The 227,592-nt window shown below is 70.6% G+C and carries 215 protein-coding genes, 5 tRNA genes and 1 pseudogene (1 of these 221 cut by a window edge); 132 read left to right on the top strand and 89 right to left on the bottom strand.

The window, feature by feature from the left end; translation table 11 throughout:
* The 15 genes from P8R59_RS18765 to P8R59_RS18695 all read left to right on the top strand — a co-directional run.
* Positions 1-527 carry the 3' portion of a bifunctional DNA primase/polymerase gene (locus P8R59_RS18765; RefSeq protein ID WP_100345602.1) on the top strand. It extends 370 nt beyond the left edge of the window, so the window shows 527 of its 897 coding nt (coding positions 371-897); its start codon lies beyond the left edge, outside the window; the stop codon is at positions 525-527.
* 53 nt (positions 528-580) lie between these two features.
* The gene (locus P8R59_RS18760; RefSeq protein ID WP_278102267.1) at positions 581-1,171 is read left to right on the top strand and encodes a DUF2637 domain-containing protein; all 591 of its coding nucleotides are present in this window, start codon (positions 581-583) and stop codon (positions 1,169-1,171) included.
* A complete protein-coding gene (locus P8R59_RS18755; protein ID WP_100345601.1) occupies positions 1,168-1,581 on the top strand; it encodes a hypothetical protein in 414 nt (137 codons plus the stop codon). The genes P8R59_RS18760 and P8R59_RS18755 overlap by 4 nt, the downstream gene beginning before the upstream one ends.
* Before the next feature lie 92 nt (positions 1,582-1,673).
* Positions 1,674-2,507, top strand: coding sequence for a hypothetical protein (locus tag P8R59_RS18750; protein WP_100345600.1), 834 nt, complete (start codon positions 1,674-1,676; stop codon positions 2,505-2,507).
* Positions 2,507-3,580 (top strand): ParB N-terminal domain-containing protein, encoded by a 1,074-nt coding sequence (locus P8R59_RS18745; RefSeq protein WP_100345599.1) that lies wholly within the window; start codon positions 2,507-2,509, stop codon positions 3,578-3,580. Before P8R59_RS18750 ends, P8R59_RS18745 begins: the two co-directional genes overlap by 1 nt.
* Positions 3,581-3,614: 34 nt before the next feature.
* Complete coding sequence (locus P8R59_RS18740) at positions 3,615-4,307, top strand: hypothetical protein (protein ID WP_211294560.1); 693 nt, start codon at positions 3,615-3,617, stop codon at positions 4,305-4,307.
* 5 nt (positions 4,308-4,312) lie between these two features.
* Positions 4,313-5,485, top strand: coding sequence for a M23 family metallopeptidase (locus P8R59_RS18735; protein ID WP_245861741.1), 1,173 nt, complete (start codon positions 4,313-4,315; stop codon positions 5,483-5,485).
* Entirely contained in the window at positions 5,485-5,751 is a 267-nt protein-coding gene (locus P8R59_RS18730; RefSeq protein WP_100345897.1) for a DUF6112 family protein, read from the top strand. Before P8R59_RS18735 ends, P8R59_RS18730 begins: the two co-directional genes overlap by 1 nt.
* A 70-nt stretch (positions 5,752-5,821) precedes the next feature.
* A complete protein-coding gene (locus P8R59_RS18725; RefSeq protein WP_045249057.1) occupies positions 5,822-6,091 on the top strand; it encodes a DUF6112 family protein in 270 nt (89 codons plus the stop codon).
* Between the two features lie 34 nt (positions 6,092-6,125).
* Positions 6,126-7,568, top strand: a complete 1,443-nt coding sequence (locus tag P8R59_RS18720; protein ID WP_150447140.1) for a conjugal transfer protein TrbL — start codon at positions 6,126-6,128, stop codon at positions 7,566-7,568.
* 3 nt (positions 7,569-7,571) lie between these two features.
* Positions 7,572-9,044: an SCO6880 family protein gene (locus P8R59_RS18715; RefSeq protein WP_100345595.1), complete on the top strand. Its 1,473-nt coding sequence runs from the start codon at positions 7,572-7,574 to the stop codon at positions 9,042-9,044.
* 51 nt (positions 9,045-9,095) lie between these two features.
* Entirely contained in the window at positions 9,096-9,890 is a 795-nt protein-coding gene (locus P8R59_RS18710) for a hypothetical protein (protein WP_100345594.1), read from the top strand.
* 32 nt (positions 9,891-9,922) lie between these two features.
* Positions 9,923-11,404, top strand: a complete 1,482-nt coding sequence (locus P8R59_RS18705; protein WP_431606869.1) for an ATP-binding protein — start codon at positions 9,923-9,925, stop codon at positions 11,402-11,404.
* A 170-nt stretch (positions 11,405-11,574) separates the two neighbouring features.
* Entirely contained in the window at positions 11,575-11,934 is a 360-nt protein-coding gene (gene cmtR, locus P8R59_RS18700; protein ID WP_100345896.1) for a Cd(II)/Pb(II)-sensing metalloregulatory transcriptional regulator CmtR, read from the top strand.
* Positions 11,935-11,939: 5 nt separating this feature from the next.
* Positions 11,940-13,826 (top strand): heavy metal translocating P-type ATPase, encoded by a 1,887-nt coding sequence (locus P8R59_RS18695; protein WP_100345895.1) that lies wholly within the window; start codon positions 11,940-11,942, stop codon positions 13,824-13,826.
* A 350-nt stretch (positions 13,827-14,176) separates the two neighbouring features.
* Here P8R59_RS18695 and P8R59_RS18690 read toward each other — a convergent pair whose 3' ends face one another.
* Both P8R59_RS18690 and P8R59_RS18685 read right to left on the bottom strand, forming a co-directional pair.
* The gene (locus tag P8R59_RS18690) at positions 14,177-15,559 is read right to left on the bottom strand and encodes an FAD-dependent oxidoreductase (RefSeq protein WP_100345592.1); all 1,383 of its coding nucleotides are present in this window, start codon (positions 15,557-15,559) and stop codon (positions 14,177-14,179) included.
* The gene (locus P8R59_RS18685) at positions 15,556-16,260 is read right to left on the bottom strand and encodes an aquaporin (RefSeq protein WP_245861740.1); all 705 of its coding nucleotides are present in this window, start codon (positions 16,258-16,260) and stop codon (positions 15,556-15,558) included. The genes P8R59_RS18690 and P8R59_RS18685 overlap by 4 nt, the downstream gene beginning before the upstream one ends.
* 37 nt (positions 16,261-16,297) lie before the next feature.
* Between P8R59_RS18685 and P8R59_RS18680 the strand changes: the two genes are divergently transcribed.
* Both P8R59_RS18680 and P8R59_RS18675 read left to right on the top strand, forming a co-directional pair.
* Positions 16,298-16,975, top strand: coding sequence for an ArsR family transcriptional regulator (locus P8R59_RS18680; protein WP_100345591.1), 678 nt, complete (start codon positions 16,298-16,300; stop codon positions 16,973-16,975).
* 5 nt (positions 16,976-16,980) lie between these two features.
* Positions 16,981-17,640: an arsenate reductase ArsC gene (locus P8R59_RS18675; protein ID WP_205547920.1), complete on the top strand. Its 660-nt coding sequence runs from the start codon at positions 16,981-16,983 to the stop codon at positions 17,638-17,640.
* Here P8R59_RS18675 and P8R59_RS18670 read toward each other — a convergent pair.
* Complete coding sequence (locus tag P8R59_RS18670; RefSeq protein WP_431606868.1) at positions 17,637-18,965, bottom strand: NAD(P)-binding domain-containing protein; 1,329 nt, start codon at positions 18,963-18,965, stop codon at positions 17,637-17,639. The two genes, P8R59_RS18675 and P8R59_RS18670, sit on opposite strands and share 4 nt — an antisense overlap.
* Positions 18,966-19,040: 75 nt before the next feature.
* On the opposite strand from P8R59_RS18670, the gene P8R59_RS18665 reads away from it, so the two are divergent.
* Together P8R59_RS18665 and P8R59_RS18660 are read left to right on the top strand one after the other, a co-directional pair.
* Positions 19,041-19,400, top strand: coding sequence for an ArsR/SmtB family transcription factor (locus P8R59_RS18665; RefSeq protein ID WP_278102266.1), 360 nt, complete (start codon positions 19,041-19,043; stop codon positions 19,398-19,400).
* Complete coding sequence (locus tag P8R59_RS18660) at positions 19,397-19,906, top strand: GNAT family N-acetyltransferase (protein ID WP_100345587.1); 510 nt, start codon at positions 19,397-19,399, stop codon at positions 19,904-19,906. Before P8R59_RS18665 ends, P8R59_RS18660 begins: the two co-directional genes overlap by 4 nt.
* Positions 19,907-19,908: 2 nt before the next feature.
* Here the strand turns inward: P8R59_RS18660 and P8R59_RS18655 are convergent, their stop codons facing one another.
* From P8R59_RS18655 to P8R59_RS18635, 5 genes are all read right to left on the bottom strand, one after another.
* A complete protein-coding gene (locus P8R59_RS18655; RefSeq protein WP_278102265.1) occupies positions 19,909-21,048 on the bottom strand; it encodes a hypothetical protein in 1,140 nt (379 codons plus the stop codon).
* A gap of 114 nt (positions 21,049-21,162) precedes the next feature.
* Positions 21,163-22,398 carry an IS256 family transposase gene (locus P8R59_RS18650; protein WP_046746337.1) on the bottom strand — a complete coding sequence of 412 codons (1,236 nt, stop codon included), beginning with the start codon at positions 22,396-22,398 and terminating at the stop codon, positions 21,163-21,165.
* Between the two features lie 61 nt (positions 22,399-22,459).
* The gene (locus P8R59_RS18645) at positions 22,460-23,065 is read right to left on the bottom strand and encodes a hypothetical protein (protein WP_278102264.1); all 606 of its coding nucleotides are present in this window, start codon (positions 23,063-23,065) and stop codon (positions 22,460-22,462) included.
* Positions 23,062-23,388: a helix-turn-helix domain-containing protein gene (locus P8R59_RS18640; protein ID WP_119076375.1), complete on the bottom strand. Its 327-nt coding sequence runs from the start codon at positions 23,386-23,388 to the stop codon at positions 23,062-23,064. The genes P8R59_RS18645 and P8R59_RS18640 overlap by 4 nt, the downstream gene beginning before the upstream one ends.
* 4 nt (positions 23,389-23,392) lie before the next feature.
* A complete protein-coding gene (locus P8R59_RS18635; RefSeq protein WP_119076373.1) occupies positions 23,393-24,472 on the bottom strand; it encodes a tyrosine-type recombinase/integrase in 1,080 nt (359 codons plus the stop codon).
* Positions 24,473-24,647: 175 nt separating this feature from the next.
* Between P8R59_RS18635 and P8R59_RS18630 the strand changes: the two genes are divergently transcribed.
* The 6 genes from P8R59_RS18630 (at position 24,648) to P8R59_RS18605 (ending at position 33,869) form a co-directional block, all read left to right on the top strand.
* Complete coding sequence (locus P8R59_RS18630) at positions 24,648-25,229, top strand: hypothetical protein (protein ID WP_246159740.1); 582 nt, start codon at positions 24,648-24,650, stop codon at positions 25,227-25,229.
* Positions 25,226-26,995: a type IV secretory system conjugative DNA transfer family protein gene (locus tag P8R59_RS18625; protein WP_100345583.1), complete on the top strand. Its 1,770-nt coding sequence runs from the start codon at positions 25,226-25,228 to the stop codon at positions 26,993-26,995. The genes P8R59_RS18630 and P8R59_RS18625 overlap by 4 nt, the downstream gene beginning before the upstream one ends.
* 74 nt (positions 26,996-27,069) lie before the next feature.
* Entirely contained in the window at positions 27,070-27,552 is a 483-nt protein-coding gene (locus tag P8R59_RS18620) for a single-stranded DNA-binding protein (RefSeq protein ID WP_100345582.1), read from the top strand.
* A gap of 14 nt (positions 27,553-27,566) precedes the next feature.
* Positions 27,567-28,121, top strand: a complete 555-nt coding sequence (locus tag P8R59_RS18615; protein ID WP_100345581.1) for a hypothetical protein — start codon at positions 27,567-27,569, stop codon at positions 28,119-28,121.
* Between the two features lie 214 nt (positions 28,122-28,335).
* Positions 28,336-28,860, top strand: coding sequence for a hypothetical protein (locus tag P8R59_RS18610; protein WP_100345580.1), 525 nt, complete (start codon positions 28,336-28,338; stop codon positions 28,858-28,860).
* Positions 28,861-29,006: 146 nt separating this feature from the next.
* Complete coding sequence (locus P8R59_RS18605; protein ID WP_211294559.1) at positions 29,007-33,869, top strand: helicase-related protein; 4,863 nt, start codon at positions 29,007-29,009, stop codon at positions 33,867-33,869.
* Positions 33,870-33,878: 9 nt separating this feature from the next.
* Here P8R59_RS18605 and P8R59_RS18600 read toward each other — a convergent pair whose 3' ends face one another.
* A complete protein-coding gene (locus P8R59_RS18600; protein WP_100345579.1) occupies positions 33,879-34,322 on the bottom strand; it encodes a hypothetical protein in 444 nt (147 codons plus the stop codon).
* Positions 34,323-34,412: 90 nt separating this feature from the next.
* On the opposite strand from P8R59_RS18600, the gene P8R59_RS18595 reads away from it, so the two are divergent.
* Positions 34,413-34,592: a hypothetical protein gene (locus P8R59_RS18595; protein WP_100345578.1), complete on the top strand. Its 180-nt coding sequence runs from the start codon at positions 34,413-34,415 to the stop codon at positions 34,590-34,592.
* A 15-nt stretch (positions 34,593-34,607) separates the two neighbouring features.
* Here the strand turns inward: P8R59_RS18595 and P8R59_RS18590 are convergent, their stop codons facing one another.
* On the bottom strand, positions 34,608-36,098 hold the full coding sequence (locus P8R59_RS18590; protein WP_100345892.1) for a recombinase family protein: 1,491 nt from the start codon (positions 36,096-36,098) through the stop codon (positions 34,608-34,610).
* 296 nt (positions 36,099-36,394) lie between these two features.
* Between P8R59_RS18590 and P8R59_RS18585 the strand changes: the two are divergent.
* From P8R59_RS18585 to P8R59_RS18535, 11 genes and pseudogenes are all read left to right on the top strand, one after another.
* Positions 36,395-36,892 (top strand): annotated as a pseudogene (locus P8R59_RS18585) (ATPase, T2SS/T4P/T4SS family); the annotation flags it as partial.
* Positions 36,889-37,779, top strand: a complete 891-nt coding sequence (locus P8R59_RS18580) for a type II secretion system F family protein (RefSeq protein WP_278102263.1) — start codon at positions 36,889-36,891, stop codon at positions 37,777-37,779. The pseudogene P8R59_RS18585 and the gene P8R59_RS18580, both read left to right, overlap by 4 nt.
* A 27-nt stretch (positions 37,780-37,806) precedes the next feature.
* The gene (locus tag P8R59_RS18575) at positions 37,807-38,037 is read left to right on the top strand and encodes a DUF4244 domain-containing protein (protein WP_278102262.1); all 231 of its coding nucleotides are present in this window, start codon (positions 37,807-37,809) and stop codon (positions 38,035-38,037) included.
* Positions 38,034-38,366, top strand: coding sequence for a TadE family type IV pilus minor pilin (locus tag P8R59_RS18570; RefSeq protein ID WP_278102261.1), 333 nt, complete (start codon positions 38,034-38,036; stop codon positions 38,364-38,366). Before P8R59_RS18575 ends, P8R59_RS18570 begins: the two co-directional genes overlap by 4 nt.
* Before the next feature lie 389 nt (positions 38,367-38,755).
* Positions 38,756-41,464, top strand: a complete 2,709-nt coding sequence (topA, locus tag P8R59_RS18565) for a type I DNA topoisomerase (protein WP_077052695.1) — start codon at positions 38,756-38,758, stop codon at positions 41,462-41,464.
* A complete protein-coding gene (tmk, locus tag P8R59_RS18560) occupies positions 41,461-42,135 on the top strand; it encodes a dTMP kinase (protein WP_077052133.1) in 675 nt (224 codons plus the stop codon). The genes topA and tmk overlap by 4 nt, the downstream gene beginning before the upstream one ends.
* 166 nt (positions 42,136-42,301) lie before the next feature.
* Positions 42,302-43,477, top strand: coding sequence for a DNA polymerase III subunit delta' (locus P8R59_RS18555; RefSeq protein ID WP_278102260.1), 1,176 nt, complete (start codon positions 42,302-42,304; stop codon positions 43,475-43,477).
* The gene (locus tag P8R59_RS18550; RefSeq protein WP_278102259.1) at positions 43,474-45,021 is read left to right on the top strand and encodes an alpha/beta hydrolase; all 1,548 of its coding nucleotides are present in this window, start codon (positions 43,474-43,476) and stop codon (positions 45,019-45,021) included. Before P8R59_RS18555 ends, P8R59_RS18550 begins: the two co-directional genes overlap by 4 nt.
* Positions 45,022-45,081: 60 nt before the next feature.
* Positions 45,082-45,747 carry a deoxyribose-phosphate aldolase gene (gene deoC, locus P8R59_RS18545; protein ID WP_278102258.1) on the top strand — a complete coding sequence of 222 codons (666 nt, stop codon included), beginning with the start codon at positions 45,082-45,084 and terminating at the stop codon, positions 45,745-45,747.
* A 71-nt stretch (positions 45,748-45,818) separates the two neighbouring features.
* Positions 45,819-45,891: transfer RNA gene (locus P8R59_RS18540), tRNA-Thr, on the top strand.
* A 512-nt stretch (positions 45,892-46,403) separates the two neighbouring features.
* On the top strand, positions 46,404-47,087 hold the full coding sequence (locus P8R59_RS18535; RefSeq protein ID WP_278102257.1) for a hypothetical protein: 684 nt from the start codon (positions 46,404-46,406) through the stop codon (positions 47,085-47,087).
* A gap of 676 nt (positions 47,088-47,763) precedes the next feature.
* Here the strand turns inward: P8R59_RS18535 and P8R59_RS18530 are convergent.
* Entirely contained in the window at positions 47,764-48,009 is a 246-nt protein-coding gene (locus P8R59_RS18530) for a hypothetical protein (RefSeq protein WP_278102256.1), read from the bottom strand.
* Positions 48,010-48,345: 336 nt separating this feature from the next.
* Here P8R59_RS18530 and P8R59_RS18525 point away from each other — a divergent pair, with 336 nt between their 5' ends.
* The 3 genes from P8R59_RS18525 (at position 48,346) to P8R59_RS18515 (ending at position 50,705) form a co-directional block, all read left to right on the top strand.
* On the top strand, positions 48,346-49,368 hold the full coding sequence (locus tag P8R59_RS18525) for a DUF4917 family protein (RefSeq protein WP_278102255.1): 1,023 nt from the start codon (positions 48,346-48,348) through the stop codon (positions 49,366-49,368).
* Positions 49,369-49,696: 328 nt separating this feature from the next.
* On the top strand, positions 49,697-50,092 hold the full coding sequence (locus P8R59_RS18520) for a hypothetical protein (RefSeq protein WP_278102254.1): 396 nt from the start codon (positions 49,697-49,699) through the stop codon (positions 50,090-50,092).
* Between the two features lie 37 nt (positions 50,093-50,129).
* A complete protein-coding gene (locus P8R59_RS18515; protein WP_077052128.1) occupies positions 50,130-50,705 on the top strand; it encodes an isochorismatase family protein in 576 nt (191 codons plus the stop codon).
* Here the strand turns inward: P8R59_RS18515 and P8R59_RS18510 are convergent.
* From P8R59_RS18510 to P8R59_RS18495, 4 genes are all read right to left on the bottom strand, one after another.
* The gene (locus P8R59_RS18510; protein ID WP_278102253.1) at positions 50,689-51,804 is read right to left on the bottom strand and encodes a sensor histidine kinase; all 1,116 of its coding nucleotides are present in this window, start codon (positions 51,802-51,804) and stop codon (positions 50,689-50,691) included. The two genes, P8R59_RS18515 and P8R59_RS18510, sit on opposite strands and share 17 nt — an antisense overlap.
* A gap of 116 nt (positions 51,805-51,920) precedes the next feature.
* A complete protein-coding gene (locus P8R59_RS18505; RefSeq protein WP_077052127.1) occupies positions 51,921-53,507 on the bottom strand; it encodes a molybdopterin-dependent oxidoreductase in 1,587 nt (528 codons plus the stop codon).
* Between the two features lie 83 nt (positions 53,508-53,590).
* Entirely contained in the window at positions 53,591-54,451 is an 861-nt protein-coding gene (locus tag P8R59_RS18500; protein WP_278102252.1) for an AraC family transcriptional regulator, read from the bottom strand.
* A gap of 23 nt (positions 54,452-54,474) precedes the next feature.
* A complete protein-coding gene (locus tag P8R59_RS18495) occupies positions 54,475-55,065 on the bottom strand; it encodes a helix-turn-helix transcriptional regulator (protein ID WP_278102251.1) in 591 nt (196 codons plus the stop codon).
* Positions 55,066-55,141: 76 nt separating this feature from the next.
* Here P8R59_RS18495 and P8R59_RS18490 point away from each other — a divergent pair, with 76 nt between their 5' ends.
* The gene (locus P8R59_RS18490) at positions 55,142-55,771 is read left to right on the top strand and encodes a helix-turn-helix transcriptional regulator (protein WP_278102250.1); all 630 of its coding nucleotides are present in this window, start codon (positions 55,142-55,144) and stop codon (positions 55,769-55,771) included.
* A 16-nt stretch (positions 55,772-55,787) separates the two neighbouring features.
* Here P8R59_RS18490 and P8R59_RS18485 read toward each other — a convergent pair whose 3' ends face one another.
* From P8R59_RS18485 to P8R59_RS18465, 5 genes are all read right to left on the bottom strand, one after another.
* Positions 55,788-55,961 (bottom strand): hypothetical protein, encoded by a 174-nt coding sequence (locus P8R59_RS18485; RefSeq protein WP_278102249.1) that lies wholly within the window; start codon positions 55,959-55,961, stop codon positions 55,788-55,790.
* A 234-nt stretch (positions 55,962-56,195) separates the two neighbouring features.
* On the bottom strand, positions 56,196-56,816 hold the full coding sequence (locus P8R59_RS18480; RefSeq protein ID WP_278102248.1) for a hypothetical protein: 621 nt from the start codon (positions 56,814-56,816) through the stop codon (positions 56,196-56,198).
* A 104-nt stretch (positions 56,817-56,920) separates the two neighbouring features.
* Entirely contained in the window at positions 56,921-57,898 is a 978-nt protein-coding gene (locus tag P8R59_RS18475) for a MauE/DoxX family redox-associated membrane protein (RefSeq protein WP_278102247.1), read from the bottom strand.
* Between the two features lie 56 nt (positions 57,899-57,954).
* Entirely contained in the window at positions 57,955-58,683 is a 729-nt protein-coding gene (locus P8R59_RS18470) for an ABC transporter ATP-binding protein (RefSeq protein WP_278102246.1), read from the bottom strand.
* Between the two features lie 37 nt (positions 58,684-58,720).
* On the bottom strand, positions 58,721-60,205 hold the full coding sequence (locus P8R59_RS18465; protein WP_278102245.1) for an ABC transporter permease: 1,485 nt from the start codon (positions 60,203-60,205) through the stop codon (positions 58,721-58,723).
* 229 nt (positions 60,206-60,434) lie between these two features.
* Here P8R59_RS18465 and P8R59_RS18460 point away from each other — a divergent pair, with 229 nt between their 5' ends.
* The 13 genes from P8R59_RS18460 (at position 60,435) to P8R59_RS18400 (ending at position 72,936) form a co-directional block, all read left to right on the top strand.
* Complete coding sequence (locus P8R59_RS18460) at positions 60,435-60,848, top strand: hypothetical protein (RefSeq protein WP_278102244.1); 414 nt, start codon at positions 60,435-60,437, stop codon at positions 60,846-60,848.
* A complete protein-coding gene (locus tag P8R59_RS18455; RefSeq protein ID WP_278102243.1) occupies positions 60,848-61,819 on the top strand; it encodes an FAD:protein FMN transferase in 972 nt (323 codons plus the stop codon). Before P8R59_RS18460 ends, P8R59_RS18455 begins: the two co-directional genes overlap by 1 nt.
* Positions 61,812-62,402, top strand: coding sequence for a ferric reductase-like transmembrane domain-containing protein (locus tag P8R59_RS18450; protein ID WP_278102242.1), 591 nt, complete (start codon positions 61,812-61,814; stop codon positions 62,400-62,402). Before P8R59_RS18455 ends, P8R59_RS18450 begins: the two co-directional genes overlap by 8 nt.
* A complete protein-coding gene (locus tag P8R59_RS18445) occupies positions 62,399-63,583 on the top strand; it encodes an NADH-ubiquinone oxidoreductase-F iron-sulfur binding region domain-containing protein (RefSeq protein ID WP_278102241.1) in 1,185 nt (394 codons plus the stop codon). Before P8R59_RS18450 ends, P8R59_RS18445 begins: the two co-directional genes overlap by 4 nt.
* Complete coding sequence (locus tag P8R59_RS18440; RefSeq protein ID WP_278102240.1) at positions 63,580-63,786, top strand: ferredoxin; 207 nt, start codon at positions 63,580-63,582, stop codon at positions 63,784-63,786. The genes P8R59_RS18445 and P8R59_RS18440 overlap by 4 nt, the downstream gene beginning before the upstream one ends.
* 40 nt (positions 63,787-63,826) lie before the next feature.
* A complete protein-coding gene (locus P8R59_RS18435) occupies positions 63,827-64,561 on the top strand; it encodes a response regulator transcription factor (protein WP_283284377.1) in 735 nt (244 codons plus the stop codon).
* Positions 64,558-66,075 (top strand): sensor histidine kinase, encoded by a 1,518-nt coding sequence (locus P8R59_RS18430; protein ID WP_278102239.1) that lies wholly within the window; start codon positions 64,558-64,560, stop codon positions 66,073-66,075. Before P8R59_RS18435 ends, P8R59_RS18430 begins: the two co-directional genes overlap by 4 nt.
* Positions 66,076-66,140: 65 nt before the next feature.
* On the top strand, positions 66,141-67,214 hold the full coding sequence (locus P8R59_RS18425) for a phosphodiester glycosidase family protein (RefSeq protein WP_278102238.1): 1,074 nt from the start codon (positions 66,141-66,143) through the stop codon (positions 67,212-67,214).
* 3 nt (positions 67,215-67,217) lie between these two features.
* On the top strand, positions 67,218-68,348 hold the full coding sequence (locus tag P8R59_RS18420; protein ID WP_278102237.1) for a GtrA family protein: 1,131 nt from the start codon (positions 67,218-67,220) through the stop codon (positions 68,346-68,348).
* Complete coding sequence (locus tag P8R59_RS18415) at positions 68,345-68,998, top strand: DUF4956 domain-containing protein (protein WP_278102236.1); 654 nt, start codon at positions 68,345-68,347, stop codon at positions 68,996-68,998. The genes P8R59_RS18420 and P8R59_RS18415 overlap by 4 nt, the downstream gene beginning before the upstream one ends.
* The gene (locus P8R59_RS18410) at positions 68,995-69,840 is read left to right on the top strand and encodes a polyphosphate polymerase domain-containing protein (protein WP_278102235.1); all 846 of its coding nucleotides are present in this window, start codon (positions 68,995-68,997) and stop codon (positions 69,838-69,840) included. Before P8R59_RS18415 ends, P8R59_RS18410 begins: the two co-directional genes overlap by 4 nt.
* A complete protein-coding gene (locus tag P8R59_RS18405) occupies positions 69,825-71,399 on the top strand; it encodes a carbohydrate-binding domain-containing protein (protein WP_278102234.1) in 1,575 nt (524 codons plus the stop codon). The genes P8R59_RS18410 and P8R59_RS18405 overlap by 16 nt, the downstream gene beginning before the upstream one ends.
* A gap of 148 nt (positions 71,400-71,547) precedes the next feature.
* Positions 71,548-72,936 (top strand): glycosyltransferase, encoded by a 1,389-nt coding sequence (locus P8R59_RS18400; RefSeq protein WP_278102233.1) that lies wholly within the window; start codon positions 71,548-71,550, stop codon positions 72,934-72,936.
* Between the two features lie 173 nt (positions 72,937-73,109).
* Here P8R59_RS18400 and P8R59_RS18395 read toward each other — a convergent pair whose 3' ends face one another.
* The 5 genes from P8R59_RS18395 to P8R59_RS18375 form a co-directional block, all read right to left on the bottom strand.
* Positions 73,110-73,712, bottom strand: coding sequence for a hypothetical protein (locus P8R59_RS18395; protein WP_278102232.1), 603 nt, complete (start codon positions 73,710-73,712; stop codon positions 73,110-73,112).
* 4 nt (positions 73,713-73,716) lie between these two features.
* Entirely contained in the window at positions 73,717-74,484 is a 768-nt protein-coding gene (gene tatC, locus P8R59_RS18390; RefSeq protein WP_278102231.1) for a twin-arginine translocase subunit TatC, read from the bottom strand.
* Complete coding sequence (locus P8R59_RS18385; protein ID WP_278102230.1) at positions 74,481-74,720, bottom strand: twin-arginine translocase TatA/TatE family subunit; 240 nt, start codon at positions 74,718-74,720, stop codon at positions 74,481-74,483. Before P8R59_RS18385 ends, tatC begins: the two co-directional genes overlap by 4 nt.
* A 28-nt stretch (positions 74,721-74,748) precedes the next feature.
* The gene (locus P8R59_RS18380) at positions 74,749-75,732 is read right to left on the bottom strand and encodes a 3,4-dioxygenase subunit beta (protein WP_278102229.1); all 984 of its coding nucleotides are present in this window, start codon (positions 75,730-75,732) and stop codon (positions 74,749-74,751) included.
* An 86-nt stretch (positions 75,733-75,818) separates the two neighbouring features.
* A complete protein-coding gene (locus P8R59_RS18375) occupies positions 75,819-76,391 on the bottom strand; it encodes a TetR/AcrR family transcriptional regulator (RefSeq protein ID WP_278102228.1) in 573 nt (190 codons plus the stop codon).
* A 59-nt stretch (positions 76,392-76,450) separates the two neighbouring features.
* On the opposite strand from P8R59_RS18375, the gene P8R59_RS18370 reads away from it, so the two are divergent.
* Positions 76,451-77,551, top strand: coding sequence for an MFS transporter (locus P8R59_RS18370; protein ID WP_278102227.1), 1,101 nt, complete (start codon positions 76,451-76,453; stop codon positions 77,549-77,551).
* 77 nt (positions 77,552-77,628) lie between these two features.
* Positions 77,629-78,060 carry a VOC family protein gene (locus tag P8R59_RS18365; RefSeq protein ID WP_278102226.1) on the top strand — a complete coding sequence of 144 codons (432 nt, stop codon included), beginning with the start codon at positions 77,629-77,631 and terminating at the stop codon, positions 78,058-78,060.
* On the opposite strand, the gene panB is transcribed toward P8R59_RS18365, so the two are convergent.
* From panB to P8R59_RS18350, 3 genes are read right to left on the bottom strand one after another with little or no spacing between them, the layout of a single operon-like run.
* On the bottom strand, positions 78,057-78,920 hold the full coding sequence (panB, locus tag P8R59_RS18360; RefSeq protein WP_278102225.1) for a 3-methyl-2-oxobutanoate hydroxymethyltransferase: 864 nt from the start codon (positions 78,918-78,920) through the stop codon (positions 78,057-78,059). The genes P8R59_RS18365 and panB overlap by 4 nt on opposite strands.
* The gene (gene panC / locus P8R59_RS18355) at positions 78,917-79,807 is read right to left on the bottom strand and encodes a pantoate--beta-alanine ligase (protein ID WP_278102224.1); all 891 of its coding nucleotides are present in this window, start codon (positions 79,805-79,807) and stop codon (positions 78,917-78,919) included. The genes panB and panC overlap by 4 nt, the downstream gene beginning before the upstream one ends.
* Positions 79,804-80,565 carry a Rossmann-like and DUF2520 domain-containing protein gene (locus P8R59_RS18350; protein WP_278102223.1) on the bottom strand — a complete coding sequence of 254 codons (762 nt, stop codon included), beginning with the start codon at positions 80,563-80,565 and terminating at the stop codon, positions 79,804-79,806. The genes panC and P8R59_RS18350 overlap by 4 nt, the downstream gene beginning before the upstream one ends.
* Positions 80,566-81,195: 630 nt before the next feature.
* Here P8R59_RS18350 and P8R59_RS18345 point away from each other — a divergent pair.
* A complete protein-coding gene (locus P8R59_RS18345; protein WP_278102222.1) occupies positions 81,196-85,308 on the top strand; it encodes a hypothetical protein in 4,113 nt (1,370 codons plus the stop codon).
* Between the two features lie 236 nt (positions 85,309-85,544).
* On the opposite strand, the gene P8R59_RS18340 is transcribed toward P8R59_RS18345, so the two are convergent.
* The 4 genes from P8R59_RS18340 to P8R59_RS18325 form a co-directional block, all read right to left on the bottom strand.
* Positions 85,545-86,618, bottom strand: coding sequence for a DUF4062 domain-containing protein (locus P8R59_RS18340; RefSeq protein ID WP_278102221.1), 1,074 nt, complete (start codon positions 86,616-86,618; stop codon positions 85,545-85,547).
* Between the two features lie 110 nt (positions 86,619-86,728).
* Positions 86,729-86,804, bottom strand: a tRNA-Lys gene (locus tag P8R59_RS18335).
* 196 nt (positions 86,805-87,000) lie between these two features.
* A complete protein-coding gene (locus tag P8R59_RS18330; RefSeq protein ID WP_278102220.1) occupies positions 87,001-88,008 on the bottom strand; it encodes a FecCD family ABC transporter permease in 1,008 nt (335 codons plus the stop codon).
* A complete protein-coding gene (locus tag P8R59_RS18325) occupies positions 88,005-89,054 on the bottom strand; it encodes a FecCD family ABC transporter permease (protein WP_278102219.1) in 1,050 nt (349 codons plus the stop codon). Before P8R59_RS18325 ends, P8R59_RS18330 begins: the two co-directional genes overlap by 4 nt.
* Positions 89,055-89,077: 23 nt before the next feature.
* Here P8R59_RS18325 and P8R59_RS18320 point away from each other — a divergent pair, with 23 nt between their 5' ends.
* A complete protein-coding gene (locus P8R59_RS18320; protein WP_278102218.1) occupies positions 89,078-90,127 on the top strand; it encodes an ABC transporter substrate-binding protein in 1,050 nt (349 codons plus the stop codon).
* Between the two features lie 92 nt (positions 90,128-90,219).
* On the opposite strand, the gene P8R59_RS18315 is transcribed toward P8R59_RS18320, so the two are convergent.
* Complete coding sequence (locus tag P8R59_RS18315; protein ID WP_278102217.1) at positions 90,220-90,888, bottom strand: fasciclin domain-containing protein; 669 nt, start codon at positions 90,886-90,888, stop codon at positions 90,220-90,222.
* 323 nt (positions 90,889-91,211) lie between these two features.
* Here P8R59_RS18315 and sigK point away from each other — a divergent pair, with 323 nt between their 5' ends.
* The 4 genes from sigK to P8R59_RS18295 all read left to right on the top strand — a co-directional run bounded on the left by sigK (position 91,212) and on the right by P8R59_RS18295 (position 94,470).
* Positions 91,212-91,814, top strand: coding sequence for an ECF RNA polymerase sigma factor SigK (gene sigK, locus P8R59_RS18310; RefSeq protein ID WP_175627645.1), 603 nt, complete (start codon positions 91,212-91,214; stop codon positions 91,812-91,814).
* The gene (locus P8R59_RS18305) at positions 91,811-92,623 is read left to right on the top strand and encodes an anti-sigma factor (RefSeq protein WP_278102216.1); all 813 of its coding nucleotides are present in this window, start codon (positions 91,811-91,813) and stop codon (positions 92,621-92,623) included. The genes sigK and P8R59_RS18305 overlap by 4 nt, the downstream gene beginning before the upstream one ends.
* Positions 92,624-92,675: 52 nt before the next feature.
* On the top strand, positions 92,676-93,314 hold the full coding sequence (locus P8R59_RS18300) for a DNA-directed RNA polymerase subunit beta (protein ID WP_278102215.1): 639 nt from the start codon (positions 92,676-92,678) through the stop codon (positions 93,312-93,314).
* 271 nt (positions 93,315-93,585) lie between these two features.
* The gene (locus P8R59_RS18295; protein WP_278102214.1) at positions 93,586-94,470 is read left to right on the top strand and encodes an aminodeoxychorismate lyase; all 885 of its coding nucleotides are present in this window, start codon (positions 93,586-93,588) and stop codon (positions 94,468-94,470) included.
* A gap of 57 nt (positions 94,471-94,527) precedes the next feature.
* On the opposite strand, the gene pstB is transcribed toward P8R59_RS18295, so the two are convergent.
* The 4 genes from pstB to P8R59_RS18275 all read right to left on the bottom strand — a co-directional run bounded on the left by pstB (position 94,528) and on the right by P8R59_RS18275 (position 98,709).
* Positions 94,528-95,307 carry a phosphate ABC transporter ATP-binding protein PstB gene (gene pstB / locus P8R59_RS18290; protein ID WP_077052096.1) on the bottom strand — a complete coding sequence of 260 codons (780 nt, stop codon included), beginning with the start codon at positions 95,305-95,307 and terminating at the stop codon, positions 94,528-94,530.
* A gap of 16 nt (positions 95,308-95,323) precedes the next feature.
* The gene (gene pstA / locus P8R59_RS18285; RefSeq protein ID WP_278102213.1) at positions 95,324-96,427 is read right to left on the bottom strand and encodes a phosphate ABC transporter permease PstA; all 1,104 of its coding nucleotides are present in this window, start codon (positions 96,425-96,427) and stop codon (positions 95,324-95,326) included.
* Positions 96,424-97,425: a phosphate ABC transporter permease subunit PstC gene (gene pstC / locus P8R59_RS18280; RefSeq protein ID WP_077052094.1), complete on the bottom strand. Its 1,002-nt coding sequence runs from the start codon at positions 97,423-97,425 to the stop codon at positions 96,424-96,426. Before pstC ends, pstA begins: the two co-directional genes overlap by 4 nt.
* Positions 97,426-97,587: 162 nt before the next feature.
* Entirely contained in the window at positions 97,588-98,709 is a 1,122-nt protein-coding gene (locus P8R59_RS18275; protein ID WP_077052093.1) for a phosphate ABC transporter substrate-binding protein PstS, read from the bottom strand.
* A gap of 158 nt (positions 98,710-98,867) precedes the next feature.
* Between P8R59_RS18275 and P8R59_RS18270 the strand changes: the two genes are divergently transcribed.
* Positions 98,868-102,806, top strand: a complete 3,939-nt coding sequence (locus P8R59_RS18270; RefSeq protein WP_431606867.1) for a Pls/PosA family non-ribosomal peptide synthetase — start codon at positions 98,868-98,870, stop codon at positions 102,804-102,806.
* Complete coding sequence (locus tag P8R59_RS18265) at positions 102,803-104,101, top strand: M1 family metallopeptidase (protein WP_278102212.1); 1,299 nt, start codon at positions 102,803-102,805, stop codon at positions 104,099-104,101. Before P8R59_RS18270 ends, P8R59_RS18265 begins: the two co-directional genes overlap by 4 nt.
* Positions 104,102-104,173: 72 nt before the next feature.
* Here the strand turns inward: P8R59_RS18265 and P8R59_RS18260 are convergent, their stop codons facing one another.
* Genes P8R59_RS18260 through P8R59_RS18245 form a run of 4 tightly spaced genes read right to left on the bottom strand, consistent with a single transcriptional unit; the run spans position 104,174 to position 108,539 of the window.
* Entirely contained in the window at positions 104,174-104,692 is a 519-nt protein-coding gene (locus P8R59_RS18260; RefSeq protein WP_278102211.1) for a 4-phosphopantetheinyl transferase, read from the bottom strand.
* The gene (locus P8R59_RS18255) at positions 104,689-105,627 is read right to left on the bottom strand and encodes an NUDIX hydrolase (RefSeq protein ID WP_278102210.1); all 939 of its coding nucleotides are present in this window, start codon (positions 105,625-105,627) and stop codon (positions 104,689-104,691) included. Before P8R59_RS18255 ends, P8R59_RS18260 begins: the two co-directional genes overlap by 4 nt.
* Complete coding sequence (locus P8R59_RS18250) at positions 105,624-107,792, bottom strand: RNA degradosome polyphosphate kinase (protein WP_278102209.1); 2,169 nt, start codon at positions 107,790-107,792, stop codon at positions 105,624-105,626. Before P8R59_RS18250 ends, P8R59_RS18255 begins: the two co-directional genes overlap by 4 nt.
* A 54-nt stretch (positions 107,793-107,846) precedes the next feature.
* Positions 107,847-108,539, bottom strand: a complete 693-nt coding sequence (locus P8R59_RS18245; RefSeq protein WP_076494173.1) for a response regulator transcription factor — start codon at positions 108,537-108,539, stop codon at positions 107,847-107,849.
* 145 nt (positions 108,540-108,684) lie between these two features.
* On the opposite strand from P8R59_RS18245, the gene P8R59_RS18240 reads away from it, so the two are divergent.
* The 4 genes from P8R59_RS18240 to P8R59_RS18225 all read left to right on the top strand — a co-directional run bounded on the left by P8R59_RS18240 (position 108,685) and on the right by P8R59_RS18225 (position 111,918).
* The gene (locus P8R59_RS18240; RefSeq protein WP_278102208.1) at positions 108,685-108,975 is read left to right on the top strand and encodes a hypothetical protein; all 291 of its coding nucleotides are present in this window, start codon (positions 108,685-108,687) and stop codon (positions 108,973-108,975) included.
* 134 nt (positions 108,976-109,109) lie between these two features.
* The gene (locus tag P8R59_RS18235) at positions 109,110-109,709 is read left to right on the top strand and encodes an FABP family protein (RefSeq protein WP_278102207.1); all 600 of its coding nucleotides are present in this window, start codon (positions 109,110-109,112) and stop codon (positions 109,707-109,709) included.
* Entirely contained in the window at positions 109,709-110,812 is a 1,104-nt protein-coding gene (locus tag P8R59_RS18230; protein WP_278102206.1) for a YgfZ/GcvT domain-containing protein, read from the top strand. The genes P8R59_RS18235 and P8R59_RS18230 overlap by 1 nt, the downstream gene beginning before the upstream one ends.
* Positions 110,809-111,918, top strand: a complete 1,110-nt coding sequence (locus tag P8R59_RS18225) for an FUSC family protein (protein WP_278102205.1) — start codon at positions 110,809-110,811, stop codon at positions 111,916-111,918. The genes P8R59_RS18230 and P8R59_RS18225 overlap by 4 nt, the downstream gene beginning before the upstream one ends.
* Before the next feature lies 1 nt (position 111,919).
* On the opposite strand, the gene P8R59_RS18220 is transcribed toward P8R59_RS18225, so the two are convergent.
* Positions 111,920-112,708: a class I SAM-dependent methyltransferase gene (locus P8R59_RS18220; RefSeq protein WP_278102204.1), complete on the bottom strand. Its 789-nt coding sequence runs from the start codon at positions 112,706-112,708 to the stop codon at positions 111,920-111,922.
* A gap of 59 nt (positions 112,709-112,767) precedes the next feature.
* Here P8R59_RS18220 and P8R59_RS18215 point away from each other — a divergent pair, with 59 nt between their 5' ends.
* On the top strand, positions 112,768-113,514 hold the full coding sequence (locus P8R59_RS18215) for a phosphoglyceromutase (RefSeq protein ID WP_077052084.1): 747 nt from the start codon (positions 112,768-112,770) through the stop codon (positions 113,512-113,514).
* Positions 113,515-113,577: 63 nt separating this feature from the next.
* Here P8R59_RS18215 and phoU read toward each other — a convergent pair whose 3' ends face one another.
* Complete coding sequence (gene phoU, locus P8R59_RS18210) at positions 113,578-114,252, bottom strand: phosphate signaling complex protein PhoU (RefSeq protein WP_278102203.1); 675 nt, start codon at positions 114,250-114,252, stop codon at positions 113,578-113,580.
* 171 nt (positions 114,253-114,423) lie between these two features.
* Here phoU and P8R59_RS18205 point away from each other — a divergent pair, with 171 nt between their 5' ends.
* Positions 114,424-115,641 (top strand): sensor histidine kinase, encoded by a 1,218-nt coding sequence (locus P8R59_RS18205; protein ID WP_077052082.1) that lies wholly within the window; start codon positions 114,424-114,426, stop codon positions 115,639-115,641.
* A complete protein-coding gene (locus P8R59_RS18200; RefSeq protein ID WP_077052081.1) occupies positions 115,638-116,321 on the top strand; it encodes a response regulator transcription factor in 684 nt (227 codons plus the stop codon). Before P8R59_RS18205 ends, P8R59_RS18200 begins: the two co-directional genes overlap by 4 nt.
* 58 nt (positions 116,322-116,379) lie before the next feature.
* Here P8R59_RS18200 and P8R59_RS18195 read toward each other — a convergent pair whose 3' ends face one another.
* Positions 116,380-116,931 carry a DNA modification methylase gene (locus tag P8R59_RS18195; protein WP_077052080.1) on the bottom strand — a complete coding sequence of 184 codons (552 nt, stop codon included), beginning with the start codon at positions 116,929-116,931 and terminating at the stop codon, positions 116,380-116,382.
* Positions 116,932-117,114: 183 nt separating this feature from the next.
* Here P8R59_RS18195 and P8R59_RS18190 point away from each other — a divergent pair, with 183 nt between their 5' ends.
* Positions 117,115-117,597 (top strand): CarD family transcriptional regulator, encoded by a 483-nt coding sequence (locus P8R59_RS18190; protein ID WP_056229249.1) that lies wholly within the window; start codon positions 117,115-117,117, stop codon positions 117,595-117,597.
* A 41-nt stretch (positions 117,598-117,638) separates the two neighbouring features.
* A complete protein-coding gene (ispD, locus tag P8R59_RS18185) occupies positions 117,639-118,856 on the top strand; it encodes a 2-C-methyl-D-erythritol 4-phosphate cytidylyltransferase (RefSeq protein ID WP_278102202.1) in 1,218 nt (405 codons plus the stop codon).
* Here ispD and P8R59_RS18180 read toward each other — a convergent pair.
* Positions 118,853-119,314: a GNAT family N-acetyltransferase gene (locus tag P8R59_RS18180; protein ID WP_077052078.1), complete on the bottom strand. Its 462-nt coding sequence runs from the start codon at positions 119,312-119,314 to the stop codon at positions 118,853-118,855. The two genes, ispD and P8R59_RS18180, sit on opposite strands and share 4 nt — an antisense overlap.
* Positions 119,315-119,382: 68 nt before the next feature.
* Between P8R59_RS18180 and cysS the strand changes: the two genes are divergently transcribed.
* Complete coding sequence (gene cysS, locus P8R59_RS18175; protein ID WP_278102201.1) at positions 119,383-120,774, top strand: cysteine--tRNA ligase; 1,392 nt, start codon at positions 119,383-119,385, stop codon at positions 120,772-120,774.
* On the top strand, positions 120,767-121,765 hold the full coding sequence (gene rlmB / locus P8R59_RS18170) for a 23S rRNA (guanosine(2251)-2'-O)-methyltransferase RlmB (RefSeq protein WP_278102200.1): 999 nt from the start codon (positions 120,767-120,769) through the stop codon (positions 121,763-121,765). Before cysS ends, rlmB begins: the two co-directional genes overlap by 8 nt.
* A gap of 4 nt (positions 121,766-121,769) precedes the next feature.
* Here the strand turns inward: rlmB and P8R59_RS18165 are convergent, their stop codons facing one another.
* On the bottom strand, positions 121,770-122,774 hold the full coding sequence (locus P8R59_RS18165) for a ketopantoate reductase family protein (protein ID WP_278102199.1): 1,005 nt from the start codon (positions 122,772-122,774) through the stop codon (positions 121,770-121,772).
* A gap of 144 nt (positions 122,775-122,918) precedes the next feature.
* Between P8R59_RS18165 and P8R59_RS18160 the strand changes: the two genes are divergently transcribed.
* From P8R59_RS18160 to P8R59_RS18150, 3 genes are read left to right on the top strand one after another with little or no spacing between them, the layout of a single operon-like run.
* The gene (locus P8R59_RS18160) at positions 122,919-124,385 is read left to right on the top strand and encodes an amidohydrolase family protein (RefSeq protein ID WP_278102198.1); all 1,467 of its coding nucleotides are present in this window, start codon (positions 122,919-122,921) and stop codon (positions 124,383-124,385) included.
* Between the two features lie 9 nt (positions 124,386-124,394).
* Positions 124,395-124,706, top strand: a complete 312-nt coding sequence (locus P8R59_RS18155; RefSeq protein ID WP_278102197.1) for a Dabb family protein — start codon at positions 124,395-124,397, stop codon at positions 124,704-124,706.
* A gap of 5 nt (positions 124,707-124,711) precedes the next feature.
* Positions 124,712-125,776: a zinc-dependent alcohol dehydrogenase gene (locus tag P8R59_RS18150; RefSeq protein ID WP_278103859.1), complete on the top strand. Its 1,065-nt coding sequence runs from the start codon at positions 124,712-124,714 to the stop codon at positions 125,774-125,776.
* Between the two features lie 22 nt (positions 125,777-125,798).
* Here P8R59_RS18150 and P8R59_RS18145 read toward each other — a convergent pair whose 3' ends face one another.
* Together P8R59_RS18145 and P8R59_RS18140 are read right to left on the bottom strand one after the other, a co-directional pair.
* Positions 125,799-126,491, bottom strand: coding sequence for a helix-turn-helix domain-containing protein (locus tag P8R59_RS18145; protein WP_278102196.1), 693 nt, complete (start codon positions 126,489-126,491; stop codon positions 125,799-125,801).
* A 119-nt stretch (positions 126,492-126,610) separates the two neighbouring features.
* The gene (locus P8R59_RS18140; protein ID WP_077052071.1) at positions 126,611-127,651 is read right to left on the bottom strand and encodes a ketopantoate reductase family protein; all 1,041 of its coding nucleotides are present in this window, start codon (positions 127,649-127,651) and stop codon (positions 126,611-126,613) included.
* Between the two features lie 127 nt (positions 127,652-127,778).
* On the opposite strand from P8R59_RS18140, the gene P8R59_RS18135 reads away from it, so the two are divergent.
* From P8R59_RS18135 to P8R59_RS18100, 8 genes are all read left to right on the top strand, one after another.
* Positions 127,779-129,224: an amidohydrolase family protein gene (locus P8R59_RS18135; protein ID WP_278102195.1), complete on the top strand. Its 1,446-nt coding sequence runs from the start codon at positions 127,779-127,781 to the stop codon at positions 129,222-129,224.
* A 134-nt stretch (positions 129,225-129,358) separates the two neighbouring features.
* On the top strand, positions 129,359-130,738 hold the full coding sequence (locus tag P8R59_RS18130; RefSeq protein ID WP_278102194.1) for an amidohydrolase family protein: 1,380 nt from the start codon (positions 129,359-129,361) through the stop codon (positions 130,736-130,738).
* Positions 130,735-131,760 carry an ABC transporter permease gene (locus P8R59_RS18125; RefSeq protein ID WP_278102193.1) on the top strand — a complete coding sequence of 342 codons (1,026 nt, stop codon included), beginning with the start codon at positions 130,735-130,737 and terminating at the stop codon, positions 131,758-131,760. The genes P8R59_RS18130 and P8R59_RS18125 overlap by 4 nt, the downstream gene beginning before the upstream one ends.
* 105 nt (positions 131,761-131,865) lie before the next feature.
* On the top strand, positions 131,866-133,047 hold the full coding sequence (locus tag P8R59_RS18120; RefSeq protein ID WP_278102192.1) for a substrate-binding domain-containing protein: 1,182 nt from the start codon (positions 131,866-131,868) through the stop codon (positions 133,045-133,047).
* Positions 133,047-135,557: an ATP-binding cassette domain-containing protein gene (locus P8R59_RS18115; RefSeq protein WP_278102191.1), complete on the top strand. Its 2,511-nt coding sequence runs from the start codon at positions 133,047-133,049 to the stop codon at positions 135,555-135,557. The genes P8R59_RS18120 and P8R59_RS18115 overlap by 1 nt, the downstream gene beginning before the upstream one ends.
* A 54-nt stretch (positions 135,558-135,611) precedes the next feature.
* On the top strand, positions 135,612-136,994 hold the full coding sequence (locus P8R59_RS18110; protein ID WP_278102190.1) for a M24 family metallopeptidase: 1,383 nt from the start codon (positions 135,612-135,614) through the stop codon (positions 136,992-136,994).
* Positions 136,994-137,899 carry an NAD(P)-dependent oxidoreductase gene (locus P8R59_RS18105; protein ID WP_278102189.1) on the top strand — a complete coding sequence of 302 codons (906 nt, stop codon included), beginning with the start codon at positions 136,994-136,996 and terminating at the stop codon, positions 137,897-137,899. The genes P8R59_RS18110 and P8R59_RS18105 overlap by 1 nt, the downstream gene beginning before the upstream one ends.
* On the top strand, positions 137,896-138,600 hold the full coding sequence (locus P8R59_RS18100) for an SDR family NAD(P)-dependent oxidoreductase (RefSeq protein ID WP_278102188.1): 705 nt from the start codon (positions 137,896-137,898) through the stop codon (positions 138,598-138,600). Before P8R59_RS18105 ends, P8R59_RS18100 begins: the two co-directional genes overlap by 4 nt.
* On the opposite strand, the gene P8R59_RS18095 is transcribed toward P8R59_RS18100, so the two are convergent.
* Together P8R59_RS18095 and P8R59_RS18090 are read right to left on the bottom strand one after the other, a co-directional pair.
* On the bottom strand, positions 138,593-139,276 hold the full coding sequence (locus tag P8R59_RS18095; RefSeq protein WP_278102187.1) for a GntR family transcriptional regulator: 684 nt from the start codon (positions 139,274-139,276) through the stop codon (positions 138,593-138,595). The genes P8R59_RS18100 and P8R59_RS18095 overlap by 8 nt on opposite strands.
* The gene (locus P8R59_RS18090) at positions 139,273-139,797 is read right to left on the bottom strand and encodes a VOC family protein (protein WP_278102186.1); all 525 of its coding nucleotides are present in this window, start codon (positions 139,795-139,797) and stop codon (positions 139,273-139,275) included. Before P8R59_RS18090 ends, P8R59_RS18095 begins: the two co-directional genes overlap by 4 nt.
* A gap of 149 nt (positions 139,798-139,946) precedes the next feature.
* Here P8R59_RS18090 and P8R59_RS18085 point away from each other — a divergent pair, with 149 nt between their 5' ends.
* From P8R59_RS18085 to P8R59_RS18075, 3 genes are all read left to right on the top strand, one after another.
* The gene (locus P8R59_RS18085) at positions 139,947-142,136 is read left to right on the top strand and encodes an alpha-ketoacid dehydrogenase subunit alpha/beta (protein ID WP_278102185.1); all 2,190 of its coding nucleotides are present in this window, start codon (positions 139,947-139,949) and stop codon (positions 142,134-142,136) included.
* Positions 142,136-143,458, top strand: a complete 1,323-nt coding sequence (locus tag P8R59_RS18080; protein ID WP_278102184.1) for a 2-oxo acid dehydrogenase subunit E2 — start codon at positions 142,136-142,138, stop codon at positions 143,456-143,458. The genes P8R59_RS18085 and P8R59_RS18080 overlap by 1 nt, the downstream gene beginning before the upstream one ends.
* A 103-nt stretch (positions 143,459-143,561) precedes the next feature.
* Positions 143,562-144,203, top strand: a complete 642-nt coding sequence (locus tag P8R59_RS18075; protein WP_278102183.1) for an NAD(P)-dependent oxidoreductase — start codon at positions 143,562-143,564, stop codon at positions 144,201-144,203.
* A 54-nt stretch (positions 144,204-144,257) separates the two neighbouring features.
* On the opposite strand, the gene P8R59_RS18070 is transcribed toward P8R59_RS18075, so the two are convergent.
* Positions 144,258-145,580, bottom strand: coding sequence for a DUF4032 domain-containing protein (locus P8R59_RS18070; protein ID WP_077052059.1), 1,323 nt, complete (start codon positions 145,578-145,580; stop codon positions 144,258-144,260).
* A 71-nt stretch (positions 145,581-145,651) separates the two neighbouring features.
* Entirely contained in the window at positions 145,652-146,755 is a 1,104-nt protein-coding gene (locus P8R59_RS18065; RefSeq protein WP_077052058.1) for an ABC transporter ATP-binding protein, read from the bottom strand.
* Positions 146,756-146,968: 213 nt separating this feature from the next.
* Between P8R59_RS18065 and P8R59_RS18060 the strand changes: the two genes are divergently transcribed.
* Complete coding sequence (locus P8R59_RS18060; protein ID WP_077052057.1) at positions 146,969-147,928, top strand: DsbA family protein; 960 nt, start codon at positions 146,969-146,971, stop codon at positions 147,926-147,928.
* Between the two features lie 45 nt (positions 147,929-147,973).
* Here the strand turns inward: P8R59_RS18060 and P8R59_RS18055 are convergent, their stop codons facing one another.
* Positions 147,974-150,121 carry a hypothetical protein gene (locus P8R59_RS18055; RefSeq protein ID WP_278102182.1) on the bottom strand — a complete coding sequence of 716 codons (2,148 nt, stop codon included), beginning with the start codon at positions 150,119-150,121 and terminating at the stop codon, positions 147,974-147,976.
* Between the two features lie 273 nt (positions 150,122-150,394).
* Between P8R59_RS18055 and P8R59_RS18050 the strand changes: the two genes are divergently transcribed.
* Both P8R59_RS18050 and P8R59_RS18045 read left to right on the top strand, forming a co-directional pair.
* Positions 150,395-150,470, top strand: a tRNA-Thr gene (locus P8R59_RS18050).
* Between the two features lie 177 nt (positions 150,471-150,647).
* Positions 150,648-152,735 carry an acyltransferase family protein gene (locus tag P8R59_RS18045; RefSeq protein WP_278102181.1) on the top strand — a complete coding sequence of 696 codons (2,088 nt, stop codon included), beginning with the start codon at positions 150,648-150,650 and terminating at the stop codon, positions 152,733-152,735.
* A gap of 389 nt (positions 152,736-153,124) precedes the next feature.
* Here P8R59_RS18045 and P8R59_RS18040 read toward each other — a convergent pair whose 3' ends face one another.
* Positions 153,125-155,032: an amylosucrase gene (locus P8R59_RS18040; protein ID WP_431606866.1), complete on the bottom strand. Its 1,908-nt coding sequence runs from the start codon at positions 155,030-155,032 to the stop codon at positions 153,125-153,127.
* 85 nt (positions 155,033-155,117) lie between these two features.
* Between P8R59_RS18040 and P8R59_RS18035 the strand changes: the two genes are divergently transcribed.
* Positions 155,118-156,062: a DMT family transporter gene (locus tag P8R59_RS18035; protein WP_278102180.1), complete on the top strand. Its 945-nt coding sequence runs from the start codon at positions 155,118-155,120 to the stop codon at positions 156,060-156,062.
* A gap of 21 nt (positions 156,063-156,083) precedes the next feature.
* On the opposite strand, the gene P8R59_RS18030 is transcribed toward P8R59_RS18035, so the two are convergent.
* A complete protein-coding gene (locus tag P8R59_RS18030; protein ID WP_278102179.1) occupies positions 156,084-156,653 on the bottom strand; it encodes a nitroreductase family protein in 570 nt (189 codons plus the stop codon).
* On the bottom strand, positions 156,650-157,057 hold the full coding sequence (gene msrB, locus P8R59_RS18025; RefSeq protein ID WP_278102178.1) for a peptide-methionine (R)-S-oxide reductase MsrB: 408 nt from the start codon (positions 157,055-157,057) through the stop codon (positions 156,650-156,652). The genes P8R59_RS18030 and msrB overlap by 4 nt, the downstream gene beginning before the upstream one ends.
* A gap of 72 nt (positions 157,058-157,129) precedes the next feature.
* On the opposite strand from msrB, the gene P8R59_RS18020 reads away from it, so the two are divergent.
* The 5 genes from P8R59_RS18020 (at position 157,130) to groL (ending at position 161,137) form a co-directional block, all read left to right on the top strand.
* Entirely contained in the window at positions 157,130-158,122 is a 993-nt protein-coding gene (locus P8R59_RS18020) for a DUF2332 domain-containing protein (protein ID WP_278102177.1), read from the top strand.
* Between the two features lie 9 nt (positions 158,123-158,131).
* Entirely contained in the window at positions 158,132-158,386 is a 255-nt protein-coding gene (locus tag P8R59_RS18015; protein ID WP_077051998.1) for a DUF3263 domain-containing protein, read from the top strand.
* A gap of 35 nt (positions 158,387-158,421) precedes the next feature.
* Positions 158,422-159,003 carry a LytR C-terminal domain-containing protein gene (locus P8R59_RS18010; protein WP_278102176.1) on the top strand — a complete coding sequence of 194 codons (582 nt, stop codon included), beginning with the start codon at positions 158,422-158,424 and terminating at the stop codon, positions 159,001-159,003.
* 134 nt (positions 159,004-159,137) lie between these two features.
* Positions 159,138-159,341: a cold-shock protein gene (locus P8R59_RS18005; RefSeq protein ID WP_022877418.1), complete on the top strand. Its 204-nt coding sequence runs from the start codon at positions 159,138-159,140 to the stop codon at positions 159,339-159,341.
* A 176-nt stretch (positions 159,342-159,517) separates the two neighbouring features.
* Positions 159,518-161,137 (top strand): chaperonin GroEL, encoded by a 1,620-nt coding sequence (groL, locus tag P8R59_RS18000; protein WP_077051996.1) that lies wholly within the window; start codon positions 159,518-159,520, stop codon positions 161,135-161,137.
* Between the two features lie 184 nt (positions 161,138-161,321).
* On the opposite strand, the gene P8R59_RS17995 is transcribed toward groL, so the two are convergent.
* From P8R59_RS17995 to P8R59_RS17975, 5 genes are all read right to left on the bottom strand, one after another.
* Positions 161,322-163,034: a sensor histidine kinase gene (locus tag P8R59_RS17995; RefSeq protein ID WP_278102175.1), complete on the bottom strand. Its 1,713-nt coding sequence runs from the start codon at positions 163,032-163,034 to the stop codon at positions 161,322-161,324.
* Positions 163,035-163,122: 88 nt separating this feature from the next.
* Positions 163,123-163,815, bottom strand: coding sequence for a response regulator transcription factor (locus tag P8R59_RS17990; RefSeq protein ID WP_077051994.1), 693 nt, complete (start codon positions 163,813-163,815; stop codon positions 163,123-163,125).
* Between the two features lie 69 nt (positions 163,816-163,884).
* A complete protein-coding gene (locus P8R59_RS17985; protein WP_278102174.1) occupies positions 163,885-165,534 on the bottom strand; it encodes a DNA repair helicase XPB in 1,650 nt (549 codons plus the stop codon).
* A gap of 47 nt (positions 165,535-165,581) precedes the next feature.
* On the bottom strand, positions 165,582-167,303 hold the full coding sequence (locus tag P8R59_RS17980) for a helicase-associated domain-containing protein (protein ID WP_278102173.1): 1,722 nt from the start codon (positions 167,301-167,303) through the stop codon (positions 165,582-165,584).
* A 1-nt stretch (position 167,304) separates the two neighbouring features.
* Complete coding sequence (locus tag P8R59_RS17975) at positions 167,305-167,574, bottom strand: multidrug ABC transporter ATPase (RefSeq protein ID WP_278102172.1); 270 nt, start codon at positions 167,572-167,574, stop codon at positions 167,305-167,307.
* 107 nt (positions 167,575-167,681) lie between these two features.
* Here P8R59_RS17975 and P8R59_RS17970 point away from each other — a divergent pair, with 107 nt between their 5' ends.
* Both P8R59_RS17970 and P8R59_RS17965 read left to right on the top strand, forming a co-directional pair.
* Positions 167,682-168,065, top strand: coding sequence for a cold-shock protein (locus tag P8R59_RS17970; RefSeq protein ID WP_077051990.1), 384 nt, complete (start codon positions 167,682-167,684; stop codon positions 168,063-168,065).
* Positions 168,049-168,717: a DUF3027 domain-containing protein gene (locus tag P8R59_RS17965; protein ID WP_278102171.1), complete on the top strand. Its 669-nt coding sequence runs from the start codon at positions 168,049-168,051 to the stop codon at positions 168,715-168,717. Before P8R59_RS17970 ends, P8R59_RS17965 begins: the two co-directional genes overlap by 17 nt.
* Before the next feature lie 173 nt (positions 168,718-168,890).
* Here the strand turns inward: P8R59_RS17965 and serC are convergent, their stop codons facing one another.
* Positions 168,891-170,012: a phosphoserine transaminase gene (serC, locus tag P8R59_RS17960; RefSeq protein ID WP_077051988.1), complete on the bottom strand. Its 1,122-nt coding sequence runs from the start codon at positions 170,010-170,012 to the stop codon at positions 168,891-168,893.
* A 96-nt stretch (positions 170,013-170,108) separates the two neighbouring features.
* On the opposite strand from serC, the gene P8R59_RS17955 reads away from it, so the two are divergent.
* The 9 genes from P8R59_RS17955 to P8R59_RS17915 all read left to right on the top strand — a co-directional run bounded on the left by P8R59_RS17955 (position 170,109) and on the right by P8R59_RS17915 (position 181,140).
* Positions 170,109-170,807, top strand: coding sequence for a metal-dependent transcriptional regulator (locus tag P8R59_RS17955; RefSeq protein WP_278102170.1), 699 nt, complete (start codon positions 170,109-170,111; stop codon positions 170,805-170,807).
* A gap of 359 nt (positions 170,808-171,166) precedes the next feature.
* Positions 171,167-171,958: a M23 family metallopeptidase gene (locus P8R59_RS17950; RefSeq protein ID WP_278102169.1), complete on the top strand. Its 792-nt coding sequence runs from the start codon at positions 171,167-171,169 to the stop codon at positions 171,956-171,958.
* Positions 171,959-172,299: 341 nt separating this feature from the next.
* Entirely contained in the window at positions 172,300-172,797 is a 498-nt protein-coding gene (locus P8R59_RS17945) for an HNH endonuclease (RefSeq protein ID WP_077051985.1), read from the top strand.
* Positions 172,798-172,854: 57 nt separating this feature from the next.
* Positions 172,855-173,412, top strand: a complete 558-nt coding sequence (locus P8R59_RS17940; protein WP_278102168.1) for a cysteine hydrolase family protein — start codon at positions 172,855-172,857, stop codon at positions 173,410-173,412.
* Between the two features lie 84 nt (positions 173,413-173,496).
* A complete protein-coding gene (locus P8R59_RS17935; protein WP_278102167.1) occupies positions 173,497-174,225 on the top strand; it encodes a hypothetical protein in 729 nt (242 codons plus the stop codon).
* Positions 174,225-175,769, top strand: coding sequence for a DNA polymerase Y family protein (locus P8R59_RS17930; protein WP_278103857.1), 1,545 nt, complete (start codon positions 174,225-174,227; stop codon positions 175,767-175,769). The genes P8R59_RS17935 and P8R59_RS17930 overlap by 1 nt, the downstream gene beginning before the upstream one ends.
* Before the next feature lie 42 nt (positions 175,770-175,811).
* Complete coding sequence (locus tag P8R59_RS17925; protein WP_278102166.1) at positions 175,812-179,246, top strand: error-prone DNA polymerase; 3,435 nt, start codon at positions 175,812-175,814, stop codon at positions 179,244-179,246.
* Positions 179,247-179,310: 64 nt separating this feature from the next.
* Complete coding sequence (locus tag P8R59_RS17920) at positions 179,311-180,294, top strand: DUF2510 domain-containing protein (protein ID WP_278102165.1); 984 nt, start codon at positions 179,311-179,313, stop codon at positions 180,292-180,294.
* Between the two features lie 180 nt (positions 180,295-180,474).
* Positions 180,475-181,140, top strand: a complete 666-nt coding sequence (locus P8R59_RS17915; RefSeq protein WP_278102164.1) for a peroxiredoxin-like family protein — start codon at positions 180,475-180,477, stop codon at positions 181,138-181,140.
* Between the two features lie 121 nt (positions 181,141-181,261).
* Here P8R59_RS17915 and coaBC read toward each other — a convergent pair whose 3' ends face one another.
* Positions 181,262-182,464 (bottom strand): bifunctional phosphopantothenoylcysteine decarboxylase/phosphopantothenate--cysteine ligase CoaBC, encoded by a 1,203-nt coding sequence (gene coaBC / locus P8R59_RS17910; protein WP_278102163.1) that lies wholly within the window; start codon positions 182,462-182,464, stop codon positions 181,262-181,264.
* On the opposite strand from coaBC, the gene P8R59_RS17905 reads away from it, so the two are divergent.
* Together P8R59_RS17905 and P8R59_RS17900 are read left to right on the top strand one after the other, a co-directional pair.
* Positions 182,463-183,293: an NRDE family protein gene (locus P8R59_RS17905; RefSeq protein ID WP_347404931.1), complete on the top strand. Its 831-nt coding sequence runs from the start codon at positions 182,463-182,465 to the stop codon at positions 183,291-183,293. The two genes, coaBC and P8R59_RS17905, sit on opposite strands and share 2 nt — an antisense overlap.
* Before the next feature lie 16 nt (positions 183,294-183,309).
* Positions 183,310-183,385: transfer RNA gene (locus P8R59_RS17900), tRNA-Arg, on the top strand.
* Positions 183,386-183,488: 103 nt separating this feature from the next.
* Here the strand turns inward: P8R59_RS17900 and P8R59_RS17895 are convergent.
* Together P8R59_RS17895 and P8R59_RS17890 are read right to left on the bottom strand one after the other, a co-directional pair.
* The gene (locus P8R59_RS17895) at positions 183,489-183,773 is read right to left on the bottom strand and encodes a Fe-S cluster assembly protein HesB (protein ID WP_278102162.1); all 285 of its coding nucleotides are present in this window, start codon (positions 183,771-183,773) and stop codon (positions 183,489-183,491) included.
* A gap of 123 nt (positions 183,774-183,896) precedes the next feature.
* Positions 183,897-184,748, bottom strand: a complete 852-nt coding sequence (locus P8R59_RS17890; protein ID WP_278102161.1) for a helix-turn-helix transcriptional regulator — start codon at positions 184,746-184,748, stop codon at positions 183,897-183,899.
* A gap of 139 nt (positions 184,749-184,887) precedes the next feature.
* Here P8R59_RS17890 and P8R59_RS17885 point away from each other — a divergent pair, with 139 nt between their 5' ends.
* Both P8R59_RS17885 and P8R59_RS17880 read left to right on the top strand, forming a co-directional pair.
* On the top strand, positions 184,888-185,238 hold the full coding sequence (locus P8R59_RS17885) for a DUF485 domain-containing protein (protein ID WP_175627620.1): 351 nt from the start codon (positions 184,888-184,890) through the stop codon (positions 185,236-185,238).
* Positions 185,235-186,851 (top strand): solute symporter family protein, encoded by a 1,617-nt coding sequence (locus P8R59_RS17880; protein ID WP_278102160.1) that lies wholly within the window; start codon positions 185,235-185,237, stop codon positions 186,849-186,851. Before P8R59_RS17885 ends, P8R59_RS17880 begins: the two co-directional genes overlap by 4 nt.
* 181 nt (positions 186,852-187,032) lie before the next feature.
* On the opposite strand, the gene P8R59_RS17875 is transcribed toward P8R59_RS17880, so the two are convergent.
* Positions 187,033-187,560: a methylated-DNA--[protein]-cysteine S-methyltransferase gene (locus tag P8R59_RS17875; RefSeq protein ID WP_278102159.1), complete on the bottom strand. Its 528-nt coding sequence runs from the start codon at positions 187,558-187,560 to the stop codon at positions 187,033-187,035.
* Positions 187,561-187,760: 200 nt separating this feature from the next.
* On the opposite strand from P8R59_RS17875, the gene P8R59_RS17870 reads away from it, so the two are divergent.
* Positions 187,761-191,468, top strand: coding sequence for an AAA family ATPase (locus tag P8R59_RS17870; protein ID WP_278102158.1), 3,708 nt, complete (start codon positions 187,761-187,763; stop codon positions 191,466-191,468).
* Complete coding sequence (locus P8R59_RS17865; protein WP_278102157.1) at positions 191,465-191,716, top strand: hypothetical protein; 252 nt, start codon at positions 191,465-191,467, stop codon at positions 191,714-191,716. Before P8R59_RS17870 ends, P8R59_RS17865 begins: the two co-directional genes overlap by 4 nt.
* Positions 191,717-191,891: 175 nt before the next feature.
* Here the strand turns inward: P8R59_RS17865 and mscL are convergent, their stop codons facing one another.
* Genes mscL through P8R59_RS17850 form a run of 3 tightly spaced genes read right to left on the bottom strand, consistent with a single transcriptional unit; the run spans position 191,892 to position 193,243 of the window.
* Positions 191,892-192,308: a large conductance mechanosensitive channel protein MscL gene (gene mscL, locus P8R59_RS17860; RefSeq protein WP_278102156.1), complete on the bottom strand. Its 417-nt coding sequence runs from the start codon at positions 192,306-192,308 to the stop codon at positions 191,892-191,894.
* Positions 192,309-192,349: 41 nt separating this feature from the next.
* Positions 192,350-192,628: an FmdB family zinc ribbon protein gene (locus tag P8R59_RS17855; RefSeq protein WP_077051973.1), complete on the bottom strand. Its 279-nt coding sequence runs from the start codon at positions 192,626-192,628 to the stop codon at positions 192,350-192,352.
* 18 nt (positions 192,629-192,646) lie between these two features.
* On the bottom strand, positions 192,647-193,243 hold the full coding sequence (locus tag P8R59_RS17850; protein ID WP_077051972.1) for a 5-formyltetrahydrofolate cyclo-ligase: 597 nt from the start codon (positions 193,241-193,243) through the stop codon (positions 192,647-192,649).
* Between the two features lie 66 nt (positions 193,244-193,309).
* On the opposite strand from P8R59_RS17850, the gene galU reads away from it, so the two are divergent.
* The 4 genes from galU to P8R59_RS17830 all read left to right on the top strand — a co-directional run bounded on the left by galU (position 193,310) and on the right by P8R59_RS17830 (position 196,207).
* Entirely contained in the window at positions 193,310-194,200 is an 891-nt protein-coding gene (gene galU / locus P8R59_RS17845; protein WP_077051971.1) for a UTP--glucose-1-phosphate uridylyltransferase GalU, read from the top strand.
* 14 nt (positions 194,201-194,214) lie between these two features.
* On the top strand, positions 194,215-194,838 hold the full coding sequence (locus tag P8R59_RS17840) for a GNAT family N-acetyltransferase (RefSeq protein ID WP_077051970.1): 624 nt from the start codon (positions 194,215-194,217) through the stop codon (positions 194,836-194,838).
* 171 nt (positions 194,839-195,009) lie between these two features.
* Complete coding sequence (locus P8R59_RS17835) at positions 195,010-196,056, top strand: large exoprotein (RefSeq protein WP_278102155.1); 1,047 nt, start codon at positions 195,010-195,012, stop codon at positions 196,054-196,056.
* Positions 196,057-196,134: 78 nt separating this feature from the next.
* Positions 196,135-196,207, top strand: a tRNA-Ala gene (locus tag P8R59_RS17830).
* A gap of 59 nt (positions 196,208-196,266) precedes the next feature.
* On the opposite strand, the gene P8R59_RS17825 is transcribed toward P8R59_RS17830, so the two are convergent.
* The gene (locus tag P8R59_RS17825; RefSeq protein ID WP_278102154.1) at positions 196,267-196,608 is read right to left on the bottom strand and encodes a winged helix-turn-helix transcriptional regulator; all 342 of its coding nucleotides are present in this window, start codon (positions 196,606-196,608) and stop codon (positions 196,267-196,269) included.
* Between the two features lie 78 nt (positions 196,609-196,686).
* On the opposite strand from P8R59_RS17825, the gene P8R59_RS17820 reads away from it, so the two are divergent.
* Entirely contained in the window at positions 196,687-197,343 is a 657-nt protein-coding gene (locus P8R59_RS17820) for an FMN-dependent NADH-azoreductase (protein ID WP_278102153.1), read from the top strand.
* 72 nt (positions 197,344-197,415) lie between these two features.
* Here the strand turns inward: P8R59_RS17820 and P8R59_RS17815 are convergent, their stop codons facing one another.
* The 6 genes from P8R59_RS17815 to P8R59_RS17790 all read right to left on the bottom strand — a co-directional run bounded on the left by P8R59_RS17815 (position 197,416) and on the right by P8R59_RS17790 (position 203,405).
* Complete coding sequence (locus P8R59_RS17815; protein WP_278102152.1) at positions 197,416-198,345, bottom strand: CPBP family intramembrane glutamic endopeptidase; 930 nt, start codon at positions 198,343-198,345, stop codon at positions 197,416-197,418.
* Between the two features lie 152 nt (positions 198,346-198,497).
* A complete protein-coding gene (locus P8R59_RS17810; RefSeq protein WP_278102151.1) occupies positions 198,498-199,280 on the bottom strand; it encodes a TetR/AcrR family transcriptional regulator in 783 nt (260 codons plus the stop codon).
* 161 nt (positions 199,281-199,441) lie between these two features.
* On the bottom strand, positions 199,442-200,728 hold the full coding sequence (locus tag P8R59_RS17805; RefSeq protein ID WP_083735143.1) for an ABC transporter permease: 1,287 nt from the start codon (positions 200,726-200,728) through the stop codon (positions 199,442-199,444).
* The gene (locus P8R59_RS17800; RefSeq protein WP_278102150.1) at positions 200,728-201,516 is read right to left on the bottom strand and encodes an ABC transporter ATP-binding protein; all 789 of its coding nucleotides are present in this window, start codon (positions 201,514-201,516) and stop codon (positions 200,728-200,730) included. The genes P8R59_RS17805 and P8R59_RS17800 overlap by 1 nt, the downstream gene beginning before the upstream one ends.
* Positions 201,513-202,562, bottom strand: coding sequence for an efflux RND transporter periplasmic adaptor subunit (locus P8R59_RS17795; protein ID WP_278102149.1), 1,050 nt, complete (start codon positions 202,560-202,562; stop codon positions 201,513-201,515). Before P8R59_RS17795 ends, P8R59_RS17800 begins: the two co-directional genes overlap by 4 nt.
* Positions 202,563-202,646: 84 nt before the next feature.
* Complete coding sequence (locus P8R59_RS17790) at positions 202,647-203,405, bottom strand: SDR family oxidoreductase (protein ID WP_278102148.1); 759 nt, start codon at positions 203,403-203,405, stop codon at positions 202,647-202,649.
* A gap of 101 nt (positions 203,406-203,506) precedes the next feature.
* Here P8R59_RS17790 and P8R59_RS17785 point away from each other — a divergent pair, with 101 nt between their 5' ends.
* A complete protein-coding gene (locus tag P8R59_RS17785) occupies positions 203,507-204,352 on the top strand; it encodes a helix-turn-helix domain-containing protein (RefSeq protein ID WP_278102147.1) in 846 nt (281 codons plus the stop codon).
* Positions 204,353-204,403: 51 nt separating this feature from the next.
* Here P8R59_RS17785 and P8R59_RS17780 read toward each other — a convergent pair whose 3' ends face one another.
* Positions 204,404-205,903, bottom strand: coding sequence for an amino acid permease (locus tag P8R59_RS17780; protein ID WP_278102146.1), 1,500 nt, complete (start codon positions 205,901-205,903; stop codon positions 204,404-204,406).
* Between the two features lie 160 nt (positions 205,904-206,063).
* Here P8R59_RS17780 and P8R59_RS17775 point away from each other — a divergent pair, with 160 nt between their 5' ends.
* The 3 genes from P8R59_RS17775 to P8R59_RS17765 all read left to right on the top strand — a co-directional run bounded on the left by P8R59_RS17775 (position 206,064) and on the right by P8R59_RS17765 (position 207,601).
* Entirely contained in the window at positions 206,064-206,411 is a 348-nt protein-coding gene (locus tag P8R59_RS17775; RefSeq protein WP_077051960.1) for a histone-like nucleoid-structuring protein Lsr2, read from the top strand.
* Between the two features lie 52 nt (positions 206,412-206,463).
* Positions 206,464-207,180, top strand: coding sequence for an acetolactate decarboxylase (locus P8R59_RS17770; RefSeq protein ID WP_278102145.1), 717 nt, complete (start codon positions 206,464-206,466; stop codon positions 207,178-207,180).
* An 82-nt stretch (positions 207,181-207,262) separates the two neighbouring features.
* Complete coding sequence (locus tag P8R59_RS17765) at positions 207,263-207,601, top strand: histone-like nucleoid-structuring protein Lsr2 (RefSeq protein WP_278102144.1); 339 nt, start codon at positions 207,263-207,265, stop codon at positions 207,599-207,601.
* A gap of 60 nt (positions 207,602-207,661) precedes the next feature.
* Here the strand turns inward: P8R59_RS17765 and P8R59_RS17760 are convergent, their stop codons facing one another.
* Entirely contained in the window at positions 207,662-208,735 is a 1,074-nt protein-coding gene (locus tag P8R59_RS17760) for a Glu/Leu/Phe/Val dehydrogenase family protein (protein WP_278102143.1), read from the bottom strand.
* 118 nt (positions 208,736-208,853) lie between these two features.
* Between P8R59_RS17760 and P8R59_RS17755 the strand changes: the two genes are divergently transcribed.
* Positions 208,854-209,330, top strand: a complete 477-nt coding sequence (locus P8R59_RS17755) for a YbaK/EbsC family protein (RefSeq protein WP_278102142.1) — start codon at positions 208,854-208,856, stop codon at positions 209,328-209,330.
* Positions 209,331-209,448: 118 nt separating this feature from the next.
* On the opposite strand, the gene P8R59_RS17750 is transcribed toward P8R59_RS17755, so the two are convergent.
* Genes P8R59_RS17750 through P8R59_RS17735 form a run of 4 tightly spaced genes read right to left on the bottom strand, consistent with a single transcriptional unit; the run spans position 209,449 to position 214,675 of the window.
* On the bottom strand, positions 209,449-211,407 hold the full coding sequence (locus tag P8R59_RS17750) for a glycogen debranching N-terminal domain-containing protein (protein ID WP_278102141.1): 1,959 nt from the start codon (positions 211,405-211,407) through the stop codon (positions 209,449-209,451).
* Positions 211,404-212,321, bottom strand: coding sequence for a carbohydrate ABC transporter permease (locus P8R59_RS17745; RefSeq protein WP_278102140.1), 918 nt, complete (start codon positions 212,319-212,321; stop codon positions 211,404-211,406). The genes P8R59_RS17750 and P8R59_RS17745 overlap by 4 nt, the downstream gene beginning before the upstream one ends.
* Entirely contained in the window at positions 212,318-213,427 is a 1,110-nt protein-coding gene (locus P8R59_RS17740) for a carbohydrate ABC transporter permease (protein ID WP_278102139.1), read from the bottom strand. The genes P8R59_RS17745 and P8R59_RS17740 overlap by 4 nt, the downstream gene beginning before the upstream one ends.
* Positions 213,428-213,439: 12 nt before the next feature.
* A complete protein-coding gene (locus P8R59_RS17735) occupies positions 213,440-214,675 on the bottom strand; it encodes a sugar ABC transporter substrate-binding protein (RefSeq protein ID WP_278102138.1) in 1,236 nt (411 codons plus the stop codon).
* Positions 214,676-214,839: 164 nt separating this feature from the next.
* Between P8R59_RS17735 and P8R59_RS17730 the strand changes: the two genes are divergently transcribed.
* Positions 214,840-215,844: a LacI family DNA-binding transcriptional regulator gene (locus tag P8R59_RS17730; protein WP_278102137.1), complete on the top strand. Its 1,005-nt coding sequence runs from the start codon at positions 214,840-214,842 to the stop codon at positions 215,842-215,844.
* A 116-nt stretch (positions 215,845-215,960) separates the two neighbouring features.
* Here the strand turns inward: P8R59_RS17730 and P8R59_RS17725 are convergent, their stop codons facing one another.
* Complete coding sequence (locus tag P8R59_RS17725; protein ID WP_278102136.1) at positions 215,961-216,719, bottom strand: SDR family NAD(P)-dependent oxidoreductase; 759 nt, start codon at positions 216,717-216,719, stop codon at positions 215,961-215,963.
* Positions 216,720-216,793: 74 nt separating this feature from the next.
* On the opposite strand from P8R59_RS17725, the gene P8R59_RS17720 reads away from it, so the two are divergent.
* On the top strand, positions 216,794-217,360 hold the full coding sequence (locus tag P8R59_RS17720; protein ID WP_278102135.1) for a TetR family transcriptional regulator: 567 nt from the start codon (positions 216,794-216,796) through the stop codon (positions 217,358-217,360).
* A 15-nt stretch (positions 217,361-217,375) separates the two neighbouring features.
* On the opposite strand, the gene P8R59_RS17715 is transcribed toward P8R59_RS17720, so the two are convergent.
* The 5 genes from P8R59_RS17715 to P8R59_RS17695 all read right to left on the bottom strand — a co-directional run bounded on the left by P8R59_RS17715 (position 217,376) and on the right by P8R59_RS17695 (position 221,632).
* Complete coding sequence (locus P8R59_RS17715) at positions 217,376-217,840, bottom strand: SixA phosphatase family protein (RefSeq protein ID WP_278102134.1); 465 nt, start codon at positions 217,838-217,840, stop codon at positions 217,376-217,378.
* A gap of 145 nt (positions 217,841-217,985) precedes the next feature.
* Entirely contained in the window at positions 217,986-218,336 is a 351-nt protein-coding gene (locus P8R59_RS17710) for a gamma-glutamylcyclotransferase family protein (protein ID WP_278102133.1), read from the bottom strand.
* Between the two features lie 60 nt (positions 218,337-218,396).
* Complete coding sequence (locus P8R59_RS17705; protein WP_278102132.1) at positions 218,397-219,671, bottom strand: DUF445 domain-containing protein; 1,275 nt, start codon at positions 219,669-219,671, stop codon at positions 218,397-218,399.
* A complete protein-coding gene (locus tag P8R59_RS17700; RefSeq protein ID WP_278102131.1) occupies positions 219,671-220,834 on the bottom strand; it encodes an acyl-CoA dehydrogenase family protein in 1,164 nt (387 codons plus the stop codon). The genes P8R59_RS17705 and P8R59_RS17700 overlap by 1 nt, the downstream gene beginning before the upstream one ends.
* Before the next feature lie 45 nt (positions 220,835-220,879).
* The gene (locus P8R59_RS17695) at positions 220,880-221,632 is read right to left on the bottom strand and encodes an alpha/beta fold hydrolase (RefSeq protein WP_278102130.1); all 753 of its coding nucleotides are present in this window, start codon (positions 221,630-221,632) and stop codon (positions 220,880-220,882) included.
* Positions 221,633-221,698: 66 nt separating this feature from the next.
* On the opposite strand from P8R59_RS17695, the gene P8R59_RS17690 reads away from it, so the two are divergent.
* Positions 221,699-222,103, top strand: a complete 405-nt coding sequence (locus P8R59_RS17690; RefSeq protein ID WP_278102129.1) for a pilus assembly protein CpaE — start codon at positions 221,699-221,701, stop codon at positions 222,101-222,103.
* 35 nt (positions 222,104-222,138) lie between these two features.
* Here P8R59_RS17690 and P8R59_RS17685 read toward each other — a convergent pair whose 3' ends face one another.
* Positions 222,139-223,344: an MFS transporter gene (locus tag P8R59_RS17685; RefSeq protein ID WP_278102128.1), complete on the bottom strand. Its 1,206-nt coding sequence runs from the start codon at positions 223,342-223,344 to the stop codon at positions 222,139-222,141.
* 385 nt (positions 223,345-223,729) lie between these two features.
* Here P8R59_RS17685 and nrdH point away from each other — a divergent pair, with 385 nt between their 5' ends.
* Genes nrdH through nrdF form a run of 4 tightly spaced genes read left to right on the top strand, consistent with a single transcriptional unit; the run spans position 223,730 to position 227,574 of the window.
* Complete coding sequence (gene nrdH / locus P8R59_RS17680) at positions 223,730-223,963, top strand: glutaredoxin-like protein NrdH (protein ID WP_022878810.1); 234 nt, start codon at positions 223,730-223,732, stop codon at positions 223,961-223,963.
* A gap of 25 nt (positions 223,964-223,988) precedes the next feature.
* The gene (gene nrdI, locus P8R59_RS17675; RefSeq protein ID WP_077051941.1) at positions 223,989-224,423 is read left to right on the top strand and encodes a class Ib ribonucleoside-diphosphate reductase assembly flavoprotein NrdI; all 435 of its coding nucleotides are present in this window, start codon (positions 223,989-223,991) and stop codon (positions 224,421-224,423) included.
* Between the two features lie 11 nt (positions 224,424-224,434).
* Complete coding sequence (nrdE, locus tag P8R59_RS17670) at positions 224,435-226,567, top strand: class 1b ribonucleoside-diphosphate reductase subunit alpha (protein WP_367147093.1); 2,133 nt, start codon at positions 224,435-224,437, stop codon at positions 226,565-226,567.
* A gap of 32 nt (positions 226,568-226,599) precedes the next feature.
* Positions 226,600-227,574 (top strand): class 1b ribonucleoside-diphosphate reductase subunit beta, encoded by a 975-nt coding sequence (nrdF, locus tag P8R59_RS17665; protein ID WP_278102126.1) that lies wholly within the window; start codon positions 226,600-226,602, stop codon positions 227,572-227,574.
* The last annotated feature ends 18 nt before the right edge of the window (positions 227,575-227,592 follow it).

The raw sequence follows: 227,592 nt of genomic DNA, 5'->3' as shown, positions 1-227,592 counted from the left end.
CCCCCGGCGTCCCGCACCGTTCCTGGCAGGCGCCGGCCGCGCACGTCGACTTCCGCGGCGATGGCGGCTACATCGTCGTGCCGCCTTCGACGGTGGTTGGCCACAACGGGGAGCGCTCCTACGCCGTGATCGCCACCGCGAGCTCCGACGCGCTCCCGGTCGACGCGCCCGCCTTGCGTGAGCTGCTGGACCCGCGTCCGGCGCCCGCTCCGTGGGCGGGGCCGAGGGATCGTGTCGGAGACCTGGACCCTGAGCGGCTGGCTCGGTGGGTCGCCGCGCGCGGGGAGGGCGAACGTAACCGTGCCCTGTTCTGGGCGGCGTGCCGCGCCGCCGAGGCGGGCGTCTCGTCCGCGGACGCGCACGCCGTCCTCGGGCCGGCGGCCGAACGGGCTGGCCTGCCGGTGCCGGAGATCACCACGACGATCCGATCCGCATACCGGACCGTACTGCCGCACGCGCCGGCCCGGCCCGCGCTCGCGGGCGGGTCGGCGGCAGCGGCGCAGCCCCCGATCCGGGCGGCCTTGTGAACGGTCAGCCCCAGGTGCGGCGATTCGTCGTCGGCACCGCGATTGCGGGAACGGTGTTCATCGCGATCGGTGCGTTCTGGCTGTCCTTCACCGCACTGGCGGATCTCGCGCGTCGCTCCGGGATCGACGATGCGCAGGCATGGGCCTGGCCCCTCATCGTGGACGGCATCATCGTCGTCGCCACGGTCGCGGTCGTCGCCCTCGCCGGGCAGCGCACGGCCTGGTATCCGTGGCTGCTGCTGATGGCCGGCGCCCTCGTGTCGGTCACCGCGAACGCGATCCACGCGATTGTCGCCGCCGACGCGGATGTGCCGGCAGTACTCGCCGCCTCGGTCGCCGCCGTGCCGCCGCTCGTGCTGCTCGCGATCACCCATCTCACCGTCGCCCTTACCCGGGCCCGCCCGTCCGTTTCCGAGCCGGCCCCGGAACCCATGCCGCACTTTAGTGCGGAGCCGGCCGAACCGGCGGAGCCGCCGGCGTCCGGGCGGGAGCTCGCCGTAGTGCTGCGCGACGAGGGCTGGTCGAACAAGCGGATCGCTCGGCACGTCGGCGTGCATCCCTCGACCGTGGGCCGGTGGCTGGGAGCGCGCACCTCTCCGATAGCGATCACCGCGACCGCCGACACGGAAGGAACGCCCTCATGAGCGACGCGATCCACGACGGGCAGCCGTCTCACGACCACCTGCGCGCGGCCGGCCCGCAGCTGGTTCGCCCGGCCGCCGAGCGGTCAGAGCCGGACGTGTCCGAGCTCGCGGTGCATGGCGACCCGTCCCGTCAGGCTGCGGGCACGTCGCCGGCCGCGACGTCGGCCCGCAGCACGGTGGCGTGGGTGCGTCCGACCGACCTGTTCGTCAGCCTGAGCGGGCGCGCATCGAGCCGGGGCATCGACTTCCAGGCGGAGCTGGCCCGCCGGACCCGGCGGCTGCCGTCCAACGCGGTCGCGGTCTCCCGTCGCGGGATCGCGCGCCGCTCGCACCGGCTCGCCCCGGTGACCGCGTTCGGTGTGAACACCCCGGCCGCGCAGACCTCGCTCGAACCCCTCGGGCTGAAGTAGGCCGGAGCCCCAGTATGCGCACCTTCCTCAGCGTCCGGCCGGCCGCTGGGGAGTGCCCGCGCACCTACCTGTCACACAGGAGGTGCCCGATCATGCTGCACACCACTCAGCCCGCGTTCGCCACGAGCGAGGGACTTCGCGTTCTGCTCGTCCGCCTGCACGACGCCGGCCCTGGCGCATGGCGCTCCGACCCGGAGGCGGCGGCGCTGATGCAGTACACGATCCGCAAGTACGCGGGCCTGGCCCGCAAGCACCGGCAGGAGCCCGAGGACGCCGCCCCGGCCGCGTTCGACGCGATGCGCTCGTCCTCGGTGCGCCGTGCCGACGACCCGTGGGCGGTCGTCACCCGCGCGGTGGACATCACCCTGAAGGCCGACGAGCAGGCCGCCGGGATGCTGTGCTCCACCCATCAGGCCCGCCGCGCCGAATACTCCGGCTTCCACGAGGCCGAGCGGTTCTCCGACCGGGAGACCTCGATCACCGAGTACCACCCGGCGTTCCGCGTCGATGCACCCGAGGACACAGACGACGAGAGCGACGACCGCTCCGAGCAGGCACGCCGCGCCCTCGAGGAGACCATCGCCCTGTTCGTCGCGCTGGACTGGCCCGAGGACCTCACCCGCGCCGCGATCGAGTACATCAGCGGACGGCTCATCGAGACCGGATCGCGGCGAGCCGCCTACGAGTCGCTGCGCCGCGACAAGCACGCCCGCGCGCTGCTGGATATGCCGCGGGTGTCGTGGACGACACTGCTGCGGGTCGTGCTCGGCAGCCCGGACCCGACGCTCGCGGCGACCAACACCGGCCGCGGAGTGCTGCTGCGCCTGACCCGCGGGTATCCGGTCGCCGAGATCGCCGCCGACGACGACCTGGCCCTGACGATCATCCTCGCCAACCCGATCACCGTCCGCGGGGGCGAGGTGTGATGAGCGAGAGCGACCCGACTGCCGGGCACATCGAACTGGAGTGGTCTCTCGACGCGATCCGCATGGGCTATCGGCACCGGCGCGAGCAGGGCAACATCCCGGAGCTGGCGGAGTCGATCCGTCGTCAGGGGTTCCTGCACCCGCTGACGATCGCCCCTGACGGGCTGCTCATCTGTGGCGGACGGCGCTACTTGGCGGCGCAGTACCTCGGGCTGAAGACCGTGAACGTGTGGGTGCGCACCGGGATCTCCGACAAGCTCTCCCTGCTGCTGGCGGAGCAGGACGAGAACCAGCTCCGCCTGGACTACACCGACCTGGAAAAGGCATCTCTGTACCGGGAGCTGCGCGCCGAGCTCGCCGCGGACGCCGCCCGCCGCCAGGAGGCCAGCAGGTTCACCGCGGAAGGAAGAAACCCCAGGTCAGACGGTGCCGCCGAATCGACGGCACCGCAGACTGAAGCCGGTGACACCCGCGAGCAGGCGGCGCTGATCGTCACCGGCAAGAAGGGATACACGAAGCTGGAGCAGATCGGCCGGCTGGAGGAACTCGCCGCCGATGCGGCGCAGCCGGCGTCCGTGCGCGAATCCGCCCAGGCCGGGCTGGACGCGATCGGCCAGGGCGGACCCGTCAGCCCCGCCTACCGGCGGGCGCAGGCCGAGCAGTCCCTCGCCGAACTGGAGCGTCTGGCCGAGGACGACACCGAGCCCGGCGGGGTCCGCGACGCCGCGGCCCGCGCGCTCGCCCGCTTGCGCAGCCAGCAGGCCACCACCCGCGCGGCCGGACTGGAGCGCGTCGCCGCCGAGACGCTCGCCCGCGTCCGCGGGGCGACCAAGCGTCGCCCCGCCCAGACACTGACAGCCGCAGGGCCGGATGAGGCAGCCCGCTACCCGGTGCGGGTGTTCGTCGCCACCGTGGACGACTTGCAGGGCTTCACCTCGCACTTCGATCCCGTCGAGCTCGCCGCCGCGCTCGACGAGGAGCAGTGGGCCGGGTTCGAGGCCGTGCTCGACGCGCTGAACGAGATGGCCGAGCAGATGCGCTCGGCACGCGCCCACCGTCTGATCGCCCTCTGAGCGAGCGCGGGGACGCCCCGCGCACCTGGACAGCATGGAGCTGACCACCCGACCCGGACGCCGCACCCGCCTGATCCTCGCGCTGATCGCCGCCGGCCTGCTGCTGATCCTGGCGGGTGTCGGCGTGTACGGGCTGCTGGCCGGCCCCCGCCGCGACGCCCCGCCCGCCCCGGCCCCGAGCACCTCTTCCACACCGAACCCGTCCGAGACATTCCCGACGGCGGACGAGCCCGCCGCCGTGCGGCTCACCCATAACCCAGAGCAGTTCGCTCGGTCGGTCGCGGCCACCCTGTTCACCTGGGACGCCGGAGCCGGCTACGGGCCGCTGGACATCGCCGACGTCCTGCTCGAGGTCGTCGAGACCAGCACCGGGGAGCAGAACGGCCTCGCCTCGGACATCACCGGCTACCTGCCGACGAGTTCCGCCTGGGCGCAACTGCGCGGCTACGCCACCCGGCAGAGCCTGACTATCGACAGCATCGGCGTGCCGGATGGGTGGGCGGACGCACTCGCGCAGGCCCGGCCCGGCCAACTGCTACCGGGCACCACCGCGTTCACGATCGACGCGACCCGGCACCGCACCGGCATCTGGAACGGGCAGCAGATCACCTCCGAACATCCGGTGTCGTTCACCGTGTTCATCGTCTGCTCCCCACCGGCGCCGGAGTTCTCCACCGGGCCGTGCCGGCTGCTGCGGCTCTCGCAGCTCGACAACCCGCTGCGGTGATCGGCGTGAAGAAGCTCGCCCTCGCCCTCGCGCTGCTGATCTTCCTCGGCCCGTCGCCGGCGCTGCTGGCCGTCGGGCTACTGGTCAACCCGGCCATGCAGGCCGCGGCATGCCTGCCCGGCTCCCTGACGGTCGGTGCCATCCCGGAGGAGCTGACCGCGACCGCGGCGGACGGCACCTCGATCACGCTGACCCGAACGCAGCTGACCCATGCGGCCACGATCATCACGGTCGGCGGGCGCACCAGTGGCGTTGGCGCGCCGGGCGTCGTCATCGCGTTGATGGCTGCCCTGACCGAATCGCGGCTGCGGATGCTCGCCAACACCGGCACCTATCCCGAGTCCGGCGACTACCCGAACGACGGGAACGGCGCCGACCACGACAGCCTCGGGCTGTTCCAGATGCGACCCGCCTCCGGCTGGGGAACCGTCGCGGAACTGATGGACCCCGACTACCAGGCGCGCGCGTTCTACGGCGGACCTGACGGCCCCAACTACCCGAGCCCGCGCGGGCTGCTCGACATCCCCGGCTGGCAGCAGATGGACCCCGGCGAGGCTGCGCAAGCGGTCGAGGTTAGCGCCTACCCCGACCGCTATCAGAACTACCGGCCGGTGGCCGAGACGATCCTGCGCGTCCTGACCACCCCGCCACGCGGAGGAGGCGGAGGCTCGGCCACCCCGATCGTGCCGGAGACCACCAGGATTGTGTTTCCGCTGCCGACCGGAACCTGGGTGAGATCCGACCCGTTCGGGATGCGCATCCACCCCATCACCGGTGAGCGGTCGATGCACACGGGGACCGACCTCGCCGCCGCGGACGGCACCCCGATCTTCGCGATCGCCGACGGCGTGGTCACCCACGCCGGACCATCCGGCGGCTACGGCAACCTCATCGTCATCGAGCACACGGTCGGAGGGCAACGGGTGGCGTCCGCCTACGCGCACATGTGGGCCAACGCCATCTACGTCACCGATGGGCAGACCGTGACGGCCGGACAGCACATCGGCGACGTCGGCTCCTCCGGGCAGTCCACCGGAGCCCACCTGCACTTCGAGATCCGCGAAGGCGGGTCGAACGCCGCTGCCGTTGATTCCGAGCCGTGGCTGGCCGAACATGGCGCGCTCGACCTGGACGCCGCCAGCACCTCTGCATGTCGCCCTGGCGCGGGGGTGGCCTGATGGACGTGTTCCCCGACTTCGGCGCCACCGGGGGCGCGACGGAACTGCGTCAGGTCATCGGAGCCCTGCTGATGTTCGTGCTCATCATCGCCGTGCTGATGCTCATCGTCTGCGCGATCACCTGGGCGCTGGCGTCCTCACACGGCAACTATCAGACAGCCACCCGCGCACGGACGGGACTGCTCGTCGCGCTCGGCACCGCCGTGCTCGCCGGCGCCGGCGTCGCGTGGCTGAACTGGCTGATCACCCTCGGCTCCGGTCTCTGACGCCCCCGCGGGACGGCCCGCGCACCTGACTCGCGAGAACCCATCCCTCGCGAACGTCAAGGAGCCCACCGTGATCGACATCGACCCCAACGGCACCGGCCTGCCCGGTATCGAGCAGCTGCGCACCATCGTCGGCGCGATCATGACCGTGGGCCTGATCCTCAGCGTCCTGGCCCTGATCGTCTCGGCGATCATCTGGGGCTTCGGCGCGAACAGCAGCAACCCCCACCTCGCCAGCCGCGGCAAGGTCGGCGTCCTGGTCAGCTGCGGCGCGGCGATCATCTGCGGCGCGAGCGTCACCCTCATCAACTTCTTCTGGAACGTGGGCCAGAGCGTATGACGGGCCGCCCGAGCGCGCACCGGGAGCGCCGCCCATGAGCGTGTGCGACATCCCCGTGATCTCCGGCGTCTGCGACGCCGTCGGCGAAGGCGTCGCCTCCCTGGTCGCCGCGCCGTTCGACTGGCTCGCGCAGGCAATGGGCGCCGCCGCGGGATGGCTGTTCGAGGCCGTGTGGTCCGTGTTCGACACCACGACCCTCGTCGACGTCACCGGCGCCGAGTACGTCGGCGTCTACAACCTGCTGTTCGGCGTCGCCATCTTCGTGATGCTCATCTTCTTCTGCCTCCAGCTCATCACCGGCCTGATCCGCCGCGACCCCGGCGCGTTGCCCCGTGCCGCGCTGGGGCTGGCGAAATCCGTGCTCGGCTCCTTCGTCGTCCTCACCCTGACCGGGACGCTGCTGGAAATCACCGACCAGTTGTGCATCGGCATCGTCCAAGCCACCGGCAACTCGATGGAAGACATGGGCGACAAGATCGCCCTCCTCGGCGGGGCGCTGGCCGGCATCAACATCGCCGCCCCCGGCGTCGGCGCGATCATCACGATCTTCTTGGCAGGGCTTGCGATCTCCGCCGCCGCGATCGTGTGGTTCTCCCTGCTCGTGCGCAAAGCGCTGCTGCTGGTCGCGATCGTATTCGCCCCGGTCGCCCTGGCCGGCGCGTCATGGGATGCGACCCGCGGCTGGTTCGGCAAGTGGGCGACGTTCGTGATCGCCCTGATCCTGTCCAAACTCGTCCTCGTCGTCGTCTTCCTCGTCGCCGTCGCCCAGGTCTCCCAACCAATCGACCTCGACCTCGCCTCCATCAGCGACCCGATCGCCGGCGTCGTCCTCATGCTCGTCGCCGCGTTCGCGCCGTACATGACCTACAAGTTCATCTCCTTCGTCGGGTTCGACATGTACCACGCGATGTCGGCCGAACAGGAGGCCAAGTCCGCCATGAACCGGCCCGTGCCGGTCCCGAGCGGGGGCGGTAACGGCGCGTCCCCGAAGAAGATCCTCGACGGCGGCGACGCCCCCTCTGGTGGCGGCCGGCCTGCGGCCCCCACCGGGGCACCCCCGAGCGGGACCGGGGGTGGCAGCGCATCAGCGGGTGGAGCGGGCGCCGGCGCACAGGCTGGAGCCGCCGCTCCCGCTGGTGGCGCCGCCGCCTCGGGCGGAGGCGCCGGCGCGGGTGCTGCGGGCGGTGGTGCGGCCGCGGCGGGTGGCGGCGCGGCCGCTGCAGGTCCGATCGGCGCGGCCGTCGTTGTCGGCGCGAAGGTCGCAGGAGCCGCCGCGACTGCCGGACCCAAGGCCGGCAACGCCGTCGCCGCCGCAGTCGGTGGGCACGCAGACGCCGCCGAGCCGACCGCGCCCACCCCGGCCGCACCGCCGAGCAGCCCGCCGTCCGCTCCGGCGCGGCCGGCCGCGCCGGCATCGCCGCCGCCACGGCAGCCCGACCCGCCGGCCCGTCCGCAGCCCCCGGCGAAGAAGGAGTAGGTCATGGCATCTCGCACCCGAGGCGGCCATCGAGACGAACCCGAGCTGCACCCCGTGAAGTTCAGCCGGCTCACCCGCCGCGGCGTGCTGCTGGGCCTGTCGCTGTCGCAACTGCTCGTCCTCGCCGTCGCGGCGCTGTCGATCGTCGTCGCCCTCTACATGGGCGGCGGCATCCTGCTGGCCTACGCCGCCCCGATCTGCCTGCTCTGCGCCGTGCTGGCCTGGGTGCCTGCCGGCGGCCGGAAGCTCATCGAGTGGGTGCCGATCGCGTTGCGCTGGGTCTGGCGGACCACGGGCGGGCAACTGCTGTTCCGCGCCCGGATCGTCAAGCCTCGCCCGGCCGGCACGCTCGCTCTGCCCGGCGACGCCGCGGCGCTGCGAGAGTACCTCGACCCGGCGACTGACGCCGCGATGATCCACGACCCGCACGCCCAGACCCTGACGGCGGTGCTGACCGTAACCCATCCCGCGTTCGTGCTGCTGGACCCCAGCGAGCAGGAGCGCCGCGTCACGGGCTGGGGTCGGGTGCTGGCGACCTGCTGCCGGTCGGGACGGCTCGCGCGCGTGCAAGTGTTGGAGCGCACGCTGCCCGACTCCGGCAGCGGCCTGGCCGAGTGGTGGTCCGAGCACGGCCGCGCCGACGGCTCGTGGACCTCGACCGTGTACGCCGAGCTCATCGACCGCGCCGGCCCCGCCGGGGAGCTGCACGCCACGACGCTCTCGGTCGCGCTCGACATGCGCGCCGCAGCCCGCGCGATCCGCACCGCTGGCGGCGGGATGAGGGGCGCCGCCGCCGTGCTGCGCCAGGAAATGACCACCCTGTCCGCTGCGTTGCGCGCCGCGGACCTGACCCCTTCGGAGTGGGCCGGCCCCGGCGAGATCGCCGTCATGCTGCGCTCGGCGTATGACCCAGCCGTCGCGGCGACCCTGGAACGGCACCGCGACCTCGGCCGCAACCTCGCCACAGCCGGCCCCGTCGCACTCACCGAGAGCTGGCAGCACCTGCGCTCAGACTCCGCTTTCCACGCGGTGCTGTGGATCACCGAATGGCCCCGGTCGCTGGTGTATCCGGGGTTCCTCGCCCCGATCCTGCTGTCCTCGGGCGTGCGGCGCGCGTTCTCGCTGATCGCCACCCCGATCCGCTCCGACCAGGCCGCCCGCGACATCCGCAAGAAGAAGACCGAGTACATCAGCGACGCACACCAGCGTCAGCGGATCGGCCAGATCGAGGATGCGCAGCAGTCCGCCGAGTTCGAGGATGTCCTCCAGCAGGAAGCGGACCTAACCAGCGGCCACGGCATCCTGCGCTACACGGGCCTGATCGCCGTGTCCGCGCCGACCCTCGACGAGCTGGAGGGCGCCGTGTCCGCCCTCGAGCAGGCAGCGATCCAGGCGTCGTGCGAGACGCGCCGCCTGGTCGGGCAGCAGGCGGCCGCGTTCGCCGCCGCCGCACTGCCGCTGTGCCGCACCGTCTGACCGGCCCCGCGCACCTGTCTTCCGACAGCCCATCCACCGGAGGACAACGCCATGCCGACTCTGACCGACCCGCTCGCGGACGCCAAGGAGAGCGCCGTCGCGCTGCGTGGCCTCGCGCACGCCACGCGGGACATGCCGCCGACCAGCACCTACCCGGTCCTCGGCGAGCTGATCGCCGGCACCCGGTCGCTGCGGCAGGTGCTCGACCAGCTCACCCGCAGCCACGTCGACGCCCATGAGCTCGCCCGCACCGACGACGGCGACCCGTTCCTCGGCCGGGTCTACGCGCTCGCCGCCGCCGACGCACTCAACCTCGCCGCGAACGCGCTCGACGAGGTGCAGGTGCGGCTCGACCTGGCTTCGCAGCACGCCTCCCGGATCGCCTGGCAGCCCGCCGGCGTCGACCTGGCCGGGATCGCCGTCGACGGCCCGACCCGCGCGCCGGAGGCGGCGCCACGGTGGGTGAGCGTCGTGTTCCTCCAGGGCGAGGAGGCCGACGAGGTGCTGACCCTCATCGACCGGGACGGACCCGACGCGGCCGTCGCGCACCTGGCCCAGTGGGACTACGGGCGGGAGACGACCGACGCAGCCCTGGTCAACGGGTACGTCTACGACGCCCCGCCCGTCGGGGCGCTGGACCGCTCGGTCACGGTCGCCGAGTACACGCTGACCTACAACCCGACCCTCGGGCACGTCAGCCTGCTGCGAACGCATGACGCCCCGCCGGACCCGGCGCTCGCCGAGCCCGCGCCGGTCGTGCCGGCCGGGCGGACGCGGCCCGCCGACCCGCGCCTGTTCGGTGCTGCCGCGCAGAGCGCACGGCCCGGTCAGGGCCTCGCGCTGTGACCGGTCAGGATGACGGACGCCTGCACACCAGCGTGCTCGTCTCGCCGCAGAACGAGCGCCGCAAGCACCGCAAGGCCCGCGCGCGGGCCGCAGCGGAGCTGCTCGCCGAGCAACAGCGCGCCCGCAAGCTGCAGGCGCACCAGCGGTGGGAGGCCGAGCGTACCGAACGCCGACGCACCACCTACCTCCCGCCTGCCGGGGAGGCCGGCCCGGCGGCGCTGCGCACCCCCGGCCGGTTGCGGCTGCCGCGCCACCAGGACACTTCGGCGACGCTGGCCGGGGCGTACCCGTTCCTCGCCGAAGGCGGCCTCGGCTCCGCCGGTGTCTTCGTCGGGCAGGATCTCTACTCCGGCGGCAGTTTCGTCTACGACCCGTGGGTCTTATACGCGCGTGGCGTCATCACGGCCCCGAACATCGTCGTGGCCGGGATCGTTGGCTCGGGCAAGTCGTCCCTGGTGAAGTCCCTCTACACGAGGTCGATCGCGTTCGGACGTCGCGTGTACGTGCCGGGCGACCCCAAGGGAGAGCACACCGCGGTCGCCGAGGCTGTCGGCGGCAAGGCGATCGTGCTCGGGCACGGGCTGCGCAACCGGCTCAACCCGCTCGACGAGGGGCACCGGCCTTCCGACGTGTCCGACAGCGAATGGGCGACCCAGGTCGCCGCACGCCGCCGTGACCTGATCGGTGCGCTGACCGAGACGGTGCTGGACCGGCGGCTGACCCCGCTGGAGCACACCGCGATCGACATCGCCCTGGCCGACGCCGTGCGATCGGCCGAGACGCCGATCCTGCCGATGGTCGTGGACCGCATCCTGAACCCGGCTGCTGCTGACGACCCGGACGGACGTCTCGCCGAGGATGGACGTCTGGCCGGGCACGCGCTGCGCCGGCTCGTCGCCGGCGACCTCGCCGGGCTGTTCGACGGCCCCTCGACCGTCAGCTTCGACCCGTCGCTGCCGATGGTCAGCCTCGACCTATCCCGCGTCGCGGAGAACAGCACCCTGATCTCGGTGCTGATGACGTGCTCCTCGGCGTGGATGGAGGCCGCGCTGTTGGACCCGAACGGCGGGCAACGGTGGGTGATCTACGACGAGGCATGGCGGCTCATGTCCCATGCCCCGCTGCTGCGCCGCATGGACGCACAATGGCGGCTCGCCCGTCACTACGGCATCGCAAATGCGCTCGTGTTCCACAAGCTCACCGACCTGGACAACGTAGGCGACAGCGGCTCGGCGATGCGCGCCCTGGCCTCCTCGCTGCTCGCCAATGCGGAGACGAGGATTATCTACCGCCAGGAGAGCGACCAACTCGGCGTCACCGGCGAGATCCTCGGGCTGACCGGCACCGAGCAGAAACTGCTGCCCACCCTCGGCACCGGGCAAGGGCTCTGGCGAGTCAAGGATCACTCCTACGTCACGCAGCATCAGCTGCACCCGGCCGAGCTCGAACTGTTCAACACGGCCACCCGCATGACCGGGGAACCCCGTAAGTTCACGATTCCTGAAGTCGGTTGATGCAGGAACTCACGGCATGAGGGCCTGGTTCAGGGTATCTGGGGCCGTGAGTTCCGTGGCTTGTAGGGGGGTGATGGTTGTGTCGATGCGGACGGCAGGATCGGCGGGCTGTGCAAGACCGTGATCGGCGTGGGGCTCAGATACGTCAGCGCCTGCTGTATAGTCATCTCATGCTGACTATTGCTTCGCGGTTGGATGTGATGAACCGGCTGGGCCGGGCGATGGCCGACCCGACCCGGTCGCGGATTCTGATGACACTGCTGGACGGGCCGAGCTATCCGGCGGTGCTGTCGCGGAGTCTGGAACTGACCCGATCGAACGTGTCGAACCATCTGGCGTGTCTGCGGGACTGTGGGATCGTGGTGGCCGAGCCGGAGGGCCGCCAGACGCGTTACGAGATCGCCGACCCGCACCTGGCCGCCGCGCTGGATGCGCTGGTGGAGGTCACGCTGGCTGTGGACGAGAACGCGCCGTGCATCGACCCGGCGTGCTCGGTCGTCGGCTGCTGCGAGCCGGGAGCGATCGCGTGAGCACGATGACTGGCTCCCAGGTCGCGCAGCTCGACGATGACGACGATGACGACCGGCCGTGGTGGCGGAGTCCGAGCGTCCTGATCCCGATCGGCTCCGGTGTCGCGTTCGCCGCGGGGCTGGTGTGCGAGTGGACCGGCGCGGATCTCGCCGCCCTCGTGCTGTTCTGGATCGGCCTGCTGCTGGGCGCGTCCACGTTCGTGCCGGGTGCGCTGCGGAAGCTGTTCACGCGGGGCAAGCTCGGCATCGGGCTGCTGATGACGATCAGCGCGGTGGGCGCGGTGATTCTCGGCTATGTCGAGGAGGCCGCGGCGCTGGCGTTCCTGTACTCCATCGCGGAGGCGCTGGAGGACAAGGCGATGGACCGCGCCCGCGCGGGCCTGCGGGCGCTGCTGAAGCTGGTGCCCGAGACGGCGCTGGTCAAGCGAGGTGACGCCACGGCCGAGGTCGAGGCGAAGGAGCTGCGCGTCGGCGACCTGCTGGTGATTCGACCTGGCGAGCGGATCGCCACCGACGGGATCGTGCGGGTCGGGCGCAGCAGCCTGGACACGTCCGCGATCACCGGCGAGTCGATCCCGGTCGAGGTCGAGCCCGGCGACGCGGTATCGGCCGGGTCGATCAACACCTCCGGCGTGCTCGAGGTCGAGGCCACCGCGGACGGCACCGACAACTCCCTGACCACGATCGTGGAGCTGGTGGAGCAGGCCCAGGCCGAGAAGGGCGACCGCGCCCGCCTGGCCGACCGGATCGCTCGCCCCCTCGTGCCGGGCGTGATGATCCTCGCCGTGCTCGTGGCCCTGCTCGGGTCGCTGCTGACCGGCGATGTCGAACTGTGGATCACCCGCGCGCTGGTTGTGCTGGTCGCGGCGTCGCCGTGTGCGCTGGCGATCGCCGTTCCCGTGACCGTGGTCTCCGCGATCGGGGCGGCTTCCAAGTTCGGCGTCGTGGTGAAGTCCGGCGCCGCGTTCGAGCGGTTCGGCGGCATCCGGCACTTGGCCGTCGACAAGACCGGGACGCTGACCCGCAACGAGCCCACTGTGAGCCGCGTCGTCACCACCGACGTGGCCGAGGACGAGGTGCTCGCATGGGCGGCGAGCCTGGAGGCGCACAGCACGCACCCGCTGGCCGCCGCGATCACCAACGCCGTCCGGCAACCTCCGACCGCGCAGGAGGTCACGGAGACGGCAGGGCACGGCATCACCGGGACGCTGGGCGGTGCCCGGCTCGCCGTGGGAAGCCCCCGCTGGCTCGACGCCGGAACGCTGGCCGGCGAGGTCGAGGCGATGGAATCTGAGGGAATGACCGTCGTCATTGTCCACCGCGAGGGCGTGCCGGTGGGCGCCGTCGGGGTCCGGGACGAGTTGCGCCCCGAAGTCCCGGAGGTGATCGCGACGCTCCTCAAGCGAGGAGTGGGAGTGACGATGCTCACCGGCGACAACGCCCGCACCGCCGCCGCCCTGGCCGCACAAGCCGGCATCACCGATGTCCGCGCCGAGCTGCGCCCCGAGGACAAGGCCACCGCCGTCGCCGCGCTGTCGAAGTCCCAGCCCACCGCCATGATCGGCGATGGCATCAACGACGCCCCCGCGCTGGCCGCCGCCGACCTGGGAATCGCGATGGGAGCCAAGGGAGCCGACGCGGCGATCGAATCCGCCGACGTCGCGTTCACCGGCCACGACCTGCGCCTCATCCCGCAGGCCCTCGCCCACGCACGCCGCGGCCGCAGCATCATCAACCAGAACGTGGTGCTCTCCATCCTCATCATCGCCGCCTTGCTGCCACTGGCGATCCTCGGAGTGCTTGGCCTGGCCGCCGTCGTCCTCGTCCACGAGATCGCCGAAGTCGTGGTCATCCTCAACGGTCTGCGGGCAGCCCGACGGCGGAAGGCATGAGTCGCCCTTTCGACCGCGGGATCGCCCCAGCGGCAACGAGTGCGACGGACACGGAGGCGACGATTCCCCGCCGCGCCGCGCCGCGCCGCGACGGGCCGCGTCCGGCCGCGCTGGTTCCTGCTCGCCTGCGCCCGCCGCGCCGGTCGATCAGGGCACCAAGACCATCGCGCAACTCAGCGAGCACGAGCGCTTCTCGCCGGTGGGCAACGTGCTCGGCCTGCAACTCGCGTTCAACCCCGGCACCGTCATGTCCCTCGGCACCAACGCGACCTGGATGCTCGTCGGGGGCGGCGCGATCGGGAACCTTCTCGACCGGCTCCTCGCCAGCTCGCCGCGCTCAACGTCGGCTCCTAGACCAGCACCCTCGCGCGCTGGCTCTCCCACGCTTGCGCGGCGACCTGCACCGCGTCCCACGGTGAGCCCAGCGGCGGCGTGTAGGAGAGGTCAAGGTCGGCGAACTGCTCGATAGTCAGCCCGGCGTAGAGGGCGGTGGCGAAGGTGTCGACGCGCTTGGCGACCTCGGTGCCGCGCCTGCCGACGAGTTGCGCGCCGAGCAGTCTCCCGTCGCCGGTGTCGCCGGTGATGCGGAAGTGGATCGGGTGCGCGCCGGGGTAGTAGCGCTTGTGGTCGTCCGCCGCAGAGCTCACCGTCGCGGGCGCGTACCCGGCGGCGATCGCCTCGTGGTCACGCAGGCCGGTGCGGGCAGCGATGAGGTCGAAGACCTTCACGACCTGGGTGCCGACCGAGCCGGCGAAGGCCCGGTCACCGCCGAGGGCGTTCTCCCCGGCGATGCGGCCCTGCTTGTGGCTCGTCGTGCCCAGCGGCAAGTAGGTCACCCCGAGCAGGCGGTGATGGGTGATGATGCCGTCCCCGGCGGCCCAGACGTGCGGGAGGCCGGTGCGCATGTGCTCGTCGACCACGACCCCGCGGCCCGCGCCGAGGCTCGCGCCGGCCTGCTCGAGCAGCTCGGTGTTCGGCCGCACCCCGACGACGACCAGCACGAGGTCCGCGGTCTGCGTGAACGGCTGCCCGTCGCGGGTGCCCGTGACGGTGAGCCCGGCTGGGGTCTTCTCGATCCCGGTCACGGTCGAGCCGGTGACCACCTCGACGCCGTGGGTCGTGAGTTCCTCGTGGACGAAGGCGCCGAGCTCGGGGTCGAGGGTGGAGAGCACTTCGGGGCCGCGCTGGAGCTGGACGACGGTCATGCCGCGGGCGATGAACGCCTCGGCCATCTCCAGGCCGACGTAGCCGGCGCCGACGATGATCGCCGACTGCGGCTGCCGGGCGGTGAGGTCGTGATCGAGGGCGAAGGTGTCGCCCATCGAGTGGATGACATGCACCCCGTCCGCCGGGGTCAGCACCTCCAGGCCGGTGATGCCGGCGTGGGACGGGAGGGCGCCGGTGCCGACGATCAGCTCGTCGTAGGCCAGCTCCTCGAACGCGCCGTCCGGGGTGCGGACGGTGAGCCGGCGACCTGCGACGTCGATGCCCGTGGCGAAGGTGTTCAGCCGCAAGCTCATGCCGGTGGCTTCCAGGTCGGCGCTGGTGCGGTGCGCGAGCGACTGCCAGGGCTGCACTTCGCCGGTGAAGTAGTAGGGGATGCCGCAGATGGAGAAGTTCGGGTACTCGTCTGCGACCACGACGGTCACGTCGGTGTCAGGGTCGAGCTCGCGGGCGCGCAGGGCGGCGGAGATGCCGGCGTCGGAGCCGCCGATGGCGATCAGGTGGGTCATGGCTGGGCCTTTCGATTCGGGAAGAGCAGGAGCACGAGGCCAACGCCGGCGGCGGCGCCGACGAGCTGGGCGGCGAGGAACCACAGTGCGGAGGTCGGGGCGATGCCGGCGAAGGTGTCGGTGAAGATCCGGCCGATGGTCACGGCGGGGTTGGCGAAGGAGGTCGAGGAGGTGAACCAGTACGCGGCGCCGATGTAGGCGCCGACCGCGGGGGCGACCACGGCGCTGCGGCCGGTGCGGGCCAAGGCGAAGATCAGCAGCACCAACCCGGCGGTGGCGACGACTTCGCCGAGCAGGTGGCCCGCCGAGAGGCGATCGGTCGTGGACACCGCCGTCGGCGCCTGGAACATGAGGTTCGCGAGGATCGCGCCGCCGATGCCGCCGGTGACCTGCGCGACGAGGTAGACCACGATCTCGGAGGGAGCGTGGCGGGTGCCGAGGAAGCGGTCGGCGAGGGTGACGACGGGGTTGAGGTGCGCGCCGCTGACGGGTTGGAAGATCAGGATGAGCACCGTCAGCCCGAGCGCCGTCGCCAGCGAGTTCTCCAGCAGCTGCAGCCCGACGTCGTCTGGCGAGAGACGCTGGGCGGCGATGCCGGAGCCGACCACGACGGTCACCAGCAGGCCGGCGCCGAGGAACTCGGCGACCGCGCGCCGCCACAACGGGGCGGGGGCGGATGTCGTGCTCTTTTCGTGGGTCACCTTGACGACGATACATTGCTCAGTCACTATTGAGGTAATGAACATTGAGCGAACTGACCTGGCGGGGCGGGTGGCGCGATATGCGGCGCTGGCCGATCCGGTGCGGCTGCGGATCATGGACCTGCTCACCCTCGGCGATGCCGCCCCGGTCGAGCTGCAAGCCGAGCTCGGCGTCTCCTCCAGCCTGCTCGCGCACCACCTGAACCAGCTCGAGCACGCCGGGCTGTTGCTGCGGACGCGGTCGGAGGCCGACCGGCGCCGCACCTACCTCCACCTCGCCCCCGGCGCCTTCACGGGGCTGACCCCGTCGCCGGCCCTCGGCGTGCGGCGGGTGGTGTTCGTCTGCACCGGCAACTCCGCACGCTCGCAGCTCGCCGCCGCGCTCTGGCACGACGCCAGCGACATCCCGGTCGCCTCCGCCGGCACGCACCCGGCAGACGCCATCGAGCCGGGCGCGATCGCCGCCGCCGACCGGCACGGCCTCACTCTCCGTGCCGCCCGACCGCGGACGCTGGCCGAGGTGCTGGACGTCGACGACTTCGTGGTCACGGTCTGCGACACCGCCCACGAGGAACTCGCCGGCGAGGGCCGGGTGCATTGGTCGGTGCCCGACCCGGTGCGCGACGGATCGGATGCCGCATTCGATGCCGCCTTCGAGGACATCGCCGCCCGTATCCAGAGCCTTGCCCCGAGGCTGACCACGACGAAGGGATGACGACGATGTCACCGCACCAGGAACCGCACGCCACGATCACGATCGACCAGGAGGCAGCCCTCGCCTCCGGCGCGGAGCGGCTGACCCGGGAGTTCGACGGCACATTCGGGCGGGAGACGATCGACCGTTTCCTGCACGCCTCCTACACCGACCTCGCCCAGCGTGCGACCGTGCCGAACTACCTGCCGCTGCTGACCGAGAAGTTCGCCAGGCAACGCCTGCGCGCCCTCGCCAAAGTCGACGGGCTCCACGTCGACGGAAAGCCGACGGTGCTGTTCCTGTGCGTGCACAACGCCGGCCGCTCGCAGATGGCCCTCGGCTTCTTCCAGCACCACGCCGGCGAGCACGCCGTCGGCTGGTCCGGCGGCTCCGAACCCGGCCACGAGGTCAGCCCGGTCGCCGTCGAGGTGATGGCCGAGCGCGGCATCGACATCGCCGGCGAGTACCCCAAGCCCTGGACCGACGAGGTCGTGCGCGCCGCAGACGTGGTGATCACGATGGGCTGCGGCGACGCCTGCCCGGTGTTCCCCGGCAAACGCTACGAGGAATGGACCCTGCCCGACCCCGCCGGATGGACCCCGGAGGGCGTCCGGCCGGTGCGCGACGAGATCGAGGCTCGCGTCCTGAACCTGCTCGCCGAGCTCGGCGTCCCCGCGAGAACCTAGACCGCAGTACCCGCGGGGGCACGTCCGAGCTGGATCACCTGCGGCGCTGCGGGTGCGCAGCAGGCGCCGCCCTTGGCTCCGGTCGGGTCGTCGAACAGTCCCGCGCCGCCGCACACGCCCGTGCCCGGCAGCACCAGCTCGCTCCGGGCCGCAGCCTCGTGGTCACCGGCGAGCTCGGCGACGACGCTGCGAACCTGCTCGTACCCAGTGAGGGCGAGGAAGGTCGGGGCGCGGCCGTAGGACTTGGCCCCCACGATGAAGAGGCCCGGCTCGGGCTGGGCCAGGTCCACAGCGCCGGTGGCGCGCACCGAACCACAAGAGTGGATGTTCGGGTCGATGTCCGCCGCGATCCGCACCGGCGCCTGCAACCGGGCATCCAGCTCCAGCCGCACCTCGGACAGGATCGACAGATCCGGCCGGAACCCGGTCAGCACCACCACCCGATCCGCGGGCTCGAGCACGCGCCCGTCCTCGGCAACCAGCACCGCACCCTGATCGGCGGTGTCGATCCGCTCGATACGGAACCCGGTCACCAGGCTCACGAGGCCCTGGTCGACCGCGGTGCGAGCGCGCTGGCCGAGTGCGCCACGCTCGGGAAGCTCGTCCGCCTCCCCGCCGCCGAACGTGTCGCCGACCGTCCCGCGGCGCAGCACCCAGGTGATCCGAGGGTCCGGGTGCTGGCGGGCGATGCGGGCCAGCTCGGTGATCGCCGTCGCCGCGGAGTGCCCATTGCCGACCACCACCGTGTGCCGCCCCGCATACGGCTCGGCGTCGGCGAACGACGGAATCCGATACGTGAGGAATCCGGCCGCGGCGGTCTCGCCGAGCGCAGGCAGCCCGTCGGCACCGGCAGGATTCGGGCTCGTCCAGGTGCCCGAGGCGTCGATCACCGCCTGCGCCTCGATCCGCGACTGCGAGCCGTCGGCCTCCTCGACGTGAATCACGAACGGCTGCTCGGCGCGCCCGGCATCCACCAGCAGGTCACGTCCCTTGCGACCGACGCCGGTGACCCTTGCGCCGTAGCGGACGCGATCCCCAAGAACCTGCGCGAGGGGCGCGAGGTATCCGGTGATCCAGGCGCCGCCGGTCGGATACCCCCGCTCGGGTCGCTGCCACCCGGAAGGCTCGAGCAGCCGAGCCGCGGCGGAGTCGACGAGCTCGGGCCACTCCGAGAACAGCCGCACATGCCCCCACTCCGCCACCGCCGCCGCGGGACCCGCGCCCCTCTCCAGCACCAGCGGTTCCAGGCCGCGCTCCCGCAGATGCGCTGCGGCGGCCAGCCCCTGCGGTCCCGCGCCGATCACCACGACAGGAAGATCCACCACCCACTCCTCACATCGACTAACATCAATACATCGAGAATCCTCGATACATCGACAGATGTCAATACGACTGGGAGGATGAGCACCGTGACCATCGCGCTCCCGCTCCTCACCGAAGACGGCACCGCGTGCTGCGGCACTGTGGCCGGTGGCGCGCTCGAATCGGAGCAGGCCGAACGGATCGCCCGCCTGTTCAAGGCTCTCGGCGACCCCACCCGGGTCAAGCTCCTGTCCCTGATCGGCGGCAGCGACACCGGGGAGATGTGCATCTGCGACCTCACCGACCCCGTCGGCCTTGCCCAGCCCACCGTCTCGCACCACATGAAGCAGCTCGTCGAAGCCGGCCTTGCCACCCGCGAGCAGCGCGGCAAGTGGGCCTACTTCCGCGTCGTCGACGGCGCCCTCCAGAACGCAGCCCGCACCCTCCTGCCCGAATGATCCGCGTCGGCATCCGTCCGATGACGCCCGCGGACTGGCCTGCCGTCGAGCACATCTACCGTGAAGGCATCGCCACCGGGCACGCCACGTTCGAGGCAGAGCCACCCGACTGGGATGGCTTCGACAGCGGCAAGCTCCCCGATCTGCGCCTCGTCGCCACAGACACCGACGGCCTCGTCGTGGGGTGGGCGGCCGCCAGCCCCGTGTCATCGCGGCCGGTGTACCGCGGCGTGGTCGAGCACTCGATCTACATCGCCGATGCCGCCCGTGAGCAAGGCGCCGGAGCCGCCCTCCTGGAAGCGTTCATCGCTGCCGCGGACACGGCCGGCATCTGGACCATCCAGTCGTCGATCTTCCCCGAGAACACCGCGAGTCTGCGCCTGCACGACCGCCACGGGTTCCGCACGGTGGGCACCCGCGAACGTATCGCGCTTATGGGTTACGGCCCGTTGGCTGGCACTTGGCGCGACACTGTGCTGATCGAGCGCCGTCGATCAGGCGACTGAGGTCAGTCCGGCCGGTGGCCGCTGAGGTCGGGGTCGAGGACGCCGAGGTAGCGGGCGACCGACTCGATGCCGATCCCGAACAGGTCGCTGATGCGGCGGACGTCGCCGCCGCTGGCCTGGACTTCGTGCAGGACGCGGTCGGTGCGCAGCGTCTGCGCGGAGATGCCGGCCTTGAGCCAGGGGAACTGCCGGCTCGGGGCGCTGAGCCGTGGCGCGGTCTGCATCGTGACGAACAGGTGCGGGTTCATCGTGCGCGGCCATCTCGTTGCTCGGTGGTCGAGCCAGGTCCGCAGCCGGGCTCGCACCGGCTCGGCCAGCGGGATCACGCGCCCGTCAGGCAGGGTGAGCCGGCCGTCGATGATGTCGGTGAGCTGCAGCGCACGAATCTGGAGGTTGGTCAGGCCGTGGAAGGCGACGATCGAGGTGGCGAGGGCGACCGCTGGATCTGAGTGGTTCAGGGCGGCGAGGATCGTCTCGGTGTCGGCCGGCAGCGGTGTGCTGCGGCGCGGCTCGGTCAGGGGCATGCCGGTCGTCGGGTCGGCGAAGATCGCATTGCGTCCCTTGAGGATGCCGAACAGGGCACGGAATCCGCGCTCGGCCCAGTGCCGCTTACCTGCGTCGGCGGGCAGGGAGTCGAGCAGCAGCTCGGGGCTGATCTCGGCGAGCGACTCGATGCCGTCTTCGGCCCAGGCGGTGACGATCGGGGCGATGCCGAGGATCTGAATCTTCACCGTGGCCGGGTCGCGGGGCTTCCGCCGCGGTGGGATAGGACTGCCGTGGATCATGATGTCGAACCAGAGCTCGAGCTGGGTCCGCATCGCCGGCGGGAGGCCGGCGAACTTGCCGTCGAAGTAGCGGTCGATGTGCGGGGTGCGGTCGTCGATGAGCAGGCCGGCGGCGTCGAGGACATCGAGGGTGGAGACGATGTTGCCCTCGGCGTCATAGCGGCGCAGCCGGATCACTTCGGTGGCGCGGACCATCGTCGTGCCGTCGGGGGCGAGGATCTGGAGCATCTTCAAGGAGCGACGGACCTGATTGGTCTGCCGGTTCGACCAGCCGAACTGCCGGGCGTGCTCGAACACGATCCCGTCGGTGCGGTAGCTCCAGTCCCGGGCCTGCGCGGTCGCCCGCTGCCGGAGCACCTCGGGGTCCGGTGCGAGCTCGAACAGCGCCGGCTGCTCCCAGACGCTCGCTTCGGGCCGCGTCCGTTTGAGTGGTGGTCTTTCGCTTCGTTGCGATGATCAGCTGTCGTTAGTTTAGGCGGCGGTGATCTCGGGGAGTATCACCGCCTCGTCGATGGTGGGGGTGGTCGCGGTGAGCTCGGTCATGGAGGCTTCGGAGAAGTAGCGGCGGTCGGCGGCTTCCCATTCGTCGTGTTGCTCGACGAGGACGGAGCCGGCCAGGCGGAGCAGGGCGGCGTTGTTCGGGAACACGCCAACGACGTCGGTGCGGCGCTTGATCTCCCGATTGAGGCGTTCCAGCGGGTTCGTGGACCAGATCTGTCGCCAATGCCGGGCGGGGAACGCTTTGAACGCGAGGATGTCGTCACGGGCGTCGGTGAGCATCACGGCGGTCTTGGGGTGGACGCGCTCGATCATGCGCACGACTTCGTCGAACTGGGCATCGATGTGCTCGGCGTCGGGTTGGGCGAAGATCGTGCGGATCACGCTGGCGACCATCTCCTGCCGGCCCTTCGGGAGGGCGGTCAGGACGTTGCGCATGAAGTGGACGCGGCAGCGCTGCCAGGCGGCGCCCTGCAACACGGTCGCTGCGGCCTTCTTCAGTCCGGCGTGGGCGTCGGAGATCACCAGCTTCACCCCGCCCAGACCTCGTGTCTTCAACGAGCGCAGGAACTGCTTCCAGAACTCCTCGGTCTCGCTGTCTCCGACATCGAAGCCCAGCACGACCCGCCGCCCGTCAGCGGCGACGCCGATCGCGACGACGACCGCCTGGGACACGACACGGTGGTCGATGCGGACCTTGCAGTAGGTCGCGTCGAGGAACACGTAGGGGTAGGCGATGTCAGACAGCGAGCGGTCGCGGAACGATGCGACCTCGGCGTCGAGCCCTTGGCAGATGCGGGACACCTCGGACTTCGAGATGCCAGTGTCAGCGCCGAGCGCTTTGACGAGGTCATCGACCTTCCGGGTTGAGACGCCGTGGAGGTAGGCCTCCATCACGACCGCGAACAAGGCTTGGTCGACCCGGCGGCGCCGCTCCAGCAGCGACGGGAAGAACGACCCCTGCCGCAACTTCGGGATCCGCAACTCCAGATCCCCAGCCGTGGTCGACAGCACCCGCGGCCGGGAACCGTTGCGGGTAGTCGTGCGCTCGCTCGTGCGCTCGTAGGGGGCGGCGCCGATGAATGCGGCTGTCTCCGCGTCGATCAGCTCCTGGTAGAGCCGCTCGGTCGCGGCTCGGATGCGGTCGGTGGTGCCGGTGAGCTTCAGTTCCCCGAGCAGCTCGAGGAGGGCAGACTGGTCAAGAGCCATCGTGCGGTGTCGTCTTTCTGTGTGAGTTCTTGGTCGTTCTCACTGACCATCGCACGATGGCTCACCCCGTCGCGGTCACGACGCCGCGGGCCCGAAAGACCACCACCCCGCGGGACTCCAGGCTCGCTTCGGCATCGAGCACGATCCGCGACGCCCGCGTGGACTGCGCGGGCAGGGGCAGCTTGCGGCGGGCGGGCATGTTGGCGAAGAACAGCTGGAGCCCGTGCCGGGTGCCTTCGTCGAGGTCGATGTCGCGGCCGGGCTGCTGGATACGCCGCGCGGATTCGATGCAGAGCCGGCAGGCACCACGTTCGCCGATCGGGAGGCGACGATGGCAGAAGCGGCAGTCGCCGACCGGGTTGTGACTCGCCCACCAGGCGCAATGCCGGCACCGCCACTGGTGCCCCCGATAGACGCCCCAGGCGTAGCAGTCCTTGCACTGACCGATGTAGTGCGGGCTGCCGGGGTGGCACCGCTCGCACAGGCCCTGACTGAAGTAGTCCGGCGAGCCGCACCGCTCGCACGACGGAGCGGGGAACGGGCCGCCGGGGAGGCAGCCGTAGCAGTAGTCGACGCTCGGCCAGTGCCAGGCCGCGCGGTTCACGCCGCAGGTGAAACAGAACTTCGGCGGCCGGAACCGGGAGGTCACTCCCGGTTTGGTGCTCACAGCGGCGGCTCGGGCCGCTTGCCGTTGTAGCGGGGCTTGACGATCGACGGCGAGCCGTTCGCCGCCTGCTCCTCGACGGTCTTCGCCGGTCGACGCGCTGCCGCGCCGTCGAGGTCCGCGGTCAACAGGTCGCCGGGCGTGCAGTCCAGCACGAGGCAGATCACGTCGAGGTCGTCCAGCCGCAGCGTGGTCGGGGTGCCGGTCCACAGGCCCGACATCTTCCCGACGCTCATCTCCAGGCCGGCGTCCGCGAGCAGCCGCCGCAGCTCCGAAGACTTCCAGATGCCGCGCTCGGCGGCGGCCATGCGCAGGTTCCATTTCATGGGTTCACACTCTCCCTCCGAATCGGGTCTCCAGCCGCCGGTTCGCGGTCAGCCACGCCTGCTCGACGTGGTCGCTGGAGACGTGGATGTAGCGGGTCGTGGTGGATAGCCACTCATGCCCGAGGATCTCCTGGATCGCTTTCAGATCCATACCCGCGCCGTACAGCGACGAGGCGCAGTAGTGCCGCAGGACGTGCGGGGTCATCCGGCCGACCCAGGCCGGCAGGAACACGACGGTCTGCGCTTTGAGTCCTTGGCGCAGCACGTCGTCGCTCGCCCGTGAGCAGCGTCCAAGGTCCTGGTCGAACCGCTCCGAGGGAATCATCGGCGCGTCGGGGTTGTCCCAGTCCGGGCCGAACAGGTGCCGCACCTCCGCGAGCCACCAGTCGATCAGCCGATCGGCGCCGTTGATCGCCGGCACCAGCCGCGGCTTCACGCCGCGGCCGCGCGAGCCCTTCCCGAAGCGGACGTGGAGCTTGCCGAACTCGCCCAGATCAGGCCGCCAGTCGCGGATGTCGAGTTTGGCACTCTCGTTGATCCGCAGCCCCAAGCGCCGCCAGAGCGATGCGGCGAAGTAGTCCCGCGCCGCCGGAAGGAACTTCCGCGCGCTCGACAGCGAGCTGCGCCATCCCGCGAACAGATGGTCGACCTCGGCGTCCGACGGCGGCACGCGGATCTTGCCGAGCGAGTTGTTCGACTGCCGGTTGTACTCGTCGATGGGCTGCTCGAGGACGAACCCGGTCAGCGCATGCACGTCGGCCCGGTAACGGGCGATCGCGAAGTCGTAGAACTGAGCGAGCGTCTTCGCCTTGCCAGCCCGCGTGCTCACAGCCAGACCCGCCCGACGCAGACCCGCGAGGAAGCGATCGGCGTCGTCCGGCGCCGCGGCCCAGAGCGGGGCGGCGAGGCTCTGCCGGAACTCGAACACCGCGGCCCGCGAGGACTGGATGTGCCCGTCGGTCAGGCCGGCCGCTGCCATCGCCAGAGCGAACTGGTCGACGAGCTCCTGCTCGAAGTCGGCCACATCCTGCTCGTCGCGGAAGCCACGGGCGCTGCCGATGCTTCGCACCACAGCGAGCTTCATGAGCCCGTCAGTTCATCAGCACCGCACATACGTCAACAATACACAGATTCTTTCAGAAATCATGAAATCTCTACAAGAATCGGGTATCGGTGGCGATCCCTGCGTACCTCGCTCCTATGAGAGATCGAGGGAGCAGATGGCCGAACGAACTCACGGCAGTTGGGACAGGCGTGGCGTGAAGCCCCGCTACCGGCGCGGCAGCGACGCGGCCGACGAGCCCGACAACACGGCGATGACCGCCCAGCCGATCATCCACGTCCCGCACGTCCGGGTCGACGTCGCACCCGACGGTGCCCTGGCCGTCACGGTCGACGGCGCTCCGCTCACCCCACCGGAGGCGCTGTCGCCGCTGCGGCGCGACACCTTCGGGGCGCTCGCCGACCACCTCACCACCGCCCTCAACGGGCCGATCCGCGTCGAGGTGTGTGAGGCGGACGGCTCGACCTTCACCGACATCCTCACGCCACCGCGCCGCCGGAGCCGCTTCGCCCCTCCCGAGCCTGCCTTTCCCCAGCAGGCTTCGGCTCCGGCGGCTGCGGTCCCTGCGCTGCTCGAGGTGAGCGCGGACGGGTTCGTGCCCGGCGAGGACGTCGCCCTGGCCGTCATCGTCGCCCACTCCGACGCCGGCCCGACCGGGCACGGCCGCGCCCTGCTGCAACGGCACCTGCTCGAGCTGGCCCCGACACGCGAGGTGCTGCTGCTAGGCCGCATCTCCGGCACCCTGTCCGTCCACCATCCCGACCGGGACCGCCCGTGAGCACGACGACGGGACGCGGCCCCGAAGACCTGCTCGCGAACCTCGGCATCGGCCTACTCGTCGCCGTCGCCGGATTCGCCGGGGTGCTTCGGGTCGCCGGGGCGATCGCGGCGTTCCTGACCGGGGCGCCACAGCCGGCAGGCGGCATCGAGGCCGGCCTCGGCGTGCTGCTGCGTCCCGGCGACCCCGGCGATCCACTGGGCGCGCCGAGGCTGAACCCGGTCGTCTACTGGATCGTCACGGCCCTGCTGCTCGCCGTCCTCGGCGTCGCAGGCTGGTGGGGCTGGTCGCTGCTGCGCCGGCACTCGACGACGACCCGCCGCGACCCACACCGCATCCAGGGCACCGCGACCGGAGCGGAGGTCGCCCAGGCCGCCTCCAGCCGGGCGCTTCTGCGCCGCGCCTCCACGCTTCGCCCGTCCCTCTCGGAGCCGAAGCCGGCCGACGTCGGCTACCTGCTCGGCCGCTCGCACGGGCGCCAAGTGTGGGCGTCGGTGGAGGACAGCATCCTGCTGATCGGCCCGCCTCGGGCGGGCAAGGGCATGTTCGTCGCGATCAACGCCATCCTCGACGCCCCGGGCGCGGTCGTGACCACCTCGACCCGACCCGACAACCTCACCGCAACGCTTCGCGCAAGGCTCCGGCGCGGCCCCGTCGCGGTGTTCGACCCGCAGCACCTGGCCGAAGGCGTGCCGGCGGGGCTGCGCTGGTCGCCCGTGCGCGGCTGCGAGACCCCGCTGACGGCGATGATCCGTGCGACGGGCCTGGCCGCCGGCACCGGGCTTTCCTCGGGCGGAGTCGAGGGCGGCGGGTTCTGGGAGGGCAAGACACGCACCGCGCTCCAGGCGCTGCTGCACGCCGCGGCTCTCGACGGCCGCGGGGCCGCCGAGCTGTTCCGCTGGACCCTGGACCCGACTGCCGCCGCCGAGGCCGTCGCGATCCTCACCGCCCACCCGCAGGCGGCGACCGGATGGGCCGAGTCGCTGGAGGCGATGATCCACGCCGACCCCCGCACCCGCGACTCGATCTGGCAAGGCGTCTCCCTCGCGTTGAGCTGCCTGGCCGACCCGCGCGTGCTGGAAGCGGTCACCCCGCGCCCCGGCGAGGACTTCGACCCCGCGGCGTTCCTCACCCAGCGCGGGACGCTCTACCTGCTGGCGACCTCCGCGGGCGCCGGCGGTTCCTCGGCGCTGGTGTCCGCGTTCGTCGAAGACCTTGTGGAGACCGCCAGGCACCTGGCCGCGACCTCACCCGGCGCTCGCCTGGACCCGCCGCTGCTGCTCGCGCTGGACGAGATCGGGAACCTCGCGCCCCTGCCGAGCCTGCCCACGCTGATGGCGGAGGGGGGCGGCACCGGGATCACGACCATGCCCGTGTTGCAATCCCTCGCCCAGGCGCGGGAGAAGTGGGGCGAAAACGCCGCCGCGGCGATCTGGGACGCCTCCATCGTCAAGATCGTCCTCGGCGGCGCGTCCGGCTCACGCGACCTGCAAGACCTGTCGACCCTCATCGGGGAGCGGGACGAGACCACCCACTCGGACACGATCGGCGACCGCGGATCGCGCTCCTCGCAACGCTCCGTGCGCCGCGTGGCCGTGATGCCGCCCGAGACGATCAGAACCTTGCCGTTCGGCACCGGGATCACACTGCTGCGCTCGGCCCCGCCCATCGTCACCGATCTGCGGTCGTGGACGAGCCGCGAGGACGCCGCGACGCTGAAGGCCGACCGTGCCGAGATCGAGGCATCGCTGCGTCGTCCCGCATGACTGGCAGCGGGCGCGCACCTGCCTGATGGGAACGGCCGCGGCTGGCGGCTGTCACGACAGGCAAGGAGCACGACGTGAGCATCCAGACCCAGCAGTCACTGACCGGGTTCATCGCGACCGAGCCGCAGCTGACCACGACCTCCAAGGGCCAGGCCCGGTTCTACGCCAGGGTCGGTGTGCGGCATCAGCGCGTGGAGCCGGACGGCACCACGACCGACCTCGAGCCGACGTTCCACCACCTCGTCCTGTTCCGCGCCGCCGCTAAGCGCGCTCACGCCCAGTTCGCAAAGGACGACAGCTTCGTCGCCAGCGGCCGCGTTCACGCCTTCACGTACGAGCGGGACGGGAAGACGGTCCCCGACGAGGAGTTCATCGCGACCGCGATCGGGCACGACAGCCTGCGCACCCGGTACGGCGTCGACCGCAGCCGACGCGCCGGGCAGGCCGTGGAGGCGGACGCCGCCGAGCGCCCCTCGCCGCGACCGCGCCGCAAGCCGGCCCCGATCGGCGACGCGCCGCAGCGCCCGTCCGCAGAGTCCACCGCGGTCGCCCTCTGAAGGACGGGCCTGCCATGAGCACCCCCGACGAGACCCTGCGCGAGCCTGCGCCCGACGGGGGTCCCGAGTTGCTGCCGGAGCCGCCGCACCCGGTGAACTGGAACATCCTGACCGCCGACGAGGCCGAGACCGAGTGGCTGGAGCTCAACGCCTGGGTGAACTGGCTGCGCCGCACCTACGGGCTGCCGGCCGCGGTGATCCCGCCGCTGTGGCACCGGCACCCCGAGCTCGTATGGGAACTGAGCGCCCTGCACCTGCACTGGCTGGGCGCCTACGACCCGGAGCAGAACGGTTCCGCGCCGCTGGGCTGGCACCGGGACTTCGCCGACGCCCGGCACCGGCTGCGCGAGTGGGTCGCCGCATCCGGCACCCGCCTGGACCGCGACCGCCCGACCCGGCAGACCGTGTGGCCCGGCGAGGAACCCGCCGCGCCGGTCGAGGAGACCCCGATCACCGACCGGGACGCGGACTTCGTGCAGCACGTCCTCGACGACGTTGCCCGACGCCGGGCGGCCGAGGACGAGTTCTACCGCAACCTCGACCCGGACACGGGCGAGATCCACCCCTGAGCGTCGGCGTCCGATCACGGGAGCATCCATGCCAGTCTCGCCGCGCAGTCCTGACGCGGAGGCGACCTGATGGCCGCGCGCCGCAACCGCGACCCGCACCCGGGTCAGCTCGCGTTCGACCTGTGGGGGCTGGACGAGCGCACCGCCGACGAGTCGCTGGCCGGCGCGCTCGCATCCGAGGTGCCGGACGAGGCGGCCGGGGAGGAACACGCCGATGAACAAGTACGCGGCAGCAGCCCGAGCGCATTGGGAGAAGACGGCCCCGACGAGGCTTCACGCACTGGAGAACCCGGAGGAGTTTTTCACGAACCTGGGCCTTCAGGTGCAGGCGGAAGTGTCGGACCTGACGGCGATGCTGGCTGGGACGCGCTCTTCGGAGCAGAATTACTTGCAGGAGGTCGCCCGGCTGGTGACGGCCCGGCGGATAGCGGAGGAGGTCGTGATGGCACAGCTGGTGTGGATCGGCGACCCGGAGCTGCCGCTGGAGCAGGCCCGCGAGGAATGGGAGCAGACCCGGACCTCAGACGACAACCTCGTGACCTGGGCCGAGCGGATGCAGGACTCCCCGGACTTGATGCCCTCGACGGTCGAGCTGGAGCAGATGGCGGCCGACTGGGCGGTGCCGGTGACGTTCCTCGAGGGCCTGGTGGCGACCGAGCCGCCGCGGGACTACCTGCGGGAGAACGAGGCGGTACTTCAGGAGGCGGCGACGATTCGCTTCCTGCGCGAACTGAGCTAGCCGCCCCAGCCAGGTTCGTCCCCGCCTCGCAGGACGACCTGGCGCCCTCCGGGCAGAAGGCCAGGTTCCAGGCGAACACCGCCGCGATCCGGCTCGCGCGCACGCTGGCCGCCGAGGACCGGGCCGCGACCGCGGAGGAGCAGCAGGTGCTCGCCCGCTGGTCGAGCTGGGGGGCGCTGCCCGATGTGTTCGACGCGGCCAAGGACGGCTGGGACGCCGAGCGCGCCGAGCTGCGTGGCCTGCTGGACGAGACGGAGTGGGACGCCGCGGCGCGCACGACGATCAACGCCCACTACACCGACCCGTTGATCGTCCGGCAGATGTGGCGAGCGATGAGCGCGCTCGGCTTCGCCGGCGGCGCCGTGCTGGAACCCGGCTCCGGGGCGGGGACGTTCATCGGCCTCGCACCGGCGACGGCGCAGATGACCGGCGTGGAGCTGGACCCGGTGACCGCGGCGATCAGCCAGGGCCTCTACCCGCACGCGACAATCCGCGCCGAGTCGTTCGCCGACACCCGCATGCCCGAAGCGCACTTCGACGCCGCGATCGGCAACGTGCCGTTCGCCGGCGTCGTCCTGCACGATCCGGTCCACAACGGCACCAAGCAGACGATGCACAACCACTTCATCCTCAAGTCGCTGCGGCTGACCCGGCCCGGCGGGCTCGTCGCGGTGCTGACCTCGCACTACACGATGGACGCGCAGAACCCCGGCGCGCGCCGGGAGATGAACGCCCTGGCGGATCTCGTCGGGGCGATCCGCCTGCCCACCGGCGCGCACCGCCGCGCGGCAGGCACGGAGGTGCTCACCGACCTGCTCATCTTCCGCCGCCGCGAGGACGACCGACCGCCAGCCGACGACCTGTGGGAGACCGTCACGCCGGTCAACATCGACGGGCGGCTGGTGAAGATCAACGCCTACTTCGACCACCGGCCAGAGCGGATGCTCGGCACCGTCGGCGTGCAGCAGGGCATGTACGGGGCGGACACGCTCACCGTCACCGGCGACCTCGCCGAGCTGGAGAGCACACTGGCACTCGCCGTGGACGAGATCGTGTTCGCCGGGCGCCGGCTCGGGCTGACGATGAGCGAACGCACCGAGGCGCAGCAATCCCGCCGTGCCGCGTTCACCCCGTCGGCGCCGGCCGCGTGGGACGGCAGCATCGTCCCGGTCGACGGCGGCGAGTTCGCGACCGTCGCCTCCGGCGCGCTGGAACCGTTCGCCGTACCCAGGTCGGCGGCGACCGAGCTGCGCTCCCTCCTCGGGCTGCGCGACCGCGCCACGGCCCTGCTAACCCTGGAATCGGCCACGGTGGACGACACGGCCGAGGTCACCGAGGCGCGGGCCGCGCTGCGACGCGACTACCAGAAGTACCTCGGCAAGTACGGCCCTCTCAACCGCTACACGCTGCGTCCGACCGGGCGCCAGAACCCGGCCGGGGACGACACCTACGCGCGGATCGTGCCGACCCCGATCCGGCTGCTGCGCTCCGACCCGTTCGGACCCCTGGTGCTCGCCCTGGAGCAGTTCGACGACACCGAGCAGACGGCCACTCCGGCGGCGATCATGACCCGCCGCGTCGTCGCCCCGCGCCCAGAGGTACAGGGAGTGGAGACGCCCGCCGACGCGATCGCGGTGAGCCTGGACCGCACCGGCGGCATCGACCTGACCCTCATCGCCGACCTGCTGGGGATGCCTGAGCACGAGGCCCGTCCGGCGCTGGACGGGATGGTGTTCACCGATCCGGTCGGCGGCGAGCTCGTTCACGCCCCCGCCTACCTGTCCGGCGACGTGCGCGGGAAGCTCGAGGCCGCCAAGGCGCGCGCAGCCGACGAGCCCGCGTTCCAGGCGAACGTCGACGCGCTGACCGCCGTGCTGCCGGCCGCGCTCGGCGTGGAGGACATCACCGCCCGGCTGGGCGCCGTGTGGATCAGCGAACGCATCCACGAGGTCTTCCTCAACGCGATCCTGAAGACCTCCGACGTGCGGGTGGAGAATTCGCTGCCGGGCATGTGGGAGGTCCGCGGCGGTCGGGCAGGCGTGCTGTCCACGAGCGAATGGGGCACCGAGCGGCGCCCCGCGCCCGACATCGCCCAGGCCGTCATGGAGCAGAAGACCCTGCTCGTCTACGACGAGGTGGAAGACGTCGGCGGGAAGGTCCGTCGCGTCCTGAACCCGATCGAGACGACGGCCGCGCAGGAGAAGGCCGACCTCATCCAGGAGCGGTTCGGCGAGTGGGTGTGGGAAGACCCCGCCCGCGCCGCCGCGCTCGTGGACGAGTATAACCGGCGCTTCAACTCGATCGTGCTGCGCGATTACAGCGAGGCCGGCGACTACCTCTCGCTGCCCGGCATGGCGGCGAGCTTCGAGCCGCGCCCGCATCAGCGCGCCGCGGTCGCCCGCATGATCGCCGAGCCCTCGGCCGGGTTGTTCCACGAGGTCGGTGCCGGGAAGACCGCCGAGATGGTGATGGGCGCGATGGAGATGCGCCGCATGGGCCTGATCGCCAAGCCCGTCGTCGTCGTGCCCAATCACATGCTCGAACAGGTCGGCCGGGAGTGGCTGCAGATTTACCCGCAGGCGCGAATCCTCGCCGTCTCCAGCGGTGACCTGACCGCGGACAAGCGCCGCACCTTCGTCGCCCGCGCTGCGGCGAACGAGTGGGATGCCGTGATCTTGACCCAGGGGGCGTTCGCGAAGATCCCGCTGCGCACGGAGACCCAGCAGGCGTACATCCGCTCACAGGTCGATGACGTCAAGCAGGTGCTCGACCAGGCCGAGGGCGAGGACCGGATGAGCGTCAAGCGCATCCAGCGCAAGCTCCTGGCCCTGGAGAACAAGCTCAAGGACCGCACCGACACCGCCCGCGACGTCGGGGTCTGCTTCGAGGACACCGGCATCGACTACGTGATCGTCGACGAGATGCATATGTACAAGAACCTGGCGACGGAGTCCAACATCCGTGACGCCTCGATTGAGGGCTCGGACCGGGCGACCGATCTGCACATGAAGCTCGAGTATCTGCGCTCGCAAGGACGTGAGCGGGTCGTCACCGGGGCGACCGCGACGCCGATCTCCAACTCGGTCACCGAGGCATACGTGATGCAGCGCTACCTGCGTCCCGACCTGCTCGACGCGGCCGGGATCGGGGCGTTCGACGCCTGGGCGGCGACGTTCGGGCAGACCGTCACGCAGATGGAGATGGCCCCGACCGGGAACAACACGTTCCGCATGAAAACCCGCTTCGCGAAGTTCTCCAACGTGCCGGAGATGCTCAAGATGTGGTCGATCTTCGCCGACGTGAAGACCGCCGAAGACCTGCAACTGCCCACCCCCGACCTCGTTGCCCGCGACGACGGGCAGCGGGTGCCGGCCACGGTGCCGGTGCAGCCGACCGTGGAGCTCGAACGGTTCATCGAGCACCTGGGCGCGCGGGCGGAGAAGATCGCCGCGAAGGCGGTCCCGCCCAACGAGGACAACATGCTCAACGTGTCCACCGACGGCCGCAAGGCCGCGCTTGACATTCGCATGATCGTCCCCAACCGACCCTCCGGCCCGACGAAGATCGACGCCGCCGCCGACGCGATCCACCGGGTCTGGGAGCGCACGCGCGACAACGAGTACCTCGACGTCATCACCGGGCAGCCCTCGCCGGTGCGCGGGGCGTTGCAGCTTGTGTTCTCCGATATCGGCACGCCGAACCCCGACCGCTGGAACGCCTACGACGAGCTGCACGCCCAGCTCGTCCTGCGCGGGATGCCGGGCGAGGCGATCCGGTTCATGCACGAGGCCAAGACCGACACCGACAAGGCCCGCCTGTTCGCCGCCGCCCGCGCGGGGCACATCGCCGTGCTGCTCGGCTCGACCGAGAAGATGGGCGTGGGCACCAACGTCCAAGCAAGAGCGGTCGCGCTCTACCATCTGGACTGCCCGTGGCGTCCGTCCGACATCGCCCAGCGCGAGGGCCGGATCATGCGGCAGGGCAATCAGAACGCCGAGGTCGCGATCGTCCGATTCGTGACCGAGCGATCCTTCGACTCCTACATGTGGCAAGGCGTCGAGCGGAAGGCGACGTTCATCGCCCAGCTCATGCGGGGCCGGCTCGACACACGCGAGATCGAGGAGATCGACTCCTCGGCCCTGTCCGCCGCGGAAGCCAAGGCGATCAGCTCCGGCAACCCGCTGCTGCTGGAGCACTCCACGATCCAGAACGAGGTCACAAGGCTGCGCCGGCTGGAACGCGCCTACCACCGCAACGAGTCGATGCTCATCCACACCCGCGACCGTGCCCGCGGCGACGCGCGGCGCGCCGAGAACGACATCGAGCACCTGGAGGCCGCGGTGCCGCGCATCCGCGACACCTCCGGCGACAACTTCCGCATCGAGCTGCGCGGCACGCACTACGACTCGCGGGTCGACGCCGGGCACGCCCTCGCCCGGTGGGCGCACGACTCCGACCTGAAGTGGGCGCCCAAGTACGCGACCCGAGACTACGGCGTCATCGGACGCATCAGCGGATTCGACGTCCACCTGGGCACCCGCCCGATGCTCGGCGACCTGCTCATGGAGGTCAGGCTCGACGACGTGCCCCGCAGCGGCTTTACCATCTCCCGCGAGCTGTTCCTCGAGGGAGGCGTCGGCGTGATCCAGCGCATCGAGAACCGCGTCTCGGGCATCCCCACCCTGCTTGGGCACGCGCGCGACGACCTCGCCGTCGCCGAGCAGACCATCTCGGAGACCGAGGAACGCATCGGCCAGCCGTTCCGCTATGCGGCTGCCCTCGCCGATGCCGAGACGGACCTGAGCCGCGTCGAGGTACAGCTGGCCGCGATGCAGGATAGCGGCGAACAGCCGCCCGCCGTCGAGGAGGCGCGGATCACTGTGGAGGCCGTCCGCGCTCACCGGCCCGCGCTCGGGGTGCGGGCCGACCCCGACCGAGCGGTGGTCGACCTCGCCGTGGTCGAACGCTCGCTGGCCCCGCAGCGTGAAGGACCGCAGTTCGGCCTCTGACGCCGTGCGTCAGAACAAGGTCGGGGCGTCCGGGCGGGCCGCGGTCGGCCGCGCCCCGAACGACGAGGCCGGCGCCAGCCGGCGTGGGGAGCGCAGCGGCTCTTCTGGCATGAGGCGGCTCGCCAGCACCGCCTTGACGTCGCTCCACAGATCCGGGCGGTCCAGGTGCGCGTCCTTCTGGCAGTCGCGAGCCAGGTCGCTCAGGAACCGCTCACGCCTCGCCGGCGTCGACAACTGCTCGTCGTAGAATCCGTGAATGTCGTAGTGCGCGATGAAACCGAAGTAGCCGTGCGTCGAGAGCCCCAGATACAGCGGGCGCGTGAACTGCTCGCGAGGGAAGTCGTCGGCGATGAACCGCAGCAGCGAGTTCACGAACCGCGCCTTGCGTTCCGGGGTGCCCGAGCCCCAGCCCGAGTCGACGAACTGCTCCGGCCGGTATCGAGGGGTCGCCATGATGCTGCTCCGCTTCTTCGCCGCGGGCAGACGCCCGCACCATGAAGGTGCGCGTCGTCGAGGCGGGGGAGTTGCGCGCACCTGTACGTCATGGGCGAGACAAGAACCGACCATGCCGCTCCCGGAGGGCTCGCGAACGATCCGCTCCCGCCGACCTTCGACGTCGTGGCCTGGACGCGACAGGCATGCGAGGCGTCGGGGGTGCCGTTCGCCGTCGAAGACCCGGTAGTCCTGGGCCGACTCTGCGCGCTCATGGAGCATCCGGCCTGACCCAGCACCCTGCCGTCATGCCTTGAAGGTGAGCTCGACGCGCTCGGGTCGGAAGCGGGAACCACCGTTCGCGTAGGGCTGCACGACAAGACTGTCGACCAGCGCGGTCAGGATCGCCCGCTTCTGGGGAACCGTCCACTCGTGGTCCCAGGCGTGCCGCAGAGCCGCCTCATCGCCGATTGGGAGCCCTTTGAGGGCCGACCCACGGTTCACCCTTCCGAGAGCAAGTTCCGCGTCGTGTACGGCGCTCTGCGCCGCGACACGACCGGCGTGGTACTCGCTGCGGCTCAACATTCCTGCCCCGTAGTCACGGGCGAGGTCTTCCATCCGCTCGCGCGCGGCCAGGATGCGTCCCATAGCCGCCGCGACCGCGCCACCCGTCTCGGGAGTGTCGGCCGGGAGCGTGGTCGCGGCCAGGCGGGCGATCACCGCTTCCTTGACGACTGCTTCCAGACCGGAGGCGCTGACCGACAGACCGCCTCGTTCGGGGTGACCTGGAACGGGCATGCAGCGGTAGTAGCGACGCTTGGCGTCTGAGGGGCCATGGGTATTCTTGCCGGACACAAGTCCTGACCCGCACTTGCCGCAGGTGGCGATCGCCGAGAGCAGATTGATCGAGGACGCTCCGACGCGCCGGTCGGGGTTAGAGAGCATCGCCCTGATGCGGGTCGTTTCCTCCGGGGTGATGATCGCGGGCCAGTTCCCCGGCCCGAGAATCTCCCGTCCGTTGGGGGCGTCGCCGTGCCTCCGGCCAGGCTCATACGCTCGCTGTCCACTGATCCGTGCGGAGACGAGAATCGACTTCACCGTGGTCGCGTGCCACACGCCGAGCGTCTTCCCCGTGTTGGCCTGCGGTGCGGGGAACCCGGACTCTTCGTTCAGCCATGCGGTGATGGATCGCAGGGACTGGCCGGCCAGGAACCTGTCGGCCATTTCGCGGATGACCGCGGCCTGCTCGGGGATCAGCACGCCGCCGGTGCCGTAGCCGAACTTGGCCGCTCCGTGCCAGTCGCCGCGCTCGGCCTTCTGCCGGTTCGCGCGGCGGATGCGGTCTGCCTTGTGCCCGGACTCGTAGGCGGCCATCGCGACCAGCTGGCGCGCCATCAGCCGACCCTCGTGAGTGTTCAGGTCGAACGCCCCGCCCATGACTGCCTCGATGCGGATCGGATGCGTCTCCACGAGGTCGATCAAGTCCTCGAGCTCGCGGGGTCGCCGGTAAAGGCGGTCCACGTGCCACACCACGACCCGTGAGGGGCCGAGCTTGATCCGGGCGAGCATCCGTGCGAAGTCCGGTCGCTTCTTGTCGAGGTAGGCGGACGTGTCGTTGTCCATGAACACGTCGCCCTCGGCGACGTCCAAGCCCAGCCGGGCGCACAACGCGAGACAGTCGTCCCGCTGTCGCTCGACGCCGGCTTCCTCCCCGGTGCGGTCCTCACTGATCCGCAGATACACCAGCACCTGCTCCGTGATCGTGCTGCTACTGGTGGTCGTCGCCCTAAAGAGCATGGCGATCACCCCGATCGAATCCCTGCCTTGCAGACGTCGCGACCGGGCACCGAGTCAGTGCCCGGAGCATCACCGTTGAGGAACGATCGACAGTCAGACGGGCTCTCCCCAGCGTTACCGCCACCACTAGGTTGTTCTCGCGGCAGTACCGCTCAATGGCTCGTCGCTGCGCCCCCGTGCCCCCGCCAACGGGCCGCGTTCGAGCAACCCGCACGTACACCGCAACGTTCCTCTTGCCTTCGACATCCACGCCGATCACCTCCACTGACTAGGTGCGTCAGATGCACCAAGTGGAGAAGACGACTCTGCTGTCGGCGCTGCTCTCGCGCGTTCCCGCCTCGGAGCGCATCCTCACGATCGAGGAGGTCTCCGAGCTCCGACCTCAGCACCCCCATCACGTCGCCCTCGAAGCGCGCCAGTCGAATCTCGAGGGCGCGGGCGGAATCGCGCTGGAACGCCTGGTGCGCGAAGCACTGCGGATGCGACCGGATCGTCTCGTGCTGGGGGAGTGTCGCGGTGCCGAGATCCGAGAGCTCCTCCTCGCGCTCAACACCGGGCACGACGGCGGGGCGGGAACATTGCACGCCCGGGGGATCGCCGAAGTCCCGGCCCGGCTCGAAGCTCTGGGCGCGCTTGCAGGGATGGATGCCGCTTCTCTCGCGCGACAGGCGGTCAGCGCCCTGCACGCGATCGTGCACGTCGAGCGTCGGGGCGGCCGGCGGCGGGTCGTCGGAATCGGTCGCCTGACGCTCAACGGTGATCGCTTGAGCGTCCGAGAGGTTCGCTGCACATGAAGCAATCGACGCGGGGCGGCGCCGATACGTCGGTGATCGAGGTGGCGATGAGACTCAGTGTTCTCCTTTCCGCGGGGGTGACGGTACCGGCCGCCTGGCGACATCTCGCTCGCGACGGAGAGGCGGTGCTCGTCGAAGCGGCACAGGCCGCCGAGAGCGGGGGAGACATCGCCGCGGCGCTCCGTCGCGGCGGTGGGGCGTGGAACGACATCGCGAGAGCCTGGGCCGTGGCGGTCGCTGTCGGCGCACCCCTCGCGGACACGCTGCGTTCCGCCGTCGCCGCGCTCCGCGATGCACACGAGGTCCACGACGACGTCGTCGTCGCGCTCTCCGAACCCGTCGCCACCGCGCGGCTCCTGACCTGGCTCCCGCTTCTCGGCCTTCCCCTCGGCATCGCCCTCGGACTCGACCCGCTCCGGGTGGTCACAGAGCCGCTCGGCGCCGGCGCCGTGATCGCGGGCCTCCTGCTCATCGGGGTGTCTCATGTCTGGACACGGCGCCTCGCCCGCCGCGCCGAACCCGGTACCGATCTCGCCGGGTGGGAGGCCGAGCTCGTCGCGGTGGCCCTGTCGTCCGGAGCGTCCGTCGACCGGGCTCAGGCGCTGGTCGCGGCCGAACGCGCAGCGACCCCCTCGGCCGACGTTCCAGCGGGCGTCACCGCGGCCCTCGAACTCTCCGTTCGAACCGGGGCGCCCGCGGTCGAACTGCTGCGCGGCGAGGCGTGGCTCGCGCGCCAGCGTGCCCGCGCGCAGGGGAGGGAGACCGCGGCACGGCTGTCGACGCGACTCCTCCTCCCGCTCGGCATCTGCACGCTGCCGGCGTTCCTCCTGCTCGGCGTCGTCCCGGCCGTCCTCGGCGTCGTCCGCTCCACCGTCCTGCCCCTCTGAACCGTCCACCCATGAGAAGGAGTCCCCATGTCCGTTCGCACGTCTCGCCCCGCACCCTGCTTTCCCGTCCTGCCGCCGCTCACATCGCGGCAAGCCGGACGGCTCTTCCTCGACGATCGCGGCGCCGCCACGGCCGAGTACGCGATCGCGACGATGGCGGCGGTCGCCTTCGCGGGGCTGCTCATCGTCATCATGAGGTCCGACGAGGTGCGCGGCATCCTCACCGACCTCGTCCGCCGCGCCCTGACGGTGCAATGAGGCCCGCGGGCCTCGACGACCGCGGAGCCGTGACGGCGGAGTTCGCCGTGGCGCTCCCCGCCGTCGTGCTCGTGTTGGCGCTCGGCCTCGGCGCCTTGTCGGCGGGCGCGGCGGCGGTACGCCTGCAGCACGCCGCCGCCGAGTCGGCGCGGTTGTTCGGGCGCGGAGACGACGCCGGTGCCCGCGCCGTCGTCGCGGGCGTGGGCGCGACCGTCGAGGTCCGTCGCGCGGATGCGCTGGTGTGCGTCGACGTGGCGGCGCCCGCCCCGGTGCCCCTGCCCGTCGGCCCCCTCTCGGCGCGGTCGTGTGCACTCGACGGGGGTGGGTGATGGCCGGCAGCGCGGCGACGGTCGGCGTCGTCGCGGCCGTCGCGGTCGTTGCGCTCGGCCTGACCGTCGTGGCGGGCGCCGTCGTGCAGTCGGAACGCCTCGCCGGAATCGCGGATGCCGCGGCCCTCGCCGCCGCCGACACCGTCAGCGGCGCGGTCGCCGGGATGCCGTGCGAGGCGGCCGCCGCGGTCGCGGGGGCGGGTGGCGCGAACCTGAGCGAATGCGATGTCGACGGCCTCGTCGCCACGGTCACCGTCGGCAGCGCGTACGGTGGGATTCCGTTCGCTGCACGCTCCCGCGCGGGACCACCCGATGTCTCGACGGCGCACGACCTCCCGGAACCCGGACAGGGAGGCGTGTGTATGGTGTGCAACGAAGAAAGGACCCCAGTGGCAAACGGCAAGAAGCTCGTCATCGTCGAGTCCCCGACGAAGATGAAGTCGATCCAGGGATACCTCGGCGACGGATACGAAGTGCTCAGCTCGGTCGGGCACATCCGCGACCTCGCCTCCAAGAAGGAGATCCCGGCCGACAAGAAGGCGGCGTACGGCAAGTACTCCATCGACGTCGAGAACGACTTCGACCCCTACTACGTCGTCAACGACCGCAAGACCAAGACGGTCGCCGAGCTCAAGCGCGCCCTGAAGTCCGCCGACGAAGTCCTCCTCGCAACCGATGGTGACCGCGAAGGCGAAGCCATCGCGTGGCACCTCCGCGAGGTCCTGAAGCCCAAGGTCCCCGTGCGCCGCATGGTGTTCCACGAGATCACAAAGGACGCCATCCAGGACGCCGTCCACCACACCCGCGACCTCGACGAGTCGCTCGTCGACGCGCAGGAGACCCGCCGCGTCCTCGACCGCCTCTACGGCTGGGACGTCTCGCCCGTCCTGTGGCGCAAGGTCGGCTCCGGCCGCGAAGGCACCGCGCTCAGCGCCGGCCGCGTGCAGTCCGCCGCCACCCGCATGGTCGTCGAGCGCGAACGCGAACGCATGGCCTTCGTCTCGGCCACCTACTGGGACGTCGAGGCGCTGGCATCCAAGTCGGGCTCGTCGTTCACGACGCGCCTCAACCGCCTCGACGGCGCGCCGCTCGCCCGCGGCGGCGACTACGACGACAACGGAAAGCTCAAGAAGGCCGTCGTCGTCCTCGACGAGGCACAGGCCCGCGCGCTCGCCGCCGACATCATCGCCGCGGCCAAGGCCACCGTCGCCAAGGTCGAGGCCAAGCCCGGAACCCGCAGCCCCCGCGCACCCTTCACCACCTCCACGCTCCAGCAGGAGGCCGGACGCAAGCTCTCGATGAGCGCCAAGCACGCCATGGGCGTCGCACAGCGTCTCTACGAGAAGGGCTTCATCACCTATATGCGTACCGACTCCACCGCGCTCTCGACGCAGGCCGTCACGGCCGCGCGCGAGCAGGCGGTGGCGCTGTACGGCGACAAGGCCGTGCCGGCCAACCCGCGCGTCTACAAGAGCAAGTCCAAGAACGCGCAGGAGGCGCACGAGGCCATCCGTCCCTCGGGCGAGCACTTCCGCACCCCCGCGTCGCTCGCCTCGTCGCTCGACCGCGACGAGCAGAAGCTCTACGACCTGATCTGGAAGCGCACCGTCGCCAGCCAGATGTCGGATGCCAAGTACGAGACCACCACGGTCACCCTCGCCGTCCAGGCGGGGGAGAAGCAGGCCGAGTTCACCGCCTCGGGCACCGTGTACACCTTCAAGGGCTTCCTCGAGGCGTACGAAGAGGGCAACGACGAGAAGCGCAACGACGAGGACGCCGACCAGTCGCTCCCCGCCGTCGCCGTAGGCGACGAGCTCGCGATCAGCGACGTCGAGCCCAAGGGCCACAGCACCTCGCCGAAGCCGCGCTACACCGAAGCCAGCCTCGTCAAGGCGCTCGAAGAGAAGGGCATCGGTCGCCCCTCGACCTTCGCCAGCATCATCGGCGTGATCCTCGACCGCGGCTACGTCACCAAGCGCGGCCAGGCCCTCGTGCCCAGCTGGCTCGCCTTCAGCGTCGTGCGTCTGCTCGAACAGCACTTCGCCGACCTCGTCGACTACGACTTCACCGCCGCCCTCGAAGACGACCTGGATGCCATCGCCCGTGGCGAACAGCGCCGCACCGAATGGCTCAAGGCCTTCTACTTCGGCTCCGACAAGCAGGTGGGCCTCCGCCACATCGTCGAGAACCTCGGCGAGATCGACGCGCGCGAGCTCAACTCCACGCGCATCACCGACACGGCCACTCTCCGCTTCGGCAAGTACGGCCCTTACCTCGAGGTCGTCGAGCCCGGTGCCCCCGAAGACGCCAAGCCGCGCATCGTCAACATCCCCGAAGATCTCGCGCCCGACGAGCTCACGCCCGAGAAGGCGCAGGAGCTCATCGATGCGCCGATCGCCGGCGACCGCGTCCTGGGCGAGAACCCCGAGAACGGCAAGCTCATCGTCGTCAAGGACGGCCGGTTCGGTCCCTACGTGCAAGAGGTCGAAGCAGAGGAGCCCGAAGAGGTCGACCAGGCCACGGGCGAGGTCGTCGAAGCGCCGAAGAAGCGCGGCGCCAAGAAGGAGGCCGCGCCCAAGCCCCGCACGGCATCCCTCTTCCGCTCGATGTCGGTCGACACCATCGACCTCGACACCGCGCTGCAGCTGCTGTCGCTGCCCCGCGTCGTCGGAGCCGACCCCGCGACCGGTGAGGAGATCACCGCGCAGAACGGCCGCTTCGGTCCGTACCTGAAGAAGGGCACCGACTCGCGGTCGCTCGACTCCGAGACCCAGATCTTCGACATCACCCTCGAAGACGCCCTCGCCAAGTACGCCGAGCCCAAGTACGGCGCCCGGCGCGCATCGAGCGCCCTCAAGGAGTTCGACGCCGACCCCGTCAGCGGCAAGCCGATCAAGCTCAAGGACGGTCGCTTCGGTCCGTACGTCACCGACGGCGAGACCAACGCCACGGTGCCGCGCGGCGAAGACGCCATGGCCATCACCTTCGAGCGTGCCGTCGAACTCATCGCCGACAAGCGCGCGAAGGGCCCCGCCCCCAAGCGCACCGCGGCGAAGAAGACGACGACCACGCGCAAGGCCCCGGCGAAGAAGTCGTGACCGCCGACGCCCCCCGGCCGCCGCACGCCCCCCGCGCGACGACGGCCGGGGGCCCCGGCCTCTTCCTCACCCTCGAGGGAGGCGACGGCGCCGGCAAGACCACCCAGGCCGCGCTGCTCGAAGAATGGCTCCGCGCCCAGGGCCGCGAGGTCGTGCGCACACGTGAACCCGGCGGCACCGACGTCGGCGTCCGCATCCGCGACATCGTCCTGCACCACCGCGGTCACATCGCGCCCCGCGCCGAAGCCCTGCTCTACGCCGCCGACCGCGCCCACCACATCGAAACCGTCGTGCAGCCCGCGATCGCCCGCGGCGACGTCGTCATCCAGGACCGCTACCTCGACTCCTCCGTCGCCTACCAGGGCGCCGGCCGCGTCCTCGACGCCGACGACGTCCGCGAACTCTCGCTGTGGGCCACCGGTGGGCTCCTGCCCGACCTCACCGTCCTGCTCGACCTCGACCCGGCCTCCGCGCGGGCGCGCCTCGACGCCGACGACAAACCGTTCGACCGCCTCGAAGCCGAGAAGGCCGAGTTCCACGAACGCGTGCGCGCCGCCTTCCTCACCCTCGCCGCCGCCGAACCCGAACGCTTCCTCGTCCTGGACGCCACCGAACCCGCCGCCGTCCTCGCCGACCGCGTGCGCGAAGCCGTGGCATCCCGGCTCGCCTGACCCGTACCCGGGGCCGTCCGGCACGCCGCCGCCGCGGCGCCGCGTCCGGTCCGCCCGCCGCGCGGGATTCGCGGGGGGAGCGGATGGCCTCAGCGGCGGAATCACCCTGCCGACCCCCAGCCGATCGACGGCGGCGATGTCGGCGGCCGCGATTAGGGTGGAACCCATGTCGGCCGCCGTGGAGTCCCCCTCGCAGACCGCTGTCGCGCCCTTCCCGTGGGACGCGGTCTGGGGTCAGGACGACGCGGTCGAGACGCTCCGCTCCGCCGCCGCCGATCCCGCGGCGCTGGCCCACGCGTGGCTGATCACCGGCCCTCCCGGCTCCGGGCGCTCCACCCTCGCGTACGCCTTCGCCGCCGCGCTCATCGCCGACCCCGGCGACGAGGCCGCCCAACGGCAGGTGCTCGCCCGCACCCACCCCGACCTCACGGCGCTGCGCACCGAGCAGGTCGTCATCCGCATCGACGAAGCCCGCCGCCTCGTCGAGCGCGCGTCGTTCGCGCCCTCGCTCGGACGCCACCGCGTCATCGTCGTCGAAGACGCCGACCGCATGGCCGAACGCACCTCGAACGTCCTGCTGAAAGCCCTCGAAGAGCCGCCCGAGCAGACCGTCTGGGTGCTGTGCGCCCCCAGTGACGCCGACCTCCTGCCCACGATCCGCTCGCGCGTGCGCGTGCTGCGTCTGCGCGAACCGTCGGTCGCCGACGTGGCGTCGCTCATCGTCGAACGCACCGGGGTCCCCGCCGACGTCGCGGAAGAATCCGCCCGTCACGCCCAGCGCCACATTGGCATGGCCCAGCGCCTCGCCACCGACGACGACGCCCGCGCCCGCCGCGCCGAGACGTTGTCGGCGGTGCTCGCGGTCCGCGGCATCAGCGACGCCGTCGAGGTCGCGGGGCAGATCGTGCGGCTCGCGACGGACGACGCCAAGGCCCTCACGGCCACCCGTGACGAAGAGGAGCGTCGCAGCCTGCTCCGCACTCTCGGCGTCGCCGAGGGCGCCGCGGTCCCGCCGAGCGTCCGCGGGCAGCTCAATGCGCTCGAAGACGACCAGAAGCGTCGGGCCACCCGGAGCCTGCGCGACGGCATCGACCGCGTCCTCACCGATCTCCAGTCGCTCTTCCGCGACGTCGTCATGCTGCAGTACGGGCGCGACGCCGATCTCGTCAACGCCGAAAGGATCGACGACCTGCGCTCCCTCGCCGCCGAATGGACCCCCGCGCGCACCCTGGGCGTCCTCGACCGCATCACCGACACCCGCCGCAACCTCGAGCAGAACGCCGCCCCGCTCCTCGCGCTCGAGAGCCTGCTCATCACCGTTGCGAACGGATCCGCCCCGTGAGCCTCCGCTGCCGTCTCGTCACGGCCGTCGCCGGCGTCGCGGCCCTCGCCGTGGCGCTGTCCGGATGCCTCTACGCCCAGATCCCCCCGCTCCCGCCCGGCGGCGGCGCCTCGCTCGCGCCGCAGACCGACGGGGTGTCCGCGGAACTACTCCCGTACTACGGCCAGACCCTCGACTGGCAGGAGTGCGGCACCGGGCTGGACTGCACGACGGTGACGGTGCCCCGCGACTACAGCGACCCGAGCGTGGGCGACCTGCAGCTCGCCGTCGTCCGCCATCGCGCGACCTCCGGCGCCCCCATCGGGTCGCTCCTGACCAACCCGGGCGGCCCCGGGGCGGCCGGAGTCTCGTTGATGAAGCAGGCCCTGTCGATCCTCGTCGACGACAAGCTCACCGAGGCCTACGACGTCATCGGCTTCGACCCGCGCGGAGTCGGGGAGTCCACCGCGGTCACCTGCTACGACCCGCCGCAGCTCGACGCCTACCTCTACGACATCCCGCCCGGAGCCCGCGGCAGCGACGAACGACGGGCCGCCCTCGACCAGCGCGCCGCCGACTTCGCACAGGCCTGCCAGGACCGCAGCGACGGCATCCTGCCCTACATCACCACCGACAACTCCGCGCGCGACATGGACGTTCTCCGCGCGGTGCTCGGCGACTCGAAGCTCAACTACCTCGGCTACTCCTACGGCACCTTCCTCGGCGCGACCTACGCGGGGCTCTTCCCCGAGCGCGTCGGACGCATGGTGCTCGACGGCGGCATCGACCCCAGCGTCTCGGGTTCCGACACGTCGCTGCGGCAGGCCGTCGGCTTCGAGCAGTCGCTCCGCACCTTCATGGCCGACTGCCTGACGACGAACGAATGCCCGTTCGCCGGCAGCGTCGACGACGCCATGTCCGACCTCTCCACGCTCCTCGCCCGCGTCGATGCGCGCCCCCTCACGGCGGCCGACGGGCGCAAGCTCGGCGGCGACTCGCTCATGACGGCCATCACCGCGGCGCTCTACAGCGAAGAGAGCTGGCCGTACCTGCGCTCGGCGCTGACCGACGTGAGCAACGGGCGCGCTGACGTCGCCTTCCAGCTCGCCGACTTCTACAACGGCCGCGTGGGCGACCAGTACGACGGCAACACGATGGAAGCGTTCGTCGCCTACAACTGCATGGACTACCCCGACGAGGGCACGGATGCCGCCCTCGCGGCACTGCAGGAGCAGCTCGACGCCCAGGCTCCCGTCGTCGCCCCGTACTGGGCCGGCGGCGGCGGCGACCCGTGCGCCACGTGGCCCGCACCGCCCACCGGCGTCCGCGAACCGATCACCGCACCCGGCTCCCCGCCCATCGTCGTCGTGGGGACGACGGGCGACCCCGCCACCCCGTACGACGGGGCGCAGAGCCTCGCGTCGCAACTCGCGCAGGGCGTCCTCATCACCAACGTCGGCGAGGGGCACCTCGGCTACAACAAGGGCAACGCGTGCGTCACCGATGCGGTCGACGCGTACCTCGTCGACGGCACGGTGCCCGAGAACGGTCTCCGCTGCGGCTGAGACGGCGATCGGCCCCCGGCGGAACGTAGGCTTGTCGTCGTCCCCGCCCGAAGGAGCACCATGACCACGCCCGACCTGGCCACCTACATCGACCACACGCTGCTCAAGCCCGAAGCGACCCGCGCCGACGTCGAGCGCACCATCGCCGACGCCGCCGAACTCGGCACCTACAGCGTGTGCCTCTCGCCGTCGTTCCTCCCCGTCGAGGTGCCCGAGGGGCTGAAGGTCGCCGTCGTCTGCGGGTTCCCCAGCGGCAAGCACCACGCCGAGGTCAAGGCCGCCGAGGCGGCGCTGTCGGTCGCCCAGGGCGCCGACGAGATCGACATGGTCATCGACATCGGTGCCGCCATCGAGGGGCGCTACGAGATCGTCGAGGCCGAGATCCGCGCGGTCCGCGCCGCCGTCCCCGCCCCGACCGTGCTCAAGGTCATCATCGAGTCGGCCGCGTTGTCCGACGACGCGATCGTCGCCGTCTGCGAGGCCGCGGTGGCCGCGGGCGCCGACTTCGTCAAGACCTCCACCGGCTTCCACCCCGCCGGCGGCGCGAGCGTCCACGCCGTCGCGCTCATGAAGCGGACCGTGGGCGACCGCGCCGAGGTGAAGGCATCCGGAGGCATCCGCACCCGCGCGGCGGCCGAAGACATGATCGCCGCCGGCGCGACCCGCCTGGGTCTGTCGTCGAGCCGTGACATCCTCGCCGACCGGTCGGCCACCGGCGACTACTGAGCCGGCCCCGATTCGTCGGGCGAGCCGCTGAGCATGTAAGATCGATGATCGTGCACGCGTCAGCGGCGCGCGCCGCCTTAGCTCAGACGGCAGAGCGATTCACTCGTAATGAATAGGTCAAGGGTTCGATTCCCTTAGGCGGCTCGGAAAAACCCCCGGAATTCTGCGGAAGTCCGGGGGTTTCTTCGTGCCCGGGATGTGGGCGTGGGGCAAACGTGGGGCACTTCATCGAGGTCGTAGGGCAGAACTGGGCACAGACGAAATCTTCTCCCCCCTCACGGCTTGGGTCGAACGCCCGCGATCTCGTCCCACTCGTCGTCGAACTCATCACGGAAGCGCTCGACCGAGAGGTCACCCGAGGCCCACCCGAAGAGCCGCAGATGCACACTGCGCGCCAGATCTCCTCGGTGAGCGAACTCCTCCACACTGAAACCGTGCGTACGAGACTTCGGCGGTGTCGATAGGCGAAGGATCTGGCGCGTCCACCACTTCGCGACTAACTCAGACCCAGCGCACGAGTAGCTGTGCCAGGTCGACGCGGGGTCGTGATCGCTTCAGCCCGAGGCGCTTGCCGTCATCCCAGATTGTGGTCTCGGAGACGCCGAGTCTAGGGGCTGTGTGGTGTCCATGTCCGGCGTGCCGATTAGGCTCACACCATGGGGAACCCGGCCCGCGTGGCACACGAGATACTGACCGCCTGGCGCGAGAAGGCGACCGCCAAGCCTGGAGTCAACAACCCGGCTCTGATCGGGGTGCGTAAGCAAGCCGATATTGTTCGTCTCGCTACCGCTCTATCCGAGATCGAGGCGTTGCTCGGTCAGTTGGAGAGGGATGGCGTCAGAGTCAAGGCGTACCGAAATCAGATACCCGATTGGTGGAGCGGCCTGATCGTTCCGGACTACTCACCGGGACAGGGTGTGCCACCAGACGGCATCATCACGGCCGAGCATCTTGATGAGATCGACGCGTGCGCGTCGTTCCTCGATTTCTACGTGCGTACGTTGTCACCTGAGCATTACGACAACCTTCGCGCGGTTGTCGCCGCTGCACGGAAGCTGCTTGAAGAGGACGAGGGCCTCAGCCAGCAACTCCGTATGTACATTCATCGCCTGCTGAGAGAGATCGAGCACGCGCTCGATGACGACGCAATGGGAGAGACTTTCGACTTTGCCGAGGCGGCTCTTCGTCTTCGAGTTGCCTTTCAAGCAGCTCAGCAGGAGGACACGTCTGGACGTGGCACTTGGCACACCCTGTGGACAGCTATAGCCAGCGGCTCCGCCGCGAACATGCTCACTCAGGGGGTCGGTGTCGTCATTGCCGCGATCGCAGCCGGGAGTTGAGCGTATTCCTCGATGTCGGAGGCATGCGATAGCGTGACACGCCCGTTGGGGCGGCGCCGGTTCGCCCCCAATAGAAGGGTGAGTTATGTCTAACGTTGATGACGCGTACGAAGAGATTCTCAAGGCGGCGGCGGCCCTCGCAAAGCGGGGTGCCGCGCTGCAGAGTCGGGCGGGCGCCGAGATGGTTCGCGACGCCGCTTACGCATATCGGGCCGTTGTCGGCGGGGCTCAGCCGGGTGGGGTCTTCATCAAGAGTGAGTGAGCCGTTCCTCCGGCTGCCCCGTTCCTGTCCCTCGCCCTATAGGGGAGAGGGACGTCAGGAACACGGCCGCTTTGCCGCGTGATTCCGGGGAATTCGTGTTCCTGAACAGCCAGGAATACAAGGAACGCCCCCGACCTCAGCGAGTGAGGAGAGGGGCGTTCTGGCTGCCGGGAGCGGAACCCGTTATGCGGCCTCACTCATCGTTTCGCGCCATGTCGCGAGTGCCCGGTTCGCCCGGTCGCTACCCTACCCGAGACGCTCTTTCACCTCGCGGACGGTCGTCGGCGGCGGGTCCAACAGGGAGAGCGCGATCAGGTCGTCATCCTGCGTGCTCGCCCCGGCCTCCCACATTCCGGGCGCGCCGAACTTCCAGTGCGATGCCCCCGGCAGGATTTGAACGGCGCCGCGACTGGTTCACGTGAGCCGCTCGGGGGTGTTCGCGCGGATATCGCCGTGACGGTCCTTGACGATCGAGAGGGATGTCTTCCCGCCCGACCCGGGGGCGAAGGGAACGACGTTCTCGACGTGATAAACCACGCCATCGGCAGCGCGCTTCTTGGCGATCGTGCCGCCCGCACGGAACTTCCGGGACTCGGTCCCCTTCGCCATGTGGTCGATCACGAGCACGCCAGCTCCCGTGCGGCTGGTCGCCGCGCTCACCTCGCGGTTGACGCGAGTGTAGTCGTCGGCCGAGTCGCTGGACGCGCCGAAAGCGGGAGCAACTCGCCCTGGGGGTCGATTACGGCCAGGGTCGGCGTCCACGCCACGCAGTCAGCGACGACGGCGCGGATCGTGTCAGCGTCTTCGGCGTCGTCGACGAGGCGGAACCGGCGAACATCGCTGAGCGTCGCCACCGAGACGCCGAACGAACGGAATCGCGCCAGGATGGCCGCCGCGCCGTTATGGTCCAGGTCCACCCAAAGGACGGTGACTCCCAATGCGCGCTACGTTCGGCTGTAAGAGAACGCGGCGTTGGGGGCGAAGATGGTGCATTTGATGACGTTCGACGAGGCAGTTTCGGATGCAGTGTCGTTCTCAGGCTCGCAGCCAACTGTGCTGCTAGGGAACGGGTTCAGTATCGATTACGACAATCGAATCTTTAACTACGACTCGCTCGCGACCCAAGCATCCCTTTCGGGTCTGTCCGTCACCAAGGCGGCATTGTTTGCGGCTGCGCAATCTAACAACTTCGAGACGGTGGTAGACAAGCTTCAAGCTGCCGCGGACCTGCAAGACCTGTACAAGCCTGGCGGCGCGCTTGCTGGCAGACTCCGAAGTGATGCCGCGGTTGTTCGCCATGGTCTTGCTGAGGCGCTCGCCACGAGGCACCCCGATAAGGCCACCGACGTCGATAATGACGAGATACTTCACGCGCGCACATTCTTAGCGAACTTCCAAGCGATCTTCACAGTCAACTACGACCTGCTGCTCTACTGGGCCGTGACGCGCGACGCGGTAGGGCCGTTCGTGTGGCAGAAGGACGGCTTTGAGTGGCCGACCTGGCGTGTGGGGCCGCTCATCTGGAAACGCAATCCGACTCAGGGTGCGCAGCGCATCTTCTATCTGCATGGGGCGCTCCATCTTTTCGTCGAGGATCAGCGACTGACGAAGCTTTCTGGCTTCGAGCATGGGCGACTGATCAGTGAGCTTCGACAGCGGCTGAACGACGACAAGTACCCATTGGTCGTGACGGAGGGGACGCGGACGGAGAAGGAGGCGCACATTGAGAAGAGCGCTTATCTGCGTACGAGCCACCGCCGCTTTGGTGAGGTGGGCGACTCGCTATTCATCCACGGAATGTCGCTGTCCCCGAACGACGATCACATTCTTGAACTCATCGAAACTGACGAGAGCGAGATAACAGCGCTGTATGTCGCGGTGCATGGAGATCCCGGAACGAGGGCAGCGCGAAGAGTAATCGATCGCGCGAAACGCATTCGAGACGAGCGGCGCGACGGCGGGGGTGCTGCCCTTCGACTCAAATTCTACGATTCAACATCCGCCCACGTGTGGAGGTAGGCGCTTACTTCCGAGGCGGGCATGTTTGTCGCGAGCGGCACACGCGGCGGGGATGCGCTGGCCCCTCCCGCTGCGACACCCAGCTACCAATGTCAGAAACGCGAGAAACCGCGGGCCGTGTGCACCCCGTGGCACTCGTAATGAATAGGTCAAGGGTTCGATTCCCTTAGGCGGCTCCAGCACAACCGAAAGGCCCGGGTTTCCTACCCGGGCCTTTCGCGTTCCCGCCCCGAACCGCGTCGCGGGGCGGGCGCCGACGGCCCGATAGGCTGAAGCTCCACCGTCGCGCCTCGGCGCGGAGATCATCGCCCCGCCCGCAGGAGCCCCCGTGTCGAACGTCGTCGATGTCGTCATCGAGCTCTTCACGTGGGTGGGTCTCGGAGCCGGAATCCTCCTCGCGGTGGCGGCGCTGATCCTGTACGTCGCCGACGGCACCTGGTTGCCGGTGCGCGCCGTCGTCGAGGACGTCGACGACCACCGCGTCGTCCGCTGGTTCGACGAACACGGGGGAGTCAACGAAGCCCCGCTCTCCCCGCACGACGACGCCCGGATCGGCGACGCCGACATGGCCGACGTCTTCGCCCGCCGCGGGTCGGCGCACCGCATGCGGCTGACGCGCTCGTCGCCCCTCGTCCGGTTCGTCGCCCTGCTCGCCGCGGGGGTCCTCGGGCTCGGTGCGGTGGCGTCCGCCCTCTCCATCGTTCTGCTGTTCCTGCGCGGCTGACGGGCCCGGCGGTCGCGGCCGCGCGTAGGCTCGGGACATGAGCCGGGCACTGTTCATCGTCGACGTCCAGAACGATTTCACCGAACGCGGCGCCCTCGGCGTCGTCGGCGGCGACGCCGTCGCGGAACGCATCTCGCGGTACCTCGACACGCACGCCGACGACTACGCGGTCGTCGTCGCCTCGCGCGACTGGCACCACGGCGACGACGACAACGGCGGCCACTTCTCGTCCGAGCCCGACTTCGTCGACACCTGGCCGGTGCACTGCGTCGGGGGCACCTACGGCGCCGACTACGACGAGGTGTTCGACACCCGCCGGGTCACCCATCACCTGAAGAAGGGGCAGGGGAAGCCCGCGTACTCGCTGTTCGAGGGCGTGACCGACGACGGTCGCACCGCCGCCGACATCCTCGACGAGCACGGCATCCGCGACATCGACGTCGTCGGCATCGCGACCGACTACTGCGTCCGCGCCTCCGCGCTCGACGCGCTGGGTGCCGGACGCGCGGTGCGCGTGCTGACCGACCTCGTCGCGGGCGTGCACCCCGATTCCAGCGCCGCGGCCCTCGCCGAGATCGAAACGGCCGGAGCCCGCCTCACTCGCTCGGAGTGACCTCGTCGTCGGCCCGGGGGATCGTGAGGGTCACGGTCGTCCCCGAACCCAGTTCGCTGGTGATCCGCACGGTGCCGCTGTGCTCCTGCACGATGTGCCGGACGCTCGCCAGACCGATCCCGCTGCCGCCGTCGCGCGCATCCGCCATCCGGCCGCGCTCGCCCTCCTCGAGCACGGTCCGCAGGTCGTCGGGATGGATGCCGCGGCCCCGGTCCCGTACCGACACGGTGGCGCCCTCGTCGGTCTCGTAGACCTCCACCTCGATGACGTCGTCCGAGTACTTCGCGGCGTTCTCGAGGACGTTGGCCACCGCGCGGCGGAGACCGAGGACATCGCCCACGACCGGGACGGCATCCATCTGCCCGTAGGCGACCCGGTCCGGGGCGTCGCCGGGGAGCACGAGGGCGACCGCGCCGCGCGCCACGAGATCGAGCGTGGCGCGGCGACGACCGCGCTCGGGGCGCGAGTTCGCGTCGTCCATGAGCGTCTGCGCCATCGCGACGAGGTGGTCGCTCGCCTCGGCCGCGAGTCGAATGAGCCGATGGTCGGCGGGCAGCTCCTCGGCGACCAGCTCGAGGTAGCCGCGAAGCGCAGTGACCGGCGACAGCAGATCGTGCGCGAAGGTCCGCTGAAGAGCCGCCTGCTCGTCGGTCGACTGCTTCTCGCTCGTGAGGTCGCGCACGATCTTCACGAATCCGAGCACCTGACCCGATTCGCTGCGGATCGCCGAGATCGTCACACTCGCCCAGAACTCGCTGCCGTCCTTGCGCACGCGCCAGCCGACGTCCTCCACATGCCCTTCGCGCTGCGCGGCGGCGAGGAGCTTGTCCGGCAGACCGCGGCGGCGGTCTTCGTCGCGGTAGAACCGCGAGAAGTGCTCGCCGACGATCTCGTGCTCCGCGTAGCCCTTGATGAGCTCGGCCCCCACGTTCCACCCGCGCACGATGCCGCCGCCGTCGAGCTTGACGATCGCGAACTGGTCGACTTGACCGTCCCAGTCCGGCGGGAGGGCGCGTCGGAGACTGGCGATGGGTCTCACCTCATCGGATGCGGGTACGGCGGGAAGGTAACGGGAGGCGTCGTCCTCGGCCACGCTCATGCGGGGCGGCCGATGGACGGCGGGATGCTTGCTGAGGGCATGCCCCGATCATGCCCGGCAGTGCGGGCGAAGACCAGCGCTTGACACGGCTCGTTCGCTGGACGTTTCGCGCAACGTCAGCTCACCGTGACCAGCGTGCGCTGCCAGCCGCTGGAACCGTTCGGGGCGATCGCCGCCTGCTCCTGGATCTGCACGTTGCCCTGCTTGTCGGTGGCGCGGACGGTGATGTAGTGCGAGCCGGGCTGCGCGTCCCACTCGAGGACCCACTGCACCCACGACTGGTCGTTGATGGGCGTCGACAGCGTCGCCTGCTGCCAGTCGCCGTCGTCGATGCTCACCTCGACGGTCTTCACGCCGATCGGCTGCGCCCACGCCATTCCCGCGATAGGCACCTTTCCGGCCGAGACCGGAGTGCCGATCTTCGGCGTGTCCACGCGGGAGGACATTTTGATGGGTGCCTCCGCGGAGTAGCCGCGCGGGGTCCAGTACGCCTCCATCTGGTCGAATCGCGTGACGGTGAGCTTGCTCACCCACTTCGTCGCCGACACGTACCCGTACAGACCGGGCACCACCATGCGCACGGGGAAGCCGTGCTCGAACGGCAGCGGCTCGCCGTTCATGGCCACCGCGAAGATGGCATCCAGGCCGTCGTCGGTGAGGGAGCTCAGGGGCGTGGATGCCGTGAACCCGTCGACGCTCTCGGAGAGCACCATGTCGGCGTCGCCCTGAGGGGACGCCATGCGCAGCACGTCGCGGATCGGCACGCCCTGCCAGATCGCGTTGCCGACGAGCCCGCCGCCGACCTCGTTCGACACGCACGTGAGGGTCACGCCGTACTCGTCGAGGCCCATGTTGACGAGGTCGTCGAAGGACAGCTCGATCGGCTTGTCGACCATGCCGTCGATGGTCAGACGCCACGTCGACGGGTCGACGTTCGGCACGGTGAGGGCGGTGTCGACGCGGTAGAAATCGGCGTTGGGCGTGATGATCGGCGACAGGCCCGGGACGTCGAGCGACGCGCCCTCGGGGACGGTGACGGTGCTGCGCGTGGCCGGGAGGCGCAGCGCGTCGCGGGCTGCGGCGACCGATGCCGTGGCCGCGTTGACCACGCGCGCGCCCACGCCGACGACGACGGCGGTTGCGGCGGCGATGCCGGACAGGAGGAAGAAGCCGCGGCGGTCGACCCCGGCCGCGGTGGCGTCGCCCTCGGCGGCCGCGGACGACCAGCGCCGAAGGCGACGGCTCAGGATGACGAGAAGTGCGACGCCGACGACGGTGCCGAGCACCGGTGGGAGCCACGCGAGTGCGGTGGCTCCGGCGCGCGTGACGATCGCGGCGGTGGCCAGGGCGCCCCCGACACCGAGCAGGATCGCGCCGACGGGGCGGAAGCGGTACTCCAGCACTCCGGCGACCGCCGCGGCGACGGCGGCTCCGAGGCCGACGCCGGCGAGCAGGGCGATCTTGTCGGACTCGCCGAAGACGGTGATCGCGAGTTCTTTCAGCGGGCGCGGCACGATGTCGACGATGAACGACCCGACGGCGAGCACGGGGCTGGCCGATCGAGCCACGAGAACGGCGAACAGCTCGGCGACGGCCAGCAGCGCGGCCGCGGACACGAGTCCGGCCAGAGAGGCCCAGAACCAGCCTCGCGGACGCCGGACGGTGGTCGGCTCGTCGGTGCGGGCCGCGGTGTCGGTGGTCATGGCATCCCTCTTCCTCGTCGACGACGCACGGAGCACCGCCATATGAGTGATTCGGAGCGGGAGGCGGAACGGATGCCGCGGCCTCACCCGATGTCGCGGGCGTCGAGCTCGCGCAGCGCCCGCCGCATGCTGGAGACGCTGCCGAATCCGGCATCGCGCGCGACACGCGCGATCCCGCTCGCCCGCCCGGCGTCGGATTCCCTCAGCGATCGCGCCGTCCGGGCGCGCGCGACCCGCAGTTCGTTCGCGATCGACGTGCCCTCGGCCGACAGGGTCCTCTGGACGGTCCGCAGGGGGATGCCCAGGGCGTCGGCGACGCCCGCGGGGGTCAGCGCGGGATCGGTGTGCAGGGCGGCGATCAGGGCGCGCACACGCGCGAGCAGGGGGACGGGGTCGGCGTCGTCGATTTCGACGTCGTGGGGGAGCTGAACGGCGCTGCGCCCCAGCACGTGCAGGAAGTCCAGAACCCGGGGGTCGAGGCCGACGGTGCCCGCCTCCACGAGGTCGAAGGCCTGGGTCAGCCCGGCGATGAGGGGGAGCCCGACGAGCCTGTTGACGGCGAGACGACGGATCGACGGCGTCGGTTCGTCCGCGCGCAGTCCCATCTCCTCGATGACGCAGGCCTGGGACACCGCGACGATGACGTCGGTGGGAATCGGCGTCGAGATCTCGACTCGCGGCTCGTTCACGATGACCACCTCGTGGACCTGCGCCCCGGACGTCTCCGACCCGACGGTCACGTCGATGGGGAGTGACAGCGTGGAGAGAAGGAACACCTCGTCGCGCTGCGGCTCGAGCAGGGTGAGGGTCACTCGCGTCACGTTGCGGAGACGGTAGATGTCGGTGCGGCGGATGACCAGATGGCCGAGGGCGATCTTCCCTCCCTCGGGCACGCGGATCGCGAGGTTCTCCGTGTAACGGACATTCTGTGCGCGATCCAACATTCTCTCTCCACTCTTCCGACCCCCTAGCATTCCAACCAACCGGCGTCGGCGAGGGCATCCCGTAATGCTTGGCGATTCCCCGTGTATCGGTCACGGAGCTTGCGGCGGATGTTGCGCAGGTGCACGTTGACGGTGTTCACGCTGATGCCCAGTCGTCGCGCCGCCGCCGCAGTGTCGAGGGGGGTGTCGCCGCACAGGAGACGGACGACGGCCTTCTCGCGTTCGGTGAGCGCCGAGGCTTCGGGGTCGGTGGCGTGATGCCATCCGGCCAGAGCCGTCGTGTGGAAACCGCTCGACGCCGATGACCGGGTCAATCCGCGTCGGACCAGCTCGACGAGGCCCCGCACGTCGTCCCGCGCGTCGACGGTGGCCCACACTCCGAAGCGGTCCGCCGTTTCGAGGATGTCGGCCGATCGCTCCGCCCCGTCGTACCGCAGGATCACGCGGCTCGACCCCGAACTCAGCGCGCGCAGCGTGCGGGGGAGGGTGCGCGAGTCCTCGTGCTCGGCCATCAGGAGGGTGACCCGCGCCGGATGGGGTTCGACCGGCGGACCCGCCACGACGGGGCGCCGCAGGGCGGCGCGCAAGTACTCGGCCATCAGGGTCGCGGCCATCCTGTGGGAGCTCGCGGCCCAGACGGCCGATTCATGCGTGGTTCGCGCGGTGGACATGGCTTGTTACGCTCCCGATGTGGGGCACGGGGAGCAGGTCCGGGGATCGACCGTCGACGTCGTCGACGATCTGTTGTCGATCGGTCCGGCGGTGCGGGCCGCGATCACGCTGGGACACACGTCGGTCGAGGTGGGCGCGGTGACCTCCTCGTGGGCCCAGTACGTCACCTCCATCGAGAGCGTGGCCCGATGCGTCGTCGTCCGCGCCGAGCTGATGGACCACGTGCCGACGGCGCTGAAGGTCCGTGCGCTGCGTTCGGCGGGCGCGCGTCCCGTCGTCGTGGGGAACCGTCCGTCTCCGCGGCACCGCGCGCGCCTCCTCGAGGTCGGGGCTGCGGCCGTCCTCACGCGCGACCACGACCTCTCGGACCTGCTCGACTGCCTCGACGGGTCGGAGCCGGCCGTCGCGGCGGAGCCGGCGATCCGGCCTCTGCTCAGCCAGGTGCGGCTCTCCGACCGGCAGTTGCAGCTGGCCTGTTTGTTCGCCGGTCGGGGAGCGCCCTCTGCGGAGTGGCTGGCCCGCTGGCTGGGGCTGCCCGTGTCGTCGGTGCGCACGCACCTGCAGCGGGCCCGACGGGCGTTGGGAGCGGCGAATCGCGAGGAGCTGCGTGCGCGGCTCATCGAGGAGGGGTGGATGGACGCGCCGTGAGGGCGCGCGCGGGTGCTCATCCCTTCCCCACCGCCTCGCGGCCGCCGGAGGGGATGCCGGGCATCTCGGGGCACTCCGCGCCGACCGCTCTGATCGCGACGCACGGGTACGCCCACGCGCCGGTCACGACGACCACCCGGCGCGGTTCGCGCCGGTCTCCGACCTCGTGGTTCCCCGTCGATCGTCGCATCCGTCCCCCCGTTCCCCGTGGGCGGGAAGACATGGCTCCTTCCACGGGGGAAGGGGACGAGTCCAACCGCACCTTTCGTGATCTTTCCGCGTCGGGAGCCGGCCCGGACCGGTGGCGTGGTGTGCATCGAATGTGGCGCGTACTGGTGCGGAATCGGTGGATCCGACCGTCCGCGCAACGACGGAGCCCCCGTCCGTCCCGTCGGCGAACGGAACGGACGGGGGCCCTGTGCGCTCACGCCGGGGTGGCGGTGCCGGTGAAGTTGATGGTGCCGGTGCCGCCGAGGAAGGCGGGGGTCACGACGCCGACCCCCCAGACGTCGAGGTTGTAGGTCAGCGTGACGGGGCACGTGATCTCGATCAGCGACGGAAGACCGACCAGGATCACGTTCGCCTCGACCACGATCTTCGTGGGGCGGCGCGGGTTGCTGTTGAGCACGTAGGTGCCGCTGGGGAAGCTGAGGTTGCTGAACAGGAGGGTCCCGGGCAGCGCGCCGATCTGGCCGAACGTGCCGGTGCCGGCGGTGAGGCCCGTGCCGCTGTGCGTCGTGCCGTCGCTCATCGTGAGCGTCGCGCTCGTGGGGATGATCGTGTAGAGCGGCTGGAAGAGCGTCAGGTCGCAGCCGCGGGAGTCGAGCCCCAGCGCGCCCACGAAGGCCAGGGCGCCCGTGTTGCCGACGACGACGGCCTGCGTCGTGACTGCGCCGAGCACGCCCGCGGTGAGGCAGGGCGGACAGGTCGGGCCCGTCGAAGCGGAAGCCAGCGGCGTGGCGACGGCCATCGCGACGATCGGGGCCGACCACGCGGCGCCCTTCAGAACGGTACGACGGTCGAGCCCGGTCGATGCCTCGGACATGGTGATCCCCCAGAGAGTGCGGTGTGACGGTCGATGGCCGACCGGTACCGCGACGCTAGGGGGGTGCGGAAAAGAGGGGAGGGGATGTCTACACGATGATTAGTTCACAGGTCGACACCGTCGAGAGGCCGCGGCTGCTGCGCCGCGACGGCCTCCTCGATGCCCCGGACCAGCGCGAAGATCTGATCGGAACCGCGCACCGGGTCGGCGGGGATGGTGCCGTCGGCGGCGATCAGGAGCGCCGACGGGGTGTTCTGCAGCCCGAGCCGTTGCGCCACGGCGCCGGCATCGTCCCAGAGGCGCGGGCGGTCGAGTGTTCCGTCGGAGGGGGTGCGTTCGAGGAGGCGTACGCGCACTCGGTCGGCGATGAGGTCGCCGTCGCGCAGGGTCTCGATGACGGTGGCGCACGGGCTGCATCCGGTCTTGACGTTGACCAGGAGCACCGGACCCCCGGCGACGACTCCGCGCAGGTCGACCTCACGACCGACGCTGTCGCGCACCGTCGCCTCGGGCACCTCCAGCACGCGGTCCTCGAAGGTCTCGGCATCCTTCGGGAGGCCGGGGCCGAGGGTGATCAGCGCCGTGACGACGGCCGTGATGAGAACGGCCGTCACGATCGCGAGCAGCTCGTCGGGCGCTGTCTGCAGGGCCTGCGTGACGGGGGCCGTCGTCAGCGGATCGGATGCCACCGTCGCCAGCGACAGCGCCAGGAGCACCGCGTTGCGTGCCACCGAGCGTCCGCTGAGCACCTGGGTCGCGCCGAAGCAGTTGCAGGAGACCGCCTGCCCCGACCGGACGACCCGGACGACCAGTGCAGTCAAGACGGCCATGAGCGCCGCACCGCCCGCCGCGGCGATCCACCACGCGGGCGCGGGCAGGGCGAGCAGGGCGATTCCCAGGACGATCTCGGCGACCGGGTAGAGGCGCGCGACGGCGTCGCGTTGGAGGATCGAGGGCAGCCCGAGGGCGCCGATGGTCTCCCGGGTGTTCGCGGTGGCGCGGAGCTTCGTGGCGCCGCTGGCGATGAAGGCGGCGCTCACGACGACCGTCGCGACGAGATGGAGGATGGCCCAGGCGGTCATTCCTGGAAGCATAGGCGGCGGGGGCGGCCGCGGACCGCGGCTCACCCCCGCCGGGATCACCCGCGCGTGATGTCGGTGATGCGGCCCTTCGCGAGACGCAGCCGTCGACGCGCACGCCGCGCGACCGCCGAGTCGTGCGTGACCATGATGAGCGTGAGCCCCTCGGCGTTCAGCGCTTCGAGGACCGTGAGGATCTCATCGCGCATGTGCTCGTCGAGGTTGCCCGTGGGCTCGTCGGCCAGCAGCACGCGGGGCCGCTTGGCCACGGCCCGCGCGATCGCGACGCGCTGCTGCTGTCCGCCCGAGAGCTCGGTCGGGCGATGGTCGCCCCGGTCGGCCAGGCCCACGCGCTCGAGCGCCTCCGTGACGCGGCTGCGACGCTCATCGCGGTCGAGGCCGAGCGGCTCGAGCCCCATGTCGACGTTCTCGGCCGCCGTCAGCGTGGGGATGAGGTTGAAGCCCTGGAACACGAATCCGATCTCGGCCGCGCGCACACGACCCAGCTCGGTGTTGGAGGCCCGGGCGATGTCCAGGTCGCCGAGGCGCACACTGCCGTCGGTCGGACGGTCGAGCGCCCCGAGCATCTGCAACAGCGTCGACTTGCCCCCGCCCGTGGGGCCCTGGATCGTGACGAAATCGCCTGCCGTGATCTCGAGGTCGATCCCGTCCAGCGCCTTCACGATGCGCTCGCGCTGCCGGTAGGTGCGCGTGACGCCCTCCAGGCGGTAGGCCGGTGTCGGCACGACGGGGTCGGGGGAAAGGGGCGGAATACCGGTCATGGTCATGATGTCTCCCTGCGGATGAGGTGGGAACGGATGCCGGTCACGCGACCGAGCGGAGGGCGGCGGCGGGGCTGAGCCGTGCGGCGCGCCAGCCGCCGAAGGCGCCGGCGAAGACGCCGCCGAGGACGGCGATCCCGACCGCCGCGACGACGACGGTGGGCGTGATGGGGGCGTTGAGCACGATGTCGGTGGCCTGCGACGCGGCCTGGCCGAAGCCGCCTCCACCGCCCATCCCCGGTCCGCCCTGGCCGCCCTGACCGCCGGGGCCCGTGGCACCGGTCGAGGAAGCGGCGACCGAGATGGTGGGGGAGATGACGTTGACGAGCAGGATGCCGCCGAGCCCCAGGATCAGTCCCGCGGCACCGCCGATCAGCCCCTGCACGAGCGATTCGCCCGCGACCTGACGGACGACGCGGCCGTTGGACCAGCCTATCGCCTTCAGCGTGCCGAACTCCCGGGTACGGCGGGAGACGCCGGAGAGGGTGAAGAGCACCGCGAGCGCCACGGCGACGGCCAGCACGACGATCGACAGCCAGGTGCCGAGGTTCGAGATCAGCGAGGACGCGCTGGACAGCGAGCCCGAGACCGTCGACGCGAGCTCCGACTGCGAGCTCACCGTCGCGTCCGGGAGAGCGGCCGTGACCTCGGCCTGCACCGTGTCGATGGCATCCGCGGAGTCCGCCTGCACGTAGACGGTGGAGACGACCGCGCCCACGCCGGCGAGCGACTGCGCGACATCGAGGGGGAGGTACACGTTCGCGGCGGTGTCGGCCTCAGCCGAGGCGGAGGCGACGATGCCGACGATCTCCATCGTGGTGCCGCCGACGTCGATCGTCCCGCCGACGGTGAGGCTGTTGGTGGTGGCGTACGTCGCGTCGACCAGGGCGACATCGGTCCCGGCGTCGGAGGCGGCGAGAGCCCGGCCGTCCGAGACCGTGACGGAGGTCAGCGGGCCCACGGTCGCGGAGGGATCCACGCCGAGCACGCTGAAGGAGTTGATGTCGAACGCGCTGCCACCGTCACCGCCCGGTCCGCCGGACGGGGGTTCGCCCATGCCGCCGCCCTGCGCGCCGTCGGTGCTCGTGCCCGAGTCGGCGCTGCGGTCGGGGATCTCCCCCGAGAACGTGGTGTTGGTGAGTGCGAGGGCACCGGTGGCGGAGGCCACGCCGTCGAGTCCGGCCACGGTCGTCACGGTCGAGGCATCCAGCGTTCCGCGCATCATGTCCGTCATGAGCCGCGACTGGCTGAGCGACGTCGTGCCGTCGGAGGTGGATCCGTCGTCGGCGCCGAAATCGAATCGTGGGCCGCTGTCGCCTTCGCCGGGCTGGGTCTGCGCCCCGGTGACGGTGAGGTCGGTGCCCACGCCGTACACCGACGAGAGCGCCTGGGCTTGCGCGTCGCGCACCCCCGCGGAGAGGGCGTTGACGACGATCACCAGCGCGATCGCGACGGCCAGTCCGACGGCCACGATCACGGTCTGTTTGGTGCGGCCCGCGAGTTCGCGCCGCAGGTACGTCCAGTACATGGTTCTCCTTCCCGGCGCGGAGTGCGGCCGTGGCCCCGAAAGTAGGGACGGCGCCCTCACCGATCCCTCACGCTTCCTATGCGAGCGGTATGTCCGGCCTCCCGGCGGTCGATCCGCGGTCACCGCCGCGCACAGCAGGCGCATAGACATCGCAAAGACGGCGCATCGGATCGGTGAGTGCTGCTCTTGTCGGGCCTCGTGAGCATGGGGTCATCGAAAGGAGGCACCGATGAGTGCTCTGCAGAGAATGTGGCTCCGCACCCGGGTCGCCACCGCCATGGTCGCGGCCCTCAGCGCGGGCGCCGTGGCGGTCATCGCCACCGGGGTGGTCGACGGCTCGTCGGCGACCGAAGCGGCGACGTCGTCCACCACCTCGTCCGACACCGCCGTGTCGACCGCGACGCCGACGCCGTCGGCATCCGCGACCGCTGAAACGTCGGACGCCGCGACCGCTGACACGTCGGACGCCGCGACGACCGACACCTCCGCGACGACGGATGCCACGACGACCGACACCACCGCCGGCACCGCGACCGAGTCGAGCTCGGGGGCGTCCACCTCGGACAGCTCCTCCGGTTCGTCCTCCGGATCGGTCTCGTCGTCGCAGTCCACGCAGTCCGACGCCACCTCGAGCGGGTCGTGATGCGCGCCTCCTCCCTCTGGAGCCTCTGGTCCACCGATGCCGTCCTCGTCGTCGACGGCGACACGGAACGGCTGCCGCGCGGCATCCGCGACATCGACGAGCTGCGCGACGCCGCCCGCGAGATCGCCGACCGCGAGCTCGCCCTCGTCGATGCGGCCCTCAACCGCTTCCGCGGCGATAGCGAGCTGAACCGCATCGCCGCCGACCTGCCGACCGGAGCCCCGATCAGCGCGCTGCTCACCGAGTACGTCGGCGCGGCCCTCGACGCCGCCCGCCTCACCGAGGGAGCCGTCGACCCGACCCTCGGCCGCCACCTGAGCGCGCTCGGCTACGACCGCGACATCGAGCTCGTCCTCGACGACGACCGGCCGGTGCGCGCCATCGCGACGGACGTCGCCGGATGGCAACGGGTGGAGCTGCGGGGTCGACGCCTCCGGGTGCCGGCGGACCGCACGCTCGACCTCGGCGCCACGGCCAAAGCGCTCGCCGCGGATCGCGTGGCGGCGACCATCGCCGCGCGCCTCGACTGCTCGGTGCTGCTGTCGCTCGGCGGAGACGTGTCCACGGCCGGCCCCGAACCGCGCGACGGATGGCACGTGCGCGTCCAGGACCTCCCCGACGAGCCGGCGACGACCGTGCGGGTGACCGCGGGCCACGCCGTGGCCACGTCGAGCACCCTGCGGCGGCGGTGGATCCGCGGCGGCGAGACGATGCACCACATCGTCGATCCCCGCACGGGGCTGCCCGCGGATCCGATCTGGCGCACCGTGACGGTCGCCGCATCGCGCTGCGTCCTCGCCAACGCGTACGCCACCGCCGCGATCGTCCGCGGCGCCTCGGCCCGCGAATGGCTGGCCGACCGTGCGCCCGCACGACTGGTGGACCGCGAGGGTCAGGTGCACACCGTCGGCGGCTGGCCGGCGGACGACGCTCCCGCGCACGCCGCGAGGGAGGCGATGAGCCGTGGATGAGGCGCTGTGGGCCCTCGGGCGCGGCACTGGGGTCGTCGGACTCGTGCTGTTCAGCCTCGCCGTCGTCGGCGGGATCGTGGTCCGCTCCGGCGCCCCGCTGCCGGGCCTCGGGCGATTCGGTGCGGCACGCCTGCACCGCGACATCGCGCTCCTCGCGACGGTGTTCATCGGCATCCACCTGGTCTCGCTGCTCTTCGACAGCTACGCCCAGTTGGACGTCGTCGACTTCTTCGTGCCCTTCCTCGCGGCCTACCGGCCCGTGTGGCTCGGACTCGGCACGCTCGCGATCGACCTCGTGCTGGCGGTGGTGGTGACCGCGTTGCTGCGGCACCGGATCGGTGCCCGCGTGTTCCGCTTCGTCCACCGCGGCACCTACCTGCTGTGGCCCCTGGCCCTCGCCCACGCGATCGGCGCGGGAACGGATGCCGCCGAGCCCTGGTTCCTCGCGACGGTCGCGGCGTGCGCTGTGGCGGTCGTGGCGGCGGTGTCGTGGCGTCTGGTCCTCCGGGCCCGCGAGCGCCGCGCCGCCGATCCCGTCGCCCCGGTCGAACGTCCGCGTGCACGGGTGGGGGTGGCCTCGTGACCGCGTCGCGCCTCTTGTCGGCCACCGGCCCCGACCTCGCCGCCCACGTCGCGGCGTTCGGTGCCCGTCCGTCACCGTCCCTCGACCGTCTCCTCGGCGAGCTCGAGAGCGCGGGGCTGGAGGGGCGCGGCGGGGCCGGATTCCCCGTCCACCGCAAACTCGCCGCCGTCGCTCGGGCCGCGGTCCGCGGCGGGGCCCCGATCGTCGTCGGCAACGGCAGCGAGGGCGAGCCGCTCAGCGCGAAGGACCGGGTGCTGCTGCAACGCGCCCCACACCTGGTCATCGACGGACTGCTGATCTGCGCTGAGGCGTTGGGTGCCGACGAGGCCCACCTCGTGGTGCATGCCGATGCGCGACTCGCGGTCGAGAAGGCCCTGGGCGAACGGCGGGATGCCGCGATCATCCGGCTGCACGTGGCCGATCACGGTTTCGTCGGGGGCGAGGCCTCGGCGCTCGTCGCCGGTGTGTCCGGGCGCCCCGGTGTGCCCTCCGACCGGGTCGTCCGTCTCGCCGAGCGGGGCCTGCGCCGCCGGCCGACGCTCGTGCAGAACGTCGAGTCGCTCGCCCAGGTGGCCGTGATCGTGCGCAGCGGCGCCGAGGCGCACCGGCGTCACGGCCGCGCCGGCGACGCCGGCACCCGGCTGGTGAGCGTCAGCGCGCCCGGAGCGGCGCCGATCGTGTGCGAGGTCGAGGGCGGAACGCCGATCACCGAGATCCTGGCCGCGGCCGGGGTCATGCACGAGCCGGCGGCCGTCCTGGTCGGAGGATTCCACGGCACGTGGCTCCCACCCGAGGCGCTCGACGCGCCCCTCTCGCCCCGCGGCCTCGACGAATGGGGGGCGTCGCCCGGCGCCGGCGTGCTCCACGTCGTCTCCCACGGCGACTGCGGCATCCGTGCGACGGCCGACATGCTCGCCTTCCTCGCCGCGGCATCCGCCCGGCAGTGCGGGCCGTGTCTGAACGGCCTGCCCGCGATCGCCGCGTCGATGCGGGCGCTCGCCGCGGGGCGGGACACCCGGGACGAACTGCGGCGCATCGCCGGCCTCGTCGACGGTCGGGGCGCCTGCGCGCACCCCGACGGAACCGTCCGACTGCTGCGGAGCGCGCTGACGGTGTTCGCGGACGATGCGCAGGCCCACACGGAGGGGCGCTGCCGCGCCGGAAGAAGGGTGAGGTCATGACGAAGAACCTGCACGTGGACTGGACCGCCTGCACGGGGCGCGGGGTCTGCGCGGAGCTGTTGGCGGGCGTGGTGCGCACCGACGACTGGGGGTACCCGCTCGCCGAGGGCGGAACCGACATCGTCGTCCCCGCGGGCCGCGAACGCGACGCCCGGGATGCCGTCGCCCTGTGCCCGCGCCTGGCCCTGACCTGGAGAGGCTGATGTCGGCGCGGTCGGCTCGCCCCACCCCCGTGGAGAGGGCATGCTGATCCCCATGGTCATCGCACGGCATCCGCTCACCCGCCCCGACGGATCACCGATCCGTGCCCTCGTGGTCGACGACGAGGTCAACCTCGGCGAACTGCTGCGCATGGCGATGGCGAACGAGGGGTGGGAGGCGCGGGCGGTCACGAACGGCCGGGAGGCGCTCGACGTCATCCGCGAGTTCGACCCCGACCTGCTCGTGCTCGACGTCATGATGCCCGGTATCGACGGCGTCGAGCTGCTCACCCGTGTCCGCGCCGGCGGCAACGACGTGCCCGTGCTCTTCCTCACCGCGAAGGATGCCGTGGAGGACCGCATCGCCGGGATCGCGGCCGGCGGCGACGACTACGTCACCAAGCCCTTCAACCTCGAGGAGGTCGTGCTGCGCCTGCGCGGCATGGCCCGTCGTCACGTGGCCGCCGCGGCCGAGGCGGACAGCCTCCTGCGGGTGGGCGACCTGTCCCTCGACGAGGACGCCTACGAGGTCCAGCGGGCCGGGGTCGCCATCAAACTCACCGCGAAGGAATTCGAGCTGCTCCGCTACCTCATGCAGAACGCGCGCCGGGTCGTGAGCAAGACGCAGATCCTCGACACCGTGTGGGGGTACGACTTCGGCGGCAGCAGCGGGGTGGTGGAGATCTACATCTCGTATCTGCGGCGGAAGATCGACGCGCTCGGAGAGCCGTTGATCCACACCGTGCGCGGTGTCGGGTACACCATCAAGTCCTCATGACCCGCCGGCCGCTGACGCTGCAGAGGGCCCTCGTGATCGGCGCGAGCGCCCTCGTTGCCATCGCCCTCCTGATCATGGGCGTCGCCACCCTCACGGCGCTGCGCGCCTTCGTCTACGACCGCCTCGACGAGCAGGTCCAGGGCGGTCTGATGATGGTGGGAGGACAGCGCGACGGCGGACACGGACAGTTCTCCGGCACCGACGCCGGCGCGTCTCCGGCACCGGGCCCGAGCCCCTCCAGCACGAGCGGGTCGGGCGGACGGGGGCCGTCGCCGCGCGTCGGTTCGCTCCAGCTCGTCGTCGCCGCGGACGGGAGCGTCCAGTCCTCCAGCTATACGCAATCGGACGGAACGGTCGTCACCCTCTCGACAGACCAGGTCGCGATCCTCCAGGCGGACGTCCCGACCGACGGGGTGCCCGTCACGGCGGACCTCGGCGAAGACCTCGGGGCGTTCCGCGTCGCGGCGCGGGACTCGGACGGATCGACCGTGTTCTCGGGGATCTCGCTCGCCGATTCGGCCGCGACGACGACCGCGTTGACGACCATCCTCGTCGCGGTGGGCGCGGTGACCCTGCTCGCGGCGATCGCGGGGCTGTCCGTCCTCGTCCGCCGGGCCCTGCGTCCCCTGGACCGCGTGGCCGCGGTCGCGCAGCGCGTGTCGGGACTCTCCCTCGGTCGCGGCGACGTCGACATCCCCGACCGGGTCGCCCAGGCCGACACCGACACTCGGACCGAGGTCGGACGGGTGGGCGCGTCGCTGAACGACCTGCTCGGGCACGTGCAGGCCGCGCTCGCCGCGCGGGCGCACAGCGAGAACGAGCTGCGGCGATTCATCGCGGATGCCAGCCACGAACTGCGCACGCCCCTGGCCAGCGTCCGCGGCTACGCGCAGTTGACGCTGTCGGGGCCGGAACCGATGTCGTCGACGCAGCAGCGCTCGCTCGAGCGCATCGAGTCGGAGTCGCGGCGCATGGGGACCCTCGTCGAGGACCTCCTGCTCCTCGCCCGGCTCGACGCGGGCCAGCGGCTGCGGGTGGACGACGTCGAGCTGCCGCTGCTGGCGATCGACGCCGTCAGCGACGCGCAGGCCGTCGACCGGGAGCGGGAGTGGCGGCTGGACGTCGCGTCGGACGACCCGCTGACCGTTCCGGGTGACGAGGATCGGCTGCGCCAGGTGGTCGCGAATCTGCTGCGCAACGCCCACACCCACACGCCGCCCGGGACCGTCGTGACGACCTCGATCCGCCGCGAGGGCGACGAGGCCGTGCTGAGCGTGACCGACACCGGCCCCGGGATCGACCCGGTCGTGGCCGACACCCTGTTCGAGCGCTTCGCGCGGGGGGATCGGGCGCGCAATCGCGACGCGGGGAGCACGGGACTCGGGCTCTCGATCGCGCAGGCGATCGTGCTCGCGCACGGCGGTTCGCTCGCGGTGCGGAGCCGACCGGGGGAGACGAGCTTCACCGTGCGGCTGCCCGCGTTCCGGTCCTCCCCCGTCACAGCGGACGCATAGCGTTCCACAGCCCACGCCGAGGAGCGGGGAGGGACCGGTTAGTTCCCCGTCCGTAGACAGGGGGCATGGACAACGCACCCCGCTTTCCCGGATCCCCGGGCGATCGAGAGCCCGCTCCGGGCACCTCGCCCGACCCGTCGACGCCGGCCCCCGACGCCCCCGGCGGTCGGCAGCGGGCCGGCGGCCGCGTCGTCACCCGGCGCACCGTCCTCCTGGGCGGTGCGGCGGCGCTCGTCGCCGTCGGTGGCGGAGCGTGGTGGGCGGCCGACCGGTTCCTCATCCCGCACGTCCAGGTCGCCGACGTCTCGTCCTACGAGGCCGAGCACGTCAGCTCCGCGGCGAGCGCGGCCGCGGACGCCGCCGCGACCGCGACGGCCTCGGCCGAGACCACGCTGACCGACACCTCGTTCAGCGACGGCGCGACATCCATCGCCCTCTCCACCGTCTCGACCGGGTCGGGTTCGTCGGCGCTCACCTACTACGTGGCCGAGGTGACCCTGGGGGATGCCACGGCCCTGCGCTCGGCCTTCGCCGACGACCAGTTCGGCGAGAACATCATCCAGACCACGAGCGAGATCGCCGAGGCGCACGGCGCCGTGTTCGCCGTCAACGGCGACTACTACGGGTTCCGCTCGACGGGGATCGAGATCCGCAACGGCGTGGTCTACCGCGACGAGCCCGCACGTCAGGGGCTCGCGTTCTTCCTCGACGGGCACGTCGAGGTCTACGACGAGACGCAGACCTCCGCCGACGCCCTCGTCGCGGCCGGGGTGTGGAACACCCTCAGCTTCGGTCCGGCGATCGTCGAGAACGGCACGGCGGTGGCGGGGATCGACTCCGTGGAGATCGACACGAACGTCGGCAACCACTCGATCCAGGGGGATCAGCCGCGCACGGCCATCGGTGTGCGGGGCGATAACGACCTCGTGTTCGTCGTCGTCGACGGCCGTCAGTCCGGCTACAGCGACGGCGTCACGCTCCCCGAGCTCGCCGACATCCTGATCTCGCTGGGCGCCACGACGGCCTACAACCTCGACGGCGGCGGAAGCTCGACGATGTACTTCAACGGCAGGGTCGTCAACTCCCCGTCCAACGGCGGCGAGCGCGGCACGAGCGACATCCTGTACGTGGCGGGCTGACCGGTGTTCGTCCTGATCCCCGCCTTCGAGCCCGGCCCCGCGCTCCCCGGACTGGTCGCCGATCTGCGGCGCGCCGATCCCGATCTCGACGTCCTCGTCGTCGACGACGGGAGCGGCCCGGCGTTCGCCGAGGTGTTCGCGGGCGCGCGGGAGGCGGGCGCCCGCGTCGTGACGCACGAGGCCAATCGCGGCAAGGGCGCGGCCCTGAAGACCGGGCTGGCCGACATCGCCGTCCACTTCCCGGATGCCGATGTCGTCACGGCCGACGCCGACGGCCAGCACACGCCGTCCGACGTGCTCCGCGTGGCCGACGCGCTTCGCGAGGACGCCGGGCGCGGTCGAAGTGCGCTCGTCCTCGGGGTCCGGGATTTCGGCGGCGACGTGCCGCTGCGCAGCCGGGTCGGCAACGCGGTCGCGCGGAGCCTGTTCCGCGTCGCCACGGGGCGCCGCGTGACCGACACGCAGACGGGCCTGCGCGGCATCCCCGCCGACCGGATCCCCTGGGTCCTCGGCATCCCGGGGGAAGGGTTCGAGTACGAGCAACGGGTGCTCCTGCGTCTGGCGCCCGACGGGGTGGCGGTGCGGGAGGTGCCGATCGCGACGGTGTATCTCGCGCGCAACGCCTCCAGCCACTTCCGTCCCGTGCGGGATTCGCTGCGGGTGCTGATGCCGGTGCTGCTGTTCGCCTCGTCGTCGCTCGCGGCGTTCGTCGTCGACACGATCGCCCTCTTCGTCCTCGACCTCGTGACGGGGTGGCTGGTGCCCTCGATCGTCGCCGCCCGCATCCTCTCGGCGACCGTGAACTTCGTCGTCAACCGCCGCGTGGTCTTCCGCGCCCGTGACCAGGCGGTGACGGGTCAGGCCGTCCGTTACGGCGTGCTGGCGCTGGCGCTCCTGGCCTCGAACATCGCGTGGATGTCCTTCCTCACCGAGAACGGGCTCGCCCTGCTTCCGGCGAAGGTCGTCACCGAGGGCGTCCTCTTCGTCTTGAGCTACGGCGTGCAACGCGCGCTCGTCTTCCCCCGCGCGGATGCCGCGCCGCCCGCCCGCACCGTCCGCGCCGACACGGCCCCCCTCGTGACCGCGGATCCGGATGCCATGACCACCACACCCATCACAGGGAGAATCCGATGACCACCACCGCCCTTCTGCTGGCGGCGACCGATCTCGTCGCCGCCGTCGTCCTCAGCGCCGTGTACTTCCATCGCCACCGCCGTCGCGACCTCGTGGTCGCGTTCCTCGGGGTGAACGTGGGCGTGCTCGCCGTCGCGTCCGTGCTCGGCACGGCCGAGGTCGCGCTGGGCCTCGGACTGGGGCTCTTCGGGGTGCTGTCGATCATCCGGTTGCGCTCGAGCGAGATCAGCCAGCGCGAGGTCGCCTACTATTTCGCGGCTCTGGCGATCGGCCTCATCTGCGGACTGCCCCACACCGACTTGGCGACCCCGTTGCTGTTGGTGGGACTGATCGTCGCCGTCCTGGCGATCGCCGACCACCCGCGTCTGCTGTCGCGCGCGCGGCACCAGACGGTGCACCTGGACCGGGCGATCGCCGATGAGGCGGAGCTGCGGGCGGAGCTCGGTCGTCTGCTCGGAGGCGAAGTGACCGCGCTGACGGTGCAGCAGCTGGATCTCGTGGATGACACCACGCTCGTGGACGTGCGGTACCGGGTGCGCCCCGCCGGGACTCCCGTCGCGTCGCGGGTGGATCCCGCACTGGGCTCCGAGGTGCGGGCGGCGGCGCCCGCCGACACCGGCTTCGCCGACCTCCTCGGCGGCGGGCGATGAGCGCCCGAGAGCGCGTCGGCGCTGCGCTGGATGTCCTGCCGCCGGTGTCGCTCGAAGAACTCACCGAGGATGCCGCTCTGCTCACGCGCGTGGATCGCAAGTACCTCGTGCCCCTCGCCGCCGCGGGGGAGCTGCTCGAGGAGCTCGGTCGGAGGGCGGACGCGCCGCGGGTTCTCGAGATCGACGCCCGGCGCGAGATGGCGTACCGGTCGGTGTACTTCGACACCCCCGACCTGCTCAGTTTCCGGCTCGCCGCGCACGGGCGCCGGCGGCGGTTCAAGCTGCGCACGCGTTCGTACCTGGACACCGGGTCGACGTTCCTCGAGATGAAGACGCGGGGAGCGCGGGGCGCGACGCAGAAGGATCGCGACGCCTACCCGGCGGCCGTGCCCGACCGTCTCACGGCGGCGGCGCGCGACGAGGTCGCTCTCGCCCTGGATGCCATCGGCATCCCCGCCACGCGCGCCGACGACCTCGACTCCCGCCTTCAGACCCGATACCGGCGAGCGACCCTGCTCCTGCCCGGTGACGGGGGAGCGCCGTCCTCCCGGGCCACCGTCGACCTCGACCTCGAGTGGATCGATGCGATCGGCGGCGGGTTCACCCTGCCCCGCTTCGCGATCGTGGAGACCAAGTCGCCGGGGCGCGCCGGACGCCTCGACCGTGCGCTGTGGCGCGCGGGTCACCGGCCGGCGCGTATCAGCAAGTACGCCACGGGCCTCGCCGCCCTGCATCAGGATCTGCCCCGCAATCGCTGGGCGAGGGTGCTCGCGGGTCCCCTCGCCTCCGCCGTCCCCACTCCCGACCCCGACCGAAAGGACGCGCCATGCGCCGCCGCCTGATCCCCTTCGCCCTCCCGCTGGCCGTGGCCGGCCTCGTCCTCGCCGGGTGCGCCGTCACCGCTCAACCGGGGTCCTCGACCGACACGTCGACCTCGACGTCGCAGACCACTACCGAGACCATCGCCGAGGTGGACTCGACCATCCCCGCGGCGGCCGCCGACCTTCTCGCGGCGAACGCCGACGGAACGGTCGTGAAGGACGACGAATGGAGCATCGCGGATGCCGTCGACGTCACCCTCTCCGGTGCCACCGCGACGAGCAGTTCGTCGGCGGTCGCCGTCGACGGGTCGACCGTGACGATCTCCGCCGCCGGCGTCTACCGCCTGAGCGGCACCCTCGACGGTCAGGTGGTCGTGGACGCGCCCGAGGACGCGCTCGTCGTCCTCGTGCTCGACGGCGCGACCGTGACGAACGCCGACGGCTCGGCGATCCACGTGGTCTCCGCCGACGACGTGGCCGTGAATCTCGCGGCGGGTTCGACGAACACGATCACGGGGGCGAGCTCGGCCGACGCCGACGCGAGCGCGGCGATCTACGCCGACACCGACCTGACGATCTCGGGCTCGGGGTCGCTCACGGTCACCGACTCGGGCAACGACGGGATCTCCGCCACCGACGACCTCGCGATCATCGGCGGCACGATCACCGTGGATGCCGCCGACGACGGTCTCCGCGGCAAGGACTCGCTGGTGGTGAAGGACGGAGCCGTCTCGATCACCGCGGGCGGCGATGCGCTCAAGAGCGATCAGACCGACGACGCCACGCAGGGATACGTCTGGATCGCCGGGGGCACCATCGACGCGACCGCGGGCGACGACGGCATCGACGCGCAGACCGACGCCGTCGTCACCGGCGGCGCGATCACTCTCGCGACCGACGACGACGGCATCCATTCCGAAACGGCTCTGGCCATCGCCGGCGGACAGATCGACATCACCCGCTCGTACGAGGGAATCGAGTCGGCCGACATCCGCATCGCCGGCGGAGCGACGAGCGTGACCTCGTCGGACGACGGCGTGAACGCGTCCGGGAACTCGACGTCGGGCGGTGGCGGCATGGGCGGAGGCGGAGGCATGCAGGACTCCGGCGAGACGCTCACCATCTCGGGAGGAACCCTGCGGATCGACGCCGACGGCGACGGGCTGGACTCCAACGGCACGATCTCGATGACCGGGGGCGAGGTCACGGTCTACGGCCCGACCTCGAACGGCAACGGCGCGCTCGACTCCAACGGCGGCATCACGGTCTCCGGCGGCACGCTCGTGGCGATCGGCAGCAGCGGCATGGCCGAATCCCCGGAGACGTCGTCGGCGCAGGGCTGGCTCGCCGCCGCGGTCGACGGCTCCGACGGCTCGTCGATCCAGATCACGGATGCCACGGGCGCGGTGATCGCGTCCTACACCGGTGTGAAGGACTTCCAGACGGTGGTGTTCTCGTCCGCCGCGATCAGCTCCGGTCAGTCGTACACCGTGACGGTGGACGGCACGGCGACGACGGTGGCGGCCGGTCAGGCCGTGTCCGGCGGGATGGGAGGAGGGATGGGCGGCGGCCGCCCCTGAACGACCGCGCGGGGCCGTGGAACGGGGCAGCTACTCCCGTCCCACGGCCCCTTCGACGTTCCCAGCCCGTTCATAGGATCGCTTAGCCGGGGGAGAGTGCCCGATCCGTACCGTCGGAGTCCGTTCCCCCGACCCCCAGGAGACCGCCATGACCGGACAGCTCGACGCCGACGCAGTGGTACTCACCAGCCGATTCGCGCCCGAACGCGACGGGGGCTACGCGGTGGCGGTGCTCTCGCGGCTGCTCACCCTGCGCAGCGCGGGCGCGCGGCATCCCCTGCTCCTCACCCTGGACGTCGGTTCGTCGGGCGACCGCGAGCGCGCCGTCGAGTACGCGCACGCGCACGGGGTGCCGGCGGGATCCTTCACGATGCGCAATCTCTTCGACGAGGCCGTTCGGGATCCGAGCTGGCTGCGCGCACGGGCCTTCCCCGGTGGACCGACGCCGGGCGTGGCCTACCGCGAGGTCCGCGACGACCGCGGTGCGCTCGTCGTGTCGCTCCCGGTCATCGCCGACGCGGCCTGGCACCTGTCCAAGGCGAACGTGGTGGTGCACGGGGGAGCGGGCGACCGGGTCCTTCCCGGCTTCGCGGCGTTGTACGTCGCATGGCTCTCGCACGTGGCCGAAGGCCTGCGCGACGCGGCGGGTGATGCCGAGCGTCGCCTGGTCGTGATCTGCGAGTCCCGGCAGGTCGGAGAGACGCTGGATCGGTGGCGCGACCCTCGGGTGCGCATCGTCCACACCGTCCACAACTCCCACCTCGCCCACCCGTCCGATGCCTCGGCGCCGGTACGCGACGAGGGATGGCGACGATGGCTGGACGCGCTCGACGGTTTCGACCTGGTGCTCTGGCCCACCCGAGCCCAGGCGCGAGAGGTCGACGAGCGATTCCCGCACCGGGTGCGCTCCGCCACGGTGCCCTCGGCGATCCTGCCGCGCCGTACGCGCCGGGTCCCGTCACGGCGTCGTGACGACGTGGTGGTCATGGCGTGCCGGCTGGTCGAGCAGAAGCGCGTCGACCTCGCCATCCGCGCCTGGGAGGAGGTCGTGCGATCGCGACCGGGCGCCCGCCTGGAGGTGTACGGCGACGGCCCGTTGCGCGAGCACCTCCGCGCGATGATCCGCGAGCGCGGGTTGGACGAGGCGATCCGTCTGCGCGGTCACGACGACGATGTGCGCGCGGCGATGGCGAAGGCGCGCGTGTTCCTGTCGACCAGCGCGTTCGAAGGGCAGGGGCTCGCGATCGTCGAGGCGCTGTCCGCAGGTGTGCCGGTCGTGTCGACCGACGTGCGCTACGGGCCGGCCGAGGTGATCGGCGACGGCGGGATCCTCGTCCCGGCGGGAGACGTCGCCGGGATCGCCGCGGCCGTGGTGTCGCTCCTCGGCGACGATGCCCGCTGGACGCGGACGTCGGAGCGGGCGCGTCGGGCCGCCGCGCGGTTCATGCCCGAGACGGTGGGGGCACAGCTGCGTAGGGAGCTCGAGGCAACACTCGCGGAGCCGGCGACACGGCTCTGCGCGCTCGCCGACTCCTGACCGGCCGCCGACTCTCGGGTCGACGCCGCTCGGGCGGCGACGCTCGGGCAGCGTCGATCGCGGCCGCGGCCGCGCTGCTGCCCGACGACGTCGGCGGCGGACGGGCCTCGACGACCCCGCCCAGGCCGAAGCCGATCGGCGCCGATCCGCATAGCGGTCCGGCGCCGATCGGCTCAGGCGGCGACGCCGACGGAAGCTGTCTTCTCCGCGGTGTCGTTCCGCTCCGCGTCGGCGGCGGGGGCCGCCGGAAGCTCCGGCTCCTCCGGGTCGACCACCGCGGCGGCCAGACGTGCGGGGTGCAGCTCGGGGAGCGCGTCGAGCGCGATCCGCGTGGGGTGGGCGGAGCTGCCGACCACGATGAACCGCTGTCCGGGGCGGATCCGCGCGAGCGTCTCGGGTGCCGAGAGCACCTCGGCCCACGGATCGGCGGGCGTGGGGGCGTCGGATGCCGCCGCGCTCACGCTCTCGTCGGCCGCGTTCGCGGGGCGCGGGGTCTCGGCATCCGGTGCCGGGGGGCCGATCTCGGCGGGGGCGTCTCGCAGCGCGCTGCGCACGATCTCGCGCGGGTCGTAGCGGCGCCACTCGTCGGGGTTCCACTGGTCGCGCGTGAGGCCGGTCTCCTGCTCGAACTGCGTGGTCGCGGCATCCCAGCGTCCGCGGGCCGAGCGGGTGAACGCCGAGAGGCGACGCGCGTAGTCGGGCAGACGGGTCGGCCCGATCAGCACGGCGGCGATCAGCATCACGAGGACGAGCTTCTCGAGGCTCATTCCGAACATGGGGTCATCTCCGGTCGAGGGCGTCGCGACGCGCACGCCGACGGTCGGCGAGGTGCGTGATCACGAGGGCGGCGGCGAACAGCGCCGACATGGGCGCGGCCACCAGGAACATGGACAGGACGTCGGCCGCGGGCGTCACCAGCGCGCTGAAGAGGACGATGGCGACGACGACGATGCGCCAATGGCGTCGGATGGTCGAGGACGAGACCAGACCCACGGCGTTGAGCAGCACGACGAAGACGGGCAGGACGAAGGCCACGCCCGTCGCCGCGACGAGCTTCACCACGAAGTCGACGTAGGTGCTCGCGTTCAGGATCGAATTGTCCTGGTCGGAGGAGAAGCTCGTCAGCACTTCCACGACGTGCGGGAAGATCGTGAACCCGAGAGCGCACCCGCCGGCGAACAGGACGATCGCGGCGGTTGTGTAGCCGGCCGTCATCCGCCTCTCGCGGGGCGTGAGGCCGGGGGAGACGAACGCGAACAGCTCGTACAGCCAGACCGGACTCGACAGGATGACGCCCGCGACCACGGCGATCTTCACCTTGAGGTCGAACGCGGCGGAGACGCTGTCGTAGTTGAGGCTCGCGTTCCGGGCCAGCGCGATCTGCTCGATGGGGTCGCGCAGGATCTCCAGGATGCCGCCCGACAGGGCGTAGCCGGCGATGATGCCGACCACGAGTGCCACCGCCGCGCGCATCGAGCGGACGCGGGCTTCGCGCGCGTGTCCGGCGAGCGGCATCACCGCCCGTGCGGCGACGGTGGCGGCGCTCATGCGCCGGACCTCTGCGGAACGGCGTCGGCCTCGGCCGTGCGCGGTGCGGCGTCGGCGACCGACGTGATGGCGGTCGTCTCCGGCGCGGGGGAGCGGTCTGCCTCGGATTCCTGCTTGAGGATGCGCATCGACTGGCCGACGCTGCGTGCGAGGGCGGGGAGCTTCGCGGCGCCGAAGATCAGCACGACGACCGCGAGGATGAGGAGGGCGTGCCAGCCCGTGAGGTTCTGCAACATGGGGTTCTCTTTTCTGGGTGGGGAGGAATCAGGGACGGGATCCGCCGCCGCCGCCGGGCGAGGACACGCTGGCCTGGGTGGTCGCGTCGATCGCGACCGCGAGGGTGCCGACGTAGCCGGTCGAGGGGTCGCCGGTGAAGGTGCCCATCTCGAGGTCCCACCCGTCGGAGAAGACGTTGTCGTTGGAGAGGCTGCCGATCTGGGCGAGGTTGCGCGCCGAGCCGGGGTAGGTGTCGAGGGCGTAGACCGCGTCGAGCATGTCCTGCGGGAACGCCACCTGCGAGGTCGCGATCTGGTTCGACACGTTCGTCGCCGAGGCGGCATCCGGGTACACCTCGAAGTGGATGTGCGTCCACCGCCCGGTGTAGCACCCGGGGACGATGGTGGTGAAGGTCACTTGGCCCTGCGCGTCGGCCACCTGGATGCCACGGAGGTAGGTCTCGTCGATGACCGCGTCGGAGTACATCGAGTACAGGCCGGCCGCGTCGCAGTGCCACACGTACACCGCGGCGCCCGCGTACGCGGCGTTGCCGTTGGCCAGGTCGCTGAGGGTGAAGGTGAACGTCAGCGGCACGCCCTCGGCGGTCGCGCCGCCGTCGAGGCTCGAGCGGATGTCGCTGCGGACGATGCCGGACTGGTTCAGCACGTCGACGCCGTTGGTGCCGTCGGCGGGGTAGGGGCCGTTCGTCTCCTGCGGGATCTCCTCGGACGCGTACGCCGCGGCGGCCGCGGTCGCCGTCGGAGTCGCCGAGGCGGTGGCCGTCGCCGTGGCGGACGGGGTGGCGGTGGCCGTGGCCGTCGCGGTGGATGCCGCGGTCTGCGGCGCGCACGCGGCCAGCGCGACCGCGCCGGCGCCGAGTCCGACGATGCCGAGGACGTTCCGGCGGCTGACGAGGGTGCGCATGTCGAAGGACGCGCCCTGGTCGACGACCTCGTCGTCGGGTCGGTCGAGAAGTCGGCCCTCGTAGGCGGGGCCGAGGGGGGTCTGGTCGGGTTCGGGGATGCGGGTCATGGTTGCTCCTGATGCCGGTCGTTTCGGGGACGACCTCAGCATCGGGGGCGGACACTCATGGCATCCTCATCGCGCCTATGCGCTTCCTATGTGCGTTCGGTCGCCGCGTCGACGAGCGCCTCGGAGATGTCGCGCGCCGTGCGACTGGTCGCCCCCGGGTCGCGCAACCGCATCGCGAGGTCTCCGGAGACGACCAGGAGCAGTCGTCCCGCCAGGGTCTCGGGATCGCGCGCACCCGCGGCCCGGGAGAGGGCGCGGAGCCGCTCGAGGTAGGCCTCGGTCTCGTGGCGCAGCGCATCGGCGACCGCGGCCGGCGGATCCGCGTACTCGGCGGCGGTGCCGAGGAAGGCGCACCAGCGGGCGCCTTCCGGCCGTGCGCGGAACGCGTCCAGGGCGTCGAACACGGACAGCAGTGCAGCCCTCGGGGTCGGGGCGGCGGCGATGGCGTCGTCCCAGATTCTCAGCCAGTGCGCGTGGCGCCGTTCGAGGGCCGCGGCGACCAGCGCGTCCTTGCTGGGGAAGCCTCGGTACATCGTGGCGGCGGACACGCCGGCGCGGTCGAGGACGGCGTCGATCGGGGTGGCGGCCACACCCTGCGTGAAGAACAGTTCGTCGGCCGCATCGAGCAGTTTCGCGGTGGTGCTGGTGCGCAGGCCCATCCCAGCACCATAGACTCGCGAAAGTGAAACGATCGTTTTTGTTGCGAACGCCGGGGGTCGTGTCGTCCGCGCTCCTGCTCATCGCCGCGACCTACGGTCTCGTGCGCCTGTCCTTCGGGCTCCTCCTCCCGGACGTCCAGCGCGACCTGGGGTTCGGCGCCGACTTCGCGGGAGTGATCTCGGCCGGCGGTTCGGCTCTCTACGTCGTCGGCGCCGTCGTCGGTTTCTTCGCCGCGCGGATGCCGCGGGCGCTTGTCGCCACGGCGGCGGCCTCCGCCGCGCTCGGCGCCACGACGATGGCGCTCGCCACGAACCCGGTCGTCTTCGCGGTGGCGGCGGCGGTGGGATCCGCCGGGGCCGGACTCGCGTCGCCCGGGGTGGTCGGCGTGCTGCGCGCGCACCCCGCCACGGCATCCCGCCCGGCGTTCCAGGACATCGCCAACTCCGGAACGGGCCCGGGCCTCGTCGCCGCCGGGCTCCTCGCGCTCCTGCTGCTGCCGGAGTGGCGCATCGTCTGGGCGGTGGCCGCGGTCGTCGCCGTCGCCGCCGGGGTCGGTGTGCTCCGCGCCTCGCGGTCGCCGGCGCCGTCCGACCGGCGTGCCGCCCTGCCGCCGACGCCCTGGTTCCTCGCCCACGCGCGGCCGACCGCGGCCGCGTTGGCGTTCGGGGCCGGTTCGGCTGCCGTCTGGACGTTCGGCCGGGTCGCTCTCGTGGATGCCGGAATGGATGCCGTGTCCTCCACCCTCGTGTGGATCGCCCTGGGCGTCGGAGGCGCCGCCGTGGCGTTCACGTCGCCGCGCATGTCGGCCGCGGGGCCCGGGCGCACATGGGTGCTCACGTGCGCGCTCGCCGCGGGCGCGACGCTCGCCCTCACCGCGACCGGCGGGAACTTCGCCGTCGCGATCGTGGCGTCCGCCGTCTTCGGCTGGGCGTACACGGCGGCGACGGGAGCGCTCATCGGCTGGACCGCGCAGATCGATGCCGGCCGGTCGGCGGCGGGAACCGCGCTGCTGTTCATCGTGCTCGTCGCGGGGCAGGGGATCGGCGCCGGCGTCCTCGGGGTGCTCGTGAATCCGTGGGGCTACACGAGCGTCTTCGTCGTGGCATCCGTCGTCGTCGTGGGGGCGGCAGCGGGGGCGGTGCGGGCGCCACGGTCCTGACGCCGGGCGCTCTTCCGTGCGCGGGACGCCCGGTCTACCGTGGGCCTCACCGTAACTCTCCCTCGAAGGATGCCGCCATGCCCACGTCGCTCGTCGTCTACCTCTCGTTCGACGGTCACGCCCGCGAGGCGATGACCTTCTACCAGTCGGTCTTCGGGGGCGAGCTCTCGATCTCGACGTTCGCCGACTTCGGCATGACCGACGCCCCCGCCGACGGGGTGATGCACTCCGAGCTCCGCGCCGAGGGGTTCACGGTGATGGGAGCGGATGCCTTCGCCGAACCGGCCGGAGGCTGGGGGAAGGGACGAGCTCAGGCGGCGTTCATGAGCGACGAGACCGACCGCGTGGCCGGGTTCTACGAGCGGTTCGTCGAGCGTGGTTCCGAGGTCGTCCAACCGTTGGAGAAGCAGGTCTGGGGCGATTTCTACGGTGAGCTCGTCGACCCCTGGGGCGTGGCGTGGATGTTCAACATCGCGGCGCCCGACGGCTGGGCGAAGACCGGCAGCTAGCGGCGGCCCGAGTCGTCCACGAACGCGCGCACCGCCTCCGCAACCTCGGCGGATGCCGGGTACACGTGCTCGGCGGCGGGGAAGGCGCCCTCACGCACCTCGCGGGCGTATGCCTCGACGGCCTCGACCATCGCGTCGCCGACGGCGGCATACCGCTTCACGAACACGGGCGCGCGCCCCTCGGTGATCCCGAGGAGGTCGTGCTGCACGAGCACCTGTCCGTCGGCGGAGCCCGCCCCGATGCCGATGACCGGGATGCGCAGCGCCCGGCGGATCTCGTCCACGACGTCGGCGGGCACGGCTTCGATGACGACCGCGAACGCTCCGGCATCCTGAACGGCGAACGCATCGCGCGCGACGCGGATCGCGTCGTCGGCGGTACGGCCCTGCGCGCGGAGACCGCCAAGGGCCGTCGCCGTCTGGGGCGTGAGGCCGACGTGGCCGACCACGGGGATGCCGGCGTCCACGATCGCCCGGAGCCGTGAGAGCCGGGCGGGGTTCGCGCCCTCGAGCTTGACCGCGTCGGCGCCGGCCTCCTGCACGAAGCGCACCGACGTCGCGACCGCCTGCTCGTCGCTCCGCTCGGTGCTGCCGAAGGGGAGGTCGCACACGATGAGGGGGGTCTGCACACCCCGGCGGACGGCCTTCGCGAGCATCAGCATTTCGTCGAGCGTCACCGACGTCGTGTCGGGGAGGCCGAGCACGACCTGTGCGCCGGAGTCGCCGACGAGCACCATGTCGACGCCCGCGCGCTCGGCGACGCGCCCCGACACGAAGTCGTAGGCCGTGACCATGACGATCGGCGTCCCCGCGTCGGCGAGCTCGCGGAGCCGTCGCAGCGTGACCTTCGGACTCGTCATGCGTGACTCCTTTCGGCGGTGCCGAGGGTGATGCGATCGTCGACGCCCGGCGTGAGCACCACGTTGTCGATGAGCCGCACCGGCCCCACGCGCACCGCCAGCGCGAGCAGCGCGGGCCGCTCGACCTCATCGATCGGGTCGAGGCTGTCGGCATCCACGATCTCGACGTACTCGGGGTCGAGACCGTCGAGTTCGGCGCGCACCGTGTTCGTGAGCGACTGGGGCTCGTGGATGCCACGGGCGAAGGCATCCTGCGCCGCCCGGAGCGCCCGCGGGATCGCCGCCGCGATCGCGCGGTCGTCGGGCGAGAGACGCGTGTTGCGGCTGGAGCGCGCGAGCCCGTCCGTATCGCGGGAGGTGGGCCGCGTGACGATCTCGACCGGGATGCCGAGGTCCGCCACCATCCGGCGGACGACGACGACCTGCTGGGCGTCCTTCGCCCCGAAGTAGGCGCGGTCGGGCTGCACGGCGAGGAGGAGCTTGGCGACGACGGTGGCGACGCCGTCGAAGTGCGAGCGCCCCCGTTCCGCGCCCTCGAGCGTGCCGGTGATGGCGCCGCCGACCGAGACCGTCGTGGCGAAACCGTTCGGATACATCTCGGCGACGGACGGTGCGAAGACCACGTCGACGCCCGCCTCCGCGGCGAGGGCGACATCCGCCGCCTCGGTGCGCGGGTAGGCGTTCAGGTCGGCGGCTTCGCCGAACTGCGTCGGGTTGACGAAGATCGACAGCACGACCGTGCCGTTGGCGTTCCGCGCGGCGCGCAGCAGCGACAGGTGCCCCTCGTGGAGAGCCCCCATGGTGGGAACGAAGCCGACACCGTCGGCGCGGCGCGGGGCAAGCACGGCGCGCAGTTCGGCGACCGTGCGAACGATCCGGGCGCTCACGGGGTCGCCGTGATTCCGGCGCGCTGCGTCGCGGCCAGGTCTTGCGTGGCTTCGACGAGCGCGTCGAAGAGCGCGAGGCGATCGGGGAGTCGCTCGGCGATCGCGGCCCGCTGTCGGTCGACCGTGGCGGCGTCGCCGCGCGAGACGGGCCCGGTGAGGGCGGAGGCCGCTCCCCGCTCGGCCCAGTTCTCGACGGCCGCGCGCACGAGCGGCACGAGGGCCTCACGATCGACGCCGGCGGTGGCGGCGAGGTCTTCCGCCATGCCCTCGAGCGTGACGAGGAAGTTCGCCGCGATCGACGCGGCCGCGTGATACGCCGCGCGATCCTCGTCGCGGACCGTGACACCGGTCATCCCGAGCACGCCCGCAAGCGCTGCGGCGACCGCGTGCGCGCGCGGGGTCGTGCCCGCGAGAGCGGCGGTCACCCCCGCGAAGGAGGCCCCGGCGCCCGTGACGGTCATGAGCGGATGGATGCCGAACGCCTCGTGCGGCGCGAGCACCGACAGGTCGAGCGCGCCCGACAGGTGCCCGACGAGCCGGCCGGGCGCGAGGGCTCGCGCCGCGTCGGCGATCGCGGCATCCGGGACAGCCAGGAGCACGATGCCCGCATCCGCGCCGTTCTCGCCGCGGCCCGCGGGGCCGACCACAGGCACGCCCGCGTCCAAGAGTGCGGCCGCGAGTGCGCGGCCCATGCGGCCGTCGCCGACGACGAGCACCGGCGCGTCGTGACGCAGGGCGGAGAGCGAGGAGGTCTTCATAATGTGGGGCGGTGCCCGCACGGGCGGCTGCGCCGGATTCCAGGGTATCGCGGCGTGGGTGGGGAGGTGATGGCAGGAGGCGGAGAGGGGCTGTTCGGCGATGCAGACCAGGAACTGGGTACTGGTGGCGCTTGTGACGCAGCAGTCGACGGAGAGGATCGTGTTGCGGACGTAGTCCGGAGGCTCGCGCGCAAACTGCCGCGATCCTTCGGCGCGATCCTGTCAGACGTCCCCAATGGTTGCTCCGCGGTTGAGCTCGGCTTCGCCAAGGTCGACAGCCTCAAGGTGAGCGCGATAGTCGCGGCCCCTGGCGAGCATTGCTATCAGAGGATTTGTTTGGGAAGAGCGAGATCCGCCTGATTCGGGATTTCTCAGACTGTGCGTGAGCTACCAGGAGACCCCGATTCCAAGCGGATGTTGCCAATCTGATGTCGCGTGGTCGGCCGGAACGGGCTTCTTTGCTCGATGGTCGCCGCTCCGGGTGCGAGTTGCCCCAGCGAGAAGAAGTGGAGCGGGTGGTGCAGTATCGGTTGCACGAGCTTCGCGGGGGCCGTGGCGCGAAGGTGGATTCATCGGTGCGGAACTGGACCGAACGCACTTCTGCGTGACCAGGACGAGGGAGGGGTAGCTGTGCGTTTTGGTGATGAGGACGACATCGCGCGGGGCAAAGCGAATGCAGAAGTGATGGAGCTCGCTCGGAATCACTGCCTTCGTATGGAGTTCGAGCCTTGGGGTGGTCAAGGGATGCTTGAACTAATCTATGAGCTCCCCTTGAACATGCGCCGTATCAAGTGTGTGAAGGCGCATGGCTCGGGCGCGTCAGCGGTTTTCGGTCCGCTTGCACGTAGCTTCTACACTGAACACTGCATCGGCTGTTCGCTGCGGAAACCATCGGGGCGGCTCCCCACCCTCGCCGCCGCAGTAGAGAACGAGGAGCGCCAAGAGGCCGAAGCTGCGCGCCTAGCGTCTGAGCGAGATGCGGAGCGCGCTGAGGAACGTCGGCGGCGCTCACTGCGTCGCGGCGCGCTCAAGGCAACTGTGGACCCCGCGATGGCGAAGGTTCTCAGCGATCTGGACATCCTCGACACGGATGATGACGCCGACTCAGCAGAGCAGGCCGCGGCCGTACGGCGAGTTGCAGCGCTCGCCGAGAAGTCCCCTCAGATCTTCACCGATGACGTTGTGGAGGAGGCGGTCGGGCTCGTGCGCCGGGGGCACTCCAGAGTGCTCGGCCCCCTTCGTGTACTCGCGCGAGCGCGCAGTGAATGGCGGAGTGTTGTGGTTGACGCGGCGTTCGACGCGCTCGGCACAGGCTTTGCAGAAGATGCGGCGCGGGTACTTGTGCAGTTTCCGGACCAGGCGGAAGCAGCGCGATTCTCCGAGTCGGTTGTGCGCTCGCTTCTCTACGTCGCCTACGGCCCTCGCGCGGACAGCGTGGGCTTCACCGAGTCGCGAACATCTACTGACCCCGCGACGCTGAAGCTCGTCGTCGATAAGGCGACTGCGACGATGGCGATGGAGTTCGCGAAGATGCTTCCTGGACCTTCCGGAGCGTCTCCACTTCTGCTGCCGGGTGACGTGTCAAGAACGGACCCGGGGTCGAATCCGCAGTGGGACAGGGCGACCGCCGCGGCGGCCATTGGTCAGTTAGCGCTCTCGAGGGAGCCCGTCGCCGCGCAATTCGTGCCGCTTCTCATTCGGAACCTGCGAGTGAACGGGGACGAGCACGATCACTATCCACACGCCGCCGTCCAAAGAGCGGTCGGACTGTTCATTCTGCGCGGAGTGCGCGGGGCGGAGGAGGCGTGGGCGGCCGCCGCGGAGCATGTGTCGGAGGAGCAGCGCGAAGTCTTCTTCAAGGTGTGGTGGCACCTATCGCGGCTCTGCGATTCCGACCGTGGTTGGGGGAGCGGTGCGCCCACGCTGTCCGAAGTCGAGCGCAGCGAGCTCCGTGAGCGGGTATTTGCGACTTCGATACTGCGGGTCGATGGCAGCTGGGGATACGACGTCGCGCGTGCGGCCGCAGACATCATCTTCGATCTCGCGCGCGATGATCCGGGTTGGGCAACGGCGCATGTGGACGCGCTGTTGGGCGGCTTTCTTGCTGCGTTGACGGCGGCCGAGTCACCGCGCTCGCGAGTGCTGCTAATGGGCTCGGACGCGCCAGACCATCTCGCGCAGATCGAGTGGCAGTCACGGTCGATGGTCATGCGGTCAGCAGCGTCGATTCTTCTGAGTGCAGTCCAAGCCGCAGCGAAGGCGGAGCCTCAACCCATTCTCAGATCTGTGCTGCAAATGCTCAGTCTAGAACGGGAGGAGGATAGACCCATCGATGTGAGCTACCGGTTGCTGAGACTCGTCGGCGAGATCGGACGAGATGAAGGGGGGCAACCGGGAGTCCTCGCACGGCTTATCCCCGAGCTGTACACGTACCTGATGAACGGGTCGCCTGCGATGGTGGTCGCCGCGATTGGGGCATGGACCGAAGTTGCGTCACGTCATCCTCTCCCCACCCTGTTCGACGACCTTCTACCGGTCCTCATGCAGAACCAGTACGTCAGCGTGATTACCGCGTTGCTGGACAGCCTGCCCCGGTTGCGGATGGTCGACAGCGCACGCCGTGAGGGACTGAGGTACGCGCTCGAAATCTTGTCAACAAGTGCAGTCAGCGGAGCGAACGCGGGACTCGTGCGTCCAGGAATCGAGTGTGCTGCTCGGCTGATCCAGACGTTCCCGGAGGATCGTTCCGCCGCGGAGCGGCTGCTGTTGGCGACGGTGGTCAAGCTTCCCCCGCACGAGATCGATCAGCTTCTCCGTGTGAGCTGGTCGCCGGCTGCTCGGACGTCGGTTGAGTACGCCCGAATTCGTCTCGCGCGCGTCATCGACCAGAACTACAACTCTCCCTACAACCGGCGCTTCGACGAGGAGGAAGTGTCCTTGCTGGAATGTGGTCCCGGACTGCTCGGGCTCGAAGTCGCAGAGCTCCGGGCCGCGGCGTTATCGTTTGGGCCCGAACGTGTAGTTCGAGGGCTTCACATCGTTGAAGCTGCCTGGCGCGCAGGACGTGAATCGGACGCTCGCGTGCTGGCGGACGCTCTCGCATCGTCGATCCCCGAAACACCCGCGTTCACTCGTCAGCGCATTCTCCTAAATGCTGTGAGTTCTGCGCTTTCAGGGCAGTCGGCAGCTGACAGCGGGGAGCAAGAATTTGACGAAAACGGCTTCCCGTCGTTCCTCTACAACCTCCAACAGCAGACCGATGTCCGGGCCACTCTTAGAAGGGTCGTGGCCAGCGTCGGCACCACGGACCTTGCTGACGATGCTCGTGTGCTTCGAGAAACCGCCGCAACCCTGGCCGCAGGAACCCGGAGGGCGACCCCGACCGCTGCCTATTTGCGACTTGCGAGCGAGCTGTTCACGCTGGGCGGACAGCTACTTCTCCAGGAGAAAGCCGATCTGAACGATGCGCCCAACGATGTCCGTGGAGCGAAGCGTCGGTTGGTCCGCAGGACCGCGCGCTCCCTAGCGGAGCGTGTTAACACGGAGATGGACACGAATGATCCGCTCGCCGGGAGGCTCGCAGCAGAAGTCGCGGCTGTGCTCGCAAGTGACGACGAAACCGACCCCATCGAGCTTGTCCGTCGTTGGGCTGACATTCCTCTGCCCCTGGTAATCATCGAGGGCGCACCGCTCGCGGACCATGCACCGTGGGAACAAAAGTCGGAACGAGAACCAGACCCGGTCGCGGTGGCGATGATTTCTGTGGACAACCAACTGCTCACAGGTGCCGCAGTTTTGTCGCCCAACACCGTGTACCAGCTCGGCGTCGAGATGCATGTGGACGAGTGGCCGGACTGGGCCGATCGGCTCGACGTCGAGCTGGTCGGGGGCTTGTCTCCGAGCGAAATTTCGGTGCCCACGATGAATTGGACCCGACCCGACGACTTCGCTGGCGTCCTCTACGGGGAAGGTACCCTGGTGCTGCGGTTCTCGCTACCTGCAGGCCAACCCGCCCCACCGCTCGCCGTCGTTGCCAGTTGGTCAGGTAGGGGCGAACGTGGACTGCGGACGGCACGTCTGGACATCGCAGGCCACGCCCAGATCCGCTTGCGACCCTTCGATGCTTCCCGGGATGCCATGACGACGTATGACGTCGTTGACGAACGGCTACTCCACTTGTACTCCTCATTGCCTGCTGCCGGATACCTTGACGAGGAAGTGCAAGCGTTCTGTCGCTTGTTCACCGCAGTGTGTAGATCGGGCTTTCGCCTGACCTGGAACAAGAGCTATCGGCGAGGTACACAGGTCTCGGAGCGGAAGTTCCACGACGACCTCTTTGATGACCTCCTCTCTGACCCCGAACTAGAAGGTCGCGTGGAACGCGGCAGTCCACTCGGGCTGGGCTTCCTAGATATTCGCCACGACCGGATCACCGCCGAGCTGAAGGTCGAGCGCAAGACTGCGGCGACCGAGGAGTCAGCTCCGAAGTACATGGGCCAGACCACCCAGTACGCCGCCGCTGATGGTCGTCATTTGTCCATCCTTGCGATCTTGGATATGAGTCCGAAGGATCTTCCCATCGGCACACCAGAAAACTACCTGTTTTGGTTGAGGCCGGCTCTCCACGGCTTGGACAACTCGGAGGCGCCCTCACTGGTCGCCGTCATCATCGTGAACGGAAACATGCCGGTACCCAGCTCGTGGTCGAGGCGGAGGACACCGCGGGGAGAGTTCACTCCCTAGCGACTATCCCGCGCCAGCACTCAGCGAAGACTGCGAACCGAGATTCCGCCTGTTCGACGTGGTGATGCGCCAATGACGAATGTGACGGCGGCGAAATGTCGCGCGGGGCCCTCGGTACCGACCCAGCCGTACCGAGTGTGCCGATGGCTGGGCCACGCGAGCGTTGTGCCGACGGACACTATCGGCTCACGCGTGTACCCGACCGACTACGCGCAGCACGTCACCCGGTTCGAGGACTACGTCGCAGAAGGCTGAGCAGCTTCAGCGTCCACAACTTCAGCCTCGCGGCGCTTCGCGCGGAGCCTCACCAGATACTCGTCTCCGGCGGGAGTGAGCTTCCAGTAGATCGACTTGTCGGACGGTGGCCGCTTCTTTTCTCCGACCATGATCGCCCCAAGCGCCCGAAGCTGAACAATGATCGCACCCCATGTGCTGTCCGTGATGGTCGCCGACCCGCGAGAAAGGGATGGCCATCCTTCAAGGCGCTGCGTGTCATTGAACATGTGCGAGTTCCAGCGGTCGCGCAGTTCGGGCTCCGGAGCTTCATCAATCATGAATGGACCTAGGGTCTCGATCACTTCGTCCCACGTGTACGTCAGCTCCGCCGTTGCGTCGTAACGGTAGCCCTGGTCGTTTTCCCAGCCCTTCAAGTGGAACTCAAAGGAGACCTCGTCCACGCCGTGTTCGTACTCGAAGTTGAGCTCAGTCGGCTTTGCTCGCGCGGCTGCCTCTTCCTCGGCCTTCTCACGCTTGGCATCTGCGAGCGCTGCCTTCAACTCAGCAATCTGCGTCCGCACCTCGGGCGTCATCGCCTGATCGCCGCGCACCCATCCGGGCCGCGAGTTGCGCTTAATGGCTCGATTGAGACCACGCGAGACCACAGAACCGAGCTCCGCGGACGACGCATACTTCTTCACCATTCGCGACATAACTTTGGTTCGGAACGCTTCCAGCTTCTCGCGCGCATCCTTATCGAGTTCGGACTTGCCTGCAGGGATGTCATCAGGATTGCCGTGCACGAAACCCAGTACCGGAATGTCTGATGCCACCGCGTAGTCGTACTCCATCTCCGTGTAGCTGATTCCTTCGACGGAGACGGATCCGTAGCGCCCTCCCACGATGACAATGTAGTAATCGCACTCGTCGATGACCTCCTTGATGAGCGACCATTGGTCCTCATCCGCAGCCGGGAACATCTCCATGCCGGCAGGCAAGCAGTCCATCTCTAGGAGTGCCTGCATCACCTCGCGACGCTCTTCAACGAGATCGATATAGGTCGAGCTGACGAAGACTTGGTACTTGCGTTCCACGATGTCGACTGTATCGGCGGTGTCCGACACGGAGTCGGATGATGGGACGGGTTTCCGCCGGGATTTCCTGTTCGTCTCCCCGGCAGACGCGCGCGATCCCTGTGCTTGACTGGTGGGCCCCGTGGGGCTCGAACCCACGACCCGCGGATTAAAAGTCCGATGCTCTACCGACTGAGCTAGAGGCCCGTGGCATCCACCCTACCGGCGCTCGAGGGGTGCCCGCGTCCGCGGACAGCCCGATGCCCGGCCCTGCGCATGGGCCCCGCGCCCGCGGACAGCCCGACGCCCGGCACCGCGCACGGCTCGCCCCGCGGCCGCACACAGCCGTGCCTCGCATCGCGCACGGGCCCCGCCCCGCGGCCGCAGCCACCGACCAGCGCCCTCACCGCCGCCCGCGCGCCACGACCCAGAACAGGTACGCCCCGCCCACCACGCCGGTGAGGAGCCCCACCGGGATCTGCAACGGGGCCAGCGCGCGCTGCGCGATCACGTCGGCGACGAGCAGCACGGTTGCACCGGTCACGGCCGACGCGAGAAGCGGGATGCCGCCCGACCCGGTCACCCGACGCGCGAGCTGCGGGGCGGCGAGGGCCACGAAACCGATGGGGCCGGCGACGGCGGTCGCGGTGCCGGTGAGGAGCGCGGCGATCACGATGAGGAACAGGCGGACGCGCCCGAGTCGCACACCCAGCGCCCGCGCGGTGTCGTCGCCGAGTTCGATCGCGCGGAAGTCGCGGTGCACCACTGCGATGCCGACGGCGAGCACTCCGACCGAGAGGGCGAGCGTGACGACATCGGCCCCGGAGGTGGCGGCGAGACTGCCGTAGAGCCACTGGCTCGCGTTGCGGGCGATCTCGAGAGGTGCCCGGGTGAGGAGGTAGTCGTTCACCGCGGACAGGAGGATCGCGAGGGCGATGCCCGCCAGGATCGTGCGCTCCTTCGACACCCCCGCGCTCCGCGCGATCAGCATCACGACCGCGACGGTCAGCAGTCCGCCGATCCACGCGCCGGGCGCGGGCGAGGCGGTCGGCGCGATGAGGGTCAGGCCGATCAGCGCGCCCGTGGCCGACCCCGCGCTGAATCCCACGATGTCGGGGCTCGCGAGCGGGTTCCGCGCGAGCGTCTGGAACACCGCCCCCGCCAGCCCCAGCGCCGCCCCGATCAGCAGCGCGGCCGCGACGCGCGGCATCCGCATGCCCAGGACGACTAACGTCGTGCGCGCATCTCCGGTCCCTTGCAGAGCGGATGCCACCTCGGCCGGCGACGCCTGGAACGAGCCGGTCAGCACGCCGACGACCGCCGCAGTCAGGCCCACGACGAGCGTGAGCGCGATCGCGACCCCGTAACGGACGCGACGGCGGGAACGTACGCGGTGCACGGCGGAGCTCACGACGTCTTCTTCCTCAGCACGAGCCACAGCAGAAGGGGCGCGCCGAGGAACGCGGCGACGATCCCGGCCTCGACCTCGGCGGGGATCGCGATCACGCGCCCGATCACATCGCTCGCGAGGGTGAGCGTCGCGCCGGCCAGGGCGGCGAGGGGGAGCTGGGCCCGCAGGTCGGCCGGCCCCACCCGGCGCACGACGTGCGCCACGAGCAGACCGATGAAGGCGAGCGGGCCGGCGGCCGAGGTCGCGACGGCGCACAGCAGCGTGATCGCGGCACCGGATGCCACCAGCACCAGCGCGGGCGAGACGCCCAGTGAACGTGCCAGGTCGGCGCCCAGACGCAGCTGGTCGAGACCGCGCGCGACGGCGACCGCCAGCACGAGGCCGACGACCGCGAGGGGGAGGAGCTGCAGCGCGACACCGGGATCGCGGCGCTCGAACGAGCCCACGGCCCAGAAGCGGAACGAGTCGAACGTGTCGTCGTCGGCGAGCGTGATGATGCGCACGACGGCGCTGAGACACGCGCTCAGCGCGATCCCGGCCAGGACCAGCCCCACCGTGCCGGAGCGTCCGCTCGGGCGTGCCGCGAGGTACACCGCAGTGGCCGCGGCGGCCGCACCGACGAAGGCGAACCACACGTACCCGCTCGCGGTGCCGACGCCGAAGAACGCGATCGCCACGACGATGCCCACCGCGGCGCCCGCGTTCACCCCGAGCAGGCCCGGATCGGCCAGCGGGTTCCGCGTTGCCGCCTGGATCAGCACACCGGCGACGCCGAGCGCGGAGCCCACAAGCAGCGCCGTGAGGGTGCGGGGGAGTCGGAGGTCATGCACGATGACGCCCGTGGCATCCCGTCGCTCCGAGAACAGGGCGGCGATGACGTCGGGAAACGCGAGGGGACGGGATCCGACCGCCAGGCTGGCGATGACGATCAGCGCGAGCAGCGCCAGGATCGCCACCGTCGCGACCACCGTGCGCACGTGCCGCCGCTGCCGCCGGGCAGCGACGAGCGTCGCCGCGGGAGGAGCTCCCACGTCATTCAGCGGCATATAGCTAAGGCTAACCTAACTGCATGGCATCCCTTCGTTTCCCGTCTCCCCGCTCACGTTCCCGAGGTCGGCTGGCCTCGGCCGCCGCAACCGTCGGCGTGCTCATCGCGCTCGCCGGCTGCGCCTCCGCCGCTCCCGCCCCCGCCCTCCCCGACGCGGAGGCCGGGTCCACCGGCGAGTGGGTCGTGGCGCGCGACCTCGAGCCGGGCATGGGGTCGAGCGAGGCCGACGGTGTCTTCCCCCGCGCGGTGACGCACTTCGCGGGAACGACCGAGATCCCCGCCGCCCCCACGCGGATCGCCGTCGTCTCGACCGGACAATTGGATGCCGTCCTCACCCTCGGCGAGGTCCCCGTGGCCGCGACGCGGGCGGAGAACAGCGGGCTGGTGCCGCAGTACCTGCGCGATGCGTTCGCCTCGGATGCGGCGCAGCTCGACGCGATGGCCGACATCGGCGAGCGGACCGAACCCGACCTCGAGGCGATCGCCCAGGCTGACCCCGATCTCATCCTCGTCAACTCCACGCGGGGCACCGAGATCTTCGATGCGCTGTCCGCCATCGCGCCGACGGTGGTCACCAAGGGCAACGGCGTGAACTGGAAGAGCGACTTCCTCCTCATCGCCGACGCACTCGGCCAGGAGGGCGACGCTCGCGCCGACCTCGACGCCCTGCAGTCCGACAGCGGCGCCTTCGCTCAGACGCTTCCGGCGGAGGCGCCGACGGTCTCGTTCCTCCAGTCCACCGGAGACCGCACGCGCATCATGGGCGTCCCGTCCTTCGCGGGCGGTCTCGCGCAGGACCTCGGCCTCGCTCGACCGGAATCCCAGCGGTTCGACGAGACCTCGCAGGACGTCAGTGCCGAGCAGCTCGACCTCGCGGACGCCGACCACGTCTTCTACGCGGGAACCGGTCAGGGGGTGACGTTCATCGAGTCCGCCCCGCTCTGGTCGACGCTGAGCGCGGTCACCGACGGCCGCACGACGACGGTCGACTTCGACCCGTGGTTCATGAACGCCGGTCCTACCGCAGCGCGCCTCGTCCAGGACGAGATCGTGCGCGTGATCGGCGGCTGAACGCACAAAGAGCGAGCGCCGGACCCCCTCGCCTGGGGTCCGGCGCTCGCCGTCAGGTCCGATCAGTCAGTGATCGGTCCGGACATGTGAGATCACATGGCCGGGGGCATCAGCACCGAGTCGATGAGGTACACGGTGGCGTTGGCCGTCTGCACGCCACCGCAGATGACGTTGGCGTCGTTGACCTTGATCGAGTCGCCCGAGCCCGAGACGGTGACGTCCTGGCCCTCGACCGTGGTGTGCGTGCCGTCGATCGCGTCCGGAGCGATCTGGCCGGGGACCACGTGGTACGTGAGGATCTTGGTCAGGAGGTCGGAGTCGGTCTTCAGGGTGTCGATGGTCGCGGAGTCGATCTTCGCGAACGCGTCGTCGACCGGAGCGAAGACCGTGAACTCGCCACCGTTGAGGGTGTCGACCAGGTTCACGTTGGGGTTGAGCTGGCCGCTGACCGAAGCCGTGAGGGTCTTCAGGAGCGGGTTGTTCGAGGCGGCGACGGCGACCGGGTCAGCGGCCATGCCCTCGACCGAACCGGCGCCCGAGGGAACGGCGGCGGCGTAGTCGGCGCAACCGGGGCCCACGAGGTTGGCGGCCGGGTCCATCATGCTCGACGTCGCCGAGGGCGACGCGGCCATGGAAGGAGCGGTGGACTCCTCGGTGGTTCCGCCGGCGGTGGTGGAGCCACCCGAACATGCGGTGAGAGCGAAGGCCGAGCCCAGGACGAGGGCGAGACCGGCGACGACAGGCTTCTTGTTCTTCAGCATGACATTCCTCCGAAATCGTTCGGACCGCGGCTGCGACCCGTTTAGGACACCCCGGTGCGGGGGGCGGTTCGCCGTGTTGCGGCGTACACAGGGTCTTCGGGACCCCCTCCCGATCGGATTGCGGATTGTTGCGAGCCGGGGTCGAATCGGTGCCTGCATTGGCGATAAAGCCCAGGTCAAACGCCCATAAATATTCTCCGGAATATTTTCTGGGATGCCGCCTGGCGGTCGTGGGAGCCCCGGTGGGGCAGGGAAGAGTCACGGTTGCGTACCTCATGCGCGCCACGCGCGCGCGAGGAAGGGAAGTCCTCTGCGCGTGCGGCATGCTGGAGTGCATGGTGATCGACGGTTTCTCTCTCCCCGAGGATGGGGCGGACCACGTCGACCACGTCGGAGAATTGCTGCAGAAGGTCGCCACGGGCGACCGCACCGCGTTCGCCGAGCTGTACGACACCCTGTCGGCTCGCGCGTTCGGTCTCATCCTGCGGGTGCTCGTCGACCGGTCGCAGAGCGAAGAAGTGCTCCAGGAGGTGTTCCTGGAAATCTGGCAATCCGCCGCGCGCTTCACTCCGAACAAAGGTCAAGGACGCTCGTGGGTTCTCACGATCGCTCATCGACGGGCTGTCGACCGCGTGCGGTCGTCGCAGTCGAGTGTCGATCGGGACGTGCGCGCGGGCTTCCGGGATCTGGACGTCGCATACGACGATGTCTCTGAGAAAGTAGAACTCAAGATCGAAGGGCGGCGCGTCGTCGATGCACTCGCGACGCTTCCCGAAGCCCAGAGAGAAGCGCTCACGCTGGCCTATTTCGGTGGGTACAGCCAAAGTGAGATCGCTACCCTCGTCGGGGCGCCGCTCGGCACGGTCAAGACCAGGATGCGCGACGGATTGTCGCGCTTGAGAATCGAGATGGGGGTGGACAAGTGAACGAGAGGGATTTCGCCGACCTCGCTGCCGGTCACGCGCTGAATGCGCTCTCCGATGCAGATGAACGCGCGTACCAGGAGGCTCTCGCGGGCAACCCGCACTGGTCCTCCCACGTTCGGGATGCCGCCGACGCGGTCGCCGCGATCGCGGACACCGTCGTGCCGGTCGAACCGCCGGCATCCGTCCGCGCCTCACTGATGGCGCGGATCACCGACCTCCCGCAGGTCGGCGCGTCCGAGCCCGAGCCCGAGCGCAACTCAGCCGACCTCGAGGACTACGCCGCCGCGGGTCCCGCCCCGGTCGAACCGGAGCTCGAAGCCGTGGCCGTCGGGCCCTCGGCCGGGTCCGGCTGGGGTCTGCGTCGCTGGTTCACGCTCGCCGCGTCGATCGTCGCCGTCCTCGTGCTCGGCTTCGGTGCCGTCACGATCGGTCAGCAGCTCACTCGACCGGCATCGCTGGTGGCGCTCGAGCAGGTCACCACGGCCCCCGACGCACAGTCCGCGACGGCGACGACGACCGACGGTGCCGTCGTGACGGCGCACTGGTCGGCATCCACCGGTCAGAGCGTCCTCGTGACCGACAAGATGTCGGCCCTGCCGAGCGACAAGACGTACGAACTGTGGTTCGTGCGGGACGACACGGCCATCGCCGCCGGGATCTTCACGACGGATGCCGACGGCAAGGCGACCGCGGTCCTCCAGGGCGAGTTCCACTCGGGCGATGTCATCGCCGTCACCGTGGAACCCGCCGGCGGATCGCCCGACGGAACGCCGAGTTCGGCACCCGTCGTCGCGGTGGCCACGGCCTGAACGGACGATCGCTCCGGCCCGGGGCTCGGCGCTCACGCTCTAGCCTGGAACGATGAGCGATTCCCCTCGCGAATTCCACAAACCTGTCCGGCGCCCGGCGGAGCTGTTCGATCGGCTGTTCGCGGCCGACGACCCGGCCGAGGTCTCCCGCGTCGCGCACAGCACCGCCCAGGCTCTCCTGTCCCGCGTGCGCGCCGACCCCACGGTCGACGTCGTCGAGCGGCTCGTGGCGTTCACCGACGACCACGGCATCGACGACATCGCCGAGCTGTGGTCGCGTTCGCCCGCCCGGTCACTCCCCGGTGCGCTGTGGCGGCTGTATCTGCTGCAGCTCATGATCCACGACGACGCCGCCACCGCCGCGCTGCTCTTCGAGCGTGGCCGAGCGGAGATGGCGACAGTCGACCCGGTCGTCGTCGGCGCGCCCGCCCCCGCCGGGCCCGAAGAGCTGGTGCAGCTCATCGACACGATCCTGCGCGGGCTCTTCGAGGGCGACTTCGCCGTCGCTCTCGAGCGGGCAGCGGCGTTCTGCCGCGTGCAGGCGACGGGCGCCACCCACCTCGCCGACGACTACGAGAACACCGAGTCCGAGCGCGCGACGGCGCTGACCACGCGGGCGTTGCGTCTGTCGACGTACGCCGACGATCTCGCGGCCGCCGCCGCTCTGTGGCGCCGCGACGCGCTGACCTGACGCGCCGCCGACTGTCCAGGACGCGCCGCCGCGGGGGAGACCACTCCGGCGTGTCCCGGACACTCGGCGATGTCGGGCGACGCCCGGGAAGAGAAAGTGCCGGGCCGCAGAACGCCTCTCGGCGCAAGGCCGCTCATAGCGGCAGAAGATGGAGCCCGGGGTTACTGCGGCCCGGCTAGGGAAGTGTAACAAGAGCGCGCCTGGAGCATTCCCTCCGGCGAGGTGGTTGACGCGACCCGGGCGTGTCGATACGAGGGCATAGGGTCGATCCATGGCTTGGCGTTTCGCTCTCGTGATCGACCCCGTGGCATCCGACATCCGGCGAGACGACTTCTCCGACACGCTCGCGGTGATCGATCCGGACGGCCCCGCCCTGCGCGTCGGCGACCTCAGCGCGCAGCGCGGCGACGGGGTCTTCGAGTCCCTCGGCGTGGTCGACGGCCACCCGCAGGAAGTCGGCCCCCACCTCGCGCGACTGGCGCACTCCGCGGGGCTCTGCGACCTTCCGGAGCCGAACCTCGACCAGTGGCGCGCCGCGATCGACCGGGCGGCCGCCGAGGCGCCCGCGGGCGAGAGCGTCATCAAGCTGATCCTCAGCCGCGGCGTCGAGCACGGCCCCGCACCCACCGCGTGGCTCACCCTCGCCGACGCGCCCGACAACGCGCGCTCGCGCACGGAGGGCGTGCGGATCGCCGCGCTCGACCGCGGTTACGCGCTCGACGTCCCCGCCCGGGCGCCGTGGCTGCTCCTGGGCGCCAAGACGCTGTCGTACGCGGTGAACATGGCCGCCATCCGCGAGGCGAAGAGGCGCGGAGCGGATGACGCGGTGTTCGTCACCAGCGACGGGTTCGTGCTGGAGGCGCCCACGGCATCCATCGTCCTCCGCTTCGGCGGCCGGTTCGTCACCCCCACACCCAACGCCGGCATCCTGCACGGAACGACGCAGCTGAGCCTCTTCGCCCACCTCGAGCAGCGCGGCTTCGAGACCGCGTACGAGACGGTGCCGGTGTCGGATCTCGGCCGAGCGGATGCCGCGTGGCTGCTGTCGAGCGTCCGGCTCGCCGCGCCGATCTCCGCGGTCGACGGCGAAGCGAAAGCCGTCGACCACGCTTTCACCGACGAGCTCAACGCCTACCTGCTCTCGCCGCGCGACTGAGCGCGGAGACGACGATGGCCCCGCCGGAGCGGGGCCATCGCGCGGGGGAGCGGGTGCTTACCCGAAGCGTCCCGACACGTAGTCCTCGGTCGCCTGGACCGTGGGGGCGGTGAAGATCGCCGAGGTGTCGTTGTACTCGATGAGCTTGCCCGGCTTGCCGGTGCCGGCGATGTTGAAGAACGCCGTCTTGTCGCTCACGCGGGACGCCTGCTGCATGTTGTGCGTCACGATGACGATCGTGTACTGATTCTTCAGCTCGGAGATGAGCTCCTCGATCGCGAAGGTCGAGATCGGGTCGAGCGCGGAGCACGGCTCGTCCATCAGCAGGACGTCGGGCGAGACGGCGATCGCGCGGGCGATGCACAGACGCTGCTGCTGACCGCCGGAGAGGCCGCCGCCCGGCTTGTCGAGACGGTCCTTGACCTCGTTCCACAGGTTCGCGCCCTGCAGCGACTTCTCGACGAGCGCGTCGCCGTCGCTCTTGGAGAGGCGCTTGTTGTTGAGCTTCGCGCCGGCCAGGACGTTCTCGCGGATCGACATCGTCGGGAACGGGTTCGGGCGCTGGAACACCATGCCGACGTGACGACGCACGAGCACGGGGTCGACGCCCGGGCCGTAGAGGTCGTCGCCGTCCACCAGCACGCGGCCCTTGACGTGACCCCCGGGGATGACCTCGTGCATGCGGTTCAGCGTGCGGAGGAAGGTGGACTTGCCGCAGCCGGACGGACCGATGAAGGCCGTGACGGTGCGGGGCTGGATGTCGATGGAGACGCCTTCGACCGCGAGGAAGTCGCTGTAGTAGACGTTGAGGTCTTCGACCTCGATGCGCTTGGACACGGATACCTTCCTGGGGTCAACGCGCCTTCGGTGCGAACACCGAAGCCACGATGCGGGCGATCAGGTTGAAGATGACGACGAGGACGACGAGCAGGAACGCCGCTCCCCAGGCCTGGGCCTGGGAGGCGTCGATGTCCTGCCCCGGGAAGCTGTACGCGGTGTACGCCATGACGGGGAGGGTCTGCATCGGACCGTCGAACGGGTTGGAGTTGAAGTTGTCGGTGAAGCTGGCGGCGATGAAGATCGGCGCGGTCTCGCCGACGACGCGGGCCACGGCCAGCACGACACCGGTGATGATGCCGCTCGCCGCGGTCCGGAGGACCACCTTCACGATCGTCGCCGAGCGCGGCACGCCCAGGGCGAGCGACGCTTCGCGGAGGTCGGCGGGGACCAGGCGCAGCATCTCCTCGGTGGAGCGGATGACGATCGGGATCATCAGCACGCACAGGGCGATGGATGCCGAGAACCCGGAGAAGGCCTTCGGTCCGACGATCAGCGCGAAGAACGAGAACGCGAACAGACCGGCGACGATCGAGGGGATGCCGGTCATGACGTCGACGAGGAACGTGATGGTGCGTCGCAGCGGGTTGGTCGGCAGGGCGTACTCGACGAGGTAGACGGCCGCGAGCACACCGATCGGCACCGAGATCAGCGCCGCGATACCCGTGATGATGAGCGTTCCGACGATCGCCTGGAGAGCGCCGGGAGTTGCGACGACCGCGAGCGTGTCGGGGTCGAAGGCGCTGCCGCCGGTCTGGGTGATGAAGTTCCAGTTCACGACCGCGAGGCCCTTGGACACCACGGTCCACAGGGTCGAGATGAGCGGCGCCACGGCGAGGAGGAAGGCGGCCGTGACGAGGCCGCGGACGACGCGGTCGACGGCCTTGCGGCGGCTCTCGACGATCGAGGAACCGATGGCGATCGCGATCAGGTACAGCAGCGCGGTGAGGATCAGCCAGCTCGGCAGATGGAAGCCGCCGATGAGGAACTGCACGCCGGCGACCAGCACCGCGACGCCGACGAGCATCGCCGGCTCGACGTAGCGGGGGAGCTGTCCGCTGGTGAGCGCGAGGGGCGTCGACGCCGACGAGGCGGCGGACGGGGCCTTGGTGGTGGTCACGAGCGCTTCCCCTTCTTGCGACCCTTCGCCCCCGGGCCGGTCGCGCTGATGATGTAGCGGGCCAGGATGTTCACCGCGAGCGACACGACGAACAGCATCAGACCGGTGCCGATGAGCGCCGAGCGCTGCAGGTCGGTCGCGATCGGGAAGTTCAGCGCGATGTTGGCGGCGATCGTCTGCGAGTTGTACCCGTCGGTGAGGATCAGCACCGAGTAGATGAGGCTGGGGGAGATGATGAGCGCGATGGCCATCGTCTCGCCGAGGGCGCGACCGAGGCCGAGGAGCGTGGCCGAGACCATGCCGCTGCGCGCGTAGGGGAAGACCGACAGGCGGATCATCTCCCAGCGGGTGGCGCCGAGGGCCAGGGCCGCCTCCTCGTGCAGGCGCGGGGTCTGCAGGAAGATCTCGCGCGTGATCGAGGTGACGATCGGGAGGATCATCACCGCGAGCACCACGGATCCGGTGAGGAGCGTCGACCCGGTGCTCGACGGCGAGCCGGCGAACAGCGGGATCCACCCGAAGTAGGTGTTCAGGAACTCGCCCAGCGGGATGAGCAGCGGGCGCATCACGATGATGCCCCACAGGCCGAAGACGATCGAGGGGACGGCCGCGAGCAGGTCGACGATGTAGCCGAGCGCTCCGGCGATCCGCCGCGGGGCGTAGTGCGAGATGAACAGCGCGATGCCGATCGCCACCGGGGTGCCGAGCACCATGGCGATGAGCGCCGCCCAGATGCTTCCCCACAGCAGCGGGCCGACGTACTCCCAGAAGTTCGTCCAGGAGCCGTTCTGGTAGCCGGCGAGGTCGCCCTGCGACCAGTCGCCGGTGATCGCGGGAAGGCCCTTGATGATCAGGAAGATCGCGACACCCGCGAGGATGATCATGATCGAGATCGAGGCCGTCATCGACAGGCCGAGGAAGACGGTGTCTCCCGCGCGGCGCTTGCCGACGATCGTGGAACGGTCCCCGGCCGGGGGAGCAGAGACGGTGTCAGCCACGGCTGACCTCGTTCTCGGCAATGGTCATGGTGTGCTCCTCGGGTCGGGATTCTCTCTGAGGATGATCGGGCTCAGCGGAAGCGTCGACGCGCACGTCGACGCTTCTGATCAGCCCGAACCGGCCCGCACCGAGGTGCGGACCGGTTCGGATCCGAGAGATGTTTACTTGATCGCCTCGAGCGTCTTCGCGGCGTCCGCGAGGACCGACTCGGGGAGCGGTGCCGAACCGGCGTTCTTCGCGGCGACCTGCTGGCCGAGCGAGCTGGTGATGAAGCCGAGGTACGACTTCACGAGTTCGGCCTGCTTGGTGTCCTTGAACTCGGTGCAGGTGATGGCGTACGAGACCAGCGGGATCGGGTAGGTCTCGGCGGTCAGCTTGGTGTAGTCGAACTTCTTCGACAGGTCACCGGCGACGCCGTTGTCGGCGTCGACGGCCGCGGCCTCGAAGGTCGCCGTGACGGCCTCGGGGCTGAAGGGGATCGCGGTGCCGTCGACGACGATCGCAACCGACTTCAGGTCGCCCACGGCCGAGTGGTCGGCGTAGCCGATGGTGCCGGAGCCCGCCTTGACGGCCTCGACGACACCCGAGCCACCCTTCTGCTTCGACACGTTGCCCTCGATCGGCCAGTCCTTGCCCGCGGGCGAGGTCCAGACCGACGACTGCGTCGCGGCGAGGTAGTTGGTGAAGTTCTGGGTCGTGCCCGAGCCGTCCGAACGCGCGACGGTCGTGATGGGACCGGCGGCGAGGGCCGTGCCGTTGTCGGCGGTGATGGCCGGGTCGGACCAGTCGGTGATCTGCAGCGCGAAGATCTTGGCGATGGTCTCGCCGCTGAGCTTGAGCTCGGTCACGCCGGGGATGTTGAAGATGATCGCGACACCGTCGAGGTAGATCGGGATGTTCACGCCACCGTCGGTGCAGAGGGCCTGCGACTGCGTGGTCTGGTCGGCGTTGAGGGGCGAGTCGGAGCCCGCGAAGTCGTACGCGCCGCTGAGGAAGTTGGTGACACCGCCACCGGAGCCCTGCGACTTGTCGTAGTTGATCGTCACACCCTTGGCGGTGGCGTTGTAAGCGCTGGTCCACGCGGCCTGGGCGTTGGCCTGGGCGCTGGATCCACCGGCGGTGATGGTGCCGGCGAGGTTGGGGTCGATCGTGAACGCCACGTCGGAGGAGGTGGCGGAGGGGGAGGACTCCGTGGTGCCGCCGGTGCTGGAGGAGCAACCGGCGAGGGCGAGAGAGGCCACGGCGGCCACGGTGCCCAGCTGGGCGAGTCGGGAGAGCTTCACTATGTGAATCCTTCGCATGTCGGGGACACGAACCCGGTGCAGGGTTCTCCCGCACGCTAAACACCGACTCTTACCAAAGTGCGTTGCACGGGTGAACGGAAGGTGAACCGGTGCGGCCGTTCCGGGGTGTTTTCCTGGCGTGTGTACGCTTCATCCCCGTGACGACCCCCGCGTTTTCCGGCCAAGAGCTGCTCGACCGTACGAGTGCCGCCGCATCGCCGCGCACGCTGATCGACATCCTGGCAGAGGTGGCCGCACGGCATCCAGAGGCCTCCGCCATCGACGACGGCTCGGGTGCCCTCAGCTACCGCGAGCTGCTCGCGCGCGTCTGGCGTACCGCGGCGTCGCTGCACGAGGCCGGTGTGCGCCGGGGCGACCGGGTCGGCGTCCGGATGCCGTCGGGCTCGAAGGAGCTGTACGTCTCGATCCTCGCCGTGATGGCGGCGGGCGCCGCCTACGTGCCGGTGGATGCCGACGACCCCGATGAGCGCGCCCGTCTCGTGTTCGGCGAGGCCGGGGTGAGAGGCATCATCGCCGGCGACGGCGAGTTCGTCGCAGCCGGCGACGCGCTCGTGCGTCTGTACGACGGGGACGCACCGCACCCCAGCACCAACGCCGTCCCGATCGTCGCGCCGCCGACGGTCGACGACGACGCCTGGATCATCTTCACGTCGGGCTCGACCGGGGTGCCCAAGGGCGTGGCCGTCACGCATCGTTCGGCCGCGGCGTTCGTCGAGGCCGAGGCGCGCCTGTTCCTGCAGGGCGACCCCCTCGGCCCGGGCGACCGCGTGCTCGCCGGTCTCTCGGTCGCCTTCGACGCGTCCTGCGAGGAGATGTGGCTGGCGTGGGGGCACGGCGCCTGCCTCGTCCCCGCGCCGCGCTCGCTCGTGCGCTCGGGCGAGGACCTCGCACCCTGGCTGCTGCGTCAGGGCATCTCCGTCGTCTCCACCGTGCCCACCCTCGCGGCGATGTGGCCGGCGGACTCGATCGAGAACGTGCGCCTGCTGATCTTCGGCGGCGAAGCCTGCCCGCCCGAGCTCTCGGCCCGCCTCGTCGCCGAGGGCCGTGAGGTCTGGAACACGTACGGCCCCACCGAGGCCACGGTCGTCGCGTGCGCCGCGCCGCTGGACGGAACCCTGCCGGTGCGCATCGGCCTCCCGCTCGACGGGTGGGCGCTCGCCGTCGTCGACGCCGAGGGGCAGCCCGTCGCCGAGGGCGAGGTCGGCGAACTGATCATCGGGGGCGTGGGCCTCGCCCGCTACCTGGACCCGGCGAAAGATGCCGAGAAGTACGCGCCGATGCCGACCCTCGGGTGGGAGCGGGCCTACCGCTCGGGCGACCTCGTCCGCTTCGAGAGCGCGGGGCTCGTCTTTCAGGGGCGCGCAGACGACCAGGTGAAGGTCGGCGGGCGCCGCATCGAGCTGGGCGAGGTGGAATCGGCGCTGCAGGACCTGCCGCAGGTGCACGCCGCGACCGTCGCGGTGCGCACGACCGAGGCCGGGGTGCCGATCCTCGTCGGCTACCTCGTGATGGAGGAGGGTGCGGAGCTGGACCGCGCCGCCGCGCGTGCCGCGCTCGCCGAACGTCTCCCCGCCGCGACGATCCCGTTGCTCGGGGTCGTCGACGAGCTGCCCGTCCGCACGTCCGGAAAGGTCGACCGGGCGGCACTGCCGTGGCCGCTCCCGGGCGTCGACGCCCCCGCCCCGACCGACTTCTCGACCGACGAGATCTGGCTCGCCGAGCAGTGGCAGGCGGTGCTCGGCCTGCCCGTCACCGAGCGCAAAGCCGACTTCTTCGACCTCGGCGGCGGCTCGTTGGCGGCGGCGCAGCTGGTCTCGCGCATCCGCACGCGCGTTCCGGAGTTCTCGGTCGCCGACATCTACGACGTGCCCCGCCTCGGGGCGATGGCCAAGGCCCTCGGCCCGCAGCTCACGGACGACGCCCCGGCGGCGTTCCACCGGCCGACGCCGACGCCCCGGGCGACGCAGTGGGTGCAGACGCTCCTCGGCGCCCCGCTCTTCATCCTCTCGGGGGTGCGGTGGCTGTTGTACCTCCTCACCGCGTCGGCGATCCTTCAGCTCGTCCCGGGCTTCGAGGTGCTGCCGTCCGTGCCCTGGCCCGTGCTCCTGGTCGGGCTCGTCGTGTTCGCCACGCCGTTCGGCCGCATGGCGATCGCCGTCGCCTCGGCCCGGCTGCTCCTGGCCGGGGTCCGCCCCGGCGACTACCCCCGCGGCGGTGGCGTGCACGTGCGCCTGTGGCTGGCCGAGCAGATCGCCGCCCAGGTGGATGCCGTCGGGCTCGCCGGCGCACCGTGGGTGTCGTACTACGCCCGTGCCCTGGGGGCCCGGATCGGTCGCAACGTCGACCTTCACGCGCTGCCCCCGGTGACCGGCATGCTCGTGGTCGGCGACGGCGCCTCGATAGAACCCGAGGTCGACCTCACCGGCTACTGGATCGACGGAGACCTCGTGCGCATCGGCGAGGTGCGGATCGGGAGCGAGGCCACGGTCGGGGCGCGCTCCACCCTGGCCCCGGGCACCCGCATCGGGCGACGGGCGGAGATCGCGCCGGGATCCGCGGTGTTCGGGCGCGTCAAGGCCGACCAGTCCTGGGCCGGCTCTCCGGCCGTCCGCGTCGGGGGCACCGCGAAGGGCTGGCCCACCGAACGGCCGTCCGCTCCCACGCGCTGGCTGTGGGCGTACGCGTCCTCCGCCCTGCTCCTCGCGCTTCTCCCACTGCTGTCGTTCGCCGTCGGGGGACTCGTCGTCGCACAGGGCATGCGGGATGCCGACTCCCTCGCCGCCGCGGCAGGGGCCGCCTTCGCGTGGCTGGTGCCCGGCGTCGCCGTCACCGGCCTGGTGTTCGCGGCATCCGTCGTCCTGCTCGTCCGGCTGTTCTCGATCGGTCTCGTCGAGGGCACGTTCCCCGTGCGCAGCCGCGTCGCGTGGCAGGCGTGGACGATCGAGCGGCTGCTGGACTCGGCGCGCACGATTCTCTTCCCCCTTTACTCGAGCCTCTTCACCCCCGTCTGGCTGCGGATGCTGGGCGCCCGCGTGGGCCGGGACGTGGAGGCATCCACGGTCCTCCTCCTGCCGACGATGGCGCGCATCGAGGACGGGGCCTTCCTCGCCGACGACACGATGGTGGCGTCGTACGAACTGCGCGCCGGGTGGCTGCGCGTCGGCTCGGTGCGCATCGGCAAGCGGGCGTTCCTCGGCAACTCCGGCATGGCGGCGCCCGGTCACCGCGTGCCGCGCGACGGTCTCGTCGCCGTGCTGTCGGCGGCGCCGCTGAAGGCCAAGCCCGGCTCGTCGTGGCTCGGCTCGCCCGCCGTGCGGCTACGGCGCCTCTCGGCCACCGGTGACGAGTCCCGCACGTACAACCCCGGCCCGGGGCTGCGTCTGGCGCGCACGCTCTGGGAGCTGGGCCGTTTCGTCCCCGTGGTCGTGACGTGCGCGATCGGGCTCGGCGTGCTGTTCGCGCTCGCCGGGCTGTGGGAGACGACGGGGCCCGTGTGGACGCTGTTGCTCTCCGGGCTCGTGCTGCTGCTCGCCGGCGCGGTCGCCGCGGCCGTCTCCACCGCGGCGAAGTGGGCGATCGTCGGCGTCATCCGGGCGGGGGAGCAGCCGCTGTGGTCGAGCTTCGTCTGGCGCACCGAGGTGTCGGACACGTTCACAGAGATGGTCGCGGCGCCGTGGTTCGCGCGCGCCGCCGCCGGCACCCCGGCGCTCGCGATCTGGCTGCGGAGCCTGGGCGCCCGCATCGGACGCGGCGTGTGGTGCGAGAGCTACTGGCTGCCCGAGCCTGATCTGGTCACTCTCGGCGACGCATCGACCGTCAACCGCGGGTGCGTCGTCCAGACCCACCTTTTCCATGATCGAATCATGAGTATGGACACCGTCGAGCTCGAACCCGGTGCGACCCTCGGGCCGCACAGCGTGGTGCTGCCCGCATCGACGCTCGGGGCGCACGCGACCGTCGGGCCCGCCTCGCTCGTGATGCGGGGCGAGACCGTCCCGGTCGGCTCGCGGTGGAGCGGCAACCCCATCGGCCCCTGGCGCGCGGTAAAGGTGCGCGCGTACCAGTCGACCACGTGAGCGGCGTCGACCCGTACGCCCCGCAGAGCGGCGACGCCGGCTACGACGTGGCTTCGTACGACCTCACCCTCGACTACCGCGTCCGCACGAACCGCCTGCAGGGGACGGCGGTCATCGCGGCCGTCGCCGCCGAGGACCTGACGACCGTGGTCCTCGATCTCGTCGGGCTCCGCGCGGCGCGCGTCCGCGTCGGTGGTGCTCCCGCGCGGTTCTCGGCCGCGGCCGGGAAGCTGCGGGTGGCGGCGCCCCGGCCGATCACGGCGGGGGAGACGTTCGAGGTCGAGGTGGCCTACGCGGGTGCTCCCGGTCCCCGGCGCTCGCGCTGGGGCGCGGTCGGCTGGGAGGAGCTCACCGACGGTGCCCTCGTGGCGGGGCAGCCGATCGGCGCCCCCACCTGGTTCCCGTGCAACGATCGCCCCGATGACCGGGCCACCATGACGATGCGGATCACCGTCGACGACGGCTACACGGTCGCCGCCACCGGAGTGCCGGGCGCGGCGAGCCGCCGCGGGGGACGGGTGACGACGACGTTCACGTCCGACGTGCCGACGGCCACGTACCTCGCGGCCGTCCACGTGGGCCGCTACCGCAGCGGCGTCCTCGCGGGATCCGGTGTCGCGGGTGTCCCCGCGGTGACCGTCACCGCGCCGCCGGCGCTCACGGCCGCCGCGGACCGCGCCTTCGCTCCCGTGCCCGAGATGCTGCGGGTCTTCGACCGCCTGTTCGGGCCGTACCCGCAGGAGGCCTGCGCGCTCGTCGTCACGGCCGACGAGCTGGAGATCCCCCTCGAGGCGCAGGGACTCGCCGTTTTCGGCATGAACCACCTCGTGCCCGCGGCGCAGCGCCTCATCGCGCACGAGCTCGCCCACCAGTGGTTCGGCAACAGCGTCGGGATCGCCCGCTGGCGCGACATCTGGCTGAACGAGGGCTTCGCCTGCTACTCCGAGTGGCTGTGGTCCGAGGCGTCCGGTGGCCGTTCGGCCGACGATTGCGCGCGCGGTCACTACGCGCGGCTGGCCGCGAAGCCGCAGGATCTGCTGCTGATCGACCCCGGTCCCGACGACATGTTCGACGACCGCGTGTACAAGCGCGGCGCGCTCGCGCTCCACGCCCTGCGGCGGAGCCTGGGCGACGGCCGGTTCTTCGACCTCGTCCGCGCGTGGACGGCCGCCCACCGCCACGCCCTCGTCGGCACCGACGACTTCCGCGCCGCCGTCCTCGCGGCGGGGGGAGCGGATGCCGTCGACCTACTGTCGCGCTGGATCGATCGCGTCGAGCTGCCCCCGCTCCGCTGACGCCGCGACGCATCCTCAGCGATTCGCGGCCGGTGAGTCGAGCGGGATGCCGGGGCGCTGAGGTCGTGCGGATCACCGAGGATGCGCGGCGCCGGGATCGGCAGCCACGGCCAGGATGACGCCGGATGGACCGGCGACGTCCCAGCCCACCAGGGTGGCGCCGTCGTCGATCGACGCGGTCCATTCCGCACCGGGCACGACCGAGTCGGCGAACCGCACGCGGAGCGGATCGACGGCCAGCCCGCGGCCGTCGACCTTGAGGACGGCCTCCACTCGCGCCCACGACCGGGCGTCTCCGCCCGGCAGGACGTGGTCGAATCCCGATGCTGAGGCGGGGACGGCATCCAGCCCGACGCGCCGCCATCCGGGCGCCGTGACCACGACCGCCCATCCCTCCGCGTACGAGACCGACACGGTGGCATCCGTCCCCCCGACGTGCACGCGACCGTGGTCGCCGCCGCAACGCGGACACCGCGACGCGAACGTCGCCCCGGGGAGGAGTTCCCCGAGCAGCGCGCGCGAGACCGTGCGGCGCTCGACGCCCGCGGGAACACGGCGCCACGTGACGGACATCTCCGCGGGGAGCGTCACACCTGCGGCTCGTGCGTCTCGATCGCGACGATGCCCGACCCGGGGTGGGCGACCGGGATGTGCGCCACCGAGAAGGCGGCCGGCTCGAGGGCCGACGAGCTGCCGAGGTAGGAACCGCGCATCGTGCCGGTCGCGAGGGCGAGCTCGTGCATGATGTCGGGCAGCACCGGGCCGTGGCTGGCGAGAACCACGGGCTTGCGGGCGCGGACGCGTTCCCCGACGACGCTGCGGGCGTCGCTGCGTCCCTCCTCCCACGCGTCCTGGCTGATCGCCTCCGACATCTGCACGCGCTGCGCGAGAGCGGCGGACAACGGCACGACGGTGCGGACGCAGCGCTCGGCCGGGCTCGAGACGATCCGTCGCACGCCGAACGCGAGCAGCGGACCGACGATCGCGTTCGCCTGACGCCGGCCGCGCGGACTCAGCGGGCGCGCGGCATCCTCTTGGTTCCACTCCTCGCGGGTGCGGGCCTTGGCGTGGCGCAACGCGATGATCGGGAACGTCGGGAGGGCGTGCTCGTCCACCAGGCGAACGAATTCGTCGAGGATCTCGATGTCGACCGGGTAGCTGAGGTGCTTGCGCGCCTTCTTCAGCCCCACCCACTCGATCGCGGCGATCTCCTTGTTCGGCACGAACGTCGAGGTGCGCACCGCCGCGTCGGTTGCCTCCGCCGCCCAGTAGTGGACGATCTTCGTCCGCGAACTCGGCATCCGGTACCGCGAGACGCCCACGGGCACGCCGAGCGAGACCCGGATGCCGGTCTCTTCCCGGATCTCGCGCACGGCGGTCTCGGCCAGCGTCTCGCCGGGGTCGACCTTGCCCTTGGGGAGCGTCACGTCGCGGTACTTGGTGCGATGGATGAGGAGGACGCGGTACTTGCCCTCGACCATGCGCCAGACCACACCGCCCGCGGCGTAGACGGCGGTTTCGGTCACCGGACCGCCCGCGACCGGCGCTTGCGCTGGACCCGCGCCATCGTGTGCTCCTGCAGGTCGATCAGCGGCGCGCCGTCGGCATCGACGCTGTGGCGCGTCCACTCGCCCTCGGGACCGAGGTGCCATGAGCTCGTGCCGTCGTCCATCGCGAGGTCGAACAGGTCGGACAGCTCCTGCACCTGCTTGGGGTCGACGACGCGGACCAGCGCCTCCACGCGGCGGTCGAGGTTGCGGTGCATCATGTCGGCACTGCCGATGAACACCTGCGGGTCGCCGTCGTTCACGAACGTGAAGATGCGCGAGTGCTCGAGGTAGCGGCCGAGGATCGACCGCACGCGGATGTTCTCGCTCATGCCCTCGACGCCGGGCTTGATCGAGCAGATGCCGCGCACCCACACCTCGACCGGCACGCCTGCCTGGCTCGCCCGGTACAGGGCGTCGATGATCTGTTCGTCGACCATCGAGTTGACCTTGATGCGGACGCCGGAGGGCTTCCCCTCGAGCGCGTTGGTGCGCTCGCGTTCGATGTGACGCAGCAGGCCCTTGCGCAGGTGCAGCGGTGCCACGAGAAGGCGCTTGAACTTCTTCTCGATCGCGTACCCGCTGAGCTCGTTGAACAGGCGGGTGAGGTCGCGACCGACCTGGTCGTCCACCGTGAACAGGCCGAAGTCTTCGTAGATGCGGCTCGTCTTGGGGTTGTAGTTGCCCGTGCCGACGTGGCTGTAGTGGCGCAGACGCCCCTCTTCCTCGCGGATGACGAGGGCGAGCTTGCAGTGGGTCTTCAGGCCCACGAGGCCGTAGACCACGTGGACGCCCGCCTTCTCGAGCTTGCGTGCCCACACGATGTTGTTGGCCTCGTCGAAGCGGGCCTTGACCTCGACCAGGGCGAGCACCTGCTTGCCCGCCTCGGCGGCGTCGATCAACGCCTGCACGATCGGGCTGTCGCCCGAGGTGCGGTACAGCGTCTGCTTGATCGCGAGGACGTGGGGGTCGCGCGCGGCCTGCTCGAGGAAGGCCTGCACACTCGTCGCGAACGACTCGTACGGGTGGTGCACGAGCACGTCGCCCTTGCGGATCGCGCCGAACAGGTCGGCCCGGCCGTTCTGCTCCGCCGGCTGGAAGGCCAGGGCCGTCTTCGGCACGTGCGGCGGGTAGTGCAGGTCGGGGCGGTCGATGCGCGAGAGGTCGAACAGCCCGCGCAGGTCGAGGGCGCCCGGCAGCCGGTACACCTCCTGCTCGGTGATGTCGAGCTCGCTGAGGAGCAGGTCGCGCGTCAGGTCGTCCATGTCCTCGGTGATCTCGAGGCGGATGGGCGGCCCGAACCGGCGGCGCAGGAGTTCGGCCTCGAGCGCCTGGATCAGGTTCTCGGTCTCGTCCTCCTCGATCGTCATGTCCTCGTTGCGGGTGAGGCGGAACGCGTGGTGGTCGAGCACCTCCATGCCCGGGAACAGGTCGCCGAGGTGGTTGGAGATGAGCTCTTCAAGGGGGAGGTAGCGCACGCCGGGGCCGTCGCCCGGCACCTCGACGAAGCGGGGGAGCATCGGCGGCACCTTCAGGCGTGCGAACTCCTGTCGACCCGTACGCGCGTTGCGGATGCGGATCGCGAGGTTCAGCGAGAGCCCGGAGATGTACGGGAAGGGGTGCGCCGGGTCGACGGCCAGGGGCATCAGGACCGGGAAGACGTTGCGCTGGAAGTACTCGGTGAGCCGCGCCGCGGAGTCCTCGTCGAGCGAGTTCCACGACACGACCTCGATGCCGGCGTCGGCCAGTGCGGGGCGTACCTGATCCGTCCATGCGGCGGCGTGCCGGAGCTGCAGGCGGTGGGCCTCGGCCGAGATGTCGGCGAGCACGTCCAGCGGGGCGCGACCGACGTTGGTCGGCACGGCGAGACCCGTGACGATGCGCCGCTTCAGGCCGGCGACGCGCACCATGAAGAACTCGTCGAGGTTGCTGGCGAAGATCGCGAGGAAGTTGGCGCGTTCGAGGACGGGGACCGTCGGGTCCTCGGCGAGCTCGAGCACGCGCTGGTTGAACGCCAGCCAGCTGATCTCGCGGTCGAGGTACCGGCTGTCGGGCAGCTGCTCGTCGGCAGCCTCTACCGCCTCGTCGAAGTCGTCGTCGTCCGCATCGCCCAAGCCCGCGTCGAGTACGTCGTGTTCGATCATTCCCACATCATTGCAGGGGTCGATGACGTGCGCGTGAACGGTTGCGCTGCAGGCTCAGGCGGACGGCGCCGGGACGGGCGGCTGGTCGTCCTCGTAGACGTTGAAGCGGTAGCCGACGTTGCGCACCGTGCCGATGAGCTGCTCGAGGTCGCCGAGCTTGGCGCGGAGCCGTCGCACGTGCACGTCGACCGTTCGCGTGCCGCCGAAGTAGTCGTAGCCCCATACCTCGCTGAGCAGCTGTTCCCGCGTGAAGACGCGGGAGGGGTGTGTGGCGAAGAAGTGCAGGAGCTGGAACTCCTTGTACGTCAGGTCGAGGGGCTTCCCGTGGACCTTCGCCGAGTAGGACGACTCGTCGATCGTGATCCCCGAGGTCGAGATGCGCGACGAGACCTGCTCGGCGCTGCGACGCCCCATCGCGAGGCGGATGCGGGCGTCGATCTCGGCCGGCCCGGCGCCGACGAGGACGACGTCGTCGACTCCCCAGTCCGTCGAGACGGCGGTGAGACCGCCCTCGGTGACCACGAGCACGAGCGGCGCTTCCATGCCGGTCGTGGTCAGGATCTTGCACAGCGACTTCGCGCCGACCAGATCGATGCGGGCGTCGACGAAGACGACGTCGGCACTGGGCGCGTTGACCAGCTGAGCGGGTTCGGCGGGAATCTGCCGGACGCGGTGGCTCAGGAGTTCGAGGGCAGGCAGAACCGCGCCACCGCCGGGGGCGGAGCTGAGAACGAGCAGCTGAGCCAAACGGACCTCCCCGTGCGGGCCTGCCGCACCCGCCCATCTTAGGGTGAGGCGCGCAGTCCTGCCGTCACCCCCTCGCCGGGCGCCCCGCGACGCGTCCCGAGCCGCCTGCGCGCGCGAACGGGGCGGTGTGCGACATGATGGGGACATGTCGACTCCCGACCTCGCGCCGCGCCGCACCCTGGGCGGCGTCGTCGCGGTCTGGGTGCTGGCTCTCGTGGCGGGCGTGGCGATCGGGGTCTTCGTCCCCGCGGAGTGGCGTGCGCAGTGGATCACCGTCGCGCTCGGAGGCTGCGTCATCGCGGCGTTCGCCGTGCAGCTCTGGTACGGCCGGTCGCAGGCGTTCATCCAGCGGGTCGCCGCGAGCGTCCTGGGCGCCCTGATCGTGCTCGGTCTCGTCACGGCCGGGTTCGGACTGGCATCCATCGTTCCCCGGTAGAGTTGGGCCATGGACCTCCTCGCGCTCGAACTCTTCTTCGTGGGACTTCTCGGCCTCGCCTCGCTCGCGATCGCCTTCGTCTCCGGCACGGTCATCTGGAACCTCTACCGCGGCCAGCGCTGACGAGCGCCGTCGTGATCGAGATTCCGACCGACCTTCCCGCCGACCTCGTCCCGCTCTCGTGGCTGATCGGCGTCTGGGAGGGCACCGGCGTCATCGACTACGAGGCCGACGGCCGCACGTTCGCGGGCGAGTTCGCGCACCGCGTGAGCTTCAGCCATGACGGCGGCGACTTCCTGAACTACACCGGGCACGCCTGGCTTCTCGACGGTGAGCACCGTCGTCCGCTGGTGGCCGAGACCGGCTACTGGCGCGTCGCGCGCCCCGCGACCGACGCCGACGCGGGTCCCGCGCTCCTGCCGCCGACCGACACCGCCCCGCGCCGGACGGCCGACGACGTCGAGACGCTGCGCACCCCCGAGGGCGGCTTCCCGCTCGAGGTGAGCCTCGCGCACTCCGACGGCATCCTCGAGCTCTATCTGGGGCAGGTACGGGGTCCGCGCATCGATCTGGCCAGCGATGCGGTCGTCCGCACCGCCGGAGCCAAGACTTACACCTCCGCCACGCGTCTGTACGGACTCGTCGACGACCACCTGCTCTGGGCGTGGGACGTCTCGGCCTTCGGGCGCGAGCTCGCCTCGCACGCGTCGGCCCGTCTGGCGCGGGCCGAGTGATGGCCGAGCTGTCCGAGGTCCCCGGTGCCGTCGTCGACGACGGCGGTCTGCGCCACGTCGGCTCGCCCCTCGCGGAGCAGCGCCGTCTCGCCTCCGGTGCCGCCCTGGCTCCGCTGGGCGACCGCCGTGTGCTCTCGGTGTCCGGCCCCGACCGGCTGAGCTGGCTCGATTCGCTCTCGTCCCAGGCGCTCACCCACCTGCCCGCGGGCGTGTCGACCGAGATGCTCATCCTCGACCCGAACGGGCGCGTCGAGCACGCCGCCGCGGTGATCGACGACGGCGAGACCGCATGGCTCCTCGTGGATGCCGTCGACGCCGAACCGCTCGCGACCTGGCTCTCCCGCATGCGGTTCCGCCTGCGCGTCGAGGTGAAGGACCGCTCCGACGAGCTGTCGGTCGTCGGGGGCACCCGCGCCGCGGTCGCCGCGCTCGGCGCGGTCGCTCCCGCCGGCGTCCCGGTCGTGTGGGTCGACCCGTGGCCCGAGGTCTCTCCCGGCGGCTGGGCGTACGCGCGCGTCGAGGACCACCCCGGCGCCGACCGCGACTGGGCCGAGGCGGTGGTGGATGCCGCGGAGTTCGACCGCATCGTCACCGCGGCCGTGGCCGGCGAGGTGGCCCTGGCGGGGCGCGAGGCGGTGGAGGCGCTGCGCGTCGCCGCGTGGCGTCCGCGCGTCTCGGTCGACGCCGACGAGCGTCTGCTGCCGCACGAGATGGATTGGCTCCGCACCGCCGTGCACCTGTCGAAGGGGTGCTACCGCGGGCAGGAGACGGTGGCGAAGGTGCACAACCTCGGCCACCCGCCCCGTCGCGTGGTCGCGCTGCAGCTCGACGGGAGCGACAGCGTGCTGCCCGCGCGCGGAGACGTCGTGCGCGTCGGCGACGCCGCCATCGGTGCCGTGACCTCGGTCGCGGTGCACTTCGAGGAGGGGCCCATCGCCCTCGCCCTCGTCAAGCGCACGGCCCCGGCCGACGTCGCCTACGTCGTCGACACGGCGGACGGTCCGATCGCCGCGGCGGTCGAGACGGTCGTCCCCTCCGATGCGGGTGCGACCGCGGGGGTTCCCCGGCTGCCGCGCCTGGGGCGCCGCCGCGCCGCGGAATGACCGGCGAAGAGTCCTCGACGACGCTCGGCGTCGTCGTTCCGCGCTCGCGCGTGCGCACGACGCTGCGGCGCCGGTGGGGGCGCGTGCGCGAGTCGCTGCCGGCGATCGTGCAGATCGTGGTGGCCGCGACCGCGGCCTTCGCGTTCGCGCACTTCGTCCTCGGCCACCCCGTGCCGCTGCTCGCCGCGACCGTGACGGTGTCGAGCCTGGGGCTGGTCCGGGACGCCCGCCCGTGGCGGGTCGCCGAGACGGTCGCGGGCATGCTCGTCGGCATCCTCCTGGCCGAAGTCGTCCTGCTGGTCGCGGGAGCGGGATGGTGGCAGATCGCGCTCGCGATGTTCGTCACGCTCGTCGTGGCCCGATTCCTCTCGCCGCAGCCGGGGTTCGCGCTGGCCGCCGTCGTGCAGTCGCTCATCGCCCTCGTCCTGGTGACCGGAGCGCCCTTCGTCCGGCTCCTCGACGGCGCGATCGGGGGAGCCGCCGCTCTGCTGGTCACAGCGCTCATCCCGCGAACGCTCCGGCGCACCGAGCTCCGGGATGCCGACGAGCTCTTCGACGCCTTCGACGTCGCGACCGCGACGATCGTGCGCGCGCTGCGCCGGGGCGACCGCGCCCGGGCCGAGCGGGGACTCGAACGCGCGCGGGCGCTGCAGACCTACGTCGACGCCTGGAGCGGCTCCCTCGAATCGGGTCAGGAGGTCGCGCGCATCTCACCGTTCCTGCGCCGTCAGCGCACCGAGTTGGAGCGCCACGCGCGCGTCCGCGCCGCGATGGACCTCGCCACCCGCAATCTCCGGGTGGTCGCCCGGCGCGCCGCCTACCTCTGCGCCGACGGGCAGCCGCGGGCCGTCCCGGCCGATCTGCTGGCCGAGATCGAACGCGGAGCGGGTCTCGTGCGCGACGCCCTCGACGACGTCGCCGCCGAACCCGCGGCCCGCGCGACCCTCGCCGCTCTCGCCGTGCGGCTCGACCCGGCGCAGATCCTCCCCGACGGGAACATCGGCGAGCTCAACCTCGTCGCGGCCATGCGCCCGCTGACGGTCGATCTGCTCGTGGCGACCGGGATGCCGTTCGCCGAGGCGCAAACCCTGCTCCCGCGCGTCTGACTCAGGCCGGAGCGACGGCACTCCAGTCGACGCCGACCTCGCCGAGCCGCCAGCGCGACCTTCCGCGCACCGGCCACCCGTCCGCGGCCAGCGCCTCGATCGCGGTCCGCCACCGGTGCACGGGCCCGAACGGCGCGACGGCTGCGGCGCGGCTCCACTCGCGCTGCAGCGCGGCGACGTAGTCGTGTACGCGCTCACCCGGGACGTTCCGGTGGATCAGCGCCTTCGGCAGTCGCTCGGCGAGGATGGCCGGGTCGTCGAGCTCCGCGAGCCGCAGCGAGACGGTGAGCGACCGGGGCACGGCATCCGCGCCGACCTCCACCCAGGTCACGACGCGGCCGATCTCGTCGCACGTCCCCTCGACGAGGATGCCGCCGGGTGCGAGCCGCGCGCACATCCGTGCCCACGCGTCGGCGACGTCCGCCTCGTCGTACTGCCGCAGCACGTTCATCGCCCGGATGATCGCCGGCCGCCGCCCGCCCGGCGTCGGCACCTCGAAGCCGCCGAGGGCGAAGCTCACCCCGTCGATCCCTTCGGCCTGCGCCCGGGCCCGGGCGACGCGTTCCGGATCGATCTCGAGACCGAGGACCGTGGCATCCGGCCGCACCCGCGCCACCCGCGCGTGCAGCTCGAGCGGTGTCGCCGCGCTCGCCCCGAATCCGAGGTCGATGACGAAGGGGTCGTCCGCGCGCCGGAGCACCGGATGCCGCGCGATCCACCGGTCGACCCGTCGGAGGCGGTTGACCCCGGTCGTCCCGCGCGTGGGGCGGCCGACGGGGGAGGGAGTCACTCCGACATGATGCCAGGCGCGACCCGGAGGAGAGCCGTCGGCGTCGCTAGCATGGAGACATGCCTCACACGCTGATCCTCCTCCGCCACGGGCAGAGCGAGTGGAACAAGACCAACCAGTTCACCGGCTGGGTCGACGTCCGGCTGACCGATCAGGGGAAGGCCGAGGCCCAGCGCGGCGGCGAGCTCCTGAAGGAGTCGGGCGTGCTGCCCGACGTCCTGCACACCTCGGTGCTCAGCCGCGCGATCCAGACGGCCAACATCGCCCTCGACGCGGCCGACCGCCTCTGGATCCCCGTCAAGCGCTCGTGGCGCCTCAACGAGCGCCACTACGGTGCCCTGCAGGGCAAGGACAAGGCGCAGACGCTCGAGGAGTTCGGCAACGAGCAGTTCATGCTCTGGCGCCGCTCCTTCGACGTTCCGCCGCCGCCCCTCCCCGCGGACGACCAGTACAGCCAGGTCGGCGACCCCCGCTACGTCGGCATCGACGGCGAGGTGCCCGACACCGAGTCGCTGAAGATCGTCATCGACCGCATGCTGCCGTACTGGCACAGCGACATCGTCCCCGACCTGCAGGCGGGCAAGACGGTCCTCGTCACCGCGCACGGCAACTCGCTGCGCGGCCTCGTCAAGCACCTCGAGGGCATCAGCGACGCCGACATCGCCGAGCTGAACATCCCCACCGGCATCCCGCTCGTCTACCAGCTCGACGACGACCTGAAGCCGCTCGGTCCGGGCGAGTACCTCGACCCCGAGGCCGCCGCGGCCGGTGCCGCCGCCGTCGCCGCGCAGGGCAACAAGAAGTAACCCGCCCCGCAACGAGAAGGGGGTGGATGCCACTGGCATCCACCCCCTTCGACGTTCGCGGGGTCAGACGACCGGGGTCGGGGTGACCTCGTCGGCGCCGGCCCAGTCGCCGGTAGCGAGGTAGACGACCTTCTTGGCCACCGAGACGGCGTGGTCGGCGAAGCGCTCGTGGTAGCGGCTGGCGAGGGTCGCGTCGACGGTGGCCGTGGCCTCGCCCTTCCACGAGTCGCCGAGGACCTTCTCGAAGACGCTGACGTGCAGCTCGTCGATGTCGTCGTCGACGTCGCGGATCTCCTCGGCGATCCGGAGGTCCTGCGTGCGGAGCAGCTCGGCGAGGCTCCGTGCGACCTGGACGTCGAGCTCGCCCATGCGGGTGAAGGTGCTCTTGAGCCCCTTAGGGATGGCGCGCTCGGGGAAGCGCGAGCGCGCGAGCTGCGCGATGTGCTCGGCCATGTCGCCCATGCGCTCGAGCGACGCGCTCACGCGCAGCGCCGTGACGACGATGCGCAGGTCGCGCGCGACCGGCTGCTGGCGGGCGAGGATCTCGATCGCGAGCTCGTCGAGGGCGACGGCCTTCTCATCGATGATGGCGTCGGCCTCGATGACCTCTTCGGCGAGGGAGACATCGCTCGACCCGAACGCGCGGGTCGCGCGGTCGATGGCGACGGCAACCAGCTCGGCGATCTCGACCAGTCGGCCCTGGACGTCCTCGAGGGACTGGTGGAACACTTCGCGCATCGCGATACCTTCCTCGTCGGCGGCACGGCACACATACGTCCCGCGACCCTCCGGGATTCTTCCGAGCGAAGGTTAACGAGTGGTGCTGTGACAGTGAATAGTAACTGCTCGGCACGGTCGCCCCTGTCTGAACGTCCGGTGACGTCCGATGGGCGGCTCTACGCTGGAGCCATGGATCAGACGCAGCTCTCGCTGCTCGCGCTCCTCGTGGGAATCATCGTCGGGAGCTCCGTCGTGAGCCTCATCGTCGTCGCGCAGCGCGCCCGGGACCGGGCACTCGCCCAGGGGTCGTCGGAACTCCCCGAGGGCGTGGAGTCCATGCTCGGCGCCCTGGACGACCCCGCGGTGGTGTGCGACACGTCCGCCACCGTGCTCGCTCTGTCTCCCGCTGCCGAGGTCTTCGGACTGGATGCCGGCAGCGCCATCGCCGACGACGATCTGCGGCGCGTCGCCCGCACCGCGCGCGAGAACGGCGCCCCGGTCAGCGAGAAGCTGCGCCTGCGTCGCGGTGCCGCTCCCGCCGAGCCGCGCCTCGTCGCCGTGCGCGCCGCCCCCGTCTCGCCGCGCCTGGTCCTGCTGGTGCTGCGCGACATCACCGAGCGCGAGCGCGTGGAGGAGATGCGGCGTGACTTCGTCGCCAACACCAGCCACGAGCTGAAGACGCCGGTCGGTGCGGTGAGCCTCCTGGCCGAGGCGATCGAATCCGCCGCCGACGACCCCGCGCAGGTGCGGTACTTCTCCGGCCGCATGCAGGCCGAGATCCAGCGCCTCTCCGCCCTGACCAACCGCATCCTGAGCCTCTCCCGTCTGCAGGCCTCCGACGAGCTCCGCGACGTGCGCGACGTCTCGATCGACGAGGTCGTGACCGCGGCCATCGAGTCGCACACGATCCAGGCCGACTCGGCCCAGGTGACCGTCGTGCGCGGCGGCGTCAAGGGGCTGTGGGTACGGGGCGAACCGCAGATCCTCACCGAGGCCGTCGGCAATCTCATCGCCAACGCGATCGCCTACTCTCCCCAGGGCTCGAAGGTCGGGGTGGGGGTCAAGCTCGACGAGGACGTCGTGGAGATCGCCGTGACCGACCGGGGGATCGGCATCCCCGAGAGCGACCAGCACCGCGTCTTCGAGCGCTTCTACCGCGCCGACCAGGCCCGCTCCCGTCGGACCGGCGGCACGGGTCTCGGCCTGTCGATCGTCAAGCACGCCGTGCAGCGGCACGGCGGCGAGGTCCGACTCTGGTCGCGACCCGAGCGCGGCTCGACATTCACCATCCGCCTGCCCCGGACCGAGGCACCCGACCTCGATCTGGTTCGTCCGAAGGCGCGCCGCAAGGGCCGCAAGTCCGGCTCCGCCGCCCGCCCCGCACCCGTGAAGGGAGACACCGCATGACCCGTGTTCTGATCGTCGAGGACGAGCCCGATCTCGCCGACCCGCTCGCCTACCTGCTGCGACGGGAGGGGTACGAGGTCGAGATCGCCGAGGACGGCGCGCTCGCTCTCGCCGCCTTCCGCGAGCGGGGCGCCGACATCCTGCTGCTGGACCTCATGCTCCCCGGGATGCCGGGGACCGAGGTGTGCCGCCAGCTCCGGCTGACCTCGCACGTGCCGATCATCATGTTGACGGCCAAGGACTCCGAGGTCGACATCGTGGTGGGGCTCGAGCTCGGCGCCGACGACTACGTCACCAAGCCCTACTCCACACGCGAGCTCCTCGCCCGCATGCGGGCCGTCCTGCGCCGCCGCAACCCGGAGGAGTCGGACCTCGACGAACGCATCCTCAGCGGCGGACGCGTGACGCTCGACATCGACCGGCACACCGTCTCGGTCGACGGGGCCGAGATCAGCATGCCGTTGAAGGAGTTCGAACTTCTCGAGGTGCTCATGCGCAACGCCGGTCGCGTGCTGACCCGCGGCCAGCTCATCGACCGGGTCTGGGGCACCGACTACTTCGGCGACACCAAGACGCTCGACGTGCACATCAAGCGCATCCGCTCCCGCATCGAGCAGAGCCCCAGCGAGCCGTCCATGCTCGTGACGGTCCGCGGACTCGGCTACCGCTTCGAGGCCTGACAGCCGCGGGAACGACGAAGGCGCCGACGGATCACCGTCGGCGCCTTCGTCGTTGCGATCAGGACGACGGCGTCGGCGACGGGGTGGCCGAGGGCGTCGTGGCCGGGACGAGGATGCTCGTCGGCGTGGGGGTCGGCGCGAGGGTCCGGAGGTACTCCAGAGCGCCGTCGAGGACGGGCACGTCGATGAGCGCGCCCTGGCCGTCGCCGGACTGGAAGTAGACGGGGACGGTCGACCCGGCCGCACCCTCGAAACCGTCGAGGGCGAGGGGGGCGACGTCGTTGGCGAGATCGCCGAGGCTCACGGTGCTGCTCGCCGGGACCTGGACCGACGCACGGACGGTGCTGCCGCCCTCGCCGACCTCGACCCGCAGGGTCTGGGCCTCGGTGGTGCTGTTCACGATGGCCGCGACGAGGTTGCCACCGGAACCCTCTTCGTCGGTGACGATGAGGGCGTTGCGCACCTTCAGCGGACCGGACTCGGGGACATTGACCCCGTCGGAGGCGGAGTAGTCGATGGTGGTCGCCTGGGGGGCGATGAGATTGCATCCCGTCGTTCCGAGAACGACGGCGGCCCCCACGGCCAGGGACGCGAACAGGCGCGTTTTCACGGATCCTCCCGGAACGACAGACGGCATCCTGATCATCCTACGGGGTCGGCGACCGCGGCCCGCTCCCGTGGGCGCTCGCACGGAGGGGCTCACGCGCGGGAGAGGGGTCGTCGCGGGGTGGGGCGGAACCTTAGCGCATCGGGGCCTGTGGTATCCTGGATGTTGCCGAAAGGACATAACTCCATGCTTTTTGAGGTTGGCGAGACCGTCGTTTACCCGCACCATGGCGCGGCCACGATCATCGAGGTCAAGGAACGCGTCATCAAGGGCGAGACGAAGAAATACCTGAAGCTCAACGTCACGCAGGGCGACCTCGTCATCGAGGTCCCCGCCGACAACGTCGACCTGGTCGGCGTGCGCGACGTGATCGGCAAAGAGGGTCTCGACCGCGTCTTCGAGGTGCTGCGCGCACCCTTCACCGAGGAGCCGACCAACTGGTCGCGCCGCTACAAGGCGAACCTCGAGAAGCTCGCCTCGGGTGACGTCATCAAGGTGAGCGAGGTCGTCCGCGACCTGTGGCGCCGCGATCAGGACCGCGGCCTGTCCGCCGGTGAGAAGCGCATGCTGGCCAAGGCCCGCCAGATCCTGGTGTCCGAGCTCGCTCTGGCCGAGAAGACCGATGAGGACCGCGCGAGCGTCGTCCTCGACGAGGTCCTCGCGTCCTGACGCCGCACGGCTTCGCCGCACGGCCGCGCTAGCGTGGTCGGGTGATCCCCGCACCCGTCCCGCGTCTGGCCGTCATCGTCGTCGCCGCCGGCTCCGGCACCCGTTTGAACGGGGGCGCCCCGAAGGCGTTCGTCGGCCTCGACGAGCACACGATCCTTCGTCACTCTCTGAGCGGCGTCTTTGCCGCGCCGCGTGCGCAGGTGGTCGTCGTGGTCCCCTCGGGATTCGAGGGCGCCGCGCTGACCGACGCGCATGCGGTCGCGGGTGATCGCCGGGATCTCGTGTCGGTCGTCTCCGGCGGAGCGACGCGTCAGTCTTCGGTCGCGGCGGGGCTCGCCGCGCTCCGGGCCGACGTCGACACCGTGCTCGTGCACGACGCGGCGCGCGCCCTCACCCCGCCGGCGGTGTTCGAGCGGGTCGTCGCGGCACTTGACGCCGGGGCGGACGCCGTGATCCCCGCGGTGCCCGTCGTCGACACCATCAAACGCGTGGATGCCGAGGGCGCGATCGTCGCGGCCGTGGATCGGTCGGAGCTCGCCGCCGCGCAGACGCCGCAGGGCTTCCGCCGCGGCATCCTGGAGGAGGCTCTCCGCTCCGCCGACGCCGACCACACCGACGACGCGGCGCTGGTCGCCGCCGCGGGTCACCCCGTGATCACGGTGGCCGGAGACGCGGCGTCGTTCAAGATCACGACCGGCCCCGACCTCGACCGTGCGCGGGCCCTGCTCGCCGACGCCGCGCCGGCCCTCGCCCCGTCCGCTCCCGCCCCGACCGCTCCGGCGGCGGGTGCGCCGCGCGTCGGGATCGGCACCGACGTGCACGGCTACGGCGGTGACGGCACGCTGTGGCTCGCGGGTCTGGAATGGCCGGGAGAGCAGGCCCTTTCGGGTCACTCGGACGGCGACGCCGTGGCGCACGCGATCGTCGATGCTCTGCTGGCCGCCGCGGGCCTCGGCGACATCGGCACGCACTTCGGCGTCGATCGTCCGGAGTTCGCCGGAGCGCACGCCGAGGCTTTCCTCGCGCACACGCGGAATCTCCTCGCAGAGGCGGGCTGGCGCATCGGCAACGTGTCGGTCCAGGTGCAGGCCAACCGTCCGCGCTTCGCGGGGCGCCGCGCCGAGGCGGAGCGCGCGTTGTCCGCCGCACTCGGGGGCGCGCCCGTCTCGGTGAGCGCGACGACGACCGACGGCCTCGGATTCACGGGCCGCACCGAGGGCGTCGCCGCGTTCGCGACGGCGCTCGTGCTCCCGGTCTAGATCTCGCGAGTCATGAACGTCGACAGCGGGTCGGGCCGATACGACCCGAACGGCGCGCACTCCACGAATCCCTCGCTCGCGTAGAGGCCCCGAGCCGCCGCGAAGTCGTCGCCGCTCCCCGTCTCGAGCCACAGGCTCCGGATGCCGCGCTCCCGCGCCTCGGCCACGATGTGCCGCAGGATCGCGCGGCCGATCCCTTTCCCGAGGAAACGGTCCGTGACGCGCATGGACTTCAGCTCCCCGGCGTCGGCGCCGAACGGCGACAGCGCGCCGATGCCCGCGAGTTCCCCGTCCACCCGGGCGGACCACAGCAGGGCGCCCTTGTCGACGAGCGCGTCGGCGTCGAGGGCGTGGCAGCTCTCCGGCGGGGTGTTCTCGAGCATGCCCGACACGTGCGCGGTCACGAGCGCGCGGGTGTCGGCGACGGACACGTCATCGAGGCGGATCTCCAGCGGCATGCAGCGACCCTAGCGCGGCCGTGTTTCGGGCACGGGTCGCCTCCAGGGGCGGCCGGTAGGCTTGTGCGGTGACCGTTCGGCTGTATGACACGAAAGCGCAGGCTCTGCGCGACTTCGTCCCCGTCGACCCCGCGAACGTCACGATGTACGTGTGCGGTCCCACCGTGCAGTCGGGTCCGCACATCGGGCACGTCCGCGCCGCCCTCGCATTCGACCTGCTGCGCCGGTGGCTCGCGCACCGCTTCGGCCGTGTGACGTTCGTGCGCAACGTCACCGACATCGACGACAAGATCCTCGCGAACGCCACCGACGCCGAGCCGTGGTGGGCGCTGGCGTACCGCATGGAGCTGGAGTTCTCGCGGGCCTATGCCGCCGTCGGCATCCTGGCCCCGACGTACGAGCCGCGCGCGACCGCGTCGGTCACGCAGATGCAAGAGCTGATCGCCGAGCTCATCGAGCGCGGCCACGCGTATGCCGCCGCCGGCGACGTCTACTTCGACGTGCGGTCGTGGCCCGCCTACGGCGAGCTCACCCGCCAGAGCGTGGATGCCATGGAGTCGGCGACCGATGCCGACCCGCGCGGCAAGCGCGACCCCCGCGACTTCGCCCTGTGGAAGGGCGCGAAGGAGGGGGAGCCGGCGTCCGCGACCTGGACGTCGCCGTGGGGTGCCGGTCGCCCCGGCTGGCACATCGAGTGCTCCGCGATGTCGCGGCGCTACCTCGGCCCCGAGTTCGACATCCACGGCGGCGGACTCGACCTCCGCTTCCCGCACCACGAGAACGAGATCGCGCAGTCCACCGCCGCGGGCGACGCGTTCGCGCGCTACTGGGTGCACAACGGCCTGGTCACCGTCGACGGACAGAAGATGTCGAAGTCGCTCGGCAACTTCACGCTCGCCGCCGACGTGCTCGCCGAGCGCGACCCGCTCGTCGTGCGGTACGCGCTCGCCGGGGCGCACTACCGCTCGAGTCTCGACGTGTCGGACCGTGGATTCGACGAGGCGCGTGCCGCGCTCGACCGCATCGCGACGTTCCTGCAGCGGGTGCATCGCACCGCGGGGGAATCGGCCGCCGCGAACGGGCCCGCGGATCTGCCGGAAGCGTTCGCCGCGGCGATGGACGACGACCTCGGCGTCCCGCAGGCCCTCGCGGTCGTGCACGAAACCGTGCGCGCCGGGAACATCGCCGTCGATGAGGGAGACCTCGACGGCGCGGCCCGCGCCGGCCGCGCGGTGTCCGCCATGCTGTCGGTGCTGGGGCTGGATGCCGCGGAGCCCGCCCCCGCGGGCGGAACCGACACCGCACTCGACGCGCTCGTGCGCGAGATGATCGCGCAGCGCGCCCGCGCGCGCGCCGACAAGGACTGGGCCGCTGCTGATCGCATCCGTGATGCCATCGCCGCCGCCGGAATCACGCTGGAGGACACTCCGGCCGGAACCAATTGGAGTATCGATGCCTAAGCCTGGACGTCCGGGAGCCCGTAACCCCGGCAAGAAGAAGGGCCCGCTCAAGGGCACCGGCGGACACTCGCGCAAGGCGCTCGAGGGCAAGGGCCCCACGCCCAAGGCCGAGGACCGCGCCTGGCACGTCGCCGGGAAGCGCAAGGCCGCCCAGGAGCGCTACGCCGCCGCCGGCGGCAAGGGCAAGCCCGGCGTGCGCCCGGTGGGCTCGTCGCAGGGTCGCCCCCGCGCCAAGCAGAGCGACGACACCGAAACGGTCACCGGGCGCAACTCGGTGCTCGAAGCACTGCGCGCGAAGATCCCCGCCACCGCGTTCTACATCGCGCAGCGCGTGGAGATGGACGACCGCGTGAAGGAGATGCTGTCGATCGCGACGAACCGCGGCATCCCGGTGCTCGAGGTGACCCGCCCCGAGCTCGACCGCATGGCCGGTTTCGACGGCGTGCACCAGGGCGTGGCGCTGAAGGTGCCGCCGTACGAGTACGCCCACCCGCAGGACCTGCTCGAGAAGATCATCGACCGCGGTGAGCTCCCGCTCCTGGTCGCCCTCGACGGCGTGACCGACCCGCGCAACCTCGGTGCCATCATCCGCTCGACCGCGGCGTTCGGCGGTCAGGGCCTCGTCCTGCCGCAGCGCCGCTCGGCGAGCGTGAACTCCGCGGCGTGGAAGACGAGCGCCGGCGCGGCCGCGCGCGTGCCGGTCGCGCTCGCAGCGAACCTCACCGCGACGCTGAAGGAGTTCAAGAAGCAGGGCGTCTTCATCCTCGGTCTCGCCGGCGACGGCGACGTCGCTCTGCCCGACCTCCAGCTCGCCGACCGCCCCGTCGTGATCGTCGTCGGATCCGAGGGCAAGGGCCTGTCGCGCCTGGTGACCGAGACGTGCGATCAGGTGGTGTCGATCCCGATCTCGGCGGCGACCGAGTCGCTCAACGCCGGTATTGCGGCATCCGTCGCCCTGTACCAGGTGTCCACGCTGCGTAACGCCGACTGACCCCTCAGCCGCGCTGCAGGAGCTGCAGCGCGGTCAGGGCGGGCTCGATCTCTCCGCGCTCGACGGCGTGGCCCACCTCGACGATCGCGTCGTTGACGGGGGTGGGGATGCCGAGTCTCCGGCCGGCGGCGACGACGGCGCCGTTGATGTCGTCGACCTCGCTGTGGCGGCCCTTCCGCCAGTCCTGGAGCACGGTGGTCGTCGCGCCCGGCACGGTGAAGCGCGTGTAGAGCGCGTCGAGCATGGTCTCGACGACGTCGGGCGAACTCGCGATCGACTCAGGCGTCAGCCCGAAGATCGGGAGGACGCGGTGGTCGCCGGCGACGCGGAGCGCTTCGCGTCCGGCCTCGAGCATGAGATCGCGCATCCCGGGCACCTCGATCGCGTCGACCATGGGAAGGCCCAGTGCCGCCGTGGGCACGAGCACCGAGGCGTTGCTGACGAGCTTCATCCACTTGGCGGAGGCGATGTCGTCCACGCGGGCGACCTCTCCCGAGTGCGACAGGACATCGGCCACGTCGTGCCCGCGCGGCGCCGTGGCATCCACCGCGAACCAGGACCGCTCGGGGTCGACGTGGCGGTGCACGACGCCGGGGTCGGTCATGGTGGAGGAGATCTCGATCACGGTGCCGACCGTCCGGTGCGCGCCGACGACGTCGGCCACGGCATCGGTCGTCATGCCGTTCTGGACCGCGGCGATCGCGCCGTCGGCGGCGAGGTGGGGCTCGATGAGCGCGGCGGCCCACCGGGCGTCGTAGGCCTTCGTCACCAGCAGGACCAGATCGAACGGTTCGCGCAGGGTCGCGACCTCGCAGAGGTGGAGCGTGCGCGGATGCACGTGGTGGGTCCTCGACGGCATCTCGATGCGCAGACCGTCGCGCCGCATGGCTTCGACGTGGGCGGGCCACTGCTCGATCAGTACGGGATCGAGGCCCGCGTCGATGAGGTCGGCACCGATCGAGGCCCCGTTGGCGCCGGCGCCCAGCACAGCGATGGACGGAGTGGACATGTCGCTCCCTCGTTGGAGTGTCAGCGAACGCGATGGAGGCGAGATCGCGTGTTCATGTATAAGGGCTGAACGAAAATCGCACTCTTGCCTCGACCCTGAGGAGAGTGTAAACCAGGAACGAACATTCTCGATGGGGAGAAGGCCATGACCGAAAGCACACCCGCCGCCGAGCAGTTCTCGGCTGACCGCCCGTTCGTCTTCCGCAACGCCACCGTCATCACCATGGATGAGCAGGGCGTTCTGGACGACGCCGACGTCCTCGTGATCGGCCGCGACATCGCCGCGGTCGGGCACCGTCTCGAGGTGCCGGAGGGCACGCTCGAGATCGACGCATCCGGGGGCATCGTGACCCCCGGCTTCATCGACACCCACCGCCACATGTGGCAGTCGGCGCTGCGAGGGTACGGCGGCGACTGGGCGCTCAGCCAGTACTTCGTCTTCTACTACCTGAACTGGGGCGAGGTGTTCCGTCCCGAGGACGTGTACGCCGGCAACCTCCTCAGCGCGCTCGAGTCCGTCGACACGGGCGTCACGACGACGTTGGACTGGTCGCACGGCCTCCGGACCCCCGAGTACGGGGAAGCGGCGCTGCAGGCGCTGCGCGAGATCCCGGGCCGCTTCGTGCTCGGGTACGGCAACTACCTCGGAGCCCCGTGGGAGTGGGCCAACGCCCCGGAGTTCCGCGACTTCGTGTCGAAGAACTTCTCCTCGCACGACGACATGCTGACGCTGCAGCTGGCGTTCGACGTGCCGGGCGCCTCCGACTTCCCCGAGCGCGGCGCGTTCGAGGCGGCGCGCGAGCTGGGTCTGCGCGTCACGACGCACGCGGGAGTCTGGGGCGCCACGACCGACACCGCCATCACCCAGATGTACGACGCCGGGTTCATGACGCCGGAGATCTGCTACGTCCACTCCGCGTCGCTCAACGAGCAGAGCTACCAGAAGATCGCGGCCACCGGCGGCACCGTCTCGGTCGCCACCGAGTCGGAGCAGAGCGCCGGCCAGGGCTATCCCTCGACGTGGGCGATCCGCAAGCACGGCATCCCGGCATCCCTGTCGATGGACACCAGCGTCTGGTGGAGCGCCGACTTCTTCTCGGCCATGCGCGCGACCCTCAGCGCCGACCGGTCACGCGACCACCTCGAGGCGCACGCGCGCGGCGAGACGATCGTCGCGAACCGCCTGCGCGCGGAGGACGTGCTGCGCATGGCCACCGTCGGCGGCGCCCGCTCGATCGGTCTGGAGGACCGCATCGGATCGCTGACCCCGGGAAAGCGCGCCGACATCGTGCTCATCAAGAACGATGAGTCCCCGGCGATGACCCCGATCCTGCACCCCTATGCCCACGTGGTCTACCAGGCCGGGACGGCCGACGTGCACACCGTCGTCGTCGACGGCAAGGTCGTGAAGTACCAGGGGAAGCGCATCGGCCTGCCGCTCGCGCCCGTCCGCGACAAGGTGGCGGCGTCGGTCGAGTACGTGCGGTCGAAGCTGGGGGAGCAGGCGTGGGCGGAGGGCATGCACCCCGAGATCCCCGTCGACGAGGAGATCGAGAACCCGTACCGCTACACCGACGGGGACGCGCACGTCGTCGCCCGCGCCAACGACTGAGAGGACCGCATGATCCTGCACGCCGCACTGTTCACCTGGAGACCCGAAGTCGGCCCCGAGGAGGTGGAGGCACTGACCGGGGCACTCGAAGAGATGGCCGGGGCGCTCCCCATGCTCAGCGGATACCGCTGCGGCGTGAACCTGCGACTGCGCCCGAGCCCCGCGGATTACGCCGTGGTGGCGCTCGTCGCGGACGAGCAGGCGCTCGCCGCGTACCTCGATTCGCCGGCGCACGCCGCGGTGTACGAGGCGCACCTCGCGCGGATGATCGAGTCGCGCCAGGCCGTGCAGCTCGAGGTCCCAGACGGGACCGCTCTGTGACGCACATGCGCGCCGCCGTCCTCTACAGCGCCGGCGACCTGCGGATCGAGGATCGCCCCGTTCCGGTGCCGGGCCCCGGCGAGGCGCTCGTGCGCGTGACCGGGTGCGGCGTGTGCGGATCGGATGCGACGGAGTACTCCCGCGGTCCGGTCCTCACGCACCTGCCGGTGGTGCTCGGCCACGAGTTCACCGGCACGGTCGAGGCGGTGGGCGCAGGCGTCGACCTGCCGCTGGGCGCTCAGGTCGTCTCCGGGGCGGGCATCTCGTGCGGCGAGTGCAAGCCGTGCCGCGCCGGGCGCACGAACCTGTGCCGCCGCTACCGGACGGCGGGGCTGCAGATCGACGGCGGGCTCGCGGAGTTCGTCCGCGTGCCCGCCGCGACCCTGCTCGACGTCACGGCGTGGGGCCTGGCATCCGACACTCTCGCCCTCGCGCAGCCAATGGCCATCGCCGTGCACGCGGTATCCCGCAGCGGTCTGTCGGCGGGGCAGGATGCCGTCGTCCTCGGGATCGGGGGGATCGGCGCGTTCATCACATACGCCGCCGCGGCCGTCGGCGCACGCGTGCTCGCCGTCGACCGGTCGGAGGCGCGTCTCACCCTCGCCCGCGATCTCGGCGCCGAGCGCACGCTGCTCGCGGGGGAGCAGTCCGTCGCGGACGGCCTCACCGCCGCCGGCCGTGAGGCCGACGTGCTGTTCGAGGTGAGCGGATCGCGCGCCGGGTGGGACGAGGTCGTCGCCGCGGCACTGCCGGGCGCGGTGCTCGTGCCCGTCGGCATCCAGCGCGAGGACGTCCCGATTCCCCTGGGGGCATGGACGCTGCGCGAGTACACGATCGTCGGGACCGTCGCCCACGCGATCGGCGTCGACCTGCCCCGTGCGGTGGAGCTGCTGGCCGGCCGTCCCGACTGGACCGACGTCGCCGACGAAGTGCTGCCCCTGGACGAGGTCGCCGACGGGGCGCTGGAGCCGCTCACCCGGGGCGGCTCCCGTCAGATCAAGACGGTGATCGACCCCACGGCCTCGCGGCGTCGAGTGGCGCGGCACGGTGTCGCGCCCGCGAGGGTGTGACACCGACCGCCGAACAGCGCGGTCAGCGGTCGAGGTCGTCCATCGCCCGGAGGACGTCGACCGCTGACCCGATCGTTTCGCGCGGGGCGCTGAACTGCTGCCCGGCCGACGGCATGGCCTGGTTCTGCTCGCGGCGCCCGACCACGAACCAGATGCCGCGCGCGATCGCGTTGCTCTGATTGACGTAGAGGTGCGGACGCACGGAGTCGAAGTGCAGACTGTCGCCCGCGCGGAGCGTGAAGGTGTCGAACTCGAGGCGGAGTGTCAGTTCGCCCTCGAGGAGGTAGGCGTACTCGACCCCCGCGTGGCGCATCATCTTGCCCTCGATGGAGCTGGACGCCCCCGGCTGGTATGTGACCAGCAGCGAGTCGGCCGGGCCGACGCCCGCGGCCAGGCGCTCCCACCGCACGCCGTTCTCCATGTCGAGGACGGCGTTGTCGGCGGCGCGCTGCACCGTGAGATCCGCGGGAAGGGGCTCGGGCGCGGGAGCGGCGGTACCGGCCGGCGGCGTGGGGGAGACGCCGAGCAGCTCATCGATCGAGATGCCGAGGTGCGTGACCATCGCGTAGAGGGTCGAGACCGAGGGCTGCGTCTTGCCCGTCTCGACCTGCGAGATCAGGCTCGCCGAGACGCCCAGCGAGCTGGCGACGCTGCGCAGGCTCATGCCGCGCTGCAGCCGCGCGTCGCGCAGCCTGCTGCCGATGTCGTCGGTCATGTCCGCGCCTCCTCGTCCGACGGAGGTGAACCCGATCACCGGGACCCCGCCCTTCGCGAGAACACGCTACCGGCCGATTCGCGCACATCCTGTGCGCCGCGCCTGAACACGGCCGAGCCTCACCCGCGTCCGGGGACGTCCAACAGGACGTCGAGGTTGGCGGCGGAACGCGGCATCCGTCCGGCTTCGATCTCTTTCGCGAGCCGGACGGTGTGCGCGTTGTAGGGCGCCTCCTGGCCCGCCGCGGCCAGCACCGACACGACGAGACCGTTGACCTCGTCGTACTCGGCGTGGCGGCCCTTCATCCAGTCCTGCAGCACGGTGGTGTTCGTGTCGGGGAGCGAGAAGCTGTCGAGCACCGCGCCCAGCAGGTCGGCGGCGTAGCGGTCGGGGTCGGTCACGGCGTCGTCGGAGAGACCGAAGATGGGGACGAGGCGGCTGCCGTCGGCGAGGGCGGCGCGCGCGGCCTCCTTGCCGCACTCGATCATGAAGTCGTGCACACCCGGCAGCGCGACGGCGGAGGCCAGGGGCAGGTCGAGGATCGCGGACGGGACGAGCTCGCCCGCGTTGGCGACGAGCTTCATCCACTTCGACGAACGGATGTCGGGGGAGACGTCCACCCGCCCCGTGTGCGAGAGCACCGCCTGCACCTCGTGCTCGCGCCCCCGCGCCGCGTCGTCGTACGCACCGACCGCGAACCACGAGCCGGAGACCGGCGTCTGGCGGTTCACGATGCCCGGCTCGAACATGTTGGATGCCACCTCGATCACCGCGCCCATGGTGCGGTGCGCCCCCACGGCGGCGGCGATGGCATCCTGGGTCATCCCGTTCTGCACGCCCACGACCAAGCCGTCCTCGGCGACGTGCGGGGCGATGAGCTCCGCGACCCAGCGCGTGTCGTAGGCCTTCACGACGATGAACACGATGTCGAACGGCTCGCGCAGCGTCGCGACCTCGCACAGATGCAGCGGGTGGACGGGGGTCACGTGCGTCTCGTCGGGGAGCCGTACCTCGATGCCGCGGGCGCGCATGGCCTCGACGTGGGCGGGCCACTGCTCGATGTAGGTGACGTCGAGACCGGCGCGCAGCAGGTCCGCGCCGATGCTGGCTCCCTGGGCACCGGTGCCGAGCACGGCGATCCGGGGGCTCGTTCGTGACATGGGTCCTCCTCGACACCGGCTGAACGTTCGCTCAGGCTTTACAAATCTGGGTGCGACTGTACATTCGTGTGTAGTTCAGCACAACGTCGGGTCGACGCAGACCCGATCGGATCGCGAGGGAGCGACCATGCGCACACTCATCCGCAACGTGGCGGCGGCCACCGTCGACCCGGAACTCGGCGACCTCGCCCGCACCGACATCCTCATCGAGGACGGCGTCATCCGCGAGATCCGTCCGGACATCGCCGTCGACGACGGGTCCTTCGACGGCGAGATCGTCGACGGGCGCGACAAGATCGCCATCCCCGGGATGGTCGACACCCACCGCCACACCTGGCAGACGGCGCTGCGCGGCATCCTCGCCGACGGGAACATCCCCGACTACCTTCGCGGCATCCGGCTGCACATGGCTCCGCTGTACCGCGCCGAGGATATGTACGCCGGCAACTACGTCGGAGCGCTGGACGCCCTCAACTCCGGCATCACCACGATCGTCGACTACTGCCACAACATCCTCGACCCCGACGGCGCGCACGCCGCCGTCACGGGGCTCAGGGACGCCGGCATCCGGGCCCTCTACGCCCACGGACTGACCCCCATCACCACGAACACGTGGAGTCAGTCCCGCGGCGGGTCGGCGAGGGGAGCCGACCCCGCGGCGCTGGCCACGCGGGCCGTGCTCGCCCGTCACATCCGCGAGCAGTACTTCTCCAGCGACGACCAGCTGCTGCGCTTCGGCATCGCCCCGCAGGAGCTCGCGATCGCCCCCGTGGCCGACGTGGCGGCGGAGTTCCGACTCGCCCGCGATCTCGGAGCGCGCATCACGTTCCACGCCAATCAGGTCATGGTGCGCCAGCTCTTCCAGGACGTCGAGGTGTTGCACGCCCACGGGCTGCTGGCCGACGACCTGCTCCTCGTGCACTGCACCTTCAACACCCCGCACGAGTGGGACCTGCTGGACGACAGCGGGGTGACGGTGTCGGTGTGCGCCGAGACGGAGATGCAGATGGGGATGGGGTACCCCGCCATCGCCGAGGCGACCGCCCACACGCCGGGTCCGAGTCTCGGCATCGACTGCGTGTCGGGCAACGGCGGAGACATGGTCTCGCACAGCAGGCTCGTGCTGCAGGCCTCGCGGTATCGGGCCGACGAACCCGAGTACGCCGCGATGCGGGCGCCGCAGACCATGTCGTGGACGACGAAGGACGCGCTGCGGTGGGCGACGCTGAACGGTGCGCGCGCGGCCGGCGTGGACCATCTCGTCGGGTCGCTCACCGTGGGCAAGCGCGCCGACATCGTGCTCGTGGACATGTCGGGGATCAGCCAGGTCGGCTGGAACCGCGCGGATCCGACGGGCGCGGTGGTGTCGCAGGCGCACGCCGGCTGCATCGACACGGTGTTCGTCGACGGGCGCGTCGTCAAGCGGCGGGGCGTGCTCACCCACGTCGAGGTGGATGCCGCGAGGGCGACGCTCGAGCGCTCCCACGAGTACCTGTACGACCGGACGGGCGGTGCGGGGGACTTCATCCCGCAGCCTCCGATCGACATCCCGTTGTACCGCGAGCGCGCGTGAGCTTTCAGTCGTGCTGGACGACCTGCACAGAGTGATAACTAATACTTGACACGTTCAGTCCTGCTTTCTAGCATCCAATCAACGAACACCACCGGCGCGACGACGCTCCGGTTCGACGAGGGAGTCACCACCACATGAGCACGCGCACGCTGCTGCGGGGAGGAACCGTCATCACCGCGGTCCGCCCCGGCGAGGTCCTCACCGACACCGACATCCTGATCGGCGCCGACGGAACGATCGAGGCCATCGGACAGGGCCTGGATGCCGGCGACGCCGAGGTGGTCGACGTGCGCGGCCGCATCGTGCACCCGGGCTTCGTCGATACGCACCGCCACACGTGGCAGTCGGTCGTCCGCAACCTCGCGTCGGACTGGTCGCTCACCGAGTACCTCGCGGGCCTGCACACCGGTCTCAGCAAGCACTTCCGCCCCGAGGACACCTACACCGGCAACTACCTCGGTGCGCTCGAGGCCCTCGACTCCGGCATCACGACGCTCGTCGACTGGTCGCACAACCTCGCCACCCCCGCGCACGCGGACGCGGCGGTCGCAGCCCTCAAGGACACCGGGATGCGTGCGGTCTTCGCGCACGGCGGCGGTGCCGAGCAGTGGGGGAGCCTGCCGTCGGCCAACGTGCACCCCGCCGACGCGCGGCGCGTCCGCGACGAGCACTTCTCCTCCGACGGGGGCCTCGTGACCATGGCGCTCGCCCTGCGCGGACCGCAGTTCGTCACCCCCGAGGTCAACGTCGCCGACTTCCGCCTCGCCGCCGACCTGGACCTCCGGGTCACGATGCACGCCGGTGACGGGTATTGGGGCAAGTCGGGTCCGATCCGCAAGATGCACGCCGACGGCCTGCTGTCCGACCGCATCACCTACGTGCACTGCTGCACCCTCGGCGACGATGAGCTGAAGCTCATCGCCGACAGCGGCGGCACCGCCTCGGTCGCCCCCGACGTCGAGATGCAGATGGGCCACGGCTTCCCCGCCACCGGCCGGCTGCTGCGCGCCGGCATCCGCCCGACCTTCTCTATCGACGTGTGCAGCTCGAACGGCGGCGACATGTTCGCCACCATGCGCACCGCCATCGGCATGCAGCGCGCCCTCGACAACGCCCCGTCCGTCGACACCGGCGAGGTGCTCGAGCGCATCAGCCTCACGTGTGCCGACGTCGTGCAGTTCGCCACGATCGACGGTGCGCACGCCGCGGGTCTTGCGGACACCACGGGCTCGATCGCGGTGGGCAAGGCCGCCGACATCGTCGTGCTCGACGACCGGTCGTTGGCCCTCACCCCGCTCAACAACCCCATCGGGAGCCTCGTCTACTCGGCTCACCCGGGTCTCGTCCGCGACGTCTTCGTGCAGGGCCGCCGGGTGAAGAAGGACGGCGAACTCGTGGGCGTGGACATCGCCCGGTTGAAGGCGGATGCCGAGGACTCCCGCAGCTACCTGCTCGGTGAGATGCCCGAGGCGCGCCTCGACGGCACGTGGCACCCCACGCTGGTGACGGCATGACCGACCTCGCCGTTCCCGCGCGCATCGCGCCGAAGGACCACGGTCCGACGGCGCGGATGGTGCTGGCGTGGCCGGGCACCCGGGCGCTCATCGCGGTCGCCGCGCTGTTCCTCATCAGTCCGCTCATCGCCCCCGGCAGCGTCGGACCCACCGCCATCGTCTCGATGCTGCCGTTCGCGGCGCTCATCGCGATCGTGGCGATCGGCCAGACCCTCGTCATCCAGCAGGGCGGCCTCGACCTGTCGATTCCGGGCGCGGTCACGCTCGGCGCACTGATCGTGGCCCGCTTCGGCGGCGACGACGCCCTGGGTCTTCCCGCGGCGATCGGCGCGGCGATCCTCGCCACCGCCGCGTTCGGTCTGGCGAGCGGGCTCGTCATCACCCTGTTCGGCCTCCCGCCCCTCGTCGTCACGATCGCGGTGAACGCCCTCATGATCGGTACGGTCCAGGCCCTGTCCGGCGGGTTCGCGACGCAGAGCCCCGACGCGCTCAACCAGTTCGCGCTCAGCCGGTGGGGTGGCATCCCGGTGCTCGTGTTCTTCGCCCTCGCTCTGACCCTCGCCGTCCACGTCGTCCTGAAGCTGACGCGTCTCGGTCGGCGGTTCGAGCTCGTCGGGGAGAACCCCCGCAGCGCCGCCAACCTCGGCATCGGGACGCGCGGATACACGATCGTGGCGTACGTCCTCTCGGCCGGGCTCGCCGCCGTCGGCGGTGTGCTGCTGGCGGGACTGCTCCGCACCCCGACCCTCACCGCCGGCGACGACTATCTCCTGCCCTCGATCGCGGCGGTGGTGCTCGGCGGCACCGCCCTCACCGGCGGGCGCGGCAGCGTCGTGGGCACCGCGCTCGGCGCCCTCTTCCTGGCGCAGCTGACCCAGCTGGTCCAGACGTTCACGCAGGCCACCGCCGTGCAGAACATCGTCCAGGCGCTGATCATCGGCGTCGGCATCGTCGCCCAGCTGCAGCTGGGCGGCTCCACCTCCCGTATCCGGAACCTCATGCGACGGCGTCCGGGAGCCTGACACCGGCTCATCCGCCACCGCGACCCCCACCGGGTCGACGGGCGGTCCGTCGCGCCCTCATCCGACCCTGCACACCCGATCACCCACTCGAAGAGGAGTACCTCCATGATCACCACAGCACCCGCACGGCGAGCAGGTCTCGCCGTCATCGCGCTCGGCGCGCTCGTCCTCGCCGGCTGTTCCTCCACGAACAGCGCCGGTGGCGGCAGCTCCGAGGGCGCCAGCAACCTCACCGCCGACATCGCCGCCGGCAGCAAGGGCACCGTCGACCAGTTCACCGACATCTCGGCCGTCTGCCCCACCGACGGCACGAAGGTCTCGGTCGGCGTCGTCGACGGCTACGGCACCAACACGTGGTCCAAGACCGTTCTCGCGGAGATCGAGAGCGAGGCCGCCAAGTGCTCCGCCATCTCGGGCGTCGAGTTCATCGCCGGCCGCGGCGACCTCGAGGCGACGACCTCGGGCATCACGAGCCTCGCCGCCAAGGGCACGAACATCATCCTCGTCATCCCCGACGCCGGTCCCGGCGAGGCGCACCTCCCCGCGATCCGGCAGGCCACCCAGGCGGGTTCCACGGTCGTCGCGTTCGCTTCCGACCCGCAGGGCACCGCCGGCACCGACTACCTCGACTACACCGACCAGATCCCGGAGTTCGTCGGGAAGTCCAAGGCGCAGTGGATCGTCGACCAGCTGGGCAGCACCGGCGGCAACGTCGTGTTCTTCGGCGGCCCGTCGGGCGCCCTGGTCTCGACGCAGGAGTTCGCCGGGGCCAAGGAGGTCTTCGACGCCAACCCGCAGATCACGCTCGTGAACACCGAGCCCATCTGGTCCAACTGGGACCCGGCTCAGGCGCAGCAGGCGATGGCCGGCGTCCTGTCGCAGGGCACGCCGATCAACGCGATCATCGCCGACTACGGTGCATCCGCCTCGGGCATCATTCGCGCCTACGAGGCGGCCGGTCAGCAGCTCCCGATCCTCACCTCGACCGACGACAACTCCCTCAGCTGCGGGTACGCCGACCTGAAGGCGAAGAACCCGGGGTACGAGCTGGCCACCGTCTCCTCGCGCACCTGGATCGGCCGCGTCGCGCTCCGCAAGGCGCTCGCCGCCGTCTCCGGCACCTCGAACACCGAGCCTTCGCTGTACGAGCTCGCGCTCTTCGAGGACTCCACCGGCAAGACGGCCGGGGCGGTCACGCCCGACAAGGCGTGCCTGTCGTCGGCGCCGTCCGATGCGACGCCGTCGACGCTGCTGACCGCCGACGAGATCACGAAGCTCTTCGGCTGATGAACGAGACCCCCACGACCGTGGCATCCGCGCTCACCCTCTCGGGCATCACCAAGACCTACCCCGGTGTCACCGCGCTCGACGCGGTCTCGGTCGACATCGCCGCCGGTCGCGTGCACGCCGTGCTGGGCGAGAACGGCGCCGGGAAGTCCACCCTCGTGGGGATCGCGGCGGGGTCGGTGGTGCCGGATTCCGGCACCATCGGCCTCGCCGGGCGCGAGTTCGACCGCATCCGGCCCGCCGAGGCGCGGGAGTCCGGGCTCGCCATCGTGTACCAGATCCCCGCGCTCGCCCCCTCGTTGAGCGTGGTGGATGCCGTCCTGCTGCTGCTTCCCGCGAGCAAGCGCCCTTCGCGCCGCACGGCGGCCGCTTGGGTCACCGCGCACTTCGAGCGCCTGTCGCTGAAGATCGACCCGCACGCGCTCGTGTCGTCGCTGTCGCTGCGCGAGGCGCACCTCGTCGAGATCGCCGCCGCCCTGGCATCCGATCCCCGTGTGCTGGTGCTGGACGAGCCGACCGAGGCCCTCGGGCCGGAGGAGACGGCGTGGCTGTTCGGTCAGGTCCGCGGCCTGCTGGAGAAGGGCGTGGCGATCGTCTACATCACCCACCGGATCCCCGAGGTGATGGAGATCGGCACCGACCTCACGGTGCTGCGCGACGGGCGCGTCGTCGGTCGCGGCCTCGTTGCGGACTTCACCGCCGACCAGGTCGTCGAGCTCATCGTCGGGCGGTCGCTGGAGACCACGTTCCCCGACAAGCCTCTCGCCCCCGCCCCCGACGCGACCCCCGCCCTCGAGGTGCTCGAACTCAGCGGTCCCGGCTACGACAACGTCTCGTTCTCGGTGTACCCGGGGCAGATCGTCGGTCTCGCCGGGGTCGAGGGCAACGGTCAGCGCCGCGTGCTCCGAGGCATCGCCGGCGGCGGCTCGACGGGCGGCCGCATCCTGGTGAACGGTCAGGAGGTGTCGACGCGCTCCCGCCGGTCGGCGTCGGCCGCGGGGGTCGTGTTCCTGCCCGGCGACCGCATCGGCGAGGCCATGTTCGGCAAGATGTCGATCCGCGAGAACGCCGTCGCGGGGGCCCTGCGCGCCGCGATGCCCGGCGGATTCGTCCGCCGCAGCCGCGAGTACGCGTTGACGCGCGAAGGCGTCGCCGGTCTCGCGGTGAAGACCCCGCACTACGAGGTGCCGGTCTCGGCGCTCTCGGGCGGCAACCAGCAGAAGGTCCTGCTCGCCCGCGGGCGCCTCGGCGACCCGAAGGTCCTGCTCGTAGAGGACCCGACGCAGGGTGTCGACGCGGGTGCCCGCGTGGACATCTACGCGTTCCTCCGGGAGCTCGCCGCCTCGGGTGTGGCCGTCGTCGTCCTGTCGACGGATGCCGTGGAGCTCGAGGGCCTGTGCGACCGGGTCGTGGTGTTCTCCCGCGGTCGCGTCCAGGCGACGCTGGTCGGCGACGACGTCGATGAGCGTGCCATCACGGGGGCTGCGGTGCTGTCGCACGAGACGGCGTCCGTCGAGGTCGCGGTGACGGCACGGCGCCGATCGCGCGGCATCCTGGCGGGCGAGACGCAGGCCGTCGTGCTCCTCGGGCTGGCGGTGGCGCTCTCGATCGTCACCTCGTTCGTGTCGTCCGCGTTCCTGAGTCCCCTGAGCATCAGTCAGCTGCTGGCGGCGACGAGCGTCCTGATCTTCGTGGGGTTGGCGCAGCTGGTCGTCGTGATGACCGGGGGCATCGACCTGAGCATCGGATCGGTGACGGCTCTCTCAGCGGTCATCCTGTCGTTCTTCGCGCAACAGGGGATCGGGTACTTCCTCATCGGGGTCGTGCTCGCGCTCGCGGCGGGGGCCGCGGTCGGGTGGGTGAACGGCCTCCTCGTCACGCGCCTCTCCCTCCCGCCTGTCATCGCGACGCTTGTGAGCTCCATCGCGGTGCTCGGTCTCGCGCAGGTGCTGCGGCCGAGCCCCGGCGGGTCGGCCCGGGCCGACGTGCTGACGACCCTCGGTCTCGCCGTCGCCGGCGTGCCCCTGATCCTGGCGCTGGCCGTCGCGATCGCCGTGGTCATGTGGTTCGTCATCCAGCGCACCCGCGGGGGACGCGCGCTGCGGGCCGCCGGCTCCGACCCCGTCAAGGCCAATCGCATGGGCGTGCGGGTCCCGCGGACGCGGCTGCTCGCCTCCGTCACCGCGGGCGTCCTCGCCGCGCTCGCCGGGCTCGCGGTGTATTCGCGGTCGGGCATCGGCGACGCCAACGCGGCGCAGGCGCTGACCCTCACCTCGGTGACGGCGGTCGTCATCGCCGGCGCCAGCATCTTCGGCGGTTCCGGTTCGGCCCTGGCCGTCGCCGCGGCGGGGCTGCTCCTGCAGACGGTGACGAGCTCCCTGGCGTTCCTCTCGCTCGGCCTGTCGTGGCAGTACTGGATCCAGGGGGCGTTCGTGCTCTTCGCCGCGGTCGTCCCGCTCGTCATGGTGCTCGTGCGCCGCGGTCGCTCACCGGGGGTGCGGGGCGGCTGATCCGCCGCGCGTCCGCATCCCCATCGGAACCCCTCTGACCTCAGGAAGGCCATCATGAAGAACACCGGAACCACGGGCACCAACGGCGTCGACTGGGAGGCGCGCGTCGACTTCGACCGCCTCCGAGACGAGCGCCTCGCGCGCGTCAAGGCGGAGTTGGAGCGGTCGGACCTCGGCGCGGTGCTCGCGTTCGACTTCTCCAACATCCGCTACATGACCGCGACGCACATCGGCACGTGGGCCATGGACAAGCTGATCCGCTTCAGCCTCCTCACCCGCAACACCGACCCGATCTCGTGGGATTTCGGGTCGGCGGCGAAGCACCACGCGCTGTACAACCCGTGGCTGGACGTCACCTCGTCCGAGATGGATGCCGATCCCCACGCGCCACACGAGGGCACCAAGCGTCCGCGGCTCGAGTCCGGGGCGCGCGCGGGGATCTCGACCCTCCGCGGAGCCTTCCCGCCGGATGCCGGCATCGCCGAGGAGGTGGCCCGCAAGATCAAGCGCGAGCTGGAGAAGTTCGGGGTCGCCGACCAGCCGCTCGGCGTCGACGTCATCGAGCTGCCGATCCTGTTCGCGCTGCAGCAGGTCGGCATCCGGGTGGTCGACGGTCAGCAGATCTTCATGGAGGCCCGGCGCATCAAGACGAACGACGAGATCCGGCTGCTCACGCAGGCGGCGTCGATGGTGGACGCAGCGTACGAGGACCTGTACCGGTTCCTGCGCCCCGGTGTCCGCGAGAACGAGGCCGTGGGGCTCGTCGCCAAGACGCTGTACGACCTCGGGTCCGAGTACGTCGAGGGCGTCAACGCGATCTCGGGCGAGCGCTGCTCCCCGCACCCGCACGTGTTCTCCGACCGTCTGATCCGCCCCGGCGACCCGGCGTTCTTCGACATCCTGCACAGCTGGAACGGCTACCGCACGTGCTACTACCGCACCTTCGCGGTGGGGTCGGCGAGCACGAAGCAGAAGGATGCCTACACCCGGGCCCGCGAATACATGGACCGGGCGATCGCCCTCGTGCGTCCGGGTGCCACGACCGCCGACATCGTCTCGGTGTGGCCGACGGCGCAGGAGTTCGGCTTCGCCGACGAAGAGGCGGCCTTCGCGCTGCAGTACGGCCACGGGGTCGGCCTGTCGATCTGGGAGAAGCCGATTTTCTCGCGGCTGGTGTCGTTCGACCACCCCGAGGAGCTCAAAGAGGGCATGGTCTTCGCCCTCGAGACCTACTGGCCCTCCGCGGACGGCTGGGGCGCCGCGCGCATCGAGGAGGAGGTCGTGGTCACCGCGACCGGGTGCGAGGTCATCACGAAGTTCCCCGCGGAAGAGCTGTTGATCGCCGGACCCCGGTACATCGCGGTCGGTGGTCCGCTGAACAACCAGCGCGACTCGCAGTCGCACTTGAACACGACGTGGGGCCGCGGGGAGGCGTGATGGCGTCGGTCGGCTTCCTCGGCCTCGGCTCGATGGGGGCGGCGCTCGCTCGCCGCCTCGTCGACGCCGGGCACCGTGTCCATGTCTGGAACCGTTCGCCCGGCGCGGCGGGCGAGCTCGTCGCCGCGGGGGCCGTGGCGTGTGCGACGCCCGCGGAGGCGCTCGCGCACCCGGTGTCGTTCTCGATGCTCGCCGACGGTCCCGCGGCGCTCTCCGTCCTGGATGCCGAGTCCGTGGCATCCGCGACCGGCAGCGTCCACGTGAACATGGCGTCGATCAGTCCCGCGGAGGCGGGCGAGCTGCAGGGGCGGTTCGCGGCGGCCGGGGCGCGCTACGTCGCCGCTCCGGTGCTCGGGCGGCCCACCGTCGCGGCGGAGGGCAAGCTCAACGTGCTCGTCGCGGGCGCACCCGACGACGTCGCCGAGGTCGAGCCGTACCTGCAGCTGTTCGCCGCGCGCCTCTGGCCGCTCGGTGAGGAGCCGTCGACCGCCAACGCCGTGAAGATCGCGGTGAACTACGACATCATCCACGCGATCCAGGCGATCGGGGAGTCGGTCGCCCTCGTCGAAGCCCGCGGCGTCGATCCCGGGCTGTTCGTCGAGATCCTCACCTCGACGCTGTTCGCCGGGGTCGTGTACAGCGGCTACGGCGGCATGATCGCGCGGCAGGCGTACGACCCGCCCGGGTTCGACGTGGCCCTCGGCTACAAGGATCTGCGGCTCAGCGCCGAGATCGCGGGCGAGACGGGGACGCACCTGCCCACGCTCGCCGCTTTGACGGCGGTGTTCGAGCGAGCCTTGGCCGAACCCGACCTCGCGCGCCTCGACTGGGGTGCCGCGGCGGAAGTCACCCGGCGGGGGCTCCTGCCGGGATCGGAAGACGAGAGAGAGGGAGGTGCGGTATGAGCCGCAGGTATCTGGTGGTCGGCGGGACTTCCGGCATCGGACGCGAGATCGTCGCGTCGCTCGCCGCGGACGGCCACGAGGTGACGCTCACGGGCCGTGACCCGATCGCCGCCCAGGCTATCGCCGAGGAGATCGGCCCGAACGTCCGCGGGATCGCGGTCGACATCTCCGAGCCGGACGACATCGCTCCCGCGCTCGCCGACGTCGGCGAACTGGACGGCCTGGTGCTCGCCGCGATCGAGCGCGACGCGAACACCGTGCGCGACTACGACATCGCGCGCGCCCGGCGCCTCGTGACCCTCAAGCTCGTGGGGTACACCGAGACCGTGCACACGCTCCTCGACCGGCTCGTGCCGCAGCGCTCGACTGGCATCGTGCTGTTCGGCGGCCGCGCGAAGGACGCCCCGTATCCCGGGTCGGTCACGGTCTCGACCATCAACGGCGGCGTCGAGGGCCTCACCACCGCCCTCGCGCTCGAGCTCGCGCCGCTGCGCGTCAACGCGCTGCACCCAGGCATCATCGGCGACAGCCCGTTCTGGGCCGGGAAGCCCGCGGGGGTCCTCGAGGGCTACTCGTCGCGCACGCCCGGCGGCGAGCTCGCGACGATGAACGACGTGGTGGATGCCACCCGGTTCCTGCTCCACAACGAGGGCGTCTCGGCGACGAACCTCTACGTCGACCGGGGCTGGCGCATCACCTGACGCCCGGCTCGTCGCCGAAGATCTCGGGATGCCGCTCCAGCTCGATGCGCGTGCGCCGGATGTGCCGCTCGAGCACGTGGGCAGCCTCCTCGGCGTCGCCGCGGCGGAGGGCGGCGACGAGCAGCCGGTGGTCGAGGTGCGCGGTGCCGTCGTGGCGGGCGTGCGCCGCGGTGACGAAGGCGCGGCGGTAATGGTGCGTCCGGTTCCACAGGCCCACGACCGTGTCGCCCAGCATCACGGTGCGCGCCGGCGCGTAGGTGGCGAAGTGGAACTCCCGGTCGTGGCGCAGGAAGTCCTCGGCATCCGCCTGCTCCATGCGGGTGGCGAGGTCGTCGAGGGCGTCCAGGTCGTCGGGGGAGAGCAGCGGCGCGCTCATCCCGAGGAGCACCGGCTCGATGCGCTCGCGCACGAGGTAGAGCTCCTCGCATTCGGCGAGGGTCAGACGCGACACCCAGGCGCCCGAGTTGGCGACGAGCGTCACGAGTCCCTCGGCCTCGAGGATGCGCAGCGCCTCGCGCACCGGGATGCGGCTCGTCGTGTGCCGGGCCGCGAGGTCCTCCTGCCGGATCCGGGTCCCGGGGGGATGGATGCCACGGAGGATCTCGTCGCGGAGAGTGTCGGCGATCCCCGAGCCGGCGCGCCCGTGATCGCGGGCGACGGTGAGTGGGCCGCTCATTCGGCGGGCCTCGCGGGGTGCCACAGCAGCGTCTCGGCATCCTGCTCGTAGGCCTTGCCGTCGGGGAAGCTCACGAGTTCGAACTGCATGCCCCACGGGGCGCGGAAGTAGATCCAGCGCTGCCCTGTCGAAGCGGCGCCGCTGACGACCGGTTCGCCCATGACGTCGACGCCGTGGGCGCGGAGGTGGGCGACCGCGGCATCCAGGTCGTCGACGTAGAGGGCGAGGTGGTGCCCGCCGATGTCGCTGTTGCGCGGGGGAGGGGACTGTCCGTCGGCGGCGTCGTACGCGAAGACCTCAAGGTTCGTGCCGTTGCCGAGGCGGTAGAACCGGATCTCGCGGATCGCCGTCCGCGGGTGCACCCCGAGCTGCCGTGTCATCCAGTCGCCCTCGCCGCTGCGGCCGGGGAGCGTGTACACCGGCACCGCGCCGAGGACGCCGACGAGGAACGTCTCAGCTTCGTCGAGATCGGGCACGGTGAAGCCGATGTGGTCGCTGCCGCGCAGCCCCGGAAGTCCCATGTCGCACCCTCCATTGGATCCATTGACGCCCATGAAGGCGTCTCTCGACAGTATCTCGCGGCGATCAAGCCTTGTATTGGAGACAATTCAATCGTACAGTGTGAGCGAACGACCTGTATAGGTGGACGCAACGACGCGTGAGGAGCGACATGGCCAAGCGGAAACGGCTGAACACCGGAATCGAGTGGGTGCAGCTGGAGACGACCGCCGCGGACTGGAAGGCGGCCGACCCGGAATTGCTCGGGACGATGCTCGGTCAGCTGCATCTCATCCGGGCCTTCGAGGAGGCGGTGCTCGACCTCGCGGGCGCGGGCCTCGTGCATGGCCCCGCGCACTCCAGCATCGGGCAGGAGGGCGGCGCGGTCGGCTCGATCGTCTCCCTCCGACCCGCGGATGCCGTGAACGGCTCGCACCGCGGACACCACCAGTTCCTCGCCAAGACGCTCGCGTACGTCTCCGGCGGTGCGCTCGACCCGGCCGCCCTCGTGACGCCGGACGTCCAGACGCTGCTCGACCGCACGCTGGCCGAGATCCTCGGACTCGCCTCCGGTTTCTCGGGTGGCCGCGGCGGCTCGATGCACCTGCAGTGGCTCGAGGCCGGAGCTCTGGGCACCAACGCGATCGTCGGCGGCGGCGCCCCGCTCGCCACCGGCCACGCGTGGGCGCAGAAGCACGCCGGCACGTCCGATGTGTCGATCAACTACTTCGGCGACGGGTCGAGCCAGATCGGTTCGGTCCTCGAGTCGATGAACCTCGCGGCGACGTGGAAGCTGCCGGTGGCCTTCTTCATCGAGAACAACCTCTACGCGGTGTCGACCCGCGCTGACGAGGCCAGCGCCGACATCCGCTTCTCCGTGCGCGGCCAGGGCTTCTCGATCCCCGCGTGGCGGGTGGACGGCATGGACCCCCTCGCCGTGCACCTCGCCACGGGCGAAGCGCTCGAGCGCATGCGCGCGGGGGAGGGCCCCGCGATCGTCGAGGCCGAGGTCTACCGCTTCTTCCACCAGAACGGCCCCTACCCGGGCAGCGCATTCGGATACCGCACCAAGGACGAGGAGGGCCAGTGGCGCGCGCGCGATCCGCTGGAGCGAATGGCATCCGAGATGCGTCGGCTCGGCCTCCTCGACGACACTGAGGCGCAGGCGGTCCGCGAGCAGGCCGTTGCCGCCGTGGCGCAGTCGGTCGCCGCCGTGGTAGAGGGAGACCCCGAGCGCCCCGGCCGACGCCGCATCCGCCCCGAGCTGTGGCCCGACCCCGCGGTGGTGGACACCGGCATCCGGGGGGATGCCTCCGAGCTCGATGCCCTCACGGCATCCGAACCCGCGCGGTGGACCGGCGGGTGGCGCGACCTGAAGTTCGTCGACGCCGTCGCGCAGACCATGGACCGCCGCATGGAGACCGACCCCCGCATCATCGTGCTCGGTGAGGACGTGCACCGCCTCGGCGGCGGCACGAACGGCGCGACGAAGGGGCTGGTCGAGAAGTACGGCCCCGACCGCGTCATCGGCACCCCGATCAGCGAGAACGGCTTCTTCGGCGCCGCCGGCGGCATCGCGATGGACGGCCGGTTCCGCCCCGTCGTGGAATTCATGTACCCCGACTTCATGTGGGTGGCCGCCGACCAGGTGTTCAACCAGGTCGGCAAGGCGCGGCACATGTTCGGCGACAACAACACCGTCCCGCTCGTGCTGCGGACCAAGATCGCGATGGGGTCCGGCTACGGCTCGCAGCACCTCATGGACCCCGCCGGGATCTTCGCGACGCAGGCGGGGTGGCGCATCGTCGCGGCCTCGACCGCCGCGGACTACGTGGGACTCATGAACGCCGCGCTCGCCCTCGAGGACCCGGTGCTCGTGATCGAGCACGTCGACCTCTACGGCCTACCCGACCGCGTCCCCGACGCCGACCTCGACTACGTCATCCCGCCTGGGTCCGCCGCCGTGCGCCGGGAGGGGAACGACGTCACCGTGCTCACCTACCTGTCGATGGTCGGCCACACGCTCGAAGCCGTCGAACAGACCGGGACGGATGCCGAGGTCATCGACCTCCGCTGGCTCGACCGCGCTTCGCTCGACTGGGACACCATCGGCGAGAGCATCCGCAAGACCAATGCCGTCCTCATCGTCGAGCAGGGGTCCCGCGGGCCGTCCTACGGGGCCTGGCTCGCCGACGAGATCCAGCGTCGGTTCTTCGACTGGCTGGATCAGCCGGTCGAACGCGTCACCGGCGGCGAGGCGAGCCCGAGCATCTCGAAGGTGCTCGAGCGGGCCGCCATCGCCCGCACGGAAGAGGTCGTCGCAGGCCTCGAGCGCGTGCGTGCGGCAGGAGGGATCCGCTGATGGCCGTCGTCGTCCGCATGCCCGAGATCGCCACGGGTGCCGCCGAAGCGGCCATCCAGAGCTGGCTCGTCGAGGTCGGCAGCCCCGTGCGCGCCGGCCAGGCCATCGTCGAGATCGAGACCGAGAAAGCGGTCGTCGAGTACGAGGCCGAGCGCGCCGGCATCCTCGCCGGGATCCTGCTCCCCGCCGGTGACGCCGCCGCCGTGGGCGTCCCGATCGCCGTTCTCGCCGAGGAGGGGGAGAGCGTGGATGCCGCGCTCGCCGCCGCCGGGGGAGCGCCCGCCCCCGCGACCGCGACGCCGTCCGACACCGATGTCGCCGCCGCGCCCGAGGAAGCGGCCGAGGCTCCGGCGGCACCGGCCTCGGCGGCGCCGGTCGTGGCCGCAGCGCCCGCGCCGCCGGCACCCGGTCCGGCCCCCGCGGCGTCGCCGGCGGGCGAGGAGCGTCGCCTGTTCGCCTCGCCGCTCGTGCGCCGCCTCGCGGCCGAGCGCGGCATCGACCTCGCCGAGGTCCCCGGATCGGGCCCGCGCGGACGCATCGTCCGCCGCGACCTGGATGCCTGGACCCCGGCGTCGGCGGAGCGGCATCCGGAACCCGCCCCCGAGGCCGCCGAATCGCCCGCTCCGGCAGCGGCGGGGAGCGCGTACGAGGACGTGCCGCACACCGGCATGCGTCGCGCCATCGCGCGGCGGCTCACGGAGTCGAAGGTCACCGTCCCGCACTTCTATCTTCAGGCGGACTGCCGTGTCGACGCGCTGTTGGCCCTGCGGACGCAGATCAACGAGGGACGCGAGCAGCGCATCTCGGTGAACGACCTCGTCGTGAAGGCCGTCGCCGGTGCGCTGCGCGACGTCCCCGACGCGAACGCGATCTGGACGCCGGATGCCACGCGTCGCTTCTCCGCGGCGGACATCGCCGTGGCGGTGTCGGTGCCGGGCGGGCTGCTCACCCCGGTCGTCCGGGAGGTCGACCGGTTGTCGATCGGCGAGCTCGCCACCACGGTCCGCGACCTGGCGGGACGGGCGCGAGAGGGGCGGTTGAAGCAGAACGAGCTCGAGGGAGGGTCGTTCGCGGTGTCGAACCTCGGCATGTACGGCACGACGTCGTTCTCGGCGATCATCAACCCTCCGCACGCGGGCATCCTCGCCGTCGGAGCCGCGACGCGGCGACCGGTGGTCGAGGAGGACGGGTCGCTCGCGGTGGCGACGGTCATGTCGGTGACGCTCTCGGCCGACCATCGGGTGCTCGACGGTGCGCTCGCTGCCCAGTGGCTGGCGGCGTTCGTGGCGCGCATCGAGAATCCTCTGCAGATCCTGCTGTGAATCGTGTCGGTTTCGGGCGTCCGCGCTTCGCGATGGGCCCCGGAACCGGCACGCTGGGGGGAGACGTCCGCGGGGGATCGCGGACCGGAGGAAAGGAACACCCGTGACCCGCATCGCCGTCATCGGAGGAACCGGCTACGCCGGTAGCCACATCGTCGCCGAGGCCGTCCGCCGCGGCCACACCGTCGTCTCGGTCGCCCGATCGGTGCCGGCCGAGCGCGTGGAGGGAGCGACCTACATCGAGGGCACGGTCCTCGACGTCCCCGGCCTCCTCGCCGGCATCGAAGGGGTCGACGTCGTGGTCTCGGCCGTCGCTCCCCGCGGCGACATGCTGGGCAAGCTCCGCCCGGCCATCGCGCAGCTGAACTCGGTGCTTCCCGAGAACGTGCGCCTCGGCGTCGTCGGCGGCGCCGGGGGATCGCTGGTCGCCGAAGGCGGCCCGCGCCTCATCGACACCGAGGGGTTCACCGACGAGTACAAGCCCGAGGCCGCCGAGGCCATCGGCGTCCTGGAAGACCTTCAGGGCGGCTCCTCGGACCGTGACTGGTTCTACGTGCACCCCGCCGGCGGGTTCGGCGTATGGGCGCCGGGCGAGCGCACGGGCACATACCGTGACGGCGGCCACGTGCTGGTCGTCGACGAGAAGGGCGACTCGTTCATCTCGGGTGCCGACTTCGCCGTCGCCGTGCTCGACGAGATCGAGAACCCGAAGCACTCGCGCGACAACTTCGCCGTCGGGTACTGACCCGGCGAACCACGACGGCGCCGCTCCCTCGGGGGCGGCGCCGTCGTCGCGTCGTCAGACCAGGTCGCGCCAGTCGATGACGTCGGTGTCGGTGGTCGGCACCTCGCCCGTCGCGGGAGCGGCGGCATCCGCGATCGTGGCGAGCGACATCGTGTCGGTGGGCGGGCCCATGACGGTCGCTTCGTCGCGCCGGTGACGCAGCACGTCGTCGATGTACGACGTGACGACCTCGGCCAGCGGGACCGACCGACCGCGCGCCTGCGACATGTACCAGCGGTGCTCGAGCACCTGGTGGAAGACCTCGGCGGGTTCGAGCTTCGCCCGCAGGTCGAACGGGATCGCCATGACGATCGGCTCGAAGACCCGGGTCAGCCACTCGTGCGCGACCATCTCTTCGTCGGCGCCGAGCCGTGACACGCGCGCGCGGAACTCGTCCAGATCGTTGAGCAGGCGCCGCGCCTGGTTCTCCTCGACGTCGAGTCCGGTCAGCCGCAGCAGACGCCGCTGGTGGTGCCCGGCATCCACGACCTTCGGCTGGATCGAGACCTGCGTGCCGTCGCTCGCGGTCTTGATCGACATCTCGCCGATGTCGAACCCGAGGGCGTTGAGACGGTGCACGCGTTCGGTGATGCGCCACGACTCGTCGACGGCGAACGTCTCCTTGTCGGTGAGGGCGCCCCACAGTGAGTGGTACGACGACACCAGGCCGTCGGCGATGGCGATGGCATCCACCCCGCCCTCGAGTCTTCCGCCGGCCTCGAGGTCCATGATCTCGCCCGCGATGTTGGTGCGGGCGATGTCGAGATCGTGCGCGCGTTGGCCGGGGGTGAGACGGTTGCCGTGCAGTTCGCCCGTCTCGGCGTCGACGAGGTAGGCGGCGAACTCGCCCGCGTCACGACGGAACAGGGTGTTCGACAGCGACACGTCGCCCCAGTAGAAGCCCACGTTGTGCAGGCGCACGAGCAGCACGGCCAGGGCGTCGACCAGGCGCGTGGCCGTGTGGGGCCGGAGCACCTGGGTGAACAGTGCACGGTAGGGGAGCGAGAACTTCAGATGCGCGGTGACCAGCGCGGCCGGGAGCGGCCGGCCAGAGGCGTCCGTGCGCCCCGCGATCACGGCGACCCGGTCGACGCAGGGAGCGGCGAGACGGTCGAGGTTGCCGAGCATGTCGTACTCGCGCCGGGCCATCTCCTCCGTCGTCTCCTTGATCGCGACGACGCGACCGGAGAGGTTCGCGAACCGCACAAGGTGTCGGGAGATGCCTTTGGGGAGGGCCACGATGTGCGAACTCGGCCAGTCGGCGAGGCCGGTCGACCACGGCAGCTGCAAGAGTCCGGGATCGACCGCGCTGGCGGTGATGCTGAGGGATTCGGCCACGGTTCCTCCGGGGAAAAGGGTGCGGCGCGGGGAGTCGTGGAAGACTCCCCGCGCCGCGACGGTGCGTGAGATCAGGCGGAGGCGATGGCCTTGTCGGTCAGACGGTCGCCCGACTCGAGGTCGAAGACGTGCACGTGACCGGGGACCGGCGCCAGCACGACCGTCTCGCCCGCGTTGGGGTGACGGCGGCCGTCGACGCGCGCGACGATGTCGGTGCGCTTGCCGTTGATGTCGGTGTGGCCGTAGAGGTAGCCGTCGGCGCCGAGCTCCTCGACGAGGTCGACGACGACCGAGAGGCCGCGGCCGTCGGCGGGAGCGACCTGGATGTCCTCGGGGCGGACACCGATGGTGACCTCGCTGCCGTGCGCCTTGCCGATGACGTCGGCCTCTACGGGAACGACCAGGTCGCCGAAGCGGACGCCGCCCTCGGCCAGGTCGACCGGGAACAGGTTCATCGCGGGCGATCCGATGAAGCCGGCGACGAAGACGTTCTTCGGCTTCTCGTACAGGTCGCGCGGGGTGCCGACCTGCTGGAGCAGACCGTCCTTGAGCACCGCGATGCGGTCGCCCATGGTGAGGGCCTCGGTCTGGTCGTGGGTGACGTAGACCGTGGTGACGCCGAGGCGGCGCTGCAGCGACGCGATCTGGGTGCGCGTCTGCACGCGGAGCTTGGCGTCGAGGTTCGACAGCGGCTCGTCCATGAGGAACACCTGGGGCTGACGCACGATCGCGCGGCCCATGGCGACGCGCTGACGCTGACCACCGGAGAGGGCCTTGGGCTTGCGGGTCAGGTATTCCTCGAGGTCGAGGAGCTTGGCGGCTTCGAGGACGCGAGCGGCGCGCTCCTCCTTGCCGACGCCGGCGATCTTGAGGGCGAAGCCCATGTTCTCGGCGACGGTCATGTGCGGGTAGAGCGCGTAGTTCTGGAAGACCATCGCGATGTCGCGGTCCTTCGGCGGCACGTCGGTGACGTCGCGGTCACCGATCAGGATGCGGCCGGAGTTGACCTCTTCGAGGCCGGCGAGCATACGCAGCGACGTGGACTTGCCGCAGCCGGAGGGACCGACCAGAACCAGGAACTCGCCGTCGGCGACCTCGAGGTTGAGCTTGTCGACCGCGGCACGAGTGCCCCCGGGGTACAGGCGGGTTGCGTTGTCAAAGGTGACGGACGCCATTTCTTCTTCTCCTTCACCGGCAGGTACGTGCCGGACGATCCGTAGTGAATGGAATGAACGGGGGCTACCCCGAGCGCGCACGACAGTGGGCGCAGGGTCAGTATGGCATGCGTCTGGGCATTTCTCAGCCAGGCTTACTACCATCGGTGCTCGTTCGCCTACCCGTGCGTTCCCAACATCGTCAGCGGTCACCGACCGCGCCCGAGAGGTCCCATGTCCAACGACCAGACGCCGAATCTGCCCGCCGAGAACGCCCGCCGGGAGGCGGTCCGTGAGAAGGCGCAGCAGGTCAAGGCGCGGCAGACGCGGGCGCGGATCGTCCGTCGCTCGCTCGTGACGATCGGCGCTGTCGCGGTGGTCGCGATCGGTGCCGCCGGTGTCACGTACGCGCTGTCGTCGCGGGACGGTCGTTCGCAGGCGCTCCCGGATGCCGCTTCCGACGACGGCTTCGTCGTGACGGCCGCGACCGGCATCGCCGACCCCCGCGCCGACCAGACCGTCGACGGCAATGCCTCCGCGCTGGCCGCCGAGGCCACGCCCACCGAGACCCCCACACCCACCCCGACGCCGTCGACCACGGCCGCCCCCGTCGACATCCGCGTCTACGTCGACTACCTCTCCACCGAGGCCCGGGAGTTCCAGCTCGCCAATGCCGAGCAGCTCTCGAAGTGGGTGTCCCAGGATGCCGCGTCCCTGACGTACTACCCGGTGGCGATGCTCACCTCGAAGTCGAACGGCACGAAGTACAGCCTCCGCGCCGCCGGGGCAGCGGCCTGTGTCGCGACCCACGCGTCCGACAAGTTCTTCGCGTTCAACCACGAACTCCTCGTGAACCAGCCCGCGGTGGACTCCGACGGCTACAGCGACGAGAAGCTCGCCGACATGGCGCAGGGCGCCGGCGTGAGCGACCCCGACACCGTGCGCGCGTGCATCGAGGACGAGACCTTCACCTCGTGGGCGAAGGCCGCCACCGACCGCGCCATCAAGGGCCTGCCCGACACCAAGGGCCAGGCGCTGACCGCGACGCCCACGGTGCTCGTGAACGGCACGCCCTACGTCGGCCGCATGGACGACCCGAAGGAGTTCGCCCAGTTCGTGCTCACGGTCGACAGCAACGCCTACTACTCGACCGCGACTCCCACGCCGACGCCGAGCGCGACTCCCGCGGGCTGACCCGGGCCGAGGCCCGCGCGAGCAGGATCGGGTCGCGGGTTCCGACTAGAGCGCGGCCTCCTGCGCCCAAACGGTTCCGATCCAGATCAGTCGCAGGAATTGCCCCACGGTGAGCGTCTTGTCGGAGGCGCCGGCGAGCGACGTTCCGTAGGAGGCCCCGTGTCGGACGGTGAAAGCGCCGCTGAGGCTCGATGGCGAAACCGTGAGACGCTGGCCGATGAACTTGCCGGAACCGAGCGGCCCGAGGTTACGCGCGACCCCGTCCTTGGTGCGAGCCAGCAGAAGAAGATTCGGCTCGATCGACCGGAGCAATCGCGCGGGGTATGCCGTCGTTTCGAGATCGCTGCCGACGATCTCGAGAGATGCGGAGGACCGTTGGGTGCCGGTATCGGCGGCGTCGGGGAGCACCCGCCACACGACACTTGCTTTCGTGATTGCTTCTTGGACACGGAACAGGTTGTCGCTCGCCCATGACTGTTCGAAGATGACGTCGAAGTCCGCTCGCTGAGTCGATGTCTCGCAGTAGAAGGGCTGTGGTCCGACAGCCGTTCTGTAGGCGCTGGAGGTCGAGATGCGTCCGCTGAACCGGAAGTCGGAGCTCGCTGAGTAGGCGATGCGAGGCGTGTCGGTCGCCGTCGCCACCTCATCCGCGTTGATCTCGGCCTCGACGATCAGCTGTGAGTTGAGAGCCTCGACGACAGTTCCCGCGACGGCCGACCCGAGAGTGACGACGGCGTTCCGGATCTGCGCGCGCCCGTTGCTCACGTGGGCGAGCTGCTGCGCCCCCTGCGCATGAACACCATCGATGATGACGCTCCAACGCGTATCCCGCTGACCGGCACTCTGGTGTCCGGTGCCACGGACATCGACGTTCAGCACCCGCTGCGTGTCGACGGTTCGCAGGTCGTTCTCGAAGTGCTCGCGAGACTCGGGCGATGTCGCCGACCCCGAGCCCGAGGTGTCGGTGAAGACAGTGATCGCGTTCTCACACCCCACAACGGTCGAACCGACTACACGGTGTTTCTCACCTCGAAGACCGAAGCCTGTGTGAGCTCCGGGCGCACCGACCACGGTCGCCCCGTGGAATTCGATGCCGTACGAGCCGTGATGGGTGTCGAGGCCGGAGTTTCCTGCCGCTGTCACTTGCGCACCGAAGATCTTCGCCAACATGGTGCGCCCGTAGAGACCGAGATCTCCGTTCGACTCGACGGATGCCGCGACGTCGGTCCACCCGTGGCGTCCATCGAGGGTGCGACAGTCGCGTGCGCGCCCATGCATCGAGCCCTGATCGACGACCCCGTATCCGACGACCGAGGGCGAGTTGTCGGGGGCGTTCATCGCGTACCGCACCAGCTGCCGCTCAACGAGGTACCCGAAACACGACCGCATCATCACGGGTTGTCCGACGTCTCGAAGTGCCTCCTGATCCAGAACCGTCGGTTGCGTGAGGTTCGTGCACCGTATGGCCCCGCCGACGACTCGACCGCTCAGTACTCCGTCGGTGATGTCCCAGGTGCCGCCGAGGAACGTCGCCGACCCCGGGGCCAGTCGCGCGACGCGCACGTTGGTCTGGTACGCGTCGATGAGAGTGCTGACCAGGTCGACGGTGGTGCCATCCACCCGGAAGACCGTCGCGAATTCGCCGATCCGTGGGATCGAAGCGGCGCCGGATGCGTAGCGAGCGGTGGGGGCCGGGTCGTCCGCGACGACCTTGACGACGTCTCCTCTCGCCCAGTTGCGTGCCTCATTCAGGGTGAGGCGGGAGAACGAATAGGTCTGGCCGTCGAGCACGGTCGAGGCGGTCACCACCGTGGTCACGGAGGTGGGTGATTCGAGGGATCCGGCGGCGCGCATCAGGAAGCCGTCACCCCCGCGTACGAGCGTCGCGTCACGCGCATCGATGGTGAGGAACTTCGACCCTGGGATCGACACCGAGGAGTTGAAGAGGAACTCTCCCCGCAGCATGAGCGTGGCTCCGACGGGCGCGGCCGCTATCGCCGCATTCAACCCCGCCGTCGAGTCTGTGGCCCCGGTCGCATCGACTGCCCATCTCGAGGAGGTGACGTCGATCGCGATGGGATCCGTCACGGCCCAGATGGACTCCGGCGTCGTCGCTTCGGCCGCTTCGGCCCTCTGCGGACTCCCCGCGGTGAGGGCGATCGACGGAGCGCCCCAGGCCGCTGCGGTCAACATGCTCCGGCGCGACAAGATCCCCATGATTCCCCCAGGTTCGTGGCTCACCGCACACAGTAGGGGAATCTCCGTGCCGGGGCCATCGTGGGCTTCATCCATGTCCGGAAGGGATCAGTGTGCAGCAGGACGACCGCGCGCGGCTCGTTGTCCGCCTCCTGTCCAAGCGAGGCCATGAGCGTGGCCGTAGCTCGATAGACTCGTGCTCACCGGCCTGCGTGTCGGATGCGGCGGATCGATCTCCACTGCAGTCAGGTCCGCGGATCTCCGCGGCTCGCCGGCTTGGCGCAATTGGTAGCGCACCGTACTTGTAATACGGGGGTTGCAGGTTCAAGTCCTGTAGCCGGCACCACGGACCGTTCACGTGCGGATCCGCCCACGCACCCCACGGGATGACGCGGGCCACGGAATCTGCGTAGTCTGGTGCCATTCGCCGGCCCTTGGGGGGAGTCGCCGCGTAAGTGTGTGCGACGAGGGCCGGCATGGGGGGTTCCATGCGTACTGTGTCCTTGGTTCGAGCGGCGCTGTGATGGTCGAGTCGGCCGGCAGCGCGACGCGCGCGCACGACAAGCGCGCGTCGGCCAACTATCGCCCGGAGATCGAGGGCGTCCGCGCCGTGGCCGCGATCCTGGTGGCGGTGTTCCACATCTGGCTCGGGCGTGTCTCCGGCGGTGTCGATGTGTTCTTCGTGATCGCGGGTTTTCTTACGACGATCACTCTTCTGGGACACATCACCCGGACCGGCCGGGTGAGTGCCTCCGGCTACCTGCTGCGTCTCGCCGCGCGCTTGTTCCCCGCCGCCGCCGTGGTTCTGGCCGTCGTCGGGCTGCTGACGCCGGTCCTTCTGGTGAGCTCGCAATGGCAGCAGACCTTCACCGAGATCCTCGCTTCTGCGCTCTACGTGGAGAACTGGTGGCTGTTCAAGTCGGGGAACGACTACCTCGCACGTGACAACTTCCAGTCACCCGTGCAGAACTTCTGGGCGATGTCGGTTCAGGGACAGTTCTACGTCATCTGGTTGGTGTTCTTCCTGGTGGCCATGCTGATCGTTCGGGCTCGTCTGGCGAAGGACTCTCGCCGCGCACTGACCCTCCTCGTCGCGGTCGGGTCGGCGGCTTCCCTCGCCTACGCGGTGTACGCCGTCGGCGTGAACCAGTCGGAGGCGTACTACAACACCTTCGCGCGGGTGTGGGAGTTCGGACTGGGGAGCTTGAGCGCTCTTCTGCTGTCGGGTGTGGTTCTGCCCGGCATCCTGAGGGCGATTGCGGGATGGGTCGGTCTTGCGGGGATCGTTCTCTGCGGGTTCGTCTTGAACGCGGGAGCGACCTTCCCGGGTCCGGCGGCTCTCTGGCCGACACTGGCGGCGGTTCTGGTGATCGTGTCGGGCACCGGCGGTCCCGCCCGGGGTGGTGTGCAGAATCTTCTCGCTCGACGCCCTCTCGTGTGGTTCGGCGGGATCAGCTACGGCTTCTACCTGTGGCACTGGCCGATCCTCATCTTCGTCATCGAGGTGACCGGACACCGTCCCGACTTCCTCACCGGGGCGGGCATCATCGCATCGGCGGTCCTCCTCGCCTGGCTCACCCATGTGTGGGTCGAGAAGCCGGCCATGAGCTGGATCCGCGTTCGACCTTCACGGGCACGTCCGTGGGCGCCGGTCGCCGCGCTCGTCCTGGTCGCCGCTCTCGCCGGCGGCGGCCTGGTCGCGACTGATCGTGCGACGGAGAGCGACCTGCGAGCAACGGCCGAGCTGGCCTCTTCGGCCGACGAGTGTTTCGGCGCCGGGGCGGTGGATGCCCAGTGCGAGACGGAAACATGGACCGAGAGCGTTCCGCGACTCAACGCGAACCTCGACAGGTCTCCTCTGGAGTCGACGAAGTGCCGCACGTCGACGACCGGCGTCGAGGTCAAGCGGTGCACTTTCGGGGTCGAGGGCTCGGACCGACGGGTCCTGCTCATCGGCAACTCCCACGCGGCCGCGTTGCTGCCCGCCGTGGTGGCGCTCGCCGAGCAGCACGGCTGGGAGGTGACGACGTACTACAAGGCCAACTGCGTTTTCAACACGGCGCCGCGACGGGATGATCCTCCCCGTGAGGTCAGCTCCTGCCTGGCGTGGGGCGAGTCCTTGCGGGCCGAACTCGCACAGATGCCGCCCTTCCTTTTCGCCGTGAACAGCTACTCCGCCCGCAAATCGGTCTTCCTCGACGCGGAGGGGAAGCCCAGCGAGGACGCCGGGGTGGCGGGGTTCCGCGAGGCGTGGGCGCCGCTCATCGCTTCGGGTACGCCGATCCTCGCGATCGCCGATAACCCGGTCGTCGATGCCGTGCGCGACCTCAACTGCACGTATCGTCCGGGCTCGGCCGAGGACTGCTCCGTCGATCGGGACACGGCGTTCGCCGAGCGAGACCTCATCATCGCCGCTGCGCAGGGGACCGCGGGCGTCTACCCGCTCGATCTCACCGACGTGTACTGCGACGAGAGCCGCTGTCCGCTCGTCATCGGAGGAGTGAAGGTTCTGCGCGACAAGGGTCACCTGACGAGAACGTTCGCGGAGACGCTCGCACCGTTGCTCGACGACGCCGTGTCCGTCATCCCCGGGGTGGAAGCGGCGGGTTGACCGTACCGTCGCGATCGTGGGTGGGGTCGGGGTCGGATGAGGTGCGCGGCGGAGTGTCGCGCTCTGCAAAGCGGCGCTTCATCCACTCCCGCGCGTCAGCGTGCGCCCGCGCCTCGGTACGGCTGTACCCGTGCGCGACGGCGGGGCCGCCGGCATCCCAACCCGACCACTTCCACCGCGTCCGCGACAGTCGCTCCACTTCGACGTAGAACGGTTCCATGTTCATCAGCGCCCCCCGGCTGGTCAGCGGCACCAGTCGCGGATGCAGCCCCCCATGGGTGCACGACCGGGGCTCGTCTACCCGTGACGTTCTACTATGCCGGACCGACGGGATTTGATGTAGACCGTTCGGGGGACACGCTCCCTCGATCAGCAAATTCCCTCGCCCGTCAGCGCAGCCCCACCCGCAACCACAGCACCCCGTGGGCCGGCACGGTCAGCCCGCCGGCGAGCGGGATGGGCCGGTCGGCGAGGAGGTCGATGGCATCCGGCTCCAGGCCCGAGAGGGTCAGCGCGTCGATCTCGACGGCGTGGTCGGCGACGTTCGCGAGCACGAGCACGGCGGTGCCGGCATCACCGGGGCGAAGGAACGCCACGACCGAGTCGACGTGCGCGTCGAACGCGATGAGCTCGTTGCCGGCGAGTTCGGGCGTCGACCGGCGGACGTCGATGAGCCGCGTGAGTCGGGAGAACACGCGGCCGGCGGGGGTCGTGGCATCCGTCCGGTCGGCGTAGTTCTGCTCGGGGCGGTGCGGGCGGTGCACCCACCGACTGTCTCCGGCCTCGGCGCGGTTGCGGCGATAGGAGTAGTCGTTGAGCTGCGCGACCTCGTCACCGAGGTAGAGCAGCGGAACGCCCCCGGTGGACAGCGCCAGCGCGTGCGCGAGGATCACCCGGTCCTCGCCACCCGCATCTCCGGCCTCGATCCCCGCGAGAGACGCAGTGGTTCCGGTGATGCGCGCGTCGCCGGTGCGCGGGTTCTCCTGGAACGGAACCCCGCGCGAGAACGACCCCTCCACGCGTCCCACGTAGAAGTCGTTGAGGAAGCGCCGGTGCGGATACCCCTGGATGCCGAGCTCTTCCGCATCCTCGTCGGCGAACGTCCAACCGATGTCGTCGTGGCTGCGCACGTAGTTCACCCACGCGGTGCCCTCGGGCAGGGCGTGTCGGCGTTCGAGGGCCTGCTGCAGGAGGCGTCCGTCGCGGGTGGCGAGAGCCTCCCAGGTGAGCGCCATCTGCAGCGGGTTGTACGACAGCTGGCACTCGTCGGGGGAGATGTACGAGACCACTTCGTCGGGGCGGACGATCGCCTCGGACTTGAACAGCAGGCTCGGCGCGGCCATCCGCAGCACCGCGTTGAACGCCTGCAGCAGGAGGTGCGCCTCGGGCAGCGACTCGCACGTCGTGCCCAGCCGTTTCCAGATGAAGGCCACGGCATCCATCCGCAGGATCTCCACGCCCTGATTCGCGAGGAACAGCATCTCGCCGGCCATCGCCTCGAACACCGCGGGATTGGCGTAGTTGAGGTCCCACTGGAAGTGGTAGAACGTCGCCCAGATCCACCGGCCGTCCGGCAGTTGCACGAAGGAGCCGGCGTGGTCGTCGGGGAAGATCTCGCGCGTGGTCCGTTCGTAGGCGTCGGGCATCTCGCGGTCGGGGTAGATGAGGTAGAAGTCCTCGTAGCCCGCCTCCCCGGACACGGCCTTCCGCGCCCACTCGTGCTCGTCGCTGGTGTGGTTGAAGATGAAGTCCACGACGAGCGAGATCCCGGCGTGGCGCAGTTCCGCGGCCAGCTCGGCGAGCTCCTCCATCGTGCCGAGCGCCGGGTTCACCCGGCGGTAGCTCGACACCGCGTAGCCCCCGTCGCTGTTGCCCTCGGGGCTCTCGAACAGCGGCATGAGGTGCAGGTAGGTGAGCCCCAGCTCGCGGAAGTACGGGATGGACTCGCGGATGCCGCGGAGCCCACCGGCGTACCGGTCGACGTAGCAGACCCCACCGAGCATCCGCTCGCTCTCGAACCAGTCCGGTGCGCTCGCCCGTTCTCGATCGACGTCCCTGAGTCCCGCGGGGCGCTCGGTCCACGACCTGCGGGCGAGGTCGACGACCGAGGCGAGACGCTCGAGACCGTCGGGGCGGTCGCCGTACAGGCGTCGGAACAGGTCATGCAGCCGGGGGAGATGCATCTCGACATTCGCGAGGAACTCGCGGTCCGCGCGCGCAGCGGTCAGCTGGGACAGGATTGCGGCGACGTCATCGGGGCCGGCGGTGAGGTGAGGCACGCGGAAAGCCTCGCGCATCCGGGCCGTCCGGTCCACATCGGCACGCGGGCACGTACGATCGACGACGGCCCTCGACGCGAGCGGTGCCCAGGGAAGAGGATCCATGTCGCCACGACTATCACCGGGGATCGCCGTCATCGGAGCCGTCCTGATCGGTGCACTCACCGCCGTGCAGGCCCGCGTCAACGGATCGCTCGGCGCCGAGATCGGCGACGGCGTGCTGGCGGGCGGGATCTCGTTCGGATCGGGACTGGTCGTGGTGCTCCTGATCGCTGCGGCACTCCCCGCGGGGCGCGCCGGGCTGGCGCGTCTGGTCGCAGGCGTCCGCGAACACTCGGTCCCCGCCTGGATGCTGTGGGGCGGGGCCGCGGGGGCGTTCACCGTCGCGTGCCAGGGCCTCGCGGTCGCGACCATCGGCGTCGCCCTGTTCACCGTGGGATTCGTCGCCGGCCAGACCACCGGCGGGCTGCTGCTCGACCGCATCGGACACGGCCCGGCCGGAGTGGTTCCGGTGACCGTCCGCCGGATCGTCGGGGCCGTGTTGGCGCTCGCCGGAGTCGGCGTCTCGCTGACGGGCGACGGGGTGGGCGGCATCCCGGTCTGGATGCTGATCGTCCCCGTGATCGCGGGCGCCGGCGTCGCGTGGCAACAGGGGACGAACGGTCGTCTGCGCCTGCGCGTGCAGAGCCCCCTCGCGGCGACGGTCGTGAACTTCGCGGGCGGAACGGCGGTGCTCATCGTCGCGGGGCTCGTCCACATCGCGATCGTCGGGCCGCCACGCGCCCTTCCCGCCGATCCATGGCTGTACCTCGGGGGAACGGTCGGGGTGGTCTACATCTTCCTGTCGTCGGTGATCGTGCAGCGCACGGGTGTCCTGCTGCTGGGACTCGGATCCGTCGTCGGCCTGCTCACGACCTCGGTCGTCCTGGATGCCGTCTGGCCCGCGCCGGCGGCACCGGCGACGCCGATCGCCGTGCTCGCCGCGTCCGTGGCGATCGTCGGTGTCGTCGTGGCGGCGCTGCCGTGGCGCCGTCGGCGCCCCCGCTGAGGCCGCCGCCACGACGACGGGTCAGAGGCGCGCCTCGTCGACCTTCCGACGCTTCTTGCCTCCCGGCATCCGGGACAGGTGCTTCGCGGCATCCACGGTCTTGCGCCGAGTGGGTCGGGAACGCACCGGCTTGCCACCGACGTACAGCCAGCCGAGCAGGACTTCGCCCTTCGCGAGGCCGTGGGCCTTGGCGAGCACCTTGCTGCGGGTGTTGTCGTCGGTGCGCCAGAACACGCCGAACCCTGCCTCGTCGAGAGCGAGACTCAGCATGTGGGCGACGCCGGAGGCGACGGCCTCCTGCTCCCACGCGGGGATCTTCTTCGAGCTGAGATCGGCGACCACGGCGATGATGAGCGGTGCGCGACGCGGCTTCGAGGACAGGCCCTTCTTGCCATCCGCTCGATTCAGGGCGCGCGCGAGCACGTCGCGGTCGGCTCCGCGGATCTCGATGAGCCGCCACGGACGCAGCGACTTGTGGTCGGCCACGCGACCGGCCGCCGCGACGAACGCCTCGAGCTCGGGTCCGGTGGGGGCGAGATCGGTGACCTTCGACCACGACCGGCGGTCGCGCATCGCCTCGAGCGCGCTCATGCCTCGTCGACGGGGGTGAAGTTCAGCGACAGCGAGTTCATGCAGTAGCGGTCACCGGTGGGCGTCCCGAACCCGTCGGGGAAGACGTGGCCCAGGTGCGAGCCGCAGTTCGCGCAGCGCACCTCGGTGCGCTGCATGCCGTGGCTGTTGTCCTCGATCAGTTCGACGGCCTCGGGGCGCACCGACTCGTAGAAGCTCGGCCACCCGCAGTGCGAGTCGAACTTGGTGCCGCTCTGGAACAGCTCGGCGCCGCACGCGGCGCACGCGTAGAGGCCGGCGCGGCTCTCATCGAGCAGCTCGCCCGTCCAGGCGCGCTCGGTGCCGGCCTGGCGCAGGACCGCGTACTGGTCGGGCGTCAGCTCTGCCCGCCACTGGTCGTCGGACTTTTCGACGGCGTAGGTCATGGATGGTCTCCTTCGTCCCCTCCATTGTCTCGTGTCCAGGACGCGCGATGCCCGTGGCGCGATAATCGCGGGGTGGACCAGGATGCCGTGACCGCCGTCGTCGACCGCTACGGGCGGTTCGCCCGCGACGAAGCGCGCGGCCGCTCCCGCGTGTACCAGGACTGGGCGCGACGGGTCGAGATCGATCCGGATGTCGCCGAGGTGCTGGCGCGGATCCCGGACACGCATCGCCAGCCGCCGCTCGTCTTCGCGGTCATGCGTCTGCTCGGCGCGCCGATGGAGACGGGGGATCGATGGGCCGCGTGGGTCGTCGCGCACGCCGACGCGATCGTCGACGAGTGCACTGGGCGGACCCTCCAGACGAACGAACCGCTGCGATGCGCCGCGCTGCTGCCGGCGCTGTCGCTCATCGAGGGGCCGATCGCGCTGATCGAGATCGGCGCCAGTGCGGGACTCTGCCTGTACCCCGACCGGTACTCGTACCGCTTCCGCGCCTCGGACGGCGCCGTGCAGATCCTCGACCCGTCGGACGGACCGAGCCCGGTGGTGCTGGAGTCCGAGATCGAGGGCGACCCTCCGCTGCGCCTCCCCGAGGTCGTGTGGCGGGCGGGGATCGACCTCGAGCCGCTCGACGCGCGGGATGCGCGCGATCGCGCCTGGCTCACCGGGCTGGTGTGGCCGGGGGAGGAGGGCCGCCGCGAGCGGATCACCGCGGCCCTCGACATCGCCGCAGGCGATCCGCCCCTCCTCGTCGAGGGGGACGGGGCCGCGGCGCTCCCGGCGCTCGCGGCGCTCGCCCCGCGCGATGCGACCCTGGTCGTCACCACGCCCGGTGTCCTCGCGCACGTGCCGCGGCGTCACCGCGGAGACGTCATCGCGGCCGCGCGTGCCGCGGGGCGGTGGGTCACCCTGGATGCCGCGGGCCTCCACGATGCGTGGAACGAGACGCCCGACCTCCGTCCGGGGGGCTTCGCGCTCGCGCTGGACGGGGAGGTCCTCGCCAGCGTCGACCCGCTCGGAGCTTGGGTGGCGTGGCATCCGGGATCCGCCTTCCGCGCGCAGTAGCGTGAGGTCGTGCCTCTCTCCGACCGTGACCGCGCGTTCCTCGCGTTCGAAGGTGAGTGGCGTCGCCACGGCGGCGCGAAGGAAGAGGCGATCCGCGCGGAGTTCGACCTCGCGCCCGCCCGGTACTACCAGCTGCTCGGGCGTCTGCTCGACGACCCAGAGGCGCTGGCGCACGACCCGATGCTGGTGCGGCGCCTCCGCCGCCGCCGGGACGAGGCCGCCGAGCAGCACCGCACGCGCCTCGGGCGCACGGCGTCACGCTGATCGGACGCTGGGGAACCGACCGGTAACATCGTCCAATGCCCAGATCGACCTTCCCGCGGGATCGCTTCGACGACCTTCCGGACGGTGACGGCCGCGTCGGCGCCCACCGGGCGGAGCGCCCTCGCTCGCGCGGGTGGCTCGTCTTCCTCTGGGCCGCGCTGGCAACGATCGTCCTCATCGTCGTCGGGATCTTCGGGGTGCTCGTGGCATCCGGGCGGATCTCGTTGTCGTCCGATCCCGAGCCGACGCCGACCGTGGCCGAGACCACTCCGCCGGCCATCGACACCTCCTACTCGGTGGTCGTCCTCAACGGCACCGCCGACGAGGGCCTCGCGGGCAACCTCCGGGATCAGATCGTGGCCCTCGGGTGGTCGGGCGACGCCGTCCAGACGGGCGACTCCGACACGACCGACTTCGCCACCACGACCGTGTACTACAAGAGTTCGGCGGACGAGCAGGCCGCGCTCGGCCTCGCCGCGGCGATCGGAAGCGCGGAGGTCGCGCAGAGCGACTTCCTCCAACCCACCGACGATCCGAACACCGCCGACGACGAAAGCGCCGAGAAGCGTCTGGTCGTGGTGATCGGTCTCGACAGGGCGGCTCAGCCCACCCCCTGAGCCCTTGCGGCCGTCCGGTGTTTCCGCGGCGTAAAAAGTTGGATGCCGCCGTGTCAACAATGGCCTCCCGGGCCGGAATCACGCGGCTCCCCGTGCTTACGATGACCACGTCGTTCAGCAACAGGAGAGTTCGCATGGCCCAAGGCACCGTCAAATGGTTCAACGCCGAGAAGGGTTACGGTTTCATCACCGTGACGGACGGCCAGGACGTCTTCGTCCACTACTCGAACATCGAGATGTCCGGCTTCCGAGTCCTCGAGGAAGGACAGGCCGTCGAGTTCACCGTCGGGTCCGGTCAGAAGGGCCCGCAGGCCGAGTCGGTTCGCCTCATCGCCTGACCGCCTCTCACTTTCCCGCACGCCGCGGTCCCCGTTCACGGGGGCCGCGGCGTCGTCGTGTCCGGGGGTGTCGTGTGGCTTGCACTCACCAGGGGCGAGTGCCAGAATGAATTAGCACTCGCTTTCGTCGAGTGCCAAAAACTGGAAGTCACCCGTCCGGGAGGGACGACAAACTTATGGCAAAGATCATCGCTTTCGACGAAGAGGCCCGTCGCGGTCTCGAGCGCGGCCTCAACACCCTGGCCGACGCCGTCAAGGTGACCCTGGGCCCCCGCGGTCGCAACGTCGTGCTCGAGAAGAAGTGGGGCGCCCCCACGATCACGAACGACGGTGTCTCGATCGCCAAGGAGATCGAGCTCGACGACCCGTACGAGAAGATCGGCGCCGAGCTGGTCAAGGAGGTCGCCAAGAAGACCGACGACGTCGCCGGTGACGGAACCACCACCGCGACCGTCCTCGCTCAGGCGCTCGTGCGCGAGGGTCTGCGCAACGTCGCGGCCGGCGCCGACCCCATCTCGCTCAAGAAGGGCATCGAGAAGGCCGTCAAGGCCGTGACCGACGAGCTCCTCGCTTCGGCCAAGGAGGTCGAGTCGAAGGAGCAGATCGCCGCGACCGCCTCCATCTCGGCCGCTGACCCCGCGATCGGCGAGCTCATCGCCGAGGCGATCGACAAGGTCGGCAAGGAGGGCGTGGTCACCGTCGAGGAGTCCAACACCTTCGGCACCGAGCTCGAGCTCACCGAAGGCATGCGCTTCGACAAGGGGTACATCAACCCCTACTTCGTCACCGACCCCGAGCGTCAGGAAGCGGTCTTCGAAGACCCGTACATCCTGATCGCGAACCAGAAGATCTCGAACATCAAGGACCTTCTGCCCATCGTCGACAAGGTGATCCAGGAGGGCAAGGAACTCCTCATCATCGCCGAGGACGTCGAGGGCGAGGCTCTCGCGACGCTCGTGCTCAACAAGATCCGCGGCATCTTCAAGTCGGTGGCCGTCAAGGCGCCCGGCTTCGGCGACCGTCGCAAGGCGCAGCTGCAGGACATCGCGATCCTCACCGGCGGCCAGGTCATCACCGAAGAGGTGGGCCTCAAGCTCGAGAACGCGACCGTCGACCTGCTCGGCCGTGCGCGCAAGGTCATCATCACCAAGGACGAGACGACCATCGTCGAGGGTGCCGGTGACTCCGCGCTGATCGAGGGTCGCGTGACCCAGATCCGCCGCGAGATCGAGAACACCGACAGCGACTACGACCGCGAGAAGCTCCAGGAGCGCCTCGCCAAGCTCGCCGGTGGCGTCGCCGTCATCAAGGCCGGTGCCGCGACCGAGGTCGAGCTCAAGGAGCGCAAGCACCGCATCGAGGACGCCGTCCGCAACGCCAAGGCCGCAGTGGAAGAGGGTGTCGTCGCCGGTGGTGGCGTCGCGCTCATCCAGGCCGGCAAGACGGCTCTGGCGAACCTCGAGCTCGTCGGTGACGAGGCCACGGGGGCGAACATCGTCCGCGTCGCCATCGAGGCTCCGCTCAAGCAGATCGCCCTCAACGCCGGCCTCGAGCCCGGCGTCGTGGCCAACAAGGTCTCCGAGCTCCCCGTGGGCCACGGCCTCAACGCCGCGACCGGCGAGTACGGTGACCTGTTCGCGCAGGGCATCATCGACCCCGCCAAGGTGACGCGCTCCGCGCTGCAGAACGCCGCATCGATCGCCGGTCTCTTCCTCACCACCGAGGCCGTCGTCGCCGACAAGCCCGAGAAGGTCGCCGCTCCCGCGGGCGACCCGACCGGCGGCATGGACTTCTGATCCACGCCTGAGCGCTGAAAGAACGCCCCCTCCTTCGGGAGGGGGCGTTCTTTCGTCGGGGCGCGAGCCGCGGGCGGCTTCGGTCGGTGTTGACTTGGCGCGAATGTACGCATGGGCAGGGTCGGCGCGGGCATTCGCCCGAAGTCAGCGGAGCGCGGCGCGGGCCAGCGCCGCGCTGCGGGGGCTACTCGTCGGCGATCTCGGGCCGAAGGGCCTCGGGGAGCCGCTCGAGCGGCTGCGTCGTGATGAGCGCGTGCTCGCTGGCATCCCGACGCTCCGCGAGCGGCAGCGACACCCGGAAGGTCGCGCCACCGCCGGGGGTGTCGGCCACCTCGACCTTCCCGTGCAGCAGGTCGACGATGGATGCCACGATCGACAGGCCGAGTCCGGAGCCGCCGGTTTCGCGGGTGCGCGAGGTGTCGGCGCGCCAGAAGCGCTGGAAGATCTGCTCGCGGATCTGCTCGGGCACACCTTCGCCGTGGTCGATGACCTCGATCCACCCCATGTCGGTCTCGGCATCCACCCCCACGCGCAAGCCGATGGGGGAGTCGTCCGGAGTGAACCGGCGGGCATTGCCGAGGAGGTTCGCGACGACCTGGCGGACGCGGTTCTCGTCACCGAGGACGATCGGTGCCAGGCTCGTCACCCGCCGCGGCTGCGCGGTCGCGTCGACCGGGCCCTTCGGTGCCGGCTCGGTCTCCGCGGTGTCGCCGGCGTCGCGTCGACGCCGGAGGCGGGAGAGCGTCGCACCGGCGATCGCCATCGCCGAGGTGGTCGGTGCCGTCCGTCGTCGGCCGGGCGTCGCCGCACCGTCCTCGGCGGGGAGTTCGGGATCGAGCGTCATGACGGGCAGGACGATGGCGGCGCGGCTGGTCGTGTCGTCGACGGTGACCTCGCGCTGCGGGGAGGTCACGCGGAGGTCGAGCGCGGCATCGCGGGCGATGGGACGCAGGTCGAGGGTCGTGATCGCCACGTCGCGTCTCTCATCGAGGCGCGCGAGCGCGAGGAGGTCTTCGACGAGGGCCCCCATGCGGATGGCTTCCTTCTCGATGCGCTCCATGGCCTGGGCCACGTCCTCATCGGATCGGATCGCCCCCATCCGGTACAGCTCGGCGTACCCGCGCATGGTCACGAGCGGGGTGCGCAGTTCGTGGCTCGCGTCGCCGATGAACCGGCGCATCTGCCGGACCGTGGCATCCCGCTGATTCAGGGCGCCGTCGATGCGCCCGAGCATCGCGTTGATCGCCGCCTTGAGTCGGCCCACCTCGGTGTCGGGGACGATGTCCGTCAGACGCTGGCTGAAGTCGCCCGCGGCGATGTCCATGGCCGTCGTCTCGACCTGGCCGAGGCTGCGGAAGGTCAGCGTCACCAGGGCACGCGTGAGCAGTGCGCTCGCGATCAGGATCAGCAGCGCCACGAAACCGTAGATGCCGACGTATGCCGCCACGATCCGGTCGGTCGGCGCCAGCGGTTGGATGACCATCTGGGTGTAGAAGCTGTTGTTGCCCGGTACCTGCAGCAGACCCACCCGCGCGATGAAGTGCTGCCCGGAGACCGGGTCGTCCAGGTCGATGCGACGGTCGACCTGGCTGTAGGTCTGCTCGACCGAGAAGGTCTCGGGCAATTGCGGCACGGTCTTCATCGCCGTGCCGTTGTAGAACGCCACGCGCTGCCCGTCAGGACCGTAGACGACGACCATCGAGCCGATCTGCGGGGCGTTGTCGACCTGCGTGAAGGTGAGCTGCCCTTCGACGTCGTTGGTGACGAAGATGCTGTTGGCGATGTTGCCCGCCGCCTGCTGGCCCAGCTGTTCGTCGAGGTTGTTGATGAGCGTCGTACGCAGGAACACGAGCGTGCCGATGCCGGCGGCGACGAGCCCGACGGCCAGCAGCGTCACCGTGACGCCGGTGACCTTCGTGCGAAGGCTCAGCCGGCGCCACCAGTGCGTCAGTGCATCGTCGGAGTTCTCCAGGATCGCTCTCCGCTCAGGCGGTCTTGCCGGACTTCAGCATGTAGCCGAATCCGCGCTTGGTCTGGATGAGCGGCTCCGAGGAGTGCGGGTCGATCTTGCGGCGCAGGTAGGAGATGTAGCTCTCGACGATGCCCGCGTCGCCGTTGAAGTCGTACTCCCAGACGTGGTCGAGGATCTGCGCCTTCGAGAGCACGCGGTTCGGGTTCAGCATCAGGTAGCGGAGGAGCTTGAACTCGGTGGGGCTGAGATCGATCGAGACGTCGCCGACGTTGACGTCGTGCGTGTCCTGATCCATGGTCAGCTCACCCGTCCGGATCACCGACTCCTCGTCCGCCTGCATCGTGCGACGGAGGATCGCCTGGATGCGGGCCACGATCTCGTCGAGGCTGAACGGCTTCGTGACGTAGTCGTCGCCGCCGGCGTTCAGGCCGGTGATCTTGTCCTCGGTCTCGTCCTTGGCGGTCAGGAAGAGGATGGGAGCGGTGTAACCGGCCCCCCGCAGGCGCTTGGTGACGCTGAACCCGTTCATGTCGGGCAGCATCACGTCGAGCACGATGAGGTCGGGTTCCTCCTCGAGGACCGCGGAGATGGTCTGCGCGCCGTTGGCGACGGCGCGGACCTGGAATCCGGCGAAACGCAGGCTCGTGATGAGCAGGTCGCGGATGTTGGGTTCGTCGTCGACGACGAGGATGCGCGGTGCTGTCATGCGCCCATTATCGTGACTCCACCCAAGGAACCGCTGGATATCGCGAGAAACGCCGAGTCCTGGTAGTGCTCAGGCGGCCTCGGCGACGATCCCCTCGGCATCCAGGATCGTGTAGGCGTAGCCCTGCTCGGCGAGGAAACGCTGACGGTTCTGCGCGAAGTCCTGGTCGACCGTGTCTCGGGCGATGAGCGTGTAGAAGCTCGCGGTGTGGCCCGACTGCTTCGGCCGGAGCAGTCGTCCGAGGCGCTGCGCCTCCTCTTGGCGCGACCCGAACGAGCCCGACACCTGCACGGCGACGGAGGCCTCGGGGAGGTCGACCGAGAAGTTCGCGACCTTCGAGACCACGAGCAACGAGATCTCGCCCTCGCGGAACGCCTGGAACAGCTCCTCGCGCTCGGAGACCGGCGTGGTGCCCGTGATCTTCGGCGCATCGAGCGCTTCCGAGAGCTCGTCGATCTGGTCGAGGTACTGCCCGATCACGAGGACGCGTTCGCCGGGATGCCGATCGACGAGGCGCCGGACGACGTCGATCTTGGCCGGTGCGGTCGCCGCGAGGCGGTACCGATCCTCGTCCGCGGCGGCGGCGTACTCGAGCCGCTCGTCGGCGGGCAGGTCGATGCGCACCTCGTAGCAGGCCGCGGGGGAGATGAAGCCCTGGGCCTCGATCTCCTTCCACGGCGCGTCGAAGCGCTTGGGACCGATGAGGCTGAAGACGTCGCCCTCGCGCCCGTCCTCCCGCACGAGCGTCGCGGTGAGTCCGAGACGGCGGCGGGCCTGCAGATCGGCGGTGAGCTTGAACACCGGCGCGGGAAGGAGGTGCACCTCGTCGTAGAGGACGAGCCCCCAGTCGAGCGCGTCGAGGAGGGCCAGGTGGGCGTACTTCCCGCCGCGCTTAGCCGTCAGGATCTGGTAGGTCGCGATCGTGACCGGCTTGATCTCCTTGGACTGGCCGGAGTACTCGCCGATCTCTTCGGGGGTCAGGCTCGTGCGCCGGAGGAGCTCGTCGCGCCACTGGCGCGCGCTGACGGTGTTGGTCACGAGGATGAGGGTCGTCGTCCGCGTCTCGGCCATCGCGCCCGCGCCGACGAGGGTCTTCCCCGCGCCGCAGGGGAGCACCACGACTCCGGAGCCGCCCTCCGAGAACGACTCCACCGCCTGACGCTGGTACGGACGCAGCTTCCAGCCGTCCTCGGCCAGGTCGATCGGGTGGGGCGTCCCGGGCGTGTACCCCGCAAGGTCTTCGGCCGGCCAGCCGATCTTCAGCAGCTCCTGCTTGATGTGGCCGCGGGCCCACGCGTCGACCGTGTAGCTGTCGGGAGTCGGGTGGCCGATGAGCAGCGGAGAGATCCGCTTGTTGCGCGAGACCTCGCTGAGGACCGCGGGGTCGGTGGAACGCAACACGAGCGACCCGTCCTCGTCGCGCTCGATCACCAGACGTCCGTATCGGCCCACCGTCTCGCGGATGTCTGTGCTCACGGACGCCGGGACCGGGAACCGCGACCACCGATCCAGCGTCTGCAGCATGGCATCGGCGTCGTGTCCGGCCGCACGCGCGTTCCACAGCCCGAGGCGCGTGATGCGGTACGTGTGGATGTGCTCCGGAGCGCGCTCGAGTTCAGCGAAGACCGCGAGCTCGTGCCGCGCGGTCTCCGCATCGGGGTGCGCGACCTCCAGGAGCACCGTGCGGTCGCTCTGGACGATGAGGGGACCGTCAGCCATAGCGTTCGATTCTACCGGTGCGTCGGGAACGGGTCGCCGGTCGACGCTCAGGAGGCCGGGCTGATCGAGTCGATGTGCGTCAGCGGCAGAGTGCGTTCGACGTCCGCGGCGCGATCCCGCCCGCGCAAGCGCCCGCCGCCGAGTCCCGTGGCCTCGAGTCGGAACACGCGCGCGGATCCGTCCGGCAGCCGCACGGTGACGTCGATCACGGCGCGAGCGCGCACCGCCTGATCGAGTTCGCGCTCGAGCCACGCGGCATCCGAATCCTCGCCGCCGGCCCGCAGGCGCGCGATGAGCGGACCGTAGAGCTCGGAAGGCTCGTCGGGCGTCGCGGCCGCGGCCAGCTTCGCCCGCTCGACCGCCCGCGGGCGCCCGTCCGCGTCGACGGCGACCGTCGGATAGCGGGCGTCGCTCAGGGCCCAGAACACGACGTCGGCAGCGACGTGCGTGATGAGCTCGTCGTCCGAGCGGCTGAGCGCCACCGAACGCAGCGACGTGTCGACCTCCATCGCGCGCAACAGGGTCTCGTCGTCCGTGCGGACAGTGGTGAGACCGGATGCCGTGTCGGCACTCACGCGGACTCGCCCGTGCTCCGCGGAGGTGCGTTCGATGACGTACGCGAGCGGCTGCGGCAGCCCGGTGAGCGAGATCCCGGTGAGGAAGTCGCGGAGGCTGTCGGCCGTTTCTCCGGCGGTGATGGCCGCGCCGATCGTCGCCGCGCTGAATCGGTAGCTCGACGCCTGCGCGCGCGACTCGCGCGCCGCCATCCCGCGCAGCCGGACATCGAGGTGCGGGGCGAGCGGCCCCGGCGCGATCGCGGTGAGGTCGTTCTGCAGGTAGACCTTGTCGACCTCCGGCGGAAGCAGATCGCGCAGGACCGAGGTGTCGACGTCGGCGCCCTCGGCCAGACCCCGACCCCAGGGGGGAACCGCGCCGCGGGCGTCGAGGAGACCCCATGCCCGCAGGCGGTGCGTCCATCGCGCGGCGCGCTCGGGTCCGGCGGGGTCGAAAGGGGTGGCTCCGGCCCAGGTGGGCTGCGGCATCCATCCGCCCGAAGGTGCGCGGTAGGCCCGGGGGAGCGTGTCGCGCAACGTGCGGGCGGTCGATGCCCACCGCTCGAGAGTGGGCAGGCGCAGCCACGCACGCCCTGCCGAGGTCACGAGCCAGGCGCGGCCGTTCGTGCCCAGCAACCCTGTGCGGGCGGCCAGGCCCACCAGCAGATCGGCTTCCTCCCCCGACGGGGCGGCTCCGGCATCGACGAGCCGCCGGCGTTCGCTCGCGCCGAGCGATCCCGACCCGATCCGTCCGAGGGGGGACTCCAGCGTGAGCAGAAGGACATCGGCCAGGGCCGCGGCGTTGGTGAAGGCCGACTCGGCGGCGGCCGCGTCGTCCGAGGCCTCGACGACGGCATCCGAGGATGCCGCGGGCAACCCGTCGGGAGCCGCGTCCTTCACCGCGTTCGCGACCGCGGCGTAGGCGCGGCCGTCGTCGTCGACGAGGGCGCGATCGTGGAGCGCGCGACCGATCTGGCCGATAGCCGGGATGCCGTCGTCCACCGCGGCGACGAGCGCTTCGGCTTCCGCACGCGCGAGCAACGGCAGCGCGCGGGCGATCGAGGCGGGGTCGAGCAGCGCGTCGGCGGCGTCGAACATGTCGCGCCACGTCGCGGAGGCCGCCACGTGGCGATCGGAGAGGAGGCGGGCGAGGACCTCGTCGTCGAACGCGCTCAGCGAGACCGCCAGCGCACGTTGGTCGGAGGTCTCGGGCACGTCAGCGTCCCTTGTTGGCGCGTGCCCTTCGCACGAAGCTCATGATGAGCACGGCCATCATCATGAGAAAGGCGATCGGAAGGGCGATCAGGGGCAGGATCACGACGGTGGGCCAGATGCCCTCGCCGAAGTTCGTCACGCCGGCGGGTCGCGCGAGGATGACGGTGAAGAAGCACACGATCGACAGGATCCCGAGACCGAGGGACATGAAGGCCAGGATCCGGTCGATACGCCGGATCGGGACGTCGCCGTCGGGGGTGCGCGTGCTCATCGTCGTCAGCCTACTGCCTGGCGGCCGTGCCGTAGGCTGGGGGGCCGGGATCCGATCGGGTCCCGCGTTCCGCCGCGCTCTTCGCGCACATATCCAGCGAGGTGTCCATGCCCACCGGCAAGGTCAGGTTCTACGACGACGAGAAGGGCTTCGGCTTCATCACCACCGATGACGGCCAGGACGTGTTCCTGCACGCCACCGCCCTGCCCGCCGGGACCCCCGGGCCGAAGGCCGGCACGCGACTGGAGTTCGGCGTCGCCGACGGCAAGCGCGGCCTGCAGGCCCTCTCCGTGCGCGTGGTCGAGGCTCCCGTCAGCATGGCGAAGCGGTCGCGCAAGCCCGCTGATGACATGGCGATCATCGTCGAAGACCTCGTGAAGCTCCTCGACGGCATCGGGGGCGACCTCCGTCGCGGGCGCTACCCGAGCGGGGCGCACGCCAAGAAGATCGCCGCGGTCCTGCGCAAGGTCGCCGATGACTTCGAAGCCTGAGCCCGTCGCCGACGAACGGCTCCTCCACGCCCACGACCTGGCACTGGCCGCGCTCCACGAGATCACCCCGGCCGAGACCGTCGGACCGGCCGCCGGTCATGTCGTGGAGGCCGACGACGTCGTCTCGCTGCGGTTCCACACGCGTCTCGCCGGGTATCCGGGGTGGTACTGGACGGTCACCGTCGCGCTGGTCGAGGACTCGGAGCCGACCGTGCTCGAGGCCGAACTGCTGCCCGGGGACGGCGCGCTGCTGGCTCCCGACTGGGTGCCGTGGGCCCAGCGCCTGGCCGAATACCAGGCCGCCCAGGCCGCGGCGGCCGCCGCCGGTGACGAGGCCGACGACGAGCTGGCCGACGACCTCGACGACGACGATCTCGACGACGATGACGACGCCGATGACGAGACCGACGACGATGACGACGAGCCGAAGGCGCGCCTGCACGCGGGAGACCTCGACGGCGTCGACATCGACGAGTTGGACGAGTCGGCCGGCGCTTCGGACGACGGCGACGAAGACGACGATTCCGAGGATGACGATTCCGAGGATGACGATTCCGAGGATGACGATTCCGAGGATGACGACTCCGAGGATGACGACTCCGAGGATGACGATCCCGACGGGGACGACGACGAGCGCGAGCGCAGCTACTGAGTCGACCGGCCGTCCGGGGAGTCCCGCACGGGTTCCTCGGATGATCGGGGCACGAGGGCTTCCCGCGCGGGCACCCCGCCGATGTCGCGCGCGCCTCTGACCGCGCCGCGTTGCTCCCGGGAACGGCGGAAGCCGCCCCGCGCAGGTCGGGACGGCTTCCGGTCGAGAGGGGCTCAGGCCGAGGGCAGGTGCTCGATCGTGTAGTCGATCGCGCCGATGAGGCGGCGCACGTCGTCGGGCTCGATGGAGACGAACGTGGCGATGCGCAGCTGGTTGCGGCCGAGCTTGCGGTACGGCTCGGTGTCGACGATTCCGTTGGCGCGCAGGCTCTTCGCGATCGCGGCGGCATCGATCGACTCGTCGAAGTCGATGGTCACGACGACGGGGGAGCGGTCGGCGGGGTCGGCGACGAACGGGGTCGCGACCTCGCTCGCCTCGGCCCACGCGTACAGCGCGGACGAGGACTCCTGCGTACGGGCGCCGGCCCACGACAGGCCGCCGTTGTCGAGGATCCAGCCGAGCTGCTCGTCGAGGAGCAGGAGGGTCGCGAGCGCCGGCGTGTTGAGCGTCTGCTGCAGTCGCGAGTTGTCGACAGCGTTCTTGAGGCTCAGGAACTCCGGGATGTAGCGACCGGATGCCGCGATGCGCTCGATGCGCTCGATCGCCGCCGGCGAGACCGCGGCGTACCAGAGACCGCCGTCCGAACCGAGGTTCTTCTGCGGGGCGAAGTAGTAGACGTCGGCCTGCGTCACGTCGAAGTCGATGCCGCCCGCGGCGCTGGTCGCGTCGATGACCGTGAGGGCTCCGGCATCCCCGTGCACACGCGTCACGGGAGCGGCGACGCCGGTGGAGGTCTCGTTGTGCGGCCAGGCGTAGACGTCGACGCCCTCGACGGCTTCCGCGCCGGCCCGGGTGCCGGGCTCGGCGCGACGCACGTCGGGCGCCTGCAGCCACGGAGCGGCAGCGGCGGCGGCGAACTTGCCGCCGAACTCGCCCGAGACGAGGTTCTGGCTGCGGTTCTCGATGAGTCCGAAGGCGGCGGCATCCCAGAATGCGGTCGACCCGCCGTTGCCCAGGATGATCTCGTACCCCTCGGGCAGGCGGAACAGCTCGGCGAGTCGTTCGCGCGTGCTGCCGACGAGGTTCTTGACGGGTGCCTGGCGGTGCGAGGTCCCGAGGATCGTCGCCCCGCGGGTGACGAGCGCTTCGAGCTGCGCACCGCGCACCTTCGAGGGGCCGCATCCGAAGCGGCCGTCGGCGGGCAGGAGGTCGGTGGGAAGGTCCACGTGCGGCATGCGTCGATTCTAGGGCGGGGGTCCGTCGCGTCCGGCGCGTGTGTCGGAGGGGGTCGGTAGGCTGGGAGGACCGCTACGAGGCCCGAGGACTGCTGAATGACCGATCTCATCGACACCACCGAGATGTACCTGCGCACGATCCTCGAGCTCGAGGAAGAGAACATCGTTCCGCTGCGTGCGCGCATCTCCGAGCGGCTCGGCCACTCCGGTCCGACGGTCTCGCAGACCGTGGGGCGCATGGAACGCGACGGCCTGGTCGTCGTCTCCGAAGACCGCCGGCTCGAGCTCACGGGCGACGGGCGGCAGAAGGCCGTCGACGTCATGCGCAAGCACCGTCTCGCCGAGCGCCTCCTGAGCGATGTCATCGGCCTCGACTGGGCCTACGTGCACGACGAGGCCTGCCGCTGGGAGCACGTCATGAGCGAGCAGGTCGAGCGTCGGCTCGTCGAGCTGCTCGGTCACCCCACCGAGTCGCCGTACGGCAACCCCATCCCGGGCCTCGACCAGCTGGGCGACGTGGCCGGCGCGACCTTCGAAGAGGGTGTCGTGGGCCTCGTGCGGAAGCTGACGGATGCCGGGGCGCCGATCTCCGGCACGGTCCGGCGTCTCGCAGAGCCGGCGCAGGTCGATCCCGAGCTGCTCCAGCAGCTCAAGGCCGCCGGAGTCCTGCCCGGCGCGCGTGGCCACTACCGCTTCAACGAGGGGTACGTGCTCGTCGAGATGGACGGCGTCGACGAGGGGCTCGAGCTCCCCGTCGAGGTCGCGTCGCACATCTTCCTCGTCGACGAAGCCTGAGCGCGTCGACGCGGGAGATCGTCGTATCCCGGACATCGCCTGTACACCGCGTCGCTAGGCGTGACAGTTTCGTTATCTTCGGGTAGCCTCTGAGAGTCCACAGGCGAGAAGCCCGCCGTCGGACCCCTCGCGGTTTGCCTCCCCGGCTCGTCGTCCGCAGAGGGTGAAGCCCGCACATCGTGCCCCCAAATCGAGTGCTGACGAGCCAGCGTGCACCACGCAGAGGCGCCGGAGGAAATTTGGCTGAACACACCGATCCCGTTGCGGACCTGCCCGAGGTCCCGGCGACGGGTCAGACTCGAAAGAGCGCGCGCGCCGCGGTCGCCCGACCCGCTCGCCGCCCCCAGCGGACACCCGCCGTGGCCTCCTCGGCCGTCGCCCGTCCCGCTCCCGCCCCCCGATCCTCGTCGTTCCGACGCGGCGCGAAGCCGCTGCGCAGCGCCGTGATCCTCTCGATGGTCGCCGGCCTCGTCGCGACCGTCGCGATCCCCGCGTACGCCGCGTCGCTCCCCGCGGCCGAGACCATGACGCTGCAGGAGATGTCGGCTCCCGACAACCAGTCCCTCGTCGTCGCGTCGAACGCGAACGCCGAGACGCTGGACCGCAGCAGCTACTCCGCCACGACGGCCGAAGAGATCCAGAAGAAGAAGGATCAGGAGGCCGCCGCAGCGGCCGCCGCCGAACGTGCCCGGCAGCTGGCCGCGAGTGCGAACGTCGCCGTCTCCTCGGTCAACCTCAACATGACCGCGCCCGGTTCGGGCGAGGTCCGGTGGCCGATCACCAACTACATCCTCGGTCGCGGGCTGTGGGATTCCGGATACCACCAGGGCGTCGACCTGCTCGCGCCCCAGGGGCAGCCGATCTTCGCCGCCGCCGCCGGTGTCGTGAGCGTCTCGTCCGAGAGCTACGGCGGGTACGGCGTCGGCATCGTGATCGAGCACGTCATCAACGGCCAGAAGGTCTCCACGACATACGGGCACATGACGTACGGCAGCCGCCAGGTCCAGGCGGGCCAGACCGTCGCCGCGGGCCAGCTCATCGGCCTCGTCGGCTCGACGGGCAGCTCGACGGCCAACCACCTCCACTTCGAGGTGCACATCAACGGTTCCGTGGTCGACCCGTACGCCTGGCTGCAGCAGAACGCGGGCTGAACACCGAAGTCCTCAGACGGCGTGCCGGAGACGATCGTTCTCCGACACGCCGTCTGTCGTTTCCCCGTGCAGCGGACCCCGGGCGTGTCGCGGTGGGTTAGCCTATTCGCGACGTCGGGAGAACCGAAGGGAACGCTGATGGACACCATGCCTCGCATCCGCACCATGGATGCGCTCGGGCTGCTCGTCCTTCGGCATCGTGTGAGCGGATGCCGCGGCCTCACCGCGGCTTCCGAGGCGCTGTCTGCATAGACAGCGCCTTTTTTCATGCCCCTGCGCCTCTTCCACCGTCGAGAGTCGAACATCCGAGAAGCCGTCTCGGCCATTCGAGAGGAAACGGAATGCGCACACTGGTGCTGAACGCGGGCTACGAGCCGCTCGCCGTCGTGTCGTTCAAGCGGGCCCTCGTGCTCGTGATGAACGAGAAGGCCACCGTCGTCGAACGCGTGGACGGTGATCCCGTCTGGGCGGCGGCGGGGACGTACGATCGCCCCGCGGTGATCATCCTCACGCGCTACGTGCGCGTCCCGGGCGCCCGTCGCGTTCCGGTGACCCGGCGGGGGGTGCTGCGTCGCGATGCGCACCGCTGCGGCTACTGCGGGAAGGCCGCGTCGACCATCGACCACGTGCTTCCCCGCTCGCGCGGGGGGAAGGACACGTGGGAGAACCTCGTGGCCTGCTGCCTGCGGTGCAACAACATCAAGGGCGACCGCACGCCCCAGGAGATGATGTGGGAGCTGCGTCTGATTCCGGGGCCTCCTCACGGGTCGTCCTGGACGGTCCGCGGAGTCGACAAGTCCGACCCCCGGTGGGAGCCGTACCTGGCGCTGGCGGCCTAGGCGTCACCTCTGCCCCGAGGCTGTGCACGGCATCCCGGTCGGTGGTGTGATGGAGGCATGACTCGTGCTCTCCTCGTGATCGACATGCAGCGTGGCTTCGACAACCTCGATTTCTGGGGGCCGACCGCCAATCCGGACTGCGAGGCCAACGTCGGTGCCCTCGTGGAGCGCTGGGTGGCCGACGGGGAGCCCGTCGTCGTCGTGCGCCACGACTCGCGGTCGGAGGGATCTCCGCTGCATCCGGCGTCGCCGGGGAACGCCCTGGTCGACGTCGTCGCGGCTGTCGAGCCGGCTCTGTTCCTCACGAAGAACGTCAACTCCGCGTTCTACGGCGACCCCGATCTGCACGCGTGGCTGGGGGAGCGCGGCATCCGGGAGCTCGTCATCTGCGGTATCCAGACGAACATGTGCGTGGAGACGACGGCGCGGATGGCGGGCAATCTCGGATACGACGTGACCGTCGCGCTGGATGCCACGCGCACCTTCGATCTGTCGGCGGAGATCGCGGGACTGGGGACCGTGACGCGCCCTGCGGCCGAGCTGATGGCCGCGACCGGGCTGGTGCTGCAGCAGGGCGGATTCGCCCGGATCGCGCGGACCGCCGACCTGATCTGAGCCGCCCGCGGCGATGTCGGAGGGTGATCGTATCTTCGAACCACAGGGATTGAGAGTGTAGAACACATGTTCTAACCTGTGGGAGTGAGGGCGATCGTGCGAGACCAGGCGGAGGCCGTTCCCGACATCCACGCGCTCCGGGATCGTCTCGAGCGGATGCAGGGGCGCCGCCTGGACGCGCCGGTGCTGCCGACGCACCCCGCCTTCACGTCGCTGCTTCCCGGCGGTGGCCTGCGGTCGGGGTCGGCGTACGCGATCGCCCGCTCGATGTCGCTGCTGCTGGCACTCATGGCTCGCCCCTCCCAGGACGGTGCGTGGTGCGGTGTCGTCGGCATGCCCGAGTTGGGCGCCGAAGCCGCCGAGAAGTACGGTCTCGACCTCGATCGGCTGGTCTTCATCCCCGATCCCGGGCCGCGCTGGCTGGCGGTCACGGCCACGATCGCCGAGGTCCTGCCGGTCGTGGCGGTACGCCCCCCGGCCGGAGCGAACACCGCCCGCGGAGGGGCCGAGGCCACCCGACTCGCGGCGCGGTTGCGCGATCGCGGCACCGTGCTGCTGGTGCAGGGGCCGTGGCCGCAGGCGGAGGCCGTGATCGACGTCGCCGATCCGCGGTGGGCGGGGCTCGGAGAGGGGCACGGCTATCTCGCCGGGCGTGAGCTCACGGTGTCGGTCCGCAGCAAGCGCACGCCCACGGCTCGGCGGGCGCGCATGCTGCTGCCCGCGGCCGACGGCTCGATCGAACTGCTCGGTGCTCCCACCGAGAGACTCCTCCCGCGGGAGCGGACCGAGTACCGGCAGCGGGTGGCGGGATGATGCAGGAGCCCACCCGCAGCCTCGTCCTGTGGTTGCCCGACTGGCCGGTCCTGGCCTATCGTCGCGAAGCCGTTCGACCTCCGCGGGCCGACGCACCCCTCGCGGTGTTCGAGAACAACACCGTCGTGGCCTGCTCCGCCGCGGCGCGTGCCCAGGGCGTGCGCAGGGGCCAGCGGCGCCGCGACGCTCAGGCATTGTGTCCGTCCGTCATCGTCGTCGCGGCCGATCCCGTGCGCGACGCGCGTGTGTTCGCCCCCGTGGTGGCGTTGGTGGAGGAACACGCCCCGGGGGTGCAGATCGTGCGTCCCGGACTCTGCGCCCTTCGTGCGCGCGGTCCGGCGCGGTATTACGGCGGCGAAGAAGAAGCGGCGTGCATGCTCGTCCGGCTCCTGGCGGCCGAGGGGTTCGCGGATGCCCGGGCGAGTGTGGCCGACGGGGTCTTCACGGCCGAACACGCCGCCCGCGTCACCCGTGCCGACGAGCCGGTGCGAGTGGTGCCCGGCGGCCAGGCGGCTGCGTTCCTCGCCCCGCTCCCTGTGACCTCTCTCGACGACGTCGATCTTGCGAGCCTGCTGGCGCGCCTCGGGGTGCACACCCTGGGCGAGTTCGCCGCGATGCCCGTCGAGCGTGTTCGCGAGCGTTTCGCCGAGCGCGGGGCGCGACTCCACGCCCTCGCGTCCGGGCGCGACTCCCAACCGGTGCAGCCCCGCACGCCTCCGCCCGAACTGCACCGCGAGGTCGCCTTCGAGCCGCCGCTCGAACTCGCCGACCAGATCGCCTTCGGCATGCGCATCGCCGCGGAGGAGTTCATCGCGCGCCTGGGGGAGCAGAACCTGGTGTGCACCGAACTGCGCGTGGTGCTCTCCGGAGAACGCGGGGAGCGCAGCGAACGCGTCTGGCTGCACCCCGGGTCATTCGACGCCGGTGCCGTGGTCGACCGCGTGCGCTGGCAGCTCGCCGAGGACGGTCGGGGCATCTTCGGCAGCGGTGTGGCCGGGGTGTCCATCGAGCCCGAGGCGGTGGATGACGCGGCGCACCACGCCAAGGGCCTCTTCGGCGCGGGACCCGACGAACGGGTGCACCACGCCCTCTCCCGCGTGCAGGCCATGCTCGGGCACCGCGCCGTCGTCACCCCCGTCATCGGCGGGGGCCGCTGGCTGGCCGAGCGGCAGGTGCTGGTGCCGTGGGGGGACCGCGCGGTCACGGCGAAAGACCGCGCCCGGCCCTGGCCGGGAAGTCTCCCCGACCCGCTGCCGGCCACCGTGTATCCCGAGCCGCGACTGGTCGAGGTCACCGACATCGCGGGGGCGTCGGTCACCGTGGGGGAGCGGGACGCGCTGAGCGCCCCGCCGGCGGTCCTCGACGCCGGCGGGCGCCGGGTGCGGATCCGCGAGTGGGCGGGGCCCTGGCCGATCAGCGAACGCGGGTGGGATCCCCTGCGCCGGCGCCGCGCCCACCGCTTCCAGGTTGTCGACGCCGACGGCGGCGCGTGGCTGCTCGTCGTCGAAGAGGGCGAATGGCGAGCGGAGGGGCGTTATGACTGACCGACCCCGGGTCGCGCGCACCCGGCGGACGGGGGAGGGCTGATGGGCTTCCATAATCCGCCGGTGAAGTGGTCGGAGCTCGAACGGGCGCTGAGCGACACGCGGCGACCGGCCTCGACACCGGCGAACGGCGACGGCGGCGACAGCCCCGCGTGGTCGCACAAGCGCGGGCCCTACGTTCCCCCCGCCATCGAGCGTCCCGTCGACGCCGTCCCGTACGCCGAGCTGCACGCGCACTCGTCGTACTCCTTCCTCGACGGGGCGTCCTCGCCCGAAGAGCTCGTCGAAGAGGCCGAGAAGCTCGGTCTCCACGCGCTCGCGCTCACCGATCACGACGGTTTCTACGGCATCGTCCGGTTCGCCGAGGCGGCCGAGGCACGCACCGTCCGCACCGTCTTCGGCGCCGAGCTCTCGCTCGGGCTCCCGGGGCCGCAGAACGGTCAGCCCGATCCCACCGGTTCGCATCTGCTCGTGCTCGCCCGCGGCGGAGAGGGGTACCACCGGCTCGCCGCGGCGATCACGCACGCCCAGCTCGCCGGCGGAGAGAAGGGGCGACCGGTCTACGACCTCGCCGATCTGGCCGAACGCGCCGGCGGCCCCGCGGATCCGCAGTGGGCGATCCTCACCGGATGCCGGAAGGGGGCGGTGCGTCGGGCCCTGGCATCCGAGGGTCCGGCCGGAGCCGCTCGCGCGCTCGATCGTCTGGTCGATCTGTTCGGACCCGCCGCCGTGCACGTCGAGCTCATGGACCACGGCTCTCCGCTGGATTCGGCCCACAACGACCTGCTCGCCGCGCTCGCCGCCGAACGCGGGCTCCCCGTGCTCGCCACGAACAACGTCCACTACGCCGCACCGAAGAAGGAACTGCTGGCCGCGGCCGTCGCCGCCGTACGCGCCAACCGCAGTCTCGACGAACTGGACGGGTGGCTGCCCGCGCACGCCGGGGCGCACCTGCGCTCGGGGGCCGAGATGGCCGCGCGGTTCGCGCGCTACCCGGGAGCGGTGGCGCGGACCGTCTCGCTCGCCGACGAGCTCGCCTTCCCGCTGCGGCGAGCCAAGCCTGCGCTTCCGAAGCAGACCGTGCCCGAGGGGCACACGCCGATGTCGTGGCTGCGGCACCTGGTGTGGGAGGCCGTACCGCGGAAGTATCCCCACCTCTCCGCCGACGATCGCGATCGCATCGAGCGCGAACTCGCCGTCATCGAGATGAAGGACTTCCCCGGGTATTTCCTCATCGTCTACGGGATCGTGGCCGAGGCACGGCGGCGCGGCATCCTCTGCCAGGGGCGGGGATCGGCGGCCAACAGCGCCGTCTGCTACCTGCTCGACATCACCGCAGTCGACTCGATCTTCTACCGCCTGCCGTTCGAACGCTTCCTGTCGAGCCTGCGCGACGAAGAGCCCGACATCGATGTCGACTTCGACTCCGATCGTCGCGAAGAGATCATCCAGTGGGTGTACGAGACCTACGGCCGCGACCGCGCGGCGCAGGTCGCCAACGTCATCCAATACCGACCCAAGAACGCCGTGCGCGACATGGCCCGCGCCCTGGGGCATTCCCCGGGCCAGCAGGACGCCTGGTCGAAACAGGTCGAACGGTGGGGGGCGACGCTCGAGACCGGCGCCGATCACGACATCCCCGACGAGGTCATCGAGTTCGCGGCCGAGCTGCTGAAGGCGCCGCGGCATCTCGGCATCCATTCCGGCGGCATGGTGCTCACCGACCGGCCCGTCGGCGAGGTCGTACCCATCGAGCACGCCCGCATGGACAACCGCACCGTGATCCAGTGGGACAAGGACGACGCCGCCTGGATGGGGCTGGTGAAGTTCGACCTGCTGGGGCTCGGCATGCTCGCGGCGCTGCAGTACTGCTTCGACCTGATCCGGGATGCCACGGGCGAGCACTGGGAGCTGTCGACGCTGCCGAAGGAAGAGAAAGCGGTCTACGACATGCTGTGCCGCGCCGACTCGATCGGGGTGTTCCAGGTGGAGTCCCGCGCGCAGATGGGGCTGTTGCCGCGTCTGCAGCCCCGGCGCTTCTACGACCTCGTGGTGCAGATCGCCCTGATCCGCCCAGGGCCCATCCAGGGCGGTGCCGTGCACCCCTTCGTGCGCCGCAAGCTCGGGCAGGAGCCGATCACCTACGTGCACGAGAGGCTGCGTCCGGTGCTCGAACGGACGATGGGCGTCCCGGTGTTCCAGGAACAGCTCATGCAGATGGCTGTCGCGGTGGGCAACTGCTCCGCCGAGGATGCCGACCTGCTGCGGCGTGCGATGGGGTCGAAACGCGGGCTCGAGCGCATCGATTCGCTGCGCGAGAAGCTCTACGCCGGCATGGCCGAGAACAACCTCGTCGGCGCGGTCGCCGACGAGCTGTACGCGAAGATCCAGGCGTTCGCGAACTTCGGGTTCGCCGAGTCGCACTCGCTCTCGTTCGCCCTGCTGGTCTACGCCAGCTCGTGGATCAAGCTGCACTATCCGGCGGCGTTCCTCGCGGGGCTGCTGCGTGCGCAGCCGATGGGGTTCTACTCGCCCGCGACGCTGACCGCCGACGCCCGCCGCCACGGGGTGCGGGTGCGTCGCCCCGACCTGCTGCGGTCGGGGGTCGAAGCCGGCCTCGAGCCGCTCGACGACGAGACCGGGGGACCGGATGGCGATCGCCACCGCCCCGCGACCGGACTCGACGCGTGCGCGTGCGCCGACCAGCCCCCGACGGGGGATTTCGACCGCTCGGCTCCCGACGAGACCGAGGCGCACCGGCGGGACGGGGCGTTCGCGGTGCGGATGGGGCTCGCCGGTGTCACCGGCATCGGGGTGAAGCTCGCCGAACGCATCGTCGCCGAACGCGAGAGCGGCGGTGCGTACCGCGATCTGCGTGATCTGGTGCGCCGGACGGGCCTCGTCACCGCCCAACTCGAGGCACTCGCCACCGCCGGGGCGTTCGAATGCCTCGGGCACTCGCGACGCGAGGCGATCTGGCTGTCGGGGTCGGCGGCGCAGGACCGGCCCGAGTTCCTGCCGGACTCGGTGGCGTTCGTGCAGCCGCCGTTGTTCACCGACCCGTCGAGCTACGAGGTGCTCGCCGCCGACCTGTGGGCCACGGGACTCTCCACCGACGACCATCCGCTCACGCATTTCCGTTCCGCCCTCGACGCCCGCGGTGTGCTCACCTCGCGCGAACTGCGGTCGGCCGAGACCGACCGCCGCGTCGAGGTGGCGGGACTCGTCACGCATCGGCAACGGCCGGCGACGGCATCCGGGATCACGTTCCTCAACCTCGAGGACGAGCACGGCCTCATGAACATCGTGTGCTCGGTGGGGGTGTGGAACCGGTATCGACGGATCGTGCGGGAATCGCCCGCGCTCATCGTGCGGGGCATGCTCGAGAGATCGGTCGAGGGGGTCACGAACGTGGTCGCCGACGGATTCACGGATCTCCGCGTGGGTGTGTCGCACGCCTCCCGGGACTTCCGGTGAGGACGGAGGCCTTCACTAGACTCGGGGAATTCACGCCATGCCGACGCATCACAGGGGGAACGACATGACCGACACGCCCACTCCGCCCGACGGCTGGTACCCCGACCCGGCGGGAAGCGGCGGACTTCGCCGGTGGAACGGCACGGCGTGGACCGACGACGTGCGGCCCCCGGCCGAGGCTCCCGTGGCTCCGGACGCACCGGAGTCCGCCCCCGCCGCGCCGGCCGCAGCCCCCGAGACTGCGCCCGCGGTCGATGCCCCCGCCGCCCCCGAGACTGCGCCCGAGGTCGATGCCCCCGCGGTCGCCGCCCCCGAGGCCGCGCCCGAGGCGCAGGCCGCGGACACCCCGCCCGTCCCGCCGGTGGCCCCGCCCGTCCCGCCGACGCCCCCCGTCTCCGCAGGCGCCGCAGCTCCCGCCTATCCCGGTGCCCCCGCCTACCCCGGCGCCCCGGCTCAGCCCGGCGCGGCAACACCGACGGGGCCCGGTGCCCCGGTCGCTCCCGGCTACCCGACGGCTCCCGCAGCCCCCGCGGCCGCCGCGCCCGCTCGCGCCGACGTCTCGACGAACACGGTCTGGATCTGGCTCGCCGTCGCGCTTCCGCTGCTGTCCGTGTCGACGCTGTTCCTCTTCGACTGGCAGACCTACGTCCAGGAGTCCGTCTACGCCTCGGCCTACCCCGAGCAGGCCCCCTACCTGGCGTCGTCGTCCCTGGCGGTGACGGCCGGAACGTCCATCTTCAGCCTCATCATCGTCGCCCTGACGGTGCTGTTCGCGTTCCTGGACTGGCGTCAGCTGCGCGCCCGCGGCATCCAGAAGCCCTTCCACTGGGCGTGGAGTTTCACCGTCCTCGTCATCTCCAGCGTCGGTGTGTACGTCATCGGACGCGCGGTCATCCTGCGGCGCCAGACCGGTAAGGGTCTCGCTCCGGTCTGGGGATGGATCGCGGTGACGCTGGTGACGATCATCGCCGTATCGATCTGGATCGTGGCGCTGTTCAGCGCGATCGTCCCGATCCTCGAGCAGCTGCAGTACGCCACCGGATACTGACCCGGCGGCGGGACGAACGCCGCTTAGCACCTCTTCCCGGGGCCAGGGTCGTTCGGGCCCAACGTGTCGGCCTTTGACCCTCTGTCTCACCGGATGACAGTGACGGTCCTCGCGGTTCGGGAGCGTTTTACGCTCCTCGAACCGGCGCTCGACGTCGATATCCACCCGGGGAGAACACACATGTCCACTTCGTCCATCGCCCAGCAGGTGAACGAGTTCAACGTCGGTTTCGAGGAGCAGATCGGCGACCGCCTGGCTGCGGTCTTCGCCGGGGAACAGAGCGATCTGCGGGACGCCGGCGTCCCCGCCGGTGTGCGCTCCGTCGGCGACTCCGCTCCCGATGCGGACCTCCTCACGCCGGAGGGGGCGACGACGTCGCTGTCGGCCGCCCGCGGCGAGGGGGCGGCGGTCGTCGTGTTCTACCGCGGCGCGTGGTGCCCGTACTGCAACATCACGCTCCGCACCTACCAGGAGGAGCTCCTGCCCGTCCTGCGGGAACAGGGCGCGCACCTCATCGCGATCTCCCCGCAGACTCCCGACGGGTCGGCTCAGAGCGTCACGAACGGGTCGCTCGAATTCACGGTGCTCTCCGACCCGTCCAACGTCCTGGCGGAGCAGTTCGGGATCGTGACCGAGCCGAGCGGCGCCGCCCGGTCGGCGCATACCGACCTCGGGTTCGACGTGGCCGACAGCAACGCCGACGGCACGGCGCGCATCCCGTTCCCGTCCGTCTTCGTCCTCGACGCCGACGGGGTCATCCGGTTCGCCGACATCCACGTGGACTACACCACGCGCACCGAGCCGAGCGAGATCGTCGCCGCGCTCTCCGCTCCGACCGCCGTCTGATCTGCGGCGCGGACCACGACCCGCGGCGGTCGGGTCGGGTCCGTGCCCGGACGCAGGCCGCCGGTCCGGCGACCTTCGGCGCGCCGGCGGAACGGCGGCAGGGCTTCGGACGGGAGACCCGTCAGCGCGTCCGCGCCGCCAGAACGGCGTCGAGGAGTGCGTGAGCGGTGTCGTCCTTCGTTCCGGATGCCATCGACACGACGTCGCCGTCGCGCCCCACGATCGTGAGGGCGTTGTCGGCGGACTCGAAGCCCCGCGTCCACCCGACGGCGTTCGCGGCGAGGAGGTCGACGCCCTTGCGTGCGGCTTTGGCGCGGGCGCGCTCAAGGAGCTCCTGCTCGCTGTCGACGGTCTCGGCGGCGAACGCCACGATCGTCTGGCCGGGTCGGCGTGCGGCCACGAGCCCCGCGACGACGTCGCGGTTCTCGACCAGGTCGAGCGTGAGCGTGCCGGGGGACTCCTGTTTGCGGAGCTTGTGCTCCGACACCGCGGCGACGGAATAGTCGGCGACCGCCGCGGCCATGATGATGACGTCGGCGTCGGGGGCGGTGGCATCCATCGCCCGTCCGAGCTCGTCCGCGGTGCCCACGGAGATCACCTCGACGCGCGGATCGGGGCGGACGTCCGCGTCGAGGTGCGCCGCGACGAGGGTCACGGTCGCGCCGCGGTCGGCGGCGGCGCGCGCGATGGCGACACCCTGGCGTCCGCTCGAGCGGTTGCCGAGGAACCGCACCGGGTCGATCGGTTCGCGGGTGCCTCCCGCGCTGACGAGCACCGAGAGGCCGGCGAGGTCGCGCGGGCGTTCCACGAGGGCGAGCGCGGCGGCGACGATCTCCTCCGGCTCCGACATGCGTCCGGGGCCGCTGTCACCGCCGGTGAGCGCGCCGTCCGCCGGTCCGACGACGTGCACGCCACGGGCACGGAGGACGTCCATGTTGTGCGCGGTCGCGGGGTGGCGCCACATCTCGGTGTGCATCGCCGGGGCGACCACGACCGGTGCGGTCGTCGCGAGGAGCGTGGTCCCGAGGAGGTCGGACGCGAGGCCCGCGGTCATCGACGCGAGCGTGTTCGCCGTGGCGGGCGCGACGATCACGAGATCGGCCGCCTGGCCGAGGGCGACGTGGCGGACGCGGGCGACGTCGTCGTGCACCGATGTCGTGACCGGGTTGCGGCTGATCGCCTCCCACGTCGGCAGGCCGACGAAACGCAGGGCGTCGTCGGTGGGGACGACGTGCACGTCGTGCCCCGCCTTCACCAGCAGTCGGACCAGCCCGACGGTCTTGTAGGCGGCGATGCCCCCGGTCACTCCCACGACGACGAACATGGGCCCAGTCTTCCAGGTGGATGCCGATCCGCGGCGTCCCGTGTCGATCGCCGCACCGCCCGGCACGCTTTCCCGCGCGGGTAGCGTGGACGGAATGTGCACCGTGGTCGTCGACGTCCCGCGCGAGAGCGGCCGGCCCGTCCGGGTTCTGGCCGTCCGTGACGAGGACCGCCATCGTCCGTGGCGGGGTCTCGGACCGTGGTGGCCCGAACAGCCCGGGGTGCGCGGCGTCCGCGACGACCGCGCCGGCGGGGCGTGGCTCGCGATCGATCCGGCCGCCCGGCGCCTGGCGGTGCTGCTGAACCGTGAAGACCTGTCGCAACGCTCCGACGCCGAGGTGGTCAGTCGGGGCGGCATCCCGCTGCAGTCCGTCGCGGGGACGCTCCCGCAGGACCCGCCCACACGCGGGTTCAACCTGGTGGAGGTGGATGCCGACGGCGCCACCGTCGTGGAATGGGACGGTCTCGCGACCCGGCGCACCCGACTCGCCCCCGGTACGCACATGATCGCCCATCACGCGCCCGACGATCGGGGCACGCCGCGCATCGGCCGCTGGCTCGACGACTTCCGCCGGGCGGGGATCGCGCCCGGCGACGAATGGTGGGGACCGTGGCTCGACGTGGTCGCCGCCTCCACGTCCGATCCGTCCGCCTCGGTGCTGCGGCGGGACGCGCACGACGACGTCGTGCTCGAGTCGCTTCTGGTCTGCGTCGCCTCCGTGGGCCCGGACGGCGTGGACGTGCGCGAAGCCGTGCTGTCGGAACCGGGGGAGTGGGACGAAGCCCTCGCCGCGCGCCTGCGCGCCGGAGCCGCGGTCGGCCCGCAGTAGGCTGGAAGGCAATCCCGCCTCCGTAGCTCAGGGGATAGAGCGCCGCACTCCTAACGCGGGCGTCGCAGGTTCGAATCCTGTCGGGGGCACCAGACACTCCTGGCCCCTCGGACGCCCCGGGCCTCGTGACGCGGACGCACCCGACCCCCGGACACGACGATGCCCCGGCGCGCAGCCGGGGCATCGTCGAACGGATCAGGCCTGGGCGGTCACCGCGAACTGCACGGAGCCCTGGCCGTCGACCTGCGCGTCGAGCACGCGGTCATCCAGCACCTGGGCGGCGTCGGCGTCGAGGAAGACGCGCGCGCCGGAGTCCTCCACGACGGCGTCTTCGGGCTCGGGGCCGTCGACGACCGACAGGCGGAACTGCGAATCGGGCGACCCGGCACCCTCGATGCGCACGCCGCCCTGGGCGGCGTCGGGCAACTGGGCGGCGATGGTCTTGACGGCGGTGGTGGCCTCTTCGGTGAGCGTCAGCATGTGGCTCTCCTTCTGTGTCGACGTCAGGGGCCAGCCACGATGCCGAGAATGCGAGCCCGTCTCAAGCTCTCAGCGCCATTCCCAGGGGATACCCACGGACCGTCCAGGGGCTTCCTCAGTGCGTCACGGAAGCAGACCGACCCGGCGCGCCCGGGCGACGGCGGCATGCCGGGTCGAGGCATCCAGCTTGGACATCGCCGACGCGAGATACGACTTCACGGTGGTTTCGCGGAGGGCGAGGGATGCCGCGATCTCGCCGTTGGTGGCACCCACCGCAGCGCAGGAGAGCACATCGAGCTCGCGGCGGGACAGGTGGATGCCGGCCCCCTCCGGGTCGGTCGACACATCGCCGGAGAGCGCGGCGAGGCGTGCCTCGAGTTCCTCCAGCCGTCGGCGCACGCCGTCGTCCTGGACCGTCGCGGCGATGCTGCGGAGCTGGGCATAGCTCTGGCGGATCTCCTCCCGCGCGCCGGCGCTCAGGCCGTCGTCGCCGGGCGTCGCGGCGGCGAGGCGTCGGTCGACCTCGTCGCGCACGCGCAGTTCCGTGCCGAGCTCGCCGGCGACGTCGAACGCCGGCCGCGCCTCGCGCTCACCGAGCGGGGCCTGCGCCCACGAGCCGCAGTACAGGACGCCACGGGCGCTGCCGTGGACCAGTACGGGTACGGCGAACAGCGTCGCGATGCCCTCGCCGAGGATCGCGCGGTCGTAGTCATGGGTGATGGTGCGGGCGTTGCGGTAGTCCAGGGCCAGTCGCGGGCGCCGTTCGACGAGCGCCCGACCACCGAGGCCGCGCTCGGCGTGGACGACGAGCCCCTCGATGCTGCGTGTGCGCGCCCCGACGATCGTGGAGACGTGGACGGCGCCGTCGTGCTCGAGACCGCCGAAGGCGACGGGGAAGTGCGTGCGTCGGGCGAGCTCGGTCACCGCGTGCGACACGAGCGTCGCGTCGTCACGGAGTGCGGCCGGTGCTCCCACGAACTACCTACTTCCGGGGGTGACGGCTGCGTCGCCGCCTTTCGTAGCGTCGACCCTACCATCGGGAAGGTTCTCCGACCCGGTGTTTTCCCCCCGTCCGGTGCCGCATGGCATCGGTCTCATGAGGCAAGGAGGCCACATGACGGATAGAAGGATCGACGGCGCCCCGCGCGGCGTCGACTACATCGCGGTCGAGGAGTCCGCCCCGTTCCGGGAACTGAAGAGGCGTCAGCGCAGCTTCGTCTTCCCCATGGCCGCGGCGTTCCTCGTCTGGTACTTCGTTTACGTGCTGCTGTCGTCGTTCGCGCCGGACTTCATGGCGCAGCCGGTGTTCGGCGCCGTCACGGTGGGTCTGGTGTTCGGGCTCGGACAGTTCGTCACGACGTTCGCGATCACCATGGGTTACGTCGCCTACGCGAACCGCCGCCTCGACCCGGGGGCCGAGCAGTTGCGGGAAGAACTCGAGCGCGCCGAGCGGGGTGAATCGTGAACGAGGTCTTCGGTACTGTGCACGCCGCCGTGCAGACGGTCGAGAACAACCCGGTCCTCAACATCTCGATCTTCGGGGCGTTCGTGGCGGTGACGCTTTTCATCGTCATCCGCGCCAGTCGCAACAGCAAGACCGCCGCGGACTACTACGCGGCGGGGCGGTCGTTCACCGGGCCGCAGAACGGGTTCGCCATCGCCGGCGACTACCTCTCGGCGGCGTCGTTCCTCGGAATCTGCGGGGCCATCGCGATCAACGGATACGACGGGTTCCTGTACTCGGTGGGCTTCCTGGTGGCGTGGCTGGTCGCACTTCTGCTCGTCGCCGAGCTCATGCGCAACACGGGCAAATTCACGATGGCCGACGTGCTGTCGTTCCGCCTGAAGGAACGTCCCGTCCGGATGGCCGCCGCCATCACGACGCTGGCGGTGTGCTTCTTCTATCTGCTCGCGCAGATGGCGGGGGCGGGCGGCCTCGTCTCGCTGCTGCTCGGCATCACCGAGCGCGTGGGGCAGTCGATCGTCGTGGCGGTCGTCGGCATCCTGATGATCGTCTACGTGCTGATCGGCGGCATGAAGGGCACCACCTGGGTGCAGATCGTCAAGGCGTTCCTCCTGATCGGCGGCGCCGTCGTCATGACGATCTGGGTGCTCGCGATCAACGGGTTCAACCTGAACACGCTGCTCGAGAGCGCGGTCGCGGCATCGCCGAAGGGAGAGGCGATCCTCGGACCCGGCCTGCAGTACGGCGCGAACCCGTGGGACTTCATCTCGCTCGCCCTCGCGCTCGTGCTCGGGACGGCGGGTCTCCCGCACGTGCTCATGCGGTTCTACACGGTGCCGACCGCCAAGGAGGCGCGCCGATCCGTCGTGTGGGCGATCTGGCTGATCGGCCTGTTCTACCTCCTGACTCTGGTGCTCGGCTACGGCGCCGGTGCCCTGGTCGGCCCGGAGGCGATCCTGGCGGCTCCCGGCGGAGTGAATGCGGCGGCGCCGCTGCTCGCCCTCGCGCTGGGTGGCCCGATCCTGCTCGGGTTCATCTCGGCGGTGGCGTTCGCGACGATCCTGGCGGTGGTGGCGGGTCTCACGATCACCGCGGCCGCGTCGTTCGCGCACGACATCTACGCGAACGTCGTGAAGAAGGGGAACGTCCCCCCGGACGGCGAGGTCAAGGTCGCGCGTCGGACCGTGGTCGTCATCGGCATCCTCGCCATCGTGGGTGGCATCGGCGTGCAGGGTCAGAACGTCGCGTTCCTCGTGGCGCTCGCCTTCGCCGTCGCCGCCTCGGCGAACCTGCCCACGATCCTGTACTCGCTCTTCTGGCGGCGGTTCAGCACCCGCGGTGCCGTGTGGAGCATGTACGGGGGACTGGGGTCGGCGCTGGTGCTGATCTTCCTGTCGCCGGTGTTCTGGGGCACGCCGACGAGTGTCTTCGCGAACGCGGGAGTCGCGATCTGGCCGCTGAACAATCCGGGCATCGTGTCGATCCCGCTCGGGTTCCTGCTCGGATGGCTCGGCTCGATCACCTCGACCCGCAAGGAGGACCCGCGGAAGGCGGCCGAGATGGACGTGCGTTCTCTCACGGGCTTCGGTGCCGAGAAGGCGTCGAGCCACTGAGGGTGTTCTCCGCCGCCCGGGTCCGGCCACGTGTCGGGTCGGGGCGGCGGGGACGCGTCTGCGCCGCGAAGCGAAACCCGATCCGTGCCGCAACCGCCGGCGACGCCCAAGCGACACCGGTCCGGGGAGCGAAAGTCGGCCCCGGGGCGCGAATCCCCGCCCGTCTGCGCCCTCGCCCTCCCTACGCCGGGGCGCGCAATCGGTCGGCGACGCCGTTCTCGAGGTCGAGCAGGAAGTGCTTCACCTCGGGATGACCGCCGTACTCGCCGATGGAGCCGTCCGCACGCACGACGCGATGGACGGGCACGACGATCGAGAACGGCGTGTTCGCGCACGCCGTGCCCACCGCGCGCGCCGCACCCGGCGAGCCCGCCATGATCGCGACCTCCCCGTACGAGGCGACCTCGCCGTAGGGGATACGCCGGGTCGCCTGCAGCGCCGCGCGCGTGAACCCGCCCACCAGACGCCAGTCGAGCGGGATCTCGAAGGTCCGGCGTCGCCCGTCGAAGTACTCGTCCAACTGTGCGAGCGCGTCGTGGGCGGGAGCGGGATCGGGGTCGGGGACGACACCGAGACGGTGCGCGATCTCGGCGCGGGCGATGTCGACGCCGTCGTGCGCGACGTCGAGATGGACGAGCGCGTCGTCGACGAAGGTCAGCAGGATCGGGGCGAACGGGCCGTCGTAGACGGTGCTGGTGGCTGTGCTCATTCCCTCATCCTCATCACGTGCCCGAGACCGCGCCGGGCTCCGAGTCGGATCGGTGGACGGTCCGCCGATTTCCCCGTCGGGGGAGGAACGGCCGATCCGCGCGGCGTGTCGCGCAATCCCGCGAAACTCGGGCCCGCTGCGCGCCTTCTGCGGGTGCCCGGCTTAGTCTGGCAGGTGTGTGGCGAGCTGAGGACGGCGTCGTGACGGGCGCCGAAGGCGACGTTCCGACGTCGATCGATCCGGGCGAGCTGCGACTGTCGGAGCCCGGCATCGTGGTTCGTCACGTCGCCGACCCCGAACGCGACCGCATCCGCACGGAAGCGGCCGCCCTCGGCGGTCGTTCCACGCTCCTGCGGTTCGACGACGCGGTCGACGCGGGCATCGACATCACCAAGGCGCACCCCGGCTCCCTGCCGCAGTTCATCACCGGTCGTGCCACGCTGCTGTCCAACCTCTTCCGCGACGAGGTGGCGTTGCGCACCGCGCGGATCGCCGCCGAGCGCATCACGGCGAAGAACGTCGAACTGCGCACCGCGCGCGGTCTCGAGCCGGTGCACCTGGCCGTGGGGCTCGCCGCGTGGAAGATCGGGGGAGTGGAGTGGTCTGCTCCCGTGCTCCTGCGGCCGCTCGCCATCCGCCGCCATAACGGCGACTTCGAGCTCAAGCTGCACGGCGCCTTCGTGATGAACCCCGAACTGGCGCGCGCGTTCCGTACGCATCTCGGCATCTCGGTCGACAGCACGGCCCTCGCGGGCCTCGCGTACGACCAGGGCGTCTTCAAGCCGCAGCCGGTCATCGACCACCTTCGCCGACTGACGACGCACGTCCCGACGTTCGTCGTGCACCCGCGCCTGGTCATCTCGTCGTTCGCCGACGTCGGCTCCGGCATGGCGCGCGCCGCGGAGCACCTCGACGATCCGCTGCTCAACGCCCTCGCCGGGCACCCCGACGATCGTGCCCGGATCACGGTCCGTCGCGCCGATCCGGTGGTCACGAGCCCCGACGAGCGCACCCCCGCGGCCGACACCCTTCTTCTCGACGCGGATGCCGAGCAGGAACGCGTCCTCGCCCGGATCGCCGCCGGTCACTCGCTCGCGGTCCACACGCTTCCCGGTACGGGCGGCACCCAGACGGTCATCAACGCGATCGGCCAGTGCGTGCACGCCGGTAAGCGCGTGCTGGTGGTCAGCGCGCGCCGCTCCACGCTCGACGGCATCCGTCACCGCCTCGCCGGTGTCGGCCTGACCGGCCTTGCGGTGTCTCCGACCCACGTGCGCCGCGACCTCATCCGTGCGATCGGTCGCAACGAGAAGGCCGAGCAGCCCAAGGTCTCCGAGATCGACGACGCGCTGGTGCGCCTGCGCGCGGTTCTGCGCGACTACCGGTCCGCCGTCACCGAGCCGCACCTGGCGCTGGGCGTGTCGACACTCGACGTGCTGCGGGCCCTGACCGCGTTGGCATCCCTTTCTCCGGCTCCCTCCACGTCGGCGCGATTCGATCTCGCCACCCTGGAGCGGCTCGCCGGTCGGCGCGACGCCGCCGCGAAGGCCCTGGCCACCGCGGCGCGGCTGGGCGAGTTCCGCTTCGGCCCCGACGACTCGCCCTGGTACGGCGTGAGCTTCACGCGGACCGAAGACGCCCGTGCCGCGCACGACCTGGCCGGCAAGCTGCACGCGCAGGACGTTCCGCGCCTCCTCGAGCGCGGGTACGAGCTCATCGCGCAGACGCGCATGCGTCCGTTCCAGACCGTCTCCGAGCTCGGCGCCTACCTCAAGCTGCTGCAGGGGATCCGCGAGTCGCTCGATCGCTTCAGCCCGACCGTGTTCGAGCGTCCGCTCGCGGAGCTCATCGACGCGCACTCGCCGCGCCGCGACTCCTCGGCGATGAGTGGCCCGAACCGTCGTCGCCTCAAGCGACTGTCGAAGGAGTACGTGCGGCCCGGCGTCCACGTACCCGACATGTACGAGGCGCTCGTGCGCATCCAGCAGCAGCGCACCGAGTGGCAGCGCGTCGTCGACGCGGGCGTCACGCCCGAGGTGCCGCTCGGACTCGCCGACGTCCACGTCGGCTGGCAGCGGGTGGATGCGATGCTGGGCGAGCTCGACCAGATCCTCGGCCGTCAGGGCTCCGACCGGCTCGCGACGCTTCCGGTCCAGGTCCTCGTGCGCACGCTCGCCGGTCTCGCGGCCGAGTCGACGTTCTTCGACAACCTCGTCGAACGCGCGCAGCTGCGCGGTGAACTCGCCCGGCTCGGACTCGAGCAGCTCCTCGTGGAGCTGTCGGTGCGCCACGTTCCGGAGGACCGGGTCGGCGACGAGCTCGAGTTCGCCTGGTGGCAGTCGGCGCTCGAGCATCTCCTGCGCACCGACCGCGCGCTCCTGGGCGCCAACACCACCGTGGTCGATCGCCTCGAGCGCGACTTCCGACTCGTCGACGAGGCGCACGCGGCGGCGGCCGGTCCGGTGCTCGCAGCCGAACTCGCGAAGCAGTGGCGCATCGGCATCGTCGATCATCCCGACGAAGCGGCAGCGCTGAAGAGCTCGCTCAAGGACGGCCTGCACACCGCGCAGGAGATCTCGGATGCCGCGCCCACGCTGCTCCGCACGCTCGCGCCGGTGTGGTTGGCATCCCCCTACGAGGTTCCCGATGTCCCAATCGATCTCGCTTTCGACGCGGTGATCATCGCGGATGCCGCGGCCCTGTGTCTCGCGGAGGCGGCGCCGGCGCTCCTCCGTGCCCGCCAGGTCGTGCTGTTCGGCGACCCCGTCGTGCAGAAGCCCACGCCGTTCCGGGTCAGCGCGTCGCTCGCCCCGGCCGTGGACGACGAGGCCGACGACGTTCCGTTCGACGGGGTGTCGGTGTTCGAGCGGATCGCCGAGCTGCTGCCCGTCGAGACGCTGACCCGCAGCTACCGCGCGGGCGGCGAAGACCTCGCGCAGCTCGTCAACGACGCGTTCTACGGCGGCGAGATCGTGTCGTTGCCGTGGGCCGGCTCGTTCCTGGGTCGCGGCAGCCTGAGCGTCGACTATGTCGAGAACGGCGTCGGCGCGCCCGACCCGGTCAGCGGCGCCGTGGAGAGCCCGGATGCCGAGGTCGCCCGCGTGGTGACCCTGGTGGTCGAGCACGCGGTGAACCGCGCCTCCGAATCGCTCATGGTCGTCACCGCCAGCCGCAGGCACGCCGAGCGTGTCCGCGCGGCGGTGGAGGCGGCACTCGCCGGGCGCTCCGATGTCGCCGCGTTCGTCTCGCGGGATGCCGCCGAGCCTTTCGCCGTGCTGACGCTCGAGGAGTCCGTGGCCGAGAGCCGCGACCGCGTCGTGTTCTCGCTCGGCTTCGGGCTCACGCGCCACGGTCGCGTGCTGAGCGACTTCGGCGACCTCTCGACCCCGGACGGCGAGCGGCTCCTCACCGTCGGGATGACGCGTGCCCGTCGGTCCATGGTGATCGTCTCGTCCATCCGTCCGTCGTCGTTCGACGACGGCCGCCTTGAGCACGGCGCCGCGACTCTCATGGGGATCCTCGGCAACCTGGCCGGGCGCGGTCGCGACGCGCGCCTGGAGGATCTGGCGGATCCGCTCACCCGTGCGCTCGCGCGCGAGCTGCGACGTCTCGGCATCGAGGTCGACCTCGACTACCGCGGCCTGCTGCCCCTGGTCGCCCGCTATCGCGGCAAGGCCGTGGTGGCGGAGAGCGACCCCGAGACGATCGGGGAGTCGCTGCGCGAGACCCTGCGTCTGCGCCCGCAGATCCTGCGTCGCCTCGGCTGGCACTACGTGCGCGTGCACGCGTTCGACCTGTACAGCGACCCCGCGGGTGTGGCATCCCGGATCGCAGAGCTTCTCGGCGCCGCCCCGGACGACTCCGCCGCTCCCGGCACGACCACCGAACCCCTCGACCTGAACGGGTGAGTGCGGTGGCCCCGACCCCGGATGCCACCGATCCCGACGTCCCGGACACGGCTGCGCCCGCTTCGGCCGAGATCCGGCAGCCGATCGTCCGCGTGCGGGGTGCGCGGCGCGCGCGGCTGCTCCCCGCACCCGGCACGAGCCCGGAGCCGGTGCCCGCGGACGACACCACCCGGGAGCGCCCCGCCGCGCCCGCGGCATCCGGTCCCAACGACACGCAGCTGCTGCGCGACGTCCCGCCGCACTACTGATCCCGGCACCGGTGGGGGCCACGCCTACCGACGCCGCCGCCGGGGCGTGCCGCCTGCGGGCGCCGGCGCCGCCCGCGCCCGCCGCCCGCATGCGAGAAACGCTCCCCGCGGTGGGAAACGGCGTGACGTGCCGTTTCCCGCCGCGAGAAGCGTTTCTCGGTGAGGGTGCGCCGACTCAGGCGCGGGGCTGACGCTCCAGCAGGTCGCGGATCTGCACGAGCAGTTCCTGCTCGGTGGGGAGGCTCGGCTCGTCGGCGTTCTCGACCACGCCGACGCGTGCCGCCGCCCGCGCCTTCCAGCGGTTCATCGGGAAGACGAAGACGAAGTACACCACCAGCGCGACGGCGAAGAAGCTGATCACGGCCGTGATCAGGGTGCCGAGCGGGAAGGTGACCGTCTGGCCGTAGAGCCCGGTGATGCTCGGTCCGAGCTGACCGTTCTCGTCAGGCACGTAGAAGATCTCGACCAGCGGGTTGATGATCGCACTGACGATGGCGTTGACGACCGCGGTGAACGCGGCTCCGATGACGACCGCCACCGCGAGGTCGATGACGTTTCCGCGGAGGATGAACTCCTTGAATCCCTGGATCACGACGTGGCTCCCTTTCCGCCGCGTCGCAGGATTCGGCGAAGTCAGGATGCCGGGGTGGACGCGGTCTTCGTCGACTCAGAGGTCGATGATGTCGAAGATCCCCCCGAGGTGCCGGATGCCGCGCCGGAGGACGACGCATTCGACCCGCGGGAGTCGGTGCGGTAGAAGCCCGAGCCGTTGAACGTCACGCCGATCGAGCCGTACTGCTTGCGCAGCTCACCGCCGCATTCGGGGCATTCGGTGAGGGCGGCGTCCGAGAAGGACTGGACCGCGTCGAAGCGGTGACCGCACTGCTTGCAGGCATAGGCGTAGGTGGGCATTGGCGTTCCTTCGGGTGTTCAGGCTGCGGAGCGGTCGATCGCGACCGTGCGCGTGGGGGTCACGATGCCCGAGACGGGCTGGTCGTGCACATCGCGCGGGACGTCGTCGACGAACTCGGAATCGAAGATCACGGCGTACACGGGCGGGCACTTCTCCATCGACCCGATGGTCTTGTCGAAGTAACCGCGGCCCCAGCCGAGACGCATCCCGCGACGGTCGACGGCGGCCGCCGGGATGACGAGGAGGTCGACGTCGTTGACGGCGATCGGGCCGAGGACGTCGCCGACGGGCTCGGGGAGTCCGAACAGCCCCTCGGCGATCTGGGCGTCGGGGGTGGCCACCGCCCAGTCAAGCAGGCCGTCTTCGCGCGTGATGGGGAGCAGCACCCGGATGCCACGGGCCACCGCGCCGGCCACGAAGGCGTGCGTGCCGGGTTCGGTCGTCGTCGACAGGAAGCACGAGATGCTGCGCGCGCCCAGGTGCTCGACGAGGGCGTCGAGTTGCTCTTTGACGCCGGCCTCGGCGACCTCGCGCCCGTGGGCGGAGACGGTCTGGCGTCGTTCGCGCAGATCCGCACGCAGAGCGCGCTTGGCCTGCTCGATGCTGTCGGGCATGCAGTAAGTGTACGTGCGTGCGCAATCGGTAACAGCGCTGTCGCATGTCACCAGTAGGGTATGCGCATGCCTAACAAGCCCTTCAAGGCCGTGATCCCGGCCGCTGGACTCGGTACTCGCTTCCTTCCGGCCACCAAGGCCATGCCGAAGGAGATGCTTCCGGTCGTCGACAAGCCCGCCATCCAGTACGTGGTCGAGGAGGCCACGGCGGCCGGCATCGATGACGTCCTCATCATCATCGGCCGCAACAAGAACAACATCGCCAACCACTTCGACTCGATGCCGGAGCTCGAGTCGAAGCTGCGCGAGAAGGGCGACCACGACAAGCTCGCCAAGGTCGAGCACTCGTCCGACCTCGCCGACGTCCACATGGTCCGCCAGGGCGAGCCGAAGGGCCTCGGTCACGCCGTTCTCCGCGCGCGCAGCCATGTCGGCGACCACCCCTTCGCCGTCCTCCTCGGCGACGACCTCATCGACGAGCGCGACCCGCTGCTCGAGCAGATGCTCGCCGAGTACACCAAGCGCAACGCCACGGTGATCGCCCTCATGGAGGTCGACCCCGAGCACATCCACCTCTACGGTGTCGCGGCGGTCGAGCCCACCGAAGACGACGGTGTCGTCAAGGTGACGCAGCTCGTCGAGAAGCCCAAGGCCGAGGACGCCCCCTCGAACCTCGCCATCATCGGCCGCTACGTCCTCGGCCCCGACGTGTTCGGCATCCTCGAGCACACCCAGCCCGGCAAGGGTGGCGAGATCCAGCTGACCGACGCGCTCGAAGAGCTCGCGAACGGCGGCGGCGACGGCGGCGGCGTGTACGGCGTCGTCTTCCGTGGGCGTCGTTACGACACGGGCGACCGCGTCGACTACATCAAGGCCATCGTCCAGCTCGCTTCCGACCGCGAAGACCTGGGGCCGGCCCTGCGTCCGTGGTTCAAGGAGTTCGCGGCGGGTCTCTGACCCGACGGGATGCCATGGATCTCTCCGTCCCACGACGGCACGGCGAGGTGTCGATCCGTCTCATTCGCAACCGCGACGCGCGCGTCCTCCAGCAGCAGCTGATCGACAACCGCTCGTGGCTGCGGCCGTGGGAGGCGACGAGCCCCGACGGGCCCGTCTCGTTCGACATGCGTCTGGGTATCCGGCGCCTTCTCCAGCAGTACCGCGACGGCCTCGGCGTCCCCTTCGTCATGGAGTGGGACGACGAGGTCGCCGGCCAGCTCAACGTGTGGGGTGTGTCCCGCGGATCGCTGGCGTCGGCGACGATCGGGTACTGGGTGGCGGAGGAGTTCGCCGGTCGCAACATCACGACGGTCAGCGTTGCGTTGGCGACCGACGTGTGCTTCACCGAGCTGAACCTCCACCGCGTCGAGATCTGCATCCGGCCCGAGAACCACGCGAGCCTGCGCGTGGTCGAGAAGCTCGGTTTCCGCTACGAAGGTCTCCGCCGCCGGTACATCCACATCGACGGCGATTGGCGCGACCACTACGCGTTCGCCCTCGTGCGCGAGGAGGTGCCGCACGGCGTCCTCGACCGCTGGGAGCGCGGTCAGGTGCCGCCGGGTGCAGCCCAGGTGCCGCCGGGCGACCGGCTGTAGCGATCCGCGGTTGCGCGCCGCCCGGTGCTGCCTGGCGCCGAGACTGCAGTGGGCTGACGAAAGTGCGGCACGCTGCAGTGGAGTTGTCGGGCGGATGCAGTCTCGCGATCCGCGGGCGCGACACGCGGAGGGATGCCGAGGTGTGACCTCGTCGTGACCTACCGTTGTGCCATGGGTGGACAGGTTCTCGGCGGCGGGGTGATCGTCTTCGTCGCGGTCGCGCTGTGGTTGGTGTATCTGCTCCCGTCGTGGCAGAGCCGTCACCGTTTCACGTCGGCGGAGCGCAACGCCGTGCGACTGAACCAGGCGCTGCGTGTTCTCGCGGAAACGGCGGAGACGCCGCGCGAAGTCCACCTGGAGCTCACCGCCCGTACGGCCCACCAGCAGCAGAAGATCGCACGTCAGGTGCAGGCGCACAAGGCGCAGACGGATCTCGCCGAGGCGAAGGCCCGGCTGGAGGTCGCCCGCCTGGAAGCGGCCCGTGACCGCGATCTCGTGAAGGAGCAGCGCGCGGCCGCTCTCGAGCTGGCCCGCGCCGAACGCGCAGCCGCCGTCGAGGTCGCGAAGGCCGAGCGTGCCGCGGCCCTCGAGAAGACGCGTGCCGAGCAGGCCGCCGCCGTGGAACGCGCACACGCCGAACGTGCGGCCGCCGTCGCTCGTCCCGAACTCCGCCGCGCCCGTGCGCGTCGTCGTTTCCGTCTCGCCACGACGACCCTCGCGGGCCTGGGCCTCGCGGCCGCGGTGGTCGGTGGCATCCAGGTGTACCTCGGAGCGGCCCCGGTGCTGCTTGTCGCCGGAGGAGTGGCCGTCGTGCTCGCCCTCGTCGTGCTGCAGCGGTTGTCCCGCGTCGCGGCTCGGGCGTCCGCCCGACCGGCCGCGATCGCGGTGGAGCGCGCAGCGGTCGAGGTGCAGGACTTCGGCGCGGTCGCCCCGGCGCCCCGCCCGACGTGGACGCCGCGGGAGCTCCCGCGTCCCCTCGTCGCCTCGGCCGGCTCGCGCGCTGCGGCGGTCGTGGAGGAGCAGCTCGCCCGCGAGGCTCTGCGCGCCGCCGCACGCGAGCAGGTCGCCCGCGAGATCGCCGAGGCGCAAGCGCCGACGCCGATCGAGGTCGCCCGCCCCGCCGCCGCATCGCCGTACGCGGCGATGGGCTACGTCGACGACTCCGAGATCGAAGACCACGTGCGCCAGCTGTTGCAGCGTCGCGCCTCGGGTCAGTAAGCACTCGGCGCGGCACGCCCGGGAGGTCGCCCCGGTCGGTCGGGGCGAGGGGTGCGTGATAGTGTTGTGGAGTTGTCCGGGCCTGTGGCGCAGTTGGTAGCGCGCCTCGTTCGCATCGAGGAGGTCAGGGGTTCGAATCCCCTCAGGTCCACCGAACAACGTGCGGCGCCTCTCCTTCGGGAGGGGCGCCGTTCTCGTTCCCGGGGAGGGTCAGCGCTCTGCCGGCGCCAGGTTCTCCCGCGCCCACGCGCCGAGCTGATCCAGCACGGGCAGCACGCGACGCCCCGCGTCGGTCAGGTCGTAGGACACCGAGACGGGCGGGCCGGCGTCGACCGTGCGGACGGTGAGGCCGGTCGTTGCGAGCTCCGCGAGGCGGTCCGAGAGCACGGCGTCGCTGATCCCGGAGACGGCGCGGCGGAGACCGACGAAGGTCGTCGCGCCCGCGCCGAGCGACGACAGGATCATGCCGTTCCAGCGCTTGCCGAGCACCGAGAAGGCGAGCGTCACCGCGGCATCGCAGGCGCTGATCTCGGCATCCGGACTTTCCGTCACCCCTCCAGCCTACCCGTGCTACAGTCTGGCTAGTCGCTCTGTTTTACAGAGTAGCTCTCACTTTCTGATTGGAGACCCATGTCCCTGTTCCGCCTGGATGCCAGCATCCTCCCCGCCTCGAGCGCGAGCCGGTCGCTCGCCGATCTCGTCGAGCAGGAATGGGTCGACGCGCACCCCGACTCGGGCGTCACGCGTCGCGATCTCGCCACCGCACCGGTTCCGGCGACCGCGTGGGCCGACGCCGTCACGGCGAAGTTCGTCGCGGAGGAGGAGCGCACCGCGGGGCAGCGTGAGGCGCAGGCCCTGGCGACGACGTTCGCCGACGAGCTCATCGGCGCCGAGGCGCTGCTGTTCGCCGTCCCGCTGTACAACTACGGCGTCTCGCAGCACTTCAAGACCTGGTTCGACCTCGCGTACACCGACCCCCGCATCGACCCGCAGGGCACGGCGCTGCAGGGCAAGCCCGCGACGCTGGTGACGGTGCTCGGCGGCAACTACGCACCCGGGACGCCCAAGGAGGGCTGGGACCACTCGACCGGCTGGCTGCGCCGCGTGCTCGAGGACGTCTGGGGGCTCGACCTCCGCGTCGTCGAGCGTCCGTTCACGCTCGTCGGGGTCAACCCGGCGCTCGACGCGTTCGCCGACACCGCTCTGGCGCTCAAGCTCAAGGCCGAGGGGGACGCGGTGACGTACGGTCGCGAACTCGCGGCCTCGAAGGGCGCGTCGACCGACTGAGGCCTGTGGTCCTCGCAGGGGCCCCGGATGCCACCGCATCCGGGGTCCTTGGCGTCTGGAGCAGTCCCTCGATCAGTGCCGCACGCGGGGGAGCATCACGCCGCGCCGCACCGCGACCACCGTCAGCACGATCCCCACGCCGAGGGCCACCACGAGGAACGGCAGGGAACCCTCGCCGCCCACCGCGCCTCCGGTGAGCAGATCGGGCCCGACGAGGTCGGCGGTGAACAGGCCCTGTCCGGTGGCGTTGCCGGAGACGTGCAGACCGAACAATGCACCCTGCGCGGCGTTGAGGCCGAGGTGGAGGGCGATCGGCATCCACAGGCGCCGCGTCAGGAACCACGCCATGTTGAGCGCGAGGCTCGCCGAGATGAGGACGAACAGAGCAGCGACCGGGCCGGCGGGGGAGCTGAGCGCGTGCACGAGCGCGAACAGGACGCTCACCACGATCAGCGCGCCCCACGAGCCCACCCAGTCATCCAGGATTCGGAGCAGGAATCCGCGGAAGAAGATCTCCTCCATCACGGCCGGACCGATCCCGAACATCAGGCCCGTCACGATGCCCAGGCCCACCTGGACGCTCACGACGCGGTAGACCGTCAGCAGGGCCAGGATGCCGACGGCCGCAGCCACGATGCCGACACCGATGAGCAGCCCCCAGCCGAACTCGCGGCCCGCCCCGGGGAGGGAGAACTCCGCGACACGGCGGCGGGACACGAACCGCACGACGAGGAAGAACCCGAGCACGCTGACCGCGGCACCCACGAGGAACCCCGTGGGTGCCGCGGGACCGGCGGCGGCGAGGATCTCGCCGACCGTGGCACTCGCGTCGCCCGAGCTCATCAGCCCGAACACCAGCACGGCGCCGGCCGTCATCGCCACCTGCGAGACCGCGTAGACGACGACGCCGAGGATCAGCTGCAGCACGCGACGTCGTTCGGGTCGACGACGGCTCTGGAACGCGGGTGCGACTGCGGCTGCGGGGGAGGGCGAGATCGACACGGGACTCCTTCGGGTGGACAGCCCGAACCTAGGGGCTCGCTGCTCGCGGCCCCGCGCGCTCACCCCGGTGTTCACCTCGCGAGCCCCTCGACCGTCGCCTCAGGGTCCGGAGTGACGCGCGCACCCGGCGGTGGGGGCGGTCGCCGATCGCCTCAGTTCTCGTGCGGCTCGAGGTCGACGAGGCCCTCGAGGATGCCCCAGAAACCGAGCGCGGCGGGGTGCCACTCGACGAGTTCGCCGTCGAGGCCCGGCTTCGTGATGATGGTGTCGGCCAGATCGGGGTTCACGAGACGCCGCTGGGCGAGGCCTTCCACGACGGCGGCACCGAGGCCGGCGAGCAGCTCCGCGGAAGCGCCGGGGAGGAAGGAGAATCCGAGTCCGCTCAAGGCCGCGCCGTAGAACTCCGCGGTGCGCGCGATGAACATGTTCTCGGTCTGCTGCAAGGCTTGGACGAGACGCGAGCGCGTGTCCTCGTCGGCCAGGCTGCTCGCCGATGTGACGAGCGTCACGTGCGTGCGCCAGCCCACCGACTCGCTGAAGTGCTCGAAGTTCATGCGACCGGCGACCCGGACGGCCTCGCGCAGGACCGCCACGCGCCCCTCGTGGGACACGAGCAGATGCTGGTTAGCAGTGATGACGTCGTTGGCGGCCACCTGCGTCCCGGGATAGAACATCGCGTCGTGCGACTCCGACGATGTCGCCAACTCGACCAGCAGGTCGGCGAAGAACCGTTCCTTGGCGGGCCAGAGCCGGTAGAAGGTGCTGCGGGGGAGACCCGCCGTCCGGATGAGGTCCTCGATGCTCAAGTGCTCCAGGCTGACCGTCAGTCCCGACTGCGTCAGCATGGACAGCGCGGTCGTCAGAGCCGCTTGTCGCGTCTCGTCCGCCGACTGTCTGCTGCTGCGCCCGGGGGCGCCCCACCCTGAAGAGCTCATTCTGATATTCAACATCACAATCTCGATACTTGGAACTTGGCATTCCAAAACTGGACATCAAACTCACGTCCCAGTACCGTGTGCTCAGGCCCGTTGTGCCTGGGCGGATGATTTTTGGGGGTCGCCCAGGCGCAACGAGCGTCGTGCCACCCGGTGCGAGGTCAGTACCGGATCGCGTCGATGACCTTCACCCGCACCGCGACGAGCGCGGGCAGCAGACCCGCGAGCGCTCCGACGGCTGTGGCCGCCGCCAATCCGGTGATCGCGGCATCCACGGGGAAGGGCGGGAAGTCGCTCACCATGCCCTGACCGATGAGGTCGCGCAGCCACGGCGATTGCACGATGAGGATGGATGCCATCACCCCCGCGGCTCCGGCCACGACCGTGGCGACGACGCTCTCCATCATCACCGCGAAGAACACCCGCCCCGCGGTGGCGCCGAAACTGCGTCGGATACCGATCTCGCGCACGCGCTGCTTGACCGTCACGAGCGCGATGTTCACCAGCCCGAGGGCGCCGAGGAGCAGGACGAGCACGGCGATGCCGATCACGACCATCTTGGTCACCAGGAACGGGTCGTCGCCGTAGGTCGCCCAGTCCTGACGGCTCACATTCACCTGGGTGCCGTCGCCGAGGGCCGCCGTGAGGTCGCGCGTGACGAGCGTCGCGAGCTGGTCGGCCAGCTCGGGCGGCACCCACATCTCGTACTGCGACTGCGGCGCCCCGCCGTACGGTGAGCTCGCAGCCGCGTCGGCCCCGCTGCGCCCGATCGCGGCCGCCTGGACCGCCTCCGCCTGGTCCGCAAGCATGAACATCGAGGGTTCGGTGTCCCACGTCGACGAGGGCGTGACCCCCACGACCACCGCGGTCGTCCCGCCCGGTGGGATCCCGGATGCCGCGCCGGGCACCGCCTGACCGCCGAGCGCCACGACGGGGTGGGTGGACAGATCGGGGCGGCCCATCCGGTCCCAGAACACCTCGTTGACGATGAGTCGCGGCGCCAGCTGCTCGGCATCCGTCGGGGTGAACCACTCGCCCTCGAGCATGCGGACGCGGTGCATCTCGCCGTACGGCTGATCGACCGCCTGGGTCGCGACCTGGGCGACGCCGCTGACGAATGGGACCATCTGCGACGTCTGCTGCGCGCGTGTCGCGAACGAGATCCCGTAGCGCTGCACGACGTCGTTCCAGGCGGCATCCATTCGCGTCGGATCGATCTCGCCGTCGTTTCGGAATGCCGAGACGTTCAGGCTCGCCGGGCGCCCGCTCTGCCGTTCGCTCATCTCCTGGTTGGCCTGCTGGACGATCGCGCCGAGGGCGACGACGGTCGTGAGCGAGCACACCGCGACGGCCACCCCGATGAGCGACAGCAGCACGCGGGTGCGGTGGACCCGCACCTCCTGCCACGCTTCGAGAAGCGAGCCGACGAGGCTCGACACCGCGCGCATCAGCCGGCTTCCCCGACGACGGCGTCGACATCGGTCTCGGCGTCGGTGGCCTCGGCGGGCGCCATCTCCCGGACCTCGCGGCGCGTGCGCGGTTCGAGCGTCGGGTCGTCGACAGGGGTGAGGATGCCGCGATCGAGGCGGAAATGCCGGCGGGCGCGGCGCGCGATCATCGGGTCGTGCGTGATGACGACCTGAGCGGCTCCCGTGCGCTCGGCGACCTCGTCGATGAGCTCCATCACGCTCTGACCCGTGTCGAGGTCGAGGGCGCCGGTGGGTTCGTCGGCGAGGATCAGCCGGGGCCCGCGCACGAGCGACCGCGCGATCGCGACGCGCTGCTGCTCGCCGCCGGACAGACGGTCGGGCATGCTGTGGAGGCGGTGTCCGAGACCGACGAGGTCGAGCATGTCGGCGGCGATCTTCGTGCGCCGCCAGAACGTCCGGCCGCTGGAGTACAGCAACGGCATCGTGACGTTCTCGAGGGCGGTGCGCCCTTGCAGCAGGTTGAACTGCTGGAAGACGAACCCGATCGCCGCGCCCCGCAGCCGGTCGCGGCGCGCCGTCGACAGGCGGCGGACGGGTGCGTCATCGAACGAGATCTCGCCGCTGGTGGGCAGGTCGAGAAGCCCGAGGAGATTCAGGAGCGTGGACTTCCCCGAGCCCGAACGGCCGACGATCGACACGTGATCGCGCGGTTCGATGGTGAGGTCGACGCCCGACAGGATCGTCAGCGCCGGCTGGTCCGGCGGGAGGACCGTGCGAGTGACCTCGCGCAGTTCCAGCAGGCTCACGGCTGCAGAGCCGATTCGCAGAACATCGACCCGTCGGGGTACGCGGTGCACCCGTCCGGAGTCGTCGCCATCGCGCCCGGGGCGAACTCCAGGACCTCTTCGCCCTCGGTGAGCCCGTCGGTGATCTGCACCTGAGTCCCGTCGGTGAGGCCGAGGGCCACCGCGCGCTCCTCGGCTGCGCCGTCCGGGGTCGACACCCAGACGGTGCCGCTCTGCGCCGCACCGCGGACGGCGGTGGTGGGGACCACGAGCACGTTCTCGGCGCTGCCGCCCGAGATCGTCATCTCCGCCGCGAGGCCCGCGAAGACGGTGACGTCGCCCGGTACCGCGCACGTCGCCGTCGTGCCCGAACCCGTCGTCGAGCCGGATCCCGCGCCGCCGCCGCCCGCCGACGACGCGGACTCGTCCGTCGAGCTGCCGGCGAGAGGAGTCGTGATGCGCAGGTTCGTGCAGGTGAAAGCCGCCGGACCCCCGGTGATCGTGACCGACGCGTCGCCGGGGCGGTTGAGGAGGCGGTACTGCTGCGCCGGCTCGAGGTTGCCCGAGACGGAGAACGACGGCGGAGCGACGTTCCCGGCGGCCGCTCCGACGGTGAGCTCCTGCCCCGCGATGACGGACAGGGAGCTCAGGGTCCCCGCGATGGGCGCCACGACATCCTCGTAGCGGAAGATCGCCGGCTTCGGGTTGCCCTCGGCATCCACGCTGTCGGCCGGGTCGCGTTCGATCGGGACCTTGACGTTGAAGATCACGTCGCCCGCTGAGACGGTGGCTCCCTGGGAGACGAAGATCTTGTTGACGGTCCCGCCGGCGGTCGATCTCAGGGGCACCGCGGGATCGGCCGACACCGTCGCCTTGATCACGACGTCGTTGGTGATCGTGCCCGATGTCACGGGAACGCGCGGCTCGACGATCGTCCCCGTCGGTTGGGCCGGGTCGGCCTCGGCCGGGCCGTCCGGGAAGAAGGCCAGTTTGATCAGCGCGACGGCGATGACCGCCACCAGAAGCAGGCGCAGGATCGGGAAGACCCATGTGCGTGCGATCCCCATGAAGCCCCCCGGACCATGATCGTCGTTTTCCCTTCACCCTAGGGGATGGGCGTGACGGTCCCCGGCCCGGGGGATGCCGCGAGGTCAGTGGGGGTCGGCGGCGTTGAGCGCCCGGACCGTCTCGGCGTAGTCGCCGCGCGCCTCGGCGTGCCGGAGGAACCCGACCCGTTCGACCTGGATCTCGGTGGCGTCCGGCTGCTCGCGGAGGATCGCCATGACCTCGTCGGCGAACTCCTCCAGCGGCATGGCGAACGAGCTCTCCCGCTGACCGGGGAGGAGGTCGGTCGCGACGGACGGCGGCTCCAGCTCGACCACCGCCACGGACGTGCCCTCGAGTTGCAGCCGCAGGGACTCGCTGAACATGTGGATGGCGGCCTTCGTCGCGTTGTAGGTCGGGGTCGCCCGCAGCGGGACGAACGCCAGCCCGGAGGACACCGTCATGATCGTGGCCTCCGGCTGCCGCTGCAGGTGGGGGAGGAGGGCGGCGATGAGACGGAGCGGGCCGAGCACGTTCGTCGTCACGGTCTCCTCGGCGGTCGCCAGGACGGCGGATCCTTCCCGCCAGTCCTCCACGCGCATGACCCCCGCCATCGCGATCAGCGTGTTCAGCCCCGGATGCCGCGAGATCACCTCGCGCGTCACCTCCGAGATGGATGCCGCGTCGGCCGTGTCTATGCGGACGGTGTCGATGCCCGGGTGGGTGCGGGCGATCTCGTCGAGCCGCTCCTGCCGGCGTCCGCCGACGATGACGGTGTTGCCGGCGGCGACCAGCCGCTCCGCGAGGGCGAGGCCGATCCCGCTCGTGGCTCCGGGGATGAAGACGGTGTTTCCGGTGATGTTCATGTCGTCAGTCTCGGCTCGGGGGCCGAGTGGCATCCAGGTTCCCTCGATCGGGGGACCGGCGATCCCTGGATGCCGAGCCTCCATGCCCGCAGGATGGATGCATGGACCGAAGTGGCATGGCCGACTTCCTCCGCGCGCGGCGGGAGGCGTTGCGACCCGGCGACATCGGCATGACGGAGGGCGCGCGGCGTCGGACGGCGGGTCTGCGGCGCGAGGAGGTGGCCGCCGCGGCCGCGATGTCGGTCGACTACTACACGCGCCTCGAGCAGCAGCGGGGTCCGCAGCCGAGCACGACCGTGCTCGCCGCGCTCGCGCGGGCCCTGCGCCTGAGCCGCGACGAACGCGACTACCTCTTCCGTCTCGCCGGTCACGCCGTGCCCGATCGGCTCGGGCGCGCCGATCACGTCTCGCCGGCGCTGCAGCGCGTCTTCGCGCGTCTGTCGGACACTCCGGCCCTGATCATCTCCCACCTCGGTGAGACGCTGGCGCAGAACGCACTCGGCATCGCGCTGCTGGGCGACCACGTCGGCGCGCGCGGATGGGCGCGGTTCGAGGCGTGGCGGTGGTTCGTGCCGCCGCGCGGGGACCGCGAGATCTATCCCGCTTCCGACCGTGAACGACAGAGCAGGGCCATCGTCGCGGGTCTCCGTGCCGCCTACGGTCTGCTCGGCCCCTCCTCGACCGCGGGCGAGCTCGTCTCCGAGTTGCTGCCCCGCAGTGAGGAGTTCCGCGCGCTGTGGGAGCGCCAGGAGGTCGCTCAGCGCTTCGCCGATCACAAGGTGCTCGTGCATCCCGAACTCGGCGACATCGAGGTCGACTGCCAGGTGCTGTTCACCGAGGACCGCGCTCAGGCGCTGCTGGTGTTGACCCCGGAGCCGCGCAGCGAGGCGGAGGAGAAGATCCGCCTGCTCGCCGTCCTCGGCGTCCAGCGTTTCCCGGCGGGCTGAGACGACGGATGCCGCGCCCCGGCGTGGGGCGCGGCATCCGGTGCCCGAGGGCTACTGCTTCGGCGGACCGACCACCCGGGGCACCGACGGGTCGAGCAGGTCTCCCGTGCCGACGCGCGCGTGACGGCGCGAGTACGCGAAGTAGACCACGAAGCCCAGCGCGAGCCAGATCAGGAACCGCAGCCAGGTCTCGACCGACAGGTTGAGCATCAGGTACGTGCAGATCAGGGCCGACAGGATCGGAAGCACCGGGTTCAGGGGCACGCGGAATCCGCGCTTCAGATCGGGGCGCGTGCGCCGGAGGACGATCACACCCACCGAGACGAGGACGAAGGCCGACAGCGTCCCGATGTTGACCATCTCCTCGAGCACCCCCACCGGCGTGACGCCGGCGACGACCGCCACGATGAGCGTCACGACGATCGAGATCACCCACGGGGTGCGGAAGCGCGGGTGCACCTTGGCGAGACGCTGGGGGAGCAGACCGTCGCGCGACATGGCGAAGATGATGCGGGTCGCGCCGATGAGAAGGGTCAGCACGACCGTGGTGAGACCGGCGACCGCACCGGCGGAGATCACCGTCGCCATCCATCCCTGCCCGTGGTAGACGAACGCGTTCGCGAGAGCGGCGGCGGGATCGAGGTCGCGGTACGACACCATGCCCGTCACGACGAGGGCGACGGCGCAGTAGAGGATCGTGCAGATCACGAGCGACGCGATGATGCCGATCGGCATGTCGCGCTGCGGCTTCTTCGTCTCCTCGGCGGTGGTCGCGACGACGTCGAAGCCGATGTACGCGAAGAACACCAGTGCGGCCCCCGCCAGGATGCCTCCCACGCCGAAGGTCGCCGGCTCGAGGCCCGACAGGAACTGCAGCAGGGGCTGCGTGAGGCCCGAAGCGGCCTCGGTCGGCTCGCTCGCGGGGACGAACGGCTGGTAGTTCGCGGGGTTGATGAACATCAGACCGGCGATGATCACGAACAGGACGATGAAGAGCTTCACGGCCACGAGGACGAGGTTGACGCGCAGCGACTCCTTGATACCCAGGGTCATGAGTCCACCCAGCACCAGGACGAGCAGCACCGCGGGAAGGTCGATCACCCCGCCGTAGGAGACCTCGGGGGGCAGGACGATCCCGAGCTGTCCGAGGAAGGCGCCGAGATACGCGCTCCATCCCTGCGCGACGACGCTCGCCCCGAGGAACATCTCCAGGATCAGGTCCCATCCGATGATCCAGGCGAACAGCTCGCCGAGGGACGCGTAGGAGAAGGTGTAGGCCGACCCCGACACGGGCACGGTCGACGCGAACTCGGCGTAACACATCGCAGCGAGTCCGCAGGCGATGGCGGCCACGACGAAACTGAGGACGATCGCGGGGCCGGCGACTTCGTGCGCGGCGCGTCCGGTGAGCGTGAAGATACCGGCGCCGATGACGACGCCGACGCCGAAGACCGTGAGGTCGAGAGCGCTCAGGGACTTCTTCAGCCGGAACTCCGGCTCATCGGTATCGGCGATGGATTGCTCCACCGACTTCGTGCGGAAAAGACTCACGCGACACTTCCTCCGTCCGGCGCTCCAGGAGCGAACGCCACCTCGGGAGGATAGTGCCTCCGCGGGCGAGCGCCTATCGCTGGCCCTTCGCGCAGTACTGCGCTAGCGCACCCGTAAACGCCCGGGGATGAATAGGGAAAAGGTGTATGGTTCTCTCACCATGGCAATTAAGCACATCACGCATCTGGTTGACGATCTCGACGGAACCGTCCTCGAAGAAGGCGACGGAAAGCAGATCACTTTCTCGGTCGAAGGCCGGTCGTACGAAATCGACCTGTCCGACCGGAATGCCGACAAGTTCTACGCGGCCGTCGCGCCGTTCGTCGACGCCGCCCGCCCGGCCGGCCGGACCACCTCGGCGCCGCGCCGCGCGCGCTCCGCGCGCCGTTCCAGCGATATCGATCTCGCCGCCGTCCGCGAATGGGCTCGTGCGAACGGACACACCGTGAGCGACCGCGGTCGTATTCCTGCATCGGTCCTCGAGGCCTACGGCGCCGCCAATTCCTGAGAATGCCGACCCGCTCCGGGGCGAAGGCGGAACTCCGCTGCGTCCGGGGGCGGTGACGCAATTCGCGGTGCTCGACGCCCTCCTGGGCGGTGTCTACTCCTCCGGCGTCTCCGTCTCCGAGATGCTCGGGTGGGGGGATACCGGAATCGGCTGCTGCGAGGGGCTCGGCGGAGAAGTGCTCGTCATCGACGGCGAGGCGTTCGAGTGCACGGCGGGGGCGCCTCCCCGGCGCATGCGAGCCGACGAGACCCTGCCGTTCGTGGACGTGTGCACGCTCGGCGACAGCCCCGGTAAGGCTCTGCGGGGCGTGGACCTCGCCGGTCTGACGGCCGCGGTCGAGGCGCGACTCCTCAGCCGGAACCTGTTCCACGCCGTCCGGATCGACGGAGTGATGGCGCGGATCCGCACCCGCGTCACCGCGCGACAGGAGCCGCCGCTCCGGCCGCTGGCGGAGGTCGCGGCGGAGCAGATCGAGACGGAGGTCTCCGGCGTCGCCGGTGTCGTCGTCGGGTTCTGGATGCCCCGTATCTACCAGGGCATCACGGTCGCTGCGCTGCATCTGCATTTCCTCAGCGACGACCGCCAGGTGGGTGGTCATGTCCTGGACGTGACCGTCGACGACGCACTTCTGCGGGTTTCCGCATTCGCGCAGTTCGCGCTTCGCCTTCCGCTCGACGCGGACTTTCTGTCGCACGAACTGTCGCATGGCGAAGACCATCGGATCACGGCGATCGAAGGGGGAGAACCCCGTTCTTCCCCGAATGACTGACCAGTTCGGTGGGGTTATTGGCCGGGTGAAGTCACGCATCCTTCACGGAATACGGTCATGCTCGGGTCATAGAATGCGAACCATGGCGAAAAAGCAGATCACGCAACTCATCGACGATCTCGACGGATCGGTCATCGACGACGGGACCACGATTCATTTCTCGGTCGAGGGGCGTGCCTACGAAATCGATCTCTCTCCGGAGAATGCGGCGAAGCTCCGCGCCGCCTTCGAGCCCTTCGTCTCCGCCGGCCGTGGACTCGGTTCCGTCCCCGCCCCCGCTCGACGGGGGTCGAAGACCCGTTCGGAATCCGCACGCGACCTCGGCGACGTGCGTGCGTGGGCCGAAGAGAACGGCTATTCCATCAATGCGCGGGGGCGCATCTCCGCGACGGTTCTCGAGGCGTACGACGCAGCCCACTGAGAGTGGAGAAGGACCCCGGATGCCGTGGCATCCGGGGCCCTTCCGTGTTTCCGGCGCGGATCAGACCAGGGCGTCGGATGCGGCGCCCACGCGCAGGCGTTCGGCGGCGAGGCCCTCGGCTGCCGCGAGCGGCGTCACGCCGCGGGACTCCGCCTCGTCGAACACGCGGCGGAGCGTGTCGCCGATCCCCGCGACGCGGCCCATGATCTCGTCGCGCGAGCCGAGACGCTTGGCCACGAGGTCGAGGTAGATGACACCGCCGGCGTTCACCACGAAGTCGGGGGCGTAGAGCACGCCGCGGGCGGCGAGTCGGTCGGCTCCGGAACGGTCGGCGAGCGGGTTGTTGGCGGGACCGCACACCGCGCGCGCGTCGAGCGCGTCGATGACGTCGTCGGTCAGAACGCCGCCGATCCCGGCCGGCACGAACACATCGGCGGGCACGAGGTGGACCTCGCCCGGCTCGACCCACACGGCGCCGAGCTCGGCGGCCAGAGCGCGCTTGGCGGGGTTCACGTCGGTGACGGTGAGCACCGCCCCCTCGGTGGCGAGGCGCGCGGCCAGACGGCCTCCCACCTGACCGAGACCGGCGACGGTGATGCGCCGACCGTTGACGTCGCCCGAGCCGGTGGCGCGCTCGAGAGTCGCCACGAGCGACGCGTACACGCCGAGGCTCGTGGGTCCCGCCGGCTCTCCCGATCCGCCGACCGCGTCGGGGAGCCCGACCACGTGCGCGGTGCGCTCGCTCACGACGAGCATGTCCTCCGTGGTGGAGCCCACGTCCTCCGCCGTCCGGTACAGGCCCCCCAGGCTTTCGACCGCGTCGCCGAGGTCGAGGAAAGCGGCTCGACGGCGATCGGCGTCGAGCATGGTCCCCTCGGGGAGACCGATGACCGATTTCCCGCCGCCCGCGTCGAGACCGGCCGCGGCGTTCTTCAACGTCATCGCGGCCGACAGGCGCAGGGCGTCGCCGAGGGCGTCGCTCCAGTGCGGGTAGGTCCAGAGGCGGGCGCCGCCGAGGGCGGAGCCGAGCACCGAGGAGTGCAGCGCGACGGCGATGAACAGGCCGCTCCGGCGTCCCGTCACCGCCTCCACGCGCTCGTGGGCGAAATCGGGCAGGGGAAGGGCGTTGGTCATCGCGATCCTTTGGTCGGTCGCCTTGTGGGCGGCTCTGTCGTGGATGCCGCGGCGTTGCGGCATCCACGTCCATTCTGACGCGCCGAGGGGGCAGGGGCGAGCACCCTAAGCTGGCGCGATGAGCGAGTCGCTCTCCGCCCGCAGCCGCCGTGTCGCCGCCGCGCTGGAGCGCGCCGGGATCACGGGCGAGATCGTCGTCCTGCCCGCCGCCGCGCACACCGCGGTCCTCGCCGCCGAGGCGCTCGGCGTCGAGGTCGGCGCGATCGCGAACAGCCTTGTGTTCTGGAGCGACGGTGAACCGCTGCTCGTGATGACCAGCGGCGCGCACCGCGTCGACACGGTGGCACTCGCGGCACGGCTCGGGCGCGGTGGCATCCGTCGGGCGACGCCCGAGCAGGTCCTCGCGGCGACGGGTCAGCCGATCGGCGGGGTCGCCCCGACCGGGCATCCCGCGCCGCTCACGACGATCGTCGACGAAGACCTCGCGGCCTACCCGCGGGTCTGGGCCGCCGGAGGGACCCCGCAGACGGTGTTCCCGCTGACGTTCGACGAGCTGGTGCGGCTGACTGGCGGCACGGTCGCGCCCGTCGCCTGACACGCCGCGCTGGGGCCGGACGCGTCCGCGCCGCGCCCGATCCCGTGCGGGACGACTCGGTGTCCAAGACACGCGGATGTGCCGAAGCGGCATCCGCGTGTCCTGGACACTGAACGCGTCAGTCCGCGGCGTCGAGCACCGTGAGGCACACCACCGCGGCCGCCGCCGACCAGGCCTGCGGGCGGCAGGCGGCGGGATACGGCGTCGGAACCGACGTCTCGGAACGCGGGTCGCCGGAGTGCAGCTCGGGCACGCGGTAGGCGAAGCCCTCGGCGGCATCCAGCAGTTCCTCGACGACCGCGCGGGCCGGGTCGGGCAGTCCCGCTCGCCGCATGCCGTGGACGGCGATCGCGGTGTCGTGAACCCACACGCTGCCCCCGTGGTACGACAGCGGCCAGTAGCCCGCGGCCTGCGTCGACATCGTCCGGATGCCGTACCCGCTCGACATCGAGGGGCCCCGCAGCAGCTCCGCGATGTGCGCCTCGTCGTCGGCATCCAGGATTCCCGTGCCGATGAGGTGACCGATATTGCTCGTGAGGGTGTCGACCGGTCGCTTCTCGCGGTCGAGGGCGACGGCGGGATAACGGCCCTCGGGGGTCTCGATCCAGTAGGCGGCGGCGAAGCGCGTCCTCAGGTCGGCTGCCCACTCGCGCCAGAACGCGACGTCGGCCCTGTCGCCGTCGTCGCCGAACTCCTCGAGCAGCTCGGCACCGGCGAGAGCGGCCTCGTACGCGTAGGCCTGCACCTCGCACAGGGCGATCGGACCGTCGGCGAGCGTGCCGTCCCGCCACTGGATCGAGTCGCCCGAGTCCTTCCAGCCCTGGTTCGCCAGGCCCGTTCCGAGACGGTCGATGTAGTCGAGGAAGCCGTCGCCGTCGCTGTCGCCGCTGTCGCGGATCCACCCGAGCGCGGCGCGCAGGGCGGGGAGGAGCGCGCGCACCTCGTCCGACGGAAGACCCGCGCGGCGGGCGTCGGCGAGGAGGCAGATCCACAGGGGAGTGGAGTCGACGCTGCCGTAGTACCGCGGCGGCAGCGAGATGCCCTCGCTGGGGATCTCCAGCGACGACGAGCGCAGCTCGTGCAGGATCTTGCCCGGCTCCTGCGCGGTCTGCGGGTCGTCGGTCGTGCCCTGCAGTCGCGCGAGAACCCGGAGAGTGGATGCCGCGATGTCGCGGTCCAGCGGAAGCGCGAGGCGCGCCGCCCACAGGGAATCCCGGCCGAAGAGCGTGAAGAACCACGGTGCGCCGGCGGCGAAGAACTCGTCCTCCGGGTCGTCGGGAAGCACGAGACGCAGGGCGTCCAGGTCGCCGAGCGCCGTCGTCAGCCACCGCGCGAGGCGCGGGTCGGAGACGGGGGATGCGACCGCCGCGGCATCCCACCGCGCGGAGGCCGCGGCGCCGCCGACGACGAGCGTGTCGTCGCGCAGCGCGAGCTCCCACGTGACCGTGGTCTCGCCGAAGGCGGGGACCTCGACCTCCCAGGTCGCCTCGATGAACTCCGAATCGGATGCCACGTCAGCGCCGGCCGCGGTGAACTCGAGCCCCTGCGGACCGGCGGACACGCGCGCCGATCCCGCGTCGATCGCGACATCGATCGGCTGAGGCCGCGCGTGCCCGGACTTCACCTCGTGGAGCAGCGCGAACTCCGGCTCGAACCGCAGGCGCAGCGTGGTGCGGATCGGTGCGTCCACGCGGGAGCGGAGCGTCCACGTCTCCGTCACTCGCCCGTCGGCCACGTTGCGCTCACGCAGCAGCCGCACCTTCGGGTCGGGGGTCGTGTCGTCGACGCCGCGCAGGACCCCGCCGAACACGATCCGCGAGGGGCCGTCGGGGGCGGTCGAGATCCACTCGAGGGCGGAGTCGTCGCACGAGACGGACATCGACCGGACGTGTCGGACGTCGCCGTGGTAGATCCCGTGCACGGTGGCCGTACCCACCGCACCATCGCGGTCGGACCACACCTGCGTCGGGGCCCGCAACACGATCACGGCGTCGCTGAGCAGCGGCTGCAGCGGCGCGGGGTCGGCGTGGGTGAGGGTGGGCGTCGCGTCCGTCGAGGCGGCGGGTGCGGTGGTCATTCTTTGACGGCTCCTTCACTGGCGTTCATGATGCGGCGCTGGAACACAAAGAACACCACGGCGACCGGAATCGTCATGATGGCCGCGGCCGCGAGTTTGAGGGGGTACTGGCTGCCCTGGCTGAGCTGCCCGCTCGCGAGCGAGGCGACGCCCTTGGTCAGGGTGGTGAGCTCGGGGGACTGGGTGGAGATGACGAAGTGGCTCAGCTCGTTCCACGATCCCTGGAACGACAGGATGACGATCGTGATCAGGGCCGGACGCGCCATGGGCAGGACGACCGACCAGAAGATGCGGAACGTGCTCGCCCCGTCGATGCGCGCCTGCTCCTCGACGGACGGGGGGATCGACTCGAAGAAGTTCTTCATGATGAACACGCCCGCGGCATCCACCAACAGCGGCAGGATCATGCCCGCGTACGAGTCGTAGATGCCGAGTTGGTTGATCACCAGGAACTTCGGGATGAGCAGCACCACCGCCGGGACCGCCATGACCGCGACGAGGGCGGCGAACACCAGACCGCGCCCCCGGAACTGCAGACGGGCCAGGGCGTAACCGGCGAGGGAGTTGAAGAACACCCGGCCCAGGGTCACGAACACCGTCACGACCGCCGAGTTGGCGAACCACACCGGGAAGTCCGACCGCAGGAATAGGCGTTCGTACGCCGCCCACGTGAAGGGCTGCGGCACGAGCGAGATCGGGTCGGTGGCGGCGACGGCATCCGGCTTGAACGACGTCGCCACCTGGACGAGGAACGGGTAGATGTAGATCAGCGCGAGCACGCACAGCAGGGCGTAGAGCGCGATCTGCCAGCGCAGCGCCTTGCCCGACAGGCGGTGCTTCGTGGGCTTGCTCCGCGGGCCGCCGACGACCTGCTCGGCGGCGACGGTGACCTCGGGGGATGCCGTGGCGGTCATCGCGTGCCTCCCTTCGGGGTGCGCACTTCGTACTGTCGCGCGCGTCGACGCGAGACGGGGCGCTCTCGCAGTACCCATCGCTGCAGGATCGTCAGGACGACGATGATCACGAACAGCACGAACGCGATCGCCGCACCCTGGCCCCACTCCTGAGAGAGGAACGCCGAGGAGTAGCTGAGGTACGCCGGGGTCAGAGTCGTCTTGCCGGGGCCGCCCTGGGTTCCGGTGTAGATCTGGTCGAAGACCTGCCAGGTGCCGATGAGCCCCAGGGTCAGCACCGTGAAGAGGACCGGTCGGAGCTGGGGGAGCGTGACGCGCCAGAAGCGCTGCCACCCGTTCGCGCCGTCCATCATCGCGGCCTCCTGCACGTCGCCGCCGATGTTCTGGAGGCCCGCGATGAACAGGAGCATGAAGGTTCCCGACGTCGTGAAGATCGCCATGAGGATGAACGCCGACATCGCCACGGACGGGCCGCCCAGCCAGTCCCACCACGAGACGCCGAGGAACGTGTTCCCGGTCAGGGCGGCGGGGCCGTTCGCGACGCCGATCGACGCGAGGGCGTTGTGCACGATGCCGGACGGATCGCTGAACCAGTTGGGACCGTTGATCCCCAGCCACGACAGCGCCTCGTTGACGGCGCCCGAGGTGGAGAAGAGGAACAGCCACAGCACCGTGATGGCGACGGAACTGGTGACGGAGGGGAAGTAGAACGCCGTGCGGAAGAATCCGCGCCCGCGCAGCACCGCGCGGTTGACGAGCACGGCGAGGAAGAGCGAGAGCGCGGTCTGCAGCGGCACGACGAGGAGGACGTACCAGGCGTTGTTGCGGAGGGCCGTGCCGAAGTCGCGCTCGGCGAGCCCTCCGCCGGTGGTCACCGCGGCGTAGTTGTCGAGGCCGACGAAGTTCACGTTCGACGAGAAGGGGCTTCCGCGGCCGGTCCAGTCGGAGAAGCTCACCCACAGCGCCATGAGCACCGGGACGAGGAGGAACACGCCGAGGATGATCAGCACCGGGGCGGTGAAGAGCCAACCGGCGGCGGCCTCGCCGCGCCGGATCCCCGTGGAGGAGGACCCGGCGCGGCGGGGCGCGGTGGTGAGAGCGGTCATGGACGGTCGCGCCTACTTGGCGATCGCCTCGAGGTTGCCCTGCACCGTGGTGAGGATCGACTGCGGGTCACCGGTCTTCAGCGACTCCAGCTGGGCGTTGAAGTCGGTGATCACGTCGGCCGCGCCCGCGATGTTCGGCGGGAACTGGGCGTACTCGGCCCCGGCGAGGAACGCCGTCAGGTCCGGGTTCGCGCTCGACCACGCGTCGGCGGCCGACTGGATCGACGGCATCGGGCCGAACGCCGTCGAGAAGGCGAGCTGCTGGTCGGTGCCGGTGAGGTACTCGGCGAGGGCGCGGGCGTTGTCCTGGTTCTTGCTGTCGGCGGCCATGCCCCAGCAGTTGGTGAACTGCAGCGTGCCCTTGCCGCCGGGGCCGGCGGGGAGTTCGGCGACGGTGTACTTGACGTCGGGGTAGTCGGCGGTGAGGGCGCCGGTGATCCAGTTGCCTTCGATGGTCATCGCGGCCTTCTGCGTTCCGAAGGCCTCTCCGCCCCATCCGGCGCCCACGTCGGAGGCGAACGCGAAGGAGCCGTCGTTCAGGTGGGTCTTGACGTACTGCAGTGCCTCGACGTTGGCCGCGCTGTCGGCGGTGGCCTTGCCGTCGCTCAGCAGCCCGCCCCCGGCCTGCGCCATGAAGGCGCCGAGGCGCTGGTACTCGGCGCCGAACGCGAGACCGACGCGTCCGTCCGCCGTGAGCTTCTGGGCGACGGATGCCAGCTGGTCCCACGTCGTCGGGATGTCGGCATCCGTCAGCCCCGCCGCCGACCACAGGTCGGTGTTGATGACGAGGGCGAGCGTCGAGAAGTCCTTCGGCGCGCAGTAGAACTGGCCGTCGACGGTGAAGTTGTCGACGAGCGAGGGGTAGAAGTCGTCCTTGTTCGCGAGGTCGTCGCCGTAGGGGGCGATCGACCCGTTGGCGGCGTAGCCGGCCAGGGCGTCGGGGGCGAGGTAGAAGAGGTCCGGCGGCGACCCGGCCGCGAATCCCTGCGAGAGCTGCTGGGGGAGGTCGTTCGCGACCTGCACCTGGGCATCGACGCCGGACTCCTTCGACCAGGCGGCGACGGCGTCTTCGACGGCCTGGGTCTCGGCGTCGCCCGACGAGCCGATGAGGATCGACAGGGAGCCGCCGGAGGTCTGCTCGGCGCTGCCGGAATCGTTGAAGCCCGAACCGCACGCGGTCAGGGTCAGGGCTCCGGTGGCCAGGAGTGCACCGGCTCCGAGCCAGGTGCGGGCGATGTGCCGTGTCATGTGTCTCTCTCCTTCGATGAGGCATGCGACCCCTCCGCATGTGATCGGAGGGCCGAGAGTTTGAACGTTCAAACTCCGGTCCGACTAAAGTACGGAGCGGCGGGCCGCGCTGTCAAGCCGTCGCGCCGGACCTACGATGACCGTCGAGACACCGGGAGGACGGGATGACGAAAGCCCCCACCGTCGAAGACGTCGCGCGGGTCGCGGGGGTCTCGCGGCAGACGGTGTCGAACGTCGTGAACACGCCGGCGATCGTGCGCGAAGCCACGCGGATCCGCGTGGAGGCGGCCATCGCGGAACTGGGCTACCGCCCGCACGCGGCCGCGAGGCGCCTGCGCACGCGTCGGAGCTCGACCATCGGCATCCACCTGGATCCGTACGCCGGTGGCATCGCGGGCGTCGTGCTCGACCGCTTCGTCCACGCCCTCACCGAGCGCGCGAGCGAGCGCGACATGCGCGTGCTCCTCTACGCCGCGCGCACCGCGGAAGAGGAGATCGACCGCCTCGGCGACCTGCTCGAGGGCGGAGAAGTGGATGCCGTCGTCGTCACCGGCACTTTCCATGGGGATCCTCGCACCGGCTGGCTCAACGAACGGGGACTGCCCTTCGTGTCGTTCGGGCGCCCGTGGGGCGAGGACGACGTCGCCGCCCCCGCGCACCTCTGGGTCGACGTCGACGGCGCCGCCGGAACGCGCGCGGCCACAGAGCACCTGCGCGCCGGGAGTGCCCGGCGAGTGGCGTTCCTGGGGTGGCCGCGCGGCTCCGGCACGGGCGATGAGCGCGAGCGCGGCTGGCGCGAGAGCGTCGGGGCGGCCGCGGGTCCGCGGTGGGTCGTCGAGGACAACGTCGCCCTCGCGCGCGACGTCGTCGCCGAGGGGCTGGCGCACGACCCGGACGTGGACGGGATCGTCTGCGCGAGCGACTCGCTCGCGATCGGCGCGCACCTGGCCACGACCGTCGCCGGACGAGCGGACATCCCTGTCATCGGCTTCGACAACACCCCCGCCGCCGAGGCGCTCGGGCTGTCGAGTGTCGAGCAGCTGCCCGAGCGCGTGGCATCCGGGGCCCTCGACCTGCTGATGGGCGAGGAGGGTACGGTCGTGGCTCCGCGCCCCGCGACGGCGGGTGCTGCCCACGTGCTCGTGGAGCCGCGCCTCGTCGTGCGCTGAGGCGCGTGCGGCGGCCGGCGTGCGCCCGGCCGCGATGCTTCAGTGTCCAAGACACGCCGATGCGCGGCGCGGCTATCGGCGTGTCCTGGACACTCGGCCCGGGTGGGCCGCCGGTCTCAGATCGCGGACCAGCCGCCGTCGCTCGGGAGGATCGCGCCGTTGACGTTGGCGGAATCGTCGCTCAGCAGCCAGGTGATCGCGGCGGCGAGCTGCTCGGCCTGCGCCACGGGCGGCACGATCGTCTGCAGGATCGGCCCGATCCGCGATCCGGCGTAGGCGCTGCGCATCGGCGCCTCGATGTTCGTCGCGACCGCGCCGGGTGCCACGGCGTTCGCGCGGATCCCCTGCGGTCCGTGGAAGAACGCGACGCTCTTGGTGAAGCCGATCACGGCGTGCTTGGACGAGGTGTAGGCGGTGCCCGCCGCCGAGCCGCGCAGCCCCGCCTCCGACGACACGGTGACGATGGCGCCCGCCCCCGCCTCGATCATGCGGGGGAGGACGGCGCGGGTCAGGCGCATCGGAGCAGTGAGGTTGACCGCGAACACCCGGTCCCACGTCGCGTCGTCGACTTCGCTGGGCGGCAGGAACCCGTCCATGATCCCGGCGATGTTGGCGAGCCCGTCGATGCGGTCGCCCGCGGCATCCAGGAGGGCGTCGATCGTTTCGGTGGAGGAGACGTCGCCCGCGACCGTGGCGACGTCCAGGCCCGCGAGTTCCGTGGTGAGGGCGTCGAGGCGCTCTTCGACGACGTCGGTGGCGACGACTCGCCCGCCCTCGTGCGCGATCCGATGAGCCGTGGCGCGCCCGATGCCCGATCCTGCTCCGGTGACGATGATGGTCTTGCCGGCGAAACGTCCGGTGGATGACGGTGACATGAGAACTCCTCCTCGAGATCGAATGGCGCGAGGCGCGTCAGCACCGTTATAGCACTGAGTGCCGAAAGGATGCCATGCCCTCTTCCCTCGGTCGACCGCGCACGATCTCCCCGGATGCCGTCTCGCTGGTCGCCCTGCGACTGTTCGACGAGAAGGGCTTCGACGCGGTGTCGATGGATGACGTCGCGCGCGAGGCGGACGTCAGCCGGCGCTCCCTGTTCCGGCTCTTCCCGAGCAAGCCGTCGCTGGTCTGGGGCGGTCTCGACGAGTTCGTCGCGCGCTTCCGGGCGGCGCTCGAGACCGACGACGGCGGGGATGCCGTGCGGGCTCTCCAGTCCGCCTACGTCGTCGCCTCGGCGTTCCCCGACGAACAGATCGAGGTCACCCGCCGTCGCTTGCGGGTCATTCGCGTCACCCCGGCGCTCGATCTGCGCGCGGATCCTCGATTGACGGCGGTGACCGACGAGACCCGCCAATTCCTCGTCAGCCGCGATCCCGAAGCCGACGAGCTCGCGGCCGTCGTGCGCGCCCACGCGCTCGCCGCCGTCGTGAGCGCGTCTCTCACCTGGTGGGCGGAACACGACGACGGCCGACCGGAGGACGTCCTGGCGCGGGCTTTCGGGGTCTCGGGCGCGGCCTGACGGCCCGAGCTCGTCTCAGGGGGTGAGCAGCTCGAACTCGTCGGGCGCGGTCGACCCGACGTCGCTCCAGTCGCCCTCGTGCCACGTGAAGATCGCCACGGCCGACGTGACCATCCGCACGTCGCGATCGGCGAGTCGTGACACCAGTTCGCTCATGCCGGGGTCGTGGGCCACGACCATGACCTCGTGCGCCCCGCTGGCGCGGGCGGCATCCAGAAGGGCGTCGGGTTCGGCGAGGTAGAGCTCGGGCCGCTCGGTCACCTCGACCTCGAACTCCTCGGCGAACGCGTCCGCGGTGCTGCGGGCGCGCACCGCGGTGCTCGAGAGGAGCACCTCCGGGCGCACGCCGCGGCGCAGGACCGACCGGGCCATGGCCGGCGCGTCCCGGCGGCCGCGATCGTTGAGCGGACGGTCGTGGTCGTCGAGCCCCTCGTCGGCCCAGTCCGATTTGGCGTGCCGGGCCAGGATCAGTTGGATCATCGTTTCTCCGCTTCGCTGCCAGGGAGGAGTCGGACGCGGAGCGCACGCGGCGCGGGGTGAAGCCGTCATCCGAGATGAGGATATCCAGGTGGGGCCTGCGAGATGAGGGCAGACGTCGACGGCGTGTCCTCTGCGACGGGTGGTGTCAGTGGCCGACGTACACCCACGCCCGGATGCCGCTGGCCAGCTGCACCGACACGCGGCGGTACAGCGACACCTCGTACTCGTCCGCGGCATCCAGTTCTTCGGGGGTGAGGGCGAGCACCCGACCGAATACGCGGTCTCGGGGGTCGTCGGTCCGGCGGAGGATCGGATGGGAGTCCAACCCCGAGAGCTGGGCGACGCGGTCGTCGTCGATCTCCACCCACTCCAGCCGGTACCCGGGCAGCACGTCGTCCTCTCCGGAGAGGAGGCGGCCGAACGTGTCCAGCTGCACCTCGGGCAGCTGGAGCGTGCCGTACACGAAGAGGGACTCCGCCCCCGAACCGAAGCTCACGCGCTCAGGGTACCGACCGACACGCGGCCGCGGCAGCAGGTTTCGTTCCGCGTCTGCGCGTCAGGACCCCCAGGCGAGGTGCGCGATCGTGAAGATGGCGAGACCCGCGAGAGCGCCCACGACCGTGCCGTTGAGTCGGATGTACTGCAGGTCGCGGCCGACCATGAGCTCGATCTTCTCGGTCGTCTCGGCGGCATCCCACCGTTCCACCGTGTCGGTGATGATCGAGGCGATGTCGTGCCGATAGCGCTCGACGAGGAACACCGCGGCGTCGGTGACCCAGCCGTCCACCCGGCGTTGCAGCGACTCCTCGTTCTGCAGCCGCACACCGACGTCGGCGAGGGCGGCCGCCGCGCGTCGGCGCAGGGCGCTCTCGGGATCGGCGAGCGAGCGCAGGAGGCCGGTCTTCGCGGTGTTCCACGCGTCGGCGGCGAGGCCGCGGACGCGGGGGCTGTCGAACACCGAGGCCTTCGCCTCCTCCAGGCGCGTCTTCGTCGCCGGGTCGTGCTGGAGGTTGTCGGCGAGTCGCGCCAGGTACTGGTCGATCGCGATGCGCGCCTGGTGGCGCGGGTCTGCGCGGACGGCATCCACGAACCCGACGGCTTCGCGGTAGACGGTGTCGTCGACGAGGCGGTGGGCGAGCCTCGGCACCCACGAGGGGAGGCGTCGCGAGACGAGCCCCTGGAACGTGTCCCGGTTGTTGCCGAGCCACACGGCGATGTTGTCCAGCGCCAGGTCGACCGCGCCGTGGTGCGCATCGGCGGCGACGACGCGTTCGAGCCAGCCGCCCACCGACGGACCCCAGTCGGGCTCCAGCAGGTGCTCGCGGGCGAGGTCCTCGATGAGGCCCTGCACGTCGTCGTCGCTGAGCGCGCGCAGCACGCTCGTGGCGAGGGCGGCGCCCTCGGCGGCGAGCCGTTCGGCGTGAGCGGGGTCAGCGAGCCACGCGCCGGCACGGGCGGCGAGCGGGGTGGCCTCGAGCTTCGTGCGGACGACGTGGCCCTCGAGGAAGTTGGTCTCGACGAACTCCCCGAGCTGCTGCCCGATCTCGTCCTTGCGTCGCGGGATGATCGCCGTGTGCGGGATCGGCAGTCCGAGCGGCCGCCGGAACAGGGCGGTCACGGCGAACCAGTCCGCGAGCGCGCCGACCATGCCGCCCTCCGCGGCTGCGCGGACGTACTGCAGCCACTCGACGTCGCGCTGGAACGCGAACGCCACGGCGAACACGACCGCCATGGCCAGGAGCGCCCCGAGCGCCACGCCCTTCATGCGGCGCAACGCCCGCCGACGTTCCTGGTCAGCGGGGCTCAGCAGCGCCGTCGGTGTGCGGGCCATCACGCGTCGACCGGCCCGAGCCAGGCGGTGGCGAGCGCGGAGTGGGCGGATTCGGGGTCGGACGGGTGGAACTGCCCGGCCAGCACGTCGCGGTACAGGCGACTGAGTTCCGTGGTCGCGAAGTACGAAGACCCGCCGCCCACCAGCATGGCGTCGTCGACCACGGTCTTGGCCGCGGTGACCGCGCGGTGCTTGAGTCCGGCGAGCAGCGAGAACCAGCGGGCGCCGTGGTCGACGCGCGCGTCGACGTCGTCGCTCAGCGCCGCGATCTGCGGGGGCAGGGCGTCGTACGCGAGAGCCATGTCGGCGATGCGCCAGCGGATGTCGGGGTCGGCCGCGTAGCTCGCCCCCGTCTTCTTGGACCGGCGCGCCCGCGCCGTGTCGACCGCGAGGTCGAGCGCCCGCCGCGCGACGCCCGTGTACACCGAGGCCAGGAGGATCTCGAACACCGCGAAGATGCCGAAGACGAGCGGGTCGGGCTGGGGCCCGGGGTCGAGGCGGCGCACGACGCGGTCGGGCCGGGCGTGGGCGCCGTGCAGTTCGGTGGTGCGGCTCTGCGTGCCGCGCATGCCCATCGTGTTCCAGTCGTCGCGGGACACGATGCTCTCGTCGCGGTCGAGGAACGCGAACACCATCTTCGGCGCGTCGGGGGAGGTCGTGTCGAGCCCGTGCACGCCGAGGTGATCCCACACCGGCGAGAGCGACGTGAAGATCTTGGTGCCCGTGAACCGGTACCCGCCGTCGCCGTCGGGTACGGCCTCCGTGTCGCTGCCGAATAGCACGAGGTCGTTGCCGGCCTCGCTGATGCCGAAGGCGAAGACTTCGCCCGCGGCGGCCCCGCGCAGCACGAACTCGAGGTCGTCGAGGCCCCGATCGCGCAGAACCTTCGCGACACCGGTCCAGACCAGGTGCATGTTCACCGCGAGTGCGGTGGCGGGAGCGGCCCCGGCCAGTCGCTGCTGCAGCACCGCGGCCTCGGCGAGCGACAGGCCCGCCCCGCCGAGCTCTTCGGCGGCCAGGATGCCGAGGTACCCGGCGGCGCGCAGATCGTCGAGGTCGTCGTTCGGGAACGTGTTGTCGCGGTCGTGCACTGGCGCGCGTTCGCGCAACCGGGCGAGCAGGTCGTCGGGGAGGAACCGAACGGGATCGAACGCGGAGGCCATGGCATCCATTCTGGTCCTCCGGCCCGACATCGCGGCCGTGGGACGTCAGCCGAGCGCGGCGAGGAGAGCCGCGACGGTCTCGTCGGGGCGATCGCGGTGCGGGGAGTGCCCGGCACCCGTCACGACCGACATGGTCACGACGGGGTTCTGCAGCACCTCGTCGGCGAGGGCGCCGGTGAAGATCGAGTGGACGGCGGGGTCGGCACCGATCACGTGCGTGGGGACGGTGAGGGCGGCCGCGGCCGGACGGGCGTCCCAGGTCGTGTTCTGCAGGCTCGTCTGCTCGATCGCCCAGCGGCTGGCCCGCTGGGTCGCCCGCGCCTTGAGCTCGATGTCGGTGGGATGCCAGTCGGGGTGCTGCGACCGCACGGCGGTGACGGTCGGGTCGGCGAACGCCTGCTCCTGGCTCGCCCGCACGATGTCGCGGTCGCGGTCGGCGAGCAGGATCGCCGGATCGATGAGCACCAGTCGTCGCGTCCAGTCCGGGTCGGCGGCGGCGGCGATCGTCACCGCGGCACCGCCCAGCGAGTGGCCGACGACCGCGTCCCACGCGCCGCCGTGATCGGGGCGGGTCGCGGCCACATCCGCGCTGTAGGCCGCGAGCGTGTAGTCGAGGGCGCGCGGAGCGTCGCCGTGACCGCGCAGATCGACGGCGACGGCGTGCCAGCCCGCGTCGGCGAGCGCCGTCCCGAAGCGCCACATGAGCGCGCCGTCGGACCCGAGTCCGTGGGCCAGGAGCACGGCGGGGCGGTCGACATCGCCCCACGAGAGGCGGGGGAGGGTCACGGCAGCAGGCATGGCATCCATTCTGTCGGCTGCGCCGCCGTGCCCCTGCGCGCCCCGCGCGCCCCCAGAATGGATGCCATGATCTCGACCGAGATGGCCATGGCTCTGCGCGAGGCCGGGTTGGTGTGGCATCCGCGCTCGGGTGACCGGTTCCAGTTGAACGAGCCGGAGTTCGAGGCGGACATCTTCACCGTCAGCGAGATGACGGTGGAGCCGCGGGAGTACCCGACGGGGCGGATCCTGGCGTTCAACGGCACGACCGAGTGGGCGCTGGACTCCGTGGCGACCGAGGACGCGCTGTGGCTGCCGTCCGAGGCGCAGCTGCGCGAGATGCTGAGGTCGTCGTTCCGGTCACTGCGACGCTTGTCCGACACGCACGAGGTCGAGATCTCGGTGGGCGGGTCGACGCTCGTCTTCGATCACCCCGAGCCCGCCGACGCCTACGCGCTCGCCGTGCTGGAGCTGCTGCGTCGGTTGCACTGACGCGTCTGCCCGGCGCGCCGCGTGCGGGGCGAGCGTCAAGTGATCGTGTGCACCGGTTCGGTGTCGGGGATCGGGCTCGCGTCGCGATGGCGCAGGTCGGGGAAACCGCGGACGAACAGCACCGACACCACGAGGCCCACGGCGGCGAATCCGGCGGCGGCGATGTACGCGCCCTGCGGCCCGACGCCGTCGACCAGGAATCCCGCGACGGCGGAGCCGGCGGCCGCGCCGATGAGCTGCCCCGTGCCGATCCAACCGTAGGCCTCGGCGGTCTCGCTGAAGCGGACGCTGGCCGAGGTCATGGCGAACATCACGGCCAGGGCCGGGGCGATGCCGGCGCCGGCGACGAGCAGCGTCGCCCCCAGCCACCACGCGTTGAGCGACACGATCGTGAGGGTGAGGCCGACCGTGACGATCGCGAAGCGCCGCGCCATGGCCCACCGGCCGATGGGGATGTGCCCGAAGGAGAGGCCACCCGCGAGGCTCCCGACGGCGAAGACCGCGAGGATGAGGCCCGCCTCGAGACCGCCGTGGTTGAAGGTCGCGACGACGCCCGCCTCGACCGCCGCGCACGCGCCGACCAACAGGAAACCGGTCGCCGTGGCGAGGATCACCGGCGGCTTGCGGAGCACCGTGCCGAGGGCGCGGCGGCTCCGCGGGATGCGGACGCGGCCCACCTCGGGACTGAGGATGAACCACGCGCCGCCGCCGAGGAGGATCACGACGATCAGCAGCAGCGCCGGGACGGTGCCCACCTGGGTGCCGACGAGCGTGATGATCACGGGCGCGAGCACCCAGATGATCTCCTGCAGCGACGCGTCGAGCGAGTAGAGCGGGGTCAGCTGCGACGACGGGACCATCTTGGGGTAGATGGTGCGGACGGCCGACTGCACCGGGGGAGTGGAGAGTCCGCCGATCAGGCCGAGGACCATGTACACCGGGAGCGGCACGACGAGCAGTGCCATCGCGGCGATCGCGGCCGCGCAGAAGACGAGCGTGACGGTGAGGACGCGGCGCATGCCCCAGCGGCCCATCCACCGGCTCGTGACCGGCCCGGCAACCGCCTGGCCGACGCTCGTCGCGGCGAGCACGAGGCCCGCGGCGCCGTAGGAGCCGGTGACGTGCTCGATGTGCAGGAGCACGGCGAGGCTGATCATGCCGTTGGGGAAGCGAGCCGTCAGCTGAGCGGCGATGATGCGCCCCACGCCCGGGGTTCTGAGGAGTACGCGGTAGCCGGCCACTGCACCACGGTACCGGGTGCCCCCGACACGGCGAGCGGGCGGTGCGATCCACTCGGGATCGACACGCCGCGACACGCCGAAGCGAGATATCCACCCCCTGTGCGATGTCGGAACCCCCGTCTAGCGTCCGAGCTGTGGATGGATGCCGGAAGGAGGCGCGAGATCCGCGGAACGACGGGCATCGACGAGGCCGAAATCGGTGCGTTCCCTGTGGATGAAATGGTGGACAACCTGTGTTGTACATGGGGAGAGCGGTGGAAAATCACATCCGTGTAACTACTACCCCTTGTGGTTCCCCCCGATGTCCGTCCCCATATGTAGTATTGAGCTCCCGGCCCGCCCCGAGCGACCGGACGAAGATTTTCCAGGGGAGAGAGAGAACGAAATGGCGATCACGGTCTACACCAAGCCTTCCTGCGTCCAGTGCAACGCGACGTACCGCGCACTCGACTCGAAGGGCATCGAGTACAACGTGCTCGACGTCACCGAAGACCCCGCGGCCCTCGAGCAGGTCAAGTCGCTGGGCTACCTGCAGGCCCCCGTCGTCATCACCGACGAGGACCACTGGTCGGGCTTCCGTCCCGACAAGATCGACGAGCTGGCTTCGCGCCTGGCCTGATCCCCGACGGGCTCAGAGGGTTCTCATGAGCGCTGTCCTGTCGGAGACCGAGGCTCCGCTGCTCGTCTACTTCTCGAGCGTGTCGGGCAACACCGCACGTTTCATCGAGAAGCTCGGCAAGCGGGCACTCCGCATCCCCCTGCGACCGACCGACCCGCCGCTCCACGTCGACGAACCCTTCGTACTGGTCACCCCCACCTACGGAGGGGGCGTGGGCCGCGGTGTCGAGAAGGGCGCCGTTCCCAAGCAAGTCATCCGCTTCCTCAATGAGGAGCGCAACCGACGTCACATCCGCGGGGTCATCTCCGCGGGCAACACCAATTTCGGCGACGCGTTCTGCCTCGCCGGAGACGTCATCAGCCGCAAGTGCTCCGTGCCGCACTTGTATCGCATCGAAGTATTCGGCACACCAGAAGACGTCGAGCACGTCACCGAAGGATTGGAACAGTGGTGGAAGTAGGGCTGAGCGACGTGGACTTCAAGACCGAGGTGCGTTTCGAGGGGCTGGATTACCACGCCCTGAACGCGATGCTGAACCTGTACGACGCCGACGGGAAGATCCAGTTCGACGCCGACAAGCGTGCTGCGCGGGAGTACTTCCTGCAGCACGTCAACCAGAACACCGTCTTCTTCCACTCCCTGAAGGAGCGTCTCGACTACCTCGTCGAGAAGGAGTACTACGAGCCCACCGTGCTCGCGAAGTACTCGATGGACTTCATCCAGGAGCTCAACGACCGTGCCTACGGGGCGAAGTTCCGCTTCGAGACCTTCCTCGGCGCGTTCAAGTACTACACGAGCTACACGCTGAAGACCTTCGACGGCAAGCGTTACCTCGAGCGCTTCGAGGACCGCGTCGTCATGACCGCCCTCGCCCTCGCCGACGGTGACCAGCGCCTCGCGGTCCAGCTCGTCGACGAGATCATCTCCGGTCGTTTCCAGCCCGCGACCCCGACGTTCCTCAACGCCGGCAAGGCCCAGCGCGGCGAGCTCGTGTCGTGCTTCCTGCTGCGCATCGAAGACAACATGGAGTCGATCGCCCGCGGCATCAACTCCGCCCTCCAGCTGTCCAAGCGCGGCGGTGGCGTCGCGCTGCTGCTGTCGAACATCCGCGAGGCGGGCGCGCCGATCAAGCAGATCGAGAACCAGTCCTCGGGCATCATCCCCGTGATGAAGCTCCTCGAAGACAGCTTCAGCTACGCCAACCAGCTCGGTGCGCGCCAGGGCGCCGGTGCGGTGTACCTCAACGCGCACCACCCCGACATCCTGCGCTTCCTCGACACCAAGCGTGAGAACGCCGACGAGAAGATCCGCATCAAGACGCTCTCGCTCGGTGTCGTCATCCCCGACGTCACGTTCGAGCTCGCCAAGAACGGCGAGGACATGTACCTCTTCTCGCCGTACGACGTCGAGAAGGTCTACGGCAAGCCGTTCGGCGACATCTCGGTCACCGAGAAGTACCGCGAGATGGTCGATGACCCGCGCATCAAGAAGACGAAGATCAACGCGCGCGAGTTCTTCCAGACCCTCGCCGAGATCCAGTTCGAGTCGGGCTACCCGTACATCATGTTCGAGGACACGGTGAACAAGGCGAACCCCATCGCCGGTCGCATCAACATGTCGAACCTGTGCTCGGAGATCCTGCAGGTCAACACCCCGACCACGTACAACGAAGACCTCTCGTATGACACCATCGGCAAGGACATCAGCTGCAACCTCGGCTCGATGAACATCGCCCTGGCGATGGACGGCGGCGACCTGGGCCTCACGGTCGAGACGGCGATCCGCGCCCTCACCGCCGTCAGCGTCCAGAGCCACATCGCCTCGGTGCGCTCGATCGAAGACGGCAACGACCGTTCGCACGCCATCGGCCTCGGTCAGATGAACCTGCACGGCTACCTCGCTCGCGAGCACGTCCACTACGGCTCCGAAGAGGGCACCGACTTCACGAACATCTACTTCTACACCGTGCTGTTCCACGCGCTGCGGGCCTCGAACCGCCTCGCGATCGAGCGCGGCACGGCCTTCGACGGCTTCGAGAACTCGACCTATGCGTCGGGGGAGTTCTTCGACAAGTACACCGACCAGGTGTGGGAGCCGCAGACGGCCAAGACGAAGGAGCTCTTCGCCGGCGTGCAGATCCCCACGCAGGACGACTGGCGCGAGCTGAAGGCATCCGTCCAGCAGCACGGCATCTACAACCAGAACCTCCAGGCCGTGCCGCCGACCGGTTCGATCTCGTACATCAACAACTCCACGAGCTCGATCCACCCGATCGCGTCGAAGATCGAGATCCGCAAGGAAGGCAAGCTCGGTCGCGTCTACTACCCGGCGCCGTTCATGACGAACGACAACCTGGAGTACTACCAGGATGCCTACGAGATCGGCTACGAGAAGGTCATCGACACGTACGCCGCCGCCACGCAGCACGTGGACCAGGGCCTGTCGCTGACGCTGTTCTTCAAGGACACCGTCACCACCCGCGACATCAACAAGGCCCAGATCTACGCGTGGAAGAAGGGCATCAAGACGATCTACTACATCCGCCTCCGTCAGCTGGCGCTCGAGGGCACCGACATGACCGAGTGCGTCTCGTGCATGCTCTGATCCGCTGATCACGATTTCTTATTGAGGACACCATGGCTGAGAAGCTGCAGCTGCTGAACCACGTTCAGGCCATCAACTGGAACCGCATCCAGGACGAGAAGGACCTCGAGGTCTGGAACCGTCTCGTCAACAACTTCTGGCTGCCCGAGAAGGTGCCGCTGTCCAACGACATCCAGTCGTGGAACACGCTGACGCCCGACGAGCAGACGCTGACGATGCGGGTCTTCACGGGCCTGACGCTGCTCGACACGATCCAGGGCACCGTGGGCGCGGTCTCGCTCATCCCCGACGCGATCACACCCCACGAGGAGGCGGTGTACACCAACATCGCGTTCATGGAGTCGGTGCACGCCAAGAGCTACTCGTCGATCTTCTCGACGCTGTGCTCGACGAAGGAGATCGACGAGGCGTTCCGCTGGTCGACCGAGAACGAGTTCCTTCAGAAGAAGGCGCACATCGTCATGGACTACTACCGTGGCGACGACCCGCTCAAGCGCAAGGTCGCCTCCACGCTCCTGGAGTCGTTCCTGTTCTACTCGGGCTTCTACCTGCCGATGCACTGGTCGAGCCGCGCGAAGCTCACCAACACCGCCGACCTGATCCGCCTCATCATCCGTGACGAGGCCGTGCACGGCTACTACATCGGCTACAAGTTCCAGCGCGGTCTGGAGCAGGTCGACGAGGCGCGTCGCGAAGAGATCAAGGACTACACGTTCTCGCTGCTGTACGAGCTGTACGACAACGAGGTGCACTACACGCAGAGCCTGTACGACTCGGTGGGCCTCAGCGAAGACGTGAAGAAGTTCCTCCACTACAACGCCAACAAGGCGCTGATGAACCTCGGCTACGAGGCGATGTTCCCGGCGTCGGTGACGAACGTGAACCCGGCGATCCTGTCGGCCCTGTCGCCCAACGCCGACGAGAACCACGACTTCTTCTCGGGTTCGGGTTCGTCGTACGTCATCGGCAAGGCCGAGGCGACGGAAGACGACGACTGGGACTTCTGATCCGGTCATGACGAAGGG

It is taken from the genome of Microbacterium proteolyticum, from assembly GCF_029639405.1.
Lineage (GTDB): Bacteria > Actinomycetota > Actinomycetes > Actinomycetales > Microbacteriaceae > Microbacterium.
This window is presented reverse-complemented; position numbering and strand designations above follow the sequence as displayed.

Coding starts and splice junctions, on each gene's coding strand:
- P8R59_RS18515 (WP_077052128.1), top strand. CDS start 50,130: ATGAGCCGGGCACTGTTCATCGTCGACGTCCAGAACGATTTCACCGAA.
- P8R59_RS18640 (WP_119076375.1), bottom strand. CDS start 23,388: ATGAAATGGAACCTGCGCATGGCCGCCGCCGAGCGCGGCATCTGGAAG.
- P8R59_RS18005 (WP_022877418.1), top strand. CDS start 159,138: ATGGCCCAAGGCACCGTCAAATGGTTCAACGCCGAGAAGGGTTACGGT.
- P8R59_RS18475 (WP_278102247.1), bottom strand. CDS start 57,898: ATGACCGCCTGGGCCATCCTCCATCTCGTCGCGACGGTCGTCGTGAGC.
- P8R59_RS17920 (WP_278102165.1), top strand. CDS start 179,311: ATGACCGACACGCCCACTCCGCCCGACGGCTGGTACCCCGACCCGGCG.
- P8R59_RS18100 (WP_278102188.1), top strand. CDS start 137,896: ATGAGCCGCAGGTATCTGGTGGTCGGCGGGACTTCCGGCATCGGACGC.
- P8R59_RS18010 (WP_278102176.1), top strand. CDS start 158,422: ATGCCCAGATCGACCTTCCCGCGGGATCGCTTCGACGACCTTCCGGAC.
- P8R59_RS17990 (WP_077051994.1), bottom strand. CDS start 163,815: ATGACAGCACCGCGCATCCTCGTCGTCGACGACGAACCCAACATCCGC.
- P8R59_RS18715 (WP_100345595.1), top strand. CDS start 7,572: ATGGCATCTCGCACCCGAGGCGGCCATCGAGACGAACCCGAGCTGCAC.
- P8R59_RS18710 (WP_100345594.1), top strand. CDS start 9,096: ATGCCGACTCTGACCGACCCGCTCGCGGACGCCAAGGAGAGCGCCGTC.
- P8R59_RS18120 (WP_278102192.1), top strand. CDS start 131,866: ATGATCACCACAGCACCCGCACGGCGAGCAGGTCTCGCCGTCATCGCG.
- P8R59_RS18575 (WP_278102262.1), top strand. CDS start 37,807: ATGTCCGTTCGCACGTCTCGCCCCGCACCCTGCTTTCCCGTCCTGCCG.
- sigK (WP_175627645.1), top strand. CDS start 91,212: ATGCTGGAGTGCATGGTGATCGACGGTTTCTCTCTCCCCGAGGATGGG.
- P8R59_RS18470 (WP_278102246.1), bottom strand. CDS start 58,683: ATGACCATGACCGGTATTCCGCCCCTTTCCCCCGACCCCGTCGTGCCG.
- P8R59_RS18215 (WP_077052084.1), top strand. CDS start 112,768: ATGCCTCACACGCTGATCCTCCTCCGCCACGGGCAGAGCGAGTGGAAC.
- P8R59_RS18145 (WP_278102196.1), bottom strand. CDS start 126,491: ATGACCGACGACATCGGCAGCAGGCTGCGCGACGCGCGGCTGCAGCGC.
- P8R59_RS18555 (WP_278102260.1), top strand. CDS start 42,302: ATGTCGGCCGCCGTGGAGTCCCCCTCGCAGACCGCTGTCGCGCCCTTC.
- P8R59_RS18465 (WP_278102245.1), bottom strand. CDS start 60,205: ATGTACTGGACGTACCTGCGGCGCGAACTCGCGGGCCGCACCAAACAG.
- P8R59_RS18060 (WP_077052057.1), top strand. CDS start 146,969: ATGTCCAACGACCAGACGCCGAATCTGCCCGCCGAGAACGCCCGCCGG.
- P8R59_RS18065 (WP_077052058.1), bottom strand. CDS start 146,755: ATGGCGTCCGTCACCTTTGACAACGCAACCCGCCTGTACCCCGGGGGC.
- P8R59_RS18040 (WP_431606866.1), bottom strand. CDS start 155,032: ATGCGCGAGGCTTTCCGCGTGCCTCACCTCACCGCCGGCCCCGATGAC.
- P8R59_RS17965 (WP_278102171.1), top strand. CDS start 168,049: ATGACTTCGAAGCCTGAGCCCGTCGCCGACGAACGGCTCCTCCACGCC.
- P8R59_RS18675 (WP_205547920.1), top strand. CDS start 16,981: ATGTCACCGCACCAGGAACCGCACGCCACGATCACGATCGACCAGGAG.
- P8R59_RS18695 (WP_100345895.1), top strand. CDS start 11,940: ATGACTGGCTCCCAGGTCGCGCAGCTCGACGATGACGACGATGACGAC.
- serC (WP_077051988.1), bottom strand. CDS start 170,012: ATGCCGCACGTGGACCTTCCCACCGACCTCCTGCCCGCCGACGGCCGC.
- P8R59_RS18750 (WP_100345600.1), top strand. CDS start 1,674: ATGCTGCACACCACTCAGCCCGCGTTCGCCACGAGCGAGGGACTTCGC.
- P8R59_RS18730 (WP_100345897.1), top strand. CDS start 5,485: ATGGACGTGTTCCCCGACTTCGGCGCCACCGGGGGCGCGACGGAACTG.
- P8R59_RS18570 (WP_278102261.1), top strand. CDS start 38,034: ATGAGGCCCGCGGGCCTCGACGACCGCGGAGCCGTGACGGCGGAGTTC.
- P8R59_RS17795 (WP_278102149.1), bottom strand. CDS start 202,562: ATGGGGATCGCACGCACATGGGTCTTCCCGATCCTGCGCCTGCTTCTG.
- P8R59_RS18240 (WP_278102208.1), top strand. CDS start 108,685: ATGTCGACTCCCGACCTCGCGCCGCGCCGCACCCTGGGCGGCGTCGTC.
- P8R59_RS18720 (WP_150447140.1), top strand. CDS start 6,126: ATGAGCGTGTGCGACATCCCCGTGATCTCCGGCGTCTGCGACGCCGTC.
- P8R59_RS18130 (WP_278102194.1), top strand. CDS start 129,359: ATGAGCACGCGCACGCTGCTGCGGGGAGGAACCGTCATCACCGCGGTC.
- P8R59_RS18375 (WP_278102228.1), bottom strand. CDS start 76,391: ATGGGCCTGCGCACCAGCACCACCGCGAAACTGCTCGATGCGGCCGAC.
- P8R59_RS18090 (WP_278102186.1), bottom strand. CDS start 139,797: ATGGGACTTCCGGGGCTGCGCGGCAGCGACCACATCGGCTTCACCGTG.
- P8R59_RS17695 (WP_278102130.1), bottom strand. CDS start 221,632: ATGCCTGCTGCCGTGACCCTCCCCCGCCTCTCGTGGGGCGATGTCGAC.
- P8R59_RS18740 (WP_211294560.1), top strand. CDS start 3,615: ATGGAGCTGACCACCCGACCCGGACGCCGCACCCGCCTGATCCTCGCG.
- P8R59_RS18405 (WP_278102234.1), top strand. CDS start 69,825: ATGCGCCGCCGCCTGATCCCCTTCGCCCTCCCGCTGGCCGTGGCCGGC.
- P8R59_RS17970 (WP_077051990.1), top strand. CDS start 167,682: ATGCCCACCGGCAAGGTCAGGTTCTACGACGACGAGAAGGGCTTCGGC.
- P8R59_RS17805 (WP_083735143.1), bottom strand. CDS start 200,728: ATGCGCGCGGTGTCGAGCCTCGTCGGCTCGCTTCTCGAAGCGTGGCAG.
- P8R59_RS18400 (WP_278102233.1), top strand. CDS start 71,548: ATGACCGGACAGCTCGACGCCGACGCAGTGGTACTCACCAGCCGATTC.
- P8R59_RS17930 (WP_278103857.1), top strand. CDS start 174,225: ATGCAGGAGCCCACCCGCAGCCTCGTCCTGTGGTTGCCCGACTGGCCG.
- P8R59_RS17740 (WP_278102139.1), bottom strand. CDS start 213,427: ATGACCGCTCTCACCACCGCGCCCCGCCGCGCCGGGTCCTCCTCCACG.
- P8R59_RS17810 (WP_278102151.1), bottom strand. CDS start 199,280: ATGAGCTCTTCAGGGTGGGGCGCCCCCGGGCGCAGCAGCAGACAGTCG.
- cmtR (WP_100345896.1), top strand. CDS start 11,575: ATGCTGACTATTGCTTCGCGGTTGGATGTGATGAACCGGCTGGGCCGG.
- deoC (WP_278102258.1), top strand. CDS start 45,082: ATGACCACGCCCGACCTGGCCACCTACATCGACCACACGCTGCTCAAG.
- P8R59_RS18160 (WP_278102198.1), top strand. CDS start 122,919: ATGACCGAAAGCACACCCGCCGCCGAGCAGTTCTCGGCTGACCGCCCG.
- P8R59_RS18435 (WP_283284377.1), top strand. CDS start 63,827: ATGCTGATCCCCATGGTCATCGCACGGCATCCGCTCACCCGCCCCGAC.
- P8R59_RS18535 (WP_278102257.1), top strand. CDS start 46,404: ATGGGGAACCCGGCCCGCGTGGCACACGAGATACTGACCGCCTGGCGC.
- P8R59_RS17985 (WP_278102174.1), bottom strand. CDS start 165,534: ATGGCTGACGGTCCCCTCATCGTCCAGAGCGACCGCACGGTGCTCCTG.
- panB (WP_278102225.1), bottom strand. CDS start 78,920: ATGACGAGTCCGAAGGTCACGCTGCGACGGCTCCGCGAGCTCGCCGAC.
- P8R59_RS18110 (WP_278102190.1), top strand. CDS start 135,612: ATGAAGAACACCGGAACCACGGGCACCAACGGCGTCGACTGGGAGGCG.
- P8R59_RS18510 (WP_278102253.1), bottom strand. CDS start 51,804: ATGAGCGTGGCCGAGGACGACGCCTCCCGTTACCTTCCCGCCGTACCC.
- P8R59_RS18615 (WP_100345581.1), top strand. CDS start 27,567: ATGAGCACCCCCGACGAGACCCTGCGCGAGCCTGCGCCCGACGGGGGT.
- P8R59_RS18385 (WP_278102230.1), bottom strand. CDS start 74,720: ATGTTGCAGAACCTCACGGGCTGGCACGCCCTCCTCATCCTCGCGGTC.
- P8R59_RS17760 (WP_278102143.1), bottom strand. CDS start 208,735: ATGACCAACGCCCTTCCCCTGCCCGATTTCGCCCACGAGCGCGTGGAG.
- P8R59_RS18690 (WP_100345592.1), bottom strand. CDS start 15,559: ATGACCCACCTGATCGCCATCGGCGGCTCCGACGCCGGCATCTCCGCC.
- P8R59_RS17690 (WP_278102129.1), top strand. CDS start 221,699: ATGATCTCGACCGAGATGGCCATGGCTCTGCGCGAGGCCGGGTTGGTG.
- P8R59_RS18600 (WP_100345579.1), bottom strand. CDS start 34,322: ATGGCGACCCCTCGATACCGGCCGGAGCAGTTCGTCGACTCGGGCTGG.
- P8R59_RS18320 (WP_278102218.1), top strand. CDS start 89,078: ATGGCATCCCTTCGTTTCCCGTCTCCCCGCTCACGTTCCCGAGGTCGG.
- P8R59_RS17785 (WP_278102147.1), top strand. CDS start 203,507: ATGGACCGAAGTGGCATGGCCGACTTCCTCCGCGCGCGGCGGGAGGCG.
- P8R59_RS18365 (WP_278102226.1), top strand. CDS start 77,629: ATGCCCACGTCGCTCGTCGTCTACCTCTCGTTCGACGGTCACGCCCGC.
- P8R59_RS18045 (WP_278102181.1), top strand. CDS start 150,648: ATGGTCGAGTCGGCCGGCAGCGCGACGCGCGCGCACGACAAGCGCGCG.
- P8R59_RS17855 (WP_077051973.1), bottom strand. CDS start 192,628: ATGCCCACCTACGCCTATGCCTGCAAGCAGTGCGGTCACCGCTTCGAC.
- P8R59_RS17820 (WP_278102153.1), top strand. CDS start 196,687: ATGTCCCTGTTCCGCCTGGATGCCAGCATCCTCCCCGCCTCGAGCGCG.
- P8R59_RS18105 (WP_278102189.1), top strand. CDS start 136,994: ATGGCGTCGGTCGGCTTCCTCGGCCTCGGCTCGATGGGGGCGGCGCTC.
- P8R59_RS17975 (WP_278102172.1), bottom strand. CDS start 167,574: ATGAGCACGCGCACCCCCGACGGCGACGTCCCGATCCGGCGTATCGAC.
- P8R59_RS18350 (WP_278102223.1), bottom strand. CDS start 80,565: ATGAAGACCTCCTCGCTCTCCGCCCTGCGTCACGACGCGCCGGTGCTC.
- nrdI (WP_077051941.1), top strand. CDS start 223,989: ATGAGCGCTGTCCTGTCGGAGACCGAGGCTCCGCTGCTCGTCTACTTC.
- P8R59_RS17840 (WP_077051970.1), top strand. CDS start 194,215: ATGGATCTCTCCGTCCCACGACGGCACGGCGAGGTGTCGATCCGTCTC.
- P8R59_RS18140 (WP_077052071.1), bottom strand. CDS start 127,651: ATGTCACGAACGAGCCCCCGGATCGCCGTGCTCGGCACCGGTGCCCAG.
- phoU (WP_278102203.1), bottom strand. CDS start 114,252: ATGCGCGAAGTGTTCCACCAGTCCCTCGAGGACGTCCAGGGCCGACTG.
- P8R59_RS18080 (WP_278102184.1), top strand. CDS start 142,136: ATGGCCGTCGTCGTCCGCATGCCCGAGATCGCCACGGGTGCCGCCGAA.
- P8R59_RS18595 (WP_100345578.1), top strand. CDS start 34,413: ATGGGCGAGACAAGAACCGACCATGCCGCTCCCGGAGGGCTCGCGAAC.
- P8R59_RS17885 (WP_175627620.1), top strand. CDS start 184,888: ATGACGGATAGAAGGATCGACGGCGCCCCGCGCGGCGTCGACTACATC.
- P8R59_RS17940 (WP_278102168.1), top strand. CDS start 172,855: ATGACTCGTGCTCTCCTCGTGATCGACATGCAGCGTGGCTTCGACAAC.
- P8R59_RS18125 (WP_278102193.1), top strand. CDS start 130,735: ATGACCGACCTCGCCGTTCCCGCGCGCATCGCGCCGAAGGACCACGGT.
- P8R59_RS18590 (WP_100345892.1), bottom strand. CDS start 36,098: ATGCTCTTTAGGGCGACGACCACCAGTAGCAGCACGATCACGGAGCAG.
- P8R59_RS18200 (WP_077052081.1), top strand. CDS start 115,638: ATGACCCGTGTTCTGATCGTCGAGGACGAGCCCGATCTCGCCGACCCG.
- P8R59_RS17875 (WP_278102159.1), bottom strand. CDS start 187,560: ATGAGCACAGCCACCAGCACCGTCTACGACGGCCCGTTCGCCCCGATC.
- P8R59_RS18315 (WP_278102217.1), bottom strand. CDS start 90,888: ATGCTGAAGAACAAGAAGCCTGTCGTCGCCGGTCTCGCCCTCGTCCTG.
- P8R59_RS18505 (WP_077052127.1), bottom strand. CDS start 53,507: ATGACCACCGACACCGCGGCCCGCACCGACGAGCCGACCACCGTCCGG.
- P8R59_RS18165 (WP_278102199.1), bottom strand. CDS start 122,774: ATGTCCACTCCGTCCATCGCTGTGCTGGGCGCCGGCGCCAACGGGGCC.
- P8R59_RS18440 (WP_278102240.1), top strand. CDS start 63,580: ATGACGAAGAACCTGCACGTGGACTGGACCGCCTGCACGGGGCGCGGG.
- P8R59_RS17925 (WP_278102166.1), top strand. CDS start 175,812: ATGGGCTTCCATAATCCGCCGGTGAAGTGGTCGGAGCTCGAACGGGCG.
- P8R59_RS17850 (WP_077051972.1), bottom strand. CDS start 193,243: ATGCCCGACAGCATCGAGCAGGCCAAGCGCGCTCTGCGTGCGGATCTG.
- P8R59_RS18180 (WP_077052078.1), bottom strand. CDS start 119,314: ATGCCGCTGGAGATCCGCCTCGATGACGTGTCCGTCGCCGACACCCGC.
- P8R59_RS18380 (WP_278102229.1), bottom strand. CDS start 75,732: ATGACCCGCATCCCCGAACCCGACCAGACCCCCCTCGGCCCCGCCTAC.
- P8R59_RS18425 (WP_278102238.1), top strand. CDS start 66,141: ATGGACAACGCACCCCGCTTTCCCGGATCCCCGGGCGATCGAGAGCCC.
- P8R59_RS17835 (WP_278102155.1), top strand. CDS start 195,010: ATGGGTGGACAGGTTCTCGGCGGCGGGGTGATCGTCTTCGTCGCGGTC.
- coaBC (WP_278102163.1), bottom strand. CDS start 182,464: ATGTTCGTCGTCGTGGGAGTGACCGGGGGCATCGCCGCCTACAAGACC.
- P8R59_RS17915 (WP_278102164.1), top strand. CDS start 180,475: ATGTCCACTTCGTCCATCGCCCAGCAGGTGAACGAGTTCAACGTCGGT.
- P8R59_RS18205 (WP_077052082.1), top strand. CDS start 114,424: ATGGATCAGACGCAGCTCTCGCTGCTCGCGCTCCTCGTGGGAATCATC.
- P8R59_RS17725 (WP_278102136.1), bottom strand. CDS start 216,719: ATGTCACCGTCATCCACCGGACGTTTCGCCGGCAAGACCATCATCGTC.
- P8R59_RS18430 (WP_278102239.1), top strand. CDS start 64,558: ATGACCCGCCGGCCGCTGACGCTGCAGAGGGCCCTCGTGATCGGCGCG.
- P8R59_RS17700 (WP_278102131.1), bottom strand. CDS start 220,834: ATGGCCTCCGCGTTCGATCCCGTTCGGTTCCTCCCCGACGACCTGCTC.
- P8R59_RS18650 (WP_046746337.1), bottom strand. CDS start 22,398: ATGGCTCTTGACCAGTCTGCCCTCCTCGAGCTGCTCGGGGAACTGAAG.
- P8R59_RS18415 (WP_278102236.1), top strand. CDS start 68,345: ATGACCACCACCGCCCTTCTGCTGGCGGCGACCGATCTCGTCGCCGCC.
- galU (WP_077051971.1), top strand. CDS start 193,310: ATGCCTAACAAGCCCTTCAAGGCCGTGATCCCGGCCGCTGGACTCGGT.
- P8R59_RS18410 (WP_278102235.1), top strand. CDS start 68,995: ATGAGCGCCCGAGAGCGCGTCGGCGCTGCGCTGGATGTCCTGCCGCCG.
- P8R59_RS18495 (WP_278102251.1), bottom strand. CDS start 55,065: ATGGCCGCGACCCTGATGGCCGAGTACTTGCGCGCCGCCCTGCGGCGC.
- P8R59_RS18115 (WP_278102191.1), top strand. CDS start 133,047: ATGAACGAGACCCCCACGACCGTGGCATCCGCGCTCACCCTCTCGGGC.
- groL (WP_077051996.1), top strand. CDS start 159,518: ATGGCAAAGATCATCGCTTTCGACGAAGAGGCCCGTCGCGGTCTCGAG.
- P8R59_RS17790 (WP_278102148.1), bottom strand. CDS start 203,405: ATGAACATCACCGGAAACACCGTCTTCATCCCCGGAGCCACGAGCGGG.
- P8R59_RS18580 (WP_278102263.1), top strand. CDS start 36,889: ATGAAGCAATCGACGCGGGGCGGCGCCGATACGTCGGTGATCGAGGTG.
- P8R59_RS18055 (WP_278102182.1), bottom strand. CDS start 150,121: ATGTTGACCGCAGCGGCCTGGGGCGCTCCGTCGATCGCCCTCACCGCG.
- P8R59_RS18150 (WP_278103859.1), top strand. CDS start 124,712: ATGCGCGCCGCCGTCCTCTACAGCGCCGGCGACCTGCGGATCGAGGAT.
- P8R59_RS17775 (WP_077051960.1), top strand. CDS start 206,064: ATGGCAATTAAGCACATCACGCATCTGGTTGACGATCTCGACGGAACC.
- P8R59_RS18610 (WP_100345580.1), top strand. CDS start 28,336: ATGAACAAGTACGCGGCAGCAGCCCGAGCGCATTGGGAGAAGACGGCC.
- P8R59_RS18480 (WP_278102248.1), bottom strand. CDS start 56,816: ATGTCCGAGGCATCGACCGGGCTCGACCGTCGTACCGTTCTGAAGGGC.
- P8R59_RS17705 (WP_278102132.1), bottom strand. CDS start 219,671: ATGGCCCGCACACCGACGGCGCTGCTGAGCCCCGCTGACCAGGAACGT.
- P8R59_RS18035 (WP_278102180.1), top strand. CDS start 155,118: ATGTCGCCACGACTATCACCGGGGATCGCCGTCATCGGAGCCGTCCTG.
- P8R59_RS18660 (WP_100345587.1), top strand. CDS start 19,397: ATGATCCGCGTCGGCATCCGTCCGATGACGCCCGCGGACTGGCCTGCC.
- P8R59_RS18680 (WP_100345591.1), top strand. CDS start 16,298: ATGAACATTGAGCGAACTGACCTGGCGGGGCGGGTGGCGCGATATGCG.
- P8R59_RS18635 (WP_119076373.1), bottom strand. CDS start 24,472: ATGAAGCTCGCTGTGGTGCGAAGCATCGGCAGCGCCCGTGGCTTCCGC.
- P8R59_RS18095 (WP_278102187.1), bottom strand. CDS start 139,276: ATGAGCGGCCCACTCACCGTCGCCCGCGATCACGGGCGCGCCGGCTCG.
- P8R59_RS17945 (WP_077051985.1), top strand. CDS start 172,300: ATGCGCACACTGGTGCTGAACGCGGGCTACGAGCCGCTCGCCGTCGTG.
- P8R59_RS18395 (WP_278102232.1), bottom strand. CDS start 73,712: ATGTTCGGAATGAGCCTCGAGAAGCTCGTCCTCGTGATGCTGATCGCC.
- P8R59_RS17765 (WP_278102144.1), top strand. CDS start 207,263: ATGGCGAAAAAGCAGATCACGCAACTCATCGACGATCTCGACGGATCG.
- P8R59_RS18525 (WP_278102255.1), top strand. CDS start 48,346: ATGACGTTCGACGAGGCAGTTTCGGATGCAGTGTCGTTCTCAGGCTCG.
- P8R59_RS17750 (WP_278102141.1), bottom strand. CDS start 211,407: ATGACCACCGCACCCGCCGCCTCGACGGACGCGACGCCCACCCTCACC.
- P8R59_RS18230 (WP_278102206.1), top strand. CDS start 109,709: ATGGCCGAGCTGTCCGAGGTCCCCGGTGCCGTCGTCGACGACGGCGGT.
- P8R59_RS17715 (WP_278102134.1), bottom strand. CDS start 217,840: ATGATCCAACTGATCCTGGCCCGGCACGCCAAATCGGACTGGGCCGAC.
- P8R59_RS18085 (WP_278102185.1), top strand. CDS start 139,947: ATGGCCAAGCGGAAACGGCTGAACACCGGAATCGAGTGGGTGCAGCTG.
- P8R59_RS18665 (WP_278102266.1), top strand. CDS start 19,041: ATGAGCACCGTGACCATCGCGCTCCCGCTCCTCACCGAAGACGGCACC.
- P8R59_RS18755 (WP_100345601.1), top strand. CDS start 1,168: ATGAGCGACGCGATCCACGACGGGCAGCCGTCTCACGACCACCTGCGC.
- P8R59_RS17730 (WP_278102137.1), top strand. CDS start 214,840: ATGACGAAAGCCCCCACCGTCGAAGACGTCGCGCGGGTCGCGGGGGTC.
- P8R59_RS17905 (WP_347404931.1), top strand. CDS start 182,463: ATGGGCCCAGTCTTCCAGGTGGATGCCGATCCGCGGCGTCCCGTGTCG.
- P8R59_RS18485 (WP_278102249.1), bottom strand. CDS start 55,961: ATGCGACGATCGACGGGGAACCACGAGGTCGGAGACCGGCGCGAACCG.
- P8R59_RS18300 (WP_278102215.1), top strand. CDS start 92,676: ATGAGCGATTCCCCTCGCGAATTCCACAAACCTGTCCGGCGCCCGGCG.
- P8R59_RS18295 (WP_278102214.1), top strand. CDS start 93,586: ATGGCTTGGCGTTTCGCTCTCGTGATCGACCCCGTGGCATCCGACATC.
- P8R59_RS18250 (WP_278102209.1), bottom strand. CDS start 107,792: ATGATCGAACACGACGTACTCGACGCGGGCTTGGGCGATGCGGACGAC.
- P8R59_RS18190 (WP_056229249.1), top strand. CDS start 117,115: ATGCTTTTTGAGGTTGGCGAGACCGTCGTTTACCCGCACCATGGCGCG.
- nrdH (WP_022878810.1), top strand. CDS start 223,730: ATGGCGATCACGGTCTACACCAAGCCTTCCTGCGTCCAGTGCAACGCG.
- P8R59_RS18455 (WP_278102243.1), top strand. CDS start 60,848: ATGCGCGCCTCCTCCCTCTGGAGCCTCTGGTCCACCGATGCCGTCCTC.
- P8R59_RS17895 (WP_278102162.1), bottom strand. CDS start 183,773: ATGCTGACGCTCACCGAAGAGGCCACCACCGCCGTCAAGACCATCGCC.
- rlmB (WP_278102200.1), top strand. CDS start 120,767: ATGCCTAAGCCTGGACGTCCGGGAGCCCGTAACCCCGGCAAGAAGAAG.
- P8R59_RS18225 (WP_278102205.1), top strand. CDS start 110,809: ATGACCGGCGAAGAGTCCTCGACGACGCTCGGCGTCGTCGTTCCGCGC.
- P8R59_RS18745 (WP_100345599.1), top strand. CDS start 2,507: ATGAGCGAGAGCGACCCGACTGCCGGGCACATCGAACTGGAGTGGTCT.
- P8R59_RS18460 (WP_278102244.1), top strand. CDS start 60,435: ATGAGTGCTCTGCAGAGAATGTGGCTCCGCACCCGGGTCGCCACCGCC.
- nrdF (WP_278102126.1), top strand. CDS start 226,600: ATGGCTGAGAAGCTGCAGCTGCTGAACCACGTTCAGGCCATCAACTGG.
- P8R59_RS17720 (WP_278102135.1), top strand. CDS start 216,794: ATGCCCTCTTCCCTCGGTCGACCGCGCACGATCTCCCCGGATGCCGTC.
- P8R59_RS17755 (WP_278102142.1), top strand. CDS start 208,854: ATGAGCGAGTCGCTCTCCGCCCGCAGCCGCCGTGTCGCCGCCGCGCTG.
- P8R59_RS17735 (WP_278102138.1), bottom strand. CDS start 214,675: ATGACACGGCACATCGCCCGCACCTGGCTCGGAGCCGGTGCACTCCTG.
- msrB (WP_278102178.1), bottom strand. CDS start 157,057: ATGACCTACGCCGTCGAAAAGTCCGACGACCAGTGGCGGGCAGAGCTG.
- P8R59_RS17955 (WP_278102170.1), top strand. CDS start 170,109: ATGACCGATCTCATCGACACCACCGAGATGTACCTGCGCACGATCCTC.
- P8R59_RS18500 (WP_278102252.1), bottom strand. CDS start 54,451: ATGTTGGATCGCGCACAGAATGTCCGTTACACGGAGAACCTCGCGATC.
- P8R59_RS18030 (WP_278102179.1), bottom strand. CDS start 156,653: ATGAGCGCGCTCGAGGCGATGCGCGACCGCCGGTCGTGGTCGAAGGTC.
- P8R59_RS18155 (WP_278102197.1), top strand. CDS start 124,395: ATGATCCTGCACGCCGCACTGTTCACCTGGAGACCCGAAGTCGGCCCC.
- P8R59_RS18325 (WP_278102219.1), bottom strand. CDS start 89,054: ATGCCGCTGAATGACGTGGGAGCTCCTCCCGCGGCGACGCTCGTCGCT.
- P8R59_RS17745 (WP_278102140.1), bottom strand. CDS start 212,321: ATGACCGCCACGGCATCCCCCGAGGTCACCGTCGCCGCCGAGCAGGTC.
- P8R59_RS18135 (WP_278102195.1), top strand. CDS start 127,779: ATGCGCACACTCATCCGCAACGTGGCGGCGGCCACCGTCGACCCGGAA.
- tatC (WP_278102231.1), bottom strand. CDS start 74,484: ATGAGCGCCGCCACCGTCGCCGCACGGGCGGTGATGCCGCTCGCCGGA.